Annotated in this window: 206 protein-coding genes, 1 tRNA gene, 2 pseudogenes and 1 riboswitch (2 of these 210 only partly in view); of the genes and pseudogenes, 107 read left to right on the forward strand and 102 right to left on the reverse strand. The window is 43.1% G+C overall.

Annotation, left to right across the window (positions count from 1 at the left end):
* On the reverse strand, window positions 1-481 hold the 5' portion of the coding sequence (locus QWZ01_RS21625; protein ID WP_290327035.1) for an ATP-dependent nuclease. Its footprint begins 1,574 nt before the window's first position; 481 of the gene's 2,055 nt are visible here — the first part of the coding sequence; it begins with the start codon at window positions 479-481; the stop codon falls past the left edge of the window.
* Window positions 482-644: 163 nt separating this feature from the next.
* Between QWZ01_RS21625 and QWZ01_RS21630 the strand changes: the two genes are divergently transcribed.
* Entirely contained in the window at window positions 645-2,177 is a 1,533-nt protein-coding gene (locus QWZ01_RS21630; RefSeq protein ID WP_290327036.1) for a hypothetical protein, read from the forward strand.
* A gap of 146 nt (window positions 2,178-2,323) precedes the next feature.
* On the opposite strand, the gene QWZ01_RS21635 is transcribed toward QWZ01_RS21630, so the two are convergent.
* The 6 genes from QWZ01_RS21635 to QWZ01_RS21660 all read right to left on the reverse strand — a co-directional run bounded on the left by QWZ01_RS21635 (window position 2,324) and on the right by QWZ01_RS21660 (window position 12,015).
* A complete protein-coding gene (locus QWZ01_RS21635; protein WP_290327038.1) occupies window positions 2,324-3,232 on the reverse strand; it encodes a hypothetical protein in 909 nt (302 codons plus the stop codon).
* 95 nt (window positions 3,233-3,327) lie between these two features.
* Entirely contained in the window at window positions 3,328-5,433 is a 2,106-nt protein-coding gene (locus QWZ01_RS21640; protein ID WP_290327039.1) for a hypothetical protein, read from the reverse strand.
* A gap of 53 nt (window positions 5,434-5,486) precedes the next feature.
* Window positions 5,487-6,560 (reverse strand): restriction endonuclease, encoded by a 1,074-nt coding sequence (locus QWZ01_RS21645; RefSeq protein ID WP_290327041.1) that lies wholly within the window; start codon window positions 6,558-6,560, stop codon window positions 5,487-5,489.
* Between the two features lie 415 nt (window positions 6,561-6,975).
* On the reverse strand, window positions 6,976-8,490 hold the full coding sequence (locus QWZ01_RS21650) for a hypothetical protein (RefSeq protein ID WP_290327043.1): 1,515 nt from the start codon (window positions 8,488-8,490) through the stop codon (window positions 6,976-6,978).
* A gap of 189 nt (window positions 8,491-8,679) precedes the next feature.
* A complete protein-coding gene (locus QWZ01_RS21655) occupies window positions 8,680-11,025 on the reverse strand; it encodes a hypothetical protein (protein ID WP_290327045.1) in 2,346 nt (781 codons plus the stop codon).
* Window positions 11,026-11,307: 282 nt separating this feature from the next.
* On the reverse strand, window positions 11,308-12,015 hold the full coding sequence (locus tag QWZ01_RS21660) for a hypothetical protein (RefSeq protein ID WP_290327046.1): 708 nt from the start codon (window positions 12,013-12,015) through the stop codon (window positions 11,308-11,310).
* Between the two features lie 293 nt (window positions 12,016-12,308).
* Between QWZ01_RS21660 and QWZ01_RS21665 the strand changes: the two genes are divergently transcribed.
* From QWZ01_RS21665 to QWZ01_RS21685, 5 genes are read left to right on the forward strand one after another with little or no spacing between them, the layout of a single operon-like run.
* Window positions 12,309-12,575 carry a helix-turn-helix domain-containing protein gene (locus QWZ01_RS21665; protein WP_290327048.1) on the forward strand — a complete coding sequence of 89 codons (267 nt, stop codon included), beginning with the start codon at window positions 12,309-12,311 and terminating at the stop codon, window positions 12,573-12,575.
* Window positions 12,572-12,910, forward strand: a complete 339-nt coding sequence (locus QWZ01_RS21670; protein WP_290327050.1) for a hypothetical protein — start codon at window positions 12,572-12,574, stop codon at window positions 12,908-12,910. Before QWZ01_RS21665 ends, QWZ01_RS21670 begins: the two co-directional genes overlap by 4 nt.
* Before the next feature lie 44 nt (window positions 12,911-12,954).
* Window positions 12,955-13,398 carry a hypothetical protein gene (locus QWZ01_RS21675; protein ID WP_290327051.1) on the forward strand — a complete coding sequence of 148 codons (444 nt, stop codon included), beginning with the start codon at window positions 12,955-12,957 and terminating at the stop codon, window positions 13,396-13,398.
* Window positions 13,385-13,972: a BfmA/BtgA family mobilization protein gene (locus tag QWZ01_RS21680; protein WP_290327053.1), complete on the forward strand. Its 588-nt coding sequence runs from the start codon at window positions 13,385-13,387 to the stop codon at window positions 13,970-13,972. Before QWZ01_RS21675 ends, QWZ01_RS21680 begins: the two co-directional genes overlap by 14 nt.
* 12 nt (window positions 13,973-13,984) lie before the next feature.
* A complete protein-coding gene (locus QWZ01_RS21685) occupies window positions 13,985-14,935 on the forward strand; it encodes a DUF5712 family protein (RefSeq protein WP_290327055.1) in 951 nt (316 codons plus the stop codon).
* A gap of 18 nt (window positions 14,936-14,953) precedes the next feature.
* On the opposite strand, the gene QWZ01_RS21690 is transcribed toward QWZ01_RS21685, so the two are convergent.
* Window positions 14,954-15,217: a helix-turn-helix domain-containing protein gene (locus QWZ01_RS21690; RefSeq protein WP_290327056.1), complete on the reverse strand. Its 264-nt coding sequence runs from the start codon at window positions 15,215-15,217 to the stop codon at window positions 14,954-14,956.
* Between the two features lie 414 nt (window positions 15,218-15,631).
* On the opposite strand from QWZ01_RS21690, the gene QWZ01_RS21695 reads away from it, so the two are divergent.
* The 4 genes from QWZ01_RS21695 to QWZ01_RS21710 all read left to right on the forward strand — a co-directional run bounded on the left by QWZ01_RS21695 (window position 15,632) and on the right by QWZ01_RS21710 (window position 21,811).
* Window positions 15,632-15,946 (forward strand): hypothetical protein, encoded by a 315-nt coding sequence (locus tag QWZ01_RS21695; RefSeq protein ID WP_290327059.1) that lies wholly within the window; start codon window positions 15,632-15,634, stop codon window positions 15,944-15,946.
* Window positions 15,947-16,065: 119 nt separating this feature from the next.
* Window positions 16,066-19,101: a SusC/RagA family TonB-linked outer membrane protein gene (locus QWZ01_RS21700; RefSeq protein WP_290327061.1), complete on the forward strand. Its 3,036-nt coding sequence runs from the start codon at window positions 16,066-16,068 to the stop codon at window positions 19,099-19,101.
* A gap of 10 nt (window positions 19,102-19,111) precedes the next feature.
* Window positions 19,112-20,488 carry a RagB/SusD family nutrient uptake outer membrane protein gene (locus QWZ01_RS21705; protein ID WP_290327063.1) on the forward strand — a complete coding sequence of 459 codons (1,377 nt, stop codon included), beginning with the start codon at window positions 19,112-19,114 and terminating at the stop codon, window positions 20,486-20,488.
* 24 nt (window positions 20,489-20,512) lie between these two features.
* Window positions 20,513-21,811 carry a TlpA family protein disulfide reductase gene (locus QWZ01_RS21710; RefSeq protein ID WP_290327065.1) on the forward strand — a complete coding sequence of 433 codons (1,299 nt, stop codon included), beginning with the start codon at window positions 20,513-20,515 and terminating at the stop codon, window positions 21,809-21,811.
* Between the two features lie 77 nt (window positions 21,812-21,888).
* Here QWZ01_RS21710 and QWZ01_RS21715 read toward each other — a convergent pair whose 3' ends face one another.
* From QWZ01_RS21715 to QWZ01_RS21725, 3 genes are all read right to left on the reverse strand, one after another.
* The gene (locus tag QWZ01_RS21715) at window positions 21,889-22,242 is read right to left on the reverse strand and encodes a hypothetical protein (RefSeq protein ID WP_290327067.1); all 354 of its coding nucleotides are present in this window, start codon (window positions 22,240-22,242) and stop codon (window positions 21,889-21,891) included.
* A gap of 75 nt (window positions 22,243-22,317) precedes the next feature.
* Window positions 22,318-22,629 (reverse strand): hypothetical protein, encoded by a 312-nt coding sequence (locus QWZ01_RS21720; protein WP_290327069.1) that lies wholly within the window; start codon window positions 22,627-22,629, stop codon window positions 22,318-22,320.
* Window positions 22,630-23,027: 398 nt separating this feature from the next.
* Entirely contained in the window at window positions 23,028-23,984 is a 957-nt protein-coding gene (locus tag QWZ01_RS21725; protein WP_290327071.1) for a helix-turn-helix domain-containing protein, read from the reverse strand.
* Between the two features lie 1,360 nt (window positions 23,985-25,344).
* Here QWZ01_RS21725 and QWZ01_RS21730 point away from each other — a divergent pair.
* The 3 genes from QWZ01_RS21730 to QWZ01_RS21740 are packed head-to-tail and all read left to right on the forward strand — an operon-like array spanning window position 25,345 to window position 26,791.
* Window positions 25,345-25,548, forward strand: coding sequence for a helix-turn-helix transcriptional regulator (locus QWZ01_RS21730; protein ID WP_090463249.1), 204 nt, complete (start codon window positions 25,345-25,347; stop codon window positions 25,546-25,548).
* Entirely contained in the window at window positions 25,538-25,864 is a 327-nt protein-coding gene (locus QWZ01_RS21735) for a HipA N-terminal domain-containing protein (RefSeq protein WP_290327077.1), read from the forward strand. Before QWZ01_RS21730 ends, QWZ01_RS21735 begins: the two co-directional genes overlap by 11 nt.
* 3 nt (window positions 25,865-25,867) lie before the next feature.
* Complete coding sequence (locus QWZ01_RS21740; protein ID WP_290327079.1) at window positions 25,868-26,791, forward strand: HipA domain-containing protein; 924 nt, start codon at window positions 25,868-25,870, stop codon at window positions 26,789-26,791.
* Between the two features lie 328 nt (window positions 26,792-27,119).
* Here QWZ01_RS21740 and QWZ01_RS21745 read toward each other — a convergent pair whose 3' ends face one another.
* The 5 genes from QWZ01_RS21745 to QWZ01_RS21765 all read right to left on the reverse strand — a co-directional run bounded on the left by QWZ01_RS21745 (window position 27,120) and on the right by QWZ01_RS21765 (window position 32,730).
* The gene (locus QWZ01_RS21745; protein WP_290327081.1) at window positions 27,120-28,229 is read right to left on the reverse strand and encodes an XdhC family protein; all 1,110 of its coding nucleotides are present in this window, start codon (window positions 28,227-28,229) and stop codon (window positions 27,120-27,122) included.
* Between the two features lie 54 nt (window positions 28,230-28,283).
* Window positions 28,284-28,934, reverse strand: a complete 651-nt coding sequence (locus QWZ01_RS21750) for a hypothetical protein (RefSeq protein ID WP_290327083.1) — start codon at window positions 28,932-28,934, stop codon at window positions 28,284-28,286.
* Window positions 28,931-29,404, reverse strand: coding sequence for a (2Fe-2S)-binding protein (locus tag QWZ01_RS21755; RefSeq protein WP_290327085.1), 474 nt, complete (start codon window positions 29,402-29,404; stop codon window positions 28,931-28,933). The genes QWZ01_RS21750 and QWZ01_RS21755 overlap by 4 nt, the downstream gene beginning before the upstream one ends.
* A gap of 31 nt (window positions 29,405-29,435) precedes the next feature.
* Window positions 29,436-31,697: a xanthine dehydrogenase family protein molybdopterin-binding subunit gene (locus QWZ01_RS21760; protein WP_290327086.1), complete on the reverse strand. Its 2,262-nt coding sequence runs from the start codon at window positions 31,695-31,697 to the stop codon at window positions 29,436-29,438.
* A gap of 79 nt (window positions 31,698-31,776) precedes the next feature.
* Entirely contained in the window at window positions 31,777-32,730 is a 954-nt protein-coding gene (locus tag QWZ01_RS21765; protein ID WP_353959424.1) for a helix-turn-helix domain-containing protein, read from the reverse strand.
* Between the two features lie 143 nt (window positions 32,731-32,873).
* On the opposite strand from QWZ01_RS21765, the gene QWZ01_RS21770 reads away from it, so the two are divergent.
* The 11 genes and pseudogenes from QWZ01_RS21770 to QWZ01_RS21820 all read left to right on the forward strand — a co-directional run bounded on the left by QWZ01_RS21770 (window position 32,874) and on the right by QWZ01_RS21820 (window position 44,679).
* Window positions 32,874-34,487 carry a carboxylesterase/lipase family protein gene (locus QWZ01_RS21770; protein WP_290327087.1) on the forward strand — a complete coding sequence of 538 codons (1,614 nt, stop codon included), beginning with the start codon at window positions 32,874-32,876 and terminating at the stop codon, window positions 34,485-34,487.
* A gap of 91 nt (window positions 34,488-34,578) precedes the next feature.
* Entirely contained in the window at window positions 34,579-35,430 is an 852-nt protein-coding gene (locus tag QWZ01_RS21775) for an aldo/keto reductase (protein WP_290327089.1), read from the forward strand.
* A 12-nt stretch (window positions 35,431-35,442) separates the two neighbouring features.
* Window positions 35,443-36,429 carry an aldo/keto reductase gene (locus tag QWZ01_RS21780; protein ID WP_290327091.1) on the forward strand — a complete coding sequence of 329 codons (987 nt, stop codon included), beginning with the start codon at window positions 35,443-35,445 and terminating at the stop codon, window positions 36,427-36,429.
* A 99-nt stretch (window positions 36,430-36,528) separates the two neighbouring features.
* The gene (locus QWZ01_RS21785; protein ID WP_290327093.1) at window positions 36,529-37,035 is read left to right on the forward strand and encodes a nuclear transport factor 2 family protein; all 507 of its coding nucleotides are present in this window, start codon (window positions 36,529-36,531) and stop codon (window positions 37,033-37,035) included.
* 18 nt (window positions 37,036-37,053) lie between these two features.
* Entirely contained in the window at window positions 37,054-38,181 is a 1,128-nt protein-coding gene (locus QWZ01_RS21790) for an aldo/keto reductase (protein WP_290327094.1), read from the forward strand.
* Between the two features lie 10 nt (window positions 38,182-38,191).
* Window positions 38,192-38,791, forward strand: coding sequence for a flavodoxin family protein (locus QWZ01_RS21795; RefSeq protein WP_290327096.1), 600 nt, complete (start codon window positions 38,192-38,194; stop codon window positions 38,789-38,791).
* A 9-nt stretch (window positions 38,792-38,800) separates the two neighbouring features.
* A complete protein-coding gene (locus tag QWZ01_RS21800) occupies window positions 38,801-39,445 on the forward strand; it encodes an NAD(P)H-binding protein (protein ID WP_290327099.1) in 645 nt (214 codons plus the stop codon).
* A gap of 48 nt (window positions 39,446-39,493) precedes the next feature.
* The gene (locus QWZ01_RS21805; protein WP_290327101.1) at window positions 39,494-40,552 is read left to right on the forward strand and encodes an alpha/beta hydrolase; all 1,059 of its coding nucleotides are present in this window, start codon (window positions 39,494-39,496) and stop codon (window positions 40,550-40,552) included.
* A gap of 129 nt (window positions 40,553-40,681) precedes the next feature.
* A pseudogene (locus QWZ01_RS21810) lies at window positions 40,682-41,917 on the forward strand (PQQ-dependent sugar dehydrogenase).
* 180 nt (window positions 41,918-42,097) lie between these two features.
* Window positions 42,098-43,195 carry a carboxymuconolactone decarboxylase family protein gene (locus QWZ01_RS21815; protein ID WP_290327103.1) on the forward strand — a complete coding sequence of 366 codons (1,098 nt, stop codon included), beginning with the start codon at window positions 42,098-42,100 and terminating at the stop codon, window positions 43,193-43,195.
* A 320-nt stretch (window positions 43,196-43,515) separates the two neighbouring features.
* Window positions 43,516-44,679, forward strand: coding sequence for an ATP-binding protein (locus QWZ01_RS21820; RefSeq protein WP_290327104.1), 1,164 nt, complete (start codon window positions 43,516-43,518; stop codon window positions 44,677-44,679).
* A 454-nt stretch (window positions 44,680-45,133) separates the two neighbouring features.
* Here QWZ01_RS21820 and QWZ01_RS21825 read toward each other — a convergent pair whose 3' ends face one another.
* The 3 genes from QWZ01_RS21825 to QWZ01_RS21835 all read right to left on the reverse strand — a co-directional run bounded on the left by QWZ01_RS21825 (window position 45,134) and on the right by QWZ01_RS21835 (window position 49,123).
* Window positions 45,134-46,009 (reverse strand): alpha/beta fold hydrolase, encoded by an 876-nt coding sequence (locus QWZ01_RS21825; RefSeq protein ID WP_290327106.1) that lies wholly within the window; start codon window positions 46,007-46,009, stop codon window positions 45,134-45,136.
* Between the two features lie 150 nt (window positions 46,010-46,159).
* A complete protein-coding gene (locus QWZ01_RS21830; protein ID WP_290327108.1) occupies window positions 46,160-46,408 on the reverse strand; it encodes a hypothetical protein in 249 nt (82 codons plus the stop codon).
* A gap of 276 nt (window positions 46,409-46,684) precedes the next feature.
* Window positions 46,685-49,123 carry an alpha-L-arabinofuranosidase family protein gene (locus QWZ01_RS21835; RefSeq protein ID WP_290327110.1) on the reverse strand — a complete coding sequence of 813 codons (2,439 nt, stop codon included), beginning with the start codon at window positions 49,121-49,123 and terminating at the stop codon, window positions 46,685-46,687.
* Between the two features lie 282 nt (window positions 49,124-49,405).
* Here QWZ01_RS21835 and QWZ01_RS21840 point away from each other — a divergent pair, with 282 nt between their 5' ends.
* Together QWZ01_RS21840 and QWZ01_RS21845 are read left to right on the forward strand one after the other, a co-directional pair.
* Window positions 49,406-51,466 (forward strand): glycoside hydrolase family 127 protein, encoded by a 2,061-nt coding sequence (locus QWZ01_RS21840; RefSeq protein WP_290327112.1) that lies wholly within the window; start codon window positions 49,406-49,408, stop codon window positions 51,464-51,466.
* 88 nt (window positions 51,467-51,554) lie between these two features.
* Complete coding sequence (locus tag QWZ01_RS21845) at window positions 51,555-52,418, forward strand: AraC family transcriptional regulator (protein ID WP_290327115.1); 864 nt, start codon at window positions 51,555-51,557, stop codon at window positions 52,416-52,418.
* 60 nt (window positions 52,419-52,478) lie between these two features.
* Here QWZ01_RS21845 and QWZ01_RS21850 read toward each other — a convergent pair whose 3' ends face one another.
* Both QWZ01_RS21850 and QWZ01_RS21855 read right to left on the reverse strand, forming a co-directional pair.
* A complete protein-coding gene (locus QWZ01_RS21850) occupies window positions 52,479-54,221 on the reverse strand; it encodes a RagB/SusD family nutrient uptake outer membrane protein (RefSeq protein WP_290327118.1) in 1,743 nt (580 codons plus the stop codon).
* Between the two features lie 19 nt (window positions 54,222-54,240).
* The gene (locus QWZ01_RS21855) at window positions 54,241-57,246 is read right to left on the reverse strand and encodes a SusC/RagA family TonB-linked outer membrane protein (RefSeq protein WP_290327120.1); all 3,006 of its coding nucleotides are present in this window, start codon (window positions 57,244-57,246) and stop codon (window positions 54,241-54,243) included.
* Between the two features lie 441 nt (window positions 57,247-57,687).
* On the opposite strand from QWZ01_RS21855, the gene susR reads away from it, so the two are divergent.
* Window positions 57,688-59,304 carry a SusR family glycan utilization regulator gene (susR, locus tag QWZ01_RS21860; RefSeq protein WP_290327122.1) on the forward strand — a complete coding sequence of 539 codons (1,617 nt, stop codon included), beginning with the start codon at window positions 57,688-57,690 and terminating at the stop codon, window positions 59,302-59,304.
* Window positions 59,305-59,325: 21 nt separating this feature from the next.
* Here susR and QWZ01_RS21865 read toward each other — a convergent pair whose 3' ends face one another.
* From QWZ01_RS21865 to nirB, 6 genes are all read right to left on the reverse strand, one after another.
* Entirely contained in the window at window positions 59,326-60,792 is a 1,467-nt protein-coding gene (locus QWZ01_RS21865; protein ID WP_290327124.1) for a ferredoxin-like domain-containing protein, read from the reverse strand.
* 4 nt (window positions 60,793-60,796) lie between these two features.
* Entirely contained in the window at window positions 60,797-64,327 is a 3,531-nt protein-coding gene (locus tag QWZ01_RS21870) for a nitrate reductase (RefSeq protein WP_290327126.1), read from the reverse strand.
* A 6-nt stretch (window positions 64,328-64,333) separates the two neighbouring features.
* On the reverse strand, window positions 64,334-65,629 hold the full coding sequence (locus QWZ01_RS21875) for an MFS transporter (protein ID WP_290327128.1): 1,296 nt from the start codon (window positions 65,627-65,629) through the stop codon (window positions 64,334-64,336).
* Between the two features lie 24 nt (window positions 65,630-65,653).
* The gene (locus QWZ01_RS21880; RefSeq protein WP_290327130.1) at window positions 65,654-67,195 is read right to left on the reverse strand and encodes an alginate export family protein; all 1,542 of its coding nucleotides are present in this window, start codon (window positions 67,193-67,195) and stop codon (window positions 65,654-65,656) included.
* Between the two features lie 182 nt (window positions 67,196-67,377).
* Window positions 67,378-67,728 (reverse strand): nitrite reductase small subunit NirD, encoded by a 351-nt coding sequence (gene nirD / locus QWZ01_RS21885; RefSeq protein ID WP_290327132.1) that lies wholly within the window; start codon window positions 67,726-67,728, stop codon window positions 67,378-67,380.
* Between the two features lie 33 nt (window positions 67,729-67,761).
* Window positions 67,762-70,251, reverse strand: a complete 2,490-nt coding sequence (gene nirB / locus QWZ01_RS21890; protein ID WP_290327134.1) for a nitrite reductase large subunit NirB — start codon at window positions 70,249-70,251, stop codon at window positions 67,762-67,764.
* A 364-nt stretch (window positions 70,252-70,615) separates the two neighbouring features.
* Here nirB and QWZ01_RS21895 point away from each other — a divergent pair, with 364 nt between their 5' ends.
* The 5 genes from QWZ01_RS21895 (at window position 70,616) to QWZ01_RS21915 (ending at window position 75,947) form a co-directional block, all read left to right on the forward strand.
* Window positions 70,616-70,966 (forward strand): DUF7009 family protein, encoded by a 351-nt coding sequence (locus QWZ01_RS21895; protein WP_290327137.1) that lies wholly within the window; start codon window positions 70,616-70,618, stop codon window positions 70,964-70,966.
* Between the two features lie 146 nt (window positions 70,967-71,112).
* A complete protein-coding gene (locus QWZ01_RS21900) occupies window positions 71,113-72,705 on the forward strand; it encodes an ABC-F family ATP-binding cassette domain-containing protein (protein ID WP_290327139.1) in 1,593 nt (530 codons plus the stop codon).
* Between the two features lie 180 nt (window positions 72,706-72,885).
* Complete coding sequence (locus QWZ01_RS21905) at window positions 72,886-74,106, forward strand: BamA/TamA family outer membrane protein (protein WP_290327141.1); 1,221 nt, start codon at window positions 72,886-72,888, stop codon at window positions 74,104-74,106.
* A 91-nt stretch (window positions 74,107-74,197) separates the two neighbouring features.
* On the forward strand, window positions 74,198-75,418 hold the full coding sequence (locus tag QWZ01_RS21910) for a sensor histidine kinase (protein WP_290327143.1): 1,221 nt from the start codon (window positions 74,198-74,200) through the stop codon (window positions 75,416-75,418).
* Window positions 75,419-75,539: 121 nt separating this feature from the next.
* Window positions 75,540-75,947, forward strand: coding sequence for a VOC family protein (locus tag QWZ01_RS21915; protein ID WP_290327145.1), 408 nt, complete (start codon window positions 75,540-75,542; stop codon window positions 75,945-75,947).
* 14 nt (window positions 75,948-75,961) lie between these two features.
* Here the strand turns inward: QWZ01_RS21915 and QWZ01_RS21920 are convergent, their stop codons facing one another.
* Window positions 75,962-76,864, reverse strand: a complete 903-nt coding sequence (locus QWZ01_RS21920) for a metallophosphoesterase family protein (RefSeq protein ID WP_290327146.1) — start codon at window positions 76,862-76,864, stop codon at window positions 75,962-75,964.
* 139 nt (window positions 76,865-77,003) lie between these two features.
* Here QWZ01_RS21920 and QWZ01_RS21925 point away from each other — a divergent pair, with 139 nt between their 5' ends.
* Window positions 77,004-77,300, forward strand: coding sequence for a Dabb family protein (locus tag QWZ01_RS21925; RefSeq protein WP_290327149.1), 297 nt, complete (start codon window positions 77,004-77,006; stop codon window positions 77,298-77,300).
* 75 nt (window positions 77,301-77,375) lie between these two features.
* On the opposite strand, the gene QWZ01_RS21930 is transcribed toward QWZ01_RS21925, so the two are convergent.
* Window positions 77,376-77,930, reverse strand: a complete 555-nt coding sequence (locus tag QWZ01_RS21930; RefSeq protein ID WP_290327151.1) for a 5' nucleotidase, NT5C type — start codon at window positions 77,928-77,930, stop codon at window positions 77,376-77,378.
* Window positions 77,931-78,031: 101 nt separating this feature from the next.
* On the opposite strand from QWZ01_RS21930, the gene QWZ01_RS21935 reads away from it, so the two are divergent.
* Both QWZ01_RS21935 and cysC read left to right on the forward strand, forming a co-directional pair.
* Window positions 78,032-78,781 (forward strand): DeoR/GlpR family DNA-binding transcription regulator, encoded by a 750-nt coding sequence (locus QWZ01_RS21935; protein WP_290327152.1) that lies wholly within the window; start codon window positions 78,032-78,034, stop codon window positions 78,779-78,781.
* 93 nt (window positions 78,782-78,874) lie between these two features.
* Complete coding sequence (gene cysC, locus QWZ01_RS21940; protein ID WP_290327154.1) at window positions 78,875-79,483, forward strand: adenylyl-sulfate kinase; 609 nt, start codon at window positions 78,875-78,877, stop codon at window positions 79,481-79,483.
* A gap of 131 nt (window positions 79,484-79,614) precedes the next feature.
* On the opposite strand, the gene QWZ01_RS21945 is transcribed toward cysC, so the two are convergent.
* Together QWZ01_RS21945 and QWZ01_RS21950 are read right to left on the reverse strand one after the other, a co-directional pair.
* A complete protein-coding gene (locus tag QWZ01_RS21945) occupies window positions 79,615-79,803 on the reverse strand; it encodes a DUF6358 family protein (RefSeq protein ID WP_290327156.1) in 189 nt (62 codons plus the stop codon).
* A 1-nt stretch (window position 79,804) separates the two neighbouring features.
* Window positions 79,805-80,119, reverse strand: a complete 315-nt coding sequence (locus tag QWZ01_RS21950) for a rhodanese-like domain-containing protein (protein ID WP_290327158.1) — start codon at window positions 80,117-80,119, stop codon at window positions 79,805-79,807.
* Window positions 80,120-80,325: 206 nt separating this feature from the next.
* On the opposite strand from QWZ01_RS21950, the gene QWZ01_RS21955 reads away from it, so the two are divergent.
* Window positions 80,326-81,444: a DUF4407 domain-containing protein gene (locus tag QWZ01_RS21955; protein WP_290327159.1), complete on the forward strand. Its 1,119-nt coding sequence runs from the start codon at window positions 80,326-80,328 to the stop codon at window positions 81,442-81,444.
* Window positions 81,445-81,602: 158 nt separating this feature from the next.
* On the opposite strand, the gene QWZ01_RS21960 is transcribed toward QWZ01_RS21955, so the two are convergent.
* The 8 genes from QWZ01_RS21960 to QWZ01_RS21995 all read right to left on the reverse strand — a co-directional run bounded on the left by QWZ01_RS21960 (window position 81,603) and on the right by QWZ01_RS21995 (window position 91,731).
* Window positions 81,603-82,682 (reverse strand): SGNH/GDSL hydrolase family protein, encoded by a 1,080-nt coding sequence (locus QWZ01_RS21960; RefSeq protein ID WP_290327160.1) that lies wholly within the window; start codon window positions 82,680-82,682, stop codon window positions 81,603-81,605.
* A gap of 148 nt (window positions 82,683-82,830) precedes the next feature.
* A complete protein-coding gene (locus QWZ01_RS21965) occupies window positions 82,831-83,931 on the reverse strand; it encodes a DUF6515 family protein (RefSeq protein ID WP_290327161.1) in 1,101 nt (366 codons plus the stop codon).
* Between the two features lie 141 nt (window positions 83,932-84,072).
* Window positions 84,073-84,651 carry a thiamine diphosphokinase gene (locus QWZ01_RS21970; protein ID WP_290327162.1) on the reverse strand — a complete coding sequence of 193 codons (579 nt, stop codon included), beginning with the start codon at window positions 84,649-84,651 and terminating at the stop codon, window positions 84,073-84,075.
* 61 nt (window positions 84,652-84,712) lie between these two features.
* Window positions 84,713-85,336, reverse strand: a complete 624-nt coding sequence (locus QWZ01_RS21975; RefSeq protein ID WP_290327163.1) for a thiamine phosphate synthase — start codon at window positions 85,334-85,336, stop codon at window positions 84,713-84,715.
* A 132-nt stretch (window positions 85,337-85,468) separates the two neighbouring features.
* Window positions 85,469-87,151 carry an alkaline phosphatase PafA gene (pafA, locus tag QWZ01_RS21980; protein WP_290327164.1) on the reverse strand — a complete coding sequence of 561 codons (1,683 nt, stop codon included), beginning with the start codon at window positions 87,149-87,151 and terminating at the stop codon, window positions 85,469-85,471.
* A gap of 95 nt (window positions 87,152-87,246) precedes the next feature.
* On the reverse strand, window positions 87,247-88,329 hold the full coding sequence (locus QWZ01_RS21985) for an acyl-CoA dehydrogenase family protein (protein ID WP_290327166.1): 1,083 nt from the start codon (window positions 88,327-88,329) through the stop codon (window positions 87,247-87,249).
* Between the two features lie 70 nt (window positions 88,330-88,399).
* Window positions 88,400-89,026, reverse strand: a complete 627-nt coding sequence (gene pnuC / locus QWZ01_RS21990; RefSeq protein ID WP_290327168.1) for a nicotinamide riboside transporter PnuC — start codon at window positions 89,024-89,026, stop codon at window positions 88,400-88,402.
* Between the two features lie 248 nt (window positions 89,027-89,274).
* Entirely contained in the window at window positions 89,275-91,731 is a 2,457-nt protein-coding gene (locus QWZ01_RS21995) for a TonB-dependent receptor (RefSeq protein ID WP_353959425.1), read from the reverse strand.
* 435 nt (window positions 91,732-92,166) lie between these two features.
* Here QWZ01_RS21995 and aspS point away from each other — a divergent pair, with 435 nt between their 5' ends.
* The 6 genes from aspS to QWZ01_RS22025 all read left to right on the forward strand — a co-directional run bounded on the left by aspS (window position 92,167) and on the right by QWZ01_RS22025 (window position 97,329).
* Window positions 92,167-93,912: an aspartate--tRNA ligase gene (aspS, locus tag QWZ01_RS22000; RefSeq protein WP_290327170.1), complete on the forward strand. Its 1,746-nt coding sequence runs from the start codon at window positions 92,167-92,169 to the stop codon at window positions 93,910-93,912.
* A gap of 81 nt (window positions 93,913-93,993) precedes the next feature.
* Complete coding sequence (locus QWZ01_RS22005) at window positions 93,994-94,452, forward strand: FKBP-type peptidyl-prolyl cis-trans isomerase (RefSeq protein WP_290327172.1); 459 nt, start codon at window positions 93,994-93,996, stop codon at window positions 94,450-94,452.
* Window positions 94,453-94,538: 86 nt separating this feature from the next.
* Window positions 94,539-95,012 carry an FKBP-type peptidyl-prolyl cis-trans isomerase gene (locus tag QWZ01_RS22010; protein WP_290327174.1) on the forward strand — a complete coding sequence of 158 codons (474 nt, stop codon included), beginning with the start codon at window positions 94,539-94,541 and terminating at the stop codon, window positions 95,010-95,012.
* A gap of 139 nt (window positions 95,013-95,151) precedes the next feature.
* Entirely contained in the window at window positions 95,152-96,456 is a 1,305-nt protein-coding gene (locus QWZ01_RS22015; RefSeq protein WP_290327175.1) for an amidohydrolase, read from the forward strand.
* Between the two features lie 25 nt (window positions 96,457-96,481).
* Window positions 96,482-96,997, forward strand: a complete 516-nt coding sequence (locus tag QWZ01_RS22020) for a nuclear transport factor 2 family protein (RefSeq protein WP_290327177.1) — start codon at window positions 96,482-96,484, stop codon at window positions 96,995-96,997.
* Window positions 96,952-97,329, forward strand: coding sequence for a low molecular weight protein tyrosine phosphatase family protein (locus tag QWZ01_RS22025; protein WP_290327178.1), 378 nt, complete (start codon window positions 96,952-96,954; stop codon window positions 97,327-97,329). The genes QWZ01_RS22020 and QWZ01_RS22025 overlap by 46 nt, the downstream gene beginning before the upstream one ends.
* Before the next feature lie 41 nt (window positions 97,330-97,370).
* On the opposite strand, the gene QWZ01_RS22030 is transcribed toward QWZ01_RS22025, so the two are convergent.
* The 4 genes from QWZ01_RS22030 to QWZ01_RS22045 all read right to left on the reverse strand — a co-directional run bounded on the left by QWZ01_RS22030 (window position 97,371) and on the right by QWZ01_RS22045 (window position 103,338).
* Window positions 97,371-100,265: a DEAD/DEAH box helicase gene (locus QWZ01_RS22030; protein WP_290327180.1), complete on the reverse strand. Its 2,895-nt coding sequence runs from the start codon at window positions 100,263-100,265 to the stop codon at window positions 97,371-97,373.
* Between the two features lie 324 nt (window positions 100,266-100,589).
* Complete coding sequence (gene dinB / locus QWZ01_RS22035) at window positions 100,590-101,708, reverse strand: DNA polymerase IV (protein ID WP_290327182.1); 1,119 nt, start codon at window positions 101,706-101,708, stop codon at window positions 100,590-100,592.
* Between the two features lie 103 nt (window positions 101,709-101,811).
* Window positions 101,812-102,369 carry a DUF922 domain-containing protein gene (locus QWZ01_RS22040; protein ID WP_290327185.1) on the reverse strand — a complete coding sequence of 186 codons (558 nt, stop codon included), beginning with the start codon at window positions 102,367-102,369 and terminating at the stop codon, window positions 101,812-101,814.
* A gap of 21 nt (window positions 102,370-102,390) precedes the next feature.
* Window positions 102,391-103,338, reverse strand: coding sequence for an SPFH domain-containing protein (locus tag QWZ01_RS22045; protein WP_290327187.1), 948 nt, complete (start codon window positions 103,336-103,338; stop codon window positions 102,391-102,393).
* Window positions 103,339-103,427: 89 nt separating this feature from the next.
* On the opposite strand from QWZ01_RS22045, the gene QWZ01_RS22050 reads away from it, so the two are divergent.
* Entirely contained in the window at window positions 103,428-103,613 is a 186-nt protein-coding gene (locus tag QWZ01_RS22050; RefSeq protein ID WP_290327189.1) for a hypothetical protein, read from the forward strand.
* A 149-nt stretch (window positions 103,614-103,762) separates the two neighbouring features.
* On the opposite strand, the gene QWZ01_RS22055 is transcribed toward QWZ01_RS22050, so the two are convergent.
* The 3 genes from QWZ01_RS22055 to QWZ01_RS22065 are packed head-to-tail and all read right to left on the reverse strand — an operon-like array spanning window position 103,763 to window position 108,005.
* The gene (locus QWZ01_RS22055; protein ID WP_290327191.1) at window positions 103,763-106,108 is read right to left on the reverse strand and encodes a S9 family peptidase; all 2,346 of its coding nucleotides are present in this window, start codon (window positions 106,106-106,108) and stop codon (window positions 103,763-103,765) included.
* Between the two features lie 35 nt (window positions 106,109-106,143).
* Entirely contained in the window at window positions 106,144-107,370 is a 1,227-nt protein-coding gene (locus tag QWZ01_RS22060) for a CapA family protein (protein WP_290327193.1), read from the reverse strand.
* 41 nt (window positions 107,371-107,411) lie between these two features.
* Complete coding sequence (locus QWZ01_RS22065) at window positions 107,412-108,005, reverse strand: C40 family peptidase (protein WP_290327195.1); 594 nt, start codon at window positions 108,003-108,005, stop codon at window positions 107,412-107,414.
* Between the two features lie 496 nt (window positions 108,006-108,501).
* On the opposite strand from QWZ01_RS22065, the gene pdhA reads away from it, so the two are divergent.
* On the forward strand, window positions 108,502-109,497 hold the full coding sequence (gene pdhA, locus QWZ01_RS22070) for a pyruvate dehydrogenase (acetyl-transferring) E1 component subunit alpha (protein WP_290327197.1): 996 nt from the start codon (window positions 108,502-108,504) through the stop codon (window positions 109,495-109,497).
* A gap of 122 nt (window positions 109,498-109,619) precedes the next feature.
* Entirely contained in the window at window positions 109,620-111,269 is a 1,650-nt protein-coding gene (locus tag QWZ01_RS22075) for a 2-oxo acid dehydrogenase subunit E2 (protein ID WP_290327199.1), read from the forward strand.
* A 266-nt stretch (window positions 111,270-111,535) separates the two neighbouring features.
* Here QWZ01_RS22075 and QWZ01_RS22080 read toward each other — a convergent pair whose 3' ends face one another.
* Window positions 111,536-112,066 (reverse strand): DinB family protein, encoded by a 531-nt coding sequence (locus QWZ01_RS22080; protein ID WP_290327201.1) that lies wholly within the window; start codon window positions 112,064-112,066, stop codon window positions 111,536-111,538.
* Window positions 112,067-112,264: 198 nt separating this feature from the next.
* On the opposite strand from QWZ01_RS22080, the gene QWZ01_RS22085 reads away from it, so the two are divergent.
* From QWZ01_RS22085 to trpC, 4 genes are all read left to right on the forward strand, one after another.
* A complete protein-coding gene (locus QWZ01_RS22085; protein WP_290327204.1) occupies window positions 112,265-112,693 on the forward strand; it encodes a cytochrome B in 429 nt (142 codons plus the stop codon).
* Window positions 112,694-112,928: 235 nt separating this feature from the next.
* A complete protein-coding gene (locus tag QWZ01_RS22090) occupies window positions 112,929-114,338 on the forward strand; it encodes an anthranilate synthase component I family protein (RefSeq protein ID WP_290327206.1) in 1,410 nt (469 codons plus the stop codon).
* 71 nt (window positions 114,339-114,409) lie between these two features.
* Window positions 114,410-115,021 carry an anthranilate synthase component II gene (locus QWZ01_RS22095; RefSeq protein ID WP_290327208.1) on the forward strand — a complete coding sequence of 204 codons (612 nt, stop codon included), beginning with the start codon at window positions 114,410-114,412 and terminating at the stop codon, window positions 115,019-115,021.
* Window positions 115,022-115,103: 82 nt separating this feature from the next.
* Window positions 115,104-115,886, forward strand: coding sequence for an indole-3-glycerol phosphate synthase TrpC (trpC, locus tag QWZ01_RS22100; RefSeq protein WP_290327210.1), 783 nt, complete (start codon window positions 115,104-115,106; stop codon window positions 115,884-115,886).
* Window positions 115,887-116,272: 386 nt separating this feature from the next.
* On the opposite strand, the gene QWZ01_RS22105 is transcribed toward trpC, so the two are convergent.
* The gene (locus tag QWZ01_RS22105; RefSeq protein WP_290327212.1) at window positions 116,273-117,385 is read right to left on the reverse strand and encodes an acyltransferase family protein; all 1,113 of its coding nucleotides are present in this window, start codon (window positions 117,383-117,385) and stop codon (window positions 116,273-116,275) included.
* A 634-nt stretch (window positions 117,386-118,019) separates the two neighbouring features.
* Here QWZ01_RS22105 and QWZ01_RS22110 point away from each other — a divergent pair.
* Window positions 118,020-120,422 carry an ABC transporter permease gene (locus QWZ01_RS22110; protein WP_290327214.1) on the forward strand — a complete coding sequence of 801 codons (2,403 nt, stop codon included), beginning with the start codon at window positions 118,020-118,022 and terminating at the stop codon, window positions 120,420-120,422.
* Window positions 120,423-120,574: 152 nt separating this feature from the next.
* Here QWZ01_RS22110 and QWZ01_RS22115 read toward each other — a convergent pair whose 3' ends face one another.
* The gene (locus QWZ01_RS22115) at window positions 120,575-122,110 is read right to left on the reverse strand and encodes an alkaline phosphatase family protein (RefSeq protein ID WP_290327216.1); all 1,536 of its coding nucleotides are present in this window, start codon (window positions 122,108-122,110) and stop codon (window positions 120,575-120,577) included.
* A gap of 250 nt (window positions 122,111-122,360) precedes the next feature.
* Here QWZ01_RS22115 and QWZ01_RS22120 point away from each other — a divergent pair, with 250 nt between their 5' ends.
* Window positions 122,361-122,558, forward strand: a complete 198-nt coding sequence (locus QWZ01_RS22120) for a DUF6597 domain-containing transcriptional factor (RefSeq protein ID WP_290327218.1) — start codon at window positions 122,361-122,363, stop codon at window positions 122,556-122,558.
* A gap of 31 nt (window positions 122,559-122,589) precedes the next feature.
* Entirely contained in the window at window positions 122,590-123,174 is a 585-nt protein-coding gene (locus tag QWZ01_RS22125; RefSeq protein ID WP_353959437.1) for a helix-turn-helix domain-containing protein, read from the forward strand.
* A gap of 46 nt (window positions 123,175-123,220) precedes the next feature.
* On the opposite strand, the gene QWZ01_RS22130 is transcribed toward QWZ01_RS22125, so the two are convergent.
* The 6 genes from QWZ01_RS22130 to QWZ01_RS22155 form a co-directional block, all read right to left on the reverse strand.
* Window positions 123,221-125,005 carry a DUF885 domain-containing protein gene (locus tag QWZ01_RS22130; protein WP_290327221.1) on the reverse strand — a complete coding sequence of 595 codons (1,785 nt, stop codon included), beginning with the start codon at window positions 125,003-125,005 and terminating at the stop codon, window positions 123,221-123,223.
* A 36-nt stretch (window positions 125,006-125,041) separates the two neighbouring features.
* Window positions 125,042-125,296: a Txe/YoeB family addiction module toxin gene (locus QWZ01_RS22135; protein ID WP_290327223.1), complete on the reverse strand. Its 255-nt coding sequence runs from the start codon at window positions 125,294-125,296 to the stop codon at window positions 125,042-125,044.
* The gene (locus tag QWZ01_RS22140; protein WP_290327225.1) at window positions 125,296-125,547 is read right to left on the reverse strand and encodes a type II toxin-antitoxin system Phd/YefM family antitoxin; all 252 of its coding nucleotides are present in this window, start codon (window positions 125,545-125,547) and stop codon (window positions 125,296-125,298) included. Before QWZ01_RS22140 ends, QWZ01_RS22135 begins: the two co-directional genes overlap by 1 nt.
* An 89-nt stretch (window positions 125,548-125,636) precedes the next feature.
* Complete coding sequence (gene uvrA, locus QWZ01_RS22145; protein WP_290327836.1) at window positions 125,637-128,483, reverse strand: excinuclease ABC subunit UvrA; 2,847 nt, start codon at window positions 128,481-128,483, stop codon at window positions 125,637-125,639.
* A 542-nt stretch (window positions 128,484-129,025) separates the two neighbouring features.
* Window positions 129,026-129,589: a dihydrofolate reductase family protein gene (locus QWZ01_RS22150; RefSeq protein WP_290327227.1), complete on the reverse strand. Its 564-nt coding sequence runs from the start codon at window positions 129,587-129,589 to the stop codon at window positions 129,026-129,028.
* A 419-nt stretch (window positions 129,590-130,008) separates the two neighbouring features.
* Window positions 130,009-130,791, reverse strand: a complete 783-nt coding sequence (locus tag QWZ01_RS22155; RefSeq protein WP_290327229.1) for a lytic transglycosylase domain-containing protein — start codon at window positions 130,789-130,791, stop codon at window positions 130,009-130,011.
* 231 nt (window positions 130,792-131,022) lie between these two features.
* Between QWZ01_RS22155 and QWZ01_RS22160 the strand changes: the two genes are divergently transcribed.
* Entirely contained in the window at window positions 131,023-132,555 is a 1,533-nt protein-coding gene (locus QWZ01_RS22160; RefSeq protein ID WP_290327231.1) for a pseudouridine synthase, read from the forward strand.
* Between the two features lie 75 nt (window positions 132,556-132,630).
* Complete coding sequence (locus QWZ01_RS22165; RefSeq protein ID WP_290327233.1) at window positions 132,631-133,773, forward strand: lactonase family protein; 1,143 nt, start codon at window positions 132,631-132,633, stop codon at window positions 133,771-133,773.
* A gap of 157 nt (window positions 133,774-133,930) precedes the next feature.
* On the opposite strand, the gene QWZ01_RS22170 is transcribed toward QWZ01_RS22165, so the two are convergent.
* The 3 genes from QWZ01_RS22170 to QWZ01_RS22180 form a co-directional block, all read right to left on the reverse strand.
* Complete coding sequence (locus QWZ01_RS22170; RefSeq protein WP_290327235.1) at window positions 133,931-134,413, reverse strand: hypothetical protein; 483 nt, start codon at window positions 134,411-134,413, stop codon at window positions 133,931-133,933.
* A 254-nt stretch (window positions 134,414-134,667) separates the two neighbouring features.
* Complete coding sequence (locus QWZ01_RS22175) at window positions 134,668-135,246, reverse strand: non-canonical purine NTP diphosphatase (RefSeq protein ID WP_290327237.1); 579 nt, start codon at window positions 135,244-135,246, stop codon at window positions 134,668-134,670.
* 45 nt (window positions 135,247-135,291) lie between these two features.
* Entirely contained in the window at window positions 135,292-135,873 is a 582-nt protein-coding gene (locus QWZ01_RS22180; RefSeq protein ID WP_290327239.1) for a hypothetical protein, read from the reverse strand.
* 181 nt (window positions 135,874-136,054) lie between these two features.
* Between QWZ01_RS22180 and QWZ01_RS22185 the strand changes: the two genes are divergently transcribed.
* Window positions 136,055-137,536, forward strand: coding sequence for a peptidylprolyl isomerase (locus QWZ01_RS22185; protein WP_290327241.1), 1,482 nt, complete (start codon window positions 136,055-136,057; stop codon window positions 137,534-137,536).
* A 5-nt stretch (window positions 137,537-137,541) separates the two neighbouring features.
* Complete coding sequence (locus QWZ01_RS22190; protein ID WP_290327243.1) at window positions 137,542-138,504, forward strand: AAA family ATPase; 963 nt, start codon at window positions 137,542-137,544, stop codon at window positions 138,502-138,504.
* Between the two features lie 479 nt (window positions 138,505-138,983).
* Here QWZ01_RS22190 and QWZ01_RS22195 read toward each other — a convergent pair whose 3' ends face one another.
* The 7 genes from QWZ01_RS22195 to mutL form a co-directional block, all read right to left on the reverse strand.
* On the reverse strand, window positions 138,984-139,850 hold the full coding sequence (locus QWZ01_RS22195) for a Cif family virulence factor (protein WP_290327245.1): 867 nt from the start codon (window positions 139,848-139,850) through the stop codon (window positions 138,984-138,986).
* A 279-nt stretch (window positions 139,851-140,129) separates the two neighbouring features.
* Complete coding sequence (gene cysS / locus QWZ01_RS22200; RefSeq protein WP_290327247.1) at window positions 140,130-141,593, reverse strand: cysteine--tRNA ligase; 1,464 nt, start codon at window positions 141,591-141,593, stop codon at window positions 140,130-140,132.
* 88 nt (window positions 141,594-141,681) lie between these two features.
* Window positions 141,682-142,524, reverse strand: coding sequence for an NAD-dependent epimerase/dehydratase family protein (locus tag QWZ01_RS22205; protein ID WP_290327249.1), 843 nt, complete (start codon window positions 142,522-142,524; stop codon window positions 141,682-141,684).
* A 13-nt stretch (window positions 142,525-142,537) separates the two neighbouring features.
* Window positions 142,538-143,653, reverse strand: coding sequence for an endonuclease/exonuclease/phosphatase family protein (locus tag QWZ01_RS22210; RefSeq protein ID WP_290327251.1), 1,116 nt, complete (start codon window positions 143,651-143,653; stop codon window positions 142,538-142,540).
* Complete coding sequence (locus QWZ01_RS22215) at window positions 143,643-144,521, reverse strand: rhomboid family protein (protein WP_290327253.1); 879 nt, start codon at window positions 144,519-144,521, stop codon at window positions 143,643-143,645. Before QWZ01_RS22215 ends, QWZ01_RS22210 begins: the two co-directional genes overlap by 11 nt.
* Before the next feature lie 33 nt (window positions 144,522-144,554).
* Complete coding sequence (locus QWZ01_RS22220) at window positions 144,555-145,268, reverse strand: rhomboid family intramembrane serine protease (RefSeq protein ID WP_290327255.1); 714 nt, start codon at window positions 145,266-145,268, stop codon at window positions 144,555-144,557.
* Between the two features lie 20 nt (window positions 145,269-145,288).
* Window positions 145,289-147,154 carry a DNA mismatch repair endonuclease MutL gene (gene mutL, locus QWZ01_RS22225; RefSeq protein ID WP_290327257.1) on the reverse strand — a complete coding sequence of 622 codons (1,866 nt, stop codon included), beginning with the start codon at window positions 147,152-147,154 and terminating at the stop codon, window positions 145,289-145,291.
* A gap of 131 nt (window positions 147,155-147,285) precedes the next feature.
* Between mutL and QWZ01_RS22230 the strand changes: the two genes are divergently transcribed.
* Window positions 147,286-148,917, forward strand: coding sequence for an amidohydrolase (locus tag QWZ01_RS22230; protein WP_290327259.1), 1,632 nt, complete (start codon window positions 147,286-147,288; stop codon window positions 148,915-148,917).
* A complete protein-coding gene (locus tag QWZ01_RS22235) occupies window positions 148,904-150,730 on the forward strand; it encodes a serine hydrolase domain-containing protein (RefSeq protein ID WP_290327261.1) in 1,827 nt (608 codons plus the stop codon). Before QWZ01_RS22230 ends, QWZ01_RS22235 begins: the two co-directional genes overlap by 14 nt.
* A gap of 128 nt (window positions 150,731-150,858) precedes the next feature.
* Here the strand turns inward: QWZ01_RS22235 and QWZ01_RS22240 are convergent, their stop codons facing one another.
* A complete protein-coding gene (locus QWZ01_RS22240) occupies window positions 150,859-152,091 on the reverse strand; it encodes a hypothetical protein (protein ID WP_290327263.1) in 1,233 nt (410 codons plus the stop codon).
* A gap of 195 nt (window positions 152,092-152,286) precedes the next feature.
* On the opposite strand from QWZ01_RS22240, the gene QWZ01_RS22245 reads away from it, so the two are divergent.
* The 3 genes from QWZ01_RS22245 (at window position 152,287) to QWZ01_RS22255 (ending at window position 154,357) form a co-directional block, all read left to right on the forward strand.
* On the forward strand, window positions 152,287-152,802 hold the full coding sequence (locus QWZ01_RS22245) for an OmpH/Skp family outer membrane protein (RefSeq protein ID WP_290327265.1): 516 nt from the start codon (window positions 152,287-152,289) through the stop codon (window positions 152,800-152,802).
* A 276-nt stretch (window positions 152,803-153,078) separates the two neighbouring features.
* Complete coding sequence (locus QWZ01_RS22250) at window positions 153,079-153,888, forward strand: helix-turn-helix domain-containing protein (protein ID WP_290327267.1); 810 nt, start codon at window positions 153,079-153,081, stop codon at window positions 153,886-153,888.
* 85 nt (window positions 153,889-153,973) lie between these two features.
* The gene (locus QWZ01_RS22255; protein WP_290327269.1) at window positions 153,974-154,357 is read left to right on the forward strand and encodes a VOC family protein; all 384 of its coding nucleotides are present in this window, start codon (window positions 153,974-153,976) and stop codon (window positions 154,355-154,357) included.
* A 123-nt stretch (window positions 154,358-154,480) separates the two neighbouring features.
* On the opposite strand, the gene QWZ01_RS22260 is transcribed toward QWZ01_RS22255, so the two are convergent.
* Window positions 154,481-154,903, reverse strand: a complete 423-nt coding sequence (locus QWZ01_RS22260; RefSeq protein ID WP_290327271.1) for a VOC family protein — start codon at window positions 154,901-154,903, stop codon at window positions 154,481-154,483.
* Window positions 154,904-155,025: 122 nt separating this feature from the next.
* Between QWZ01_RS22260 and bshA the strand changes: the two genes are divergently transcribed.
* From bshA to QWZ01_RS22275, 3 genes are all read left to right on the forward strand, one after another.
* Window positions 155,026-156,186, forward strand: a complete 1,161-nt coding sequence (gene bshA, locus QWZ01_RS22265; RefSeq protein WP_290327273.1) for an N-acetyl-alpha-D-glucosaminyl L-malate synthase BshA — start codon at window positions 155,026-155,028, stop codon at window positions 156,184-156,186.
* A gap of 205 nt (window positions 156,187-156,391) precedes the next feature.
* Window positions 156,392-156,586, forward strand: coding sequence for a hypothetical protein (locus QWZ01_RS22270; RefSeq protein WP_290327275.1), 195 nt, complete (start codon window positions 156,392-156,394; stop codon window positions 156,584-156,586).
* An 86-nt stretch (window positions 156,587-156,672) separates the two neighbouring features.
* Window positions 156,673-156,737, forward strand: a riboswitch (Fluoride riboswitch).
* Window positions 156,738-156,985: 248 nt separating this feature from the next.
* Complete coding sequence (locus QWZ01_RS22275; protein WP_290327278.1) at window positions 156,986-158,368, forward strand: voltage-gated chloride channel family protein; 1,383 nt, start codon at window positions 156,986-156,988, stop codon at window positions 158,366-158,368.
* A gap of 25 nt (window positions 158,369-158,393) precedes the next feature.
* Here the strand turns inward: QWZ01_RS22275 and QWZ01_RS22280 are convergent, their stop codons facing one another.
* Window positions 158,394-161,075, reverse strand: a complete 2,682-nt coding sequence (locus tag QWZ01_RS22280; RefSeq protein WP_290327280.1) for an OstA-like protein — start codon at window positions 161,073-161,075, stop codon at window positions 158,394-158,396.
* Between the two features lie 51 nt (window positions 161,076-161,126).
* Between QWZ01_RS22280 and tilS the strand changes: the two genes are divergently transcribed.
* The 3 genes from tilS (at window position 161,127) to QWZ01_RS22295 (ending at window position 164,070) form a co-directional block, all read left to right on the forward strand.
* Window positions 161,127-162,464 (forward strand): tRNA lysidine(34) synthetase TilS, encoded by a 1,338-nt coding sequence (gene tilS, locus QWZ01_RS22285; RefSeq protein WP_290327282.1) that lies wholly within the window; start codon window positions 161,127-161,129, stop codon window positions 162,462-162,464.
* Window positions 162,461-162,943, forward strand: a complete 483-nt coding sequence (locus QWZ01_RS22290) for a hypothetical protein (protein WP_290327284.1) — start codon at window positions 162,461-162,463, stop codon at window positions 162,941-162,943. Before tilS ends, QWZ01_RS22290 begins: the two co-directional genes overlap by 4 nt.
* A gap of 158 nt (window positions 162,944-163,101) precedes the next feature.
* Window positions 163,102-164,070 (forward strand): hypothetical protein, encoded by a 969-nt coding sequence (locus tag QWZ01_RS22295; protein WP_290327286.1) that lies wholly within the window; start codon window positions 163,102-163,104, stop codon window positions 164,068-164,070.
* A 72-nt stretch (window positions 164,071-164,142) separates the two neighbouring features.
* On the opposite strand, the gene QWZ01_RS22300 is transcribed toward QWZ01_RS22295, so the two are convergent.
* Complete coding sequence (locus QWZ01_RS22300) at window positions 164,143-165,105, reverse strand: isopenicillin N synthase family dioxygenase (protein WP_290327288.1); 963 nt, start codon at window positions 165,103-165,105, stop codon at window positions 164,143-164,145.
* A gap of 210 nt (window positions 165,106-165,315) precedes the next feature.
* On the opposite strand from QWZ01_RS22300, the gene QWZ01_RS22305 reads away from it, so the two are divergent.
* Both QWZ01_RS22305 and QWZ01_RS22310 read left to right on the forward strand, forming a co-directional pair.
* Window positions 165,316-166,956 (forward strand): DUF6600 domain-containing protein, encoded by a 1,641-nt coding sequence (locus QWZ01_RS22305; RefSeq protein WP_290327289.1) that lies wholly within the window; start codon window positions 165,316-165,318, stop codon window positions 166,954-166,956.
* A 99-nt stretch (window positions 166,957-167,055) separates the two neighbouring features.
* Window positions 167,056-167,517 (forward strand): thioredoxin family protein, encoded by a 462-nt coding sequence (locus tag QWZ01_RS22310; protein ID WP_290327291.1) that lies wholly within the window; start codon window positions 167,056-167,058, stop codon window positions 167,515-167,517.
* 71 nt (window positions 167,518-167,588) lie between these two features.
* On the opposite strand, the gene QWZ01_RS22315 is transcribed toward QWZ01_RS22310, so the two are convergent.
* The 4 genes from QWZ01_RS22315 to QWZ01_RS22330 all read right to left on the reverse strand — a co-directional run bounded on the left by QWZ01_RS22315 (window position 167,589) and on the right by QWZ01_RS22330 (window position 171,062).
* Complete coding sequence (locus tag QWZ01_RS22315; protein ID WP_290327294.1) at window positions 167,589-168,434, reverse strand: ferritin-like domain-containing protein; 846 nt, start codon at window positions 168,432-168,434, stop codon at window positions 167,589-167,591.
* A gap of 12 nt (window positions 168,435-168,446) precedes the next feature.
* Window positions 168,447-169,139, reverse strand: a complete 693-nt coding sequence (locus QWZ01_RS22320) for a ferritin-like domain-containing protein (RefSeq protein WP_290327295.1) — start codon at window positions 169,137-169,139, stop codon at window positions 168,447-168,449.
* A gap of 353 nt (window positions 169,140-169,492) precedes the next feature.
* The gene (locus QWZ01_RS22325; protein WP_290327296.1) at window positions 169,493-170,347 is read right to left on the reverse strand and encodes a ferritin-like domain-containing protein; all 855 of its coding nucleotides are present in this window, start codon (window positions 170,345-170,347) and stop codon (window positions 169,493-169,495) included.
* Window positions 170,348-170,357: 10 nt separating this feature from the next.
* The gene (locus QWZ01_RS22330; RefSeq protein ID WP_290327297.1) at window positions 170,358-171,062 is read right to left on the reverse strand and encodes a ferritin-like domain-containing protein; all 705 of its coding nucleotides are present in this window, start codon (window positions 171,060-171,062) and stop codon (window positions 170,358-170,360) included.
* Window positions 171,063-171,587: 525 nt separating this feature from the next.
* Between QWZ01_RS22330 and QWZ01_RS22335 the strand changes: the two genes are divergently transcribed.
* From QWZ01_RS22335 to QWZ01_RS22365, 7 genes are all read left to right on the forward strand, one after another.
* A complete protein-coding gene (locus QWZ01_RS22335) occupies window positions 171,588-171,905 on the forward strand; it encodes a hypothetical protein (protein ID WP_290327298.1) in 318 nt (105 codons plus the stop codon).
* Window positions 171,906-172,059: 154 nt separating this feature from the next.
* Window positions 172,060-172,137: transfer RNA gene (locus QWZ01_RS22340), tRNA-Val, on the forward strand.
* Between the two features lie 300 nt (window positions 172,138-172,437).
* On the forward strand, window positions 172,438-173,682 hold the full coding sequence (locus tag QWZ01_RS22345) for a site-specific integrase (protein ID WP_290327300.1): 1,245 nt from the start codon (window positions 172,438-172,440) through the stop codon (window positions 173,680-173,682).
* Window positions 173,683-173,849: 167 nt separating this feature from the next.
* Window positions 173,850-174,143 carry a type II toxin-antitoxin system HigB family toxin gene (locus QWZ01_RS22350; protein WP_290327302.1) on the forward strand — a complete coding sequence of 98 codons (294 nt, stop codon included), beginning with the start codon at window positions 173,850-173,852 and terminating at the stop codon, window positions 174,141-174,143.
* Between the two features lie 18 nt (window positions 174,144-174,161).
* Window positions 174,162-174,548, forward strand: a complete 387-nt coding sequence (locus QWZ01_RS22355; protein WP_290327304.1) for a helix-turn-helix domain-containing protein — start codon at window positions 174,162-174,164, stop codon at window positions 174,546-174,548.
* Window positions 174,549-174,982: 434 nt separating this feature from the next.
* Entirely contained in the window at window positions 174,983-176,041 is a 1,059-nt protein-coding gene (locus tag QWZ01_RS22360) for a type III polyketide synthase (RefSeq protein ID WP_290327305.1), read from the forward strand.
* Between the two features lie 2 nt (window positions 176,042-176,043).
* Window positions 176,044-176,535: an isoprenylcysteine carboxyl methyltransferase family protein gene (locus QWZ01_RS22365; RefSeq protein ID WP_290327308.1), complete on the forward strand. Its 492-nt coding sequence runs from the start codon at window positions 176,044-176,046 to the stop codon at window positions 176,533-176,535.
* A gap of 300 nt (window positions 176,536-176,835) precedes the next feature.
* On the opposite strand, the gene QWZ01_RS22370 is transcribed toward QWZ01_RS22365, so the two are convergent.
* A complete protein-coding gene (locus QWZ01_RS22370) occupies window positions 176,836-177,315 on the reverse strand; it encodes a YybH family protein (protein WP_290327310.1) in 480 nt (159 codons plus the stop codon).
* A 320-nt stretch (window positions 177,316-177,635) separates the two neighbouring features.
* Here QWZ01_RS22370 and QWZ01_RS22375 point away from each other — a divergent pair, with 320 nt between their 5' ends.
* Complete coding sequence (locus QWZ01_RS22375; RefSeq protein WP_290327312.1) at window positions 177,636-177,851, forward strand: hypothetical protein; 216 nt, start codon at window positions 177,636-177,638, stop codon at window positions 177,849-177,851.
* Between the two features lie 1,264 nt (window positions 177,852-179,115).
* Here the strand turns inward: QWZ01_RS22375 and QWZ01_RS22380 are convergent.
* The 3 genes from QWZ01_RS22380 to QWZ01_RS22390 all read right to left on the reverse strand — a co-directional run bounded on the left by QWZ01_RS22380 (window position 179,116) and on the right by QWZ01_RS22390 (window position 180,448).
* Window positions 179,116-179,274: a lmo0937 family membrane protein gene (locus QWZ01_RS22380; protein WP_290327313.1), complete on the reverse strand. Its 159-nt coding sequence runs from the start codon at window positions 179,272-179,274 to the stop codon at window positions 179,116-179,118.
* Window positions 179,275-179,996: 722 nt separating this feature from the next.
* Window positions 179,997-180,251 carry a hypothetical protein gene (locus QWZ01_RS22385; RefSeq protein WP_290327315.1) on the reverse strand — a complete coding sequence of 85 codons (255 nt, stop codon included), beginning with the start codon at window positions 180,249-180,251 and terminating at the stop codon, window positions 179,997-179,999.
* A gap of 17 nt (window positions 180,252-180,268) precedes the next feature.
* On the reverse strand, window positions 180,269-180,448 hold the full coding sequence (locus QWZ01_RS22390; protein WP_290327316.1) for a hypothetical protein: 180 nt from the start codon (window positions 180,446-180,448) through the stop codon (window positions 180,269-180,271).
* Between the two features lie 314 nt (window positions 180,449-180,762).
* On the opposite strand from QWZ01_RS22390, the gene QWZ01_RS22395 reads away from it, so the two are divergent.
* Window positions 180,763-182,076 (forward strand): NAD(P)/FAD-dependent oxidoreductase, encoded by a 1,314-nt coding sequence (locus tag QWZ01_RS22395; RefSeq protein ID WP_290327319.1) that lies wholly within the window; start codon window positions 180,763-180,765, stop codon window positions 182,074-182,076.
* A 288-nt stretch (window positions 182,077-182,364) separates the two neighbouring features.
* Here the strand turns inward: QWZ01_RS22395 and QWZ01_RS22400 are convergent, their stop codons facing one another.
* Genes QWZ01_RS22400 through QWZ01_RS22410 form a run of 3 tightly spaced genes read right to left on the reverse strand, consistent with a single transcriptional unit; the run spans window position 182,365 to window position 185,348 of the window.
* Window positions 182,365-183,960, reverse strand: a complete 1,596-nt coding sequence (locus QWZ01_RS22400) for an alpha-amylase family protein (protein ID WP_290327321.1) — start codon at window positions 183,958-183,960, stop codon at window positions 182,365-182,367.
* A gap of 6 nt (window positions 183,961-183,966) precedes the next feature.
* Window positions 183,967-184,656, reverse strand: a complete 690-nt coding sequence (locus QWZ01_RS22405) for a DUF421 domain-containing protein (protein ID WP_290327323.1) — start codon at window positions 184,654-184,656, stop codon at window positions 183,967-183,969.
* An 8-nt stretch (window positions 184,657-184,664) separates the two neighbouring features.
* Window positions 184,665-185,348, reverse strand: coding sequence for a DUF421 domain-containing protein (locus QWZ01_RS22410; RefSeq protein ID WP_290327325.1), 684 nt, complete (start codon window positions 185,346-185,348; stop codon window positions 184,665-184,667).
* A gap of 210 nt (window positions 185,349-185,558) precedes the next feature.
* On the opposite strand from QWZ01_RS22410, the gene QWZ01_RS22415 reads away from it, so the two are divergent.
* Window positions 185,559-186,239: a GlgX family protein gene (locus tag QWZ01_RS22415; RefSeq protein WP_290327327.1), complete on the forward strand. Its 681-nt coding sequence runs from the start codon at window positions 185,559-185,561 to the stop codon at window positions 186,237-186,239.
* 131 nt (window positions 186,240-186,370) lie between these two features.
* Window positions 186,371-186,667, forward strand: coding sequence for a hypothetical protein (locus QWZ01_RS22420; RefSeq protein WP_290327328.1), 297 nt, complete (start codon window positions 186,371-186,373; stop codon window positions 186,665-186,667).
* Window positions 186,668-186,744: 77 nt separating this feature from the next.
* Here the strand turns inward: QWZ01_RS22420 and QWZ01_RS22425 are convergent, their stop codons facing one another.
* Window positions 186,745-187,209: a low affinity iron permease family protein gene (locus QWZ01_RS22425; protein ID WP_290327330.1), complete on the reverse strand. Its 465-nt coding sequence runs from the start codon at window positions 187,207-187,209 to the stop codon at window positions 186,745-186,747.
* On the reverse strand, window positions 187,206-189,476 hold the full coding sequence (locus tag QWZ01_RS22430; protein WP_290327332.1) for a hypothetical protein: 2,271 nt from the start codon (window positions 189,474-189,476) through the stop codon (window positions 187,206-187,208). The genes QWZ01_RS22425 and QWZ01_RS22430 overlap by 4 nt, the downstream gene beginning before the upstream one ends.
* 324 nt (window positions 189,477-189,800) lie before the next feature.
* Here QWZ01_RS22430 and QWZ01_RS22435 point away from each other — a divergent pair, with 324 nt between their 5' ends.
* The 4 genes from QWZ01_RS22435 to QWZ01_RS22450 all read left to right on the forward strand — a co-directional run bounded on the left by QWZ01_RS22435 (window position 189,801) and on the right by QWZ01_RS22450 (window position 190,916).
* A complete protein-coding gene (locus tag QWZ01_RS22435) occupies window positions 189,801-189,929 on the forward strand; it encodes a hypothetical protein (protein ID WP_353959428.1) in 129 nt (42 codons plus the stop codon).
* Window positions 189,922-190,083 carry a hypothetical protein gene (locus QWZ01_RS22440; RefSeq protein ID WP_290327336.1) on the forward strand — a complete coding sequence of 54 codons (162 nt, stop codon included), beginning with the start codon at window positions 189,922-189,924 and terminating at the stop codon, window positions 190,081-190,083. The genes QWZ01_RS22435 and QWZ01_RS22440 overlap by 8 nt, the downstream gene beginning before the upstream one ends.
* 29 nt (window positions 190,084-190,112) lie before the next feature.
* A complete protein-coding gene (locus QWZ01_RS22445) occupies window positions 190,113-190,283 on the forward strand; it encodes a hypothetical protein (protein WP_290327337.1) in 171 nt (56 codons plus the stop codon).
* Window positions 190,284-190,379: 96 nt separating this feature from the next.
* Window positions 190,380-190,916, forward strand: coding sequence for a DUF4142 domain-containing protein (locus tag QWZ01_RS22450; protein WP_494337323.1), 537 nt, complete (start codon window positions 190,380-190,382; stop codon window positions 190,914-190,916).
* 29 nt (window positions 190,917-190,945) lie between these two features.
* Here QWZ01_RS22450 and QWZ01_RS22455 read toward each other — a convergent pair whose 3' ends face one another.
* From QWZ01_RS22455 to tal, 12 genes are all read right to left on the reverse strand, one after another.
* Window positions 190,946-191,689, reverse strand: coding sequence for a DUF3891 family protein (locus tag QWZ01_RS22455; protein WP_290327338.1), 744 nt, complete (start codon window positions 191,687-191,689; stop codon window positions 190,946-190,948).
* A 19-nt stretch (window positions 191,690-191,708) separates the two neighbouring features.
* Window positions 191,709-192,788 carry a glycoside hydrolase family 130 protein gene (locus QWZ01_RS22460; protein WP_290327340.1) on the reverse strand — a complete coding sequence of 360 codons (1,080 nt, stop codon included), beginning with the start codon at window positions 192,786-192,788 and terminating at the stop codon, window positions 191,709-191,711.
* Window positions 192,769-193,185 (reverse strand): hypothetical protein, encoded by a 417-nt coding sequence (locus QWZ01_RS22465; protein ID WP_290327342.1) that lies wholly within the window; start codon window positions 193,183-193,185, stop codon window positions 192,769-192,771. Before QWZ01_RS22465 ends, QWZ01_RS22460 begins: the two co-directional genes overlap by 20 nt.
* Before the next feature lie 33 nt (window positions 193,186-193,218).
* Window positions 193,219-194,766: an FAD-dependent oxidoreductase gene (locus QWZ01_RS22470; RefSeq protein ID WP_290327343.1), complete on the reverse strand. Its 1,548-nt coding sequence runs from the start codon at window positions 194,764-194,766 to the stop codon at window positions 193,219-193,221.
* 245 nt (window positions 194,767-195,011) lie between these two features.
* Window positions 195,012-195,566 (reverse strand): YciE/YciF ferroxidase family protein, encoded by a 555-nt coding sequence (locus tag QWZ01_RS22475; RefSeq protein WP_290327345.1) that lies wholly within the window; start codon window positions 195,564-195,566, stop codon window positions 195,012-195,014.
* A 338-nt stretch (window positions 195,567-195,904) separates the two neighbouring features.
* Window positions 195,905-197,065 carry a hypothetical protein gene (locus tag QWZ01_RS22480; protein ID WP_290327347.1) on the reverse strand — a complete coding sequence of 387 codons (1,161 nt, stop codon included), beginning with the start codon at window positions 197,063-197,065 and terminating at the stop codon, window positions 195,905-195,907.
* 213 nt (window positions 197,066-197,278) lie between these two features.
* Window positions 197,279-198,370, reverse strand: a complete 1,092-nt coding sequence (locus QWZ01_RS22485) for a DUF748 domain-containing protein (RefSeq protein WP_290327349.1) — start codon at window positions 198,368-198,370, stop codon at window positions 197,279-197,281.
* Window positions 198,371-199,187: 817 nt separating this feature from the next.
* Window positions 199,188-199,670, reverse strand: coding sequence for a hypothetical protein (locus QWZ01_RS22490; RefSeq protein WP_290327351.1), 483 nt, complete (start codon window positions 199,668-199,670; stop codon window positions 199,188-199,190).
* 4 nt (window positions 199,671-199,674) lie between these two features.
* Complete coding sequence (locus QWZ01_RS22495; RefSeq protein ID WP_290327353.1) at window positions 199,675-200,817, reverse strand: zinc-dependent alcohol dehydrogenase; 1,143 nt, start codon at window positions 200,815-200,817, stop codon at window positions 199,675-199,677.
* Between the two features lie 307 nt (window positions 200,818-201,124).
* The gene (locus QWZ01_RS22500) at window positions 201,125-201,379 is read right to left on the reverse strand and encodes a hypothetical protein (RefSeq protein ID WP_290327355.1); all 255 of its coding nucleotides are present in this window, start codon (window positions 201,377-201,379) and stop codon (window positions 201,125-201,127) included.
* 17 nt (window positions 201,380-201,396) lie between these two features.
* Window positions 201,397-202,338 carry a manganese catalase family protein gene (locus tag QWZ01_RS22505; protein ID WP_290327357.1) on the reverse strand — a complete coding sequence of 314 codons (942 nt, stop codon included), beginning with the start codon at window positions 202,336-202,338 and terminating at the stop codon, window positions 201,397-201,399.
* Window positions 202,339-202,432: 94 nt separating this feature from the next.
* The gene (gene tal / locus QWZ01_RS22510) at window positions 202,433-203,533 is read right to left on the reverse strand and encodes a transaldolase (RefSeq protein ID WP_290327359.1); all 1,101 of its coding nucleotides are present in this window, start codon (window positions 203,531-203,533) and stop codon (window positions 202,433-202,435) included.
* Window positions 203,534-204,631: 1,098 nt separating this feature from the next.
* Here tal and QWZ01_RS22515 point away from each other — a divergent pair.
* The 9 genes from QWZ01_RS22515 to QWZ01_RS22555 all read left to right on the forward strand — a co-directional run bounded on the left by QWZ01_RS22515 (window position 204,632) and on the right by QWZ01_RS22555 (window position 213,770).
* Window positions 204,632-205,693: a fatty acid desaturase gene (locus QWZ01_RS22515; RefSeq protein ID WP_290327360.1), complete on the forward strand. Its 1,062-nt coding sequence runs from the start codon at window positions 204,632-204,634 to the stop codon at window positions 205,691-205,693.
* A 65-nt stretch (window positions 205,694-205,758) separates the two neighbouring features.
* Complete coding sequence (locus QWZ01_RS22520; protein ID WP_290327362.1) at window positions 205,759-206,280, forward strand: DUF892 family protein; 522 nt, start codon at window positions 205,759-205,761, stop codon at window positions 206,278-206,280.
* A 22-nt stretch (window positions 206,281-206,302) separates the two neighbouring features.
* The gene (locus QWZ01_RS22525) at window positions 206,303-206,674 is read left to right on the forward strand and encodes a single-stranded DNA-binding protein (RefSeq protein WP_290327365.1); all 372 of its coding nucleotides are present in this window, start codon (window positions 206,303-206,305) and stop codon (window positions 206,672-206,674) included.
* A 4-nt stretch (window positions 206,675-206,678) separates the two neighbouring features.
* Window positions 206,679-207,713 carry a chemotaxis protein CheB gene (locus QWZ01_RS22530; RefSeq protein WP_290327367.1) on the forward strand — a complete coding sequence of 345 codons (1,035 nt, stop codon included), beginning with the start codon at window positions 206,679-206,681 and terminating at the stop codon, window positions 207,711-207,713.
* A gap of 78 nt (window positions 207,714-207,791) precedes the next feature.
* Window positions 207,792-210,749, forward strand: a complete 2,958-nt coding sequence (locus tag QWZ01_RS22535; protein ID WP_290327369.1) for a CheR family methyltransferase — start codon at window positions 207,792-207,794, stop codon at window positions 210,747-210,749.
* Complete coding sequence (locus QWZ01_RS22540) at window positions 210,727-212,295, forward strand: PAS domain-containing sensor histidine kinase (protein ID WP_290327371.1); 1,569 nt, start codon at window positions 210,727-210,729, stop codon at window positions 212,293-212,295. The genes QWZ01_RS22535 and QWZ01_RS22540 overlap by 23 nt, the downstream gene beginning before the upstream one ends.
* A gap of 5 nt (window positions 212,296-212,300) precedes the next feature.
* Window positions 212,301-212,960: a response regulator transcription factor gene (locus QWZ01_RS22545; RefSeq protein WP_290327373.1), complete on the forward strand. Its 660-nt coding sequence runs from the start codon at window positions 212,301-212,303 to the stop codon at window positions 212,958-212,960.
* A gap of 100 nt (window positions 212,961-213,060) precedes the next feature.
* The gene (locus QWZ01_RS22550) at window positions 213,061-213,336 is read left to right on the forward strand and encodes a hypothetical protein (RefSeq protein WP_290327375.1); all 276 of its coding nucleotides are present in this window, start codon (window positions 213,061-213,063) and stop codon (window positions 213,334-213,336) included.
* A 20-nt stretch (window positions 213,337-213,356) separates the two neighbouring features.
* Window positions 213,357-213,770: a response regulator transcription factor gene (locus QWZ01_RS22555; protein ID WP_290327376.1), complete on the forward strand. Its 414-nt coding sequence runs from the start codon at window positions 213,357-213,359 to the stop codon at window positions 213,768-213,770.
* A gap of 225 nt (window positions 213,771-213,995) precedes the next feature.
* Here the strand turns inward: QWZ01_RS22555 and QWZ01_RS22560 are convergent, their stop codons facing one another.
* The gene (locus tag QWZ01_RS22560) at window positions 213,996-214,358 is read right to left on the reverse strand and encodes a response regulator (protein ID WP_290327377.1); all 363 of its coding nucleotides are present in this window, start codon (window positions 214,356-214,358) and stop codon (window positions 213,996-213,998) included.
* A gap of 702 nt (window positions 214,359-215,060) precedes the next feature.
* On the opposite strand from QWZ01_RS22560, the gene QWZ01_RS22565 reads away from it, so the two are divergent.
* Together QWZ01_RS22565 and QWZ01_RS22570 are read left to right on the forward strand one after the other, a co-directional pair.
* A complete protein-coding gene (locus QWZ01_RS22565; RefSeq protein WP_290327379.1) occupies window positions 215,061-215,312 on the forward strand; it encodes a hypothetical protein in 252 nt (83 codons plus the stop codon).
* Window positions 215,313-215,548: 236 nt separating this feature from the next.
* The gene (locus QWZ01_RS22570) at window positions 215,549-216,142 is read left to right on the forward strand and encodes a DUF4142 domain-containing protein (protein ID WP_290327380.1); all 594 of its coding nucleotides are present in this window, start codon (window positions 215,549-215,551) and stop codon (window positions 216,140-216,142) included.
* A gap of 408 nt (window positions 216,143-216,550) precedes the next feature.
* Here the strand turns inward: QWZ01_RS22570 and QWZ01_RS22575 are convergent, their stop codons facing one another.
* From QWZ01_RS22575 to QWZ01_RS22580, 3 genes and pseudogenes are all read right to left on the reverse strand, one after another.
* On the reverse strand, window positions 216,551-216,796 hold the full coding sequence (locus QWZ01_RS22575; protein WP_290327382.1) for a hypothetical protein: 246 nt from the start codon (window positions 216,794-216,796) through the stop codon (window positions 216,551-216,553).
* A 9-nt stretch (window positions 216,797-216,805) separates the two neighbouring features.
* Window positions 216,806-216,871, reverse strand: a pseudogene (locus QWZ01_RS26055) (hypothetical protein); the annotation flags it as partial.
* Entirely contained in the window at window positions 216,843-217,181 is a 339-nt protein-coding gene (locus tag QWZ01_RS22580) for an alcohol dehydrogenase catalytic domain-containing protein (protein WP_353959429.1), read from the reverse strand. The gene QWZ01_RS22580 and the pseudogene QWZ01_RS26055, both read right to left, overlap by 29 nt.
* 110 nt (window positions 217,182-217,291) lie before the next feature.
* On the opposite strand from QWZ01_RS22580, the gene QWZ01_RS22585 reads away from it, so the two are divergent.
* The 3 genes from QWZ01_RS22585 to QWZ01_RS22595 all read left to right on the forward strand — a co-directional run bounded on the left by QWZ01_RS22585 (window position 217,292) and on the right by QWZ01_RS22595 (window position 219,217).
* Window positions 217,292-217,675, forward strand: a complete 384-nt coding sequence (locus QWZ01_RS22585) for a hypothetical protein (protein ID WP_290327383.1) — start codon at window positions 217,292-217,294, stop codon at window positions 217,673-217,675.
* Window positions 217,676-217,714: 39 nt separating this feature from the next.
* Window positions 217,715-218,191 (forward strand): helix-turn-helix domain-containing protein, encoded by a 477-nt coding sequence (locus tag QWZ01_RS22590; protein ID WP_290327385.1) that lies wholly within the window; start codon window positions 217,715-217,717, stop codon window positions 218,189-218,191.
* A gap of 300 nt (window positions 218,192-218,491) precedes the next feature.
* On the forward strand, window positions 218,492-219,217 hold the full coding sequence (locus tag QWZ01_RS22595) for an NAD(P)-dependent alcohol dehydrogenase (RefSeq protein ID WP_353959430.1): 726 nt from the start codon (window positions 218,492-218,494) through the stop codon (window positions 219,215-219,217).
* Between the two features lie 23 nt (window positions 219,218-219,240).
* Here QWZ01_RS22595 and QWZ01_RS22600 read toward each other — a convergent pair whose 3' ends face one another.
* Together QWZ01_RS22600 and QWZ01_RS22605 are read right to left on the reverse strand one after the other, a co-directional pair.
* A complete protein-coding gene (locus QWZ01_RS22600) occupies window positions 219,241-220,338 on the reverse strand; it encodes an SDR family NAD(P)-dependent oxidoreductase (RefSeq protein WP_290327387.1) in 1,098 nt (365 codons plus the stop codon).
* 85 nt (window positions 220,339-220,423) lie between these two features.
* Window positions 220,424-220,954, reverse strand: coding sequence for a Crp/Fnr family transcriptional regulator (locus QWZ01_RS22605; RefSeq protein ID WP_290327390.1), 531 nt, complete (start codon window positions 220,952-220,954; stop codon window positions 220,424-220,426).
* A 111-nt stretch (window positions 220,955-221,065) separates the two neighbouring features.
* On the opposite strand from QWZ01_RS22605, the gene QWZ01_RS22610 reads away from it, so the two are divergent.
* The 6 genes from QWZ01_RS22610 (at window position 221,066) to QWZ01_RS22635 (ending at window position 227,845) form a co-directional block, all read left to right on the forward strand.
* Window positions 221,066-221,557, forward strand: coding sequence for a ferritin-like domain-containing protein (locus tag QWZ01_RS22610; protein ID WP_290327392.1), 492 nt, complete (start codon window positions 221,066-221,068; stop codon window positions 221,555-221,557).
* Between the two features lie 113 nt (window positions 221,558-221,670).
* On the forward strand, window positions 221,671-221,844 hold the full coding sequence (locus tag QWZ01_RS22615) for a hypothetical protein (protein ID WP_290327394.1): 174 nt from the start codon (window positions 221,671-221,673) through the stop codon (window positions 221,842-221,844).
* 29 nt (window positions 221,845-221,873) lie between these two features.
* Window positions 221,874-224,585 carry a DNA ligase D gene (gene ligD / locus QWZ01_RS22620; RefSeq protein ID WP_290327396.1) on the forward strand — a complete coding sequence of 904 codons (2,712 nt, stop codon included), beginning with the start codon at window positions 221,874-221,876 and terminating at the stop codon, window positions 224,583-224,585.
* A gap of 5 nt (window positions 224,586-224,590) precedes the next feature.
* Window positions 224,591-225,037, forward strand: coding sequence for a hypothetical protein (locus QWZ01_RS22625; RefSeq protein WP_290327398.1), 447 nt, complete (start codon window positions 224,591-224,593; stop codon window positions 225,035-225,037).
* A 19-nt stretch (window positions 225,038-225,056) separates the two neighbouring features.
* Window positions 225,057-227,186 (forward strand): PAS domain S-box protein, encoded by a 2,130-nt coding sequence (locus QWZ01_RS22630; RefSeq protein WP_290327400.1) that lies wholly within the window; start codon window positions 225,057-225,059, stop codon window positions 227,184-227,186.
* A 254-nt stretch (window positions 227,187-227,440) separates the two neighbouring features.
* Window positions 227,441-227,845: a response regulator gene (locus tag QWZ01_RS22635; RefSeq protein WP_290327402.1), complete on the forward strand. Its 405-nt coding sequence runs from the start codon at window positions 227,441-227,443 to the stop codon at window positions 227,843-227,845.
* Window positions 227,846-227,853: 8 nt separating this feature from the next.
* On the opposite strand, the gene QWZ01_RS22640 is transcribed toward QWZ01_RS22635, so the two are convergent.
* Window positions 227,854-229,017: an MFS transporter gene (locus tag QWZ01_RS22640; protein ID WP_290327404.1), complete on the reverse strand. Its 1,164-nt coding sequence runs from the start codon at window positions 229,015-229,017 to the stop codon at window positions 227,854-227,856.
* Complete coding sequence (locus QWZ01_RS22645; protein ID WP_290327406.1) at window positions 229,017-229,421, reverse strand: hypothetical protein; 405 nt, start codon at window positions 229,419-229,421, stop codon at window positions 229,017-229,019. The genes QWZ01_RS22640 and QWZ01_RS22645 overlap by 1 nt, the downstream gene beginning before the upstream one ends.
* A 133-nt stretch (window positions 229,422-229,554) precedes the next feature.
* Here QWZ01_RS22645 and QWZ01_RS22650 point away from each other — a divergent pair, with 133 nt between their 5' ends.
* The 3 genes in view from QWZ01_RS22650 to QWZ01_RS22660 are tightly spaced (at most 36 nt apart) and all read left to right on the forward strand, a layout consistent with a single transcriptional unit that may run on beyond the window.
* The gene (locus QWZ01_RS22650) at window positions 229,555-229,920 is read left to right on the forward strand and encodes a hypothetical protein (protein WP_290327408.1); all 366 of its coding nucleotides are present in this window, start codon (window positions 229,555-229,557) and stop codon (window positions 229,918-229,920) included.
* Between the two features lie 36 nt (window positions 229,921-229,956).
* Complete coding sequence (locus tag QWZ01_RS22655) at window positions 229,957-230,085, forward strand: hypothetical protein (RefSeq protein WP_290327410.1); 129 nt, start codon at window positions 229,957-229,959, stop codon at window positions 230,083-230,085.
* A 36-nt stretch (window positions 230,086-230,121) separates the two neighbouring features.
* Window positions 230,122-230,686: the 5' end (the start) of a zinc-dependent alcohol dehydrogenase gene (locus QWZ01_RS22660; RefSeq protein WP_290327412.1), read on the forward strand. The gene runs 566 nt beyond the window's last position; the window shows 565 of its 1,131 coding nt (coding positions 1-565); its start codon is at window positions 230,122-230,124; the stop codon falls past the right edge of the window.

Below are 230,686 nucleotides of genomic sequence, written 5' to 3' on the forward strand. Positions count from 1 at the left end.
TAAGGACTGACCAAAGCTCTCCGGCGTGTACTTTAAAAGTCTCGAAGGCTTCAACTGTTGCGATATGCTTAAGTTGCTCAGCAAGTTCAATTACAGCATTTCTTACTGAAACGATATCCAAAGCATTTAAACCGGCTTTACGATGGAAAAAGGATTTGATAATTTTGTGCAGTGGATATTTTTCATCTAAATTATCAAGTGATATCGCCAGCCATTGTAATGTCCACAATTCTTCAGGTTCGTTATTTTTCCGGTTAAAAAGCTGGGTACTCTCTCTGTAAAGACCATTCAGGTCCCCACCGAATGAAAAAATGACTTTGTGTTCCTGCTTGATAATATGTCGGGCAAATCTACTTTTACGAGAGTTGTTTGCACCAATAATTATATTGATGTTCTTAATATCACCAAGAAACAAGATCTCCTCCTCACCTTCAAAGTATTCGGGTAAAGTTCCTTCGGTTAATAATCTAATATAATTCATACCTTTTACCTTAGCTTTAACGATTGTAAAAATACTTTAAATTGGCCTTTAATATCTTGAGAATAGCAGAGAACTGGTTAACTTTTACATTCAAATTCATACGCTTGAAATCACTCCATTTTTTTATTTATATTTCTTGATAAATACGGACTAACGGAAAGCTATGGTCATTAATCCCAAACCTTATATTCCAATAAAAAATCAGGATTATACCGGTAATACCGTTATAGATTTACGTGATATTGATTTTAAAGGAATTAAAGCTAAACCTGGTACGATCCCTGTAACCTTTGAATTTTGTTTTTTTGAGAACCTGAAAATTCAAAATACGGAAGACATTGATTTCAAGGATGTATCTGTTATGTTTAATAACTGTTATATCCGCAACCTGGAAATTTCAGATATCCTTTCAGAAAACATCTCCATTACAATTCATTCCTCATTGCTAAATGGGAGGATATCTGCTAAGAACCTCAAATCCGTTCATTTAAGTAATTGTCTGCTGAATCATGGAGTAACTTTGACGGATCAAAAATCCATCGAATTAGCCTATACCACAGAAAACATTTTCCCATTTCATTGGAACAAGATGTTTAATAAGATAATAGGTCCATCTCATCGCCGGATAAAACCTACATACCGCCGGATTATCCGGCAAAAGCAATATTACCAGATTGAAAATCCTCAACGCTTAAATGTCCGCTCATCCCGTAAAGTAAGTGACAAAACGGGCCTTTACCTCATGGACTGCAATACGGTAAAAATGTACAGGATCGGCTACAGATTAACTAAAGTCGAAGAAGATTCATTAAAGATCCATCTTTCCATCAATTACGGGGAGGGAACGGCTGATTCAGAGACCAACGTCAATAACGTAATACTGGAGGCACTCGCTTTATCCGGTACTCCTTCAGGTAAAATAAGCTTTGAAAATATTGAGGTCTCTAACTGGTATATGTCCGACTTTAACCCACAGAAAGAAGCGGCTTTTTATAATTTAGTACCAAGGCCATTATTGATTGAAGAAACAAAGATCGGGGTACATAAATGTAATTTTGATAATGTATGGTTCGATAATGTTGAGTTCAATAAATTTGAAAGGCTATCCTTTTTCCGTTCAAAACTATCTAAGGCAAATTTTACATCATGCAGTTTCCCGGATCAGTATCAACGTTTCTCCAAATTTTTAGCTATCCCTAATATTCATTACCCGGAACAAAAACCCATCAATTACCATAAGGATCAGTATGAGATGCTGCTGCAACTTAAAAAAGCATTTGATGCCACCGGTAATTTTTATGAAGGGTTAAAATTGCAGGCAATATCCTATGCTGCTCTCCAAAAAATCGCAGTGATCTCCGGTGAGGACAAATTTATCCTTCGCCTGAACAGATGGTCAAATAATCACAGTTTATCAATAAGGCGACCGATTTATTGGTTTTTGAGCCTTACCGTATTCTTTTACATTCTTTATCTTTTAAGTTTACACAGGCTCTTTAATGACACTGCGTTCGATGCAGACCTGATCGGTTACTATTTCTCTTTCCTGGATATTACCCACAGGAGTGATTTCTTAGAGGAAAAGGATAAATTGACGGGCTGGGCGTTGGGGATAGACTATGTAAATAAAGTTGTGACCGGTTATCTAATTTTTCAGTTTATCTCTGCCTTTAGAAAATACGGAAAGAACGGATAGCAATTTACATTTCTTTAGAGTGGCATTGACCGATCATTTAAAATTAGGTTCATACTTTGTAAGCACTTTTATTGCAATAGGTTATGTGGAGAGCCACTCACGCAACAAAGGGCGGCATTGGTCCCAAAGATGATCGAGAGCAAACACTAATACCTGCCATTAGTAATGCCATCTAAATATAGTTGCTCCGAATCGGCAATAAAACCCTTAACGTCATCCCATGCCTGTGATTTGATAATGTTATCGATAAGCGGATGATTGGTAAAAATCTCATCTAACTCAAATAGATTTAGCAATTTAAAGCACTGGAATCCGTTTCTGCAAATTAGCCTGAAAATATCTTGGATGGCATTTCCAAAAGTGTCTATTAGGCCATTAATTAGATCTATTTCCATCATATAGCTGTCCCCACAAACGATCAGATCATTTTCATAGTGAAAAAGGAATATTGCATTTGATTCTGCTGCCGGATGTGAAACCTGGCATAAATAACTATAAAGGGTGTCGATTTGATCGTTTACATCCACAATGGCATTAAGATACTCTCGCACTTGTTTCGCGTTCATGTATTCCGGCAATGTTTTTTGCTGCGCTTTAGGGATTTTACTGGCATGGGAAAAGTGTAATAGGATTTCCTCCAAAGGTTCGTGGGCAACTATGATTTCTGTTTCGCCTGTCAGAGATTTTTTTATTGCATGAAAATCTTTGGCGATAGTGAGCGGCACCTGCCTCATAGTATAAAATGTGTCTGAACATGATTCAACAAACCCACGTAAATTAACGGCAAATGAGTAATAGATACCAGCCTCCCGCGCCGCCTGCATTCCATCAATCCATCGCGCTGCCCTGAATAGCGAAACAGTTGTAGCAGCGTGTATTCTATAGAGCATCTCTTTCCAGTAAATTTCGGCTGCCACCACAAGATCATCTGATTCTTTAAATATTTCAGTAGGCACTAACGGGAAACGCCAATCATCTTTAATATTGTTAAGTTGTTTGATAGCTGCATGAAGATAGGTAAACTCGTCGCTAAATGATATTTCAGCTTGTTCCATGAATAGTGATAAGATTTATAAGTGGTTAAAGATAATAAATGAGTTGTTCAAATTTGCTTAAATCTGGTAGCTTCCTAGTCCCTGGCCAAATGTGGTCAGGGATTCTTTTCTTCTGAATACCGATGTTTACCTTTTGGAGCGGCCCAATGTAACAACACTGGAGCGTATCCTGTGATGTCAACATGGGGCAAATCATTATCTAGCCATTTTGATCTGCTGGAGGTAAAGTAATTCTCACCGGTATCAGAACACACACTGCCGGTAATGTGTAGCGCAGGAACAATATCTAAACCCGATTTTTCAAAAAAGTCTATTTCTTCGTCTTCAAAATCGATTGACCAACCGAAACCCCGAAGCGGATCTTCATGAAATTCATATTTAGATATAACAGTTGTTCTTTTTGCGTAAAGTACCCCGTCTAATTGTATAATTTCTGATATTAAAGGTCTGTCAGGTTTGTAAGGAAAGTTTTCAAGATAGCTTCGCTGTTTTATCAGCCACAAAGTAAATTCTTCTTCGTTTTCGGGAAATGGCATATGCTCAGTTAACCATTTATTTAATACCTCTACATTGCCATAAGCTGAAACCTGAATTATTCGATCATTAACCACGATCCCAAGAGTAGTGGAAATATTAAAATCCACCTTCTGGTTACTCATATTTGTGAATAACAGTTTCAATGCTTTTACACTTTTGCTGAAGAGTTCCCAGGATTGGGTACCATTGTGCATAATTAATGGAATATTCCAGTAATTATCCATGCTTTTGATGAGTAAAACATCTTCGGGTATGTCAATGTTTTCGCCAAGTTTCATCAATGCTTTCTTAAACTCAAGAAAATAATAATCTATGCAACGATAAGATTTTACCGAATCGTCAATTACATCAAAGGAATTGATAAACCTACCTTGATTTATTCCATCTGGGATTTTAAAGTAGGACACAAGCAAACGTAAGCCATCCGCATTATCTATAGAATAGGGTATTAATTTTTCTTTTATCGATAATGGATTATGACGCGGTGCCTTCAACGCTTCAATTTCTTTTTTTAGACCAAAATACTCATAGATAATGGGGTTGCCCCTAAGAAATAGTGTAACTAAAAGCTTCCACGTACCCAACGGAAGTTGACCATTTATTTTAAATAATTTGGTGTAAGCAGATTGTTTTCCGTAAGACTTGAAATCCTTTTCAAGACGCTCAATCATTTCAAATGTGTCGTAAGTGCGAATGGCACCATCAAAATGTTCGAAGCCTTTTGTTTCCTTATCATAAACCGTATGAACATATCTGCAATTGAAATGATCTTGATTTGTTGGCGCTTCCTCATCCATCAATTCTTCCATTTGGAAAGAGAACTTTTGTTTCTTTTTATCCCACTCCCATAAAAACTCGCTGCGACTAAAGCCGTAATAAGCTCTTTCAAATTCGTCGCAATCATGTCGTGCAAGCCCTTCCTTTATTGCTTCTATCTCATCGCTATACTTGGGGCCCCATTGATATTCAAGTTCCAGATATTCTTTAAATGATGGTGCATATCCCAATTGATGGGAATCAATTCTTAAATACAGGTCCAATCCACCATCATCTTTTAATTTAGTGAGTTCATCCAAAAAAATAGCATTAAGTGTATTATGAATCGATTCCGAGCGTCTGAAATATCGGTGCGCGAATACTGTAAAGTCTGTTTTCTTACATTTAAAAACACCCTGTCCCAAATAATCAAAATGTTCAAATAGAATAGCAAAAGGAACCAATTCATCCCGGTAGTCTTTGCTGAATAAAAAGGGATATAAATCCCTTGCTATATTATCTTTATTTGCCGTGGTACAGCTGATATTGGTAATATTACATCCCTCTATGCTATTTTTCTTTAAGAGAGCCGCAAATGGTTCCAAATACTCTTTGGAAGAAGTAAAGTATTTATTGGATCTGAAAACATTATGGTTTTTTAATACCAAACTTTCTTCTTCCTTATTAGTGGGAATGTTTTGAACTGCCAGCAGCCGGGTCAAATTCGGTTCAAGGTAAAGTGCAAATGGCTTTCCCCAACCTATCGGCTTGTGCTGGTTATGCCCATATAACATTGGAATACCTTCGTTCATCCGATCCTTTAGCATCATTTCCAAAGCGGTTATCATAATTCGGCATCCGTAACGGTCTACAGAGTCTGTACTTAATACAATTAGGTCGGTTTTCATGTTATGTTAAAAAAGAAGAGGTATTATTAAATAATATTATTGATAATGCGACATCAATCGTCCGAAGGAAAAATCGTACGTTTTCGTTTATCTACATTCCAATCAAAGCTTCCCCTTTTAGCATTTCCTTGGTATTTGAAGTAAATTTCTTCGTATGGCATACCGTCTTCCCCGTCGAATAGACAAAACAAATGGGGGCAGGAGGTAAATTCATCACCGTCTTTAATAAAATTAATGATGCTATGATAGGCAATGCGGCCAATTGCCTTTACAGGAATCACTTTGTATTCTTTATTTTTCAATCGATAATCGGCAGAGTTCCATATTGGTTCCCAATATCCGTTTTCATCCATGATAATATCAATCCCTATTCCGGGTGATAGCCAAAACTCTAAACCGTTGTGATAGGTATTATAAAAAAAGGTGCGAAAAGAAGTATTGAAAAGTCCTTTTGGTGTCGTTTCTCCAGTTCCATAAGTGTTGTCATTTATAGCACGTATGTAAACATCTTCGCTTACGAACTTGGAACTGGGATCGCCTATTAATGTTGCTCGATTTTTCGGGTTATTAAGGAATTTATGATCGATAATAGCTTTAGCTAATCGCTCTTTCATTTTAAGCCCCCTGTTCAACTTGGCAATACTCATTTTAGTTTCGGATTCTTTATTTATACCAAAAGCAATGGATAATACTTTTGGGTTGGCATAAAGATGAGTTTCGAGTGTGGTGGCTGTCCATATCTCCAATTCGTGTAGTTTTAGAGTAGAGCAATATTTTTCAATTTCATCGTGACGCTTTTTTGATAAGTCACAAGAGAAAATCAATAAAATTTTATCTGGAAATGCATTATTTTCAAGGATTTTATCAACCATTGCCTGTAGTTCATTTCCGGTTACTTTAACGTATCTTTTACATTGTATAGCCCATAATTTATCGCCCTTAGGTCCATTTGAAATCCCTCTAATATCAATTCCCCCATCAGAGCCTGTTTTGCCAATATGGTCTAATTTTTTCCATTTGAACATATAAGACAAAAGCATGTAGCAAATTTCTTCAAATCTGGAAGAATCCAAATCTGAAAAATGAAGGCGATTAGTAGTTTTGGTAGGTGTTAATTTATTATCCATAGTATTGTTATGAATTTATCTAATCATTGATTTAAAAAGACAGTTTAATATTTGACTTCAAACCGTATCATTCTGAAATTTTATTACTGAAAGCCAACGTGAAACTGCCTAAAAAAGTTCATGAGTATTTCCCTCGTTTATTCTCGCTAATCATAGTAACCACCATTTATATTATTTAATGTGTACTGTTATTTAAGAAATATTCAAGTATTAAATAGGTTATCTTTACCAAACCTGCTATAATTTGCAACGTCTTTTCATTCAGCAGTGCAGGTATTACTTTTTTTTCTTTGTTCATATTTGAATCATCCTCGATTTGACCGGACGACCAAATATCCTTATTGATTTAATGCCGATACAGTTGCAGGCAGTTGCGCAACCCTGTCTTTAATATCTGATATACAATATATTAGCTTCAAAAATTTTCTTTGTCTTTCTTTATGAGTTGCATTAAATGCAGGACTTTTTCATGGATCACCTCGATATTTTTAAGCTCTGGGCTATCCATATGGTTTTTAACACTGTCTGCGCTGATCTCACTAGATTTTCTAGTCTCAAAACCGGAGGCGATAAATTTGTAGACCTCGGCTTTGTGTTTATAGTCGAATAAGCCTTCGTCCATTAGCAATTTAAATAGATAAGACAGTTGGGAAACTGTTAAGGTCGATCTAAGCTTAAGCGAAATTGCCTGATTTTCAGTGTTGGATGGCTGGCCTCGATCATCTTGTTCGTTGATGAAAGCCAGCGCCTGTTCAAGATAGTATCCATAAAAGTAGTTGTAAAAATTTTGCCTTATCAGGGCGGAAAATTTATTTACTTCCGGCTCAAAACTCTCTTTAAATGTCTCCGGCTCGCTGGCCAATATTTTATTCAATTCCGTATTAATGAACGGATGCTCGTCAACGGCTTCCCAAAGTGATGTCTCATATTGCTCGAGCCAATTGTCCAGACCTTGCAGTGGAGTATGGGCGTTTTCCATCAATTCATCACAACTGAATTTGATCCGTTTTAAATAAGCCTTTCGGGCGGGCTCGGAAAGAAAGATCAGGTTTTCCAAGATTTCCTTTTTTAAATATTGAAGATTAGTTTTCCAGCGGTTAAGTGAGGAAATAACAGCGTCTTTGTAGGGGTAGTTATAATCAAAAGATTTGATGAAGATATCGAAATTGTCAAAATTTGCGGTTCCTTGTTCTTTCATAAGAGATTTGCGGGTTTGGTCTATAAATGCTTTAGCAGAAAGCAAGCTTTCCCGCTGGAGGCTGTTAAATATGTAAAACTGCAGTTGCAAAAGTGTTTCCAGGGGAGCCCCTGCAACTTGCGCTGAAAAATGCCGGCCCAGTAAGGGCGCAATGCCGTAGATAAGCGGCAACAATTCTAAGAAGCGCTTTTGCGGCATAATATCCTTGCTGAAGATATCCCAAACATCTTTGGTGTATTGACCGTACTTCTCGTTGTATTCATGGGATTTCCGAGCGTCTTCACTGGTCATGAATCCAATCCCTTTATTTAGAAAGGCCATTTCTGGCGCATCATAGTCAGTGGGGATATCCGGTTCTTTGTTATGATATTCGATCACACCGGCCTCATTGATGTCCAAAATATAAAAATCTAGCAAGGTTCGATAAAAGGCGTTCAATTCCCGCCATTCGAGTTTATGTTTAGCCAGCAGTGATAACGCTGCAGTATGATCGATGTACGACGACAAGTCAATAGCGTTAAACTTTTGTGTCAGCCTTTCAAGATAGACTTTTTTTGTGGCGTTGTCCTGATTTAAAATATTAGCCGCCACCTGCTCTGTGAAATTCTTATTAGCAATCGACAGAACTGACTGAAATTCAGATAATCGCCGATAACGGATATACAAATCCGAATCCGTAAAGCTTATCAAGTGAAAGAACTCTTTTTCTTTGTCAATTGCTTTTTCCATCATAATTATAAAACAATAAAGCTAACATTCGTCTGATATCTGCACTCACCAATCAAACCCTAGCAGTAGTATTATTTATTGAAATCTGATATTCGGATTTCAATATAAATGCATGACAGCCCAGCACTTTGGTGAATAAAAACCAAACAGTAGTACCCGGATTAACTTTTTCTAGCACCGACGAGTTTATACTTATTGAATTTCAAGACTGTCAAAAAAATCTGTTTCCATTGTTCCCGCTAGAACAGAATACGGGTAATAATTATTATTAAGGTCCTGCCCGACAATGATGATCCCCCTAATATTAACTGTTTGTTCCTTAAAAAGTATCTCATTAATGATTTCGTTTCTCTTTTCTTTGGTTATTCCTTTATAGGGATATCCCGCGATTACATACCTTCTCCTTTCTGGTCCGCAAGCCATCATTACCCAGTTATGATCTTTAGGCGCGTTGCCTTTCAATATTTGTGTTTTCAATTTTTCAAAGGCCTGTTCAAACATTTTCTGATCTTCTTCCGGGGCATTCAAAAGAATATAAGATGCCTGTAGCCACATTTGGGCCTTCCTTTTTTCAAATTTATTTAATAATGCTGCCCAAAATGGTGTCATCTTCAATCCAGGTTTAGGCACATCAACTCCGCGGCTCTTACCGATAATATAAGGATCAATCTCTTTTGATTTAATGGTAAGATTAATATGGAAGTCCTTATCATATTCATCATCACCAATATTAAACCCGTTGTCGAGGTAAAATGCGAAAAGGTCCATTTCGTCGCCCTGAAACTGTAAGTGTGCCTCAAATTCTCTTCGTCTGGATAAATAGTGTACCTTTTGCGCCTCCAACGGTAAAAGTTCAAATATGACCTCCAAGTCTGTAATGCTGATTGACGGTGCCAACTCTTCTAATTTGTGGCCAATAATTCCGGCATCAGTGAGCTTCTTCAGATTGCACCCGATTGGGCCGAGATTCGATAATGTTATGCCAAGCGGGACATAATATTTAATTGCGCCTGAATCGACTACGTTTATAACTTTATTTCTGGTACTGAACTTATGTATGCCTAGATTACCCTTCAGATAATTCTGGAATCGAATCGCCTGTTCCGAGGGTTCCACTACTAATTCTTTCAATGTTTTATAAAGCCGTTCAGTTGCGCCACGCCTGGCAGGTGGTGAAATTGCTCCGGATTTTGCTTCAATGATAAATGCAAAGTCATTAATAAGGACAATCAGGTCGTTTTCATATTCTTTTTTTGACTTTGGATCCCGCCAGATGCTGCCCGCTAAAAGTGTTGCGGTTGGAAAAGAATTACGGAACAATTCTTCCAACGTATTTTCAAGATATTTCCCCTTCGCTTTCAAATATAATTCTTTAAGGCCCTTATCTTTTGCAATAAGTCCCTCAAGAAGATCAACTCCTAGGTGAAATAACAGGAAATTTATAGCAGAAAAATAACTTTTCTCTTCCAGTCTGATGAACGGTTTCTGATGAACCGGGTTGTTTAAGAATATGTGATCCTTATCGTAATCTTTTAAATCACCAAATTCATAGCTTAGCTCATCAAAGATCTTTGTTATCTGCTCATCAGAACATTCTACCGCGCTTAAATTTTTCAAATCCTCCAAACAGAATGTGAATATTTCAGGTAGTTTTAAGTCCGCATGGGAGAACAGCATGTAATTTAAATTCTTCAAATTCTTACCACTCTGCTTCCAGATCGATAGTCTTTTTTCTTCATCTGTAAAATCAGCATTCGGAAAACTTGCTTCATACCTATCAAAAACTTCCTTATAGTTTTTGGCTTTAATCAGTGGCCTCAGTTTATTTAAATGTACATTCAGCCGGTCGTTGGTTAGTTCTACTGAATTAAATAATATATCCAGCAGTTGTTTCGGACTGATGCCGATTTTGTCGGTAAATTCATTTTCTACAAGAGCAGCCAAATCATAAGCTACTTTCTGCATCTGCGGTTCATATGCCCAGTTTCTTACCGCAAGCGTATGGCTCATCATTTCCATTCTCAGTGTAACACCGCGCAATTCAACTTCGTTCTTTACGTCTTTTGCTATCTCATAGTAACGGTAAGATTGATTGGTGTTGAGGGATTTCAATAATTCATGAAAATCATCAGCCTTCTCCACGAGTGGCCTGACTGAAATTGTTCGCTCATGGAAAAGAGAAAGGCATTGCAGTACTTCAATGTAAAATGGTGGAAATTCATCTTTGCCTTCAATCGCTTCCCGGTCAATACCCTCCTGATGGGCTAAAAAATACATTACCGAAAAGGACAGGAGGTATAAAGGATCAAAATCTCTAAAATAGTCAAGCAGCCGTACGTAGTCCTTTTCAAAATCCTGCGCTGCATTTTCGCCGATCTTTAACAAGACTGCCAATCGCTGATCAAAGTCCATGTCATCAGGAAACGGGTTCCTGTACTCATACATCCCGTGTTTAACGACTTCGTAAGGCTGCGGCTTTTTTACCACAGCTTTTTTCTGTGGTTTCGCTTTTTTCTTTCTTGCTCTACTGACAGGCATTAGGTTGTTTTTATTAAAGGTATACATTTCAGGCCTATTTCTGAATGGAGTAAGTCTAAAGAGATTTTATGCCGTTGCCTTCGATTCGCGCTTTCATAGCAAGCGGTTCGAGATTTGTTCCCCTGCTACTGGCCAGGCCAAAACGTAACCGAACGGCCCCCGAACCGTAAAAGTATTGCAGGCACATGTTTAAATACTAAATCAATGCTGTAAGTCTTTAGGCTATTTTGTTAGAAGTTCTTAGCTAAGATTGTCTTGATCCATAATTTTTTCGTTTAAAATCTACAAAGCCTTTCTTCGATAATTCGGCCAACTATTCACCTGTGCTATCAATGTAGTAGACTTTAACTTTGGATAATGTAATTCCACATATTCCTTAAAAGACCTAACTGTTTCCATATTATCCCATTCCATAGCTGAGAGGCAAAGCATTGGCCATTTTTTGGTATCCATCATAAAACTATATAATTGCAGATAAGGTGGTGCCTTTTCAAATGCTTGTTCAATAAGCTCATTGTATAAAGCCTTTTTAAGCACTTTTTTAAAATCCATGATCAGGTCATAGGTTACCAATTGCAGGGTACCCCATTTTATTAATTCCGCCATGTGTGGCATTTCCTTGTTATCAAAGAACAGGTACAGGAAAGTGATAAAATCGAATTCAGTCACATCACAAAGATCCTTACTGAGATAAGCGTAGTTTTTTTTAAACGCCTCCAATGAAAATCCGTCCTTCATTTTATCAATGACAAAACGGATCACTTCGTTCTCCTTTTCAATGATCTGTTCCATATCAGGCCCTTTTACACTCCCATCCGGCAACTCCAGTGCATACCTGGATTTAGAGAACAATTCGAAATAATAGCTTTTAAAAAATATGGTCTTTCGCTCAAAAGTTACCTGCACATATAAAGGATATGTAAGCTGTCCGTGAAAGTCAACCTGCTTCAGACGGTCATTCAGGTAGGATTTGTAACTGATTTTATTCACTTTTTTAAAAAATATTTTTTGATGCTATTTGGCTGTTTTTGGTGTTCACTTCTTCTAATTAACCGCTGATTATTTATCAAGCTTAATCAAAAATAAGCAAACAAAATGATGTTGCTTTCTGATTGAACATGCCAAAATTAATCATTTGTTTTGACATATTTTATTTTATCAAAACAATAATTTATATTTGATTTATGCGAAAGCAACTGCAATTCAATCAATTGCGGATTAGAGGTAGCCATTCCTATAAAGTAGCGGGTGGCGAGACATATGATTACTATTAATTTAATACAATGACATCAAATGAATTAGTTACAAAAGAGGATCTGGAAGTATTTGGGAATAAACTCCTGGAAAAAATAGAGCTTATTCTTCAGCCGGGAAAGGGACAGAGCAAGCAATGGTTAAAAAGCAAAGATGTGAGAAAGCTATTAAACATTTCACCGGGTACTTTACAAAACCTGCGTATCAATGGTACGCTTAGTTATACCAAGATTGGCGGTATGATGTATTACAAACTGGAAGATATTCATAAAGTACTGGAAGGGGGTAAACATTGAAACCAATAGTTAAAACAAAAGAAATGGCTGCCTATGCCGAGCGAGTAAGGCAAATGGGTAAGAATCCGCATCTGCTCGCTACCCACGTAAGCATGTATGCAGCTTTGTTTGTCTGCTGGCAACGGAGTGGGTATAGTAACCCGTTTCCGGTTAGCCGACAGTTGCTAATGTCATATAGCCGAATCGCATCCACCGCTACCTATCATAAATGTATAAAGGAACTGGAAACGTTTGGGTACATCTGTTATTACCCATCTTATCACCCTGTAAAAGGCAGCCTGGTTGAGTGGCCAGAAGATAAGCATGATAATAGATCGACTGATCACTTGATCTAAGGATAGCAAGATCAGTTGTTCACATGATCTAAAGATCGTTAGATATGTTGATAATCATATACGAAATGAACCCACACAACGAATACTTCGCTCCCAATAGCGAAACGCTATTTCCAAGAGACTTTAAAAACGAAGACATCTCTAATGCAATAACCTGTATGCGCAAATCAAATAATTTTATGCAGAGTAATTGTTCAAGTCCGTTTTTGAAGTTTAGCAGCAATAACTCTATCAACTTTCCTGTAGCAGCGATTTGGAGTGTGCGACAGTCAAAGCGTCCTTTTCTTCTTGGAAGAAAAGGAGCAAGCGGAAGTTGGGCAGAGCCCTACTTTGCTTGCCATTTGCGCTGCAAATGGGGTTTTGCGTATCCTCCGGGGATACTTTACCGCGTTTTTACCTGCAAAGAAGAAGAAAACAGGATACTTGGCAGTATCCTGTATAGATATATAAAGGCATATAGGTCTGTACAGCCTTATGCCAACAAATGAAATGAAGCGATGGAAGATAGCGATGGAAGATATTAATGTAAGATCAGTACGATACCCCATTGTGGTGGACCAGAAGTTTGAAAAGATCGCCCTTAAACTGGGGCGGACAAAGCGCCAGGTTTTTATTCAGATGGTCGATTATTTTTATAAAAGCAAGAAAGATCCTATGGACCTGAATGATGAACTCTTAAAAAATGCGCTGATGAAGAACCACCAGCAGTACATCGGTTTTATTAAGGCACAGGAAACTATGCTGCTCATTCCCCTCAAAACAGAAATGGATAGGGTTTCCCAATCACAGGGAAAGATCATCGACCGCTTTAATTCCGAAGTGCTGAAGCATAATGTGGATGTGTTAAATAACCTGCAAAACCATGCCAAGGCGTTCGGAGAAGTAGCCCGCGTAATGGATGCGATCTTGAAGGTTATGAAAAGTAAGGAAACGCTGAAAGAACAGTTCTTGTTTATCCTGGATGGTTATATCAGATCCAGGGAGGCTTTTGGCATGATGACATCGGGCAGGGAAAAAGATGAACTGATCGCTATTACGAAAGAGCAGATCAGGTTATTATAACGAATCAACTTTATGTTTATAAATATTACCGACAGTAAAGAAGCGGCTAACAAGGGCAGCAGCAGCGGATTGGTTCATTACCTGGAAAAAGAGAACCGGATATATAATAAGGATGAACCCGAGTATTGGTTCAATGGGCTACATGTCAGAATAGATCCATACGTGGCTATGCGGACAATAGATAACAATATCGCTAAGTTAGGTAAGGACGATGCGAAATTCTTCCTGCTTAATATCAGCCCCAGTCAAAAGGAGATCGCCTTTTTAAAGGAACAATACGGCGAGGATGGTGCCAAAGCCCAGATGAAAGGGTTTGCTGTTAGGGTAATGGATGCCTACGCACAGAATTTTAAACGGGATGGTATTAACAGCCACGAAGATCTGATCTGGTTTGGGAAGCTGGAAAACTACCGTTATTACACCCACAATGATCCAGAGGTTAAACAGGGTATTAAAAAACGGGGAGATTATAAGGAGGGCGAGCAGATGCATGTGCAGGTCATTGTCAGCAGAAAAGATGCAACCAACAAAATCAAGCTTAGCCCGATGAATACATCAAGAGGAAAGAATGAAGATCATTCTAAAAAGATGGGGCAGTTTGATCGGGTGGCTTTTAAACAGTGTGGAGAAACACTGTTTGACGAATTATTCGAGTTTGACAGACAACTTAAAGATACAATGGCTTATGCAAATGTCCAAAAAAACGGCAGCCTGGCAGAGCGGGTGCAGATGGAGACCCAAAATCAGAAAGAAGAAGCCGCATACTTAAGCACCGTCCTTAACGAAGATCGGTCCGACATGGAATTATCAGCCGGCATTCATCCATATTATACCACTATAGACCAATCTTTTGACGACTTTATCAGTCCTATCCATATCGACATCAAGGATGATGTGGATGACGAGGCTATACATGGGAGAAATCGCCATAGGAAAAGGCAGGCAAGGACCAATACACGATAATAGTCAAATAATTTTACCTTAATCTTTTTTTGATTTCTTATCCCACTCATCCTCGGGACGTAGTTTCAAATCCTTACAAAGAAAGTCCATTATTTCTGTATAGGGCACGTCAACAGCCAATGCTATTAAATAGATTTCTTCGGCTGTTGGTCGTGATTTAATATCTACATGAAGTTTGCTGATCCTGTCTTTTGATATTCCCGTACGTCTTGCGAGTTTGGCTTGACTTAAAGGTTTCCGAGACAAGTATAATCCTAATAGAGTTAATGTTTCTTTTTCCAATGAGCCTGTATTCTTAAATGTAGATTACATTAAAAGTACAGATGAAAAAAAACAATAGAAAAATCATTGCCAAATGGCGAATAATTATCTATATTTGTTGATAAATAAACTACATTAAGCGCCTATTCACTAAATAAAGCTTTTAAATGATTTAAAATAATAACAAAATATTGACACTGATTGTGTCTGGGTTTATTCAGGAGTCTCGTCGCAAAAACTACCACTTTTAACGACCACGGGAAGATAGAGTAAAGCCCATTCTTGGAATTGTGCATATATTTGTGCAATCTTTAGGGATGGGCTCTATCGAAAGTTATGGTCTGGTTCTAGTGGTAGTACCTTGCGAATAGCGGAAGATAGGGTCCTCCCTATTGTATTTTAATCTGCAATAGAGACTCATAAAATTGAATGTTTATGAGTAAAAATCAAACCAAAACTACATCCTTTTTTAGAATCGAAATCTTTCCCAGACGAGTAAAGAATGGCTATGTCTCTGATATATTGTTGCCCTTTCAAAGGCGTTTAATAAACCTTCTTAAACTGCAATTTAACCCCTCCCCAGGTATTTTCCATTTTAATAAAAAGCATTTACTTTCACAAGGAAAGAGGGTTGATAATGAATTAATTGGCTTGTCTCCAACATTGCCCTTTGTTACGCCGTTCTTAGGAACGGTAATTTTTTATCCGCTGCAAAACCCAATCAAGAATATTATCTGCTCTCCTGAGTGAGGCTTTTAAAAACGGCAACCTAAGATCAGCTTAATAGTTAATAGTCAATTTCGGGTTGCCGTTTTCCTTTTCATAGTCTTACCTGACTAATCTTTTAATCAACTCAACTAAAGAATTTCATGAAAAAAACTATACTTTTTATAGTGTTGGCCGCGCTTTGCCTTTTTTTCAGGGCGGCAGGACAAATCATAAACAAACCACCAGGTCAAATTATCACCGGAAAAGTCACCGATGAACAGGGCACCCCGCTTCCCGGAGCAACTGTCAAATTAAAAGGAAGAGCTGTTGCTGTAAATACAGCAGCAGACGGAACTTATACTATCGGACCGGTTTCTACAAATGACATTCTCCTAATTAGTTTTGTAGGCTATCAGCAAATAGAAATACGCCTATTCGAACTTCAAAAGCAACAATTCACCGTCCGTTTAAAGAACAATACAGGAGCATTGGATGAAGTACAAATAATTGCCTATGGAACCACAACCAAAAGACTAAGCACAGGTGATGTATCTTCTGTCAAGGCGGCCGATATTGAAAAACAACCTGTATCCAACCCCTTGGCCGCATTGGAAGGACGCGTACCCGGATTATCTGTCACGCAAAGCAGCGGCGTTAGCGGAGCAGGATTTAAGGTTCAGATTCGCGGACAAAGCTCCCTTTTACAGGGTTCAGAACCTTTTTACATTGTTGACGGTGTTCCATTTGTAACCGGTAATTCTGCTTTAAACCAGATTTCATCTGCTGCCGGTTCTTCTTCAAACGGCACTGGTATGAGCCCTTTCCAATTAATTAATCCTGCTGATATAGAAAGTATCGAGGTATTGAAAGATGCCGATGCAACGGCTATCTACGGCAGCAGGGGTGCTAACGGAGTAATCTTAATAACCACCAAAAAAGGTAAACCTGGATCTGTTAAAGTGAACTTCAACACCTATTCCGGTGCGAGCAAAGTGTCACGAACAATGGACATGCTGAATACGCAGCAGTATTTGCAAATGCGGCGGGAAGGGTTTAAAAATAGCGGACTTACACCAACGACAACCAATGCGCCTGACATACTGCTTTGGGATACCACGAGGTATACAGACTTTAAAAAACTATTGATCGGAGGTAATGCTCATACGACTGATGCACAGCTTTCCTTATCAGGAGGGAATGTTAATACACAATTTATTATCGGAGGGGGCTATCATCATGAAACAACCGTTTTCCCAACTGATTTGGGCGATACACACGGCTCTCTTCACTTGAGCCTAAATCATCACTCAACTGATAATAAATTGAACATTGCCTTCACCGCAACTTATGCCACAAATAAAAACAATCTCACAACGACGGACCTGAGCAGCTATATCAACTCAAACCCGATGCTGCAATTGTACACGCCTGACGGGAAGTTAAACTGGGCAGAAGGGGGCAAAGCCTATTCAAGTCTCGGTATCCTGAACCCCAACCCACTCGCTTTTCAGTATCAAACTTATGCAGGAAAGTTTAACAACCTGAATAGCAATTTACTGATCGGATATCATATCATACCTGATCTTCTTCTAAAAGTAAGCATGGGGTATAATGCCATAAACAGCAATGAGGTCGCTACTTTTCCAAGTACATCTATTAATCCCTATTCGTTGCAGCTACCTTACAGTAATTTTGCAACCCGGACATTCCAAAGCTGGATAATTGAGCCGCATGCCCAGTACATAAAAACAGTCGGTATTGGAAAATTGGATGTCCTGATCGGGGGGACATGGCAGGATCAATCCAGCAACGGCCTGACCGTAGCCGCCACAAATTACAATAATGATCTGCTGTTAAATTCCATAACAGCGGCAGGTACTATACAGAGCAATAATAGTTACAGCCAGTACCGGTATGAAGGGGTCTATGGGAGAATCAATTATAATTTACAGGATAAATATATCGTAAATATAAGTGGCAGAAGAGATGGTTCGAGCAGATTTGGTCCACAAAGCAGGTTCAGCAATTTTGCAGCGTTAGGAGCCGCTTGGATTTTTTCAGAAGAAAAATTTATAAAAAGCACACTTAGTAACATCGTCAGTTTCGGGAAACTCAGGGGAAGCTATGGTATTACAGGTAATGATCAGATCGGCGATTATCAATTCCTGGATACCTGGACACCGGTGTCGGACACCTATCAAAGTGTCAGCAGTTTAAATCCGACTTCGCTGTATAATCCGTCTTTTCAGTGGGAGAAAAATAAAAAGGCTGAGCTTGCATTGGATTTAGTTTTTTTAAATAACCGGATATTATTGTCTGCCGCTTATTTCAGATCGCTTTCAAAGAACCAGCTTGTTAACTATACTTTACCGACACAAACCGGTTTTACATCCATATTAGAGAATCTCAATGCCACTGTTGTCAATAAAGGCTGGGAGTTTCAGTTAAGCAGTAAAAACATCAGTTCACACGCCTTTACCTGGAATAGCTCATTTAATTTAACCATACCTAAAAATCAGCTACTTGCATTTCCTGGATTGGAAAGTTCAACCTATGCCGGTACCTATATTATTGGCCAGTCCGTATCGAGCAGGTTGGTTTATCACTATTTAGGTGTTGATCCGCAAACCGGCGTTTATCAGTTCCAGGATGTTAATAATGATGGAAAGTATAACCAGGCTGACAGGAACACACTTGTTAATACCGACCCTAAGTTTTATGGTGGATTTCAGAACAGTGTAAGTTATCAAAATTTTCAGCTGGATATATTTTTCGAGTTTAAAAAACAAACCGGCGTTAATTACCTGTCGAACCTTGCCGGAACCGTTCCGGGATACAAGTATTATAATCAACCTGTAATTGTCTTATCCCGCTGGCAAAATCCCGGAGATATTGCCGACATACAAAAGTTTACCAGTGCAGGCGGCCCTGCTTTAACAGCTTCCAATCTTTACCTGCGAAGTTCAAATGCAGTCTATTCAGATGCATCTTATATACGCCTTAAAAACGTATCGCTGTCTTATAGTATTCCGCAACAACTACTGAAAAAACTGCATGTAGCTAATTGCAGGGTTTATTTACAGGGACAGAATCTTTTAACAATGACCAATTACATTGGTGCCGACCCTGAAAACCAAAGCCTTTTTGTACTTCCTCCATTAAGAACAGTTACCGCAGGTATTCAACTAACCCTTTAAACATTACAACATGAAAATCCTATATAAAAAGCTGCTGCTCATTTTATTGCTGGGCATGAATTTATCAGCCTGTAAAAAGTTTGTCGACATTGCTCCCTCACCACAGTTAATAGCTACAGATGCAATTTTTTCAAATGACAATACCGCCCTTTCTGCGGTAAGCGGTGTTTATGTGCAGATGCGGTCAGGCAGCCCTTCTTTTGCCAATGGTGGTATTGGTATTTACGCGGGGCTTACTGCTGATGAGATCTACAATACCTCATCAAACTCAACCTACGATCCATATTACAATAATAATATCCTGTCAAACGATGGGAATATCAGTGATTTCTGGTCTGCGGCCTATAACACCATATACCGCACTAATGCCATTCTGCAGGGACTGGATAAAAGCAACGGCCTTACTTCTTCAGTTAAGGATCAGTTAAAAGGGGAAATGAAAGTTGTCAGGGCACTGATATACTTTTATTTAGTTAACCTTTATGGTGATGTTCCACTGATTACATCTCCTGATTATGCGCAAAATGCTATTGCCGGAGGAACGCCGGTTTCACAGGTTTATCAGCAAATGATTATTGACCTGACCGATGCACAGGGGCTGCTTACTAATACATATCCAAGCACGGGTAAGCTAAGGCCCAATAAACTAACGGCCACCGCATTACTGGCAAGGATATACTTATTTAAAAAAGATTGGGCTAATGCGGAAGCGCAGTCTTCAGCAGTCATCAATTCCAATGCTTATAGTATTCTACCTGATCTAAATGCTGTTTTCCTGATCAATAGCGGGGAAACCATTTGGGAGATAGCACCGGCAAATAATGCCGCAAACTCTGCTGAAGCAAGCGCTTTTGTTCCCGAATCATCTGATGTGGAACCAACATTTGCAATAAATTCCTATTTACTCAATTTGTTTGATGCCAATGATAAGCGCAAAACCGCTTGGCTGGGTAGCAACATTATAGGCGGTGCGACTTATTATTATCCCAATAAATTTAAAAATAGCAGCACAACTTCTATTACTGAATACAATGTGGTTTTCAGGCTTGCTGAACAATATTTAATCCGCGCAGAAGCAAGAGCACAGCAAAATACCAATTTGCCAGGAGCTGTTAATGATTTGAATATGATTCATACCAGGGCTGGCTTGTCCGCCTATCCCACTTCCATGTCACAGGCAGATTGCGTATTGGCGATACAAAAGGAAAGGCGTTTAGAGCTTTTTACAGAGTGGGGTAACCGCTGGTTTGATTTGAAAAGATGGGGAACCATAGATAGCGTTCTTGGGACTGAAAAACCTGACTGGAAACCTTATGCAGCCTTATTTCCCCTTCCTTTAGATCAGCTAACCTACAATGTTAAACTGACACAAAACACCGGTTATTAATAGCATCTGCCAAAGTTCAACACCATGAGAAAGTCAATTGTCCTGTTACACTTAGTAACCCTGATCGTTTTATTAAATAACACCCGTCTGAAAGCACAAAATAAACCGTTAACAGTAGGTGACGAATTGCCCGATCTTACATTCAAAAACATATTTAACCGCAATACAGAAATCAAATTATCGGACTTGCGCGGTAAGCTGGTCATACTGGATTTTTGGGGTGTGTTCTGCATTCCATGCATTGAGGAATTTCCAAAACTTGATTCTCTGCAGAAAATGTTTGGTAATGAAATTCGGATAATTCCGGTTAATCCTTTGGACAGGGATTCTATCGGGCGGTTTTTCAAAAGCCATTCAAAAGTTTACCTGCCTTCCTTGCCGTTTATAACGGGCGATACCATACTGCAAAAGATTTTTCCTCACCAGGGTAATCCTTACATAGTTTGGATAGGAAAAGATGGAAAGATGCTATTGGATGATGTGCCAATTACACAATCCCATATTGAGGCCGTTCTTTCCAATAAAACGATGAAAGTCCCCGAAGCTGTAAAGAATAATTACGTTGAATCATTGTTTGACAAGCGTTGGAGCAACGACATGTTATATTCCTCCTACATTTATAGGGGCAGAGATTTAGGCGTTAAATTAGGGACATCCGAAATTGGTCAGAGTCTTTCAGAAGGCGGAACCGTTATGTTTTTGTATCAAAGGGCATGGGAAGGATTAACAAACGGGAAGTATGGGTTTTTCAGACCAGGCAGAACGGTTATTCAAACCAAAGATTCCACTAAATACTTTGAGCCTAAAAATCTAAACGATTATGATAAACAGGTATGGTTGAGGGATAATATTTATTGGTACCAATCTTCTATTCCCAATGACAAACCCTACCATGTTTATGAATTAATGAAGGAAGATTTAAACCGCGCTTTTCACTTAAACGCCGGGATTGAAAAAAGACCGGTAAGATGCCTTGTTCTGGTCAGAACAAGTAATACAGATAAAATAAAAACACAGGGGCATAAACCCATTGATTCGTTTTTCAACGCAGACAGGATAGGTAAAGACTATGGCCCAACGCGTTCTTTAATCAATCAGCCATTCAGCAAATTCTCGAAAAGGCTGACAGGGTTGATAGAATACGGGCTCAAAAAACCTTTTGTAGATCAAACGGGTTACAATGGCAATATCGATATTCAATTCAAAGCAGACGTATTAGACGGGATTGTTTTAGCAAATCTGCGTAATGCCTTAAAAGTTTATGACCTTGATCTGGTTGAAAAAGATGTTGATTTAACCGTTCTTTCTCTAAAAGAAAATTGAGGTTTTGCGACTAAAAAAACAACGGAATTGGCAATAGGCCAATTCCGTTGTCAGTAAAATATACCGGAAACTGTATCTTAATTCTTTTCCAGTATCCTGTTATCGGGAGCCGGCGTCCCTACATCGGTGCCTACCGGTAATGAAGCGTTTGTGGACCCAAACAAACAAATTGGCTGATTTGCATTGTCCTTACAACTTTGGGTATTAATAACATTTGCTTTTGTGTCGTTGTAAGAGTAGGCCGCAATTGTTTCATTGGTGCTCGGATTCACATGATACCAATACAGGGCTGCCGCCTTGGTTGTATTAACCGGAACTGTTTTTTTCACGTCCGGTTTAAAGGCAAAAGCTACGCCTATAATTGCCACGAAGGCGAATGAAAGCATAGCTCCCAGCCATACTTTTTTATTTTTTAATGTGATTTTTTTCACAGGAATGAACTTTTTATAATAGCAAAAAAGGGCTCCAAAAACTTTATATTCGTATAGTTATGTGACGTTTTGCCTTTAGGCAGGCCTCACCGGAAACTTTTGCGCCCTGGGTGCTGCTGTTTCCATTTGCCCGAATAGCCCGGCACGGCTATTCGGGTTTTTCGTAAATAATGCATCTTTACGGTCGTGAACACTGGTGTGGGTAATTCTCTTTCGGACGTAAGCATGATTAAAAAGAGGCCGGATGTTGATGGTATAAAACCACAGACATGCTGCCATGTACCTCTGGATAAAATGGATGCAAAGCGCTGCCATAGCGGCCAGCATGACCTTTGAGTTATAATCCTCTGCCATGTCCCTGATTGTTGCTGCATCAAACGTTTTCATCCTCTACATTTTTTCTTGTTAATCAACTTAACACCAGCGGCGCAGCCTTGGCGTCACCTATCCTGGGTTTGTGCACTTTATCGCTGTACCCGCGTTCCATGCATCAGCATCCGGTGCCATCTTAACAGTACCGGCCGGATATCCCACTGATAGTTTTTACTTTAGGGGCTGCTATCATGTTGCTGATGCTCTACCGCCAGGAAATGGCGGCTCGGCTCCCGGTACTTCCATCACACATCTTTGCAACAGTATTGATCGTTGCGTTTAGTAAATCTCGGTATCTGGTTTCCCCAAAAGCATAAAAAAACAGAGATAATGAGGATGGAAAAACACTAAAGGAGGTAAGTTTTTTTATGCCTGTTTTTGAGAAAAAAGAGAGAATGGGCATGCAACAAGCCCTAAAGACTATCAGAAGGCGGGTATCCAAAAAATTTCTTGAACTGTATGCGAAAACTTTGCACATCCTTATATCCCACTAAACTATATACTTCGTTGGTGGATAGCTGGCCCGCTGCAAACAATTGTTTTGCCTTTTGTAAACGGAGGTTGATCAGGAACGCGTGTGGTGTGGTGCCAAATTCTTCTTTGAAATTTTCGATCAGTGTTTTCTCCGTGATATGAAAAGTACGGATCAGTGTTTGGTTGCTGAGTTCGGAGTCTGTATAATTTTTTTCCAGGAAGTCCTTAACGCGGTAGACAGGCTGTTCCAGTTTGATCGAAACCATCTCCTCGTATTGGGCCAGCAATTGTTTAAAGAACCGGAGCAGCTCTGCTTCAATATCCGTTACCTTATGATCATTCAGCTCGTATAACTGGAGCAGTGTCCGGTAGATCGGTCCTGCTATCGGGCATCGGGGCATATGTCCATATAAGGAACTTCCGTTATCGAGGTCAAAAACAAATGCTTTCAGTTTGGGATATTGGCCGATATCTTTTTTCAGCCACTCCATTCTTGGAGCAATGTAAAAGATACGGTGAATCCCGGGCTGCAGGTTACCGAAGTATTCGCCTGGTTTGTTGAAAGTAGCATAGCAGGAACCCTTGTCTGCTTCGGTAATGAGAGTACCATCGGGAGTGGAAAAACGAATGTGCCCCTCCAGCATGAAAAAAAGGAACAGGGCTGGTTCATCCACCTGGTAACTCAGGGATAATTCCTTGTCCAGTTTAAATTCATACAGTTCAATATAAAACAAGTAATGGCTATGATACTGGCGGAGCAATGTCCCTCCTTCCAGCCGGATCAGCTCGGCATCGGTATAGTTTACCGGGTAACGACTGTACCCTGGCGGTTTTTGACGAATGGGGCTCCGGGAAATAACCGGAGAAGAAAAATATAAGATGATAGGGTTCTTCATAGGCTTGCTAAAAATCTGGCTGCCTCCTATCTGTATCAGGAGTCTGCCTTAGATGTGTTTAATCATAGATAATTTTAATATTGCAATAGCTTATTTAATTAAGCTGCTTAATCTCGGCGTTATTTATATTCAAAAGTGTGACATGCGTAAATATTTTTTTTCGGGTTGAATAAATGCATTTTTTTAATGCGAAAACAGTGGTAAAAGGGTGGTGACTTTTGGGGGCGAAAAAGGGAGCAAACACCCAATAATTTGCCTGATTATCACTTCAACGCCAACAATTATTGCATAAATCGGCTCTTTTTGGGTTCATCGCGATGAAAAAAAGTAAAAAATAGTTACTACCCTTTACCCCTGTAAAAAATTTCTTCTCTCTATGACAGCAGTTTCATGAGAACCGAACCATTTATTCTGATATGTGTCGGGAGAATCTTCCGGCGAAGTACACTTTTAATTTTCTCCTATTTATCTGTTTCCTTATTTCAGATGATCGTGCACTTATCTTATCTACCCTTTTCTTTGCAATTTTTAGCTAAAGCGTTAACACCGTATTTTATCAGATTAAAGTTATGCTCCTGAAAATCTTTTATCAATCGATTACATTACAAAATGAGTTGATCTACATTACAAAAAAGGTCATTCTACCTTAATAAATGGATTGATATACATCACAAATAAAGTTGCTTTACCTACCCTTTTTTCGGAATTTTTAGCTAAAACCTGAGTTTTATCGCATCGGGTTAAAGCTATAGTATGGATGTCTTTTTGTCAATAAACAAAGGTTCAGAACGTACTTAACAAATGATAAAATCCACATTACCGATTGTTAATTGATCCGTTAACAATTAACAATTGGGTTGACTTATTGCCTTTCTTATTCGCCGAATATTTTTGCACTTTTTATCATCCCATTATTGGCTACCTGAATATTGTGTGTTCACAGAAACCCTACAGGAAAATCGCTCTCCTGATACCTATAATATTCAGGACACATTAATACAAAAACACTTTCCGTTTACACCATAAATTTCAACGATCCGTTCAGGATATGCTAAACGTTTATCGAATAATTTAAAACTTTAACTTATAGGATTTGTCACGGAAAAGTGTGTAGCGATGCTGATTCATCAGGCCCCGTTATTTGAAAATCTGAATGGTAAAAGAGCGTCCAATACTGGTACTTAGATTACCAGTATTGGATTTTTTTTAACCTAACCACTAATCCCGATAGGGTATAAAACAAGCACAAATTTGCAATATAATCCCGATAGGGTATAATTATGATATTAATAGAAGATATAATCCCGATAGGGTCTAGCTAATAAACTTTATTTATATTTGTACCCGAAAGGGTATAAATATGTTGTCAGAATATTTGAAGAAAAAAAGGAAATCACTAAATCTCACACAGGAAGACCTGGCATCTAAAGCGGGAGTGGGACTTAGGGTCGTTCGTGAGATGGAACAGGGAAAACCAACATTGCGGATGGATAAAGTGAATCAGGTGTTGATGTTATTTGGCGCAGAACTCGGAGTGGTATTAAAAGTAAAAAATGATGAGTAGGAAAGGTTTGGTGTATTTTCAGGACACGCTGGCTGGTGTACTTGCGGAAACTGATGATGGTTACGAATTTACTTACCAGGCTGATTATTTAGGGACTAAGAACGCAAAGCCGGTAAGCTTAACGCTGCCATTGTCAACCCAGAAATATGAAAGTAAAGTATTGTTTGCTTTTTTCGATGGCTTGATCCCGGAAGGTTGGCTACTGGATTTGGCAACAACACACTGGAAGGTCAAAAGCAATGACCGGTTTGAATTATTACTATTAACATGCAGGGATGCAATCGGAGCTGTAACGGTTATTCCCGAAATAGATTAAGCTATGGCAAATTGTTGGTTTTGTTATCAGGATGCAGGTACATCGTCTTTTCATGAAAAATGTTCAAAGCGTTTTTTTGGTACGGCTAAGGTACCTGAGCTGGAATTGAATAATAAACTTTTGAAAACGTTGGGCGAACAGACCATCAACGAAAGGATCGCTGTGACCGGAGTTCAGCCCAAGCTTTCTGTTACCCTGAAAAAGACGAAGGAGCACAACCCTCTGACTATAGTAGGACTTTGGGGAGAATACATACTTAAACCACAACATCCTGGTTTTCCAGAAATGCCGCAATCAGAAGATCTGACTATGCATTTGGCAAGCCTGTTTAAAATGCCAACTTGCGATCATACTTTAATGGAGGCATCAGACGGCAGTTTGGTTTATCTTGCCCGTAGATTTGACCGGGTGAAAGGCCATAAGGTTCACATGGAAGATTTCTGCCAGCTTTCTGAATTTTTAACGGAAAATAAATACAGGGGCTCGTATGAAAAGATCGGTAAGCTTATCCTGAAATACTGTACTCAAACTGGTTTTGATGCGCTGACTTATTTTGAACTGGTGTTATTTTCTTTTTTGACAGGCAACAATGATATGCACCTGAAGAACTTCTCTGTGCTATATACGGACGAGGGGGTAAGTTTAAGTCCTGCCTATGACCTGCTCAATGTAAATCTTGTTAATCCACAGGACGATGAAGAGCTGGCCCTGACAATAAACGGCAAAAAGAAAAGAATTGGATTATCTGATTTTGATGTATTGGCAAGAAGCATGAATATACCTGAAACCGCCGTTAGGAATACGTATAACAAATTTTCCTCCGGTAATAAGGAGGTTGGTAAGATGATTGAAGCATCTTTCCTGAGCCCCGAAAAAAAGACATTATACCTGGAAATTTGGAATAGAAAGCAACGGTTGTTTAATTGACAAGCCACAGTTATACATTGTGGATTTTCCTCCTGGTGAGAAAAAAATAAAATCCTTATTCACCGCAGTCGCGAAGATAGCCCACGCCGGAATCAAACGTCAAGGGTACACAAGCGGGCCGCTGTGTCCGCTTCCAGCGGTTGGCCCGCCCTTGACATTTGATCCGGCTAAGCGCTTTTGTTGCTTAAGCGTTGAATAAGGCTCGGTTGTTCACAAGCGCTCAAACTGCAAGCCCTTCACATTCCGAGCTGGACAGCCTGTACAGAAGATTTAGCTTAGGGAAAGCCTAAAAGACCTGATGCCCAACAGCAAGTAAATCAACCCCACGCTATGCACTATGAATAACTGAATTTTTGTATTTTAATGGTTGCCCGTTCCTGTCAGAAAAAAAGGCTTTAATCTCAGCCACTATAGCTAAAGCAATTTCCTCGGAAGTTTCTGAACCGATGTCCAACCCTATCGGACCGTGGATCGCCTCCAGGTCCCTTTCAGTTATGAAAATCCCTGCATCCGCCAGTTCACTCAGCATCCGTTCCAATTTTTTCTTCGGGCCTAAAACGCCGATATATAATGGATGCAATGGTAAAATATTTTGAAGAAAAGCTAATTCATAGTTGTAGTTGTGCGTCATCAAAACAAATGCAGTCCATTCGTTAAAATCTACGATTTCTAAAACTTTTTCCGGCTTAGCAACGATGATCTTATTTACTAAAGGGAAACGATCTGAATTAGCATAATTTGGCCGACCATCTATAATGGTGGTATTCCAACCTAAAATAGCTGCCATTTTCGTTAATGGTATCGCATCGTTCCCTGCTCCAAGGATGACAAGGGAAATTAACGGTTTAACGCACTCGATAAATGCCGAGTAACCCAAGTAGCCGGTTACGATTGATTGCTGACGGGCTAAAACATACGCTACATCTGCCAATAATTCATTTTTATATGGAGTAGACTCAATACCTTTTGAAAGTATTTTTCTATCTGAAAAAAATAAAGTGGAACCTGGTTGCGGAGCTTTCCGGTTTTCGGTAGAGAACAAAGTGACTAACACTGAATATCCTGTAGAATTGATAGCAGCCTTAAGCAAAGCAATAGGGTTGGCGCGGCCATTCATTATTGGCTCTATCAAAATATGGATAATGCCATTACAGCCCAGGCCAACACCAAGTTTGGCATCATCATCATCCATTGTGTCATAGGTAACCAACATCGGTTGCTGTTGCATAATCACCATCCGGGCTTTTCGCAAAGCATCTCCTTCCAGGCAACCGCCGCTTATAGCACCGGTCAATTGTCCATCTTCGGTGATCAGCATTCTTGCACCGGCCCTGCGGTAAGCTGAACCTTCAACGAGCACCACGGTAGCCAAAGCTGTTTTTTTATTTTCGTTAACAGCTCTTTCGTATGCAGCAACAATATCTATAAGTTCTTTCATGCCTTACACCAAATCGATATAATTCAATTAATTGATTAACCCTTCTGATATATCTTATTTAGCGGGGGCAAATGCGCCTGTATTTAACCATGTCAGCCAAGCCTTTTTGAATGCAGCATGGCTCATTGGCGGCAATGTACGGCCTTCGCCCGGATTCCAGCCTGCAAGCACCAGGCCGTCGTCCGCATGAGCAATCAATTTTTTCAAATCCTTATGGCCATTCTGTTTCGGGTCGATCAATTGTTTAGCCAGTTGCCTCGGAGTCCTCCCCTGGAAAACCATTCGCATGTTGGCAGGAGGCAAATGCCAGTTTGGATTACCCGGAGGCGTATGTAAACCAGCTGTATTTGTAGGCTGGTGACAATTGGCGCATTTCATAGCGTAAACACCTTTACCATCAATACCACGTTGTGGCAACATCGTGTGTAGATGACTGTCATCCCCCTGCAGAGGAACGTTGCCCGATGGATGACAATTCATACAGCGTGCACTCATCAAAACGGTATATACCTGCTGGAAAGCTTTTACAGAAGTAACACTGTCCTTTTTAATCGGCGACAATGAGTTACTTTTGACTACTTTCAGACTATTGTCCTTATTCATCGTAAATGCCATTATGCCTATTCCGCCACATAGCAGGCCTATTACGATCAGTAACCGGAAATTACTGCTGTAATTCCGCCGGTTTGATATCTGTTTGTTCATGAATTACCACCCCCTTTCCTTTGCAATTCTGAAGCTAAATGAATAGCCTCACGGATACGCAGATAAGTGCCGCACCGGCAAATATTACCTGCCATAGCATCATTGATATCCTGGTCTGTTGGATTCTTGTTTTCTTTAAGCAGGACTGCAGCCGACATGATCTGCCCGGCCTGGCAATAACCGCATTGTGAAACGTCCAGTTCTAACCAGGCCTTTTGAAGCGGATGATCGTTCTTTTCAGACAACCCCTCTATGGTGACTACCTTTTTACCTACAGCGCGGCTGAGCTTGGTGACACAGGAACGTACCGCTTCACCATTCAAATGTACTACGCAGGCACCACACTGCGCTACCCCGCAGCCGAACTTGGTTCCAACGAGGCCAACATGATCTCGGAGTACCCAAAGCAAAGGCGTTTCCGGGTCTGCATCAATATGGTATATCTTCTTGTTAATATTTAGTGCGATCATAACGTGATAATTACGGTTAAAAATCTATTAATCAAACTGTAGGGATTACCGGTTGAGGCGAGGTGAAGGGCTGCTGGTAATAGCGTTTTCCTGTTGCTTTGTAAAGCGCGCCGGCCACCGCGCCAAAAACAGGAGGAAATGGCGGCTCACCCAAACCTGTTGGATCGATATCATTTTGAACGAAGTGGACATCTACGCTTTTAGGTGCTTCATGCATACGAATGATCCGGTAGGAATGAAAATTATTTTGCGCAACCACACCATCCTTATGCGTTAATCCTCCATAAAGAGAATTGCCGATCCCGTCTATCACCGCCCCCTGTACCATATTGGTTGCGGCATCCGGATTGATCACAATACCACAGTCGATGGCGCTGGTTACCCTTTCTACGTAAGGCTGTCCGTCCTTGATGGTTATATCTACCACGTGAGCCGCGTAAGAGTTATGGCAAAAATAGGCGGCAACGCCACGGCTGTATTTTTTATGCTCCGCACCGTTCCATCCCGATTTTTCTTTAACCAATTTCAAAACACCCGCATACCGGTCGACATCATACTCATTGTTTTTACCAACAGGGTTCTCTTTTGCTCGCTTCAACAATTCCAATCTCATCTCAATGGGATCTTTACCCATCGCTTCGGCTAATTCATCCAGGAATGATTGTTCTGCGGCAGCATTGAAATTAGACCTTGGAGCCCGGAAAGCGCCTATCGTAATATTGGAAGGAATTTCCCAGCCTTCGGCCAAATAATGATCAATGGCTCCTGCCGGGAAACGGTTCGCAGCGATAGCATGTTCCGGTATCCCACCGCCTTTGACATGAAAAGCGATCAGGTTCTTATTCTCGTCTAAAGCGGCGCGGTAAGTAGCGGTATACATCGGGCGATAGATGCCATAGGTTGTGTCATCTTCACGGCTATAGATCAATTTAACAGGAGCTTTCGCTTGCCTGGAAATCAGGGCTGCTTCGATCAAATAGTGCCCGTATGCCCGGCGACCAAACCCTCCGCCCATCCGCGTCATTTGTATCTCGATCTTATCGGCCGGGAGTTTTAACACTTTTGCCAATGTGGGTTGGGTCCACCCTGGCGCTTGCAGAGGGCCTACCAATAGCGCTTTTTCATCGGTAACATGGGCAAAGAAATTCATCGGCTCCATGCAGTTATGTGCCAGGAAGGGTGCGTTGTAAGTCCGTTCAAGAATTTGAGCCGCATTTTTAAAAGCTGTTTCCGGATCACCATCTTTCCTCAATAACTGGGCAGGTTTGCTGGCGTACTCACGCATTTTCTCCATTTGCTTCTCGGTACTTTCAAGCTCTCCCGGAACAATAACTTCCCGCTTTCCGCCGCCCCGGCCCTGCATGGTATTGGTAACGTCGCCGGCAGGTTCCCATTCAACAACGAGTTTTTTACGGGCCTGCATCACTTCCCAGGTCGTTTTGCCAACCACCGCAAGAATTACGTTAAAAGTCCGTGTATCGAAACCGCCCTGTTCAAAGCCGTCCTCATATAATTTAATGGTGAAAACATCTTTAATGCCCGGCATTTTTAATGTCTGCGACGCATCAAAAGATTTGAGTTTTAAACCAAAAGCGGGCGGATGTACGGGCATGGCGATCAGCATACCCTCGTGTTTATAATCCAGGCCAAAAAGTGGCTTTCCGGATACGATTTTTGTACCCTCCACATTTTTTTGTGAATGCCTTACAATGTTAAAGTCTTTAACGTTTTTTGGATTCACATCCTTAGGCACAGGAATGCCAGATGCCTTGGCCGCAAAGTCGCCATAAACACCTTTTCTATTACTTTTTACGTGATAGATTTCACCAGCTTTTGTTGTTAATTCCTCAACAGGCACCGCCCAATTTTGGGCTGCGGCCTGCATCAGCATTTGTCGTGCAGAGGCTCCTGCCTGCCGTAAAGGCTTCCAGTACATCCGCATGGAATTACTTCCACCTGTAAACTGCGGGCCAAGTTTAGTATTATCATGCGGGCCCATTTCAACGATCACTTTCTTCCAGTCTACATCCAGTTCCTCAGCTACGACCATTGGCAGCGATGTCATTACGTTTTGCCCAAACTCCGGATTAGGGCAAATAATTTTAATGATATTATCTGAAGTGATCTTGATGTAGCCGGTCAGTTCATTCCATTCCGGGGATGCTGCATCAATACCTCGTTCCGCGAGCACGGACTTGGCAAGGCCACTAAAATGAAGCAATAATCCACCACCTGCAATGGCAGAGGCTTTGAGAAAAGCGCGCCTGGTAAAATCAGTGTTTGTTTTTTCCATGATAATTGAAATTAGGTGTTGCTGATTGGTTCAAATAACAGGGGCAGTTATTTATATCATTAAGTTAATCCAATTATAACTAATTCATTGACCGGTATTCATTTGGTGTATGTCCTACCCGCTTTTTAAATACGCGTGCAAAGTGCTGCGGATACTTAAACCCCAGCTCACCGGCGATCTGATTAATGGTTTTGTTACCGTCAAAGATCTTTTCTTTGGCCACATCGATCAGTTTTGACTGGATATATTCCTGAGCGGTTTTACCGGTCTCTTTTTTTACCAGGTCACCAAAATAATTAGACGATAAATTCAATTGCTCTGCGCACCAGGTAACCGAGGGCAAGCCTACAATCTCCGGTTTATCTGATTCAAAATATTCGTTCAGCAGGTTTTCAAAACGTTCCAGCAAACCCTGGTGTACATTGTCTCGGGTCATAAACTGGCGGTCATAAAAACGTACGCTATAATCCAGGAACAGTTCGATATTAGCAACGATTAGCCGCTTACTGTGCTTATCTACCCCACGCTCCAGTTCATAATCTATTTTGGAAAAGCAATCCAGAACCAGGCTTCTCTCCCGTTCAGAAAGGTGAAGTGCTTCATTAGATTGGTAACCAAAAAATGTATACTCCTGGATACGTCTGCCCAGTGATGTGCCATGTATAAGGTCAGCATGAAATGCCAGGGCATGGCCTTTAGGCTGATAAATATCATCATTGTCATTAGAGCCTGCTACCTGCCCCGGCGCAAGGAATACCAAAGTACCTTCCTGGTAGTCATAAGTATCGCGGCCATACACCAGGTCACCGCATTTTACATCTTTTAAGAAAACGATGTAAAAGCCGAAATACATTTTTGACAGACTTCTCGGAGCTGCTTTTGACAGATCGACCACGCTCACCAAAGGGTGTTTCGTCTCGTTGTTATTAAAGATGTTGTAATCGTTAATCGAATCAAAGCGGCGCATCTTTTCCATAGCTATTTCTTTATATCCGAATTTACGGTAATTATTAACGTACTGATGCTCAATCACTCGAAATCAGTAATAATGGTAGAAACATCCGTAATATGTATCATATCAACACGGATAAAAGGTTACAATTTTGTATAGGTTCAGTCTGTAGAGCCGGCGTTTGTCTTCCTACGAAACACTTTTAAATTGTTAAACCAATCACCATGAATAAAATTTTATCAGGGCTTATTTTCCTGTTCGCCCTTTCTGCCCAGGCGCAGAATAATACAAGTCCAACATCCGGGCCTTTGGTACATGTTGCCTCAGGTACGCTAAAAGGTATAACAGAAGGAAACGTTTCCAGTTTTAAAGGCATTCCTTTTGCAGCTGCCCCTGTCGGCCCATTGCGCTGGCGTGCCCCGCAGCCATTTCCAGCCTGGCAAGGCGAACGCGATGCTACTAAATATGGAGCAGACTGCGCCCAAATGGGCTGGCCGCGTAACGGCACGGAGATCTCAAAAACATCTTCTGAAGATTGTCTTTTTCTAAATGTATGGAAACCGGCAAATGCTAAAGTTGGTGCCCATCTTCCGGTAATGGCCTGGATACATGGCGGTGGCTTTGTTGCAGGCAGCGGAAATCAGGACGATTTTAACGGCATATCATTTACCGATAAAGGTGTGTTGCTGGTAACTATCAATTACCGCTTAGGGCGGCTTGGTTTCTTCGCCTTTCCTGCATTAAGTAAAGAGCATCCCGAGGAAGCCAAAGGCAATTATGCTTATATGGATCAGATCGCGGCGCTTAAATGGATCAAACAAAACATTGCGGCATTTGGCGGTGATCCTAAAAATGTTACCATATTCGGCGAGTCTGCCGGAGGGGTATCGGTTCAATCGCTTTTAACTATACCAAGTGCGAGGGGTTTGTTTCAAAAGGCAATTGTGGAATCAGGCGGTGGCCGCGACGGTGTATTAACCGGTCGCCCCATTGATAAGGAAAACGCTGACACTTACTATCCTGTGTCAGCAGAAACCATCGGAATTAACTTTGCTAAAAAGCACGGCATCCAGAGAACGGATGCCGCTGCACTGGAAAAACTCCGCTCATTAAGCGTCTCAGAGATCGTCGATGGCGGGCAGGAAACTGATGGTCAAAGTGGCACGCCCATATATTCGGGCCCTATACTTGACGGAAAATTAGTTACCGAAACGGCCCAGAGTGCTTATAATGGTGGCCGGGCACCCAAAATCCCCTTAATGATAGGCTCTAATAGCGCCGAGGTTCCTGCCGGATTCGTTAACGCCAGATCAAAAGATTCTTTGCTTAATTTATTCGGGAATATGAAAAACGAAGCCAAAGCTGTTTACGATCCCGACGGTGCAACAGAATTTCCAAAAATGCTTTCGTTCGTCAATACAGATAAAGTATGGGCAGAGCCGGCAAGGTTTACCGCCAGGGCCATTACCGCTAAAGGCGCGCCGGCATACATTTACTTGTTCTCCTACGTGTCGCCTTCCATGCAACAGTGGATGCGCTATGGTGCGGGACACGCATCGGAGATCGCTTACGCATTTGATAACCTGGTTAGCAGGAACGGTGCGACTATAGCGCCCAAAGACAGAGAGGTTGCCAAGATCATGAATACCTACTGGACAAATTTTGCTAAAACAGGGAACCCCAATGGTGAAGATCTTCCAAAATGGCCGGTTTATGACCCAATACAGAATGAGTTAATTGAATTTCAATCAGATGGTACGGCTATGGGTAAGCCTGATCCAAAAAAAACGAGGCTGGATGTGATCGAAAAAGCTGTTACATCGGGCAATCTGCATTAATCAGTAATAATGGTAGATATCCCCGTAATCTATATCCTGTTTTTTCAGAAACAGGGTATGACCTTTGTATTGATTTAGTAAAGAAGAAATTATGCAAACTGTAAAATTAAATAACGGCGTTGAAATGCCGATCCTGGGATTCGGCGTATTCCAGGTAACAGATCTGGACGAATGTGAAAGAAGCGTAGTAGATGCAATTGAAAACGGTTATCGCCTAATTGATACTGCACAGTCCTATATGAACGAAGAAGCGGTTGGTAAAGCAATCAAACGCAGCGGTGTTGCAAGGGAGGAATTATTTATTACAACCAAACTTTGGATACAATCAAACGGCTACGAAGGAACAAAAAAGGCTTTTGAAACATCCCTGAAAAAATTACAACTGGATTACCTGGATTTATATTTGATCCATCAGCCGTACGGAGATGTGTATGGCGAGTGGCGGGCATTGGAGGAATTGTATAAAGAGGGCAAAGTCCGCGCTATTGGTGTCAGTAATTTTCAGCCTGACAGATTAATAGACCTGATCATCCATAACGAAATCGTACCGGCTGTCAACCAGGTTGAAACGCACCCCTTTCACCAACAGATCGACACCCAACAATTCATGATCGACAATAACGTGCAAATCGAGAGCTGGGGCCCGTTTGCAGAAGGCAAAAACGATATTTTCAAGAATGAACTCCTGAAGGGTATCGGTGAAAAATACGATAAGTCTATTGCCCAGGTGATCCTTCGCTGGCTTACCCAAAGAGGCGTTGTTGCTATTCCGAAATCGGTTAAAAAAGAACGCATGGCCGAAAATCTGAACAGTTTGGATTTTAGGCTGACATCTGATGAAATGGAACAGATAAAAACGCTTGATACTAACGCCAGCCTGTTCTTTGATCATCGTGATCCTAAAATGGTGAAATGGCTTGGTGAACGTGAATTGAAAGATTAGATATTAAACCAAATGAAAACAAGAAAATTAGGAAGCAGCGGATTAGAAGTTTCAGCCCTTGGATTTGGCTGTATGGGTTTAAGTTTCGGCTACGGTCCCGCTACGGATCATAAAGAAGCTGTCAAATTATTACATGCTGCGGTAGAACGCGGTGTAACCTTTTTTGATACAGCCGAAGCTTATGGGCCATTTGAGAATGAAGAATTGTTAGGCGAAGCCTTAGCACCGCATCGCGACCAATTGGTCATCGCAACTAAATTCGGTTTTAAAGAAGGCAAGCCCGGTTTGGGTACTGACAGCCGGCCTGAGCGTATCCGGGAAGTAACGGAGGCTGCTTTAAAGCGCTTGCGAACGGATCATATTGACCTGCTGTACCAGCATCGTGTTGACCCCAACATCCCAATGGAAGATGTGGCTGGAACCGTGAAGGATTTGATCACTGAAGGTAAAGTAAAGTACTTCGGTCTTTCTGAGGCCGGCGTTGATTCGATCCGCCAGGCACACGCCGTACAGCCAGTTACTGCTTTGCAAAGTGAATATTCATTATGGTGGAGGGAACCGGAAGAAGAAATCCTGCCGTTGCTTGAAGAACTTGGCATTGGCTTCGTACCGTTCAGTCCCTTGGGTAAAGGTTTTTTAACAGGTGCGATCAATGATAGAACATCCTTTGATAAAACAGATTTTCGCAATACAGTACCTCGGTTTTCGGAAGAAAACCGAAAGGCGAACCAAGCCCTGGTTGATAAGCTCACACAGATTGCCAATGATAAAAATGCCACCCCGGCTCAAATCGCTTTAGCTTGGCTGTTGGCTCAAAAGCCATGGATTGTACCGATTCCGGGGACAACTAAGCTTCACCGTTTGGAAGAAAACCTTGGAGGCGCGGATATAACACTCACAGATAGCGACCTGAATGTGATCAAAGCTGCATTGAATGACATCGAGGTTCAAGGTCATCGTTACTCCGCTGATGCGCAAAAACTATTGGGACGCAAATAATAGAAAGAAGGGTGAAGTTACCTGCTCCACCCATATTTTATTTAAATGGAACCGAAACACAATAATTAACACCAATTGACAAACCAAAAAATGAGACACATGAAAAAATTAATCTTTGCTTTAATCTTGCTAACCTCAGGCATACAACTATGCCAGGCACAGGCCAATCTGCCAAGCGTGGCCAAAACCCCGACAAAAGAAGAACAGGAATTACTCGACCTTTCTAAAACTAAGTGGACTTTAATGGCCGATAAAAAGGTTGATGCCCTGAAAGATCTGTTTACCGAAAAATGTGTTTTTGTACATATGGGAGGAAGCTGGGGTAAAGACCAGGAATTGAATACCATTAAAGGTGGTTTCATCTGGTATAAAAAAGCGGAGGTTTATGGAGCATCGGTAAACATTTTTGGTAATACGGCTATACTTTTAAATGATATCGACCTGTTGGCTGTAGTTGGCGGCAATGAAGTAGTTCATGCTTTTATGGTCACAGAGGTTTATCTCAAAGAAGACGGCAAATGGAAAATGGGCTCACTTACATTCTCCACATTGATCAGGCCGGTTAAAATGGCCGGCGCACCTGCTACGCCACCACAACAACATTAACATTTAACTAAACGAATTATGAACCGTCGTAACCTTTTAAAATCAGGCCTGGCCATTGCCGGTGGCGCTTTGCTGGCCTCAAATGCTGTTGCCGGTACCATCATTTCTGAAACGGATGCGCCAATCGTCGGCCCAGGAAAGCGCAAACTTGGTGGTAAACTGGAAGTGTCAAGTATAGGACTCGGCGTACAGAACATGAGCCGGACCTATCAAACCACCATCCCATCGAGGCCTCAGATGATTGACATCATTCGAAAAGCTTATGATAATGGCATAACCTTATTTGATACGGCAGAAGCTTACGGGCCTTTTGAATGCGAAAAGATCCTGGGTGAAGCAGTTTCATCGTTCCGGAACAAGATCGTCATAGAAACCAAGTTTGGCTGGGATATTGACCCGGAGACCGGCCGGATGCGCGGTGGCTTAAACAGCAAACCTGACCATATTAAAACGGCTATTGAGGGAATGCTGAAACGGTTACGGACTGACCATATTGACCTGGTATATCAGCACCGGGTTGATCCTAATGTGCCAATCGAAGATGTAGCGGGCACACTTAAAGATCTTATTCAACAAGGAAAAATTTTGCATTATGGGCTTTCAGAACCAGGTCCCGAAACAGTAAGGCGGGCACACGCCGTCCATCCGGTTACGGCGATTCAAAATGAATACTCGCTGCTATGGCGCGGGCCTGAACAAACAATTATCCCCCTTTGTCAGGAACTGGGTATTGGCTTTGTTTGCTGGAGCCCCCTTGGCGTCGGTTTTTTAACCGGTGCTATTGATGGAAATACGGGTTTTGCACCTGGTGATATCCGTGGCATGGAAACCCGTTTTTCAAGAGAGAATATCGGTAAGAATATGCCGCTTGTGGAATTGCTTAAGAAATGGGCGATGCAAAAAAATGCGACTCCCGGCCAGGTATCACTGGCATGGCTTTCGGCGCAAAAGCCATGGATCGTGCCGATCCCCGGAACAACCCAGATGGCACACATGCTCGAAAACGTGGGTGCCGCGCAAATTCATTTCAGTAATGCGGAGCTAACCCAGTTTAATACGGAATTGGCAGCAATTAAAGTGGAAGGTGAGCGGCTGCCGCCGTTTGTACTCGCGTTATCGGGCGTAGAAGCGGTTGCAAAAAAATAAATTGATGTTTATGAAAAAGGTCATCGTTTACTGTCTTCTTATCTGTTTGTGTACCATGACATCATGTTCTAAGGCGCAGCCAACGACAGCAAAAAAGATCCTGATCGTTTACCTCACACGAACCAAAAATACAGAGGCAGTAGCCCGGATGATCCAAAAAAACGTTGGAGGGAAGTTGGTTGCCCTTGAATTAGTTAATCCTTATCCTGCGGATTACCGTGCCCATGTGGCGCAGATGGTTCGGGAAAACCGGGATAATTTCTTACCACCGCTCAAAACAAAGATCGACAGCATCGGCAAATACGACATCGTATTTGTAGGCTTTCCCACCTGGGACATGAAAATACCGCCGCCAATCAAGACATTTCTGAAGCAATATGATTTGAGCGGTAAAACAGTCGTACCATTTAACACCAACGCCGGTTATGGAGTAGGCAGCGGCTTTGAAACAGTAAAAGAATTATGTCCCAAGAGTAAAGTACTGGAAGGTTATTCTACAAAAGGTGGAATAGAAAGGGATGGGATCTTATTTGTTATGAAAGATGATAAAGAAAGACAGGTAAACGCTGAAGTGCAAGAGTGGCTGAAAAAGATAGGTTTGATTAAATAAATGAGCTGAATGAACATACTAATATTAGGGGCGGCGGGACAGATCGGACAATTGCTTACCGATGAACTACTTGCCCGGACAGAATATAACCTTGTTTTATACGCAAAAAACGCAAACAGAAGATTGAGCGGAAGCAATCCGGAGCGTATAAAGATTGTAGCCGGAGATTTTAAGGATACCAAAACATTGGTTAAGGCGATGGAAAACATCGATATCGTTTACATTAATGATATGGGTGATGATCAGTCAACCCAATCCATAATCGAAGCTATGGATAAACATAAGATAAAACGGGTGATCGCAGCCTCTGTTCTTGGTATCTATGATGAAGTTCCGGGCGCTTTTGGCCGGTGGAATAAGATGATGGTTGGCAGCGGTCAGCGGATGCAAAAGCAGATCAGGTCCGCTCAGAAATTGGAAAAATCTGGCCTGGACTATACTTTACTAAGATTGACATGGCTTTATGATCAGCAGGGAAACAACAACTATGTACTTGTGCCTATGGGAGAACCGTTTAAAGAGACCCAGGTTACACGGGAAGCTGTTACACAGGCAATAACCGATATCATTACGTCGCCTGACGACAAATATATCAGGCAAAGTTTTGGGATAGGTGAACCTGGCACACAATGGGATAAACCTTCCTTTTATTAATATAAAGAATCCGCTAAAATTAATAGCGGATACTGAATTGGAATTAACATGAAAAAAATATCGCTGATCATAGCAACTGCAATCTCAACAGGGACAACCATGGTAAATGCGCAATCAACTCAAAAAGGGTATCAATCCAATCCCTATACCCTGGTATACGAAGGAGCGATTACAAAAAATGAAGCAGGAAAAGTAAACATCCATCCAGTAAGCTATAAACTCAACGGGGTAAATATTTCTGCTAATGTTTACACCCCGGCCGATTATGATCCTTCTAGGAAATACCCTGCAATAACGGTTGCTCACCCAAATGGTGGTATAAAAGAGCAAACCGCCGGGCTATACGCGCAGCGTTTAGCCGAAGCTGGTTATATAACGATTGCTGCCGATGCGGCTTACCAGGGAGCGAGCGGCGGAGAGCCGCGCCATACAGATAAACCTTTCTACCGGACGGATGACATCCATGGCATGGCTGATTTTATAAGCCGATACCCTGGAGTAGATACCAACAGGGTTGGTGCTTTTGGTATCTGCGGCGGTGGTGGCTATACTTTAAAAGCGGCCCAGTCTGATAAACGGTTTAAAGCAGTGGCAACACTGAGTATGTTCAATTCGGGTGAAGTAAGGCGTAATGGATTTCAAAACTCCCAGTTGGCTACCATTCAGGAACGTCTGAAAAAAGCGTCAGAAGCTCGCGAACAGGAAGCGGCAGGCGGCAAAATTATCTACGGAGGCGTCGCAAGTATTACAGATGAAGAAATCGCTAAAACGCCGACCGATCTCTATCGCGAGGGATACGAATATTACTACCGGACGCACGCCCACCCAAATTCAACTTTCCTATATACCATGAGCAGCATGATGGACCTGATGACCTGGGATGCCACCGATAATATTGACCTGATCAACCAACCTCTCTTAATGATGGCTGGAAGTAAGGCTGATACAAAATATATGACTGACGAAGCATTCAGCAAAGCGACAGGAACAAAGAATAAAGAACTTTTTGTAATAGATGGCGCTACACATATTCAAAGTTATTATAAGCAGGAATACGTAGATAAAGCGGTAAGCAAGCTGGTTGGCTTCTTTGAGAAATATCTTTAAAAATATTCAGCACTAATGAGCAGCTTAAATTGTAATAATATAAAAATGGAATAAATAAGTTTAAAACACATCAAAGTTGTAGCGGCTATTGACAAGGTTGCGATCATATCAACTTTAAAAAAGCTACCTATGAAAAAATACATCATCATTTTTGTTGCCGGTTGTTTGTTGCTGGCCTCTGCATGTAAAAAGAAAAATACAACCGAAAACACTACCCAAACACCAGCCACAGGAAGCCAGTCATCAGTAGAGACACTGCCGCCGAATTCCAATTTTAAACCTGCCTTTGAAGGACAGACACGAGTAGCTGCTGTAAAAACTACAACTGCTTTCCGGGCCACTGTACTTACTTCATCGCTGACCGCCCCGTGGGGTTTAGCGGTTTTGCCTGATGGCCGTTTTCTCATTACGGAAAAGGCGGGAACAATGAGGCTGGTTACCAATACCGGGCAGGTGAGCTCACCGCTTGCAAACCTCCCGGCTGTTAATGCTGCCGGGCAGGGCGGTTTATTAGGTTTATGTGTAGATCCTGCGTTTTCTATTAACCGAATGGTTTACTGGTCGTTTTCTGAAAGAGGCTCAAACGGTAACGTCCTCGCTGTGGCCAAAGGACGCCTTGCTACCAATGAAACCGGACTTGAAAATGTAACAGTTATCTATCGGGCTACACCGGCTTATACCGGAGCCAATCAATATGGCAGCAGGGTGATCTTTGACCGTACAGGTAATCTCTTCGTAAGCAGCGGCGACCGATCCGATCCGGGTATTCGCGTCCAGGCGCAGGATGAGAACTCGGCCATTGGTAAGATCATCAGGATTACTACTGACGGGCAACCGGCTTCAGGAAATCCATTTATTGGCGAAGCCAATACACGCCCCGAAGTTTATTCGCTCGGTCACCGAAATGAGCATGGTTTGGTGATCCATCCTGTTACAGGCGATCTGTGGGAAGGGGAGCTTGGCCCAAGGGGCGGAGACGAGATCAATATCATAAAGCCCGGTGCAAATTACGGATGGCCGGTTATTACTTACGGTATTGATTATAGCGGGCAACCGATAGGTAATGCAATCCAGCAGCAAACCGGCATGGAGCAGCCCGTTTATTATTGAGACCCGGTGATCTCGCCGAGCGGCATGACCTTCTATAAAGGGAGCCGCATCCCGGAGTGGGAAAATAACCTTTTTGTATGCGCATTAAGCGGTATGCATATCGACCGTTTAGTAATTGCCAATAACAAAGTAACCGGTGAGGAACGTTTATTGGTTAGTGAAGCACAACGCTTCAGGGATATCACCCAAGGTACAGATAACGCACTTTACGCAGTAACCGACCAGGGAAAATTGTATAGGATTGACCGCGAATAAATTCTTAAAAAGATGGACGATTGGTAAGCGGCACACTGATTTTTCTTAAGTAGCTCCTATTATCGAAAAAACGGGTAATATGTAAATCCGACAAGCAAAGGCATGTTTTAAAAGAATAAAAGTTCTTAAATGATGAAAAATCTTCAAAAATTAGCTATATATCTCTGCCTTTCATTCGCCATGAGTTTATCAGTTTACGGCCAACAAAAGAATACAGGCGAGTTATCGCTATCTGCCCGGCAGATAGCCATCGTACCTATCGCAGCATTTGCCGCTAAGGGAGATCAGGACAATCTAAAAAATGCTTTAGACCAGGGTTTGGAAGCAGGTTTGACGGTAAGCGAAATCAAAGAAATCTTAGTCCAGTTATATGCTTATGCTGGTTTTCCGAGAAGTTTGAATGCTATCACTACTTTTCAAACAGTTATAAATACCAGAAAAAATAAAAACGTAGCATCTATTGAAGGCAGAAAACCAGGAAAGGTCAACTTTAGTAGCAATAAATATCAGTTTGGTAAAGATGTTCAGGCAAAACTAACTGGAAGATCAGCGAATTCTACCCAGGATTTTGTTCCCGTGATTGATACATTTTTAAAGGAACACCTATTTGCTGATATCTTCGGAAGAGATAACCTTGATTTTCAAAGTCGGGAAATAGCCACTATTTCAATTCTGGCCAGCATAGGCAATGCCGAAAATCAGCTTCGCAGTCATCTGGGTGTAGGCAGAAATACAGGCCTTACGGAGTTACAATTGAGGGAAATAGCTAATAAATTGTCGGCAAGCGTTGGTAATGAAGCGGGCAATTCTGCTACAAAAATTATAGATATCATGTTTAGTCGCGTCAATAGTCCCACAGATCTCACTGCCGACCAAACGCTTTCAATTGCCCCCACCTTTCCTAAGGGCGATAAAGTATCAGGAGGTAACTTTAGCGGTGATGTATGGGTCAATAGTTTGGCCACCATAAATATGACCATTGCCAACACTTCAGTTGGCAATGTTACCTTCGCTCCAAAATCGCGTACTAAATGGCACAGACACCCATCAGGTCAAATATTGCTTGTTACAGACGGAATAGGTTATTACCAGGAAAAGGGCCAGGCCGTTCGCTTGATCCGAAAAGGTGATGTCGTAAATTGTCCTCCTAATATTGCTCATTGGCATGGTGCAACACCAGATAGCTCTATGTCGCATATCACGCTCGGATTTGATAACGGCAAGGGCCGGGTAGAATGGTTAGGGAGCGTTACAGATGAAGAATACATGCTAAAGTGAAAAAGAAAATCTGATTTGGTTCCAGAGAATGGGCTCGAATCAGCGAGTTTCTCAACAACAGAAGTCACCCACCGAGCAAAACTCGACTCCCGCCGCTCCTTTATCATCTTTATAAGTTTTTCAAAGTGCATTATATTGCTCTATTTATTACAAATATATTACTATAGTTGCAATAACATTAAATAGTGCAGCATATTGCTCTTTTATAACGTAGATTATCTACAGAGGTTTTTTGTTTTCATGTATATTGCCAATTAAAGCCATGCAAATTGAAAGTTTTTTCTATGTAAATTGTAACTTTGTCTGTAATTTCATAAGAGATGAGCAAATTTATACCAAGGCAGATAGCACCTATTATTAAGGCCCAACAAACAAAATTTCCTGTTTTAGCTGTTACTGGTCCCCGGCAATCAGGTAAGACAACCTTATTAAAAGAGCTTTTTAGTGATTATCGTTATGTAACACTGGAAAATCCAAATACACGTTCATTCGCATTAGAAGATCCTATTGCTTTTTTGAATCAATACGATCAGAAAGTTATTTTGGATGAGGTGCAACGAGCGCCAGCTTTGTTTTCTTATATACAGAGCAGGGTTGATGAATCCAAAATAATGGGACAATATATTCTATCGGGCTCACAAAACTTCCATTTGTTAAATAGCATTACTCAAACCCTGGCCGGCAGGGTAGCCCTATTCAAATTACTCCCTTTGGATTTTACTGAATTAAAGCGTGATGACTTATTAGCAGATTCCTATATCCAAACCTGCGTTAAGGGTTTCTATCCGGCTATTTTCGACAGGGATATTGACCCTGTTATTTTTTATGCAAATTACATTCAAACCTATATAGAAAAAGATGTAACAGAATTAATGAATATCAGGGACTTGAAACTTTTTAGGACATTCTTAGGTTTGTGTGCAGGGCGTGCAGGGCAATTATTAAATTTCAGCGCCTTAGCTAATGAGTGCGATATTTCACATACAACCGCTAAAGCTTGGTTATCTATACTCGAAAGCAGCTACATTATATTTCTTTTGCAGCCTTATCATCAAAACTTTAATAAGCGCCTGGTCAAAAGCCCCAAATTGTATTTTTACGATACCGGCCTGTTAAATCATTTGTTAGGAATAAGAACTGCTGAAGAATTGGAAGAAAACAGATTGAAAGGGCACATATTTGAGAATATGATACTGGCTGAATATCAAAAAAAGAACCATCACTTATATCTGCATCAGGATTATTATTTCTGGCAGGATAGTAATGCGCACGAGGTTGATCTGCTGACGACGAAAGGGCAAGGTTTTTCCATTTTTGAGATCAAGGCAACTCAAACTATTAGTGCCGGATTATTTAAAGAAATGGATCGCTTTGAAGAAATTGCTGCTCCAGCCGAAGTAAATAAGACATTGATCTATGGCGGCGCTGAAAATGAAAAAAGAACAAAATATAATGTGCTCAGCTGGAAAAATGCTTCAGAATAAGGAGCGTTAATTAGGCGTTAAGCTGTTTTATTAACTTGATCTTCCAAATTGGAACAACAAGTTATGCAGTTATAAAAAATAACAACTACCTGTATTTACCTGTAAATTTAATACCAATGGGTTCACGTGGTGCGTTGTTTTAAAGATAGCATAATACAGTCTTTTTGTCACATTACAATTGTTAGGTTTTTCAATATTTTGTATCTTCGTTAAGTAAGATTTGCAAATAAAAATAATCTGCATCAAAAAATGGTTGGTAATTCGGTGCGTAGCCAATTTTAAACCATATAAAATATTGTAAGCCAATTGGTTAAGAATCGCGTTCGATTCCCCTACGGGCTACGAAGCCGCTTTACGAAAGTAGAGCGGCTTTTTGCTTTTACTATCAATCAGAATTCACAGCTATTAACCGATAAAACAAGGGTATTTGTAAAATGCTCAAAAACAGATATTTTTACTTTAGAAAGCCATTCAGGTAACTTAATATCGTGTTCGTTTGCATCATCAGGCTAACATGCCCCTGCCCGGGAACGATAGCCAATTGCGATTTTGGCATTTTACCAAAATCAGCAAAAACGGCACCGCCCAATAATTTATAGGTTTTTATCAACTCAATTTTGTCCAGTCCGTCATTGTCGCCGGCTACGATCAGTACCGGTGCAGAAATTTTTGCAATGTTTGCATCACCAAAGTCAAATGGCTCCTGGGCAGAAGCTATCATCTGCTCTAAAAACTTTGTCCATTTTGTTTTATCGGGCGCTACAGCATCATAGGCCGCTTTCATTGGGGTGTTGGAAAGAAATTCGGGTTTCATGCCTTTAAAAGCATTGTTTACTTCAGGCATCCAGCCGCTGCTTTTATACGTTGAAGAAATGATCACTAATTTTCTTAACCGTTTTGGGCTTTGTATAGCAAACTTATAGGCTATTGCCCCTCCAAAACTATAACCTACTACATCGGCACTGTCAATTTTCAGGTGATCCATTACCCCCACCACGTCACTTGCTAAAGTAGCGTGCGATAATTTTCTGTCAGCGTATGGCGTATGTCCGTGCCCTTGCAATTCAATAGCAATCACTTTCCTGTTTTTTGATAGCTCGGGTATCAACTGTCCCCAGTTTCCTTCAATTGTCATAAAAGCACCGTGCAGTAAAACTACTGGTCTACCCTCGCCATATACTTCGTAATAAACTTTTATGCCATTGACAGGTACGTATCCGCTGTCGGCAGGTTTACTTTGCTGGCCCTTTGACCGAAATGCTGTAAAACAAAGCATCATGATCATGAATATCAATTTAGGGCCGTTTGATCTTATAAATTCTCTTTTCATAAAACAATGTTTAAATTTTATTTATAATATAAAGATCGAACGTATTTCAGGATTTTGGCCTGTGCAAAAACGACAATTTGAGGGGTAAATCACGACAAGATATTGCTGATAAGTTCTGACTGTAAAAGCTTAGATACTTTCAGGTGTTTTTTATGCTAAGCCCCTTTCTTTTAGTAATCTTTCAAGCTCTTTATGTTTAGCCTTATTTTTAACCGATATGGGTATATAAATCAATGGAAGAAAGCTTAACAGACCAAATCCATTTTTAACGGCACTGTAAACGGCAACACCAATCAGAAAGCCAAAGATCACAGCATCGTAAATGTTAGTGGATTTGATTTTTTTTGCCTCCTGCAGTAATTCTTCGTTTGTTAACTCTGATAATTCTTTTTGGTTCATGGGTAATATTTGAGTGTTAAGTATAGGTAGTGTTATTCTGAGATGGCAGCTATCAGAGATCTTTAGAGCTGCAGTTATACTAAATTAAAAATTTACTTCGATAGAAAAAAGGCAGACCATTAATAGCCAGGGCGCTATAACCCATGCTTGATCAGATAGTTAAAAAAAGGATTTACGTGTGGGCTATAAAGAAACGGCTTGCTGATTGTCAGCAAGCCGTTTCTTTGTTACAAATACTTTTCTGCAGACCGAACTGTTAAAAGCCTTACCCAAATTTTACTTCTTAAAACTTAAAATGGTGTAAGAATGGGCTGGAAAATCATATTGAATATTATCACCGGCCTTGGTTATCAGCCTTTTTACAGGCTTTATTTTTTCCGGTTCCAGAGGTGTGTTTTCGGCATCAGGATCGCCCGATAACGTAACTGTTTCTATTTGCGAACTTCGGTTTGCAAAGTTTTTCAAGGTTAAGCCAGCTTGTACATTTGCATTACCAGTATTCACTACGTGGATGGCAATTGTTTTTCCATCGGTTGATCGTGTGGCCGTTACGTCAAGTTGGCTGTCTGCCTGCGCATCTACTCTTAATGGCAGATGGCTTGCCGCCGCCATTTGCTGCGCATAGAAAGGAGGCATTCCCCAAACCTGGTTGGGCGTAAAAAATATTTGTCCCTGATCCCAGTCGTTATCATTTTGCAGATAAGGCTGCAGCGCGTTGGCTGGGCATGATGTCAGAACAAAATCTCCATGTCGTCTTACAGCGTTAAGTGTGGTAGCATGGCCAAGCGCGCGCTGTAAGTTATGCAAGCCTCCGTTTTCTTCAAAAATGGTGCATTTTAAGGTTGTATTAGGATCCCATTTTTTGAACAGATCGTGCATGATCTGTAAATTGGTGTCGACACGTGCTCCGGCGTTAGCTTCGTCGGCATCGGTATGCAGATCCCAATAGGATGCTTTCCCGTTAATGGCATTAAATACCAATTCCATATTTGCAGATTTTGGCCGCCACCAGGCCGCGCATATTAGGTGAATTTCAGGATTTTTAGCATGTATAGCATTATAGAGTATATTAACCCGATCTGCATAATGCTGATAATCTTCTTTTTTATCTCCCCATATCACCTCTTCATTCCCAATTTCTATATATCGAAGCTTATAGGGTTTAGGATGCCCGGATTGCGCACGTTTTTTTCCTTCTGCTGATGCTGCATCACCTGTAAGATATTCTATCATTTGTGAAATATCCTGAGCCGAGTCTTCTACATTGATAGCAAATGCGGGTTCAAATCCGGCAGCTTCACAAAATTTTAAAAACTCCTCTATCCCAAACCCGTTGGAGCCGTACGGATACCAGTGCCCTTTATAGGGCGGGCGCTGGCTGGGCGTGCCTTTCATGTTTTTCCACTTATATTCGGGTGCGTTTACCATGGTGCCCCCATAGCGCAAAAAGTTAAGCCCCTCTTTTTGCATCATTGTACCTATATCTTCTCTGAACGGCAAGCCCTTGAATTTCACGTTGTCGGTATTCATCAGGGTGGCCTGATCAATCCATAATTTGCCTTTGTTACTGATGTAAATCACAAAGCGAGAATTGGCATCTGATTGAGCCGATGTAAGCGAAAATGGATATTTTTTCCATGAGGCATCAATCTGCCCTATTTGGGCGGTGCTGTAAGTTGTTTTTCTATCGGCACTTTCAAGGGCCACTGTTACCGGACCTGAAAAAGATTCGGCTTTAAGGTAAACCGAACCATCAAATTGCTGCCCTTTTTTAATTGCAATACCCCAGTGATTAAGGCCGCCATTGGCTACACCAGCATTGCCTACACCACTAATAAACTGAATAACCTGTGATTGCCTGCCGGTGAAGGCATTGGTAGTATCAAGCGCATAACTGGCTTTGGCATTTTTGCTTACCGCTGTCCACTGAAAGGTTACCTGGGTGGCACTTTCCGGCTTTAGGGCATGATTAACCCTTACACCATTAACTGTGGTTATAAGGTTACTGAACGCTGCATCAGCATTATTAGCATAAATACCTATCTGGCCCGATAGTAAAGGATTTTCTGTATCTGTAAATGTTACGGCTGGTTGCTGCTGGTTGTTTGTGTATAGTTTTATTTGCTCGCCCTTTAAATCAACGCGTAGACGAACACTATCGTTAATATCAAGTTCACCAGCACTCCGGGCAACTTCCTGCCATCCATTTAAATATTTTTTGATAACTATACGGCCACGGCCTTTAGATACCTCAATGGCATATCCTTTAGGAGTTGGGTTTCCGGGGATAACATTATTCGCCCTTACCAATAACCCAGCGTTACGGGCCCTGCTGGCAAATGTTATTGTGGCTTCAATGCTTCCGTCTTTAATTATGGTTTTATTCTGAATAAGTTTAAAACCCGGCCCGGGGCTTGAACGATAGCCGTCTCCGCTAATTCTCCATTCTGCGGGGAGCTGAGTCCAGCCGGTAAGCGCATTGGCAGCGGCGGGCTCTTCAAAGCTTTCACCAAACAGGCGCTGATTGTATAAGCCGCCATATATTTCATGATTCACATCTTCTGTACATGATCCGAACATGGCGGATGGAATGTTGTTCAGCACCTTGGCAGGATCAACAGTTATTTGAGCCTTTTGTGCAATCACACTGATCGGTGCAGCGCAAAGTATAAAGGCTGATAGCCGGATAAATAAGGCGTTGTTTTTTAGGATCATTGTAAATTTAGAAGAGGTAAAAGAGTATTGTTCAAATATGTTATTCCTGCACATCAATTGCTTGAACATAATTGATCTGTTTTTAATCAAATTTGACTAAACACCATATCCCGAAACTATTAGTCACTTTTAAAGGGTTGATCGATTTATAATGGGTTAAATGGCATTCATATCAAATGAGTGTAAGAAAAAGTTAATATTGTACAAAAAGTGATGATACATAAAGTTCAATTTGCAGACTGAATTAAACAAGCAAATTTTAATCTTTATAACCTTCTGCAGATGATCATTACCAAAAGCTATCGCCTTTTACTATTATGCGGGAAGTTAACATTTTTAAGTTACCTGAGCCAGGCACAAACAAGTACCACGGGGATCACACATACAATTCAACCGGTTAGTTTTCAGAATGTACGGATAGATGATCAGTTCTGGAGCCCTAAATTCAAGATATGGAACTCCAAAACGGTTTATGATGTTTTTGATAAACTGGAAGGCAAGTACGAGCCCGACCGGCCGGATATTATAAAAGAAAAGGAAAAACTTGGCCGGACCCGGAATGCCTTTCAAAATTTTGACTGGGTTGCCGAAGGTAAAAAGAACACCCAGCAGCATGATGGCCCGCCATGGTATGATGGCTTGGTTTATGAAACCATCAGGGGAGCTGCTGATTTGCTTGAAGAACATCCCGATAAAAAACTAGAAGCTAAAATAGATGCTTATATAGATCGGATTGCCGCTGCTCAAAACGCCGACCCTGATGGCTATATCAATACATACACTACTTTGATGCGGCCAAACCAGCGCTGGGGAACTAATGGTGGCGATGATAAATGGCAGCACGATATTTATAACTCAGGCATGCTGATGGAAGCGGCAGTGCATTACTACAAAGCCACCGGAAAAACAAAATTGTTGAACGTAGCTGTTAAGTTAAGCAACTACATTTATACCCAAATTGGCCCTGCACCCAAAAGTAATGTGATACCCGGCCATGGTGGCCCGGAAGAAGCCCTGCTCAAGGTTTACCAGTTGTTTAAGCAGCACCCGGAGCTTAAAAACAAGATGACTGTACCGGTAAATGAAAATGACTACCTGGCTATGGTGAAGTTTTGGATTGAAGAACGGGGCAATTATGGCGAAAAGGATGGATCACATGCCAGGAAAAGCGACAGCTCCTACAACCAGGATCATATGCCTGTTTTGCAGCAGAAAACAATTGAAGGCCACGCGGTACGAGCTACACTCTTAGCCACCGGGGTAACGGCCACCGCTATGGAAACCGGGGATGCCCGGTATGCTAATACTGCCAATAACTACTGGAATAACATGATTGGTAAACGTATGTTCATAACAGGTGGTGAAGGGGCAATTGCTGATGGTGAGCGCTTAGGTGCCAATTATTTTCTGCCGGAGTCGGCCTATCTGGAAACATGCGCCTCTATCAGTTCGGGCTTTTTTAGTGAACAAATGAATGAGTTAAAAGCCGACGGGAAGTATATGGATGAATTTGAAAGGGTAATTTACAATAACTTACTTTCGGGAATCTCCTTATCTGGCGATCACTTTTTTTATGAAAACCCGCTTGTTGGTAACGGCAATAAACGCTGGGCCTGGCATGATTGCCCCTGTTGCCCGCCAATGATATTAAAAATGGTAGGAGCCCTTCCCCAGTATATTTACGCGTATGATGGCGATCACTTATATGTTAACCTGTTTATTGGGAGCGAAGCCTCGTTTAAAATCAAAGGATCATCGGTTTTATTAAAACAAACTACCGGCTATCCATGGAAAGGAACCAGCAAAATAGAGGTAACATCCGCTACCAGCAGCAAGTTTGCTATTAATGTTCGTATACCCGGATGGGCAGAGGGTAAAGAGAATCCTTTTGATCTGTATCATTCAAAACTTAGTGGTGGGGTTTCATTGAAGGTGAATGGCCAGCCAGTACATGTTAAACCGGTAAAAGGTTACGCCGCCATTACACGATCATGGAAAAAGGGAGATGTAATAGAGCTCGATCTGCCGATGCAGCCAAGATTGATAACCGCTAATGACTCTGTGCAAACCATCAAAGGGAAACTGGCCCTGGCTTCGGGCCCTATTATCTATAGCTTTGAATCGCTTGATAACCCCGGCTTGAAAGATTATACCCTAAAGCCAAATGCGCCGTTGGCAATAAGTTATAAGCCCAATATGTTAAACGGCATAAATATTATAACCGGGCAGGCTTCAAACGCGGCAGGCCAGAAAATTGAATTTACCGCAATCCCTTTTTATGCCATAGGAAACCGGGAGGCGGGAAATCCATATCAGGTGTGGGTAAATGAAGGCGGCAAATAACTAAACGACTTTCGGGGTAGAGATAACTGTATCTTGTACAGTAAAAAATCTTATATTAGATGCGATCTCTACCTGAAAAGCCGTTGTTATGAGAATTTTTCGTGAAAATATAGTGAGCCCCGATAATCTTGTAGTTGTTAAGGAAGAAAGCTTCAGGTATAATGATTTTCCGCTTCATACTCATCCCGAATATGAAATTATCCTGATCCTGGAAAGTACCGGCAAGCGTATGGTTGGCGATAGTATAACAGAGTTTAACGCTGTTGACCTCTGTATGTTCGGTAAAAACCTGCCACACACATTTTACACAAAAGGGTTGAGTGATAACGAAGCCATTAAACAGGTTGTTATTCAGTTTCATGAGGATTTTTTAGGCCCCGGTTTTTTTGACAGAAAACCTTTCATGAAAATCAAGGAACTGTTTCAATTATCATCACGGGGAATTGTTTTTAACGGGCAAACAAGAATTGATCTCACTAAAAGAATACAGGCCCTTACGTCAAAAGGCTTAACGGAAACAGTTATCGATCTGTTAGATATTTTGCATTTGCTTTCGCTCTCCAGCGAATATACACTGTTATCAAGTACTGCATTTATACAAAACCTTAACCACGATGAATCATCAAGGATGAGTAAGGTGTATGAATACATATTTGAAAATTTTAAAAAAGACATCAGCCTTGACGAGGTAGCTTCTATCGCTTACCTGTCGCCCTCTGCCTTTTGCAGATACTTCAAGAAATTTACGCGTAAAACGCTTTCTGAGTTTATGATCGATTTAAGAATTGGTTATGCATGTAAATTACTTCAGGGTAATCATATGGGCATATCCCGGGTAAGTATCGAATCGGGATTTAATAATGTATCTTACTTTAACCGCAAGTTTAAAGTTCTAAAGGGGATTACCCCCATGGAGTATCAAAGGCAATTCATGAGCAGAAAAGCGCGCTAAAAATAAAACTGCCGCTCCAAATGCTTATGCTGTTTCCGGAGCGGCAGTTTGATCATATTATTAATAACCTGGGTTTTGAACCAGTTGAGGGTTCACCCCCATAATATCTTTACCAATTGGGAATATTTCGGTGTGTTTATCTCCATCAGGTTTTTTATCCCACCAGGTACCGGTGCTGAATACACCCCAGCGTATAAGGTCGGTACGGCGGCGGTTTTCTCCTAAAAACTCGCGACCCCATTCGTCAAGCATTTCCTGGTCGGTTAATTGGCTTCCATCAGCTTTGTATAAGCTTGGTGAATTTGCAGGATAATTGCGTGTGCGCACAGCGTTTAATAATGCCACAGCGCCTGGTTTATCGCCCGAGCGGTATTTGCATTCGGCAAGTGAATAATAGATTTCTGAAAGCCTCACCTCTGCGTAAGCCGAAGTTATCCGGTTAGGGTCGGGAGTAGGATAAAGCGGGTATTTTAAAAAGAATACACCTGAGTTATGATCGGCATGGTTCATGTCTGACTCCTTGTCGGCTATTTTTGTACCGGGTTTGGTATTCAGAAACATACCTACCTGGTCGCGGATGTATAAAGGATAATTCCCCTTATTCCCTTTTACAGTATCAGTCACTGTTTTTCCATTAACATTATGCTGATAAGGCAGGTAACCGAACAGGAACATACCTTCTCTTTTGCTATTGCCCAGATTTTTATAAAGCTTAAGGCGATAATCGTCCGGATATCTTTGAAACTTAACAAATGGTTTTCCTAATTGAAAAGAGTACTCTAAACTATCCACATCCCTGCCCGGTTGCAGCGCGTATTTTGGATTAGCCTGACCAAAATCGGTAAAGCCGCAATACAGAGGAGCAGCATCATAGGTCATCGCAAAAAAGAACATGCCACCATCATATTGCCAATGCGTACGAGATAAGCTACCAGGGAAACCATAGATGGTTTCAGACGCAACTGTGCTATTGGTGTAATCAAAAGGGGCATCCCAGCGGGTATCTAAAGCATATGATCCGTATTTACCATTAATAATGTCCTGGCAAACGGCGGCGCATTCGGTAAACTTATCTACCCCGGTATATACTTTTGAGTTTAAATATAAGCGAACAAGTAAAGCGGCGGCACCGGCCTTTGTCCATCTGCCTATGCCCTGATCGCCCAAACTTTCACGTGTTGGTAAATCGGGTATGGCAGCCTTCAGTTCCGATTCTATAAAATTAAAAGCCTCCTGTGGCGGTACCTGCTTGTTACCCTGCGTTGAGGTTTTTACATCGGTAATGATCTCAATATTTCTGTAAAAGTCAAGCGCCCTTAAATTAAACCAGGCACGCAGGGTTTTTAATTCGGCCTTAAAATCGGCCAATTCAGCAGGAGTAACATTTAGTTTAGCCGGGTCTTTAATACCCTCCATATCCTGCAGCGAGTTTGTGGCCAGTGTAATGCCCTGGTAAAAGGCAGTCCAGGCGCCGCTTGTAAAGCCATCGTTGATAGTCCAGGTGTGGTAATGCATACGTTGATAATAACCACCATCCTGCCAGTCGCCCTGGCGGTTAACAGTGGCCAATTCATCGGAGCAATCTTCGTTTACGGCATAAATGTCATTACCCTGTATGCTCCAGTAGGCATGTTCAAAAGGGCGCAAAAAGTCGCGGATCACATCATCTCTGCGGGTCAGAAATTGATCAACGGCAACCTTATCATACACTTTTTCATCAAGTTTGGTACAACTGCCTGTCACCAACAGTACAATAAGCAGGGCACCAATGCTTGTATATTTTAAATTTTTTATACGTTTCATCTTTACAAAAATTATAAGGTTAAAAAGTTACCTGAAGGCCTAACAGTAATTGAAGGGTTGATGGGTAATAATTCAGGGTACCGTTTCCGTCTGAATTGGTATTTATTCCTGGCCTTAAACCGTTCACCGGTATCAGATCGGGATCGCCGCCGGTGTATTTAGTGAAGGTGTGGATGTTTCTGCCTGTGGCATATATTCTAAAACGATGAATATATTTTGATGCTATTGGGTGAGAGTACCCTAACGAAACATTATCAAGCTTCACAAACGAACCTGATTCCAAAAAGTAATCAGACGCAATAGAAGTGGTAGACGAATTGGTAAGTTTAGAATATTTACTATTGCTGTTATATGCAGAGGTAAGTGTATTAATATCAGCCTGAGTAGCGGGTGTACCTATGTAAAAAGCCGGCATATTAAAAACCTGATATCCAAAATTACCACGAAGGAATATGCCCAGATCCCAGTTCTCATACCGGAAAGTATTACCCAATGAGGCTGTCCATTTAGGCAATCCATTACCTATAAACTGCTTATCATCGTTATTGGCGTTATTGGCAGGTACTATACTGCCATCCTTTTTATAAACCAATAGGGCTCCGGTTTTATCCACTCCAGCAGATTTAAAACCGTAAAACTCCCCTATCCTTTCGCCTTCCTGAAGCCTTTGAATATTACCCGGACTACCAGGCGCCGGCAGGCCTACTAAATCAATGTAGGGAGCACCTTTGTAAATATCATTGGAGAACGAAACAAACTTATTATTATTCAACGCGGCTGTAAAAGAAATGTCGTATTTGAATTTTGGCCCTTTTACCGCACTTGCATTCAGTTGTATCTCAAAACCAGAGTTTTTTAAAGTACCCACGTTTGCATAGGTTTGCGATTGCGGGTTTGGCGGTACCGGTACATTATAGCTGCCCAACAGATCCTTATTGGTGCGGATGTAATAGTTTAAAGATCCGGAAAGCCGGTTGTTAAATAGATCGAAATCGATACCTAAGTTGAAGTTGATGGCTTTTTCCCACCTTAAATTAGGGTTGATATTTTGCGATGGTCCATATACCTGGTATGATGTGCCATCAAATGGGAAATAACCATAGCCTCCATATAAAAGTAATGATTGATAATTCCCAAAATCCTGGTTACCGGTTACACCGTAATCTGCACGTAATTTCAGGTCATTTAACCATGAGATCTTATCTTTCAAAAAGCTTTCTTCGGTAACTCTCCAGGCTGCTGACGCGGCAGGGAAGTTGCCCCATTTATTATTAGGGCCAAATTTTGATGAACCTTCACGTCTTAAACTTCCTGTTAAAATATATTTATTATCATAAGCATAGTTTACTCTTCCAAAAAACGCAATAAGGGTTGATCCGTTACGGGTTGAAGCAACAGCACCCTGCCCATTGCCTTTATCACCACCGTTATATGCTCCGGAACCTAAGTTATTCCACAGAAACGAGTCGAACGGGAAGTCATAATTACTGGCCTTAAATTGCTGGTAATCATAAAGGGCATATGAATATCCACCCAACAATTTTAGGTCATGCTTGCCGAAGCTTGTAAAATAGTTAGCTGTCCACTCCACGTTCTTCACATCATTTTCAATCTGCTCCTGCGATGCGTAATTTGTTTTGTTAACAGGGTTTGAATGGATAATGGTACTTAATGTTGAAGGACTGAAGTTGAGGTTTTTGAAAGAAGAGCTTACCTCTGAAACGGTAACGGCGGTATTCAGATTCTTTAAAATATTCACTTTAAAAGTGCCGTTCATGTCCAGCTCTTTAATTTCCTGTTGTGCCTGATTTAATTTAGCGTTTTCAACCGGGTTGTTGGAAAAGAAGCCAGTATTTATAAAATTATACTGGCCCGAGTTATTATAGATAGGTAGTGTGGGGTTGAGCGTCAGGGCATTGTTAAAGCCGCCGTAATCGGCAGTATTGGTATTAGCGTATCGGGGTGCTATATTCAGGCTTACAGTAAAAATATCATCGGCCGAGGTATGATTAACGTTAACCCTTGCGCCGTATTCTTTTTTGTTGGCCCTAAGGTCTATACCTTCCGCGTTCCGGTAATCGGCAGATGCAAAAAAGTTGGTTTTGCCCGAGCCTCCTGAAAATTGAAGAGTATGTTTTTGACCAAATGAAGGTGAATTACTTACTGATTTTAACCAATTGGTATTGCCGCCATAATCCTGTCCTTGTTTATTATCAACCCGGTTTTTGATGAAATCATCTTTTGAAAGCACCTGCAGCTTATTGGTGATATAATCAAAACTGGTATAGCCATCATAAAATATGCTCGATTGTGATGTCCCCTTTTTAGTAGTAATGATAATAACGCCGTTACTGCCCCGGGTACCATAAATGGCCGATGCAGCACCGCCCTTGAGTACATCAATTGATTCAATATCGTTTTGGTTGATGTTATCAATATTGCCTCCCGGCACATTGTTAATAACATACAAAGGGCCTAAACCAGCATTACGGGATGAAACACCACGAAGCTGAACACTGGGAGTTGAGTTAGGATCGGCAGCCGAAGTGTTTGAAATGGTAAGCCCCGGTACCTTACCCTGTAACGACATTAGGGGACTGTTACTGCCAACCGAAAGCAGTTCTTTTGATGACACATGCGTAATGGCACTCGAAACTTCCTTTTTATCAAGAGTTCCGTAACCTACACTCACTACAACTACTTCTTTAAGTGTTTTCTGTTCAGTTGTCAGCTTTATGTTTAGGACTGCTCCATCTGTTACGGCCACTTCCTGGCGTTTGTAGCCAATAAAGGAAACTACAAGCGTGTTTGCCGATGCTGGAATGGAAAGTTTAAAATTACCATTGCTGTCGGTGTTTGTACCTATGGTTAGCCCCTTGGCTGTAATGGCTACACCGGGCAGTGCCGAACCGGTTTCTGAGTCCGTTACTTTACCTGTTACTGTTTTGTTTTGAGCCATAGCAGGCAGGGCAAAACAGCATAACAAGGCAAAGCAACTTAATAAGCGTAAAATTTTCACTTGCATAATTATTGGGTTAATTGGGTTTATAAACACAGTCATTCTACCATTCATGGCAGCACTGGACATTGGCAATCCCGGCACCATGATGGCCTATTTAAATTGGCGGGTCAAAGTAAAACATGATTGGGGTATGTTGCTCAACATGGATGAGTGTGCAGAATGAAAATCTAAATGAAAATGATCTTATATTGTTGATAGTGAGTTGTATTGCTTTTAAACAGGGTCGAAAAATCTAAACAGATCAGGGCTGATTTTCCAGAAAAAGACAGTCTGTGAAGATTTAAAATAGCAGTAGAGCCTTAATTATTTGTAACCCTTAATAAAAATTGCATTGCTGATTGTTCCAAATGAATGAATTAAATTCGGCAGCAAAAGATGGTTGAAGCATTCGCAAAAGGGATACCTCGAAACTTGTGGATGGCCCCCTGTTCAAAAACCTGATCTATGAAAATTAAATTACTCTTTATAAATATTTTTTTGCTTTCAAGTTTTACCGGTTATTCACAAAACGTAAAATCAGATAGCCTCCTAAAAGTTTTAAAGGCAGAACTGGCGCGGGAAAATTTTTATGATCTGAAAAAAGGAAAACAGATAAATCGGTTACGTAACCGATTACAACATACCGACAGCGCAAATTTTGAGGTGCAGTATGATCTCTGTTCTCAGCTTTCTGACCAATACCATTCCTTTAAGTTTGATTCGGCATTTGCATATGTTAAAAAAATGATCGACCTCTCGGTTAAGTTTCAAAACAAGGAAAAATTGATTCACAGCGAGATCTTGTTAGGAACCGTTTTAATAAATACTGGGTTTTATAAGGAAGCTTTTGAGGTAACAGAAAAAATAGATACCAATTGCTTATCTAATTCGCTTAAAACCGACTACTTGGTTTTGCATGCCAGATTGAATGCCGGAATAGGAGATTATGATAACGATGCCTATTTTTCAAAGCAGTATTATAAACAATCGGCAGATGATTTCAAGAGTGCAGAAACAGTTACGCCATCAAACGAATTTGAAAAAACCATCAACCTCGCTTTTCTCCCCGAATCCGAAAAAAGCAGTAAGCTTACTCCGCAGTTTTTCTATAACACCATTATGCAGCGCCGCCTGCCCGAGCATGGTATTGCTATGGTTGCAACGCGCATCAGTTATGCCTATTCCGGCGAAAACAGGATATTTTTTCTGGCGCTTGCAACCCTTAACGATATTCGCTCCGCAACTAAAGAAACATTGGCTGTATTTCTACTCGGCCAGGAATTGTTTAAACTGAACAGAACTGCCGATGCTTACATTTTTATGCAGGAAGCTGCAAAAAACGCCAAGTTTTATGGTACCAGGAATCGCGCTGTGCAAATAGAGTCGATTTTGCCGGTTGTGGCAAGTAAGCTCATAGACGAAAAGCAACATGAAAGAGATAAGCTGTTGATCGGGATACTGATCTTTATGATCGTTGCTGTTTTGTTGTTTTTCCTGCTGGTCATCTATCGCAAACAAATATTACGGATCAAAGCAAATGAGCAGGAAATAAAGGCCAAAAATAAAGAGCTCGAAAGCGTGAACGGGAAACTTTGGGAAGCTTCAAAAATAAAGGAGGAACTTATAGGCTTGTTCTTTAAAACATGCTCGTCATATATTGAAACGCTTGATAAGGTAAAGCGTAAAACACAGCGAAACATTAAACTTGGGAAATATAACGATGCAAACGCGGTTTTGAACAATGTTCGTATCGAACAGGAAAAAGGGCAATTATTTAACACCCTCGATACCGTGTTTTTAACCATGTTTCCCAATTTTATTGATGCCTTTAACGGTTTGTTGAAGCCGGAAGATCAGGTTTGGCCCAAAAACGGAGAAACCCTCAATGCAACACTGCGGATATTTGCCCTGATGCGATTGGGCATAGACGACCTGGAAGTAATTGCCAAAATATTGGATTATAGCCTGAGCACGGTATACACCTATAAAATGCGCATCAAATCAAAAGCGTTGGTTCCGGCAGATATTTTTGAACAGCAAATTATGGATATTAAGTTTATTGATAGCAGAACAGCCGGCTAAACTTAAATCTTGAAAAGATAGCTATTCCATACTCATTACACCTTGTGCTATTTTGATAAAGTTATCTTTTGATGATTCACAGGTGGGGCAAGTGTAATCAGTTAGGGTTTCAAAATCAACACCAGCAGCAACACCGGCGCCATCACCATAGGTTTTATCATAAATGCTTAAGCAGTTTTGGCATTGATAAACGTAGTGTGTTTCTGCCTGGGTTTGGGAGGCCTGGCTTTCAATTAATGAAGTTGGCGGTGATAGATTCCAATCACTTAATATTTCATAAAAATGATTGCATAGCTCAATTAAATATCCGCCAAGATCATCTTTTGCAACACCCTCTTTGTAAATGATATATTCTTTTGAGTTTGGGTTAAAATCGTGGCTATGCCAAATATCAAATACTTCTGCTTTTTGTTTTTTAATAATGATTGAACCCGGCAAACCCGTTTTAGGCTGCATTTTTATGGCGAAGGAAAGGCGGTAAGTACGCAGATCATAGGCCTCAAATTCCCGTACCAGTTGTTGTTTTAGTTCCAGGCTTTCGGTGTTCAGATTTTCCAGCTGCCAATTTAATTCGTTGGATGCATGCCTTACATTTATCCGGTATTTGTTAAGAATGTCGCCCCATTCTTTACGATCGGTATCAGGTATACCTTTTATTAGTAATGATTTCCATGGAGTGGTATATAGTTGGCCAATACGGTTTTTAAGACATAGTTTACAAACATCTTTCATAAAGCTTATCGGGAACAATTCATTACGGCGGTAAATACCCAGCCAGTATTTATTATTCATGTACCGGTTAAGCCCCTCATAATAAGGGAGCTGAAAATCGGGCAGTTTCAACGGCTCGCTAATTGGCTGGTTAACCAGATCGTAACTTGTGGTGACTAATTCATGAAATTTTTGGTGGTCAATATTTTGCCGGTCATAAAACAAGGCTTTATTAGTCAGGATGATGTTTTCGGCTGTTTGACTCAAAGCAGGAATATCTTCTGAGTAAATGAGTGTAGGCCAGCAATAAATATCAGTGGTTTTCGGAAAACGAACGTATAGGTACCAGTAATTACTTACCTGAGATGTAACAAAATTAAAATTGCCGCTGAAGAATGGAACAAAGGCTTGATTTCTGTCAACCAGGTTGATCTTTAAACGGGGAGTAAAATTGAACAGGTCGAAAATATCTTTGTAAACACCTTCTTTTATCCAGCTTTCTGTATTGAATATTGCATCGGTAACATAGGAGCTAATGATGTTTGGAAATTCATCTGTATTTATCTCATAATCTATCCCACCCCGCAGCATATCCATTTCCATATCTTCCAGGTTGGTGGCATCAATGCAAAAAAACAACTGCTGTCTGTTGCCTATTCGTATAGCATCAGCCCCGGCATTTTCAGCAATCAGTAAAAGCTCATACAGGTCGCCTGCCGATACCACGCCGCCAGGCAGATTCACTTTGATGCAGTAGGTTTCTTTTTTCATCATCATTTGTTTATAAAACAGCTGCTTTCAGCATTTCTTCCAGTAAGCGTTTAACCTCGGGCCTGCATGATCCGCAGCCGGTGCCTGCACCAGTGCTGCTGCATAAATCTTTGAGGGTGTTACAGCCTGATGCTATTTTATTCTGGATGTTCTCGCTGCCCACATTATTGCAGCTGCAAACCAGTTTACCCAATACAGGTTCCGTTTTTTTACCACTGCGTAATAATTGCATTCGTTTTTCGCTGAGTTCGGTTTTATTGGCTATCAGTTCTCTAAACTCCAGGAACTCGCTTTTGTCGCCTATCAGTATGGTGCCCACCAGCCTGTCCTGGTGAATGATGCATTTTTTGTAGTATCGTTTGGCTTTGTCAATAAATACGATCTCTTCATAATTTACATTATCGGGGCATTCAGATAAACCAATGCTACAGAGGTCAAAACCATGAATTTTGATGATGTTCATGAAGAGTGTGCCCTTATAGTAGCTGGCAATATCGCCGTTCATGTATTTGGCAATTACTTCGGCCTGCTGCTCGGCTGCGGCAGTGATGCCGTATAAGGTACCCTCAAACTCGGCAATTTCGCCAATGGCATATATATCAGGGTCGCTGGTTTGCAGGCGTTCGTTCACTATAACACCTCGCTTACACTCCAATCCGCAATCTTTAGCTATTTCCAGATTAGGGGTGGTACCTATAGCCAGGATCATGGCATCACAATCAATTTTATTCCCGCTTTTTAAGCCTACGCCAGTTAGTTTTGAACGACCATAAAACAGCTGTACTTCATCATCATAATAAATATCGCAACCCTGATCGGCCATTTCTTCGGCCAGTAACTGGCTGCCTAAAACATCTAACTGACGGTTCAAGAACCGGGATACACGCTGAACTATGGTTACCCTTTTGCCAATTTCGCGCAGGGAGGCGGCCATTTCCAACCCAAGTAAACCGCCGCCAACAATAACCACATGACCACCCTGCGGTACATGCTTGATAAAGGCATCGGCATCATTACGGCTGCGCATGGTAAATATGCCCGGCAACGTAGGCACATTTTTAGGTACCGATGCGCGGCTGCCTGTAGCCAGCACCAATACATCATAAGGGGTTTTAACACCGCGCGAATCTGTTACTACTTTGTTAGCGCGGTCAATTTTTTCAATACTTACCCCACGGTGCATCCTGATCCTGTATTCAGGTTCTTCCGAGTCCTTCATTTTTACAAGCTGCTCCCATGATTGCTCGCCGCTGATATAATCAGGTAGCATAACCCGGTTGTAGAAAGGATGGTTCTCCTTGCTAAAAATGGTGATCTCATCGTCCCGATTCATTTCCCGGTACGATTTTACGAAGCCGTAAGCCCCCGCGCCGGCCCCCACTACCACAATACGCTGGAAAGGTTTCCTGTACTTTTTAAGATTTACTGAGCAATATTTAAAGTCGGGTTCTTTTGATATAGGGTCAACCTTGTCGCTGGTAATGTTGTTGGCGCGGTTGAGGTCGTTATTTAAAATTTTACCCCAGTGCATCGGTAAAAACACCACGCCGGGTTTTATTTGATCGGTTAGTTTGGCCTGTACCCTAACCTCGCCTCGCCGGGAAGTAATAACAGTAATATCTCCTTCATTAATATTCAGGGTAGCAGCATCGGTCGGGTGGATTTCTAAAAAAGCCTGTTTGTAATGTTGATTGAGCTTATTTACCTTACCCGTTTTACTCATGGTATGCCACTGATCGCGGATGCGGCCGGTAGTTAATATAAACGGAAACTCATCATCAGGTAATTCACTGGTGAGTGTATCCGCAACCGGGCTAATCACCGCTTTTGTTGATGAGGTATAAAAAATCCTATCAGTAAATAAGCGGGGAGTACCCTTTGATAAATTCTTCTTTTTATAAGGCCACTGCACCGTTTTTTGTGTCTTGAGGACCTCGTAACTCAGTCCGCTGATGTCAATATTGGTTTTGGCGGTGAGTTTTACATGCTCGGCATAAATAGCTGCGGCGTTTTCAAAATCAAAGCCTTTGTACCCCATTTTGCGAGCAAAGCGGCAAATGATCTCGGCATCTGGCAGTGCCTCGCCGGGTGCTGAGATAATCTTGTTCAGGTAACTGATGCGGCGTTCAGAGTTGGTCATGGTGCCTTCCTTTTCGGCCCAGGCTGCGGCAGGTAGTATCACATCCGCGTAAGCCAGGGTTTCGGGCTTGTTGCTAACCTCTTGCACAACTACAAACTTTGCTTTCTTTAGGGCTTCTTCTGCAAGGCGCACATTAGGCAGACTGGTAAGCGGATTGGTACACATGATCCAGATGGCCTTCAAGCGCCCATCATTCAATGCTTCAAACATTTCGGTAGCCGTTAAGCCCGGTTTGGGTTGAATAGCCTTGCCTCCCCAGAATTTTTGAACCTCTTCGCGGTGCAGTGGGTTGTTTAAATTTCGATGAGCCGGAAGCAGGTTTGACAAGCCGCCAACCTCCCTGCCACCCATAGCGTTAGGTTGCCCGGTTAACGAAAGCGGGCCCGAACCAGGTTTGCCAATATGCCCTGTTATGAGGTTGAGGTTAATGAGGCTCAGGTTTTTATTCACCCCGATGGCACTTTGGTTGAGCCCCATAGTCCACATGGTGATAAAACCTTTGGCCTCGCCTATGTATTTTGCAGCGAGGCGAATATCAGTTTCAAACAAGCCGCAAATCTTAGCGCTTTCGCTTAATGTTCTTTCAAAAACGATTGAGCTGTATTGTTCAAAACCTTCGGCATGGTTGTTAATAAAGTCGATGTCGATATCTCCATTTTCTATCAGCAGCCTGCCAATGGCATGGTTCAGGGTAACATCGGTTCCCGGATTAATTTGCAGGTGCAGGTCGGCAATTGCGCAGGTATCAGTTACCCGTGGATCGATCACGATGATTTTTGTATCGGGGTTGGCAGCTTTATGCGCCTCAACCCTACGCCACAAAATTGGATGGCACCAGGCTGGGTTACCACCCATAACATAAAAGCAATCGGCCAGTTCAATATCATCATAACAAAGCGGAACGGCATCTTCGCCCAATGCTATTTTATAAGCCGCCACCGCACTGCTCATACACAGGCGTGAATTAGTATCAATATTATTGCTGCCAATAAAACCCTTGATCAGTTTGTTAACAACGTAGTATTCTTCGGTTAAACACTGACCAGAGGCATAAAAGGCAACAGAATCGGGCCCGTATTTGTCAATAAAAGTTTTAAAAACAGCGGCAGTACGGTCAAGGGCATCATCCCAGCTTACCCGTTGCAGGGGCATGCTTTTATTGTAGCGCATTTGAGGGTAAAGCAGGCGGTCGCTTTTATCATTCACTGTATAATGCAGGTTCATGCCCTTGCTGCACAGCATCCCTTTATTTACCGGGTGCTCGGTATCGCCCTGCAGTGAAATGGTACCGTTCTTCTCCTTATTGACCACAACGCCGCAACCCACCCCACAATAACAGCAGGTGGAGGTTACGGCATTGGCGGTTAACCTGTTTTTTGATGACGATACCTTTGTGCTCATAATAAATTATACCATGCTACCGGCCATTACCGAATCGGGTTTTGCGTCAGGAACCGATTGTTTATAAAAGCGGGTTAAAAAAACAATTACTGCTACTACCATAACCGTGTAACCGATATAAGTAAAGGCCTGTACATAAGTAATAGAATCAGACTTAAAGAGGAACCCGAATAACATCCCGCCGAAATTTCCGCCGGCGCCAACTATACCGCTCACCAGACCTACGTTTTTGGTATTTACAAACGGGACTATTCCATAGGTTGCGCCATTGGCCATTTTAAGAAAAAGCGCGAACGATAACATAGAAATAATAGCAGCCAACAAGGTGCCCGACTGTGCGAAAAGGATAAGGCCAAATCCCTCAAAAAGTAGCACCCCGGCCAGTAACAAGCCCTTCCCGCGCATACCGAATTTACCGCCGACTTTATCTGACACGATACCGCCCAAAGCCCGGGCAAATAAATTCATGAACCCGAATATGCCCGCCCAAAAGCCTGCCGAACTTTGCGACAAGTGAAAGGAATCAACAAAGTGCAATGAGGCTACGTTATCAAAGGTGATTTCCATACCAAAGCACATGGCGTAAGAAAGGGTCAGCGCCCATATACGCCAGTCGGCCAAAATGCTCCAGTCGGTTTTTAATGATTTGCCCTGGGTGTAGCCAATCTCATCATAATTGCCATTAGGTGTATCTTTGGTATATTTTGAATATAAAAAGGCTATAACCAGCATCATTACTCCCGGCACAATCATGGCATAGCGCCAGGCTTGGGCGCTTGTATAGCCAAACCCAACTATGGTGGCAAATATCAACGGCATTACCATATTGGTTACGCCACCGCCCAGGTTGCCCCAGCCGCCGGTAACCGCATTAGCGGTGCCTTTAAGGTTTGGTGCAAACATCATAGATGTATGGAACTGGGTAATTACGAATGATGCCCCAATAATACCAATGGCCAGTCTGAATAATAAAAAGGTGGTATAATCATGTGCCAGGCCAACAAAAAACACGGGTAGCGATCCTACTAATAACAACCGGATAGCGGTTTTTCGCGGCCCCCAGGTATCGCAAAGTTTCCCAATAACAAGGCGGGCAATAATAGTTGCCGATACCGATGCTATGATGATATTGCCCACCTGCCCTTTAGTTAAATGCAATTCGGTGCGGATAGTAGGCATCAGCGGTGCCAGGCCAAACCAGCCGAAAAAACACACAAAAAACATGAGCCAGGTAATGTGAAACGTGCGCATTTGTACGCCTTTGAGCGAAAGTATGTTGAGTTTGGTCAGTTGATTCTTCATCGTTCTAAATTTTTAATGGGGTAATTATTTGTTTAGAAATTCGGGTTTGATGTTGATTTGCAGATAAGCCCACACCGGTTTTAAGTTAGCCGTGCCAGGTATAATGTTTTTTGCATATTCCATACTACGAGTGGCCGCCATGTAGGAGAAGCCCAGATCAATACCCGTAAACTTATTCAGCTTGTAGCCGGTTGTAAGGTCAAATTCGGTTCCTAAGTATTTGCCTATGGGTTGGCCATCATTGCCTTTTTGATCCTGAGCCAGCAGGAAATAAAGATTGGCCAGTTCGGTAGTAAAGCGGTTATTGGCCGATACATATTTTACTTTTAAATAGGGATTGCTCAAGCCCCCTGTAGGAGAGCCGCTAACCGCATAAAAATAATCCATATATCCCCAAAACTTATGCGGAGTGCCATAAAGGGGATCAAAACGGTGATTGGTTTTTGAGGTGGAAAAAGCATCATTCCCCGAAAGATAATCCCAGCCCGCAGTAAAGCATAAGGTATTAGGCTTATAACTTACAGAGCTGGTAAACATATACGCGTTTAACGATAAGCCTTCGCGGTCATGACCTCCCTGGTAATAGAAGCCGCCCGTTAAAGCCAGTTGATTTTTATCGCCAAAAACAGGATTGGCTAACAGACCTGTGGTGAAACGGGTATTTACGCCGGTTTGATTAAAGCGTTTGCCATACACGTAACCAACATCGGTACCCGAAGTATTTTTAACCGAATCAAGTACATATTTGCTAAACTGATCGGCCAGGAATAAGCCTGTTATTTTTGTTTTTTTGATTTTTTTGGCCGCGTACAAATATTCCAACGCTTTGTAGTTTTGAGTGGCGGCGTTGCTGCTCGGTGTATTTAAATAGGCTGGGCTCCCGTTTTTTGCACTAATACCCGCACTGTTAATCAGGGGGATCATGTTTGCAGGGGTATTTACCAAGTTGCCTTTACTGTCCTTTATGGTTGCCGGGATATTGGCTGGGGTATAAAAGGTACCATTGTAGTTAATCGCATCAGAGTTTTGATTAAACGCTGCGCCCAGGTCAAGCTGCCAGCCGTTTTGCAGCATTTTTAAAACAATGGCATCATGGCGACGACCCTGCTGCATCCAGTCTAAATTGCCCAGCAGACGTTCATCGTCATAAACTAATTCCTGCCTGCCTATTTTGATAGCGAAGTAATCAACCGGGGATGATTTAAAGGATGTGTCTTTTTTGTTGGATAAAATAATTTCGGCCCAGGCTTCATGTAATCCTAATTTGTTACCATCGGCAGCGGTTATGGTGGAGGCATCCTGACCCCAAAGCCTTACGTCCTGAACGGTGGTGTGAAAGATGAGTTTGCTCGATCTGTAATCAAGCGTTAAACGCGTTCGTTGGGAAATAAAGGCTGCATCTTTATAACCGGTGGTTTGCAGCGTACCGTAACCATCCCTTAATTCGCCACGGGTGCGCAGTTGTCCTGAAAATGAAACCTGAGCGTTTACATTGATACAGGAAAAACATACTACCAGAAATGCAATAGCAGGAATAGTGCATTGATTTAATACATTTTTGTACATTTGAGATAGTTTTTTTATTTGTTAAAGCAAGAAAACTGTTTAACCCTGTCTGGGAATGCGACCTCCCGACAGGGCTTTTTTATGTTTATTATTTAAAAGTTTTTATTCATAGTTACTGGTTATAGTTTTATACTATTAGGTTTTTTTGAAGACTTATTTAAGGCTGATGCTCTCGGAGAAAGCTAAGCTATGCCGATATAAACCTTGCCGTCGGTAACTTTTACCGGGTAGGTTTTAATCTGGTATTCCTCACCGCTGAGGCACTCGCCGCTAATGAGTGAAAATGCCTTTTTGTGAAATGGACAGGCCACTTTAGGGGTACAATCTTCACCGGTGCTGCCGATCATCCCCCGCGAAAGTGCCATCTGCTGTTTGTGCGGACAAAGGTTTTGTGTAGCATACCATTCGCCCCGGCGCGAAAAATTATATAGCGCTATCTGCTCATCGCCATGCTTAACGCAGGCACCTCCGTTTTCGGGTACATCATCTGTGTAGCAGGCCAATACCCATTCAATATCTGCAACTGTTTCCATGTTTATGTTTTTTAGTTGTTAGTATAGTTTTATTTACCATTGGGCTTTTACCTGCTCGCGCATAACTTCAAATTTTACCGAAGGATCTTTTTCCTGGGGCGCGTTGATAAAGTGAGCAAAACGCTTGCGCAGATCAGGGTTTTCCACAACCTCTTTCCATTCACAGTGGTACGTATCCACCAGTTGCTGCATTTCTTCATCCAGCTTTTCGGCAATACCCAGGCTGTCGTTAACAACCACGTTTTTCAGGTAGCTCATACCGCCGTCCATTTTGTTTAGCCATGTGGCGGTACGGGTAAGCGGATCGGCAGTTTTAATGTAAAACATCAGAAACCTGTCAATGTATTTGATGCAGGTAGCGCTGTCAACATCGGTTGCCAGTAGCTGGGCATGCTGTGGTTTAGAGCCACCATTGCCGCACACATATAGGTTCCAGCCTTTTTCGGTAGCTATGATGCCAAAGTCTTTTGACTGAGCCTCAGCGCATTCCCTGATACAACCGCTTACGCCACCCTTGAGTTTATGCGGGGCACGTATGCCCTTATATCTGTCTTCAATTTCAATGGCAAAGGATACACTGTCATGTAAGCCGAAGCGGCACCAGGTGCTACCCACACAGCTTTTTACGGTACGGAGTGCTTTACCATAAGCATGGCCGCTTTCAAAACCAGCATCTATGAGTTCTTCCCAAATTTCGGGCAGGTCATTAATGTGAGCGCCAAACATATCAATACGCTGGCCACCGGTTATCTTGGTATACAGGCCATATTTTTTAGCAACCTGGCCAATCACAATCAATTTATCGGGTGTGATCTCGCCGCCGGGTATACGTGGTACTACCGAATAAGTGCCGCCCTTTTGTATATTGGCCAGGTACCTGTCGTTACTATCCTGAATGGTATCTTGTTTTACAATAACATCATTCCAAAGGCTTGATAATATACTGGCTACCGCGGGTTTGCAAACTTCGCAGCCATCGCCTTTACCAAAGTGATCCAGTACCAGGTCGTAGTTTTTAACCTTGTTTATTTTTACAAGGTCATAAAGCTCCTGGCGCGAGTAGTCAAAATGCTCGCACAGAACATTTTTAACATATTGGCCGTTGGCTTTCATGGTTCCGGCTATGAGATCTTTTACTAACGGAACGCATCCGCCGCAGCCAGTGCCGGCTTTTGTACATTTCTTGATCTCATCAATACTGCATGCTCCTTCATTAACAGCCGAACAGATATCTGATTTTGTTATCGCCTCGCACGAGCAGATCAGGGCTTCGTCAGGCAGATTCATAACACCTGCGCCTTCATTAGCTTCTCCTCCACGTGAGCCTAAGATCAGGTCTTCGGGGTTTGGAGGCAATGCGATTTTATTATTTACAGTTTGCAGCAGCATGTTGTAGGCATCGGCATCGCCAATTAAAATGCCGCCCAATAAATACTTGCCATCGTTACTAATGTTGATGCGTTTATATGTGCCTTTGTGGGTATCTTCAAATATAATGGTGCGGCAATCGGGCTCAGTTATAAATGCATCGCCAAAGCTGGCTACATCAACACCAATAAGTTTAAGTTTGGTGCTCATGTCATAACCATAAAAGCCTTTTTCGCCGCCAGTTAGGTAGGTGGCAACAATATCGGCCATTTCATAGCCGGGTGCAACCAGACCGTATATCATACCTTCGTAAAGGGCACATTCGCCAATGGCAAAAATGTGCTCATCACTTGTTTGCATTTTTTCATTTACAATGATACCTCCACGGGTGCCAACATGCAGACCGGCCAACTTTGCCAGCTCATCGCGCGGGCGAATACCTGCCGATATCACCATCATATCTATTGGCAGGCGTGAATCATCATTAAACTGAAGTGCTTCTATTTTGTGCTGACCAACAAAGGCAGCTGTATTTTTATTAAGGTGGATATTTAAGCCCAGGCTTTTTAATTTTGATAACAGCATGCTGCTACCCGCCGAATCAATTTGCCGTGGCATTAGCCTTGGTGCAAATTCAATCACATGGGTTTCTTCAATACCCAGATCTATCAGTGCTTTGGCGGCTTCCAGGCCCAAGAGGCCACCTCCCATTACGGCACCTACTTTGGCGTTGGCTGCGTAGGCTTTAATAAGGTCAAGATCATCTATTGTTCTGTAAACAAAAACGCCCTCTTTTTCAACCCCCGGAATGTCAGGGACAAACGCAGATGAGCCGGTAGCCAATATCAGGTAATCGTACCTAACGGTTAGTCCCTTTAAAGAGTGTACTGTTTTTTCGGTGCGGTTTATTTCCTGTACAGGGTCATTCAGGTGCAGCTTGATGTTGTTGTCTGTATACCAGGAGGCGGTAGATAATGAAAGTTCAGTTGCTGATTTTCCATTAAAATATTCGCTGAGGTGAACCCTGTCATACGCTATGCGGTTTTCTTCCCCAAAAACAATGATATTGAAATGTGATGATTTGGCTAATAGCTTTTCACAAAACTTATAGCCCACCATTCCATTGCCAACAACTACTATGGTTGGTTGAAACATATCCTGATTTTTTAAATGTTAAAGCAAAAACTGTTTTTATAATGCATTAAAGTGCGACCGTTAAGCATTATGGTAACAATATTAATTATTTAAATCAATAATTTGATGTTTTTGGTTAATTAAAATCTTGATTTTTGATAATTTTTATGATTTTAATAATATTTATATTGTTTTATACTTTAATTTTTGCATATTTTTATGATGTGTGTTGTTTTTGGGCAAAATAAAATTGTTATAATTGAATTAAATGCGGCTTTTGGTTGTTTTTTATTGATTTAAAAACATAAAAAGAAAATTTTTATTAAAAAATTCCTATTAAAAAGCTTATAAATGACTCAATTGTCAAATTAAAACTTAATTAATTATGAAAATAAGGATCAAAGGGAACTCGTTGCGCTATCGTTTGAGCAAAACTGATGTGGAAAGCTTTTTTAATAATGGTTATCTGGAAGAAAAAACTGCTTTTGGACATACTATGTTAACCTATGCTTTACAAGTGTATGATGGAGATCGTTTATCAGCAGGTTTTGAGAATAATAAAATTGTAGTTTTTGTACCCGAAATAATAGCCAGCAACTGGACCAAAACCGAAAGGGTTGGGTTTGACGAAACTGACGGGGCACTTTATTTACTCGTAGAAAAAGACTTCCAATGTTTAGATAATACAGCCGAGGATCAAAGCGATAACTATCCTAACCCCTCATTGGTTTGTTAGGTGTTTTTTGTTTGGGGTAAGTTTTTTTCTTATCATTGCACATAACCAAAAAGTACGCATATATGTGATCATAATTTCTTTCAGGAAAATAACGCAGCACCTTACACAGGCAGGCTGTAATTATTCACTCTTTAAAGAAAGAAATTATGCTTATTCTTCAAGACATTACATATATACATCCCAACAGAGATCTATTGTTTGCTGATATAGATCTGATCATCAATAAACAAGATAAGGTTGCACTCATAGGCAATAATGGCTCAGGAAAATCAACTTTGCTTAAAATTTTTGCAGGCGAACTGCAACCCACCAGCGGATTGGTTAAAACCAGTTCCATACCGTATTATGTGCCACAGATTTTTGGGCAGTACAATCATTACACCATTGCCGAGGCGCTGCGGATAAATCACAAGTTAAACGCGCTAAAAGAAATTCTGAATGGTCATCTAACCGAAGAAAACATGACTTTGCTCGATGATGACTGGGCCATTGAGGAAAGATGCCGGGAAGCACTCGCGTATTGGAAACTGGATGAGTTTGAGCTTTCGCAAAAAATGGAAAGCTTAAGCGGCGGACAAAAAACGAAAGTCTTTTTGGCGGGCATCGGTATCCATCGCCCTGAAATTGTTTTGTTGGATGAGCCAAGCAATCATTTGGATGAGTTTGGCCGAAACATGTTATACCATTACATAACCAACACCACGAATACTTTATTGTTTGTAAGCCATGACCGTACCCTATTAAATCTTTTAGATACCGTTTGCGAACTCAGCAATCATGGTATAAGTACCTATGGCGGCAATTATGAGTTTTATGCCGAACAAAAAATGATAGAAAGTGATGCCCTGGGCCAGGATCTGAAAAGCAAGGAAAAAGCACTTCGCAAGGCTAAGGAAATTGAAAAGGAGTCATTGGAAAGGCAGCAAAAGCTTGATGCCCGGGGCAAGAAAAAGCAGGAAAAGGCCGGGTTGCCTACCATTTCCATGAAAACATTTAAAAATAGTGCTGAAAAAAGTACTTCACGCATGAAAGGTGTTCATGCCGAAAAGGTTGGTGCTATTTCGCAGGAACTAACCCAGCTGCGTAAGGAACTGTCCGGTGTGGATAAGATGAAGATAGACTTTGATAATTCTGCTCTTCATAAAGGGAAAATATTGGTCACGGCAAGAAATGTAAATTTTGCATACGGCGGCCAGCAGCTTTGGAAACAGCCTTTGAGCTTCCAAATAACAAGCGGCGAGCGCCTGGCCGTAAAGGGGTTAAATGGGTCGGGTAAAACCACCTTAATAAAAATGATATTGGGTGAACTTATGCCCCGCTTTGGTACAATTGACCGGGCCGATGTTAAAGCCATATATATTGATCAGGATTATTCATTGATTGATAATAAACTGAGCGTTTACGAGCAGGCGCAGCAATTTAACTCGGGTGCATTGCAGGAGCATGATATCAAGATCCGTTTAAACCGGTTTTTGTTTACCAAAGAATACTGGGATAAGCTATGCTTGGCGCTAAGTGGTGGCGAAAAAATGCGGTTAATGCTGTGCTCATTAATCATAAGCAGCCAGGCGCCCGACATTATTGTGCTGGATGAGCCAACCAACAACCTGGATATTCAAAATATTGAGATATTAACTTCGGCAATTGATCAATACCAAGGAACACTCATCGTAGTATCGCACGATGAATATTTTTTAAAAGAAATTAATGTGAAAAATTCAATGATATTGGGTCAATAATGATGCTTTAAACGGGCTACAAATAGTTTATAAGTTAAAATGGAGTTTGATTGCCAACAAAATACAACGTGGCTGGTTATAACGTATAGTTATCAGCGTGATAACTGCCCGCTTTGCCGGTTTTAATGAAGTGTTCATTATAAATTTCAGGCAGGCTTAACCCTGAAATAAGTTATTAATATGCGCCAATATCTTCTCTTACTTATTTGCCTGTTACCTTTTACTCTGTTTGCTCAAGCGCCTATACCTATACCTAAAAGTGGGCCAGCCGTTAAAGATACCGCCAACAAAACCGATTTAATTGATGTCGCTAAGGGTGTATTCCGTATAGCACCGAATAAAATGCGCAGCCAGGGTCAGAAAAAAATATATTTTTCCATTTTGCCCGTGAGCGGTGCAGCACCAGGTGGAAATGGTAGGGCATTAGTTACCAGTACTACAGCGGGTATATATTTGGGGCCTGCAAGCACTACCAATTTATCAAGTGCCTCATTTGCGCCATACTGGAATTTTCACAGTCGTTTTGGTTTGCCGCTGCGTACCAGTGTATGGTTGCCTGATAATACCTGGAATATACAGGGCGATATTCGATTCCTGGTTTATCCTCAATATACCTGGGGTTTGGGCAGCAGTCATGGCACTGATGAAAAAACGCTTGTAAATTACCGGTATATCAGGTTTTATCAGAGCGCGTTGAAAAAAATCACGCCTTACTTTTTTGCCGGTTTGGGTTATAATCTCGATTATCATTCGGGTATTAAAAGTGATGATCCAAACATTAACCTCACACAATACACAGGGTATAAATATGGTACCAACGGAAGCTCGGTTTCTTCGGGTATTAGTATGAATGTTTTATATGATACCCGGAATAACTCCATTAACCCGCTGCCTGGTGCCTACGCCAGTTTGGTTTACCGGGAAAATCCCGGTTTTTTGGGGAGCGATAACAGCTGGCACTCTGTGTATATCGATCTGAGAAAATACATTCCGCTAAACCCCTCCAAACCTAACCAGCAAAACACCTTTGCGGTATGGACATATTACTGGACTGTTTTGGGCAGCAATGCCCCCTACCTTGATCTGCCAAGTATTGGCTGGGATCCCTATAACCGCTCGGGCAGGGGTATGGATCAAAACCGCTACCGGGGCGGCTCGTTATTTTATCTTGAGGGTGAATACAGACGCGATATTACTCCAAATGGTTTGCTGGGCTTTGTAGTATTTGCCAACGCCAATACCGTAAGCGGTTCCGGAACGCTTTTTACCTCCTGGCATCCGGCGGCGGGTACCGGCTTAAGGATCAAGTTCAATAAAGGCTCAGGCACCAATATTGGTATTGATTATGGCTTTAGTAAAGGGTATAATTCAATTACCCTTGGGCTGGGAGAGGCATTTTAACAGTTCAACGATAGTTTTTGCCCACTCACCGAATAATGGGTGCTATATGCGTCCGCTTGTGATAGTTTTATAATAGCAAACTATCAAAACCATGGCAACATTAACCCAATACCCCCAGCTTAACAAAAAGGAAAAATTCCATTCTCAGGCTTTTGGGCAGCAGGCACCCTTTGGTGGGAGCGATTTGCAAAAGCCATTTCCGGGAGAAGTACTTAATCCGTATGCCTTTCTGGTTAATATTTCTGAGCGTTCACTCACAAGAGAAACTGCCATAACCAATGTTTTGACCACAGCCGGAATAGGCATGTGGAGCTACAGTGTATACACTAAAAAATTCCACCTTGATCCGGTGGCCAGTCGGTTCCTGGAGCTAAAGGGCAGTATAACATTCAGTTTAAGTGCATTGATGCGTAAACTGGTTGAGTGGAAGCAGGAGGATATTTTAAACACCGCTACAACTGCCTGCAAAAACAACCGGGAGTTTGAAGCCCAGCTGCAGATTAGTAACAGGACGGATAACCAGTGTAAATGGGTTAAAATAACAGGGAAGCTTTATTGTAATGACGGCATTGCCATGAAAATGATGGGCACCATTACTGATATTACATCCTTAAAAAAAGAAGAAGATTTAAAAAGGGATCTGATGGCCTTTTTAAGTCATGAACTCAGAACACCCTTGAGTGTTGCCAAAATATATATTCAAAATGCCGGGCGACTGGCAAAAACCGAAAATAATACTGTTATAGAAGGTAAAATGACCCAGGCCGACCAGCAAATGGTATTCATGGCTGGGCTTATTGATAACTTTTTAACCCTATCGCAAGTGCAAAATAATCGTTTAGCTTTAAATAAATCCTATTTTGATTTAACTGAGTTGGTCATGAATGTAATGTCGGATATGGCTTGTCTGTATCCTGAGCGCGTGTTTAAGTTCAATTTGACTGAATCAATTTATGTTTGTGCCGATCAGGATAAGGTTGTTCAGGTATTAACAAACTATATAACCAATGCGGTTAAGTTCTCATCTTCAAAAAGTCATATACAGATAGCCTGTAAAAAATCCGGAACTGATGTCATTGTATCAGTAAAAGATAAGGGGTGCGGTATTGAAGCGGAAGGGCAAAAGCTTTTATTTAATAAATATTGCCGTGTTGAGCAGGAAAACCAGATCCGTACCAAGGGTTATGGTTTGGGTTTGTTTTTATGCCGCGAAATTATTGAAAGCCATGAGGGAAAAGTTTGGGTGAATAGCGAAGTGGATAAGGGCTCAACCTTTTATTTCAGCCTGCCGGTAAACGGAGATCGTATTTAACCGGGGATAATGATTTTGTCGTAATTGTCCTCTCAATTGTCGTATTACGCCCCCATTATTTTGCTTTGCAGTACCGATTTTTGTTTTATCGGTAAACTATAGCTGAAAAAGACGCAATGCAATGGCTAATATTCAATCATACCTAACCTTTAACGGAAATTGCCTGGAAGCGATGACCTTTTACCAGGAGTGCCTTGGCGGAGAGCTTGTTGTTCAAACAGTAGGTGAACTGCCCCTTGCCGAACCAATGCCGCCCTGCATGAAGCAATGTGTTTTGCATTCCACACTAATTAAAAACGACCTGGTGCTTACTGCCTCTGATATGGTGCCCGAGGCTGGTTTAATAAAAGGCAATTCGGTTTCACTGCTCCTGAACTGCAACAGCGAAACCGAAGCTTATGATTATTACAACCGTTTATCGGTTGGCGGAGATGCTACCCATCCTTTAAATACTACTTTTTGGGGAGCCATATTCGGCGACCTAACCGATAAATTCGGCAACCAATGGCTTATTAGTTGCGACGGATAGCCAGGGGCTGTTGATCAATAATTAATGTATTCTTCCGTAAAGCTTCCATCGGCATAAAGGTCAAGCACACCATAGCCAGGAGCAGTTTCCCTTCTGTTGCCCTCCCACCAGGCACCACTAACCGCGCCATTGCATATATAGGTAACGTTGTTATAGATCAGTTTTTCGCGCAGGTGAATATGACCGCTCAGGCAAAGCTTAACATTCGGGTGTTGGTAAAACAGGTTTATTATTTTGGCATTATCGGTATGCATATCACCACCAAGCATTACCCATTTATTTACTGTATTTTCCTCAATAAGGTTGGTGGCCGTTAAAACAGGAATATGAGTTAAAACCAATACCGGCATAGTTGGGGCTGTGGCTTTAAGCTCTTGTTCAAGCCAGCTAAACTGTTCGTCGCCCAGTTTGCCAATGTACCAGGTGTTATCAATATCAAGGTGAACACTATCCAGGATGATAAATTTCCAACCGTTTTGAACAAAACTATAGTATGGTTTAACCAGACCTAACTGATCCATGGCATATTTTTTTCCATAGATGGCCTGTCCCTTGTCGTCCTCGTTCCACCAGATGTCATGATTTCCAAGGCAATAACGTACGGGTATGCTGCACTCAGCTTTCATGATTGATTTGGAAAGCTGCCACTGGTCATTAATAGTACTGATATTTTCTTTATTCATATCAAATACAATGTCGCCGCCGTTTAGTACAAGATCAACCTTTGGGCTTTGCTGCTGCATGTGGTGCAGGCATTTTACAAACCGGGCTGGTGCATCAAACTTGTTTTTAAGGTGTATATCAGTTAAGTGGGCAACACGTAATACCGGTTGCTTTTTTGTAGATGTGCTGGCTAATGTTATGGAGGGGACTAACAGTAATCCACCGATGTTTTTAAGTACCGATCTTCTTTGCATAAAATAGAATGTGGCTGTAAAATTGCGTTATTTATATTCATTTTGGCTTAAATCAAAGTTAAATAATGCACCTCCGGAGAATTTGAAAAATTCAACCTTGATCAAAACGGCTATTTATTACATTTGGAAAAAATACAAAATGATAGCACATCACGTTTTATTCTGGCTAAAAGCCGACACTACCGACGATCAAAAAATAGCTTTCCGTAAAGGCCTGCAAAGTTTAGAGCATATTGAAACTATTAAAACAATTCATATTGGTACACCAGCCGCTATTGAGCGTACTGTTGTTGACACTACCTATACCTTTAGCCTGGTGTTGTTTTTTGAGGATATGGCCGGGCATGATGTATACCAGGTTCACGACGTGCATGAGGCTTTCTTAGATGAGTTTCGCCCATTGTTTGAGAAGGTTGTAATTTATGATGCCGAATAAGCATAGTAATATAAAAACGAGAAAGCCGCTTTAGTTTAAGGCGGCTTTCTTGTTAAGGGTGATATAGGGTGATGTTTATTGTTCGGTCACTAAGCTTTTTTCACTTTTTAAAAGGGCCAAAACCTCTGTCCATGAGTTAACCCGTTGATGATGATCAATATTGGTATTATGTGCGGCATTGAACATGATGGTTGTGCCTTTAAACTTATCCAGATTTTTAGGGTGATCATCTATCATGTAATCGGTATTAATCAGGCTTTTATCTCCGCAGAAAACAATATGGGTCCAGGGAATAAAAGGGAAATGTTCTTTTAGCCATTCATACTTTTCGGGAAGCGATTGCGGAAATTCCATAGCTGCCGATACAATATAAATTTCAAAATCTTTCATCAGCTCAGTTATGGCCTCCACGGCACCGGGCATTACCGGCAGGGTGCGAAAGAACCCCGGGGTAAAAGCGAACTTGCGGCAAGCATCCTTTTCAGGAAAGCCTTCGCCTTCGGGTTTTCCCAATATCTGTTCGTACGGAATTTGTACTCCGTAAACATTATAATACCAGGCTAAAAAGTGTGTATCGGTATCGGCCAAAACACCATCCATATCAACGGCTATCCTTTTTAAAGTTTTCATGATGCAATATTATGCAATTATTTTCTATAATTTGCAATTTTAATGTTAATTAATTGCAAATTTTTGCAATGTTTAATTTCTTCTTATACCTATATTTGTTGATGCTTAAAGCGGAACGACTTCAAAAAATAGTTGAACAGGTTGCCAAAGACAATAAAGTGATTCTTGATGATCTGAGCCAATTGCTTAATGTATCAACCGATACGGTGAGGCGCGATATTAAGGAGCTATCAGATAAAGGATTGTTAAAAGCTGTGCGCGGTGGGGCAATTGTTGGTTCGCCGGTACACCCCCACTTTAAGGAACGTCAGCATATTGATACCCAGCAAAAAAAGGTGATTGCTCAAAAGGCGCTGGAGTTTATTAAGCCTGGACTTGTTTTACTGGTTAATGCCGGAACTACCACTACCGCTGTAATTTCTGCATTACCTAAAGATATATCCTTAACCGTGATTACCAATAGCTTCCCTGTGGTATCAATTTTGGAAGATTATCCTAATGTTAATGTGTTTTTTATAGGCGGTCAACTTAATAAGCCTGCTTTTTCAACTATTGGATATGAAACCATCGAGGCCATCAGAAATTTCAGGGCCGATGTATGCCTGCTGGGAATTTGCAGTATTGATTTAAAGGTTGGGATAACAGGTTTTACTTATGAAGAAAGCCTGGTTGATAGGGCCATGATCGAAACATCAAAGTATGTCATCGCGCTATCCACCTATGATAAAATTGGTGTTTCTGACCCCTATTATGTTTGCGCGGCAAATGCCATTGACGCGTTGATCACCGAAAAAGATCCTTCTCTGGCAGATCTGGATGGCTTTAAGGATGCCGGAATAATGATCAAATAGCCTGATTAAACTATGTTGATTGCTTTTAAGGGTAGGCTCATTGTGCTTCGCTGAAGGATAAAAGGTAAATTTATTACCAGACAGCGCCTGACAATGATCCACAAAAACATAACCCCTGTTGAAAACATAATTTGCCTTAATAACATTGAGCAAAAAAACAGGCACAAGGCAGCCGTGGTTTGGCTCACGGGCTTAAGCGGCTCGGGCAAATCGGCTGTTGCTGCAAATGTATGTTCAAAGTTGTTTCAACACAACTGCCAGGTGTTTGTGCTTGATGGCGATAACCTCAGGCTTGGGTTAAACCGTGATCTTTCCTTTTCCCGTGAACATCGTTGGGAAAATATCAGAAGAGCAGGTGAGGTGGCTCATCTCTTTTATCAATCAGGGTCGATTGTGCTATGCTCTTTTATATCGCCTTTTGAAACCGATAGGAGTGTCGTAAAAGAAATGTTCCCGGAAGAGAGGTTTTTGGAGATCTATGTAAAATGCCGCGTTGAAGAATGTATTAGAAGGGATCCGAAAGGCTTGTATAAAAAAGCCTTGAATAATGATATTCCCGATTTTACAGGTATAACCTCTCCATATGAGTGTCCTCAAAACCCCGCATTGACCATTGATACCGAAACAAATGACATTGATGAATCTGGTGATAAAATAATTGCGCTTTTGAGGCGGAAGGGTATTACAGATAGTTTAGCATAAATGCTGGAGCGAGGTTACCCGCACCTTATATTAAGGTAGGATGTGTAAACCATTTTCAACAGGTATCTATATCCTGCCAATAAGGGTCTGCACACCATCCCTGAAAATATCCTGAACACCCGGGCGGGTAACTACTTTTTTAATTGAGAATTCTTAACTTCTTTAAGCAGCCTTATTTTTAATACAATTACAACGCCTGCAATTAATATAGCAGCACCCAGTAATGTAAAGTTCTTGCTTGAATTAGCCTGGTATGCAACAAAAAGGCATAACACGATGCCTACTGTATACAATACATTTAGCACTAACTTAAAACCCATATTAATATACGTTAAGTGTAGGGTCAATTTCTGATGCCCATGCCAAAATACCACCTTGTAGGTTATAAAGGTTGCTGTAGCCTAATTGCTGTAACTGCATAATGGCAGCTGCACTGCGTTTTCCGCTGCGGCACATTACCACAACCGGTTTATCTTTACTTATTTTATCGGCTTCAATTAAAATGCCGCCGAGCGGTATTAATTGGCCACCCAAATTAGAGGTTTCATACTCAAAATCTTCCCTAACATCAATAAGCTGAAAATCTTCACCTTTATCCAGTTTTTCTTTTAGTTCCTGTACGGTTATCTCGTTCATGTCAAATAAATTATAATCCAAAGGTAGCTTTTTTCTGCATCAAATAATTAAGCCCGATTTTTGTAACAATAGGTGTGTAAGTGCGTTTTATATATAATTTTGCACGCCTATTGCCTTTAAAGCGGCATTAGCTATAAAATAACGATGGTAAGTGAATTGTTTAGCATACAAATTACCCCATCGGAAACTAAAAATATAACACATAAATGAAAAAAGTTACACGCTTTTTCTGGTTCTGTTCAGGAGCGCACATTGATACCCTTAAAAAATACCCGATAGAACACAATAAATATGTAGGCATTGGCGCAACCATATTTTTTACAGCCTTGTTTGCCTCGCTCTCTGGCGGGTATGCCATGTACTTTGTTTTTAACGGCGATGCCTTTGCCGTAGGCTTTGCTATTTTATTCGGGATACTTTGGGGCACAGCCATTTTTAACATGGACCGCTATATTGTATCAAGTATAAATAAGGATGGTACTACTAATCAGCAAATATTGCAGGCTTCGCCGCGTATTTTGCTGGCTATTATGATAGGTGTGGTTATTTCGCGGCCTCTTGAACTCAAGATATTTGATAAAGAGATACGCCAGAAGCTAAAAACGGCTTATCTGAAAGGGCAGCACCGTAAAATTGATACCCTTGAAAAAACCTATCAGCAAAAGTATGCTATGGAGATGGGTAAAAACGGAGATCTGAAAAAGGAAAAGGATTCGTTGGAGAAAGACATCAACCGCTCACGCTTTCAACTTAATCAGGAAGTTTTTGGCGATAAAACCAATCAAACTTCAGGTATAACCGGTTACGGAACGTATGCCAAGCAAAAGCAGCAGGTACTGGAAGAAAAGGAAAGCCGGCTGAAAGAGGTTACTCAAAACCTAGGGCAAATGGATGATTACCTTGCCGCCCGGAAAGATTATGAAGGCTTGAACAGTACACGGCTTTTTTCTGAACATCAGTTGGATAGCCTCACCAATATTGCCGGTTTCAGCGACAGGAACTGGGCGCTGGGACAGCTTACCTACAATGAAAACGGCTCACGCGATCTGGATACTTACCTGGCTATTTCGTTTATTGGGTATCTGTTCATTTTATTTGAGTGTTTGCCGGTTTTTGTAAAGCTGATGTCGCCTAAAGGGCCTTATGATGTGGCCATTGCAAAAACTGCCGAAGCGAATATTTACTTTGCCGAGAAAGATAAAGACCGGGATATAGCTGTTACTGATAATATTTATGATCATAACCTGGATACCGACGTTCAGCGGCGCAAAAAGATCATCACCTCACAATCTAATTATGATTTTGAGCGGCATAGTTACGAGTAGATTCAGAAGACTACCCTTAAACACTTACGAAGTTTTTAAAACTTCGTAAGTGTTTAATAGCTAAAATAAGTTTGTGATGCTGAACGACGTGAAGCATCTATTGTAAGATGTGCAAATTCACGAATAGATTATTCGTTCCCCCGATGACAACAATATTTCTACCAGTCTTTCAATTGTTTAAGATAAGCGGTTAGTTCATCAGCTATAAACTCATGTTCTTTCATGTCAGGGTGGCCTCCGCAGCCCTGGTAATATCTCCGGGAGAAAAAATATTTGAAAACCTTTTTGTCGCCATTGCTATTAGCATCGGCGGTAATGGCGGTTATGTAACGCTGCAGCACTGTTGATAGTTTTTCATCGGCCATTGGGCTGCTCAAGCAAACGATATCCGCCGCGGGATACTTTTGCCGTATTGTTTTAAGGAACTTAGTGTAAACATCGCAATAAAGGGTAGAATCCTGTATGCCATCATTTTGACCAAGGCATACAGTAACCACATCGGGCTGGTAACGTTTAAAATCCCAGCTTAACGAATCATTACGAAGATAAATCTTATCAAACACCCGGGGCATTTCAACATCCATATTACAGCAACTATGCACCAAGCCTATGCCCGAAACCGCCGTAAGCTGCCACTGCGCATTCAGGTTGCGTGATGTACGCGGGCCATAGCTCATATAGGCATTATGCTGATCATACCATTCGCCCTTACCGCAGGGCATGATAGATTGATCCATGCCGGCCCCGCTGGTCATGGAGTCGCCAATGTATTCAATTTTACGGGTTGGCTGCGGCAGCGACGGTAAAAGTTCACGGCAACGGATGCCTACAAAATCTATATAACCAATGTTCGATTCTGTATTCTTACAGATCACTATAGTATGCTCCCCATCGGCAAGGCCTTCGGCAACGGTTATTGCGTTGGTTTTCCCGGTAGTTTGTACCCGGTAAGGGGTATTGTTATCAACAGCTATCTCGAGATAATTGTGATTTTTGCCATACAATACCTCATCGTTGATAATCAATTCACATTTTTTGCCTTTAAAGCGTGCCCTGATATAAACACCCGGCGACCACATTCGGGGTTTCAGCGGGTTTGAAAAGTCGATACGGCCAACATATTGTATATATGTATTATTGGCCTTAAATAATTTAAGATCGTTGGTAAGTATTGCTGCATTGGTATTCAATGATATATGCAGGAGTACGGAAAAAAGTAGACCAGTTATATACTTCATCGGCCGCCAATATAGGGGTAAAATCACCTATTTGCCAACACCGGCTTCAATACTTTTATAACTTTAGGTAAATAAATTCTTGTTTGGCTATAACAAAACAGGCTGCCTCTGTAAAGAAGCAGCCTGTTTTATTTAAATTTTATGAGTCTTATTGTTGGCCCTGGTCACCCGGATCATCAGATGGAGTACCTATAATTTTATAGGCCTTATTGCCATTATTGTCTGATGTTTCCTGGTAGTAGTAACCATCCGGAGATACATATAGCTTTTCGCCATTGATCTTTATTTTACGGCTATCTTCAGGTAACTGGCCTACAATATCACCTATCTGAGGAGCTTGCTGTACATCGCCGTTACCACCGTTGTCGGTATTTAACTCGCCATCTTTACCAGCAATTACGTAGGTTGCTGTACCATCATCTTTAGTTATTGGCTGATAGTAAACACCGTTTGATTCATAATACTGCTCGCCGTTGATCATGATAGATTGCGCGTCTGATGGTAATTTTTTGATCTCGGCGCCTACCGGTGGTTCAACAACGGTATATTGATCATTGTATTGACGGTAATATAAACCATCGCTATAGTAATATTGGTAATCGCCCCAGAAAAATGGGTAATAACCGTAAGGTAAAAATCCTATGCTGAAACCAAGCCTTGGCAGGTAATATGAGTTATAATAGTTACGGTATGGATAGTAGTAATGGCTGCCAAAATAACCGCCACGGCCACCGTAACGACCACCATAACCACCACCTGAATAAACCCTGCGGCCGTAGCCATAGTTTCCGTATGCGGCACGGCCACCACTGTAAGCACGCCTGTCAACACTGGCATAACCACGGGTACCATTATAAGTACGGGCACCTGTTCCGGCAGCTACACGGTTGCCACCCGGAGCAACACCTACAGTTTGCCTTTGGGCAAAACCGGTTGTACGTTGCGGAGCCGCTGTTACATTGCTACGCATACTGCTTCCGTAACTGCGTTGCGGAGTAGCTATTGCTGAACGTTGTGCACCACCACCATTATATGACGGACGTGAAAAAGAACTGCCGGAAGGCCTTGAGAAGCTACCGCCACCACCGCCGCCGGATGATCTTGAACCACCGCCGCCACCACCACCGCCAGTGCTGCCACCACCACCCCCTCCGCCGCCTCTGTGCTGTGCGTTGGCGGTAAAGGCTAAAGACAAACTCAAAAGGCTACCTAATGCGATTGAAAATAAATTCTTATATATCCGTTTCATGATGAAAAATTTTAACTGATCAGCAGGCATTTTTTGCTGATTTACAATATATAGACTGATAAATGTTTAAACGGTTTAATGCTTATTTAATTATTTTTAACAAAAAGCACACCAATTAAATTTTTACTGCCAAAACAAGCTTTATATCCTATCCAGATCTTCAGCAATAAATAAAAATGGCTGCTCAAATTGCAGGCTAAAAAAGCCATCTTGCATGGTTTTAAAATCGGTTGGCCCTGTTTGCTGTAACCCGGTGTAAGTTAATGTTTTGGGGCTAAATAATAACCTTATTGTTTCGCCTGCGGGTTCCCATTTACTGAAACCTGAACTTACCGTATAAATTCTTTGATTTTGGTTGAATATTACCACGTTAATTTTGCCCGCATATTCCTCAAAATCATCCAGAACCAATACATCAGTTACGATGTTTACCGCCGGATAGTTGTGTGCTATTAAATATTTTAAAGCCGCACCCGCAGGTGTGTCATCTCCCTGGGGCAGCAATTTGGTGTCTGATTGTAATAACCCATTGTATTCGTTAGCGATCACCCAGTCAACCTTTATCCCGAAGGTGTCCAGTTGTTCGGCTGTTTGAGGGGTAGTGATCACGGTGGGGCTCCATTCCAGCAATTGACCCAGCAGCTCTTCCGGAAAATTATCAACCCCAAGAACCAATAATGCAGGTTCTTGCTTTTCACGTACAATGTGGTGCGAAGACATTGTTAAAAGTAGGGAGATTTAATGAATAATTGATGAAAAATTAAGTATTAGCTGCTGTACGCTAATACACCTTTCTATAAAAGGCTTTTACGGCTGCTGCCGGATCAGGTGAAAGGTTTATAGCTCCTGATACTGCTATACCATAAACACCGGTTTTTAACAGTAATTCCACATCCTGCAGCTGGATGCCGCCAACGGCTATAACGGGGATATCAAGGGGCAGTTTTTCCAATTTGCGATAACCTTCAAACCCGAGCAGGGTATAATCATTGGGTTTAGTATCGGTATGGGCAAAAGGGCCATAGCCACAATAGTCGACTACGCCGAGGCTTTGTATTATTAACAGATCATCGGGGTTAGTGGCCGATGCGCCGAGGGTTTTATCCTCACCTATGACCTTACGGATGGTCACCAGATCCGCATCGAAATCTTCGATGTGTACACCCTGCGCGTCTACGCGGTCAAGCAGTTCATAATGATTAGTAATGATCAGGGTAGCGCCCCAATCATCACAGATTGCGGCTATCTCGTTTATTTCATCAATCAGCTCATCCTCGGGTTTGCTCATGCAGCGGTACTGTATCCAGTTGGCACCTGCTTCGCAGGCGGTTTGCACCTGTTGCACATGGCTGCGTCCGGTTATATCCTGAGTGAGGTAATGAAATTTAGAGATATATTTTTTCATGGTTATTTAGTCGGAAAGTCAGGAAGTCCGAAAGACATAATCTGAAAGGTACAGAAAGTAAAGCGTTTGTTTTGCTTATACTTCTTTCGAACTTCCAGACTTTACTGACTTCCGGACTTTCCCCCGACTTATTTAATATTTTTCCTGAACCAAAGCTTCGCTGATAGTTTTGCCTATGTTGCCGTTAGGCGTTTGTATATGCAAAAGCGATGCTACGGTTGGTGCAATATCAGTCATATGTGTTTGGCGGGTAAGGCTGCCGTGTTTAATGCCCCAACCCATAAATACCAACGGGATATGCGTATCATAAGGGTTCCAGGTACCATGGGTAGTCCCTGTAGTACCATGGCTCGAGTAAATGCCGGGTTTTAAGATGATCTGAATAACGCCGCTATGCTCAACATTATAGCCATTGATGATACGGCTGCGCAATTCTTCAGGCAGGTTAGCTGTTTGCGCTTTTTGCATATCAACAGCAAAAGCAATTTGAGGTTGTTTTTGCAGATACTGGATACAGTCTGATTTTATCGCACCCTCATTTAGGCCTTCTTTTTTTATGGCTGTATTATCAAAGTTAACCTGGTAATTATCCATGCTGATCACCAGATTTTTTACTTTGTATTTATCTTCCAATAGTTTATTCATATCGGTTCTGGTAGCTGCATCGTTCCAGGTACCGGCAGGTATGTTATGATCTGCCAGGAAAGTAGCGTTATGCGCAGCACCATGATCGGCAGTAATGAAAACTGAATAATTACCTTTACCTACAGTTGCATCAAGGTAGCTGAAAAACGAAGCCAGGTCTTTATCAAGCCTTAAATAAGTATCCTCTGCCTCAACAGAATTTGGTCCATATTGATGACCCACATAATCTGTTGATGAAAGGCTTACCGCTAAAAAGTCGGTAACGGTGTTTTTGCCTAATTGCTCACCCTCAACAGCTGCACGGGCCAAATCAAGCGTCATGGTGTTGCCAAAAGGTGTTGAGCGAATCATGCCCATTTTGCCATTGTATAGCTCGGAAGTTTTAACCGGCAGGGTTGGTGCCGTAGCACCCGCAAATTTACCTTCATATCTGGCGCTGTTATCAGGCGCGCTTTGCAAGTAGGTGCTTACAGGGTATAGCGGGTTCCAATCTTGTTTCAGGAATTTTTCAGGCTCTTTTTGATCATTAAACTTTTTAACCCAGGCAGGCAGATCGGTCATGTAATAAGTGCTGCTGATCCAGCTGCCGGTAGCATCATCAAACCAATAGGCTGCATTGGCGGTGTGGCCGGCCGGTAAAATGCCGCCTCTGTCTTTCAAAGCGATACCAATCACTTTTGAGCGGAAGTTGGTAGCCAGTCTTAACTCATCGGTAACGGTAGTAACCAGCAAATTGCGTGGCGACATTTGGCCAGCCTTTGAGGTGCTGCCAACAGCCCTAACGGTGCTGTCGTCAGTACAATACATTGATTTGCCTGTGGCCTGTATTATAAAATCATTACCGGCAATGCCGTGTATAGCAGGTACCGAGCCGGTATAAACGCAGCTATGCCCCGCGGCGGTTACGGTAGGTATATAATCAATGTTGGTGTTTTCGCAAGTGAAACCTTCATTCAATAAACGTTTGAACCCGCCAGACTGGTAACGGTCATAATACCTGTATAAATAATCCCAGCGCATTTGGTCAACCACTAAGCCAACCACCAGTTTAGGGCGGGGCAGCGCGGCCGAAGCAGGGTTAGTTTGATTTGATAAAGCTTTCTTTTTTTGTGCCGATGCCGAAAAAGTAGCAGCGGATAAGGAAATAAGCAACAGATATTTAAACTTCATAGTTAATGATTTGAAAAGGCCAAATATCAGCAATGAAATTAAATTGCTATATAAAGTTTATGTTAACAATAGCTTATTGTTACAACAAATGCCGCTTAATTAAAAGTAAGCAATGAATGTTGGCTGGCAGTATGCAGATCGCGCCATACCTGGTTTATCTCCGCATCGGGGTTGGCAGCCTGCAAACCACAGTATGGATAGAGTTTATTTACACATTCGCGGGCTGTTTTGGCAAGGTTGCGGCTGGTGTTGCTCACCTCATCAAACGAGATTATGTTGTCTGCCGAACCGCCTTGCCATGAGGCATCAACAGCCTTGTAAAACTCGTTGCGTGCGGCATTGAGTTTATCTGTTAAGTCAGCTAAGCTTCCGATCATGATAGCCTTTTGAGTTTCACTCAATTTATCTCCCTTTGTTTTATCGGCAAATATCGGGACACACAGATCGGTAAAATGTACCGCGAGGCCCGATATATTGGCCGCCAGGGTAGCCTCGGCCAGTTGTAAAAATGGATATTTGTATAAAGGCGCATCTATTACTGCATGATCGGGATCGATTTTAAAGCAGCGCTCGTTTGCTACAAACAGGTTACGCACCTCGTAGGCATCGCTGCCTGTACCCATCATGCCAATGAATTTCCATGCAGATAAAAGGGTTACATCTTTACGGTTGAAAATAAAGGGTAATATTAGCGGATTGCCCTCGTCATCCAAAACGGTTTCGTTTCCATTCTTGATGACGCAGTTAGCCGTTAAGTGCGTAGCATGATGCACGCCGCTGGCATATTTCCAACGGCCGTTGATAATGTAGCCGCCATCAGTAATGGTTGCCGTTCCGGTTGATGCCCCGCTGCCAGCCAGGCACAAATGAGGATCATTGAATATTTCGGTTGCTATTTTCGGCGAAAAAAATCCTCCAAACCAGCCTGCACCACTGCAAAGTGTTACCACCCAGCCCAAACTGCCGTTGGCCCAGGCCAGGCTTTCTTCAAGCCGCACCATATCGGGCAAGGCAAGCTGCAGGCCCGAATAAACGTCAGGCACCAGGAACTTGAACCAGCCTTGTTCATATATCAGTTGCATCTGGTCGGGCTGAAGCATGCCTGCCCGCTCGGCCAGCGGAGCAGCTTCCCGTATTGTTTTAACCCATTCGGGTTTGAGGTGGTTTGAGGGATGCATTTACGTTATAGGTAATACGTTGTAAGTTTTACGTTTATTAATAAAAGTAAGTAAGGTAACGTAACACGTACTACGTATAACGTACAACCTTCACTACTTTTTTTCTCCATTCAAAATAACCAAAAACGGCTACTATAAATAAAAATATGGTAAGCAGGGCGAACATAGGCAGGTGTTTGTAAAACAATATAGGTATGGCAAACAGGTTTGATATGTTTAAAAACACCCAGTTTTCTATTTTACGGCGGGCCAAAAGCCACATCCCCGCCCAGGCTGTTGATGAAATGAGGGCATCCCAAACCGGCACGTTTGACGGCGTAAAATACTTAGCCGGGAGATTTTTAAGCAGCACATAAAAAAATACCCAACCTGCAACGCATATGGTAATGCTGATGATCCATTCGTTTTTGGTTTGCCAGCTAATTTTTACCGGGGGCTCATTTTTCTTTTTTATCCAATATATCCAGCCATAAATACTCATCACCACATAATAGCCGTTTAAGATTGATTCGGCATATAAGCCAACATCCAACAGCAAATAAATAGCTATCGATGTGCCCAAAATCCCGGTAGGGTAAAGCCATATATTGTTTACCCGGGCCAGTAATACCTCGGCAACACCTAAAATAAGAGCCAGCCACTGTACCCAGGTGGTTTCCTTTATTTGTTCAATGAAAAGTGATACAAGATTGTGCATAGTTATTTAAAATCCCCTCTTGAGAGGTGTGTGTCTATATGCTATTTGTCGACTCACCCCGACATCGCTACGCTTGTCGACCCTCTCTCCAGCTTCGCCGCAAAGAGGGTGAAGAATCTTTTCTTTTGTGCTTTATCGATTTTTTTCACCCTCTTTCCGCCGCAGGCGAAGAGAGGGTGGTCCAGCGAAGCATAGACCGGGTGAGTCTTTTGTATAGCATGCAATTTCAAAGTGTAAATCGCTAACGATTAAAAACTCAAATTAAGCGATGCCATAAAGTTTCGTGGTGCCTGCGGGAAAAAGTAGTTGTAGTTTACCACATGGCCACCCTCAATATCCGGATATGTGGCACCATTGGCCTCATATTTTTTACTGAAGATGTTGTTAACCTGTAACCCCAGCCCAATGTTTTTTATTGACCACGCATTAAAGTTATACCTCAGCCTTACATCGCTTACAAAATAGCCTTTCAGGTAACGGTTCACAGCATAAGGGTTATCAATATTTTCTGGTGCTATGCCGAAACCCTCGGGGTTGCGGTTCATGGTATTATCAATGTATTGCTTGCTGATGTACTTACTGATAAAAGCTATCTCGCCGCCTTTAACAGGGCTATAGCTAATTACGCTTGAACCGATGAACGATGGTGAAAAGGCAATATCCGTACTTTTAAAGCTCTCACCCACTAAAGTGCCATCATCATAGTTGGAAAAGAATTGCTGGTAGTTTTTAATTTTATTGGCACTCCAGGTAGCTGTTAAACCCCAGTTTAGCTGACTGGTGATTTTTACTTTGCCATCAAGTTCCACACCGGCACGGTAGCTGTCCTTTACATTGGTACGGATAGGCGAGCCTACCTCATTCAGCGCCCCGGTTAATATCAGCTGGTTTTTGTACAGCATGTAAAAGCCGTTGATACCCCCGGTAAATACCGAACTGCTAATGCGGTAGCCCGCTTCAAAATCTTTCAGGTTTTCAGACTTTGGGCGGTTTTGCGATGGCGAATCTACATAGTCGTCGCGGTTGGGTTCGTGATTACCTACCGCAAAGGATGCGTAAACATTGTTATGCTCGTTAAACTGGTAAGTGATACCGGCCTTAGGGTTAAAAAAGTTAAGCTCTGCGTTTTGCTGTGCATTGTTCAGGTTTTTGTCAATGCCATAAAACGAATAGTAAATGTGGCGGTACTGCACATCGGCATAAAGCAGTACCTTGCTCAGGCGCCACTCGGCACGGGCATATATGTTAAAATCATTCTTTTTAGCATTATCACGATAGTATTCATAGTTTGGCGATAAGCCAATGTTCTCCTGTGTGCTGATCACATCGCCAAAATGGGCACCTGAGTATTGGTTGTAAGCACCACCCAGGTTTAAGTTCAAATTACTTTGAGGCTGATATTTCAGGGCATAGGTAACGCCATAAAAGTCATTATCCAGCCACAGCCTGCGTACCAGGTCGGTAGCGCTGATGGTATTATTACCAACTATAACCGGGGCAATGCCGTAGCTGCTCAGCGAGTCGGCATTTCTATACTCTTCATAATATCCTTTGCCCCTGGTGTAATGCAAGGCGCCGCTAAAAGAAAGTTTATCGGATAGTTTTTGATCATACAATAACTGGTAATGATTCTGGATATAATGATCAACCTGGTTTTTGTAGAAGGAACCGTTGCTCATCAAACCAAGTTCATTATAGGTTCTGTTATCTGCACGGGTATTATCGCCAATAACATAATCAGCAACACCATTCCAGGCCTGGTAAGTAGTTTCATAACCCGAAAATACGTTGGCTCGCAAGGTGCTGTTTTTGCCATACCATGCTCCGCTCACAAAAAACGATTTCAGGTTTGATGAAGCCCGGTCAATATATCCATTAGAGTGAATGCGCGATAAACGCCCATCCAAACTAAAATGCCCTCCCAGTAAGCCTGTACCTGCACTCACCGTGTTTTTAATGGAGCCATAAGAGCCTGCTGATGTGTTGATGTCAGCATAAGCTGTATCCCGGCGGGTAGTGGTTTGTATGTTGATACTGCCGCCAAAGGCTCCTGCTCCGTTTGTTGAGGTACCCACACCGCGCTGAACCTGGATATTATCTACAGATGAAGCAATATCGGGCAGATCGACAAAGTATGAACCCTGGCTTTCCGAATCATTATAAGGGATGCCATTGATAGTAACGTTGATACGGGTAGCATCAGAGCCACGTATGCGGATGCCGGTATAACCAATGCCTGCGCCTGCATCTGAAGTGGTTACTACAGATGGAGTTTGGTTTAGGAGATAAGGCAGATCCTGCCCGAAGTTATTTTTTTCGAGGTCTTTTTTGCTGAGGTTAGTGTAAGCCGTTGGCGAGTTTTTACTGGCGCGGGTTGAGCTTATGGTAACTTCCTCGGCGCTGAGTGTACCGTTGGTGAGGATGATATTAACAACCTGGCTGGCGCGTAAATTTATGTTTCTGGTAATGGCCTGGTAGCCAATATAGCTGGCTTTTAAGGTATAATTGCCCGGTTTCAGATCGGCAAAGACATATTTACCGGTAACATCGGCAATGGCATTTGATGCATTGGGTGTAATAGAAACGGTAGTGCCGGGCAGTGTTTCGCCGGCAGCATTAGTAACTTTTCCGGTGATAGAAAGCTGGGCCGATGCCATGGCAGGTAGCAGCAGCAGGGCGGCGATGGCCGCGAATAAAGATTTCAAAATAGTGAGTAAAATAAATTAGTTAAACCATCTGCCCGTCAGGGCTCACGCGCAGTACACTTAACCTGGTTACCTCTTCCCTACGCCGGCATTACCCGGATCAGGTGCAGGTTTCAAAAGTTTTGGGTTCTGGGTCTTAAGTTTAAAGTTGACGGACAACTTTAGAATTTTGACGTTAGAATTTTGACTTTCAAAACCATGGGTTTGATCTCAGCCTGTCTTTCAGTTTGGTAAAACAAATTGTTTTGAACCCAAAGCAAGGCACCCCTTGAGAATTATGCCACAAAGATAGTTTTTTAGTCCGAAAGTGGAAAAAGTCCGAAAGTCAGTAAGAAAGAAGTCCGATAGCAGATAAACTTCCGGACTTTCGATCTTCTGGTCTTTCGGACTTCCAACTAAAAACTTACTTTTGCAAACTTTTACAAAACTATTGCTATGATTAGAACTCACACTTGCGGCGAATTAAATATCAGCAACTTAGGCCAGTCGGTTACTTTGTGCGGATGGGTGCAAAAATCGCGCGATTTGGGCGGTACCACATTTATTGATGTACGCGACCGTTATGGTTTAACCCAATTGGTATTTAACACCGATACTGATGCTGCTTTGCGCGATACAAGCCGCGAGCTGGGACGTGAATTTGTAATTAAAGTTAGCGGTACCGTGCTTGAACGTACCAACAAAAATTTGAAAATACCAACGGGCGAAATTGAAATTGCCGTTGATGGTATCGAAATATTAAACGCTGCCAAACTGCCTCCGTTTTTGATTGAGGACGAAACCGATGGCGGTGAAGAGTTAAGAGCCAAATACCGTTACCTGGATCTGCGCCGTGCGCCAATACGCAACAACCTGGTTTTGCGCCACAAAATGGCACAGGAGATCCGTAAATATTTAGATGGGCTTGATTTCATCGAGGTAGAAACCCCGGTGCTGATCAAATCGACACCGGAAGGCGCGCGCGACTTTGTGGTGCCAAGCCGCATGAACCCGGGCGAATTTTACGCCCTGCCGCAATCGCCCCAAACCTTTAAGCAATTGCTGATGGTAAGCGGTTTTGATCGTTATTTCCAGATCGTGAAATGTTTTAGGGATGAGGATTTGCGTGCCGACCGCCAGCCGGAGTTTACACAGATAGATTGTGAGCTTTCTTTTATTACCCAGGAAGACATTTTAAATATTTTTGAGGGACTAACCCGTCATCTGTTCACCACGGTGAAAGGGATTGACCTGGGTACCTTCCCGCGTATGCAATATGCCGATGCCATGCGTTTGTATGGGTCTGATAAACCGGATGTGCGTTTCGGGATGGAGTTTGTTGAGCTGAATGATATTGTAAAAGGCAAAGGCTTTGGCATTTTTGATAACGCCGAACTGGTAGTAGGTATCAACGCTAAAGGCTGCGCCAGCTACACCCGTAAACAAATTGATGAACTTACAGAGTGGTTAAAACGACCTCAAATTGGCGTTACCGGTATGATCTATTGCCGTTATAACGAGGATGGTACATTAAAATCATCAGTAGATAAGTTTTACAACGAAGACGAGCTAACTAACTGGGCAGCTGCTTTCAATGCCGAAATTGGCGATTTGATGCTGGTACTTGCCGGCCCTGCCGATAAGGTACGCAAGCAACTGAACGAACTGCGTTTAGAGATGGGCAGCCGCTTAGGCCTGCGCGATAAAAACAAATTCGCGCCGCTTTGGGTTCTTGATTTCCCGCTGCTGGAGTGGGATGAAGAAAGCAGTCGTTACCATGCTATGCACCATCCGTTCACCTCACCAAAGCCTGAGGATATCGATCTGTTAGATACCGATCCGGGAGCTGTACGTGCCAATGCTTATGACCTGGTGATCAATGGTACTGAAGTTGGCGGTGGTTCTATCCGTATTCACGACAGGGCCATGCAATCGTTAATGTTTAAACACCTTGGGTTTTCGCCGGAAGAAGCACAAAAGCAATTTGGCTTTTTGATGGATGCCTTTGAATATGGCGCACCTCCGCATGGTGGCTTAGCTCTTGGGTTTGATCGTTTGGTATCTATATTTGCCGGACTGGATTCTATCCGTGATGTGATCGCCTTCCCTAAAAATAACTCGGGCCGCGACGTGATGATCGATTCGCCATCAACCATTGCCGATGCACAGATGACCGAATTAAAGATCAGAACAACAGTTTAATTTAATCAGTGAATAATAAAGCCCTTTTCAGATATCCGGTTTAAGCAGATATTTGGAAGGGGCTTTTAATTTAATTACCAAATGACAAAATACATATTAATACTGAGTGCCTTTATCATGGTATTTACCTCCTGCTCGGGGCCATCTGTCCAGATGGTTAAACAAGCTAAAATGGATGATTCTATCATCGTGGCATACCTCAAAGCAAATCCGCAAATAAAGGCTGTAAAAGATCCCTCTGGTTTGTATTACCAGATAACTGATCAGGGCACAGGTGCCTATCCTGCCGAAAATTCTGTGGTAATGGTTAACTATACCTGTAGTCTTATTGGTGGTCGGCGTTATGATTCGGGAAGTGATTTTTCGAGCCCGCTATCAGGCCTGATCAAAGCCTGGCAAATAGGTATGCCGCATTTAAAAGCGGGTGGAAGTATGTTGTTGTTTGTGCCCTCAGGGTTGGCCTACGGGCCGAGCGGCGCAGGCCCTATTCCCGGCGATGCTGTACTGGCTTTTGATATAAACCTGATCAGTTTTAAATAAAATACCATTTAAGAATATTAATCTCCAGATTGTAGCGTTTACGATACTGGCACGTATGGTGTTATAAGTACACAGTAAATTAATACATGAAAAAACTTCTTCTATTAGTATTCGCTCCTATTTTAATTTTATCCGCCTGTTCAAAAAATGAAGCGACAAGTGTTGATCCGGTAAAACAGGCAGCCGTTGATGAAGCTGCTATTAAAGCGTACATAGCCGCCGATACCAGCATTCATGCCACACGCGATCCATCAGGCTTGTATTACCAGATAATAAAACCAGGTACAGGCAATAATCCTACTTCAAAATCAGTTATAACAGCTAATTATACCGGTAAACTGCTCAATGGTACTACGTTTGATTCAGGAACCATTACCAAGGCCTCTTTGGCTGGTGGCCTTATACAAGGTTGGAGCATCGGTATTCCCTACTCTAAAGTTGGTGGTCGTATATTATTGATCATACCGTCAGCCTTAGGCTACGGGCCTAGTTCGCCGGGTGCGGCAATTCCGGCAAATTCGGTATTGGTTTTTACTATCGATCTGCTTGGTTTCCAATAACCAGCAAAAACATCATATAACAACAGGCCCGGTTACTCACCGGGCCTGTTGTGTTTTAGGGAATGTATCAAATATCTTATCATCCAGAGGTACAGTTTTTTAAAGTATTGTTCTTATATTAACTGTTTCAAAACCCGGTATGAAAAAAAGATACATCCTGATTTTTTCTTTGTTTTCGCTTACAGCATCGGCTCAAAAAAATGATGCGGTAAAAACACAAATAAGCACCAAAGCGGATGCGCTTCAAAATCAGGTGGTAGCCTGGCGTCGTGATTTTCACGAGCATCCGGAACTGGGAAATCATGAGGTACGTACTGCTGGCATTATTGCCAAACACCTGCAATCATTAGGGATTGAGGTAAAAACAGGGGTTGCTACTACCGGAGTTGTAGGGATTTTAAAAGGCGGTAAACCCGGCCCCGTAGTTGCCTTGCGTGCCGACATGGATGGTTTACCAGTAATTGAACGTACGCCCGTACCCTTTGCATCAAAAGTAAAAACTACTTATAACGGACAGGAAGTTGGCGCCATGCACGCCTGCGGGCACGATTCGCACATGGCTATTTTAATGGGTGTTGCGCAAATACTCTCGTCCATGAAAAGCGAACTGCATGGTACCGTTAAATTTATTTTTCAGCCGGCCGAGGAAGGTGTAGAACACGGGCAAACCGGAGGCGCCGAGGAAATGGTTAAACAAGGTGTACTTGAAAACCCAAAGGTTGATGTAATATTCGGCCTGCATATTAATTCACAAACAGAGGTTGGCAAGATCACCTATCGCCCGGGGGGTACTATGGCCGGTGTTAACGATATGCAGATCATTGTAAAGGGGAAATCGGCACATGGGGCCTACCCATGGTCGAGCGTTGATCCTATTGTTGTTTCGGCGCAGATCATTAATGGTTTGCAAACTATTGTGAGCCGTAATATAAATGTAACAGAAAACCCCGCGGTAGTTACCGTTGGTGCCATCAAAGGGGGCAACAGGTCAAATATTATACCCGAATCGGTTGAGATGCTGGGTACGCTGCGTTCCTTCACGGCTGCCGACGAGAAGATGCTGGTTGAACGGGTTAAGCAAATAGCTACCAAAACCGCCGAGGCACAGGGAGCCACCGCCGAAGTAACCATTCCATACAGCACGCATTACCCTGTTACCTATAATGATCCGGATCTGACGCAAAAAATGCTGTCGAGTTTACAGCGTACTGCCGGTACAAAAAATGTATTGCTGCGCCCGCCTGTAACCGGAGCGGAGGATTTTAGTTTTTACCAGGAAAAGGTGCCTGGTTTATTCTTCTTTTTAGGCGGAATGCCCGTGGGCCAGGATCCGCTGAAAGCGCCATCACACCATACCCCCGATTTTTATATTGACGAAAGTGGATTTGCATTAGGTGTTAAAGCGCTTTGTAACTTAACTTTGGATTATATGAATAGCAAATAGCAAAACCTTATTAACTGGTGTACCCATGAAAAAAAATAGATTAGCTGTATTGTTTGTGGCACTGTTCATAACCTTAATGATAGCACCACGGACATATGCCGCCAACGCAATAGGTATTGATACCGTTAAGGTGTTAAAAGCAATTAAGCCTGAGGTTTTGGATGTGGTAAATACGGTACTGAAGGCATCTTATACATTTAAAATTGAAAAGGTATCTGATATGTACACACCCAATGCTGTTGTAAGCGATGAGCAGCAACCTTTTTCATGGAACGGACAACTTGCCGGGGTACAATGGGTAAATTCGGTAGAAAAGGCTGTTAAGGATTTCAAAATAAGAGATTTCAAAGTGAATGTTAGGCGGATCAAGATATTTCAGCAAACTGAAGAGATAGCCTACCTTGTTGTACCCGTAGAATATACCGGCACCATTAATGGTGAGCCTTTTGAAGAAGAAGGCGCATTTTCCTTTGTACTGCGCATGGTAGGCGAAAAATGGCTCATCAAAAGCCAGGCCTGGGTGCCAAAGAATGGGCTGTAAATTTTAACGGTATTTATTTGGCAACCTTCCTTTTCATCTGCAGCAAAAACCAATGGCGAAGCCCAACTGCAGAGCTTTTATTTAGAAACTATCCTGTACATACCGCATCTTCTGCAGGTACCAGCGATAAGGCCCGTATCCGCGTAAATCAAAAAATAATTGACCGGGCTGACGTTGTATTTGTAATGGAGCGTAAGCATAAACAACTGCTTAGCCAGCGTTTTGACATGGCCGACAAGCAATTGATCGTATTGGATATTGAAGATAATTATCAGTTCAATGATCCGGAATTGATCGGGTTATTGAGGGTGGCTTTGGAAGAATATTTATAACTGCCATGCTGAGCAAGCGATGATCGCATGAGTTAGGGAATTTACCCTAATATCTCCTTAATATCATCAGCCGTAAGCGACTTAATGAAACTTTCTTCGGTAGTAATGAGGGCACGACTCAGGCTGAGTTTGCGTTGCTGCAGGGCCAGTATCTTTTCCTCAACCGTATCTTTAGTGATGAATTTATAGATAAACACATTTTTGGTTTGGCCGATGCGGTGAGTACGGTCAATGGCTTGCTGCTCAACGGCTGGGTTCCACCATGGGTCGAGGATAAACACGTAATCGGCTTCGGTAAGGTTAAGGCCTACACCGCCTGCTTTTATAGAGATGAGAAATACCCGTGTTTTTTCATCTTCCTGAAATTGCTTTACCACATCGCCGCGGTTTTGGGTGCTTCCATCAAGGTATACGTATGGTACACCCTCATTGTCAAAGTAATCGCGGTAAATGCTCAGTTGCTTTACAAACTGCGAAAATATCAGCACCTTATGGCCGCCATCAAGTACGTTGGCCAGGGTGTGTACCACGTTTTCAAATTTGCCGCTGTCGCCCTCATAGTCCTTATCAATCATGATTGGGTGATTGGCGATCTGCCTCAGCTTGATAAGTCCCTGCAATACCTGAATCTGTGTTTTGGCGAAAGTACCATCCTCCAGGCTCTTCAATAGCTCATTACGGTATTCTGATTTTACCTTTTCATATACCGAAGCCTGCTCCTCACTCATCTGGCAGTAGAAGAGGTTTTCGGTTTTTGGCGGCAATTCGGTAGCAACCTGCTCTTTAGTACGGCGCAAAACAAAGGGTTTTATTAATGCCTGTAATTTGCGGGCCTTATCTTCGTCCTTCTTTTTCTCAATGGGCGTTACAAATTCGTTCTGGAAAAACTGTTGCCCGCCCAATAATCCAGGGTTAATGAACGACATCTGCGTCCACAGGTCATTTACTGAGTTTTCTACCGGGGTACCGCTCAATATCAATTTAAAGCGCGATTTTAACTGCTTAACCGACTGAAACGATTTTGACGATGGGTTTTTGATGTTCTGACTTTCGTCCAGTATCACGTAATCAAAAAAGTACTCCTTGAACATGCCAATATCAATACGGCTGATGCCATAGGTGGTAATTACCACATCGTAATTGGCAAATACTTCTGCCGAGCGGTAACGCATGGTGCCGGTATGCACCATCAGCCTCAACTGCGGCGCGAACTTTTTGGCCTCGTTGAGCCAGTTATAGATCAGCGAGGTAGGCATAATAACCAACGATGTGGCTTTGCTGCCTTCGGCCTCGGTATCTTCTTTATGTTTTTGCAGCAGGGCAAGGGTTTGTATGGTTTTACCAAGACCCATGTCATCGGCCAGGCAACCGCCAAAATGGTAGCTTTTTAAAAAGTGAAACCAATTATACCCTGCTTTTTGGTATGGCCTTAAATTACCTGCAAAGTTTTGCGGCATATCCACCTCTTCCAGTTCTTCAAAGTCGGTAAGTTTTTGCAGCTTGCGGGTCATGGTTACGTTGGCCATTTCGCCCTCGGCCAGGTCATTTACCAGGCCAATATGATGGCGGCGCAGTTTAAGGTCGTTGCCACCTTCTGAAAAATGCAGCAGGTTACCGTATTGTGAGAACCATTTTTCGGGTATTACCGCTATTTCGCCCGAAGGCAGGGTAAACTCTTTTTTGTGGTTCAGGATATGATTTTTAAGCTGGATAAAAGGAATACGGTATGGCCCAAACCAAACAATGGCATGAATATCAAACCAATCATTATTTTCCTTTACCTCCAGGTCAATTTTACTGTTACCAAACACATAACGTTTTTGGCCCTCGGGTTGCTCCAGCTCAAAGCCAAGTTCAATCAATTTATCATGATGCTGGTTAAGCCACTCAAAAACAGAAAAGGAATGGTCGGCATCTTCATCGTGGTTATCAACCTCCAGGTTCTGGAACAGGCTCGATACAGTTTTGAGGCCCATTTGCTCCAGCTGTTGCATCTTGTTTTTTTCCCAGGTAATGGAACGTTTAATGCGATGAAATATATAATCGTCGCCGTTTTTTTCCATCCTTACAGATATATGCCTGCCATCTCCATAAGGAAATATATAGCCGGCATACTTAAAATATAGTTGCAGCTGCGATGTGCCGCCTTCAATGTAAATAGGCTTCAGGGCAGCCTGTGCATCGTATTTTTCGGTATTGATGGTAAAACCCTCGGCATAAACATTGTGCTTTTCGATAAGCGGCGCCACAAACTTTTCAAAGTACGATTGCTCAGACGAACGCGGGATGGCGATAAACCGTTTATTGAGGAAGGGCACCAGCTTTTTACCCTCAATTTCCTTATCAAAATAGTATAGGGTATCATCAAGCAGCATCCAGGCAGGGTGATTACAAATGATCTCGGCGTTTTTAAACATGAATTCAATACGATACCCTTTGTACTTGATGGTAGGAAAATACCTTATCTCCTCTTCATTACGCCTGAAATGAAATAGTACCGAGGCGGCCTCTGTGGCTATTTGCAATTTACGCTCGCCTGGATAACCCTCCTTACTCATCTGGTAAACCTGTTTGCTGCAAAGCAGGCTCAGGGCTTCGGCCATGCGCTTTTCCATTTTAGGGCGAATGGTATCAAACAGCTGCTCGTTAAATATCTTGGCAAAAAACTCAAACGGGCGGATAGGTTTTTTATAATACTTTTTGATCACATTGCCCTGCTCCATCTCCTCCAGTATTTTAATGAGTTTAATATCGGTTTCATCCAGAAAATGGATAAACTCTTTGGCTGTATTGGAGAATAAACGCTGATGGGTTAATGAAAACTCGCCGTTTGGATTAAGCTGAACAATGTGTGGTTCTATTACGTACGACAAGTACTCATGCCGGGCAATAGCATATATAATTTGGCAAGGTTTTGTACTGTCGACGCGTAACATTAAACTTTTAGTAAAAAATTTATTGAAGCTACATCAACAAAAAATTCAAACGTAATGAGAATTTGCTGTATTTAAAAGGTTTTTTTGTTAAATAATTGTTAACCCGGCTATGGTTTAAGTTAAATTCTTGATTTACTGGTATTGAGGAGGGGATTTGGAACCTTAAAACATCGACTTGCGCTCGTTTGCAACGAGTGCTTAACGTGTTATAGCGTTTAAAACGCTATGGCGATGCAATCATCTTACCATAATAAACACTCGTTGCAAACGAGCGCAAGTAGATATAAAGTGCGCAAATAGTTCCCCCTTCAGGGGGTTAGGGGCCTAAAACTCAAGGGCCAGCTGATCGCCGGGACCTATCTCCTTTTCTTCTTTTTGTTTGGGAACGATGTCGCCGAAATTTGACAGAGAGATACCCAGCAGTCTGATCCTCGCATCCTCGGGGTTGGTGGCAGCCATAAGTTGTTTGGCCGTTTGGCTGATGGTTTCCAGGTCATTAAAAGCCACCGGGAATGATTGATTCCGGGTGATCTGCTTAAAGTCGCTGTATTTTACCTTGAGAGTTAGTGTGCGGCCTTTCAGGTTATATTTAAGAAGCCGGTCATGTACCGTGAAGGCAATTTTATCCAGCTCGGCCTCCATTTCTTCAAGCGTGGTGAGGTCATAGGCAAAGGTATCTTCAGCGCCTAATGATTTTGTTTCGCGGTGCGGTTGCACTTCCCGGTTATCAATACCCCTCACTATCTGGTAGTAAAACCGGCCAGCCTTGCCAAAGTGCCGCGTTAGCTCATCTTCGGTCAGCTTTTTCAGATCAGCTCCGGTGTGCAGGCCCATCTGTTTCATTTTTTGAGCGGTTACTTTGCCTACGCCAAAGAATTTTTCGACCGGCAGGCGCTCCATAAACTCCTCAATGCTTGATGGGCCTATGAATTTTAAACCATCGGGCTTGTTAATATCCGAGGCTATTTTAGCAACAAATTTATTGATAGAAACCCCTGCCGATGCGGTTAGCTGCAGTTCGTCTTTTATAGCCTGTTTAATTTGCTTGGCAATCTCAATAGCCGAGCCTATGTTCAGCTTATCATTAGTTACATCGAGGTAGGCTTCATCTAAGGAGAGCGGTTCAATAAGATCGGTATAGCGGCTAAAGATCTCTCTTATTTTTTGCGATACTTCCTTATAAGCGGCAAAACGCGGCCGAACAAACAAGGCATCCGGACAAAGCTGGAAGGCCCGTTTTGATGACATGGCCGATCGTACTCCAAATTTACGAGCCTCATAACTGGCGGTTGCCACAACACCTCCGCGCCCCTGCGGCAAGCCGCCAACTATCAGTGCCTTGCCCCGATACTCTGGAAAATCGCGCTGCTCAACCGACGCGTAAAAGGCATCCATATCAATATGGATAATTTTACGGAGTATCTGGATGGACTCATTGGGCATGATTGCAAATATAGCCCCCCGGCTCCCTAAAGGGGGAGTAAGAACTTATTTTTTTATTAATGTATGACGCCGACTTTTTAAAAGTCTCCCCTTCACGGGAGATTTAGAGGGGCTCGTCCTGCGGGGGCATGTACCGTAATTGCTTCTGAAAATATACATCCCAGCTGTGTTGTTGTACGCGGTTGGTCATGTGCTGGGTATCGTCATCATAATCGGTATTGAGTTGTTTGTATTTGGCATCAATCCGGTTAAACATATTCATGGCCTCATACTGGTAATTACGGCTGAAACGGGTTTTGCCTATTTCACGCAGTATTTCCTGCTGCTCCAGGTAGGCAATGTTATAGTGCCCCTGTTCATGGTTTATTACTTCGGCAAGTACCTGGGTTGATGTTATCCGGCTCTTATCAATCCATGATTTTTCGGTATTGAGTACCAGCTTTACAAAGGCATTCAGTATGTAGCCACTATTAACGCGGTTTGCCTGATATTTAAAGTCGATTGTGCAATTGGTATATGCTACTACGCCGCGTGTATTCACACGCGGCGCACCTGCAAAGTCGTTAACTGTTAACTGATGGAATTGCTGGGCCGATGCCCGGTTAATTGTTATTATAAACAGGGCTGTTGCTGCCGCCCACTTTATCCACCGTAAATTCATAAAAACGAGGGTTTAAAACTTTTACTTTTTGGTGTTTTTGACACCTTCAGTCTGTAAAAGGTTTAAACCCATCATTTCTTTTAAGGTATGCTGCATCTGATCAGTTGAGCCATCCAGGAATATCACGTTGCCTTGTGAGTTTTCGGCAAAGTGCTTGATAGATTCTGTCCACATGGTAAACATGATCACCGATGTATCCATATTAGCCTCGGCCATTTCTTTGGCAGCAACGGTCATACCGCGGGCCACTTCCTCACGGAACAGGGCAATACCCTGGCCACGCAGCTGGGCGGCTTCACGCTCGGCCTGTGCCGATATTTTAATGGCATTACCTTCGGCTTCGGCAGCTTTGGTTTTGGTGATGAGAAGGGCCTGGCCTTCGTTTTCGGCGGCAGCCTTCAGGTTGTTTGAGGCCACCACCTGGCTCATTGATTTCATGATCACATCGTCAAACGTAATATCGTTCAATTGCAGATCCTGCAGATGATAGCCCCAGCCTTCCAGTATCTGGTCAAGCTGTTCTTTCACGTGTTCAACAATATCACGACGCAGTATCAGCACTTCGCTCTGGCGTTTGGTGGCAACAAATGCCCTGATGGAGCCTTCAACGGTGCGGATAAGCGCCTGCATCAGGTTACGCTCGTCAACAAATTTAAAAGCCACGTTTTTAATGGTTTCTTCCTGCTGGTCAAGAACCGAATACAGCAGCATGGCCTTAAAATAAACATTAGCCTGATCAAAGGTTACTGCCTGAAATTCCAACTCGACAGAGCGGTTCTGGATAGATATTTTAGAATACACATTCTCGATAAACGGGAGCTTAAAGTTTAGCCCCGGTGTAAGTATGCGGCGGTATTTACCAAATACGGTGATTACTACTATTGTGCCCTGTTTTACAGTCACAAAGGAGGTAGATAAAATAATGATGATGATAAGGACAAATAATCCAAAGGTGATTTCGGCTGACATGGTTAATAATATTTATTTAAATAAATGTAATATTAATTATTGGTGTGTTATTTGTTTTTATAAAAAGCTCATAAAAAACACGCATCACCATGAACCTTAAACGAACCTTTGGAGCCGTACTCACCATATTAGGTATTATCGGCTTAATTTATACCGGCCTTGGAGTCATAAACCACAGCGGCCAAACTACAACCCTTGTTGTTACCGGTATTATATCCTTATTGTTTTTCTTCACAGGTGTAAGTTTGATACGTAACACTAAAGACGAGGCATAAAAAAAGCCGGATCAACTGATCCGGCTTCTTGTTTTATATTACTTCTCGTTTGTCATTTCGAACGATAGTGAGAAATCTTATGTTATATGCTGTATCCTGCGTAAAAGATCTCTCCTCGTACCTCGTCGAGATAACAGAGTTTATTATTACTACATCACACTGTTACGCGGATCGGTTTTAACCTTTAATAAATACTCCTGCGGGGCGTCGGCACCCATCAGATTTTTAACAAAATAATCCCAGCGGCGGCGGGTCATGTACAAAGAATACTGGCCGTAACCATGGGCATTGTTAGGGAATACTATCAGGTCATAATTTTTATTGGCCTTCTCCAGGGCTTCCACAACCAGCATGGTATTATACGGAGGTACGTTGTCGTCCATTAAGCCATGTGCAAGCATCAGTTTACCTTTCAGGTTTTTAGCATAATTTTGATTTGCCTGCGCCTCGTAGTTTGATGTTCCATCCGGTTGTTGGGTAAGTAAGCCAATATAGCGTTCGCCCCAATCATCCTCGTAGTTGCGGTTTTCATGGTTGCCTGATTCCGAAATACCTACTTTAAAAAAGTCGGGAAAACGGAACATGGCGGCAGCAGTTGCAAAACCACCGCCCGAATGTCCCCAGATGCCTGCGCGGTTAATATCAATGTACGGATATTTTTGAGCCAGCTGCTGCATAGCGCCAACCTGATCAGGCAGGGTATTTTCAGACATGTGCCCGTAATTCATATCATGATAGCTTTTTGAACGTAGCGGATTGCTGGTGCCTTCTATCTGTACTACTACAAAACCCAGCTCGGCCAGTGCCTGGCAATCACCATGTGCCGATGCAAATGACCAGCTGCCTACACTACCACCCTGAGGGCCAGGGTAGATGTTGTTGATAATAGGATATTTCTTGTTCGGATCAAGCTTGGTTGGCACATACATTAAACCATAGATATCAGTTTGGCCATCATGCGCTTTAACACTGATAGGTACCGGAGCTTTCCAGCCGGCAGCTACTAACCTGCTGATGTCGGTTTTTTCTAATGTGCTGATCAGTTTCCCGTTCAGGCTGCGTAATACACTTACAGGTGCTACAGCTGCGCTTGAATAGGTATCAATAAAGTAATTGTTATCTGGTGATAAGGTGATCTGGTGATTACCAGCTTCGGGGGTTAACAGTGTAAGCCCTTTGCCATTAAAACCAACTTTATATAAATGGGTGAAATAAGGATTGCCCGGTTCTCGGCCATCAGCCAGGAAATAGATCTGGCGGTTCTTTTCGTCAACATTCAACAGTTCAGTTACTGCCCAGTTACCTTTGGTGATCTGGTTTTTAATTTTTCCGGTAGTTGCATCATACAAATAAAGATGACCCCAGTTATCGCGCTCAGAAAACCAGATGATCTCATTTGATTTAGCCAGGTATTTCCAGTTGATACTTCCCTGGCCCGATTCATATTGGGTAGGTACGGTTTCTTCAAAAACTTCGCGAACGGCACCGGTAGCAGCATCAGCAATACGGAATTTTTCCTGTTTATGATCGCGGGAGGTAGATACGAAGGCCAGTTTAGAGGCATCTGCATTCCAGTCAACATCATCAAAGGTACCGCTGCTGGCAATATCATCGCTCAGGGTGGCCCGGTGCGGATCAGGCGCAACCTGTATGTTGATCACTTTTGGCTCATCAACATTGATGATCACACGGCTTATCATGGCAACTTCTTTATCACCCGGCAGTGCATATTTCCAGGCTTTTAAGGTAGGATGGCCAACATTGGTGGTAACCAGGTACATATCGCCAACATTGCGCTGATCCTGCTTAAAAGTGGCTATCTTTTTTGAATCCGGCGACCAGCGCAGAATAGGCCCGTCTGATGATTTCCATCCGGCATTGTCTGTTGCATAGCTGAAGTCTTTTACACCATCGGTAGTAAGCTGGGTTTGTGTGCCTGTTTTAATATTACGTATCCAAAGGTTATAATCTTTAATGTAAGCCACCAGGCTGCCATCGGGCGATGCTACTTCATCATCTCCGCCTCTGCGGCTTCTGCGTGCTTTGGTTGAGCCAACTATGGCATTATCCGGACTGCATTGGTAGGTTTGCAAATCGCATTTCCATGATTTGCCATCGGCAGCAAAGGAAATAGCTTTACCATCCTCAGAAAAACTGAAGGTAAGGAAAGGTAGCTTGGTGCCCTCATAGGTTTTTCCTGTAGCTGTTGATAAAGCTGCAGCCAGCTTTTTATGATCAAAAGCAGCCGCACGTGATTTTTTCGCCGGATCAACCAAAATAAACTCGCTGCCTTGCGGGGTTAAAACGCGGTACCAGAATTTATCGCCGGGTAACCAGTTTGGTGCTACGGGGCCATGGTCAACCAGTGGCGCGGTGTTGTAGCTCATAAAGCTTTCCGCATGGGCATAATCCTTATCGGTTAAGCCGGGTACCTGCTGGGCATTTGCAGCTAAGGCAAATGCAACCGAGGTTAGGGATAGTAAGTATTTATTCATACGTGTTTAACGTGTGTTTAAAAATGATTTTACAATTAAGGATGCAAATTAACGTTTTTAACCCCGCTAATTGTTGCAGGTGTTGTAACTTTTGTGAGCGAATTTTTAAACCCTGGAATGGCCGATATGGCACCATCGTCGGTAATGCTAAGACCTCCGTCGCGGAAATCGGTGTTGGTAAGCATTTTGATGCGGCGGGCAGCCTGATTCAGCGTATCCCTGACCAAACCTTTGTCATGTGCCTGGCTAAATGATATAATACGGCCGCTTAAAAACTTACCATCTTTGTTTACATATACCTTTAATAACGGAGCCATGCCACAAATACCGCTAACGCTTACACTTTTATAGGTGCAAAAGTTGCCGAGGCTATAGGCAATAAGGCGGTCGTTATAAATTTCCATAGCGCGGTTAACATGCGGGCCGTTACCAAAAACCAGGTCGGCACCGGCATCAATGGCGTTGTGGGCAAAGGCATAAACGTCGCCGCGCTTTTCGCCTATGAATGTCTCTAAAGTAAATGGCACGTGTTCAAAATCAACACCCTCACCGCCGCCGTGGAAAGATACCAGCACAATATCGCAGCGCTGTTTCAACTCGCCGATGATGCGTTGAGCCCCTTTCAGGTCATGTATAGATACGGTATTGGCATTAGGCGCAAATGAACAGAAACCATATTTAATACCGTTGAACTCAAACACAACGGAGGGTTTTGCCAGCAAACCGGCATAATTGATGGCAAGGCTATCAAGGGTGTTTGTAGTGCTTTTACGGCCCAGGGCATCAAAGTCATTAACATGATTATTGGCAAGGCTGAGCAAATTAAAACCGGCATCCTTTAAAACGGAGGCATACCTTACCGGCATCCTGAACAGGTAGGGCTTGCTGCGCTGGTGCATTTTAAAATTCGCAGGAGCGCCGGTATCGGCCAGAGCGCCTTCGAGGTTGCCGAATGCGACGTCGGTGTTTTTCAGATCTGCAGTAACGGCTTTGAAACTGTTACGGGCATCATCAGGAGGCAGTGTGGAACTATCAGGGTATGATGTACCCAGCATAATATCACCAACGGCGGCTATACAAAATGAATCGCGCTGAAGCGGTGTAGACTGCGTTGTTGAATTTTTGGGTTGAAGTACTGTTTTTTTTTGCTTAACAGTTACCGTTTTGTTTGGCACAGGAGCGTTGCAGGCAGACAGAAGAAACAGGCTGCCGGTTACTAATAGTGATAGGTATAGTGCTATGTAAAAAAAAAGTCCCCTCATGCGTATGAGGGGACTAAATTAGTTATTTAATTGAAATTCTTTTAATTGCTGTTATTATCCTCATCGGTTGTTGCAGCAGTACCGCCTGTAAACTCATCTTTAAAAGCAGCTAACAAACGGCCGCCTTTATAAAAATAACGGCTGTAATAATTATCGTCAAGGCTGCTGATGGCTACACCTTTTGATGATGCGTGGGCAAAACGGTTATTACCCAAATAAATACCAACATGTGAAATACGACGGCTGTGAATTTTAAAGAAAACAAGATCGCCTTCTTTCAGGTCGTCTTTACCAACAGGGCTCACCATACTGAAAATATCGCGTGAGCTTCTTTTGATATCAAGGTTAAAAACCTCGCTGTATAATTCTTTGGTGAAAGCAGAGCAATCAATACCTTTTCTGGAGCTACCGCCAAAATGATAAGGGGTACCTATCCAATCATAAACAAAATGAAAAAGTTTCATGTTTGAGGTTGCAGATAACGCAACGCCCATAATTTGTGATAAGTAAGTATTTGCTAAACCTTCCTGTTCGTCGGGAGCCTTATCGGTGGTGGTATTTGGGGCTGATACTGTTTGAGCTTGCGAAGCTAAAACGCTTAAAAGCAGTACAGTAGCAAGGATAATTTTCTTCATTTAATGCGTTAGTTTGTTGTTAGGGCCAACAAATTGTTTATTAAATCAGACACTTGTGTCCATCGTTGGATACAAAACTATTTATATTTTTTAAAATTGCAAATAAATGGCACTTTTTTTTCAATAAATATAAATTATTTATCTATCTTAAAAATGTCGTCAATCAAAGCGCTCGCCCGTTACGTTTCTGTTACTTTTAGGTTATTCGATTTTACAATTTTTTTTCATTTTTATTTAAAAAGTAACGCTTAAACCACTTCAAAATTGGTCGTTTTGGCCGTTTAAACACCTTTTTGTCACTAAAAAACTTCGGCAATATGGGCATATGGCAGTATAAAGTTTGGTAAAACTGATAAAGTGCGGCAAACACTATTCATTTACAGGGCTTTTCCTGAAATAAAAAATAAATCTGCATAACAAATTCACCGCAGTTTCGATAATTTAAAGGATATAATTAGATTTGCGCTTTACTCCAAGAAATTGACTGTTTAAATACATGAGTTCAATCGAAATAACCAAAGACACTTACCTGATGTGGTACGAACAAATGCTGTTGATGCGGAAGTTCGAAGAAAAGACAGGACAGCTATACGGACAACAGAAGATCAGGGGCTTTTGCCACCTGTATATTGGGCAGGAGGCAGTTTTAGCCGGAGCCATGTCTGTAATGAAACAGGAAGACAGCATGATAACCGCTTACAGGGATCACGCTCACGCTTTGGCCAAAGGTGTAACACCTAAGGCTATCATGGCCGAAATGTATGGTAAAGCAACCGGATGCTCAAAAGGCAAAGGAGGCTCCATGCACATGTTTGATAAAAGCAAGCATTTTTACGGTGGTCATGGTATAGTTGGCGGCCAGGTACCACTGGGTGCGGGTATAGCTTTTGCCGAAAAATATAAAGGAACTGAGTTTGTAAACATTACCTACATGGGAGATGGTGCCGTGCGCCAGGGTGCACTTACCGAAACCTTTAATATGGCCGCGCTTTGGAAATTACCAGTAATTTTCATTTGCGAAAACAACGGCTACGCGATGGGTACTTCTGTTGAACGTACTACTATCCAAACTGATATTTATAAGTTAGGCTTACCTTATGGTATCCCTTCATCGGCTGTTGATGGTATGGATCCTGCTGCGGTACACGTAGCCATGGACGAGGCTATTTCACGTGCCCGTGCAGGCGAAGGGCCAACCTTTTTGGAAATGCGTACTTACCGCTACAAAGGTCACTCTATGTCTGACCCACAAAAGTACCGTACTAAAGAGGAGTTGGAAAGCTATAAGGCAAAAGATCCGATAGAGCTGACCAAACAAGCCATCATCGAAAATAAATATGCAGATGAAAAATGGTTTGAGGAAATAGAAGCTAAAATTAAAGCTACTGTTGATGAGGCAGTTCAGTTTGCTGAAGAATCACCATGGCCGGATGCATCTGAGTTGTATACCGACGTTTACGTTCAGGAAGATTATCCATACATTAGAGATTAGTTTCGGGTTTTGAGTAATGGGTTTTGAGTTGATAATATTTTAAAGTTTAACTCAAAACTCACCACTTAAAACTTACCACCACTATATAAATACTAAATTTTCTATAAAACATATAAAAGTATATGGCCGAAGTAGTTAAAATGCCTAAGATGAGCGATACCATGACCGAAGGGGTATTGGCTAAATGGCATAAAAAAGTTGGCGATAAAGTAAAATCTGGCGATGTATTAGCCGAGGTTGAAACTGATAAAGCTACCATGGATTTTGAATCGTACCAGGATGGCACCTTATTATTTATAGGTGTTGAAGAAGGTGCAGCCGTTCCGGTTGATGCAGTGATTGCCGTAATTGGAAAAGAAGGCGAGGATTACAAAACCGCGCTTGCCGATAGTGGTAGCAAGCCAGCCGCAAAAGAAGAAAAAGCCGCAGAACCGGCACCGGTTGCTGATAAAAAACCAGCTGCAACTGCCGCACCTAAAGTTGATCTGTCAAGCATTCCGGCTACAGTAATACGTATGCCGCTTTTAAGCGATACCATGACTGAGGGTACCATTGAAAAATGGAACTTTAAAGTTGGTGATAAAGTAAAAGCCGACGATTCACTTGCCGATGTGGCAACTGACAAAGCTACCATGGAAGTGGTAGGTTACGAAGCTGGTACTTTATTATATATTGGTGTAAAAGAAGGTGAAGCTGCTGCTGTTAATGGTATTATTGCCATTGTAGGTAAAGAAGGTACCGATATTACTCCATTATTACAGGATAACGGTGATGCTCCTGCTGCTGCAACAGCTGCAGAAGAGGCTGCTGCGCCTGAAGCTAAAACAGCAATTGCTGATGCCTCACCAGCTGCATCAACTGCTGATGACAGCCGTGTTAAAGCATCACCGCTTGCACGTAAAATTGCAAAAGATAAAGGCATCAACCTTAATGATGTAAAAGGCAGTGCAGAAAACGGCCGCATCATTAAAAAGGATATAGAAGAGTTTAAAACTCCGGCTCCTTCAACTGCTGCTCCTGCAAGTACAGAAGCTCCAGCTGCTGCTGCCGCTGCAAAAGCTCCGATCACTTTACCTACATATACCGGCGAAGAGAAATTTACCGAAAGAGCAGTTACTCAAATGCGCAAGGCTATCAGCCGCCGTTTAAGCGAAAGCTTATTTACCGCGCCGCATTTCTATGTAACGATGAGCATTGATATGGATCAGGCTATTGCTGCACGTACCCGCATCAATGATGTTGCTCCGGTTAAAATATCATTTAACGATTTTGTATTGAAAGCCTGCGCTGTTGCCTTAAAACAACACCCTGCTATCAATTCATCATTCCTGGGCGATAAGATTCGCACTAACGAGCATATCCACATTGGTGTTGCCGTAGCTGTTGACGAAGGCCTGTTGGTACCGGTAATTAAATTTGCCGATGGTAAATCATTAAGCCACATCTCTGTTGAGGTTAAGGAATTTGCTGGTAAGGCAAAATCTAAAAAATTACAACCGGCAGAAATGGAAGGCTCAACCTTCACCATATCAAACTTAGGTATGTTTGGTGTTGACGAGTTTACCGCTATCATTAACACACCAAATGCTTGTATCCTTGCTGTAAGCGGTATACAACAGGTTCCGGTTGTTAAAAATGGCGCTGTGGTACCAGGAAACATCATGAAAGTTACCTTAAGCTGTGACCACCGTGTGGTTGACGGCGCAACAGGTGCCGCGTTCCTGCAAACCTTAAAATCATTATTAGAAGAGCCTGTAAGATTGCTGATCTAATTTTGGATTGTACATATTTGAAACGGGCGATGAAGTTATTTCATCGCCCGTTTTGTTTGAATCCTCTTATTATTACTAACTACCGCGAGATTAGCGCAGCGTATCTCGTGGTGTATCATGATGTAAGCTTCCAGCTTACGTCAGCTGAAAGCTGAAGCCATGCTCCGCCGCGAGCTTGTAGCTCGCGGCAGTAATAAACTTTATTTTCAGGTAAAACTTGGCACACTTACGAAGTTTTCAAAACTTCGTAAGTGTATAATAGCTTTTTAATTTACCGCTAAACCCGCCTGTATATCCTTCAGCTGCTGAATATGCCTTTGGGTATGGTAAACTTGCTGATAGGCCCATTCCAGGCCGGTTAAATAGCCTATCCCTTTAAACTCTGCTGCTAAGCAGGTATCAGTAAGGTCTTTTGTTTGCGCAAGGTTAATTAGGTTATTAAATCGGCTTCTTAACTCTCCGGTTAAGGCTTCCTTATCATAGTCCTTATCCTCAGGCGTAATAATAGGAGCTGATTTAAATTTCAGGTCGAAATTTAAAAACAGGTCTTTTACATCCTTCACGTATTTATCAGGTGCGCGGTCGGTAGCCTGGGTATCTCCGTTAATAAGGCTAATGCCAGATGAAAGTGACAGTACAATATGTTCGGCCAATTGAGCAGCTGTCCAGCTGCCCTCAAACGGAACACGATTAAGGTCGGTAACAGGGGTTAGCGCGAAGGTACCTATCATATCCTGGGCTGTTGCCCCTATTAAAACCGGCAAGGGTTGTATTAAATTGCTTTTTTGTGTTTCCATGATCTGTGATATGTATTAATGGTGGTATTTGTTAATTCAAATATCGGGTTAAAGAATATGCGGGGTGAGTGGTGAAAAAGACAATTGAGAGGGCAGTTTGCGACAAACGGTCACGGAATACCGTTAACGTACTGTCAAATAACGGGCATGCTTTTACAGCTTTTGCTTTTATTGTATATTCACGCAAAAATTTACGTTATGACGCTTTATAGCTTTCTCCAGCATCTTCACTCCGGTTTCAGGTATTTGGTGCTTGTTTTTATAGTACTGGCTATTTTGGCCGCTCTGGTAGGTTTAACAGGTAACAGTCCGTATACAGACAGAAACCGCAAGCTTAATTTGTTTGCCTTAATATCTGCACATACACAATTGCTCATTGGTATTGTATTATATTTTATAAGCCCGTTTGTGCAGTTTACCAAGGAGGCTATGCAGCAAAAAACGTTGCGTTACTTTACCGCCGAACACTGGATTATCATGATAATAGCTATTGTGCTGATCACCATTGGGCACAGTAAATCAAAAAGAGCCCAGCTGCCTCAAGCTAAGCATAAGGCAATTTTTACCTTTTATTTACTGGGCTTAATCATAATTGCGGCAGGTATTATACTTATTCCACGTAGCTAATAGGATTTAGCTAATAAATAATTTCAGAAAAAATTTGGTAATTCATTTTTCTTTATAAATTTGTGACCGCGATGATTAAAAACACACATACAAACAGCTGGTGGCACCAATTAAATTTGGCAGCCGGTTGCGTTTTTTAGTCTGAGACAACTAATCAATTGTAAACCTAAATAGGAAACCCGGCGACCCCAATTCGCCGGGTTTTTTTGTTTAATACACTTTTTGAAAAACTAACATGAATAAATTTAAAATAACCACCTCTCATAAAAAGCTCCTTGCCGATACTACTACCCCGGTGAGCATTTATTTGCGCCTGAGGGATGTGTTCCCCAATTCGCTGCTGCTGGAAAGCTCCGATTATCATAGCCGTGAAAACAGCTTAAGTTATATTTGCTGTGAGCCCATTGCCGGCCTGGTATTGAACAATGGCATTTTAAAGAAGCAGTACCCCGATGGCAGCCAGGAAACGCATGAGGCCGGCACCTTTGAATTGATCGATCAGATCAACCAGTTCATCGGCAGCTTTGATACCGAAGTTAATCCGGGTAAGATCATCTCGAACGGGTTGTTTGGTTATTTTACCCATGAGGCGGTTGAGCATTTTGAAACCATCAAATTAAAGGATAGTGATAATGTGGCCCGCAAGATCCCGGTGATGCAATACCACATTTACCGTTACATTATAGCGGTTGACCATTTTAAAAATGAACTCTATATATTCAACAATCAGTACGTAGATAGCCCGGCAAATGGAGGTATCGAAAAACTGGAGTACCTTATCAAAAACAAAAACTTCCCCGAGTATAATTTCAAGAGCAAGGATGCTGAACAATCAAACCTTACCAATGAGGAGTTTATTGCCATTGTTGAAAAAATGAAACAGCATATATACCGGGGCGATGTTTTCCAGATCGTACCGTCGCGTGCGTTTTCCAGAACTTTCCAGGGCGATGAGTTTAATGTGTACCGTGCACTGCGTTCCATTAATCCATCACCTTATTTGTTTTATTTTGACTACGGCGATTTCCGCATCTTTGGTTCATCGCCCGAGGCACAGATCACCATCAAAAATAGCGTGGCCAGCATATTCCCGATAGCCGGGACCTTTAAACGCAGCGGCGACGATGAAAAAGATGCCGAAATAGCCCGTAACCTCGAAAATGACCCTAAAGAATCGGCCGAGCACGTAATGCTGGTTGACCTGGCCCGGAACGATCTGAGCCGCCATTGCCAGCAGGTAGAGGTTAAGGCATTCAAGGAAGTACAATACTACTCGCACCTTATACACCTGGTATCGCATGTGAGCGGCAAGTTGCTGCCGGGAGTATCATCTTTCAAAATTGTGGCCGATACCTATCCGGCGGGTACCTTGAGCGGCGCGCCAAAATACCGCGCCATGGAAATTATTGATGAGAACGAAAAAGCCAAACGCAGTTTTTACAGCGGAGCCATCGGTTACCTCGGTTTTAACGGCGATTTTAACCATGCCATCATGATTCGGTCGTTCCTGAGCAAAAATAACACACTGCATTATCAGGCTGGTGCAGGCATAGTTGCAGGCTCTGTAGCCGAAAGCGAACTCAAGGAGGTGGACAATAAGATCGCCGCCCTGAGAAGAGCCGTTGAACTGGCAGAGGAACTGTAGCCCCCTAACCCCTGAAGGGGGAACTATAAATAATATTAGACATATCATTTCTATTAAGAGATTATAATACAATGAACGAGCAACAAACTACCTCAAACACCCCCTTCAGGGGGCCGGGGGGCATATTAATAATTGACAATTACGATTCCTTCACCTATAACCTGGTGCATTTGGTTAACGAGCTTGGCCTGCAATGCGAGGTTTGGAGGAACGATAAATTTGCCATTGGCGATGTGGACGCTTTTGACAAGATCATCCTTTCGCCGGGCCCGGGTATTCCATCAGAAGCAGGCTTGCTGCTGGAGGTGATAGAAAAGTACGCCCCAACCAAAAGTATATTCGGCGTGTGCCTTGGGCAGCAGGCCATAGCCGAGGTGTTCGGTGGCAGTTTGTACAACTTACAGCAACCTATGCACGGTATAGCCACACCCATAAAGGTTACCGATGGGCAGGAGAAGCTTTTTAAGGGCTTGCCTGAGAGTTTTAAGGTAGGCCGCTATCATTCATGGGTTGTAAGCGATAAAGATCTGCCAGAGGTGCTGGAGGTGACTGCCATTGACGAGGAAGATAATTCGATCATGGCCTTAGCCCATCGTGAATATGACGTGCGCGGGGTTCAGTTTCACCCCGAATCGGTACTTACAGAGTATGGTAAAGAACTAATGAAAAACTGGTTAAGTTAATAATGATAACTTTGTGTTAACCGGAATGCTAAATAATATGTAATTGCCAGGAAAGCAATGGCATAGTTTAAGAAATTACTACATGAATATACTTGATAAAATAGTTGCCAATAAGAAAAAAGAAGTAGCATCTGCCAAAAAACGTGTATCATACGTAAAGCTGGAAGAGTCGGAATATTTTCACCGACCAACCTATTCATTCAAAGATTTTCTGCTTGACCCGCAGCGCAGCGGCATCATAGCCGAGTTTAAGCGTAAATCTCCCTCCAAAGGCATTATTAATGATAAGGTAAGGGTTAGCGCCGTTACCAATGGATATGCCAATGCGGGTGCCTCTGCCTTGTCTGTTTTAACCGACCGCAACTTTTTTATGGGCCGCAAGGCCGATCTGGTAAAGGCCCGATCTGTAAATACCATCCCGGTATTGCGCAAGGACTTTATGATTGATGAATACCAGATAATTGAGGCCAAATCATTAGGTGCCGATGTTATTTTACTGATAGCCGCCATACTTACCCCTGCCGAGATTGACAGCATGGCCACTTTGGCTAAAAGTCTTGGCCTGAACATATTGCTGGAGGTGCATAGCCTCGAAGAACTGGAGCGAAGCATTAACCCTAAGGTAGATGCCATTGGCGTAAATAATCGTAACCTGGCCGATTTTACCGTTTCTGTTGATACCTCGTATGAACTGGCTAAACATATCCCAGCCGAGTTTTTAAAAGTATCGGAAAGTGCCATCAGTGATCCTGAAACTATCCGGCATTTGAAGCTTGCCGGTTTTAACGGATTTTTGATCGGTGAAACTTTTATGAAGCAAGCCGATCCCGGGCAGGCTATGAAAGATTTTGTTGAGCAGCTATAACCCCAAACTTTTTAAAGTTTTATTTAAACAAATTTCGGATCGAAAAAAGCCAGAAATTCTTGAAAAAATGGCTAAAAGCTTCGGAATTTGTTGAAATTGATCAGTTTAAGCCTGTTTTATAACGTTTTTTAACGCTTTAAAAAGTTTTAATTTATTGTTAGTCAGGTGTTTTTCTGAAATATTGCCCGTTTTGGGCTTTCTCTACTTTTACTAAACAGCCCGGAATCCTTTAGCAGGAGCCGGGCTGTTTGCTTTTGATACTAATATAATGAAAGTTGAGGAGTATCATAGTGACATAATTGAATAAAAACTATGCTGTCCGAAGTCTCTGACTTCGGACAGCAATTAATTAAATAATGACAATCCTTTTCCTAAATAGCCACAATTTACACCTCCACCGCTTTTTGGCTGGCAAGCTTTTTATTGCGCTTATTGGTTAAATATTTTCTTACGGGGATATCGTAAAACACCATGACTACATAAGCCAGCGCGGTGAGCAGGATTAAGCCGGTTATGATGATAATGGTCAGTTGCCCGGTGCCCGGCTTGTGGCTTAGGTAATAATTGCCGTACATCCATATTACGGCGTAGTGGGTCATGTACAAGGGATACGAGATCTTGCCAGAAAATATGCAAAGCTTTTTTAAGCCGGGCGTTAACACGGCCCCTGCCCCTAAGGCCAGCAGCAGCGGAAAGTAAAACAGCACCACCAGTGGTTCTGATAACCAGTTCCATTTTGCCGACGATGGCATAATAAGGGCCAGGAACAGTAATATGGCCACCCCGATAAATCCCAGCTTGTTTTTAATGATCCAGTTGTAGCGGTAAACCAGTAGCCCTGCTAAAAACGAGTATGATATGCGGGCGCTTCCATCCCAAAAAGTGGGACCGCTCCAGCCTCCCAGCAAATTGCCTGAACGGTATGCTACAAAGCAAAGGGCACCTGCCGCAACTATGGTTAACAACAGCAAAAAGCCGCGACTGACCTTACTCAACACAAATGCATAAACAATATTGGCGATATATTCCCAAAATAACGACCACGCCGGTGCATTGAAGCTGAAGAGATTAAAACTACGGTCGGCCATTGTAGGGAATGGAATAAGCAGCAGGGAGCAAATAAATGTCAGGATGATTTTGCCCGGCCCTATTAACTCAGTATGGCCCCCAAAGGGATCAATCAGAAACGCGATCAGCCCCAGTACTGATCCCAGTATAACCAGCGGATGCAGCCTGATCACCCTTGATTTAAAAAACTCGAGAACGCCCATTTTGCCTATACGGTCATCATAAGCATATCCGATAACAAATCCAGATAGGCAGAAAAAGAAATCGACAGCCAGAAAACCATGCCCTATAAAATTTTCGTCGGACGCATAAACCCATTCCATAAAATGGAACCACACAACAGCCAGGGCAGCAACGCCCCTCAGGCCATCCAAAATATCAAAATGTTGTTTTGTTTGCAGAATTGCGGGAGCGGTTTTGTTTGTATTCATTAGGTGTATGTGTGTATGTACCAGGTTAATTTAATGTGGCATTAGCCATAGTAAGGGTAATAGCCCATGAAAATGCAGTAATAAAAAGCTGTCATGCTGAGCTCCGTCGAACCATGGTGGGCAGGCCCCTGCGCTCTACCCTTCGACGGGGCTCAGGGTGACAGCCCGTTTTTCGTTTATTTACTTCTTTCTGCCTCTTGATGGGCTGTTACTCCGATAAGCAGCGCACAAGTTATTTAAATTAATTATTCAATCAAACTTTTCTCCCTATTCACTTTAAATGACCCGATAAAATCTCCCATAACCTAAAAGAGAAGACTTAGTTTTCAAAACTTCGATTTCTAATATAATTTCAAATGGGTATAGGAGTGAAGGATAAATGTATGCTATAGGTAAGCGGATTTTCAAAGTGGATAAGATTTCTCCTCACTCCGTTCATTCGAAATGACAATTTTTAGGTTTTCGGGTATTCTTTCTCTCCCATAACCGAACATTCGCTGTATCAAAAGCGAACAAATTTAAATCTCAAAATATTTATAAATTATTATATATCAGCTTATTACAAAAATGGCATTTTATTGGACTGCCTTGTGCGATATTGTTTGCCTGTTGTAACCTCATAAACACGTTTGTTATGTTTAAAAGCTATTTTAAAACTGCTATCCGCTCTTTGCTGAAAAATAAAACCTTTAGTGTTATCAATATTGCAGGTTTGGCCATGGGTACCTTGTGCTGCCTGTACATTGTACTTTTTGTGGCCCATCAGTACAGTTATGACAAACATTATCGCAATGCCGGCGACATTTACCGGGTAACTACCACCATCAACAATACCGGCGATAAACATACCATTGCTACTTCATCGCCCCCGATTGTTCCGGCTATGAAAGCCGATTTCCCCGAAGTGGTGCAATATACCCGGGTGATACCTACGCTCGGGGTTAGCCGGCACGTGCTGCGCTACAAGGAAAAATCATTTTATGAAAAAGATGCCTTCCTGGTTGATTCTACCTTTTTTGATGTGTTTACCTATCATTTTACCAGCGGTAGCGAAGCCAGGGTGTTATCGCAGCCACATAGTGTGGTGCTCCTGAAATCGGTAGCTGATAAATTATTTGGTACCGAGGATCCGATCAATAAAGTAATTGAGATCAATGATGCCTGGGGCAAACAAAACCTGAAGGTAACCGGGGTTATTGACGAAAGCCTTGGGCAATCACACCTGCAAGCCAGCATGTTTATAGGGTTAAGCGGTTATGCCGAGGATATCAAGAAAAACAATGTTTGGTCGGGAAATAACTATGCCAACTCCTACGTAAAACTGCAGCCCAACGCCAGCGCCGCCGCGCTCGAAAAAAAGCTGCCGGCTTTTATCCATAAATATGCCGGGGAAGAACTTAAATACCGCGGCATGACTAAAGAAATACACCTGCAGCCTGTGGCCGCCATACACACTTCGCAGGGTTATGAGGCCGAGCCTGCCAAAACGGTAAGCAGTTCGTTTTTATACATATTAATACTGATAGCGGTGCTGATACAGGTTATCGCCTGCATTAATTTCATGAACTTATCAACCGCCCGGGCATCCAAACGGGCTAAAGAGGTTGGGGTACGCAAGGTGATTGGAGCAGGCCGCAATAGCCTCATCATCCAGTTTCTGAGCGAATCATTTTTACTATCACTCATCGGTGTGCTTATTGCCTTGCCCTTGTTATACCTGGCGCTGCCTTATCTTAATCACATCACCGAAGCCGATATTCAATTTTCGTTCTTGTCAGATTACCGCCTCTGGCTCATGCTCCTATCCATTGTATTTGTAACCGGGTTGGTTGCGGGCAGTTACCCGGCCTTTTATCTTTCGGCGTTTAAAGCAGTAAAAGTATTGAAGGGCAACTTTAGCAACCAGGTTTCGGCAGCGGGCATCAGGCGCAGTTTGGTGGTATTTCAGTTTGTACTTTCCATTGTGCTCATAGCCGGGGTCATCATCATTTTTAACCAGCTCAACTATATTAAAAACAAGGACCTCGGGTTTGATAAGAACCAGAAAATGGTTTTTACCTTTTTAACTAACGACTCGCGCAAGCACATTGATGCCTTTATGAACGATTTACGTGAACTGCCTGAAATTAAGGGGATAAGCAAGGCTAACAACTATTTTGGACAGGGTGGTTATCATGATTGGGGGGTTTTCCTTTCGGGGCAAAACATGGCCGAATCTGTGAATCAACGCAATATGGCCGCCGACGAGAATTATTTACCTACCATGGGCATTAAGCTGGCAAGCGGCCGTAATTTCAGGCTGAATGATTCGGGCCGGGTGCTCATTAACGAGGCTTTGGCCAAACGGCTAAATCTTAGCCCAGAAAAGGCAATCGGCACTAAAATATTTGATGGCGACCGTCCGTATGAAATAGCCGGGGTAATGAAGAATTTTAATTTTGAATCGATGCATGAAAACATTGGTCCATTCATGCTCATTTATGACCCCAAGGCTTATGATATTTTTAATGTGATCATCAATGCCAGGAGTGCCGACTATCAAACCCTGGTGAAAAAGATCGGTACCATCTGGCAAAAAGATGTGCCCGCGACCCCGTTTGAATACACCTTTATGGACGATCAGATACAGAAACAATACGAAACGGAGATCACCTTGTCAAACATCATCAATTCATTTACGATCATGGCTATCGTGATCTCCTGCCTGGGATTGTTTGGCCTGGCCGCCTTTAGTGCCGAGCAGCGCAGCAAAGAGATAGGTATCCGTAAAGTGCTGGGCGCAAGCGTTGGTGGCATTGTGCAGCTGTTATCCCGCGATTTTTTAAAGCTGGTGCTCATATCAATCATCATAGCGGTACCCGTATCTTACTTTGCCATGGATAAATGGTTGCAGGCTTTTGCCTACCGCATACCGCTTAGCTGGTGGATGTTTGCCATTGCCGGCATAATTGCCATAGGTATTGCCCTTTTTACTGTGAGTTTTCAGGCCATCAAGGCCGCGGTGGCCAATCCGGTAAAAAGTTTAAGAACGGAGTAAAAAGAAACAATCAAAGAAATGTCGTTTCGAGCGAGAGCGAGAAATCTTATACAAGCAGCAAATTCGCCAGCAAGTTGTACAAGATTTCTCTTTCGCACAGCGCTCACTGCCTGCCCATGCTCAACCGAAATGACATGCTTCTTTAATATATTTTACTTCCCTGCCTTTAAAACGCGGCTGGCTTTGGCATAGTCTATATAAATGTATTTGCCCAGTATGGTACGGTGCAGCTGGAGTTTGTAAGTTCCCCAGGGGGCTGTTGTTTCTGTTTCAATAACATCGGTTTTAGCTTTGGATGGCGCTGTGGCCGGAGCTTTTTCGGTTAACAGTTCATATGCCACCCTGCCATCCATTTGCGGGGGCACTGGAATATTTTGCAGGTGCAGTACCGTTGGTGCTATATCCACATTTGAGGTGGGTAACTCGCTGTTATATGCCTTTTTAAAGCTCGGCCCCGAAGCCATCAAGGCAATATGAACCTCATACGGACTAAAACCGCCATGGCCAGCCACACCGCCCGAAAAGCTTGCGCCCGCATAACCGAAACTGTTTTTACGATCGTCCCAGTCTTCATCAACCAGGATATCTGCCGAACGGGTAGGATGGTTCCAGTGGATGGCCTCGAAAGAAAGGGTTCCGTTAACCCAGCCTTTCATGTCGCCGTTTTTGGCACCTTTGGTAAATACGGGGCCAATAAAATCCTGCTGCTGCAGCGTAGCTACAATTTTTTTAATTACTTCAGGGTCATGGTCTTTTACGTAGATAGCTCCCTCGGCAATCACCACATCTTCAGACAGGCGGTCTTTTTTCAATCCTTTCTCTATCAGTAAAGCCGCCATGTTTTGTTTGCCAACATGGGTTACAAAACCATGATCGGTAGAGATGATGATGTTATAATGATCATAAAGATTTTTGGCTTTCAGCGAGTCAAGTATCCGTCCAAACTCATGATCAACCGATTTGATAGAGGCCATAGCACTGACCGAGCCAATACCATCGGCATGGGCGGCACCATCAGGGTCAGAAAACCAGATAGCGCTTACATCCGGGCCATTGGCCGCAAAGCCAAACCTGATGAGCGCGTCGGCTACCCATACATGCTGCAGCGTATTGGGTTCTTTGTTTGGAGGTACAGGCCCTATAGCGTTGATCACGGTATCTTTAAAAGATTCGGGCAATATCATGCTGGGATTCACAATAGCGCCGCCGCTTACCAGGTGGTTTTGCAGCAAGGCCTGCCCGGTTGAGCCGGAGCTAAACACCATCATGCGTTTACCTGCAGCCTGTAATAATTGGCCAAGTGGGGTGGCCGTAAGCAAATGCCCGTCGGTGGCCTTGCTAATGCGGTTCAGTTCGGCAGCCTCGCCGGTGTTGAGGCCCTTTGTTTTATCAACTTCAGGGAAATAAACCGTATTGCCCATAAGGCCGCTCTTGGCCGGGTAGCTGCCCGTAGAGTAAGCCGAGGAGTTAACCCGCGTTACAGTAGGGTATACGCTATGGTGCTGCTTGCCATAAGCACCCTGCTGGCGGAATGCATACAGATTGGGCATAGCCTCGGGTGTAATATAATCGGGCCTTAAACCATCAAAAAATACGATGAGTGTTTTGGGCCTTGAGCTATCCTGGGCATTTACCCCTGTTATAATGGCTATGCTGAACGCGAGTAGTATGATTGATTTTTTTAACATGATAAAAAAGCTGTTTGTGGCTTGCGGCAAAATAAAAACACCGGCATTACCTTTATGTTAACTTCATTGCATAATGAAGGGGGTAAGCGTAATTTCCTGGTTACAAAACAAATATACTGTTGGTGGTTAAATTGTTCCGTTTTGTACAATTTTAAAAATGCATTTTATTGTTGCTTTGTGTTACCAGTTTTTATTTTTTATAACTTTAAATAAAAAGGTAGGTATTTAAAAAATACGGAAAGGGAAAGGCATGGTATTCAAAAAAATTCCTCCGCAGGTTAAGCTCAGGCCATATATTAAAACATTGTATTATTATGAGTCGGACTCAGATGCCGATTATGATGATATCGTGTTTCCGAGCGGCACCATGGAAGTGATATTTAACCTGGGTCAGGGAAGCTGGAAAACCAAAAAAAGACGGCGCATTTTATACCACCCCACCTATTGAACTCTGGGGGCAGATCACCAAGCCACTGGCCATAAAATCTGTAGGTAGAAATGTGATGCTGGGCATCAGGTTTTATCCGCATTCGGCTGCTTATTTTTTTAATGAAAGCATAGCTGAGTTTAATGACGAGATTGTTAGCGCAGCCGACCTGTTTGGCGCATCATTAAAAAACTTGCATGAAAAATTACTGGATACCCCGGGATTAGATATCCGGATAGCCCTGGTTGAAGAGTATTTATGCAGCAGGCTGCTTATTTCAGAAAAACGACACGATAAGATTAAATTCATTGGCGATATTGTGAATAACCTCAAGAGCGATTATAACCGGGAGATCATCGCGGTTTCCGTTCGTAACAATATATCTACCCGTTACCTCAATATGTTGTTTTCGCAATACACCGGCTTGCCGCCAAAACTTTTTTGTAAGATAAACCGCTTTCAGCATAGCCTTAACCTGGTAAATGCCAATGATCAAAAACTAACCGATGTAGCTTATGACGCGGGCTACTTTGATCAATCGCATTTTATAAGGGAGTTTAAACTGTTCACCGGAATAACACCCAATTCCTTTGCAGCGCAGGCATCCCCAATAAATCAGTTTTTGGCAGGTAATTAATAAAAGAGCAAAGGACTGAAAAATCCTCTGCTCCCTTATTATTCACTTATTGCTTGGCAGCCCAGGCATTCATTTTACCTTCAAATACGGCAAGGGGCATAGCGCCATCTTTTAAAACCTGGTTATGGAACTCGGCCAGGTTAAACTTGCTGCCTAATTGTTTTTCGTATTTGGTACGGAGCTCACGAATTTTCAGCGCCCCTATTTTGTAGCCCAAGGCCTGGCCAGGAATAGCCATGTAACGCTCAATTTCGGCAGTTGCACCTTGCTCACTGATGGCTTCGTTATCCATCATATATTTAATGGCCTGTTCGCGGGTCATACCTTTGGTGTGGATGGCAACATCAACCACCAGGCGAATGGCGCGGTGTATCTCATCGCCAAGGGCTCCCATATATTGGTAAGGATCGGTATACAGGCCCAGCTCCTTACCTAACGATTCGCAGTACAGTGCCCAGCCTTCTACATAAGCATTTTCGCCGCCATCAAACCGGCGGAATTTAGGGAGTGATTCGTTTTCCTGAGTTAATGAGATCTGGTAATGGTGGCCCGGAATAGCCTCATGTAAGAATAAAGATTCCATGCCCGAAGTGATGTTGAACTTAGTGGCATCCAGTATCGGTACATAAAATATACCCGGCCTTGTGCCATCTGCCGATCCGGCGTTGTACTCGGCACTTGCGGATGCTGCACGGAAAGCCTCGGTTTGCCTGATCTCGAAAGGAGTTTTGGGCACGTGGTTAAACATTTTTTCGAGGTTTGGCTCCATGCGCTTGTGTATGTTCTCGAACGCAGCCAAAACTTCTTTAGGCGTTTTGTAAGGGGTAAACTTAGGGTCGGTTTTCATGTATTCAAAAAACGCTTTCAGGTCGCCTTTAAACCCAACGCTGGTTTTGATGCTATCCATAATACCACGAATACGGCTCACTTCTTTCAGGCCGGTCTGGTAAATTTCTTCGGGAGTTTTATCAGTGGTGGTTTGCTGTTTTACCAGGTAAGTATACTTGGCAGCCCCATCAGGCAGTGCCGAAAAGCCCGAAGTGCTGCGCGCGTGCGGCAGGTATTCTGTTTTCAGATAATCAGCCAGTTTTTTATAGGTTGGCGAAATAGTGGAGGTGATAGCTTTTTTATAAGCTTCGGTCAGTTGTTTTTTATCGGCATCAGAAAAATCTTTTGGCAGGTTGGTGATCGGGCCGTAAAACAAGCTTTTGGTTGGGTCGGTAACCACCACAAGGTCCTGCAACTCGGGGATGGCTTTTACTACCAGTGCCTTAGGTAAAACCACTCCGGCTTTGATACCCTTGTTAAAGTTATTGATAGCGGTATCGGCCCAAACCGCAAATGCCGAAACACGTTTCAACCAATCATTATAATCCTTAACGGTTTTAAAGGGCTGCGCTCCCGACCCAGAACCCAGCTGACCCATAGTAAGCGGCAAGGCATAAAACTGGTTAAAGGGCATGTATTCAAAATGCTGAGCAAAGCCATCTAATGAAAGTTGTACCTCATAAGTAAAAATATCGTACGAAAGCTGGTCGGCCTCGTTCAGATCCTCCCGGTTAAAATGTTTTACCTGTGCCAGATAGTTGGTATAAAATGCCTTGTCCTTGGCTATAAACTCTGTCGAACCATCATTGGGTAACTGATCGTTATAGCGATTATCGCCAATATAGGTGGCACTAAGCGGGTTTAATTTGAGCGACTCTTCAAAGTAGTTATCAAATACTTTGGCCAGTTCTTTATTATCAGCTTTTGCGGTGCCGGCGGTTTTGGGCTGCTTACAGGCTGCCAATGCAGCCGCGGCAAAAAGATATAGGAAGGCTTTCTTCATTTTAGTGATGCTTTACAGTAAAGCTACTAAAATGGTTTAATAATGGTAACGGCACTGCAATATGAAAATAGCATCATTTTCAACTTTATATACCAGGCGATGCTCCAAGTTAATTCTGCGCGACCACCAGCCGGCTAAGCTGTGTTTTAATGGCTCGGGTTTGCCGCTGCCTTCATAAGGGGTGCGCTCTGTTTCCTTAATTAAAGCGTTGATCTTTTTCAGGACAGATTTATCTGTAGCTTGCCAATATAAATAGTCGTCCCAGGCTGGGCTCATGAAAATTATCTTCATTAGTCAATGAGATTCTTTTCCTCTCCTAAGCCTTTTTCATATTCTTCAATACCTTTAAAAAGTCGTGAAGCATTTGCCGGATTTTTTAGCAGGTAAAAAGTTTCTTCCATACTTTCATAATCGGCCTTTGAAATTACGACTACATCATCGCCTGTGGTACTGGTAACCAGCAGTGGCTTGTGGTCATTACGTACTTTGTCCAGGAACGATTTTAGCTGTTGCCTGAAAGCTGTATAGGTGGTGATCTCCATTAGTTATTAATTCTACATAAAGATATAAAACCAAAACAACATGTACAATTTATTGTACATGTTGTTTTTAAAGATGGTAATATGACTATTTACTTTATCCCCATTTCCTTTTTCAGGAACTGGCCGGTGAAGCTGTTTTTTACTTTACACAAACCTTCGGGTGTGCCTGAAAACAGGATGTTGCCACCGCCCGAGCCGCCTTCGGGGCCAAGGTCAATTACGTGATCAACTACCTTGATTACATCAAGGTTATGTTCTATGACCAGTACGGTATTACCTTTATCAACCAGTTGATAAAGTACGCCCAATAGTACGTTGATATCTTCAAAATGAAGCCCTGTTGTAGGTTCATCCAATATATAAAAAGTGTTGCCGGTATCTTTTTTAGATAGCTCGGTAGCCAGTTTAACGCGCTGCGCCTCGCCACCTGAAAGCGTGGTTGATGACTGCCCTAAAGTGATATAACCCAAGCCAACATCGTTCAAGGTTTTTACTTTGCGATAGATGGATGGGATATGCTCAAAAAATGGCGTAGCATCCTCAATACTCATATCCAGCACATCGCTGATGGATTTGCCGCGGTAGCGTACCTCCAGTGTTTCGCGGTTGTACCTGCGACCTCCGCATTCTTCGCAAGGTACCTGTACATCAGGTAAAAAGTTCATTTCTATCACCTTCATGCCGGCACCCTGGCAGGTTTCGCAACGGCCGCCTTTTACGTTAAAGGAAAAGCGACCAGGCTTATAACCCCTGATGCGCGACTCGGGCAGGGCCACAAACAGGTTACGGATATCGGAGAAAACACCGGTATACGTAGCCGGGTTTGAGCGCGGGGTACGGCCAATAGGTGTTTGATCTATCTCGATAACTTTATCAATATTCTCCAGGCCCTCAATTTTTTCGTAAGGAAGCGGTTGCTTTTTGGCCCTGAAAAAATGGTGGTTGAGGATAGGGTACAGCGTTTCAGTAATTAAGCTTGATTTGCCGCTGCCTGATACCCCTGTAATGCCGATGAGCTTGCCCAGCGGGAAATCGACCGAAACTTTTTTGAGGTTATGGCCGGTAGCCTTTTTAAGGCTCAGTGTTTTGCCATTGCCTTCCCTCCTTTTTTCGGGGATGGCTATGGAGCGTTCGCCATTAATATAGCTGGTGGTCAGGGTATGCTCGGCCATGAGTTGGGCAGGTGTGCCTTCTGCAACAACCTGGCCGCCATGTACACCCGCAGCCGGGCCCATATCAATTACGTGGTCGGCCTCCAGTATCATATCCTTATCGTGTTCAACTACCAAAACAGTATTGCCGAGGTCGCGCAGGTTTTTGAGCGCGTTTATCAGCCGTTCGTTATCGCGCTGGTGCAGGCCGATGCTGGGCTCGTCCAAAATATACATCACATTCATTAATTGCGAACCTATCTGCGTAGCCAGCCTTATGCGCTGTGCCTCGCCGCCCGAAAGCGTTTTGGCGGTACGGTCAAGTGTTAAATAGCTTAAACCAACATCCAACAAGAACACGATGCGGGCACGGATCTCTTTTAATATCTCTTTTGCAATAACGTTCTGACGTTCGGTAAGCCTGTCTTCCAGGTTGGTGAACCACTCCTGCAGGGTACGGATATCCATACAGGCCAGTTCAAATATATTTTTGTTATCAACCTTAAAATGTAACGATTCTTTTTTGAGCCTTGCGCCGTCACAAACCGGGCAGGTTCTGAGCACGCGATAATTTTCCATATCGTCCATACCCTCATCGCCGCGGCGTTCCTGCTGCTCTTCCAACATGCGGATGATACCATCAAAGGTTATCTGGTAACTTTGTACATTCCACTTGTTGTACTCCACAGCCACGGTTATCATATCCGGCGAGCCGTTCAGAATAATATCCAGCTGTTCGCGGGTTAGTTTTTCTATCGGTGTAGATAGCGAGAACTCATATTTTTTGGCCAGCGATTTCAACACCTGGAAAATCCATGTTTCGCGGTATTCGCCAATAGGTGCCAAACCACCGTTCAGGATGCTGAGCTTAGGGTTAGGGATAACCGATGCCTCATCAACCTCAAAAATATAACCCAGGCCGTTACATTTTTCACAAGCGCCATAAGGCGAGTTGAACGAAAATGTATTTGGCTGAGGTTCATCATAGGAGATGCCCGATACAGGGTCCATCAGGTACTTGCTGTAATAGGCTACGTTATTGTCCTTATCGCCCACGCGGATGATGCCCTTGGCAATTTTCAGGGCGGCCTGTACGGATGTATATAAACGCTTGCTATCTTTTTCAGACACCACGAGGCGGTCAACCACAATGTCAATATCATGGATCTTGTACCTGTCCACCTGCATTTTGGGTTCCACATCGGCCATGGCGCCATCTATCCAAACCTTTAAATACCCTTGTTTGCGGATGGATTCAAAAAGCTCACGGTAGTGGCCTTTACGGGCCTTTACTACCGGCGCCAGTATGTTTACCGGTTGCCCGTCGAACTTTTCGGTAATGGTTTTCAGGATCTGGTCTTCGCTCATGCGCTCCATCTTTTCGCCGGTGGTATAGGAGTATGCGTCGCCGGTACGGGCAAAAAGTAAGCGCATAAAATCATATATCTCGGTGATGGTGCCTACGGTTGAACGTGGGTTTTTGCTGGTTGTTTTTTGCTCAATGGCAATAACCGGGCTCAGGCCAGATACCTTATCCACATCGGGGCGTTCCATACCGCCCATGAACTGACGCGAGTAGGCCGAAAATGTTTCCATATAACGGCGCTGCCCCTCGGCATAAATGGTATCAAAGGCCAATGACGATTTTCCGCTGCCGCTGAGGCCGGTGATCACCACCAGCTTGTTGCGCGGAAAAGAAACGTCGATATTTTTTAAGTTATGTACCCTGGCGCCATAAACTTCAACTTCGCTTTGTTCGCCCAGGTCAACAGTTATTTCGTTCATCATGTATTATCGGTACCAAATTTTATTAACCCGGGTAAGCGGGTGTAGTTTTAAAAGCTTGTATAAATTGTGTGCGAGATAGGAGCCTTTAAAAGCAATGCTAAAAAATTACGCAAAGATACAGAAAATTGATGTGGATTTTATGCTAAGCATGTCAGGATAAGGTTAATATTTAGAGGAGGTTGATTGATGGGTCGTAATGAAGATTACTCCTTAGGAGTAAAAGCGTTGTAGCCAAACAAAGTGATAAAAAGAGCATGCCGTAGGTATGCAATCTGAGTTTAGTACCTACGCCACTTGATTAAAACATTTGATTTGTTACAAAGCTTTAACCCCGATGGGGGTTTATCACTGTCATCTCGAACGAACGGAGTGAGGAGAGATCTTATGTGCTTAGTATTCAATGTATTTAAGGTTTCTTCTCACTCCGTTCGTGCGAGATGACAATAAAGGTAAAATGTTCTACTGTATGCTGTCCGAAGTCAGAGACTTCGGACAGCATACAGTAGTAATAAATGGGATGTGATAAATAGGAAGCCAGCTTATGCCGGCAGGTATTTAAGGAGGATCTTATTTTTATAAGTGATAGAATCATCCAAGTTCAATATTTTTTTCTCTTTAAATATAGAGAGTCCGCTCCCGATGGCAACCGGGTTAAGGAAGATATAATATTCGTCAACAAGGTTAAGGCTGATGAGCGAAGTGGCGAAGCGGGCACCGCCATAAACCATAATATCCTTGCCATCTTCATTTTTAAGTTTCTGTATGGCAGTGGCCAGATCGCCGCTCTCTACTTCTAAGTTCCGACCTTTGATGTCGGCTTGGGTACGACTGAAAGCGATTTTGCGCAGGTTTACCATGCGTTGTGCCAACGGTATTTCGGGGCTGTCGGGCTTGGTATCAACCACACTTTCCCAGTAATTGCAAAACTCCTGGGTCATACCGCTGCCCAGTATAATAATATCGCAGCTGTCGGCCAGTTCAATCACTTTATCACGTGCGGCTTCATCAGGAGCACCGGATGCCCACATCCAGTCTAACTCACCATTAGGGCCTGCAACAAAACCATCAAGGGTCATTTGTACCTGTAACTTTAATTTTCTCATAATGATATTAGTTTAATAGATTGATCGTGTGTTAGCTTGTATAACAAATATCAGTAAACAGATGTTTAGATAAGGGGTATGATTACGACAAAACAGGAGGTGTTTTGCGCAAAAGGGAACCTTGCCGTAAATCCCGGATGGTTTGAAGAATACAAGAAAACTTTCCTATCAACTCACCCCAAGATCGCTGCGCTTGTCACCCCTCTCTCCGCTTCGCGCATAAAGGGGTTTTTCCCGGCCCTCTTTCCAGCGAAGCTGAAGAGAGGGTGGTCCAGCGAAGCGCAGACCGGGTGAGTAAACTACGCCATGCAATTTTAAAATTAACCGCATAAAAAAAAGCCAGCCTTCCGTCCTGGAAAGCTGGCTTGGGGGTGCTCCGTAATGTAACCTTTAATTAAAGATGATGATGAATATCAGTGTTAATTAAAGTTCAGCAATTGAGAAGGTTGGGTAAACGCGTAATAGTTGTTGTACCCGTACTCCTTTGGTTGCTGGATAATTGCTTTCATGGCAATAAGCTTGTAAATGTATGAACCGGTTTCGCGGTTCAGGCTCATGCGGAAATAATTATCTTCATTTTGTTTGTTAATAGCTTTTTCCAGCTTAATGGAGCCGTTGTTGTAAGCGGCTGCCGCCAGTGTCCAGCTATTGAATTCACCGTATAGTTCTTTGATATACTTGCAGGCCGCAATGGTTGATTTACGCAGGTTGTTACGTTCATCAACACCGTGACCCACTTTTAGTCCGTAAGTACGTGCTGTGCCTGGCATAAATTGCCAAAGGCCGCTTGCTCCTTTTGGTGAAGTACCTGATTGCAGGCCCGATTCCACCAGCGGGATGTACTTAAAATCATCTGGTATGCCATAAACCTTTAAAATGGGTTCAATAATAGGGAACCATTTTTCGGCCTTACGATGCAGTACGTTTGATTGCACGCTTTTAAACGAGTGTTTTCTTAACGAAACATTCAGTTTGCGCGTAACCCGGGCATCGTTTAATGGCAAAGCTTCATTTGCAAAATTGTATGCATTTGCAGTGCTTTTTATAAAAATAAATTTAGTAGTACGCTTGCCAACATTTTCGCTTTTTACAAGCTTTTCGGTGAAGGTTGTGCCGAAAATGTTAAGCATTGAAATGAGAACCAGCACCAGCATTACGGAGCACGTAAGTAAGTGTTTTTTGATCATTTCTTTTTTTATCATTAACTATACATTTGGTATAATGTGTTGCAAAGGTATGTTATATTGGGCACATTATCAAATACTTAGCTTTTTGGCTTGAATTTCCAGAGCGTTTTTTGGTTCAAAAACGGGGTTTAAAACTGTTTAAAGATAGTTTTTGAACCGTATAAAATTTTTGATCTTTTTGGTTATATTTTGCCAAAAAAGCGTATCTTTGACCCTCACGCTGCGAAAGCGCAAAACAAAAAAAATATGGTATTCAAGAGACCAACAGGTAGTCGCGACGACAATCCAAAAAGAACAACCGGCCGTAGCTCACGAAGCGAGGACAAACCCAAAAGACCCGCAACAGCTAAAGGCAAAGCCACTCCAAACGGAGAAAAAAAGAAATTCACAAAGCCTGAACCAAAATCATTTCAAAGCAACCGTTTTAGCGACGATAAGTCTAAAAGCAGTTTTAGAGACAGCGCATCATCGGGCGACAGAAAATCAACAGGCAGATCAAAACCTTATTCAGGACGCCCGTCCGGCGAAAGCACTTTCAGAAGCGGCGCACCGGCAGGCGATAAAAAATCATTTACACCACGCAACAAACCATACTCGGGCAGGCCAACAGGCGGCGATGACGAAAGACCAAAAAGAAATTTCGGCTCAAGCTCAGCAGGTGAAAGGAAACCATACACAGGCAGGCCATCATCTGATGAAGGCGAAAGACCAAAAAGAAGCTTTGGCGCTGGTTCAGCTCCAGAAAAGAAAGCATATTCATCTCCACGTACCCGCAACTCAAATTTTGACGACAGACCTAAAAGGAGCTTCGGCGCTGAAGGTGCCGGCGATCGTAAATTTGAAGGTGGTTCAAGAGAACGTACAACTGATAAAAAGTTTAGTGAAAGACCAGCCGGCGGATTTAAAAAACGCGAAGGTACCGGATCTTTCAAAGATAAACCATATAACGCCGACAGACCACAACGCAAACCTACATATGATAAAATAACCCGCGACGAGAATGCCCCCGTTAAAACTTTACGCGGCCGCAAAAAAACGGCAGAGCCTAAAGCTAAAGACGATGGCCTGATTCGCCTGAACCGTTACATTTCAAACGCGGGTATCTGCTCGCGCCGCAAGGCCGACGAGCTGATCATTGCCGGTGTGGTTATGGTGAACGGTGTAGTAGTTGATGAACTGGGTGCCAAAATTGATCCGGCTAAAGACGAGATCAAATACAATGGCGAAACCCTGCGCCGTGAAAAAATGGTTTATGTATTGTTAAATAAGCCTAAAGATTATATCACTACTACCGAAGACCCTCAGGAACGCCGTACCGTAATGCACCTGGTTGAAAAAGCCACCAAAGAGCGTATTTACCCTATCGGTCGTTTAGACAGGAACACTACCGGTTTATTATTGATGACCAATGATGGCGAACTGGCCGATAAGCTATCGCACCCACGCAGCAACATCAGCAAATTATACCAGGTTGAATTAAGCAAAAGCTTAACCCAGGGCGATCTGAACAAGATTGGTTTTGGTATTGAACTGGAAGATGGTTTAATAAAACCCGATTCCGTATCGTACGTAGCCGGTGGTTCAAAAAGAGAAGTAGGTATACAGATACACAGCGGTAAAAACCGTATTGTGCGCCGTATATTTGAAAGCTTGGGTTATGAGGTAGTTAAGCTTGACAGGGTGGTTTATGCCAACCTTACCAAGAAAGACTTACCGCGCGGCAGGTGGCGCCATCTTGATGAAAAAGAGATTATACAACTGAAACATTTAATAAAATAAAAAAAGGCCCTGACAAACAGGGCCTTTTTTGTTGGTTTTATTAACTTGCGCAGTATATAACCAATTTCATCTCACATGAAAAAAATTGTTCTGATCATTGCGCTGTTGTCGCCTTTGTTTACTTATGCGCAAAATAAACCAAGCAAAAAAAAGGGACCTGCCACTTATGACCTTATTATAGGTACTTATACCACGGGTTCAAGTAAAGGTATAGCCGTTTACCGGTTTTATGCCGAAAACGGCAGGCTGGCCTATCTGAGCCAGATTGATGGCGTTACCAATCCATCATATTTAACCTTAAGCAGCAATAACAAATTTATATACGCCGTAAACGAAACACCCAAGGGCGAGGTAAGCTCATTTTCGTTTGAGCCAAAAACGGGTAAGATCGAGCTTATCAATAAACAATCATCCGAAGGAGACGACCCATGTTATATAGCTGTTGATAAGGCGCAGAAAAATGTTTTTGTTGCCAACTACAGCAGCGGCAACGTAGTGGTATTGCCGGTAAATAAAGATGGTTCGCTGTCAAAAGCTATTCAAACGCTGCATGCCGATGGTCATGGCCCTAATAAGGAACGCCAGGAAGCAGCACATGCCCACATGTCAATCCTTAGTCCTGATGAAAAATATTTATTGTATAATGACCTCGGTACTGATAAGGTGAACGTACTGCGTTACCACGCATCTGGTGAAAAGCCACTTGAGCCGGCATCTACCCCGTTTGTAAGCGTTAAACCTGGTGATGGGCCAAGGCACATCGAGTTTTCGGCTGATAAGAAACACGCCTACCTGGTAACCGAAATGGGTTCAAACGTTTATGTATTTGATTACGACAACGGAAAGCTGAAAGAAAAACAAACTATTACCCTGCTGGCAGATAATTTTAAAGGGCAAACTGCAGGCGCGGCCATACACCTTTCGCCGGATGGACGTTTCCTGTATGCCTCAAACCGTTTAGAAACCAACGAAATCATTGTTTATGCCGTGAACCAGGAAACCGGCGAACTTACCTTTGTGCAGCGCATACCATCAATGGGTAAAAACCCACGCGACTTTGCCATTGACCCTACAGGGAAATTCCTGCTGGTAGCCAACCAGAACAGCGATAGCATATATGTATTGCGTATTGATAACGCTACCGGCAAACTAACGCCAACCGGTTCACGCCTTGACATCGGCAACCCGGTATGCCTGAAATTTGCACCAGCGCAGTAGAGTGGAGCGGGGAGTGAAGTGAGTGGAGAGTAGTGGAGAAATTTCTTTAAGAGCAATAAAAAAGGCGGCTATGATTTATAATCACAGCCGCCTTTTAGTGTAAGCGAAGCATACTTGCAATTACACGCATTGCTTCACTTCGCTCCTGCTCAACTCATTAATTAGCCTTGCTGAACGAGTAAATGATATATCCTGTTCCGCCGCCAATGGCAACAGGTGATTTTAGGGTCATGGATGAGCCATCGGCTTTGGCAATATCTAAACGGTAACCTTCGGCAACGTTTTTGGCTTTATCGCCTTCAAATAATTTTTTGAACTGAAACTGGGTGCCTGTTGTACCGCCATTATAAACCGACCAGAATATAGTTTGCGACGCACCGTTTGCTAAAGTATACAAACCATTGCCGCTGTTGGTTAATTTCCAGGTACTGCCTACAAAGGCTTCGGGTGGTGCCTGGTCAAATACATTTTGCACGGCATTTTGAACCAGTCCATCATAACTTACGTTGTTTAAGGTCCAGGTGCCCACAAATTTACCGCGCGATACATTGCTTGAAACCGTATTTTTCTGGCTCGAACAGGCCGACATAACAAACAAGATTGACAGGATTGCGATTGAGGTTTGAAATAGTTTTTTCATGACTGAGGTTATTTTAATGCATAAGAACATAAATCCTGCCAAATTTTTGTGCAGGTGCGAGGAACGGGATGCAAAGTAATCGCGAATTTGTCTGAACCACGATTTTGGGGATTAATGGATTTGCTTTTTAGATAATCGAGGCAATCCCTTAATCCCCAAAATCGTGGTTCAGACAATCTTCGCGGTTGCCACGCTCCGCTCGCAATGACATGTTTATTATTTACAATTAAGTTTGACTGAATTTGGTATAGCTCTTAATCAACCGTGCTCAAAAAAGCGATCAGCTGCTCCATGGCTTTGGCGCGGTGGCTGATGCTGTTTTTTTGTTCCATGCTCATTTCTGCAAAGGTTACGTTGTAGCCTTCAGGTTCAAAAATAGGATCGTAACCAAATCCTTCTGTTCCGCTTAGTTCGGTACGGATAGTGCCTTCCACAGCACCTTCAAAAAAATGCTCTTTGCCGTTCCATAGTAACGATATCACAGTGCGGAAACGTGCTTTGCGATTGGTTTGTCCGCTCAAGTTATGTAGCACCTTTTCAATATTGGCAGCATGGTTTCCATGTTCACCCGCGTACCTGGCCGAATAAACTCCTGGCTCGCCGTTTAGGGCATCTATCTCCAGGCCGCTATCATCGCCAAAGCAGTTGAGTTTGTATTTTTCAAAAATGTAATGGCTTTTTATTGAGGCGTTTTCATGAAAAGTAATACCGGTTTCTTCAATATCATCGGTACAGCCAATATCGCTGAGGGTTAAAAGCTCTATTTTATCGCCAACCTTGGCGGCTACTTCATCAAGTTTATGACGGTTATTGGTGGCGAAAACTAATTGCATTTTTGAGATTTTTGGATTTTAGGACGAAGGACTTTTTTGATTTTTTTAAAGTGTTTTCATTTGTTCCCAGAATGCTTTTTTGTTATCAACGCTGTTCATCATCTCGTCAAAGGCAAAGCTGTACAGGGTGTTAAGTCCATCCAACGCTTTTGGTATGTTCATGGGCAGTGATGCTATACCTTGCGGCATGGCGGTTTTTCCTAACAATAAAAGCCTGGTGGGTTTAAAAAAGCCGGTTATTTCGGCAAAGTTACTGTTGCTGTGGCTGGCCATATTAAGTATGGCAATATCATGCAGCTCCAATTCCTTGCGTTTCAATATATTTTGCAGGGCGGTTAAATGTGCTTCGGCAATAAATTCCAGGTCGGGGTAGTGTACCAGTATCAGGAAGTTTTTTAAGTTTTTGCCCAGATAATTAAAGTTAACCGGCTGCGTTTTTACTTCAGGTACAGCTTGTTCAATAACCGGGGCAGGGGTTGGTGTTTTTACTTCTGGCTCCGGGCTTGGTATGTTTGCGGGCTCGGGACTGCTTTTTTGCAAGTGCTCATACAAGGGTTTTTCGGTACCTAACAGGTATAATTCATCTTGTAACAGGTATTGCAGGGCGGCCGGGTTTTCAACTTTCACTTTAACAAATTTTAACCAAAAGTAGTTAAACCGTTTCAAGCTTTATAACCATATTAGCACAATTATAGGCTGCTGTAGTTAATTGCAATTTTTTGTTCAGCCATAATTGATAAATTTTACCGAAATTCGGAGTTTTTAACGGGCTACTGTTCCGTTTAGTTTAAGAGTATAAGAGCATTACATGAGAAAGTTAGGGATATTCGTTTTAAGTTTTATATTGATCATATCAGTTGCCCAGGCGCAAACCAAGGCCGATTCGGCTGCCAAAACGCCGGCAAAGGCTGATACTACATCCAAATTGGCCAAGGCCGATTCGGTTGTTGCTCCGGCAGGTCCGCGCCACACGCTTGATAAAATAGCTGCAGTTGTTGGTAACGCGCCAATACTGCAATCAGATATTGAAACACAGTATGCCCGTTTCCTGGTTGAAGGTAACCAGCCTAACTCTGATGTAAAGTGTAAAATATTACAGTCTCTGTTAACTCAAAAATTATTGGCACAACAGGCCGCTGTTGATAGTATCGACGTAAAAGACGATGAGGTTGACGCCAACGTTGACCGCAGAATGCGCGAAATGACTCAAAGGGCTGGTGGTCAGGAAAAATTGGAGGGCTTTTTAGGCCGTTCGGTTATTCAGTATAAGGATGAGATTCGCCCGGATATAAAAGAGCAGATGGTTGCACAGAAAATGCAGCAGCACATTACCGAGAAACTGAATGTTACTCCTCAGGATGTTAAAAAATACTTTGAAACACTACCTAAAGACAGCCTGCCATCATTTAACAAAGAGGTTGAGGTTGGTGAAATAGTTTTTCAACCGCAGTTGAATAAGGAAGAAAAAGAGCTTTATCGTGAAAAGGCAGAACAGCTGCGCGAAAGGGTTAAAAAAGGAGAAGACTTTGGAACCCTGGCCAGGCTTTATTCGCAGGATCCGGGCTCGGCAGCTGATGGTGGTGATGCTGGTTTTGGCGACAGAACTACCTGGGTAAAGGAATTTACTGCGAATGCCTTTAAGCTTAAAGCAGGCGAGATGTCGCCGGTTTTTGAATCGCCAGAGTATGGTTTCTTCTTTTTACAGGTTATTGAGCGCCGCGGCGAGCAGGTGCACGTAAGGCACATCCTGATCATGCCGGTAGTTACCCAGGCAAGTCTTGACCGTGCTAAGGTAAAGGCTGATAGTATTTATACGCTGTTGCAGAAAAACAAAAAGATTGATTTTTCAAGCGCGGCTGCTTATTACTCTGATGATAAGGAAACCAAGTACAATGGCGGTATGATGTTGAACGCCGAGAACGTTCAAACCCGTACAACCTTTATCCCTACCGATAAGCTTGACCCTAAAGTTGCCCTTACGGTTGATACCATGAAAATCGGTACCATTTCAAAACCCGATCTGTTTACCGAAGCCAATGGTAAAAAGAGCTATAAAATATTATACCTTAAATCGGCCACCGGCGCGCACAAGGCAAATTTAGAACAGGATTTTCCAAAGCTAAAGGATTATGCCTTTGAAGATAAAACCAATAAGATGATAAATCAGTGGTTTGATAAACGCAGAAAGGAAACCTTTATCAGAATTGACAGGGAATACCAATCATGCGATATACTTAAAAAATGGATCACTACACCAACTGCAACAACAACAGCGCAGGCTAAACCTTAATACATATGCAACACCGCTCTGATGTAGAAGCTGCCGATGCTTTAAAGGCGGCTTATCAGCAAATACGCTCCGAAATAGGTAAAGTTATTATTGGGCAGGATGAAGTGGTGAAGTTTGTATTGGTGTCTATATTCAGCAATGGGCACTGTTTGCTGGTTGGCGTACCGGGCCTGGCGAAAACCTTACTGGTGCAAACCGTGGCACGTGTGCTCGATCTGGATTTTAAACGTATTCAGTTTACTCCCGATCTGATGCCTTCAGACATTATCGGGTCGGAGATACTGGGCGAAGACAGGAATTTTAAATTTATACCCGGCCCGGTTTTTTCAAACATCATCCTGGCCGATGAAATAAACCGTACCCCGCCAAAAACGCAGGCCGCCCTTTTAGAGGCCATGCAGGAAAAAGCGGTTACCGCGGCGGGCGTTACCCACAAACTGGCTCAGCCGTTTTTTGTGCTGGCCACTCAAAACCCCATTGAGCAGGAAGGTACCTATCCCCTGCCCGAGGCCCAGCTTGACCGTTTTATGTTTAACGTAACGCTGAACTATCCTACCTTTCAGGAGGAACTGCAGGTTGTTAAAAATACCACCAGCACAGCGCACACCGATGTGAATAAAATATTGAATGCCCAGCAGATCATTTATTTTCAACAATTGGTACGCAATATCCCGGTTACAGATAATGTAATGGAATACGCCGTGAAACTGGTAGCAAAAACCCGCCCCAACACTCAATTTGCAAGCGCGCAGATCAATCGTTTATTAAGCTGGGGCGCTGGCCCAAGAGCTTCGCAATTCCTGATCCTGGGTGCCAAATGCCATGCAGTGATCAACGGAAAATACTCGCCCGATATTGAGGATATACAAGCCATAGCCAAGCCTATATTAAGCCACCGCATAGTACGCAGCTACCACGCCGAAGCTGAAGGCCTATCAGCCGATGATATTATAGAGCAGTTGTTTTAAGTGTTGTACAACACCAACAATGGCGTGAGATTGTCCGGATCAATACCAACAGCATTAAATTGTCATTGCGAGAAGGAACGACGAAGCAATCGCGAATTTGCCTGAACCAGGATTAAACAGATTTGCGAGATTAAATAATTTTATTTTATTATGTAATCGTGGTTCAGGCAAATTCGCGATTGCCACGCTTCGCTCGCAATGACAACAAATTGAAAATCTATTAAAATACCTTGTCATCCTGAAGAACGAAGGATCTATTAGCAAACCATGCATTTCGAAAGATAGGTGCTTCACTACGTTCAGCATGACAATCTTTTTAATAGGGCTGTCATCCTGAGCCTGTCGAAGGATAGTGCCGAGAGGCCTGCCCACCATGGTTCGACGTGGCTCACCATGACAGCCTTTTGTTTAATTGGTAAAACAAAAAAGGGGAGATGTGTTTCATACATCTCCCCTTTTTAATAGGTTAACAAACCCCGTTATTCGTTTTCCACAGCTGAAAATACTTCCAACAGGATATCCCATTTCTTGGTTTTGTCCAGCTCCCAAATGCGTACATAGTTATAGTTACCTACCACGTTGCCTTTGGTAATGCGGGCATGGCCATAGCTGTAAGCCAGGTCATTACTGCTTGAGCGGCCTGCGCTAACAGTTTCGGCGCTGATGGTGATGGCCTGGTTGTTAATAAATTTCATGATGGTATTAGGGCCGGTCATGGGTTCAAAACCAGGGAAATAATAACGGCCATCAGGGCTCAGGAACTCTTTATAGCTGGCCAGTGCCGAGATGGTTAACGAGTGGTTGAATATTTTATCGGTATTAACAATAATGCTTTTACCGGTGAATGGATCTTTACTTGGGCCGGTTCGCGGAGCAGTTGGCTCTTTAAAATCGGTTGGAGCATCGGCATCAGCTTCGGGGTGCTGTATACCCAGGTCAATAAGTAGTTTCAGTTTGTTTTCTGAATCGGCTCTCCAGATAGATACATAATCGCCATATACTTTTTCGTCGTCAGCCTTACCGTTCTGGTAAATGTACGGGCCGGCGGTAAATGCCAGATCGCCGTTGGCAGATATGCGGGCAAATTTTGGCACCCAGCTTAGCTTGCCAGCCTGTTTGTCAATTTTGCTGTAAAAGTCGGTTATTTTAACGGCATCGGGTTTAAAAACAATACCTTCAGGGTCGGCAACGGCTAAAAAGCCATCTTTAATCCCTTTACGTTCAACTAATTTATTAAAAGCTTCTTCGGCACTAACTACCTTATTTACTTGAGCAGGTGGTGTTGTTTGCGCTAAGGCAAAAACGCTATAGCCAATAAACGTAGCAGCTAATATTATTTTTTTCATGGTTGTATTAGTTTTGGGGCAATTTAGTAATAAATTTTAAGTCAGGATTATAATGTGGGCCACTGCAGGGGGCAAATACTCCCCTGGCATTGCAGCTTAATATATCATTATCTGAAACGGAGATGATTATGTTAAATTGTAAATGAGAGGAGTTTATCATGCAAAAATTGATACTCAACGCAGGTTATTTACCAAGCGCGTTGTTGTAATAACCTGATTATATTAATTATGTTTTGATAAAATATGATTGCTCCGCTCCCTGCAATTGTTACAACCCGTTTATGCTTTGGTCCAGTGTGTGCCGTCTTTACTGTCTTTCAGCTGGAAACCTATCTTGGCAAGGCCATCCCGTATCTTGTCAGACATGGCGTAGTCTTTATTTATCTTGGCTTCGCTGCGCAGATCAACCACAAAGTTCAATATGTTCGGCAGGTCATCATTGGCGGCCTGTTCATCCTTCAACCCCAGCACATCAATCACAAAGGTTTGCATCAGCGTTTTCAACAACTGTAAATTGGCCTCATCTATCTTCATTTTGCCGTCATTTACAGAATTGATGATTCTCGATGCCTCAAACAGTTCGGCAATAAGCACCGGGCTGTTAAAATCATCATTCATGGCAGCATAGCAGCGAGCCATCAATGGCTCTATCTCAATTTCGGTACTGGCCGATGTCTTTAATCCGTCAAGCAGAGCAAAAGCATTCATGAGGCGTTTAAAACCTTTTTCAGATGCTTCCATGGCTTCGTTACCAAAATCAAGCGTGCTGCGGTAATGTGCCTGCAGCATAAAGAACCTAACGGTCATAGGGCTGTAGCCCTTATTCAGTATGGAGTTGTTACCGGTAAAAAGCTCGTGCGGTAAAAAACTGTTACCTAATGATTTTGACATTTTTTGCCCGTTCACGGTAAGCATATTGGTATGTACCCAGTAGTTAGCCGGGTTTTTACCGCAGCATGCTACGTGCTGTGCAATTTCATTGGTATGGTGGGTAGGCACCAGGTCAATACCGCCGCCGTGTATATCAAACTGGTTGCCCAGGTATTTTTGGCTCATGGCCGAGCACTCCAAATGCCAGCCTGGAAAACCAACACCCCATGGTGATGGCCATTTCATCAGGTGTTCGGGTTTGGCCTTTATCCACAAGGCAAAGTCAAGCTTGCCATGTTTCTCTTCCTGGCCGCCCAGGGTACGGGTATTATTTAACAGATCTTCCAGGTTACGGCCGCTGAGTACGCCATAGTTTTTGGTTTTATTGTATTTCTCAACGTCAAAGTAAATGGTGCCATCAACCTCATAGGCATAGCCTTTTTCAAGTATCACTTTTACCAGCTCTATCTGCTCAATGATATGGCCGGTAGCGGTAGGCTCAATGCTTGGCGGCAGGGTATTCAGTATCTGCATTACCTCATGAAAACCAACGGTGTACTTTTGTACAATTTCCATAGGCTCCAGCTGTGCCAGCTTGGCTTTTTTTGATATTTTGTCTTCCCCCTCATCGCCGCCATCACCTTCCAGGTGACCGGCATCGGTTACGTTACGAACGTAGCGTACCTTGTAGCCGATTTGGGTAAGATACCTGAACATCAGGTCGAACGAAATATAAGTGCGGCAATTGCCTAAATGAACATCACTGTAAACGGTTGGGCCGCAAACATACATGCCAACATGCGGCGCGTTAAGCGGTTTAAATTCTTCTTTTTTACGTGTTAAAGTGTTGTAAACAAACAAATTTTGTTTCATGAGCGCAAACTTACGATTTTTTCAATTTCAAGCTAATATGCACCCTTTTAAATCTCCGGAGAGCCATGCAAATGTGACATTTATGATATTATTGTTGCAATAGGTATTCAAATGTGTATTTAGGTTGATAGTTGAGCATCCGGGTTGCTTTATCGCAAACATATACCCTGTCAATACTTTGAGGGAATATCCATTTTTTATGCTGATAAATATCCCTGGCCTGCGGAAAATATTGCAAAATGACATCCACAGGAGAATGTTTTAGCTCATATAGATCACCCTTGCCAAATGGCGAACCGCTGGAGATATTGAATACTTCAAAATCATTAAACCAAACATCCAGGCCTAACCTTAATGCCTCTGCACCATCGCGCTCATCAAGCCCGCGGTACAGGCGGTGGTTTATTTTAAGGTTATCACTCTCCGGTAAAAAGCGACCAACACGGTATACGCTTGCCTGCAAACCCTCTTTGTAGAAAAAATCCTTACAAAGCTGTTCGGTGGTTTGCTTGGTTATATCATAAATATCCCTTGGCTTTTCAATAAGCAATTCATCAACCCATACAGCCTTTTCGGCATCAATAAGGGCGCTGCCATATATGGAGGTGGTGCTGATGTATAAAAACTTATTTACCTTATTTTTAATACAAGCGTTCAGCAAATTCAATGTGCCTGTAATATTGGTATCAATAAATGCCTCACGCGGATAGTTTAGTTCGTAGTGCTTGCCATGCAGGGCTGCGGTGTGTATAATGGCATCAAAACCGGCGGTTATCTTTTCAACACTCGGTTTATCCTTAATATCAATTAATTCATGGGTTGTTGCCAATGGTATTACATCTATACCGTAAACATGGTGGCCATACGCTTTTAAATGATTTACTGTAGCCGAACTCAATTGCCCGGATGCCCCGGTGACCAAAACCTTCATAATTATTCAACTATTAATTGCTCAGCACCACATCGCTGCGCAGGGGATAATGGTCTGATAGTTTTTTTTCGATAATCTTGTAGGTCAGTACATCAAACTGCGGGCTGGCCATGATATAATCTATCTGGTAATTGGGGAAGTTGCCGTTATAGGTGCGCCCGAAGCCCGATCCCTTTTCGCGGAAGGCATTTTTCAAACCATCAGCCATTTGGTTAACTGCAAACGATGTTGGCGTATCATTAAAATCGCCGGCTATAAGGTAGGGGTATGGGCATTGAGCTGCATGCTCTTTTACCTTAAATACCTGTTCGCTCCGTTTAATGAAAGCTGTTTTTAGCTTACCGCCCAGCCTTTTGGTTGACTGCATATCGGCCTTGCCTTTTTTTGAAACGCTATCGAGGTACTTGTAGTCTTCAGGATCAAAATGAATAGATTGCAGGTGAACGCTGTACAGGCGGAATATTTTTGCACCCCTTTTCACATCAACGTATATACACTGGTTGTCTGATTTGAAATCCGAAAAGCGGATGAGGCCCTTGCCTACTATCGGAAACCTGGAGAATATGGCCATGCCGTAGGCTTCGGAACTGTTAAAATTGAAAGGCTCAAAATAATAATGCTGTGTGCCGATGATCCTGGTAATGGAATCGCGCATTTCATATGAGCCTTTATTTTTGGTGTAAAACTCCTGAAAATCTATAAGGTCGGGCTTTTGCTCGGTGATGAGGTTTAAAATTTCGTGCCGGGTTGATTCATCATTCCTTGATCCGTAACGCTTAAAACTGTGTACGTTGTAGGTCATCAGCCTGATAGTGTTATCCGTTCGGGGGCGTGCATTGCCCGAGTCTGAAAACCTGAAGCCTATATTGTTAAACAAAACATTGTATCCCACTAAAATGGTGCAGAGTGAAAGTAAAAACTGCCAGCGTTTACGCAGCAGCCAGTACAGCATCATGAGGCAATTGGTTACCAGCAGCACCGGATAGGCCAGGCCGAAAAAGGCGATGAGCCAAAATTTTTGCGGATTAACATGAGGCGCTAAATAGCTGATAAGCAAAGCCGCACAAAGCAACAGGTTTATCCATAACAGTATTGTACCTATAAAACTTCGTTTGCGTTTAACTTTCATTATTGCTTGCGCGGAATAAGATTTCTTTTTCCTGTTTGCTCAGGCTGTCGTAACCGGATTGTGATATTTTGTCTAATATACGGTCAATTTCTTCCTGGCGGGGATACTCCGCGCTGTTTTTACTGGTGTTTTTTACTACCACCTTTAATTTAGGACTCGATTTGAACAGGTTATTAACACCGCCTATCCAATCATGCCCTCTTTGCAATTGTTTAATATAAATAAAGCCCAGCAGCGCGCCACCCAGATGCGCTATTTCGCCGCCCGCGTTAGCACCTGCTATGCCTAAAAAGTCAATAACCAGTATAACAATAACCAGCCATTTTAATTTAACAGGGCCAAATAATATTAAGGATATGGTATAGTTAGGCAGCAAAGTAGCGGTTGCCACTACAATAGCCATAACACTGGCCGAGGCCCCAACCACAGGTACCAGCAACATAGCCGGATTGTGCGAAAAGGCCGGGAACAAGTTATAACATAATATAAAGAAAAAGGCACCTGCAAGGCCACCCATAATATAAAGGCCAATGGTGCGCTTGTTGCCCAGGTATTCTTCAAATATCTGCCCCATCAAGTACAGCCACAGCATATTGAACAGGATGTGCAAAATGCCCGCGTGCATGAACATATAGGTGAGTGGTGTCCAGAAACGGGTAAGCAGTTTGGGCAAATAGGCTGTGGTAGCCAGGTATTCATCGGCATAGGTGGCAATAATGCTCGGTTGGCCAAAACCCGTAAAAAGGTGTTCAATAACCGCGGGGATGTTGATAGCCAAATACACGATAACGTTGATAGCGATAAGCAGGTTTAACTTATTGCCCGAACGCAGCATTTTGTAATGAATATTTTGCCAGAGGGTACTCATAATTAAGTTCCGTTTAATTGATAACTACCGTTATTAATAAAAATTGTTTGGCCGTTGTAACCGCCAGTATTTTACCATGATATATCCCAAAATTGCCCCACCTAAGTGTGCAAAATGTGCCACAGAATCGCCCGAAAATTGTTTTACACCCAAAAATAACTCCAATACCACATATACCGGTATAATATATTTTGCTTTAATAGGCACCGGTAAAAACAGGATCATGAGTTCCATATTGGGGAACAACATTCCAAAGGCAATTAATAAACCAAATATTGCACCAGAAGCGCCAACAACGGGGGTATTATAAAGTTCATATAAACTTTGAGCCTTTGCCCCGTAAGCTAAATATGAAGAATCGAGCCCCGGATGTTGTATGGTGATACCGCCCGTAATGGCATGAACCTCTAAAGCCTGTACCAGCATTTGCAGTATAATGGCCCCAATACCGCAAATAAAATAAAAGCTCAGGAACTTTTTAGGCCCCATTGAATACTCCACTATCGGCCCGAAAGAAAACAGCGCGAACATGTTGAAAAAGATGTGCGCAAAGCCTCCATGCATAAACATGTAAGTGATCACCTCCCACAAACGAAAGTTGGGTGAATTAAAGTAGTAAACGGGTAAATATTTGATCACATCAGGGATAACGCTGCCCAGCGTGTAAGTACCTATGAAAAATAAAACGTTAATGATCAACAGGTTTTTTACAACCGGTGAAATATTTGCAAATGGTGATGAATTCATAGTTTATAAAAGCTCCGGGGCTATTTTTCAAATCGTTCTAAAAGTTCGGCCATGGTAAAGGTACTGATTACGGGCTTACCGTTCAATGCCTGGTTAGGTGTTTCGCAAGCAAAAAGCTGATCAATGAGTTGGTTCATTTCCTCTAATGACAGCTTGGTGCCGGTTTTAATAGCCGCGTTGCGCGCAAGCGAGCGGGCCAGGTTGTCGCGCTTATCTACCTTTAAAATGGCCATGTTGTTTTTAAAGCCTTCCAGCAAATGCTCCAGCAGTTCATGCTCGCCTACATTATTCAGCTCGGCGGGTATACCTTCAACCACAACGGTGTTTTTACCAAACTCGCGTATATCAAACCCGAGTGCCCTTATATCGGGCAAAAGCTCCCTTAATAACTCAAAATCGCTGCCGTTTAGTGTTACCGATTGCGGAAATAAACTTTGCTGGCTCACGCCCGAATGGTTTTGCAATTGCTGCAAAAAGCGCTCGTACAATACACGCTCATGAGCGGCCTGCTGCCCTATCAGCATAAAGCCCGATTTTATTTGCGACAGGATAAACCGGTTATGGATTTGGAATAACTGCCGCTCGGTTGATTTGCTTACCTCCTGTTCATTTACGGCGATACTTTCTTCCGGGTGCAGTTCATGCTGCAAATTGGTTTCCTTTTTACTGATCTCATACAGGGTATCCCAGTTTTTAGGGATGGGGCTGCTGCTTTTGTAACCGCCGCTATCGCGCAAAAACGGATGCTGCTCGCGCGGGGTACTTGTTTTTTCCGACGCGAAAGGGTTAAAGTCAGGGTTAAAGGATATGGTTGGCGCTATGATCTCTTCAAACGGTTTGGGCGTTATCAGGTGTTCAATGCTGTTTTCCTGGTCAAAATCCAAGCTGGGGGTAATATTGTACCTGCCCAATGAGCGTTTCACCGCCGAACGGATGATGGCATAAATGGCTTTCTCGTCCTGATATTTGATCTCGGTTTTAGTAGGGTGTACGTTGATATCGATCTTTGATGGGTCGATGTCAATAAACAGCACATAAAACGGAAAGCTATCATCGGGCAACAATTCCTCAAACGCGGTAAGCACGGCATGATTCAGGTACGCGTCGCGGATAAAGCGGTTGTTCACAAAAAAGAACTGCTCGCCCCGGGTTTTACGGGCAAACTCGGGTTTACCTACAAAACCGCGCAGGTTAATGATGGTGGTATTTTCCTCAACCGGTACCAGGCGCTGGTTATAGTTATTGCCAAACAGGTGTACTATACGTTGTTTAAGCGTGGCACCCGGCAGGTGGTATACTTCTTGCCCATCGTGGTGCAGGGTAAAAAATATTTGCGGATTGGCTAAGGCTACGCGTTGAAATTCATCAATGATATGACGCATCTCTACCGGGTTGCTTTTTAAAAAGTTACGGCGCGCCGGTGTATTGTAAAACAGGTTTTTAACCGATATGGAAGTTCCGGTATCAGCTGCGCAGGCTTCCTGGCTTACCACTTCAGAGCCTTCAATAAATATGCAGGTACCCAGCTCATCTTCATGGCGGCGGGTTTTCATCTCTACCTGGGCAATGGCCGCTATTGATGCCATAGCCTCGCCCCTGAAACCCATGGTACGTATGGCAAACAGATCTTCGGCCTTGCGTATTTTAGAAGTGGCGTGGCGCTCAAAGCACATGCGCGCATCGGTAAGGCTCATGCCGCAGCCATCATCAATAACCTGTATCAATGATTTGCCCGCATCCTTAACAATGAGCTGGATTTTTCCGGCTCCGGCATCAATGGCGTTCTCAACTAACTCCTTTACGGCAGATGCCGGCCTTTGCACTACCTCGCCCGCGGCAATCTGGTTAGCAATGGCATCCGGTAAAAGCTGTATTATATCTGACATTTAAAAAAATTCCCTTCAATTTCCAATTCGATGCTAAATTAAATATTTGAAGGCATAACTTTATGATTTGATAGTTGTATATACATTTAACATTTAATAATTACATTACCAGGATTATACAAACATACCCTATGAAGAAATTATGGCCAGTGCTGCTACTTTTTGCCATAGCCTGCAAACAAAAAGAGTACAATGCCGACCTTTTGATCAAGAACGCACTTGTTTATACCGTTGACAGTAATTTTACTACCGCCAACGCATTTGTGGTAAAAGGAGGAAAGATACTGGCAGTGGGCAGTGCCGATACACTGGAGCAAAAGTACCTGGCCCGTGAAGTTGTTGACGCTAAAGGCGCGCCCATATATCCTGGTTTTATTGATGCACACACACATTTTTATGAATACGGCCTTGGCCTGCAGGATGTTGACCTGACAGGTACCCACAGTTGGGCCGAGGTTTTAGATTCGGTTGAGGCTTACTCAACACGTAACACCGATGGCTGGATAACCGGCCACGGTTGGGATCAGAACGACTGGGCAAAGAAACAGTTCCCGGATAAGGCCAGGCTCGATTCACTTTTCCCGGTGAGGCCCGTGATATTGAGCCGTGTTGACGGCCATGCCGCCATTGCCAACCAGGCTGCCCTGAACATTGCCGGCGTAAAACCCGGCCAAACCATTATTGGCGGCGAAATAGAAACCATTAACGGCAAACTTACCGGTATACTGGTTGATAACGCTGTTGGTATTGTTACCCGCAAAATTCCTGAACCAACAGCACAGGTTACTGAGGATGCGCTTTTAGCAGCCCAGAAAAACTGTTTCGCGGTTGGCTTAACTACCGTTGATGATTGCGGCCTGCCCTATACCATGGTAAATACCATAGCTCAGCTGCAGCATAAAGGAGCGCTCAAAATGCGTATGTACCTCATGCTTGCCGACCGCGCTGAAAACTATGATTACCTGTTTAAGCATGGTATATATAAAACCCCGACACTCAATGTAAGGGCTATTAAGGCTTATGCCGACGGTGCATTGGGATCAAGAGGGGCTTGTTTATTACAGCCCTATGCCGACCAAAAAAACTGGAGCGGCTTTTTGTTAAGCAATCCGCACCATTTTGAGGAAATAGCAAGTAAGCTTTATGCCGGAGGTTTTCAGCTGGCCACACATGCCATAGGCGATTCGGCCAACCGTACTATGTTAAAGATATATGCCTCGGTATTAAAAGGGAAGAATGACAGGCGCTGGCGTATTGAGCACGCGCAGGTATTGGCACCTGAAGATGTTAAACTGTTTGGCGAAAACAGTGTTATCCCATCGGTTCAGCCTACTCATGCTACCTCGGATATGTACTGGGCCGGAAAAAGACTTGGTACAGATCGTTTAAAATCGGCCTATGTGTACAAACAACTGCTGAAACAAAATGGCTGGTTGCCGCTGGGTACCGATTTTCCGGTTGAAAACATCAACCCGCTATATACCTTTTACGCCGCTGTTGAACGTAAAGACCTGCACGGTTTTCCGGAAGGAGGCTTTCAGCCCGAGAATGCGCTTGACCGTACCGAAGCCCTCAGAGGGATAACGATATGGGCCGCCAAAGCCAATTTTGAAGAGAAGGAAAAAGGTAGTATTGAACCGGGTAAATATGCCGACTTTGTGATGCTGAATAAAGACATCATGCAAGCAAAAGGAGCAGAATTACCTAAAATTAAAGTAACTAATACCTATATAAACGGAATAAAAGTATATGATAAAAAGTAAATGGGGCTTGGTGCCTGCAGTATTATTAGGGTTTGCATTATTTAATACCGCCTGCGCGCAAATTCCGCCTGCTGCCATTCCTACCGGCCAGGCTTATATTAACGAAGAACAACAGGTTGAACACTCAACCGTTTTATTTAACAACAGCAAATACCTGATACCGCTGCAAAATCTTGATCAGTTAAAAATTGCCAGTGTCCACTTCTCTAACCGCTACGCCACCGCTTTTGACAGCCTGCTTAATAAGTACAGCAAGGTTGATGTGTTTGATGGTAATACCTACAGCGGCTCAAAAAATCTGATCGATCTGTCTGGTGATCTGAAATGGTACAACACCATTATCCTGCAGGTAAATGATGCCGATCTGAACAACCCGCAGATCATGGATTTTATCAGCTCAAACCAAAAACTGAAAAATGTGATCGTGGCGGCCTTCGGTGGCGGTGGCATGCTTACCAAGTTAAACAATGTTACCGTACCCATTTTGTGGACGGAGCGGGCCACCCCAGTTTCGGCATTTTACAGTGCCCAAGCTATTTTTGGCGGCTTGCCGGTAACGCAGAAATTAACCAGAAGCTACTCGCTCCAGTTTGCATCGGGTATGGGCTTTATCACCAATAAAACAAGACTGCAATATACCGTGCCGGAAGAGGCGGGTATCAGTGCGGCAAATCTTACCGAGATTGATAACATTGCCCGCGAGGCCATATCACAGCACGCTACACCGGGCTGTGTGGTGCTGGTTGCTAAAGATGGTAAGGTGATATTTAACAAAGCGTATGGTTACCATACCTACGATAATACTATCCCCGATAATATCACTGATATTTTTGACCTCGCCTCCATGACCAAAATAACCGCTACTACCGTAGAGGCTATGAAACTTACCGACGAGGGCAAGCTTAACCTGGAAGGTACCATTGGCGATTACATTCCGCTGGCACGCAAAAGCAATAAGAACGATATTAAGATCCGCGATATACTGATGCACCAGGCCGGGTTGATCCCCGATATTAAAACCTTTGAAAAGGTAAAGCCATCTGACCACAGCACCGATTCATCGGCGGCTTATCCGGTAAGGGTATCTGACCATTATTTTTTAAGGAAGGATTACTTTAAGGATGTGATGTTCCCCGATATGCTGAACTCGCCTATTAAAACACCGGGTCAGTATGTGTACAGCGATATCAGCATGTTATTAATGAAAGAGATAGAGGAAAGCATTACCTCGGTACCTGAAAATGTATACGTGCAGCAACAGTTTTACGGTCCGCTGGGGATGCAAACCGCCGGGTTTTTACCTTTGCACCGTTTCAGTGCCAACCGTATTCCGCCAACAGAAAACGACCAGGAATATCGTCAAAGCCTGCTTGATGGCTACGTGCATGACCCAACCGCGGCCATGCTAGGCGGAGTAGCCGGTCATGCAGGTTTATTTGCCAGTGCCAACGATGTGGCCATTATTTATCAAATGCTTTTGAACCGCGGTACTTATGGCGGTGTACAATATTTTAAACCAGAAGTGGTTGATCTGTTTACCTCCAAACAATCGGCAGTAAGCAGGCGCGGACTGGGGTTCGACCGCTGGGATCCAATCGCCGACAGGCATTATCCATCAAAACTGGCTTCGCCGCAAACCTACGGACATACGGGTTTCACCGGTACCTGCATCTGGGTTGATCCGAAATATAACCTGGTATACGTGTTCCTGAGTAACCGGGTACACCCCGATGCCAGCAACAAACTGGGTAGCCTCAACATCAGGCCAAGGATACAAGATGTGGTTTATGATGCGATAACCAAGGGAATGTAGAAATAATGTATCCGCATTAATTGCGGTGATAGCATGACTATCAATATAAAAAGGAGTGTTTTGCCAAGATTGTGGTAAATACCCCTTTTTATACTGGTAGTTTAACTGATTCTGGCTCACTCGAAATATCAATAATCGCGGTTTACTGATTTTAAATTAACATTAGGGTACCCAGAATTATCGTTGTATTTATATGGAAATTTTTGTTCATTAAAGGTAGCGTCCTGAAATATGGCAAAGTTTTTAAGTTTTTCATTATTAAGATCAATACTTGTTTCTTCAAGATATTTAGAAAAATCAGGGAACTTAATATTGGTATAATTTACTGTTGCCGGCGAATTTAGATATACCCATAAGTTAGGGGCTCCGATGTTTACGAAATAAGCAACATAATAATCAACCGGGCCGGAAAAAGCTGGTTTAAAAGTTGCCAGGGTCGAAGTCTGTGTATTGATTATTCCATCATAAGTGTCGGTCTTATCAGGAATGGTACTGGTATTTTGCGTAAAGGAATAATTTAAATCGCCGATATTATAACGCATATAGCAAACATATTCAGAAAAAGGTTCCTGCGGATATCGATAAATAGCCCGGTTGGTTGCAGAGGTTGTGATTCCAAAGTCATAACAATTGTAATAGTTTTTGTCAGGTCTGCCTCGTATATCAATAATAAGGTTGGTTCCTGTTGAAGTAATAGCTTTTGATAGCAAAGGTTTGTTGATCTGAGACATATCAATATCAAATCTCTGCGCATTTTTGGGGATGTCGAAAAAGTTATATAAATATTGATTATTACTGAGCATCCGCACCAAAAGCTTACCATCGCCAGATAACCCGGGATATCGTTCAAAAACTGTATCCATAGCATTTTTTATGCTCGTTGCATATACATCACCTGCGGTAGTTAATTGATCAAAATATGCGAGCCTCTTTAAATGATACTCTAATACATACGCTCCTGATTTTGATGGCAATATCTCTCCCGGCTTATGGTAGCGACTTCCTTTTTTTACCTGTAAATAGCCTCTGATAATTGATTTTGTTATCGAACTGTCTTTAGTAAGATCGACTTCATAAAAATTAAAACGATCCTTTTTATAAGGTTTTAATGAGGTTATTTTTAAGGTGGTAGCAATACCTGGATACTTTACCTCATTGAGTATATTTCCATCTTCATCGGTAAGCACAAAATAGGCACTTTTATAAAAATAGAAATCATCAGTTCTCAAATCTATTGTGATCAAGGTATCGGCAATAGTTTCGGTAGGCTTGGTTCCCTGATCAGAGTTTAATAAGTGTTCTTTTGAACAGCCGGCCAAAATAACGACTGCGGCAAATAGTAAAAAAATAGGCTTTTTCAATGGTGCAGTTTTTAGTGATAGCTTGTTTAGGTGACCGAATATAATGGTTGTAATTTGAATATCCTACGTTTTGCCAAATGATGTTTGATTTAATGTATCGCTTTACTTAGCTCATTTCAAAAAAACTTAACTAATATTTAAAACAATTTTCCCTCCTTGATGTTACCCTACCTTTATGAATTTTAAATGGTAAAAATGAGAAACGTATTCAAAGTAACTTTAATTGCTGTAGGCTTATTATTTGCAGGGCAGGTTTCAAGAGCACAATCAAAAATTGGTTATGTTGATTTTCAGGGTTTAATTGGTCAGATGCCCGAGGCTAAAGCTATTAAACCACAAATTGACGCCTATCAAAAACAGTTTGTTGATCAGTTAACCGCGATGAATAACGAGCTGCAAACTAAAGGAAAGGCTTATCAGGATCAGGGCAAAACCATGACCGATGCTGTAAGGGCCACCAAACAAACCGAATTACAGGATCTGCAAAAACGTATGCAGGATTACCAGACCGATGCACAGCAGAAAGTTGAAGCAAAATCAAACGAGCTTGTTAAGCCATTGGCCGATAAAGCCACCGCTGCTGTTAAAGAAGTAGCCAAGGCAAAAAATATCGCTTATGTTATTGACTCATCGCGTGGTAACCCACTGCTGGTATCTGGCCCGGCCGATGATTTGACGGCAGATGTAAAAGCGAAATTGGGAATAAAATAAATTGGAAAGGCTTTAAAATACCAAAATATAAATGAACGCCTTAGCAGAATTAAAATCCGCTAAGGCGTTTTTTATGTATAGTTGTCATTGCGAGCGTAGCGCGGCAATCGTATACTTTACAGAGACAACCTACTGATTCGCGATTGCTTCGTCGTACCTCCTCGCAATGACAAGAAAATAGAATACTTGCTATTAAGTATCTGGTCATCAATGTTATTTATCAATCAATAAACCATAACTTTATGTAAGTCAGAAATCGAATATCCCAAATACAAAATGAAGTATTATACCATTCCACCGCCGGAAATATTAAAACCTTTTGTGAGGTTTTTTTGGGTGCTGGAGCATGAGCTGCGGGAAGGTGAACCCCAATACGTTTACCGCTCCATTGCTGATGGCTGTACCGAACTGGTATTTCATTACCGGGCAAGTTTTGATGAGCTTACTGCGAGGGGTGGTCAGGAGCTGAGTAAATCGGGCATTCAGTTTCAAACCAATACTTACCGGCGTTTTGTAACGGGTGAAAGCTTTGGCATTTTTGGTGCTTACCTATATCCTTTTGCTGTTCCACGTTTCTTTAATATACCAAGTAGCCATACCAGCAACCTGGCGCTTGATTATGATACTTTCTTAGGTTCGGCAGGCCGCGAACTGGAAGAGCGGATTATGCTGGCGCCCGATAATCAAAATCGAGCCCGGATACTCAGCGATTTTTTATTGATGCGCCTGCGGAATCATGTGCCGGTTGATGATCGTATTATTACCTCTATCAGGCAGGTGATTCATTCCAGTCAATATAAAACGGTAGCGCAGCTGGCCGATGTTTTTAATTTTTCGGCAAGGCAGTTCGACCGGAAATTTAAAGCGTATGCAGGATTTAGCCCCAAAACATACCTGCGGCTTATGCGCCTGCATGATGCCATTAATCAATACGGAAGCAACAAGCCGCTTACCCAGATAGCGCTGGAATGCGGTTATTACGATCAATCGCATTTTATACATGACGTTAAAACTTTTACAGGTTATCATCCCGGCTTTTATTTTTCGGGTAAGGCCGAAGGAACGGAGTTTCGCAACAGCGACTGATGGGGGGAATCAGAAAATTAAAATGTCCGGTTTTTACAATTTTGGAGGGATCGGGTCGGCTAAATTTGAATAAAAACTAATTATTATGGAACAAGTAAAAAGCATTCCTGTAAATTATCAGCGCATTATGCCCTACCTGATTATCAAGGACGCAGGAAAATTTATTGAGTTTATGCAAAACGTGTTTGGTGCAACAGAGCAATACAAGCATATGCGTGATGAAAGCCATATTATGCATGCCGAAGTAAACATTGAAGGCAGCACCATTATGCTTGCCGACAGTACCGATGAATATCCGCAGCAAAACGCAGGTATGTTCATTTATGTTGACAGCTGCGATGAAACCTATAAAAAGGCCATTGATAATGGCGCGGAAAGTATTACAACACCGGCCGATCAGCCATATGGCCGCAGCGCCGGTGTTAAAGACCCTTTTGGTAATACGTGGTGGCTTACCAATCCACTTTAATGGGAATTTCGGATTTCGGATGTTCGGTTTCGGAATTTGCTAAACTGGTTATGTATAGAAAATCACTTGAATTAGTAAAAATAAATCCGAAATCGAACATCTGAAATCCCACATCTACCTAAATCAAAGTATCTGGTTAAACTCCAGGCGTTCGCCATCGGGGCCTGTAGTGTTGAAATATTTGCACCCGTTTTTCCAGAATTGCAGAAAAACGGGTGCTTCTTCCTGTATAGGTAAACCAGCCTGTTTAATTACCTCAAAAGTTTCATCAATATCGCTCACGTCAAAGGCCACATGGTCAATATGGCCGTGCCTGCGCGTCCTGATCTCAGCTAAAGCAGCTTCAGGTAGTTGATATAGCTCTAATATGATACTTCCCAGTTGCATCATTACGCAAGTGCCACTGCCGTCTTTGTCTGTAAAGGGTTCTTCCATCACATTTTTAAAGCCAAGCCTGCTGTAAAATGTTACTGACGTTTTTATATCGGTAACCGGTATGCCGATATGTTGTATGCTGTTGATTTTTAAATTGATAACGTTTTGCATGGTTTGTAATTGGTGTTGAATAAAGTTTGTAAAATAAGTAACTTAACTAAGTTAAATCATTTTACACAGTGTTAACACATTTACCATAAATTGCTGTTAAACTTGCAGCCAAAATTGTATAAATGAAAATAGGAATTGTTTGCTATCCTACCTTCGGCGGAAGCGGCGTTGTTGCTACAGAACTTGGCAAAGCCCTTGCCGATCGCGGTCACCAGGTTCACTTTGTTACCTATAACCAACCTGCCCGTTTAGATCTCTTTTCCGAAAATTTATTTTATCACGAGGTATCCGTATCCAACTATCCACTTTTTGATTTTCAGCCTTATGAACTGGCCCTGGCCAGCAGGCTGGTTGATGTGGTGCGTCATGAAAAGCTTGATGTATTACACGTACATTACGCCATCCCTCATGCTTCGGCCGCCTTTATGGCCAAGCAAATATTGTTAACCTACGGTATTTATATCCCGGTAGTTACCACCCTACATGGTACCGATATTACCTTGGTTGGTAAAGATCGTACTTTTAAGCCGGTAGTTACTTTTTCTATAAATCAATCTGACGGTGTAACAGCGGTTTCTGAAAACCTGATGCACGATACCTATGAGTTTTTTGATATAGAGAACGATATTAAGGTGATACCGAACTTTATTGATCTTAACCGTTTCAGCCTTAAGGCTAAAGATCACTTTAAAAAAGCCATAGCGCCATCGGGCGAAAAAATATTGGTGCATACCTCTAACTTCCGTAAGGTAAAACGCACCGAGGATGTTGTGAAAATATTTGCTGAGGTTGTTAGAAAGATCCCTTCAAAATTACTGATGGTTGGTGACGGTCCGGAGCGTTCTGCCTGTGAGCAGCTGTGCCGCGATTTGAACGTGACCGATAATGTGCGCTTTTTGGGTAAACAGGATGCCATTGAAGAAATACTTTCAGTTGCTGACTTGTTCCTGATGCCTTCACAATCTGAAAGCTTTGGTTTGGCGGCGTTGGAGGCTATGGCCTGCAAGGTTCCGGTAATCAGTACCAATGCCGGAGGTTTACCAGAGCTTAATGTTGATGGCCTTACCGGTTTCCTGAAAGACGTGGGTGATGTTGCCGGAATGGGCGAAAGTGCTATCTATATACTGGAAGACGAAGCCCGCCTGGCTATGTTTAAAGAAAACGCATTGGCCCGCGCCAAAGAGTTTGATTTGGCAACCATTTTACCTTTGTACGAAAATTATTACCTCGAGGTAATTGACAAGTGCAGGAGTAAATGCCCTGGCAAAATGAAAAATAATTAAATTGCTGTAAAGCAGTAACTTAATTTAAAACTAATATTAAATGCTGTTGTTTAACTTTTACAACAGCATTTTTTTTGTGATTCGTTTTTTTATCGACGCCTACGTAACATAGATGATACATTCGCGGTATTTTTTCTAAAGATTAAATTTTATCGTTTATGTTAATTAACTTGGGCTATTGTTTCACTTTTAAAAATTAAAACTTATGGCAAAGCACACAACCCTAAAGCGTGGTCAATTACTTAAGTACATTGGTAAAAGATGGAAGAATTTAAATATCACAAGTAACCATTTTTTAAAATTTTTAGGTTACGATGGTAGTGGCTTTGCTGACATTTGGGTTGAATACCAGGGTCGGCTATTGTTTATCTCAATTAAAGAGATTGAACTGGCTGCTTAAATATCAACTTTAATTATAGCGCCCGGGTTTGTTTATTACTTACCCCGGCTTGTTATGGCTTTTTAAATCGCGCAAAAAAGCTATATTTGCATTAAGGAAATGGTGTCTTCCTATTTAACCGCCCTAAAAAGCTGATGGCGCCTACAAATAATTGATCCGCGGGGTTTTGCTCTGCGCTAATTTTTTGTAGGTGAAAAAAAATCTCAATCAAACATTTTTAAAATTGTACGGCCATAATCCATGGCTGCAATCACTATTGCTTTTCTGTTTAGCTCCTAAACAAAAAAGAACCGTCCTCTTGTTATTACGAGGTACAGGGCAATCACGAGCATCCGATGCTCACTTCAATCGCCCACTTTTCAATCCCGGCATATTTAACCTAAATTAGTTCCCAATAAAATGAACGACAAAAATTTTACGTCCGAATATTTTTTTATACTCAAGCATTTACTCCGGTGGACATTTATCATCGTACCCATCGCCATAGTTATTGGTAGTATGGTGGCGCTGTTTTTATGGTTGCTAACGCTGGCCATCCATTTCAGGTTTGGTCATCCTTACTTGTTGTATCTTTTACCCCTGGCAGGCGTACTCATCTATTTTATTTATAAACTGGTTGGGCAATCGGCCGAAAAGGGAAATAACCTCATTATTGACGAAATTCATAACCCCGGTGGAGGCGTGCCTAAACGGATGGCTCCCATTGTGCTTGTTACAACGGTTATCACCCATCTCTTTGGCGGTTCGGCCGGGCGCGAGGGTACGGCAGTACAAATAGGCGGCAGCATAGCTCAAATGTTTGGGAAATGGTTTAAACTGAATGAGGCCGACACCCGAATTGTACTTACGGCAGGTATAGCAGCGGGCTTTGGGGCTGTTTTTGGTACGCCATTAACCGGAGCCATTTTTGCCATGGAAGTGCTGACCATTGGGCGCATTCAGTACAATGCCTTGCTACCTTGCTTAATAGCCGGTGTAATTGGCGATGTAACTGTAGCTGCCTGGGGTGTTCACCATACGGCTTATCATATTGATGTTTTCAAGCTTGCACCACATTGGTATTCGGGTTATTTGTCGTTTGATTTTGTATTGCTGGCAAAAGTTATCATCGCTTCAGCTGCTTTTGGGCTGGCGAGCTTCCTGTTTGCCTATATGGTGCATGGTATCAAATCGTTTTTTGTAAAACGGGTATCCATCCCTTGGCTTATCCCGGTACTGGGCGGGTTGATCATCATCGGTTTAACCGCACTTATCGGCAAACCCGACTACCTGAGTCTTGGTGTTGATGCCGAACATGCCGGGGCGGTTACCATACCATCCGCATTTCACGCAGGTGGTGCCGATACATGGAGCTGGCTTTTGAAAACTATTTATACCACGCTTACACTGGCTACCGGCTTCAAAGGGGGCGAGGTTACGCCACTGTTTTACATAGGTGCAACGCTGGGAAATACCCTCTCGATATTGATGGATGCGCCCGTGAGCCTGTTTGCCGCGTTAGGTTTTATAGCTGTTTTTGCCGGGGCTACCAATACACCCCTCGCTTGTACCTTTATGGGGATTGAACTTTTTGGTGGCGAGTATGCCTTGTTTTTTGCAGTAGCCTGCTTTACCGCTTACTTTTTTAGCGGGCACTCCGGTATTTACAGTGCGCAGCGCATTGGAGTACCCAAGGTTGATGATACACAGTTTTCGGACGCTGCAACCTTACAGGAGGCTGGCAGCCGCAGGCAAGGCTATATCCAAAAAAAGATACAGAAATATGGTTTTGGAAAGGAATAAGATGATGTATAATTTCTCTCACTAATTAGCTCCCGGTTTTTTTAGCCGGCGGATTGCCGGATGTGTCAGAAACCATTTTTGGTGGTGATGGGCTCCCCTTTTTATTAGCAGTAGTATCAACAGTGGCTTTTATCACGGCTGGTGTTGCCGTATTATTGGCAGCTCCTTTTGCCGCAGCATGAACAACAGTTAAAGGTTTCCCTACTGCTGGTTTAACAAGGTTGGTCTTTTTTATTTTACTCTGTGGATTGGTAATAGTATCCATCGGAGCCTGGGTAGAGTCTGAATTAAGTTTAGGATGACCTTTCAGACTATCCGGTTCCATGTTGTTCAGACTGTCGGGTTGAACCTTATGCGTAGTATCAGGCTTAACCCTTGGCGGGTGTTTAACCGCGACACGCGGCTTTTTAGTGCGTGACGGAATGATGGATTCTTTTGAAACAGGCCGCTCTTTGGGTTGCCAGATAAAACCTTTGAGTTCCTTATCCTCTTCCGTTACCTTTGCTATGGGTATGTAGCGGTTTTCGGGTTTTGTTAAAAACGTAACTTCTGATGCCTGCCCATTTTTAAATATGGTTCGTATCCGGCTGCTGAGTGATCGTTGCATACCGGCCACCTTTCCGCTGTCGCGCTTAAAGTAAATACTCTCGGCATTAACGGCCACAAACAGCCTCTCGAGTTTATCGCTTTTGAAGAAACCTCGCATCTTCCTGCCCGATAGCTGGTTAAAATGAAGTGAATCGGTCTTCTCAATATTCACAACAAATGCCGATGGGAACAGCTCAATGTTGTCAAGCTTTTTGTTCCGCATTTGAAGGTAAACAGTATCCCCCGATAACTGCGACCCCTGTGTCCAGAAAATAGGTTCAACATAGCACCGGATGGTGGAGTCGGCATTACTGTAAAAGATGGAGTCGGCCTTTCCTTGCAAATCCGATTTAAATATCTTGGCATTATGATGCGCGATTACGATCCTGATGCGGGCGGTATCGCTCACATTAAATTCGCGCGTTGCAAAAACAGGATCTTTTTTCATTGAGATCCTCCTGATGCTATCCTGCCGGGCCTTCCTCGCGGCAGTTGCTATATCCTTTTTTATCTGAACGGAATCAACCTTTGGCTTGCCGAAAAAGTTGGGATGCAGGTAGCTGGTATCCTTAGGGATATGTAATGATACCAGGGGCATTCCCTTTAATTTCGCGTTGAAAACGGCACGCTTTAACCCAGCCTCTGATGTATCCCTGAAATGTAGCGCGCGCTGCGTTTCCTGGTAAATCTTGAGATTTTTATAGGTCATGATCTGGGTTTCCAGCGTATCGGCAGTCATGTATATCGAGTCCCGCTTTAGCTTAGTTTTAGATGTATCTGTTAGGTCTGGTGAGGGTTTATCGAGCTTTTTAGGCTTGATATCACTCATCAGTTTAGCCATGTTCATGAGCTTTTTATCGGCATCGGCAGGCGATTTTAAATTTTTGGTTTGTATGCCAGCTGTTTTCGCTATCGAATCTATCTTCACAGAATCAGCCTTCCCGATCACCCCTCCTTTTGATTGAATCCGAGTGGCTATGTTTGATAGCTCGGTAGCTTTTTGCAAGGCATCGCCCGGCTTTAGGTTTTTGTTTTGTTTAATGAGTTCCCGGGCGGCAGAATCTATCCTGACCGAATCGGGTTTGGAGAGAACACCTTTTGGTTTGAGATCCTGGGCCATTTTAGCCATGCTGGTAATGTTTGGCGCACCGGATATTGCTTTACCCTGCTTGGCCTGCACTGTTGGCGGTATCTTGGCAGCACCCGAATCTGTTTGAGTACTGTCTTTTTGTTCGGTAACCATGATCATGTAGGCGTACTGTGTAACAACAGTGCGCTCATCGGCCCTGAAATAAGTACCCAGATCACCTTTAAGGGTTATCTTTTGTTCGTTATCATTAAAGGTGATGTTTTTAACCGCGCGGCCATACCCTTTTAGCCTGTCGTAAAACAGGCTATCACCCTTTAATGATTTGGTACCCTGTTTATACAGGTTGTGCTTGCCAAAAAAAGCCTGCTCGGTAATGGTGTTATATAAACCGTTTTCGGTGTAAAGGGTGTCTTTATCCTTTTTGCCATAGATGTTGGAGGGGCCGTAAAAATAGGCTATCCGTGTACCTGTATTGTACCGCAGGGTATCGTTTTTAATAATGGCATCGGCAGTGTTCAATACCACATCGTACCGGAAATAGGAATCGCGCGAGTTGGCAAAGTAATAACCGTTTTTACTGGTGAGTACGTTGTCTTTATTTATCAGTTTGCCGCCACTGGTATAGGTGCCTATGCGCGTTGCGGTATTGTAAGTAAGGTAATTAGTGGTGAGTATGGCATCCCGGTCAATCATTTTAACGTTATCGGTAAGGATAGCCGTTTTGGTATTACCGTTATAGTTTAGCTTGTCTGAATAAATATTGAGGGTATCTCCCTGGTTAATATTAACATTGCGAAAAGCGTCAAAAGCATTTTCCTTTGGATAAAAGTAGGCACTGTCTGATCGCAAGATCGAAAAATCCTGTTTAAAAACACCTTTATAAACTTTAATAATAGTACGGCCGTTAACATTGTTTAATGTGCTGCTTTCCGACTGTATTAAATTTACTATCGATTTCTTTTTCTGCTTTTGGGCCATAACCGTGCCCGCAATCATCAATAGTAAAACGCTTAAAACATATTTCCTCACGCCGGCAAAATTAGTTTTTTGTTGGGGTTATTAAATTAATAATTTTGATGAATGCTACCACTTAAACAGTTTGTTGATTTTATTGAACAAAATACGTTGTTTACGCCCCACAGCAAAATTTTAGCTGCGGTAAGCGGTGGCATGGATTCTGTTTTAATGACCCATTTATTAAAAGCCGCCGGCTTTAACTTTGGCATTGCCCATTGTAATTTTCAGCTGCGCGGCCCCGAAGCCCTGCGCGACCAGGAGTTTTGCAACAACCTGGCCAATCAGCTTCGTGTACCTTTCCATACTATCAATTTTGATACCGGGAATTACGCGGCCGAAAATAAAATATCTATCCAAATGGCCGCACGCGAACTGCGTTACCAATGGTTTGATACTGTTTGCCAGCAATCAGATTACCAGGTTATTGCACTTGCGCATCACCAAAACGATACAATTGAAACAATATTGTTAAATCTTACCCGGGGCACGGGTATAGCAGGCTTACACGGCATTTTACCACAAAACGGGACATTGGTGCGCCCCCTGCTGTTTTTAAACCGCGACGAAATAGCCGGAATAGTTGCCGAGAATAAGCTCTCTTATGTAGAAGACAGCTCCAACGCATCAGCAAAATATGCACGTAATAAAATACGCCTCGAAGTAATACCGAAGCTAAAAGAGCTGAATCCCAGCCTTGAAAAAACATTTGAAAATAACCTGAGGCATTTTCGCGATCTGGAAACATTACTGGAGAACCAGCTAACTATATTAAAGAAAACAGTATTAAAAACCGATGCCGGCGGACAGTATTTGTTAATTGATGAGGTGAAGCAATTAAACCCTGCCCGCTTATTGTTGTTTAAGTTACTGCAGGATTATGGTTTTAATGAAACTACGATTGATGATCTGCTATCGGCATTGGATAAACATTCGGGAAGGGTATTTGAATCGGCGGGATACTTACTGATACTTGACCGCGACAGGTTGATATTACAGAAAAAAACGAGTGTTGAACCTGTGCCAGCACTCATCAATGAGCAGGATCATGAACTGCATTATGGTAATTTTAAACTGAATGTTTTGCATGATGATAGTCCGCTGATCATAAAAGATAACCCGCTGGCTGTATCGGTAGATGCTGCCTTATTGGAGTTTCCGTTGCAGATACGCGCATGGCAGGAAGGCGATTATTTTTACCCCCTCGGGATGAAGGGAAGTAAAAAGCTTAGCGATTTTTTTATAAATCAAAAAATAGCGCTTCATCAAAAAAATGAAGTTCCTTTACTTATCAATGGCAATGGCGATGTGATATGGGTTGGCGGTTACCGGCCCGACGAAAGGTATAAAGTAAGTGATAACACTAAAAAAGTTACTATCTTCGAATTGTATAAATTAAAATGAGCGATAAAGCAATTTTTGTAGAAAAACAGTACCTGGGCCGGGAGTTTATACCTATTACCATTCGCCTTGTTTTGGCCATGTTTTGTTTCGCGGCCTATTTTTTTACCGACGAACGTGAACGCAACGGAGATCTGCTGGTTGTTGTTGGTTTTGCTATTATCATCATTTCCATTATTATGGGTTTCCTGCTGCATTTTGGTACCCGTGTTCAAAATAAAAGTATTTTACTTAATGGGCTATGGACGGCTCGCCTCGTAAAAATAGACCTGAACAGCATCGTAAAAGTTGAAAAAGGAATATACAGCCGTTACCTGTTCAACAACCCGGTTTATAATCTGCACACCAAAGGAACTATCCGTTTTTACGCCGCAGGTAATGATGCTATCCACCTTACCGATCGCGATGGCCTGCTCTATATTATTGGCTCCCAACATGCCAATGAGTTTTTAAGGGCTATTCATGAAGAGATGAAAAAGTAAAAAAGGTTACCTCTTAACTGGGTTTTTCTTCAGTTTTCCCAATCATCCTGTCTTTCACTTATCAACATTGTAAAGTTTATGCTATATCAAACATTGTATAATTAAATCTATCTATATGAGTTTGTTGAAATGTATATCTTTAAACCGCAATGTTTAAAATGACCCGAAAAACAATAAACGCCCTTACTTTAATAATACTGGGTATCGTTACCGTACTTTATGCAGGCTGTAATAGCAGTGCAAACTCAGGGAATAGTAAAAAAGAGCTTATATCATTTAAGGCTTTCAATGGTATCAATTACAGCGAAGTGGCAAGGCGGCAAAAAAATGGCCTGTCATTTAATGAGTATGGATATCAACTGGAACCTCAGTGGAAAATGAAGTTTGTTTCTGATGATTCGGTAAGTATTTTTAGCCCTACAAAAAATCAGTTTATTAACTTTCCGCTAACCAGAGGGTATGATTCTGTTTTTAACGCCGCAAGATCATGGCTTAAAATAAAGAAAATCACAAAGGATAGTATCATTATGGAGATACTACAGGCAAAAGGCGATATGATTGATATTGGTGGCTCAAAGGTTTATATGCTTTTTTATGCTGATGACTATGTTAAAAATGTTTTGCATTCAGATACCACTATCCTTAGACACCCGAGCCGTAAGGATACCTTGTTTGTAAAAGCGTTGGCCGAAAAGGCTAATCAAGATATAAAAAAAGCATTCGCTGCCAGGCAAACGGTTCAGTTAAAAAGTAATAGCCCTTTAGTAACTGTAAAACAGTGGCATACCAAGCCGGATATTATGAATAATTTTGATTCATCAGATGATTATCTTGATCCCACCTTTGATATAAATATTTATAAAGCCTATCAGGATTTTTCTTATTCATTTTCGGTATTTGTTGATAATCAGGGGCAAATGTCTTACCGGATACCACTTGTTGATTTTATGGGCGACAATGACGTAAAACAATCTTACATAAAGGTATCGCAAAGTATCATGAATACTTATCTGAAATACTATCTACACACAATTCCGGGAAGTACGCTGGGTTTTGTACACGCCAGTACTATAACGCTTAATGTATATGGACATGTTGCGGTGCCCGCAACAGGAAAAAATAAATAGCAACAAAGTAATCACCTTGTTACTACAAAGAGGCTGTTCTCAGATTTTTGAGACAACCTCTTTGTTTTTTTATTACATTTTTAAACCTATCTCTCTCAGGCGCTCATCCAGGTATTCGCCGGCAGTAATGTCTGGATATATTTTTGGATGCTCTGCATTAATGCAGGTTTCCAGGCTTGACAGATCCATGTCTGATACCGGATGCAAAAAGAACGGTACTGAGTAACGGGAGTTTTTCATCTGGTCGCGCGGCGGGTTCACAACCCTGTGCGTGGTTGATTTTAGTTTGTTGTTGGTTAAGCGCTGCAACATATCGCCAACGTTAACAACCAGATCTTCGCCATGGGCTTTAACCGGGTACCATGAACCTTCGCGGGTAAGCACCTCCAGGCCATCGGCACTGGCTCCTATCAGCAGAGTTATCAGGTTTATATCCTCATGTGCGCCGGCACGTACGGCGTCCGCAGGTACCGAATCGGGATCAGGAATAGGAAAATAGTGTAAAGTGCGCAGTATGGAATTGCCGTTATGCACTTTGTTATCAAAATAATGCTCGTCTAAATTTAAATAAACTGCAATGGCCCTAAGTAAGTGAGTACCGGCGCTTTCCAGTTTTTTATAAATTTCACGGGTGGTGGTGTTAAAAGCAGGCAGCTCTTCAACCACAATATTATCAGGGTACAGCTCTTTCAGCGGCGAGCCATCTGTTACGGTTTGGCCTATTTGCCAAAACTCTTTCAAATCGGGCGTTTTAAAGCCTTTGGCAGTTTCTTTGCCTTTGCCGGTATAACCGCGCTGGCCCGCAAGACCCGGTATTTCGTATTTTAATTTAGTAGCATCAGGCAGGGCAAACAAGGCCTTTACCTGCTCATAAAGTTCATCTATCAATTGCTTGCTTAGGCCATGATTGGTGATGGTTACAAAGCCGGTTTCGTTGAAAGCCTTACCAATATCGTCCGAAAATTGTTTACGGTCGGCAGCACTGCCATTAATATAATTGCTCAGGTCAAGCCGTGGAATATTTACTGTGCTCATAGTAATCTTATGGATAATGGAGTGTAAAATTATTTAATTTTTAGGATAGCATATGCAAGTTATAAATAAAAAACCTTCAAGTATAAACGTATACACCAAACATTGTTGTACATCAAAACATTTGTTGGTTTAAACGTTTTATGAAATAATTGGTCATACTTACATATAAGTTATAATCGATCATTTTAATCCTGATAGAAGATGAATTTTATGAAGAAAATATGCGGCTTAGGTTTAATAGCATTTTTGATAATGCTGGCCGCTCCGAATAAAGCCAGGGCACAGGAAGGCGATTATGTTTCTGACCAGGAATTTTACGACGAACTTGACCCCTATGGTACCTGGGTTAACGACCCTAACTATGGTGACGTTTGGATACCTGATGCCGAAGACGGTTTCAGACCTTATGCCACCAATGGGCACTGGGTGGTAACAGACTATGGTAATACCTGGGTTTCTGATTACCCTTGGGGGTGGGCTACCTTTCATTACGGCCGCTGGCGCTATGATGATTATTATGGCTGGGAATGGATACCAGGACATGAATGGGCACCGGCATGGGTTAGCTGGCGCAGCGGCGGCGGTTATTACGGATGGGCTCCACTATCGCCGGGAATAAGCATCAATTTATCATTTGGTAACAGTTATCACGTGCCCGATTATTATTGGGTATGCGCCCCACAGGCTTATATCAACAGCCCTAATATTTACAACTATTATGTACCGCATACCAGGGTAGTAAATATTATAAATCGTACTACTATTATTAACAACACTTACGTTTACAATAAGCGTACTTATGTAACCGGACCGCGCATTGCCGAGATCAGGCGGGTTACCAGGCAAAATGTACCTGTTTATCGTGTTGGTACCGGTACCAGGGTTAACACGAGGCCAAGTATCAGTAATAACCAGCTGAATATTTATCGCCCCGAAATAAAGAGAAACCCTGATGCAAGGCCTGCCAGGGTAGTAAATGCGGCTGAATACCGGAAAGAAAATCCTAATAACGGAATTGCACACCGTGTGGGCGGACAAGCTACCGTAAACCGTAACAATGCAGCCCGGTTAGCAGAAGTGGCAAAAAGTGAAAATAACAAATTGGTAAGTATCAATAACCATAACCGCTCGGCAAGGCCGGCACAACCAGCTAATCAGCAACCCGCGCAGCCTAATGCCGGAGGCGGCCAGCGGGTTAATCCATCTAACCGGGGGCAAGCTAATCAGCAGCTTGAAATACAGCGCCAACAGCAAAATGCACAGCGCCAGCAACAAGACGCACAACGTCAGCAACAGCAAGAAACACAAAGGCAGCAACAGACCCAGCGTGAACAGCAACAACAGGCTCAACGCCAACAACAGGGAGCACAACGTCAACAGGAAGATGCACAGCGTCAACAACAGCAAGACGGTCAGCGCCAGCAGCAAAATGCCCAACGTCAGCAACAGCAGGAAGCACAGCGCCAGCAGCAAAACGCACAACGTCAGCAACAAAATGCACAGCGTCAGCAACAGCAGGAAGCACAGCGCCAACAGCAAAATGCACAGCGTCAACAGCAACAGGAGGCTCAGCGCCAGCAGCAAAATGCCCAACGTCAGCAACAGCAGGAAGCTCAGCGCCAGCAGCAAAATGCACAACGTCAGCAACAGCAGGAGGCTCAGCGCCAACAACAAAATGCACAACGTCAGCAACAGCAAGAGGCTCAGCGTCAGCAGCAACAGGCACAACGTCAACAGCAGGAGGCTCAGCGGCAGCAACAACAGGCACAACGTCAACAGCAGGAGGCTCAGCGGCAGCAACAACAACAGCAGCAAGAACAACAGGGTGGCGGTCACCGTACCAGGCCTTAATTGTTTCACTGCGTTACAAATAGCATTTACTATAGCATATATGAACATATAGTTTATATGTGCTATTTTTATAAACTCAAACAGGAGTTATATTTTTTTATGAAACAACTATTTGCTGTATTAAAAATTGCTTTTATAATAATGTGCTTTGTTGTATGCGCTTTTGGTAGTAAAGCTCAGGGAGTTAATAAGATAAAAGGCAAACCAGCGTCCGAGATCATTTTTATTGAAAACTCATGGAACGAAGCCTTAAAGCAGGCGGCCGCTCAAAACAAATACATTTTTGTTGATGCCTATGCTACCTGGTGCGGTCCGTGTAAATTGCTTAAGGCTACCACATTTAAAAATAATAAGGTTGCCGAGTTTTATAATAGCAACTTTATCAATGTGGCGCTTGATATGGAAAAAGGAGAAGGTCCGGAACTTGCGGCTCAATGGGGTTTGCAAGCCTATCCCACACTGATAGTTTTTACGCCTAAAGGCAAGCCTGTTTACGGAACGGTTGGCTTTATTAAACCCGATGATCTGATAAAATTTGGCGTGCAAGCCTTGAATAAGTAATCTCAATATAAAAAACACCGCATGGCTAACCATGCGGTGTTCCTGAATGAATTTAATAATGCCCAACCTGATTAGGGTGCAATAAATATTTTTATCAGATTTTGCACCTGATCCATAGTTAAGGGCTCATCAAAGGCAGCTGTTGCAATGCCAATATCTGTAGTGCTACCTGTTAATCCAGGTAGTTTTGTAACATCAAAAGCTCCTTGTATTGTATTTTCTTCGCCCTGGTAATTGCCATCAAACTGGCTGATGCCGGTATCATTACCCAATGCGGTGGTACTGGTTATCCATGGCGAAATTTTAAGTATCTGCCGTATTGCTGATGCATGGCGGGCTTCAACCGCATGAATAGACAATACCGATGTTAATATATCCTGATTACTCAATAAGTTTGATGCCTGGCCTTTGTATGCACGCACACCTGTATCCTCAAATGCAAGGGCGAGTTTTAAAAAGGTATTATAATTGGTGAAAACATCAGCAAAGGGGCCTGTGAACGAGCCGTTTCCTCCCGTAAAATCAAATTTTGGAGATGTTATTGGCGTACCGCCAAGTGTGGTTATGGCAGCCTGTAAAAACAATACATGCCTGTTTTCATCATCGCGAATGGTATTAAAATAGGATGATATATTGGGAGGAATCACTGTGCCGTTGCCGGTTGACAAGTTGTAAAATGACGATTCCAGATGTTCTAATACAAGCGCGAAATTCAAAACATCAATTACCGCGGGTGTTGTTGTATCAGCAGCGTAAGCTCTTTTAAGCATGGTGCCCAATGCAAAAGGTACGGCAGCCAAAGCTACCTTTGAACCAAAGCGGGTTATGTTTTTAATTGCCGCCCGGCGCGGGTTTAGCTTATCGTTAAACTCCGGGTCAATTTTTTCTATTTCTTTAATAACGTTAAACAAATTCATAGGTATGGGGGATTAAACCTGATAATCATAATAAACGGCAGCTACTTTGGTTTTCAGATAAGAATTCACCAAATACAGTACATCGGGAATACCTAAAAATTTGTTCAGTCCGTTACCATCAACCTGATCGCCAGCGTTGAAAGTTCCGGGGACTATCATATTGCTGAGTAATGCCGCATGCCTTGCCTCTACCGAAGTTATTTTAGCTGTTATGGTCAGGTAATCTTTATTTTGTACATAATGACCTGAGCCAACATAGGCCAAAACGCCAATATCTTCAAATGATTTAGCAGCAAAAAGTACATTGCTTCTGGTGGTGAAATCAATGGTGCTAAAATCGAAGACTAAGTCTGGAATAGCGTTTAAACCTAAAGCTGCTTTAAAAAATTCGCGGTGTAATATTTCCTGATCACGGATGGTTGTGAAAAGAGCCCGCTCGTCAGTAGTAATATCGGTGTATGGAGTTTGAATAAGCTGGGTGTAAAAAGCTGCCTCTATCTGTTCTAAAGCGTAAGCATAGTTTAAGATAGAAAGGTCACCTTTACCAATATCTATCTTATTAGGTCTAACCATGATCTGGTTACCTTTATGGCAGGCCGCAGTAGCTAACAGGCCTGCCGATACTGCACCAACACCGGCATGGCGTAAAAACGACCGTCTTGGCATAATCACCCCGGGTATATTTTCTTTAGGATATGTTTTCATATAGTATGAAACTTTTAATATTTTTTGTAGATGGGTGAAAATATGATAAAATAAATGAAAAAATATGTTGTTATTCGAAATTTCTAAATTAAACTAACAAGTGCCTGTGTGTCATTTTGTTCATTTTTAATCTGTGTACGAACAAAATGAACAATATGTAACTTGTAAATTTATTTTTGTGTTAGTTAATTCGTATTTTAATAAAGAAGGGAGCTATTATATAACAGGTTAAATATTGACGGGATTATATAAAAGGAGTCCAAATGTTTTACTATCAAAATAAAAAGCATAAAAAAACCGCTTATTTAATAATAAGCGGCCCTCTTAAATCAAGTATATTTTGGTAAAAACGGTTATTTTACGATAAAGCTTCCTGAAAGTAATTTCAATACCTGATCGCTGCTTAATGCTTCGTCAAAAGCCGCAGTAGCTACTGCTACCGAAGTAGTGCTCCCTGTAGCGCTTTTTAACGTGGTTACATCAACACCGCCCTGGGTTACATTTTGTTCTCCGTCGTAATTACCATCAACCAATGATATTTTAGTATCGTTACCAAGGGTTGCTGTACTGGTGATCCACGGTGTTAAGCCCCGTATCTGGCGGATAGCCGAAGCGTGACGTGCTTCAACTGCATGTATAGATAGTGCTGCAGTTAACACAACCTGATTGTTTAACAGGAAGCCTGCCTGACCTTTGTATGCTCTTACACCAGTATCTTCAAACACTTGTGCAACGGCCAAAAAGGTACTGTAGTTAGTTAATACATCGGCAAATGGGCCATTGTTATTGCCACCACCACCGGTTAAATCAAATTTTGGTGAGGTCACAGGAGTACCCCCCAGCTGTTTAATCACCGCTGTTAAAAATGTAACGTGGTTATTTTCGTCGGTAGTTACCTGATTGAAATATTTAGAGGCGGCATCAGCAGGTATTAAAGCTGTTCCCTTTGCTTTACCGGCATTGTAAAACGCCGATTCAAGATACTCCAATGTAAGCGCGTAATTTAATACATCAATAACAGATGGTGCAGTTGTACTTTGTGCATATGCTTTTTTGAACATGGTGCCTACAGCAAATGGTAAAGCCGCGATTGCTACTTTTGAACCAAAGCTGGTTATGTTTTTGATCACGTCGCGACGCTGGCTCAGCCTGCCGTAAACTTCCGGATCAACATTTTCTATTTCTTCTATGATATTTAATAAATTCATGGCTTTGGGTTTAAGATGCTGTGTATCCGTAATTAACTGCGCTAACTTTAGTTTTTAAGAACATATTGGCTATCTTCAAAACTTCAGGAATGCTTGCTGATTTATTTAAACTTGTTGCAGGATCGCTTACGTCAGATGCAGCGAATGATCCGGGAAGGATGAGGTTGCTGATCAATGCCGCATGGCGCGCCTCAACCGAAACAATTTTACCGGCAATTAACAGGTAATTAGCATCGGCAATCAAATAACCTGCTCCGTCATAAGCTGTTACGCCTGTATCTTCAAACGCCTTTGCTGCTGCTAAAACCTTAGCGCGGTTGCTAAAATCAATAGAAGAAAAATCAGGAGTCAGATCCTGAATAGCCTTGGATCCTAAAGCGGCTTTGAAAAATTCACGGTGTAAAACTTCATGATCACGAATATCGGTGAGCAACGCTGTTTCCGCAGAAGTAATGCCACTGTATGGCGTAGCTGCTACCTGCAGGTAAAAAGCGGCTTCCAGCTGCTCTAAAGCATAGGCATAATTTAAAATGGCGAAGTCGTTTTTCGCACCAAGGTCTACCCCGTTAGCCGGAGGAGTTGGTGCCTGATGGTCTTTGTGGCATGCTGCAGTAGCTAATAAGCCCACAGATGCAACACCAACACCTGCATAACGCAAAAACGACCTCCGGGCCATGTTTGCCTGCAATATGTTTTCTTGTGATTCTGTTTTCATAAATGAAAAGTTTTTAGAGTTATAATTAGTTTGTTTTGTATATGATATACGCCCGATCAAACGCATTGGTTTTACCATAACGAAAATTAACTTACTCTAAATAAGAGTATTTTCTTAAAAATTAAATTTTATAAAATGCGGAAAGTGCTGCGGTTTGCAGAAAATTAATTTTGAGGTAAGAAAATCAGATATGTTAAATACGATGAAACAGCAAGGCTGGTTTTTTTTTAAGACAAAAAAAGGCCGAAACCCTCTCGCAGTGTTTCGGCCCTACATCTACCTATGAAAAACAACCCTTTTAGAAGGGTAATAAGTTTAATTCAAATGGAGTGCCAATTGTTAGGCTAAGGTAAATGTGCTGTTAAATGATGGTTTTATTAGCTGATAATCAATTGTCTGTAGAAAATACTTCCCAGAATTTGGGGGCTATTTGCCCCGTATGTTAATTATAGCTTGTGCAAATACTTATTTTAATATAAATGATAACTCCGGAAACCATACGCCAATTGCATTGTTGTTAACGCTATGGACCATAATATTTATTTATTGGCTACCGATCCCAGTAATCCGTGCAGGGATGTAATTCATTCGAGAGATACCCGATTGAAAGTGAGGGTTTTTTGTTTGGATGAGGAAAGGTTTAGTCCGGATGATAATGAACTGCAATTATATGGCTATGCTAATAATAAGTTATTTGCGTTTGAAACGATTGAAGTTATGCCTGAAGACGCCATTGATTTAGTTGACGCCATTAAGTGGTACGCTAATTATATCCGCTACCCCGCCATGGAAATACTTCCTGAGGACCCAAGACCCGGTCAGCACGTGGCTATGAAGGCCTGAAAAGTGATTTTTTAAAGTCAATAAAAAAAGATCAGGCTAAAAATCAGCACCTTAATAAAAAATGAAAAAAAACTTTTGACGAATAGATTAGAGTTTCTATATTTGCAGACCCAAACGCAAGGGGGTTATGCTCGAAAGAGAATAACAAACAAAAGGGAGTTTAGCTCAGCTGGTTCAGAGCATCTGCCTTACAAGCAGAGGGTCACTGGTTCGAACCCAGTAACTCCCACCAAGAGGCATATCAAGCCGTATCGAAACCCTGTAAATTGTATGATTTACAGGGTTTTATGTTTTCAGCCATCTCAATTTAACGCATACTTTCTTAATGTTTCCGGTACCAAAGTGAGTACCAGATTTTGTTTTCTACATTTGTGGTACTCTAAAACGTTGTAATTAATTATTTATCAGGCATTTAACTCTGAAAAATAAGCATTAAAAACGACCTGTATTGAGCCTGTTTGACATGGTATTTCCATCGGTTTGGAGTACCAAAATATCAAACCATTTTAAATTGTATTAAAACAAATTAAGTATGAAAGCAACAAACAGATTCAGTATTCACTTCAAATTGAGGGCTGAAAGGACAAAGGACGGCTTCGCGCCGGTTTTTTTAGGTTTGGTGGTGGATGGCACCAGGAGCTATATGGCTTTGAAGAACTTCCAGGCAGATACAGAACATTGGGACAAGATTAAAGGCGGAGGCAGAAAGGACACCAAGTCTGGCCGGGCGATCAATGAGTATCTCGACGAAGTTCGGATGGCTATAAAGGCGCATTACCGGGATATGGAGCTTAACGGTGAGCGGATCACAAGTGATACGCTAAAAGATGCCTTTTTGGGAAACGTGCAGGATGATACCCCGATCATGTTCAGCGAACTGGTAGCTTATCATAACGAACAGGCCCTGGCGTTACTGAGTACCGGCACAATGCGGCATTATTACGTCACGCAGCGTTACCTCATAAAATTCTTTAAACTGAAATATAAAAAAGAAGACATAGCGCTTTTTGTGCTCAATTACAAATTCATCTCCGATTTCGAAATTTTCTTACACAACCATAAACCGGCCGATCACCAAAAGCCAATGGATACAAACGGGGTATTAAAGCATCTCGTACGGCTAAAGAAAATGATTAACCTGGCTATAAGCTTGACCTGGATTGAAAAAGACCCCTTCAAAGGGTTTAAGATGAAAAAGAAGAAAGTAGAGAAAGAGTTTTTAAACGAATGGGAGCTGGAATCTATCGAAAGAAAGATATTTCAGATAGAGCGTCTCGGAATGGTCAGGGATATGTTTGTTTTTTGCTGTTATACTGGCCTTGCTTATGTTGACCTGATGAATTTGAGGCCGGACCATATTGTAAAAGGAATTGACGGTCAGCCATGGATTAAAACGTCCCGTCAGAAGACCTCCATCCCGGTCAATACGCCACTGCTTGACAGGGCGCAAGATATTATCGCAAGTTACGCTGGTAATATCAGGGCAATTTCAAACGGCACGATATTTCCCTTGTTGAGCAATCAGAAAATGAATAGCTACCTGAAGGAAATTGCTGACTTCTGCGGCGTTAAAAAGAATCTGACCTTCCATATTGCCCGTCACACTTTTGCGACCACTGTAACACTCTCTAATGGCGTTCCTATTGAAACGGTCAGCAAGATGCTAGGTCATACAAAAATTGCGACCACACAAATCTATGCCCGTGTTTTGGAGCAAAAGGTCAGTGATGACATGGCGGTCTTACGCAGTAAAATAAATCTGAAATGTAATGTTTGAACTGACCTGATGAATCGAGCTCACCTTGTAATAAAAGTTGGATTTTTGCCAACCGTTGTTTATCTTTGATCAATCATTTCTGGAAAGTCCTGATTGAACGACGTAAAAATGTAAAAAAATTTAAAATGCAAGGAGGTCGCTGATAGATAACAACAAATTAAAAAACGATGATCATCATCTATCAAAAGAAATTGCAGGATTTTGCCAAAAAACATGCGGATGCTGCTAATAGTATTTTTACCTGGAGAAAGGTAGTACAAGAGGCCATCTGGGAAAAAGGCATAGACATACTGGCTGATTTTCCAAAGGCAAAACTTATTCCGAGTAAACGCGCCCGATTTAAAATCACCGGTAACAAATTTCGTTTAATCATCGAGGTAGATTACGCAGATAAACTTGTCGAAATTAGATTTATTGGTACCCATTCAGAATACGATGGAATCGACGCCAGTTCTGTGTGAGGGTTAAACTTAACAATTATGATAAAAAAACCACAATGGTTTTTAATTGAAACCGAAGAAGCATATGATAATGCTGTCGCAAGGTACGAAGAGGTTAAACATTCGACCCTTGGGGCGGAACATCAGGAGAAGCTCCTTTTGGCGCATCTTATAGAAAATTTTGAAAATAAGAATTGGGATCTGCCGGAGGTTGATCCTATTCAGATGATTAAAATACGTATGGACGATTTCGGCTATAAGCCGTCCGATCTTGCTGCTGTATATGGAGACAAAGGAACCATAAGCAAAGTGCTTAATTATAAGCAGCCGTTGTCGCTCACGATGATTAGAAAATTTAGTGCGTTTCTTCATCTCCCCGCTTCGGTCTTGGTTAGGGAATATGAACTAACAAACTTATCTAAATGAGTCCGAAGTAGGCTATGAATCTTGCAAGGTGATCGTTTCAATTACAGCAAACTTCAAATACCAATCAAAACTCTTTAGTTAACTTAAGATTAATTATTAGACAAAAAATACATGGTTGAACTTGTATTTTGGTTTTTCAAATTGTGGATAGATAATTGTTTGGAACAATAAATTTCACGGATGTTTAAAACAGTTTGTGTTGAAATGTCACCCAAAAAAAAGACACAATTTGTTTGGAACAACACACAATTAATCCAACCCTGAAAAGACGTTCGTTCGGGTATTGCAGCAAAAGGTTGCTGCCACTGGACCCTTCACTCAGGAACAACGAACATATTTATAATTATACAAGTCAGCTGTAGCGATCGCTATTTAGGGCATACAATATAAATAGAAACAAATAAGGGTTTAATCGCTTATTATACAAACATACAATGCCATTTATTGCAGCAGTTTCCAAAATTGAACTCCCTTTTAAAATTAACCAGGTTGATGTTAAGGAACAAGCCAGATTTTTGTTCGCAGAAAATTTCCCTCAGGTAGATAGATTGATCCATGCTTTTGACAATACAGAGATCGTAACACGTAACTTTTGCAAACCGATTGGGTATTATGCCGGGGCAAATACATTTGAAGAGCGAAACAATGAATACATCCGCATCTCACTTGATTATTCGATTCAAGCAATCGAAGACTGCATCAATAAAGCTTCGATTAGCAAGGAGGATATAACGGATATCATCTTCACATCGACCACAGGGCTGGCCACGCCAAGTATCGACGCCCTTATCGTTAACAAAATGCGGTTAAGCCCAAATATAAATAGAATTCCGGTTTGGGGATTAGGTTGCGGTGGCGGAGTATCAGGTATGGCTAAAGCGAATACGTTAGCTATAGCCAATCCAAATGCGGTAGTTTTGCTCGTTGCTGTCGAACTTTGCTCGCTCACACTAATTAAAAATGATTACAGTAAGAGCAATTTTATAGGTTCCAGTTTATTTTCAGATGGCATAGCGGCTTGCATCATTAAGGGGGATAAACATGGTTTAGATCATACAGTAAGCATTCAGGCATCGAGCAGTAAGCTCTATTACGATTCATTAGAAGTAATGGGCTGGGATTTTCAAGACACCGGCTTTAAGGTATTGTTCTCTAAGGATATCCCCAAATTCATTAATGAGAATATCAGGGGCGATATTGAAGCATTTTTAGAGAAACAAAACCTGCAACTAAAAGATATTAAGAATTTTATTTTTCACCCTGGCGGCAAGAAAGTACTCGACGCATATAAAGATGCGTTACAGGTTGAGGGCGACTTCCTACAGAAGACCCGCGAAACAATGAATGATCACGGCAATATGTCGAGTGTGACCGTGTTGTATGTGCTCGAAAAATTTATAACTGAAAGCTATGAAGATGGCTATGGTTTAATGCTGGCGATGGGTCCGGGATTCAGCAGCGAAATGGTTTTATTGAAAATGAAAAATAATTAAGCATGTATTTTATCTTATTTATTTGCTTTGTTGTTCTTCAACGGTTATTGGAATTGGTTGTTGCTAAAAGGAATGAGAAATGGGCAAGAAGCCAGGGTGCAACAGAATATGGCCAAGGACATTACCCCTATATTGTCTTGTTACATACTCTTTTTATAATTGCTTTGATCATTGAGTATCTTTTTAAAAGCGGTAGTTTTAGTTTGAGTTTTATGATCGCCTTCCTGTTATTAATTATGATTAAGGGTTGGGTAATTTCTTCGTTAGGCAGGTATTGGAATACAAAAATCCTAAGGATACCAAATTCAGTTTTGGTTAAAAAAGGGTTCTATAAACTATTTAAGCATCCCAACTATTTTATAGTAATCTGCGAAATCATTGTGATACCAATGGTCTTTAACCTTTACGTAACAGCAATTATTTTCACCTTATTAAATGCCTTAATGCTGAATGTTCGAATCCGCGCAGAAGAAAAAGCCTGGGCGATTGATTAGCCACTTGTAAATGATGTTTTAGTGTTTACCGCATTAATTATTTTACGCCCTGGTAAGTTGTTATTAACTCGAGATCAGCACACGAATTGATTTTTTAGCAATAATTTGATTTAGACACCAATGTGACGTAAATGGGCCTACAAACATCTTGCGATCAATAATAGATCGAAATTTATGGAGTTAAAAAGACACAAATTGTTTCGAACACGCAGAATTGTGTCAAGATGTTTAAAACAATTGGTGTCGATAGCGGTAAAAAAGGCACATTTTTATTTGGAACGACAAGTGCTAATTAGTAAATTACTTAATGCCCTTTTCAAGTTTGGCATTCTGGCCTGCCTGGATAAGCCATAATCCTCCTTTTTTTAATAATACAATCATCCTTCTGAATTCGAAAGTTTCCCCGGGATATCGCGCATCGTCGGTTAAACCCGTGCGAACGTGTGCGACAGCAATGTCTGGTGTAAGATATTGTATGTCTTCGATTGCGCGGGTAAAATAGTGACTGGGTTTAAAATAAGTATTGTGCGTGGTTCGGTAATGGTCTTCAATATCCTGTCTCCCTTTGTAGTAAGCTCCAAACCAGTTTACCCAGGTAGCATCGCTGCTGTAGTTGGCCGCTAAACCAATAGGATCATGCCGGTTCCAGGCCTCCTCATAACGTTTGATAAGTTGTCGAATAGCTCCGTTCTCTTTTAAAGTATCGATCTGCTGGGCTGCTGCTGACATTGAATAGCTAAAAACCAGGAGTAATGAAATGAAATATCTGATGCTTTTCATGCGATCTATTATTTTTGCGTAAGAATATTCAGATTGTGACTTTTACTTTATCCTCATCCGATTCGGAGTAAAGAAAAATCTTCGGGCTTTAAAATACTACTAAATCAATTAGAAATCTATCAAAACAAAACTAATGTTTTAAATTAATAATCAAGTGTTTATGAAATGGCGGTTATGGTAAATGGTAAGGTCTGCTGACCGGAAATGCAGCCGCTTTTGATCAAACTGTTTTTAAAATCCCTGAAATAATTTCAAACATCGTTTCTACAGTAATTGTTACTTGTTAAATGATTACAATAGAACTAAAATATCCATTAAACTTGGAGCTGAAGGAATTTGATTTGCCGTTACCTAATGTATTTGTGGAACGTGTAGATTACATTGCTTTTCTCTTTACTGATGAGAAAGAGTATTTTGGATATCGCGAAACCCTGTGTGATCTTATCGACAATTTATTTTATGAAGCCATCAAAACCGAATTCATACGTAATAAACTTATATGCTTAACCACCCTCGTTTCCCTTTTTAAGGAGTAACCTCAGCATGCCGGTCACTCAAAGTAAGTTTTAAATTAGGCTATTCGCTTGCCGAGTGAATCTACTTTGTATTTGTCTGCCGTAAAAAAGGGTATGGATTTTTCCGGTAAGTTTATGATTTACAAGAAACAAGATCGATATTTAAACAATGAATTGGTATACTGTAAATGACGGATCATCACATCGCTTGACCAAAAGACAACTGGCCCATTTTGAATTAAACGATCTTATTACTCGTTTTTTTTGCAGGCAGGGAAGGCTACTCCAATGCGGAAGATCTTTGGCTGGATATGCGGGCAAACGGGCATCATATCAGTATCAGTTCTTTCTATACCAGGCTAAAGGAGCTGGTTGAGAGACAGGTCATAGAAAAAAAGCCGAATGGCTATAATAAATATGTGTACAGAATAATCAACGCTTCCTAAGAAAATGGCCCCTTTAGGTAGCCAATGGTTTTTAAGCATTATGCCTTGATGTATTCAAAGTGATTATCGTCAGCACTTCGCTCTCTTTTAAGTTTATCTTGTTTGACAAGCGTTAATAAGACCCCGATAATTCTGACGCTTTAATACCAGTATCAAATTCCCGGTTGCAGTGATCAACTATTTCAGCTATTGAACGAGGCAAATTAAAGAAATCAGTAAAAAGTAACTGGCTTAACATTCTGGTGGCCACAGGCCTTTTAGGTCCCGTTGTTAGATTACTTTTATCATCTATAAGCTGATGTCCCCTTCTTTGTTAAAAAGCCCGGAGCTATCAGCCGAATCTATCAGTACCTGCAGTAACCCGTCGATAACTCTAACTTGTACAGCTTCGGACTGGAAAGCGTTGACAATGACTAAGAGTTCAGCGAGTTGGTGTTTAATTTTTTCTATCCGCTTATCCATTATTAACGTAAAAATATACTATTCTATCAATTGAATCCACCTCAATGTGCCATAGATAAACACCGTTTGTTCTGTTAATAATGCAGGAATTGTATCATTACTGTTACCAGCCTTTATTTATTTAACGTGGCACAATAATGGTTATTCAAACCGCATAATAAACCATCATAAGTTTCAACAAGGGGTTGTTTAAATATATAGAATGGCTGGCCTCCAAAACACAATTTGGGGGCTTTTTTGCGTTCGTGTCTTACGTAACATATATCAATCGAAAAAGATCTTTTCCAATAGATCTATCAGTGCAACAAAAAAGTAAAAAGGCTTATCGTAGCAGATGCACTACTCTTTAACGGCTTGTTGTATTTAATTGTGGCCGGTTAAACAGTAGAAGTACCTTTTTGCAGGAAACCTATGATCACGGAAATAATGGCGATTACCAGCAGTACGTGAATCAACCCGCCGGCCGAATAAGCAAACGTTCCAATCGCCCACCCGATGACCAGGATAACGGCTACGATATACAATATTGATCTCATGGCTTTGATGATTAGTGAATAGATACGTTGGCTGCACAATTACAGTACCAAAGGTTGGGTATAATGTTATCTTACAGAACGTTTATTTCCGTTATCTGTAAACTCAATACTTGAATTTTTGAGTGTTAGCTAAAAATCACAGCACCAAAACCACAATGCTAAAATTACCGTACTTGGAAAAGTTCAAATCGAGCGGTTGCGGTTTGACGACATTTAATATATAAACCCCCATGCCAATAGACATGGCCCCTGATGTTGTTATCAGAGGATTCCTTTAGGTAATTATCTTTAAGAATAAGTCTTTCCCAAGTCACCCCATTTACCCCAAGCTCTTTTGGTTGCCTATCAGCTTCGCCTGATTTGAAAGTTGTTTACGGAGCCAAGCATGTCCTAAATAATATCAGCACACGAATTGATTTATTGGTAATAAATTGTTTTATTAACAATTGAGAAGGGCACTAAAAAGACATAATTTGTTTTAGACACCAATGTGACTTAAATAGGCTTAAAAACATGTTTCTGATCAATTATCGATCGAAATTTATTGAGTAAAAAGACACAAATTGTTTCGAACAACTCATGTTTCAAACAAAATGTATGGAGCCTGTATTGTTTATATCAAATTGTGTCACCTTGTTTAAACAAATACTGTCTCTGCTGTTTCAAACAGCTACTGTTTTGCTAAAAAACTTTTTTGCTCTCCTACTTTGGGATTACGGAAATTATTGTTTTTTGGCCGTGGGTTGAGCCATTTTTCCTGAATCCTTAGCAACCTTAGTCCCTCCTGATGCGCTATTATCTAAAGTTCCCGCATCCCCCGTAGCAGTAGTGGTTTTGGACGTATCAATATTCGAAGGCACACTATCGTGCACGTTTTTAGCTGTATCACGAACCGTCCTGTCCGAATGATCTCCATTGCAGCCGATCATTATACTAAGTGGTGCAAGTAGAAATATCGTAGTCAATAACTTTCTCATAATTATTAGTTTTTTAGTTAGCGAGTTTCTGCTTCAGGTCCCTTGTGGCTAATTGAACTACTATTGGAACGAGCTCCAGGTTTGCCATTATCGTTATCTGGAGTGACGGTTTTAACGTAAGGTGCGACCGCGTTTTTGGACGTTTTCACGGTTTTCTCATTATCCGCCTTTATTGTAGTTGCTTTTTCAGTTGTCATGTCTTTTCAATAATAGATATGAAATAAAATAACATTATAGTATAAAATGTTTCATCTAATTTATAGTTAATCAATTTATAGTCACGATGGTGATTATCCTTATGGTTCACTTGGGACTAAGATGTTTGATTAATTTGGCGATAGAGCTATAGTACCATTAAACATTCTTAACAAAAAGATCTGAAAGCAAATTAAAATTCAGTACGTTCCAATACTTCAATAAATTCTGTCTTTCTTAATATTTGCCCTAGGCTGTTGATATGGAAAGAGGCACGTTTGTTGTACCCCATACACCAAACAACAAAACCTGCGCTATGAATTTAACAAACAGCTCAAAATTCCCACTGGTAGTTATTACAGGCGGAGGCTTTGGCGGCCTTGAGGTAGCCAAAAAATTAAAGGATAAGCCCGTTGATGTTTTAATGCTTGACAAGCATAATTACCATACCTTTCAGCCACTTTTATACCAGGTTGCCATGGGTAGCCTTGAATCAGAGTCGATAGCGTTCTCATTGCGTAAAAATTTCGCCAGTCAGAAAAACTTCCGTTTCCGGATTGCCGAGGTTACAAAAATAAATGCTGAAAGCAACACTTTAGATACTACCATAGGCCCTGTTGCCTACGATTATCTGGTAATTGCTACAGGCTCCACCACCAACTTTTTTGGTAATAAGGACATTGAAAAATTTTCGATGCCCATGAAATCCATTCCCGAGGCGCTTAACCTGCGTTATTCCATTTTACAGAACATAGAGGAGGCCTTGCTTAAACCAAGTAAAGAAGAACGCGATCCCTACCTCACTTTTGTACTGGTAGGTGCAGGGCCAACCGGTGTTGAACTTTCAGGCTCACTGGCCGAATTACGTAACCATATCCTTACCAAAGATTATCCTGAATTAAAAAAGGAGGACATGAAAGTATACCTGGTTGATTTTTTACCAAAGGTATTGGGTCCATTTTCTGACGAAGCCTCGCATGCTGCCAAAGATTTTTTAATCAACATGGGTGTTGAAGTACTTTTAGGCATGAAGGTAGAAAGTTACGACGGTGAGGAAATGAAGTTTGAAGGAGGTAAAACCATACGTACCAAAAATGTGATCTGGAGCGCCGGGGTGATGGGAGTTGTGCCTGAAGGTATTGATGAAGATAGGATTGAGAAGGGCAACAGAATTAAAACCGACAACATTTGCCGTGTAGTGGGCACCACCAACGTATTTGCTATTGGGGATGTAGCGGCCATGATCACTAAAGAAACACCTAAAGGCCACCCTGGTGTTGCGCAGGTTGCAATACAAATGGGCCAGCATGTAGGTAAAACCATTGCCCAGCTTATCAACGGTGAACCAACCGATCCTTTTAAATACAACGATAAAGGTTCATTGGCTACTATTGGCCGCAACAAGGCCGTTGCCGATTTGGGAAAAATTAAGTTCCAGGGATTTTTTGCCTGGCTGGTATGGATGTTTGTGCACCTGATATCGCTTTTAGGTGGCCGTAATAAGATGATCGTGTTTATTAACTGGGTATCCAGCTACATTACCTATAATGGCGGTACAAGGCTCATCATCCGCAAGTTTGAACGCGAAGGCCTTACTGAGGACGCGCATTTGCCCAATACGGTGGATTAGCTTTTGGTTCGGTATTTTGAGGAATATATTGAAAAGTCTACCTTTGTCCGTTTGTGAATATTCACCAGCCCTACATCGCCTTGTTGTAATTGGCCCACTGATGTGGGCTTTTTGTGTATTGTTGCAATTATTAAAAAAATCCAATATAAAAGCAACGACGAAGATAACAATAGATCTACTTTTTTCGATCCGGCTATCTGCTATTATCTAATTCGAAAGTTGACACTTGTTTGAGTTATGAGGCTGCAGGAATTATGCTAATCTCCCTTAGATTTAAGGAATACACAGCTACATTTTCTGCCATTTAAAACCGTACGGTGGTAATTTAACAATACCAGCTGGCGATTTAAACTCCTGAGGTTTATCACTAAAATTATAACAAACAAATGCACGCTTACCTTTATCAGAATAAAGTAAAGCCAATACCTCGTCTTTCGAATCAACAATGCGCCATTCACCGTTGTCGAATTCTTTAAATTTCTGACGTTGCAGAATTATTTGTTTGACGAATGCCAACAACGATTGTTCATTATCACTTTCCTTTTTAACATTTACTGTCTTGTAGTCGTATGGTGAGGAAGTGATCAAGGGCCGGAATGGGCTTCCGCTGGTAAAGCCTGCATAATCGGTAGAATCCCATTGCATGGGTGTGCGTACCGACAAACGTTCTTTAAGTGACAAATTATCTCCCATGCCGATTTCCTCGCCCTGGCGGATAACTGGCGTTCCGGGTAAACCGTAAAGCAAGGCATAGGCGAGCCGCAACCGCCGGGGATTGTTGCCGAGCATCGGCGCCAGCCGGCGGCGGATACCCCGTTTATACAACTGCATATTGGTGTCCGGTCCCATTTTAGACGTAACCTGGTTAAACTGATGATGGCTCAGCCGGCCAAGATCAATCTCATCGTGGTTACGCAGGAACCAGGCCCACTGCGCAATACCGGGTTTGGTTTTGGTTTCCAGTAGAGCTTTTTTGAATAAGCCGGCATCGCCTGTGGCCAGGCCGTAGAAAAGATATTGGTTAGCGTAAAAGTTAAACATCATCTGCAGCCCGTCATGATGTCCAGTAAAATATTTTTCATTTTCATTGGGTTCAACATTGGCTTCACCCAACAATACCGCCCCTGGTTTGTGATGAATCACAAAACCGGTCAGCCGGTGTAACAATTCAAAATCAAAATCCGGTTTTTCGGCGTTCTTACGCGGGTCATCAATTACAAACGGCACAGCATCAAGGCGAAAACCGTCAAGGCCTTTATCCAGCCAGTAGCCCAGAATATGTTCCGCTTCTGCGGCCACTTTGGGGTTTTGATAATTTAGATCAGGTTCGAAGCGGTAAAAACGATGGAAATAATAAGCTTTTGCCTCCGGATCAAAATGCCAGGAATCTTTTTCTACGCCCGGAAATCCCATGCCTTTATCCCAGTCAGCCGGTTTGCTTTTTGACCATAAGTACCAGTCGGGCCTGCTTCGAAACCAAGGGTGCCGGATCGAGCTATGGTTCAGCGCCAGATCCATGATTACATTAAGCCCTTTGGCTTTAGCTGCCTTTAAAAACTGCTGGAAATCAGCGTCATTTCCTAATTTGGGATCGATTTTGCAATAATCAGTAACATCATATCCGTCATCTTCCAGCGGTGAAGGCTGAAACGGCGCAAGCCAGATGGTATTAATACCGAGCCCACGCAAGTAATCCAGTCTGCTGGTAAGGCCTTGAAAATCCCCTTCTCCATCTCCATTACTATCCTGGAAAGTCTTAACATCAAGGTTGTAAATGATCCAGTGCTTATAAGGCGCATCGATATTCAATTCTGCCGCCGGTTTTGGCTTACAAGCAGTAAACATGAACAGCGCAATTAATACAAAGGTTGTGTGTCTTTTCATATTGAATTATTTTACTGCCACAGTCCATTCGTTGGCAGCGCAATGCGGGCATTTATCATTGGTCTGAATCGTACGGGGCTGCAAAAGACCGCAGGATTTGCAGGCAAGCTGATTTGATGAAGGCTTGAGGCGGCCGCAGAACTCCTGATCCCACTCCGGCAGGATCAATAGCCCTTCATTTGGTTCTTCATTAATGATGAGGGTGAAGGAACCGCCAGCTTCCATGTAAAAACGTTTCACACTGCCCAGTTGCTTGATTCCGGCGCCGCGAAGCTCGGCCATCAGTCTTTCTTTTGAGATGCGCACCTTTTTTAGTATTTCCAGGTCAATCACAGCATCGTTTACCAAAACATCCAATTTTCCAACAGCATAACGTTCAAACCTCTCGTTTCTAAAGGCGATCGTGGAAATCCCCCGTTCAATATAAATGACGACAATGGCAATAACGACTGCAGGTAATATTCCCCGGTCTGGCGAAGTAAGCGGCGTTCCGACCGCAGCAGCCAATGAAACCATCGCGACCAGCTCGTTCCGGCTCAGCAGCCCACTCATTCGTTTACCCATTAGCCGCATGGACAACATCAGTAGCAGGTAAATTACTGCAGAACGGATGATTAATTCGACGTAAAAGCTTCCCGGTACTTCGCCCAGTAAAATCCGTGACCAATCTGAAAAATAAATGTCCTCTTTCTTCATATTACAAATTAATTGACAGCTCTTAGCCACTTGTCATGACCGCAGGCCATGCAGATTTCCTGATCATTTAAAGTCCGCACGATTCCGCAGCTCTGACAGGCCAGCACTTCCGCAGCATCGGTTTGCATAGCCTGTATCGCCGGATCATCCGGAGGGAGTACCGAAAGTCCGGGTTTCGGGGCCTCCCGTTTGTAAACGGAATACATTCCGCTTGCTTCCAGGTACATGCGGTCTACAAGTCCGAGATTGTAAATCTGCTGGCTCCGAAGCTGTGCAAAAACCTGCTGCCGCGTTACCCGGTAGTCTGCCATCTCGTTGAGCAGCAGCACCCCGTCTTTAACCAGTATCCCTGCTTTTCCCTGTGTAAAATCCTCTATCCGGCTGCTTTTTACGCCGAGGTAACTGATGCCACGCTGGAAACCGAATGCGCAACACAGCAGCAGAAACGATTCCATGATGCCGTGATCCGGGAGCTGCATGGACGCGGATACGATAGCACCCAGGGTCAGCATGACAGAAAGCTCCATAATTGTTAGCTGCCCGCTCATACGTTTTCCAAGCCAGCGAAGCGTGTAAAGCAAAAAAAGGTAAACTATCAGGGTGCGAATAAAAACTTCCAATAAAAAGACTGGTGGCGCTTCTCCGATTAGGATGCGCATGATATCACTGAGATGGATATCTTCCTTTTTCATAAATGGGTAGCGTCTTGTTTCGCCCTTTTGGAAATATTACGAAAAACAAAATTCATAACCATACTTTTTTTATGATTGAACAGGAGCATTTAACTTATGTTTTAATTACTAATTAAAACATTTTCATAAAAAAAATTTATTGAGCAAACATTTTGTCGGAATGATTTTTATACATGCGGCCTGCCGCTAATGATCGGCTCCTTGAAACAAATGACCAAAAGAAATCAAATTTTACCTGGGGAACCCTTTCCTTTAGGTGCTACTTTAACGGACGAGGGCGTTAATTTCGCGATATATTCAGAAAACGCGACGGGTGTCGACCTTTGTTTTTACGACATCGATGACCCTACAAAGGAGACGCATCGCATTGCGCTGAAAGAAGTCACGGATTATATCTGGCATGGATTTGTCAAAGGCATTCGAGCGGGCCAGCTATACGGATACCGGGTAAGCGGGCCTTATGAACCAGAAAATGGTCATCGATTTAATCCCAATAAATTGCTGCTCGACCCTAATGCGAAGGCTGTATCTGGAATCATTGACTGGAATGACGCACTTTACGGGTATGAGGTAGGGCATCCGGATGGCGACCTTAGCTTCAGTAAAACCGACAGCGCCCCCTATATTCCTAAGGCCGTAGTCATTGACCCTTCATTCGACTGGCAAGATGATAAAAGTCCTAAATTGAAATATTACAACACGATAATCTATGAGGCGCATGTCAAAGGTCTTACCAAACAACATGCGGATATCCCGGAAGAGCTGCGCGGAACATATGCAGGTATCGCCCATCCGGTAACGATTAGTTACCTCAAGGAATTAGGGATCACGGCAATCGAACTAATGCCGGTTCATCATTTTGTAACAGACCGATCACTCAGGGGTTATTAGATTTCACAAAGAAACTAATTGCGTTACGTGACAATCATTCCGTATTTTCACGAAAAAACTGGTTTCACGGAAAGCCAACGAAGGAAAATAAACTTCTGGACATCGCCTGGTTCCTGCCGGATGGGCAGGAAATGCAGGAAGAAAACTGGAATCAGGAATACGCTAAGTCCGTGGGGCTTTTTCTCAACGGCAAAGGACTTAACGCGACAGATTCAGATGGTAATCCTGTGGTCGACGACAATTTCTTTATCATGTTCAATGCCCATGATCAAGACGTTGATTTCCGGCTGCCTGAAAAGGCATATGGTAAGCAATGGATAAAGGTGATAGACACCGAAAAACCAGATAAAAAGCAGGAAAAATTTGAAGCATCGGACATGTGCAGTGTACCTGCAAGGTCATTGTATGTTTTTCAGGCGAAAAATTGATTATCAAAAATAGTGAGTTCGACTTTTTCTTATACTTTAACTAAAAGAGAAGTGAAAATCATTTTTGCTCTTTCGTGTTAAACTTCTTTTTTAACTCCTGTACGATCCTTCGATTTTCTCTTTTGGTTTTCTGCGGCGGCATCTATTGAATGCGTGCGGGTCAGGTCATTTTCTTTTTCTGCCAGATCGGACAGGCGGATGTAAAATTTATACAACTGATCCAATTCACCCTCGGTGAGATCTTCGATATTGACCATACGGTTACTGGTACCTTCGTGGGAAGCCAGCAATTCATTTAGTTTCAGGTGGACAGCTTTAGAATCTTTGTTCTGTGATTTTTGAATTAGGAAAACCATTAAAAAGGTGATGATCGTGGTACCTGTATTGATTACCAACTGCCATGTTTCTGAATAATGAAACACCGGCCCGGTCACTCCCCAAAGGATCACTGTTGCTGTAGCTATCATAAATGCGGCTGAACTACCTGTAGCCGCTGTAGCCCAGTTGCTGAAACGTTCGAATAAATTCTTCCTTTTCTTCATTTTGTTTTCCAATTGATATAAACCTCACTGTCCCCGGGAATGGAAAATTCCAGGTGTCCTTCTTGAGTTGTCCTGCCTGTCAGCCCTTCCCTGCTGCCGTTGAGCATTACTAGAAATTTGGGCATCTGACCTTTATCGGTTTTAACCAGCATCAGCCGGCACTGGAGCCGGCCATCGCCCGCTAACTTAAATTTTGCCGGACAGTGCTTTTTAGCAGAAAAGCCATAAGTTGGGTAATCGGTATAAATCATAAAGGGCTCACCTTCTACCTGCATGTAATGACGCGGCAAGATCCCAAAGGCATTGCCGGCGCCATAAACCTCCTGCCCTACTTCTCCTGACTGCTCCCATCCGTCATGTATATCCTCCAGCGCGATCCAAAGGTTGGGATCTACTTCCCCTGTCTTGACTTCCCCGGATAACATTTCTTTAGGTAGCATGGTCGGGTAATAAAACACGGCACGGTCTACTAAGTAGCGTATATATTCAGCCATTAGTAAACGCAGGGAAGGCAGGATGTCCTGACCTTCTGCATGCCGCAGGTAATCATGGAAGGCGCAGAAAACTTCCTGTTCTTCGTAAACCGCAGTATAAGGGGCATCATTCAGCGGGAATAGCGCAAAAAAGGATGGGAAACTCCTGCCGTATCCATAATTGCAATCCCATAGCTTCACGTTTTTGAATACATTGGCCAGGCATAAATAGCTCAGCTCTTTATATATGTCCTTCCCAGTTATCTTATATAAACGTAGTAATGCGCCTGCCGAAAATGAGGTATTATTAGCCTGATAAAACAAATCAAAGCCCAAGCCGTTCAATGTTAAGGCCGCTTTTTCCGACTCAGCCAGATAGCGTTTGTTTCCGGTCAGCTCCCATGCCTGCAGCATCACGTGCGCATATAAGCCCGGCACATCCTTTTCGCCCCCTTTACCGGGCTGCGTTTCAGCCTTGACCACTTCCAGTGTATCCATTTTATAAAATACAGGCCAGCGGTAATCAAAATGACGGGCCACTTTTATCGCGAATTCCAGCGAGTCCAGGAACAATTTTTCAGCAACTTTATCCCCCTTAAGTGCCAAACGTGACAGATTGAGCAGCGGGTGATGCAGGTACCAGGAATCCATGACGAGCGGTTTTTTGTGCTCCTCTTCACCCTCCATTTGATCAGCCATTTTCGGGTGCCAGCGCATGATCGTTTGATAGCGGTCATCATAAAATGCCGGTAAACCTTCTTTGACCTTTTTCATGACCTCCAACTGTGAATCGTTCCATTCTACATAATCCAGCAAAGGCAACAGTACGGCCAGCTGCACCATGATTTCGGGGGGTGTCGCATAATCACACACATAGGCATTCAGGTAATGATTACCGTCAACCTGGGTCCAGCAGCCGGGACTTTCCGTCAGGTCGGTTAAACCTTCTTGCAGCGTTTCCGGCCAGTTTTTATAAGTGGTCGCAGGTCGAGGCAGTTCCAGATAAACTGCCGCCAGTAAATCCAAATATTGCCGAATCATACCCGGCTCATCCCCCGGGACCTGATCATCAAAAGCGATGCATGCGTCACTCAGCGTATAGGTTTTTCCAGCTTCAAGAGGTTTGCCCTTTTCCGTGGGCGGCAGGGCAAATCCGATCTCTGGCCACCGGCCGCCTACCGTGTTGCCGGCTGAAGTTTCGGTCGCCTGGTTGTATTCAGCAAGCGTGGTCAAGTTCTGCAGATAAAGCACCGAACCCGCTTTGGGCCGGCTCAAACTGAAATAAAGCTGCCCCGAACGCGTACCGACCTGGCTGACCTTGACCTCACCTTCAGCCAGCCTGTCGCTGCTCGCTGCCCCCAAAGGGATGATATCCCGCGGCCAGTATGGAAATAAAACCTGAGCTGCCGTTTTCAGCGTTGTGGTGAGCCGCAGTACAGGAATGTCGCTCGGAGGCAACCCGACCACTATCTTGTATTCGCCGACCAGCGAGTGTATCCCTAAAGTTACGTTTTGATCTTTTTCTAGGATTTTCCGGACGACCAATTGATCGCCCGGGGAATAAGCAAGCCGGAAAGCAATTCGGCTTCCTTTCGGCCAGCTTGCTACCAGCCAGCAGGAGTCTTCCACTATATAAACTTTAAAGGAATAGTCCGCCTTCACCTTTTCATAGACAGCGGTCAGGTCAGGACTGTTTAATTTTGCATTAGCGGTTAGTAACCAGGCGGAGGTTGCATTCATCGTAAAAAAATAATTGGTTATAAATTGATTTAATACTTTTTGAACGCGTGCCAAAAGCTCCTTAAAAAGTAGTACAATAACCTTTTTAGGTAAAATATTGTTTTTGAATTTCTTTTTAAATTATTTAATTAATTAAAAACATAATACCGCCCAGGTAGTTTTAGAAGTACCATTTACCTAAAACAGATAATCTTATGCTTCACTATGTAAAAGACCTGCAATTCAACGCCAGGGTATTTCGTCTTGACCCGCATTTCGCCAACTGTTGTTAGCGCAGTTCGGCGGAAAAAAATCCAAGCTGGTAGCAGCCACGCAGACTTCACCCAAGTCTTCCGGGCGAAAGTATCGCCCCGGGATAAATACCACTTGCTGATGGATATGAGTACCGAAGAGTTCAGTCACCTGGAGATTCTGGGTGCTATCATTGAGAATTCCGAGGCAAAAGGCGCAGGTAAATGGAGTACTTATAACACCAACGGACAACAAATGACCATGAAAAATGGATGAGCGATTATTTTTAAAGGGCCAGCGGGTGATCACCCCGGAAGGCAAAGGTGAGGTTGTCGATGCTGTCGGTGACAACATTGTGGTGAAGCTGGATGATGGCGCGACACAAACCTTTCCATCCGCTGACCTGCAGGATAACAGCAGCGCCGGCTGATTAATTACATCAATCTTAAATCTGAATCAATGAAAAAAATCATTATTCCGCTTGCCCTCGTGTTGATGGCAACTTTCCTGAGCAGTTGTTCTGCGATCGAGGGCATTTTCAAAGCAGGTGCTGTTACCGGCATTATCGCGGTGATCGTGGTGATCGCCCTGATTATCTGGGTCATTTCCATGTTCCGCGGAAAAAGTTAAAACCTATTGAACTAATATTCAATTATATCTACCATCAACCAAATACCTATAAAAAAGATAAACGCACTACTTTTAACCCTTGCTGCTGCAGGTCTGCTGCAAGCCTGTTCAGGGAATAAAACATCATCAGGCTCAGATAGCTCGGCTGCCTCAAACGACAGCTCCCAATCTACTGCCGTTCCGGCTGACTCATCCGCTCAGGCGCTGGCAGATACTGCCTTTGCTGCAAAGGAAGCGGTCGGCGGAATGGCAGAAGTAGCTCTGGGTAAAATGGCTGCCGCTAAAGGGGCAGATAGCAAAGTAAAGGATTTCGGTAAAATGATGGTGATGGATCACGGCAAGGCAAACGCGGAGCTCATGACCATCGCCAAAGGTAAGCATATCGCTTTGCCTGCCGGTCTGGATGCAGAGCACCAAGCGAAAAGTGATAGCCTCAGCAAACTGAGCGGAAAGGGATTTGATAAGGCTTACGTGGATGCCATGATCGATGGACACAAGAAAACCCTGTCATTGATGCAAGCTGAAGCATCAAACGGCAAAGACGCGGAATTGAAGGCATTCGCCGGAAAAACTGCACCTGTGGTACAACACCACCTGGAAGAGATCCAGAAAATCCACGACGGTTTAAAATAAAAGCTTAAAGTACAGGTTAAAAATGCCGCTTATTTCTTAGGCGGCTTTCCTGTTTTCAGTATCCAGCGTTTCTCAGTAACCCTGGCCTGCCGGAATGCCGAACGGAATTGTTCGGTACTTTTAAACTCCAGCTGCGGAATTAGACGGACTTCAAAAGAGAGTTCAAACTGATCCTGCTCAAATGGCCAGGGTTCTACGGTCAGTATATCCGGTCCTGTCTGGATCAGCTGGTATTTCTTATCTTCCGGCCCGTTGCTGATCTCCACGGAACGTGCTTCCGGCTGGTTGTCGTGCTGGCAAAGTAACAGTGACAGGGCGTCGCACCATTCCAGCAGGCGATAGTCCCGCTTGGCTTCACTGACCGATAGGTTTAATTCTTTACGCCACTGCTTTTGAAATGCATGTTGTTCTTTAATGAATTTAGCTGCATCCGGGTTATCAGCACATTCCTTTCCGTATACAAACCCGAGATGCATCGAACAAAGCAGCGCGATATAACGGCTTTTCGATAAAGCAAAGTCCATCGTTTGACTGCAGTGGCGTTGTTCAAAAGCTTTCATTTTAAAATCCACCGGCCCTCCCTGAGCCGTAAGCAGATTGCCCCGTTCCAGTTCAACCTGCGCATCGTCATGCTCGGCAATGGCCAGCAAAGTTTCAATCCAGCGTTCGGTACGGATGCTGTGCTTCCATTGCGCTGCGATCTGCGCCGCCAGCAGGCCGTGTGCCCTCTGCGTAATAACTTCCCAGCCTAAAGCTGTATAATTGACGATCATCTGTAATTTCGGTTATCCGTTATAGAAGTTTAGTTAAGATTTCGCTGATCGAAAAATATGCGCCGCACACAAACTCATCCGCAGCACCATAATACACGGTTAACCGGTCGCCATCCACTACATGACCGTTAGTAAAAACCACGTAACCGAAGAAGCCGCTCAATTCATATGCTTCTGCCGGCACCATGATCGGTTGGGTTGTCCGTGAAATTACTTTGGATGGATCATCAATGTCCATCAGAAAAGCCCCAAGACAATACTGATGTTCTGCGTTTGCCCCATGGTAGATCTCCAGCCAGCCCCGTTCTGTCCGGATCGGCGCGGCACCTGCACCAACACGAGCGCTGTCCCATAAGCCCGGCCGGGTCTTGATCAGGCATTGGTGGTTGCCCCAGTGCAGCCCATCGGGAGATTCAGCCAGCCATATATAGTTGCCGCCGATCTCTTTACTGCTGGGCCGGTGCAGGCAATAATACTTACCACCAACTTTTTCCTCAAAGATCGCGCAATCCTTGTTATGCGGCGGCAAGATCATCCCATAGGATTCAAAATGCTGCCAATCCCGTGTTGTTTTCATACCGACCCCGACCCCGCTGTCGGATACCGCGGTGTAGGTCAAATAATAAGTATCATCAATTTGGGAAACCCTGCAGTCTTCTACTCCAAAACGTTCGAGATACCCGTTTCCAAATAACGCAGGATAATTTTCCTGTTCTTCAAAGTATACCCCGTCTTCGCTTGCGAGCAAGCGCAGGTGGGAAATGGTTGTCAGGTAATCCAGGCCTTTATAATTAATCACCCGTGCATCGGTAGCGATCAGGTCCGGATCGTTTAACGGCACCTCAATGATCTCGGCATTTCCCGTGGCATTCAGCGCAGGAAAAAAAAGTACGCCTTCCTTCTGCGTAACCCCCTCGGCTACCCTGACCAGGAGACAGGTTTTTCCTTCATAACGAAAAGCTCCCGGATTCAGCAGGCTGATGATATGCAGGCCTGCAGCGCTGGGCTGCAGGTCCCTGGGTAGCAATAATGGATTCTCCGGAAAACGTTGTGCCAGATCCTGGAAACTTTCTTTAGGTTTATTGATAATCGGTGGCATAATTTGTTTTTTTTAAGATTTGATAGCCGATCCCGGCAAAGACCGCAAACACGAGGTGTGCAGGCACAAGCTGCAGGTAATATTTATTAAAACTGAGTGCCGGCGGTAGCGGATGCATTTTAAAGGTCGTCTTCCAGACGGCCACCGCCAGCAAACCGCTGAGGCCACCCAGCCACAGGTTCGTCTTCAGGTCGGGTTTAAATTTACCGCTCCGCCACAGCTCGGCGTACACCAGCTCAAATAACAGGCCTACCCCGTAATGACCCAGCCAGCCTAAAGCCTGGCTCTGCTGTTTGTCCAGTTTTGGAACAAGGCGGCCGGCCAGTTGCCCGAGGCGCTCCGGCTCGCTGAAGTTTTCACCGTCGGCCTGCGAAACAAGGTAGCTGAACAGGGTCATAAAGGTCGTGCCGGTAAGGCCGCTGGTCAATATTTAGTCTTCATGGCTATTGATTCTGGGCAGGTTTTTCGTTGCAGGTCCGGTCAGTACATTTCCGTCGATGTCATAACGTGCACCGTGGCAGGGGCAATCCCAGCTTTTTTCCTCAACATTCCAGTTCACGATACACGCGGCATGGGTACAAACCGGGCTTAGCGCATGGATAGTACCCTTTTCATCCCGGTAAGCCGCAATCTTTTCGCCGTCTACCTCTACCACTCTGCCGGTTCCCGGCTGCAATCTTTTTAGAGAATCGGTTTCATGAATATGAAAACGGTCTTTCACAAACCGGTAGGCCACATCTGCATTCTCCTTAATAAATTCGCTGAAGCCGTCTATCGGTTTTATGCGCGAGGGGCTGAACAGGTCCTGATATTTATTCGGCCGCTTCCTAACCAGGTCGCTGAGTAGCTTGCCCGCGATACTGCCCAGCATCATGCCGTTTCCGTTATAGCCGGTCGCGCAGTAAATACCATCTGATGCCCGGGGCATCCTCCCGATATACGGCAGACCGTCAACCGGCACATAATATTGGGATGACCAGCGGTATTTTACCGATGATACGTTATAATATTTACGGATATATTTTTCTAGGTCTGCAAAAGCTTTTCCCGGATCGTCATGACCTGTTTTATGATCATTTCCGCCGGCAATCAATAGCTTTTCGCCGTCAATGACATGCGTCCGGAAATAGTGATAAGGTTCCTGCATATCATATACCAGTGCGTCCGGATAGGTATCCGTTTTTAACTTCACCCCCAGCACATAACTCCGGTAGGGTGCGCACTCGAAATTGAACAGGTTAATATGGGGCGGCATGTGCGTGGCATAGATCACAGCCCTGGCACGGATAGCATGTGTGGCCGCTATGGCGGAATGTATGTCATCGGTTGTTTCAACACCAGTGATCAGCCTATTCTCTAAAATCACCCCTCCGGCATCCAGGTAAGCTTTTTGCAAACCCTGTAAATATTTTAACGGGTGGAACTGTGCCTGTTGATCAAAAACCAGGGCTTTTTCATACGTCACAGGCGTCGGCACTTCTTCCGAATAGTTCACAGGCACACCTACTTTTACCGCTCCCTTATAAATCTCATCCAGTTGTTTCACCTCATCTTTGGTTTCTGCATACAAAAAGCCCGGCTTGTTCTCGTAGTCGCAATCGATCTGGTGGGTGTCCACATGGGATTTGATCAACGTGTACCCATCCTTAATAGCGTCCGCAAAAAGTTTTGCCCCCTCCGCTCCAAAGGCACTTTCCGCTTCCCGATAGGTCGTGTCCGCAAAGGTGTTGATATGTGCGCTCGTTCCCCCGGTGGTTCCAAAGCCCATCGAATGCGCTTCGGCCAAGATTACCTTTTTACCTGCTTGTTGGAGCAGTAATGCAGCTGTCATTCCGGTGATCCCACCGCCTACGACCAAAGTATCATAAATGGTGTCCGCGTTAAAAAAAACTGTCGAAGCTATGGTAGCTGTCCCTTCCTGCCAGGGAGCTTGCATCGTCCCGTCGCGGCTTAATATTGAATCGGTTTTCTTACTCATAAATTTACTACAAAGGGGAGACGCAGCACTTTCCAATAGCGCTACTACAAAAAATGGTTATATATCCCACAATATTAGCTGGAATCAGCAAATTGATATCACCTGGAAGCAATAGTTCATTGATTCTTAACGCTGTAGCACCTAATTTACCAACCGGTGGTGGTCTGTGCTGTATGGATATGTTTGTTTACCGGCGCAAAATACAACCCAGGACATCTTCCGATGACCCGGATTGAATTTAACTATTATTCTGACTCAGCTGCCGCGGCTTCATTCACATAGTTTTCTGCAACCTGAGTGAGTAATGAATCGGCATTTTTTTCTTCGGCTAAAGTTTGATCGAATAAGCTTTGTGCTTCGCTATAACCGAGCGTTCCTGCTAACGTACGTAACGTTCCATACGATGCAATTTCATAATGCTCTACTTTCTGAGCTGCAGAAATTATAGCTACATCTCTTACCTCAGTCCCTCTTTCAGTATCCGTTAAGAGCTCTGTAGCTTCATTTAGTAAGCCTTCCATAGCCAGGCATTTTTTTGCTACGGCCTTTTCCCCGATAGCAGCGAATACTCTTTCCAGACGGGTTACGTGATTTTTGGTTTCTTCAAAGTGATTGGTTATAGTTGTTTTTAAGTCTTCTGAAGTCGCCCCTTTGATAAGTTTCGGTAATGCTGATGCCAGATGCTTTTCTGCCCAATAAATGTCTTTAACTTCATCAATAAATAATTCTTTCAGCGCACTTTCTGCTTCAGGAGTACGGTTTGCGGCTGATGCAGCCTTTTTGTTGGTTTTTGTAGCCATGATGGTAAATGTTTGTAGGTAAATTGGTAAACAATAACGTTCCCTACTTATGAAGGCAAGAAACGTTCCAAAAGGCTGGAACAGATGATAAATTCGTTTTGCGGAAGACGTCTGTCTGTATGCTGAGTTTGTAACAAATGAGCACCTACTTACCTTTTAAGAAAAACTATCGGAGTTTTAACAAGGAATGTGCATCATCGTACTCTTTGTTAACGTTCGCCAGTTTGTATTCGTACGGCACGGTATTGACCCAAGGGCGGAATGGGTGCATCTCCAACAATATCAGGTAAATATTTACTGGCTAAAAAGACCCGAGTTGTTTGTAACAGCGCATATGATCATGTGTGCATGGAAGAGCCTATTTCATGTGTGAAGGTTTTGAAAACAAGCCTTCCACTATTCCAGCGTTTCAATTTATTTGCCTTTTTTATGCCCGCTCTGTCCTTAATTTGCTTATTCGAGCCGTAATAATCCCGCATGAAAGTTTTCATTGCATCATGGATAGCAATTGTACTTTCCTTTGCCATCAGCTCTGGATTAGTTTTTGTCAAATCAGCCAAAGCCAAAGTCATGCTCAATGCGTAATAAGGGCAATCCCAGTCATGATTATAAGGGTCGTCACCCTTAACGTTAACCTTTTGTAATGGATGTGAAATATCTTCGATAATTTCCGCTACGCCATCTCCGAACACATGGGTGTACTCCGCGATAAAATGGTTCCACCAGCGCGGGTGTTGCGGTAGTTCTTTTAGCAGCGTATCGCAGATCAAAACGCGTTGGGGAAAATCCGGTTTTTTTGGATCCATGATAACCAACGATGTTCCGAAATGACCCTCTTTAATAGAATGTCTGCTGCAAATCACAAAAAATTGCAGGGATGTCTCATTTGTATGAGCAATAGACGCGGTCAGATGTTTGATGTCCTGGAGCCTATCTACCAAAAAGCCACGCTGAAACATCACCTGTAGATTTCCTTCAGATTTTGCTAAACTCTGTTTGCTATTTTCATCAAACACATGAGCGTTTGCAGGGCGGCTCGTGAAATGGTTACCACTATTATAGCGCACTTCAGATTCAAGGGGATAAGTTTCGATATCCGCGTTATCGCCGGCTTCGGTTTGTTTAAGCGGGTGGATCGACCGGAAGGGAATATGCATTTTTTCGCAACTCATTCGTCGCGCAAGATTGTATAAGCGCTGTTCTGAGGGCGAAAAAACAGGGTCCCCGGTAACCTGATCAAAATAAACTTTTGTTATAGTCCGTCCTAAATGATCGGCGACGAAGCGATTCAGTAATAGCTTTCGGAGAGGTGTTTCCGTGCAAAGGAAATAATCCCGCAGCGCATTGTTAGCCAAATATTCGTCCAGCGACTGATCAAATTGCAAAAGGGCTTTATCCGGGTTGTTTTTAACCCAAGTCCTCAATAATCTGTACATTTTCTTTTCAAAACGAACGTTTTTCGCCTCTGCTATTTCTTTATTACAATAACGCTGTCTCATATAGCTGAAAACATGCTTTAAGTTTAATTCTTAAATATAATGATTCCGGCCTGCTTTTTTCCTTCGTCATTTTAAAAATCACAGTGTTATACGGTTAAGTTTCAAACAGTTGTTTAAGCTGTTTGATGGGTTCAAAAAGGTGAGTTTACCTACTCTATAACTTTTAAAACTAAATAAAAAACGTTGCTTATAATTTAACATCTCTTCAAAAGGCTAAGAAACTTTTTGTCCTTTTGCTTCATTGGTAATACTTTCTTTAAATGCATGGACAAACGCATTTTTAAGAAAACCTACAAAGGTCGCCCAGCTACTTGTCTTCGGATTTTTAATATTCCCTTCAATGGGTATTACGGTTGCAATCTTTTTAGTGTTAGGATTTTCTACGGCTTTAGCAAACAACCCGACTACCGCCTTTTTCACCACTCGCAATATTCCCCCCTTTTTCTTGATATCTTTTTTGACGTTCAGTACTTTCAAATTTTTTACAAAAGGTTTCACAAATCCATCAACCTGGCCATCGGTCAATTTCAATTTACTAAAAACATCCAGGTCGCCTCGTTCTATATCAAATTTAATGTTGGCCTCAAGGAAACCATTCAAAGCGAGCAGGTTGACGCTAGTCAGCTGCATCCCCATATCAAAGTCAGGAATCTCTTTTAACAAGTTGAGCCTCATGTGGGCTTTTAAATGTCCTTTTCCAATTGATATTCCACTCAGGGTAACCTCAGACGGCAGCGGATCATTGGTCTTTTGCACATTAGCCAGATTCAATGCCGTCAGTTGTAGGTGGTCGATATGGAGGTTTACACTTGGTTTTTTCTCCAAATCTACATACGCAAACCGGCCGTTGTTAATTTTCAGCTTATTAATGGTCATTGGAATCAAAGCTTTTACAGTCTTTGTCCAGCTCTCTTTAGATGGTTCTTTTGAGATATCTTCAGTACCCAAAATATGTATATTTGGCGTTTCCGCAATCACCTCGCCTACCAGTCTTCCCTTAAACAATGCATTCCATTCCAAAGAAAGATCCATGTGCTTGATTTGCAAAAAGGGGTACTTGGCGGGATCTGTATTTTTTTTAAGCAACAAACCCTTAATGACGTATGCTCCTCGTAATAAATGAATATCGATATCCTCCACATGTCCCGTGTAGCCGGGCAATTCGTTCAATTTTTTATTTACATAGCCCTTAACTATAGCCGGCAATGCCAGGCGAATAACCAATAATATTATTAGCAGCGCGCTAAGTACAATATAGCCCCAGCTAATCTTTTTAAGAAACATTTTTAATCGATTGGTTTTCATAACGTTTCTTATATGTAGTAGTACTGATAGTAGTACTGAAAGAACAGGCCATTTGCCTTTCTGAACTTAAATTAATTGCTTTAGTGTATGGAAGGTTTTAATAAAAAAGAGTATTAGCTATTTACAACTAATACCCTGATTTACCATCATAGAATGATAAATCACATTTGAGCACTATCACAAACCCAATTCTTCTTACAGTCCAAGCATTTTGAATTAGTTAGCGCTTTCAATATTATGTTACAGCATTTTATTTTAAAGTCATAACAACAACATTTCAGTACATTTTTCCCTTCAACATTTCAATTGAAGGGGACAAATGGTGTAACGCACAAACCTGCTGCTTTAGTTCGTTCTGATTGACCAGGTGATTATTTTTCATAGGTCGGAAGATGAAATAAACCTCCTTACACTCGCTGCTTAGAGGTTTATAATTATACAACTATTACACATAATTTAAACTACCCCGGCAAAACTACTAACCGGAGATAAGTACTGATTGATCATCATCGCACTCGCTGCTCAAATAATCAAAATAAATTTCTAATTGCCTTCATGATAAAGATAAGGCTTCGGAAATTTACAGATTGGGTATTATTACTCCGATTTCAGGTAGAAAATACTTGATCGGCTGGACAGCATACGAAGCCGATTAAAAAAAGAAAGCCGTTAATTGCTTAACGACTTTCCCAATCATCACTCTACCAGTTATTTTAAGCATTTCTGAATTTTAGTGATTTCCTCCAGGTGTATCTGTACTATCCGTTCCGTTTGCGCGGCAGACTAATAACTGGCTTTTTTCATAGTTGTGGCAGGATTATTTTTTTCTCTTAAACAAACTTACGAGCACAAGGCTTGCCAGGGTAACCGCAACTGCTTTTCTAATTAATCCTGCTCTGTTATGCTTCCATTCCACAGCAAGACCGCGCTCTTTAATGATATTCGGTATTTGTCCTTTCTTAAAATCTTCAATCAGACCCTCCAACATATTGATGCGGTCGGCAAGGATCAGGGGTATCCAGTGCCGGTAGCGATCTTCGCTGTGCTGGAAAGCATAGCGCCTGATCATACCACTAAATCCTGAAGGTGGTACTGATGTGCCGAATACCCGGGTGATTGCAGGCCTTTCATTGGACCTTAGTATCTCGACCAATTCAGGCTGTTGGTCAGAGCGTTCATAATGGATACGATTATGGTCATCGCCCGTGTACTTTTTCATCGGGTACGTTGGTTCATTTTCCGGATCAGCATCCATGCCCCAACCGGGGATCAGTTTGTAGTCTTCGTTGCTTGGTTCCATAATGTTAATGTTTGGCGGATGGGATCAGTACAGTTTTAATACAGTTGTCCAGTTTGGAGGAAAATAAGCGGTATGCCTCCGAGACCTCTTCTAATGGAATACGGTGCGTGATCAATCCTTTAGGATCGAGCCTGCCCGACATCACATGATCGATTAGTTTAGGCAGGAGGCGTTTTACGGAAGTTTGATTAGCGCGGATGGTGATGCCCTTGTTAACGATGTTACCAAACGGCACTAAATTAAAGGGCGGGCCATAAACACCGACGACAGACACGATACCGCCTTTTTTGACCGAATTAATCGCCCATTGCAGCGCGGTAGCTGCACCTGCCTGCAATAAGGTAACACGGCCGCTGAATGTTTGCAGGGTATTACCCTCCGCTTCACATCCCACGCAGTCAATACACACATCCGCCCCGTACCAATCCGTAGTCTTTTTGAGAAAAACCACGGGATCCTCCATCTCTTTAAAATTGTAGGCTTCGCATTTGGCATAGTTTTTCGCAAACTCGAGCCGGTAGTCAATATGATCAATAATGATTACGCGCGAGGGGCCGAAGAACCAGGCGCAGCGAGCTGCCATAATCCCTATGGGGCCGGCGCCGAAGATCACAACCGTGTCTCCTTCTTTAATGCCTCCCATTTCCGCAGCCTGGTACCCGGTCGGTACCACGTCCGTTAAAAGGACAGCATCGTCCGGATCCATTTCCGCAGGGATGACCGTCGGTCCAACGTCTGCATAGGGCACGCGGACATATTCAGCCTGGCCACCGTCAAACCCTCCAGCCGTGTGTGAGTAGCCAAATATCCCTCCAACCGCGGTTGCCATCGGATTGGATTCATGGCAGTTTCCAAAAAGACCCTGCTTGCAAAAGTTACATTTGCCACAAGCGATATTAAATGGCACCAGCACCTGGTCGCCTATCTTCAGCTTTTGAACCAGCGGGCCTATTTCCTCCACGATGCCTGTAAATTCGTGCCCAAAGGTCGATCCAACGCGCGTATCCGGCACCATGCCGTGATACAGGTGGAGGTCAGAGCCGCAAATGCAGGTCCGGGTAACCCGAATGATAGCGTCTTCCGGATGCAATATTTCCGGCACCGGTTTTTGTACGGCCCGGACGCGGTACGGCCCGCGGTAGTTCATAGCTAACATAGGTTTTCGTTTAGTGTGTTATTTTACTCAGAACAGGGAGATAGGCTAAGTATGCTGCTTGTCAAACATCGCCCTCCCTATGAAATATGCAGGCATGGGCACAATCACTTAAGAAGCAGTATAGTCTTTTTCATGACTATCTTGATTTACCCAGCGCTACTATCATCAGTGACGTCATCAGATGCAAAAGTTTTTACTTCACCTGAATCCAGTTTGACCTCTATGTTATCCCCTGTCGTTTCCAATACTTCTCCGTTTCCATCGGGTGTGATTACCCGGCGTCCTTTCATATCCATATTTAGTGTGTTGATGGTTTTGACATATGGCCTGAAGGATCAACGTTACCCTTGCTGGTAGAATCGCTGGCCGGTCTGTTGGCGGAATCCTTCCTATCGTTGTTAATTGTCGAAGTGTCCCTGATCGGCGGTCCTCCGCCTTTAAATACACTACCGGTGTCTTTAGTATTGCCAATGGTTTTATGGGTAGAACTGGATTCGCAGGCTGAGAACGTTAGCATAGTCAACGCAGCAAGCACGATCCCGCAGTTTGCCATTTTCATAAATTTGTGATTTAATTAATTACTGATTCGTATGTACTCCATTGCGCCACGCCTTCGGGGTCCGTGCGCTTTACCTCCGCACTTTTGAGTGCGCTCATATCTTTATTCAGCTCTTCGGTTGCCGTTATGGCATCGCTAAAATCCTTCGTTAAAATGGTTTGACCCTCGGTTTGCTGAACTTGTTCTAACGGATTTTCGATATAAATGAATTCCTGACCCATGCCTTTCATCTCGCCTTCGTTCCAGGGGCCGCGAACCGTTCCGTCAGATAAATTATAAACGTTCTGCACGTATCGTGGATCCGCAGCTAAGACGCCCGGCGGGAAGTTTGGCTGTATGCTGTTCAATGCAGCTTCGAACATTTTATAATGAGTCACTTCCCTGGTCATCAGGAAGGATAAAGTTTCCTTTACATAAGGATCATCGGTGAATTTCATCAGGTGTTCGTAAACTAATTTGGCGCGTGATTCAGAAGCCAGATTGCTCCGCAGATCTACTGTCAAGTCGCCATTGGAGTGAATATAAGTAGCACACCAGGGAACGCCCTGGCTATTTCTCAGTGTTGGCCCGCCACCTGTAATGAGCGGAAACTGGGGATTTGCCAATAGCGCCGAATGGATTACGCTTTCTTTTTCAGCTTTGCCATTCATCGAAACCATAATCTCGCTTTGTTCTGCGGCATCTTTCAATTCACCGTTAACTCCTTTAAGCAACATTTGAATAGTCGCACCTACGATCTCCAGATGACTGAATTCTTCAGTTGCGATATCCATCAGCATATCATATTTGTCGGGGTGTGGCTGTTTAGCGCCAAATGCCTGGGTGAAATACTGCATGGCAGCAGCCAATTCACCGTTTTCCCCACCGAACTGTTCCAGCAACAAGTTGGCCAAACGCGGATCAGGGCGGGAAACCCTTGCATTAAATTGTAGATCTTTTACGTGATGAAACATAATTATAAATTTTTAGTGGTTAATGATTGAATTAGATGGGGAAAGGCTGAGTAAACTGAATTGCTTTGGAGTCGCAACCAAAATCTACTTGCGTTTAGGGCATGATTTTATCCGTTATTGATAAAAGCAATTTCTGATATGGGGCTTTGAATTTCTCGATCCCTTCTTGCTCTAACTGTAGAGCAATCTCCTCCATTTCGATACCTTCCTGCGCAAGTCGCTCCAGATTACGGATCGCTTTTTCCGGATTATTTTCCAGTCCTGCCTGCAACTGACCATGATCCCGGAAAGCTTCCAGAGTACTCAGAGGCACGGTATTGACCGTCCCTGGCCCGATAAGTTCTTCGATATAGCGGGTATCCCGGTAAGCAGGGTTTTTATTGCCGGTACTCGCCCACAGCAATCGTTGAGGCTTGGCTCCCGAATCTGCGAGCACTTGCCAGCGCGAGCTGCTAAATATCCGTTGGTAGAGTGCAAAGGCAGCTTTTGCTGAAGAAATAGCTACCTGTCCTTTTAATTCCGGAAGGTTCTTTTCTTCGAGTATCGGATCTACCAGCAGATCGATCCTGCTAAGGAAAAAGCTCGCGACTGAGGCCACCCGGGTAATTTCTTGTCCTGCCGCAAGCCGTTGCTCCAATCCTTCTATATACGCAAATGCAACTGCTTCGTATTGTTTAAGTCCGAAAATCAAGGTAACGTTGATATTGATCCCCTCGCTGATGGCCGTAGTAATTGATTTAAGGCAAGGCCGGGTACCGGGAATCTTGATCATCACGTTTTTACGATCGACCTCCAACCAGAGAGCCCTGGCCTGTTCGGTTGTCTTCCGCTCATCCAGTGCATATAGTGGCGATACCTCCAGGCTGACGTAGCCGTCCGCTCCATTTACCTGCTCGTTATACAGTGGTTCAAAAAGGTCAGCTGCATTTTGGATATCACGGACTGCCAGTTTGTAAAATATTTCTTCCGGATCTGAGGTCACTGTAATATTGCTCAGGATATCGGTATCGTAGTCGGAGCTGGAACTGATCGCCTGCTCAAAGATCGCGGGGTTGGAGGTGACACCACGTACGCCATCTTCGTCGATAAGTTTTTGCAGATTTCCGGAACGCATGATGTCCCGGTCAATAAAATCCAGCCAGATGCTTTGTTTAAAATCCTCATGTATCTGTTTTACCTTGTTGATTGTAGTCATGTTATTTAAATAAATTCAGCCGGATCAGCCGGCACTGTTATTATCTTGCAAACCGCCGCAAGCACATTTTCTTGTGTCTTGGGTATGCTTAACGGAAACATGGCCTCCTAAAAGTTCACTATTCCTCCTTCGGCCTATGGCAAACAAATGTTCATCCACTTTTTTGTGTGATTAGTAGTAAAGCGGCCAGTTAGAGGGCTTCTGTAAACTACGCGTAAATTTGTTACGCGCCTGCTATCAAAATATCTTGATAGTGATTGAATAATCAGCGTATAGCAGCTGATCCTAAAATCTGTGCAGCAACATTGAAGTTCCATCCGCCCGTCGATTACCTGAAAAGATGGTGACATATGATGGACGGCGCAAACCTGTTGTTTTAGTCTATCCTGGAAGGTTATTAAATTTTCCATAGCGGGTAATGTTAGATGTGAATTAAGACCTCCTCCCACTCGCTGTTCGGAGGTCTTTTGAATTAAACGATATGCTTTGACCCAAGAAAGTCCAGCTAAAAAACAAGCCCGGAACATGCAATTCCGGGATTGTATGAATTGACGAACAGGCTACCATTGCACTCGCTGCGCTGATACCTAAATAAACTGTAGTGTAAAAAGCCTGTAGTAAAAGTAAAGAGTTGATAAAGTACAGGCAGGGTATTATTACTCTTTAAATGGTGAACAATTACTTTGTTTTTGGCGGAATATAGCGCAACCCCAATGCGCTTTTGCTGTGCCATTTTTTATAGTTTTATAATTTCCGAATTAATAGGGAAACACCGAAATACAGCATGTATAGGTCGATATCGGATGCCCGTTCTGCCGATAGATGACGTTCAACGAACTTCGGTTAATCATCCAGCCGGAAAGCGATGCAAACGCTAAATATTAATCAGCTCACCTAATGCTCTTGGATAAAGGCTGCCGCAAGCCTGCTCAATAGGCCAACAAGCGTTTGGGTAAAGTTGCACTATTTGTAGGGTAATACCTGCAGGATGCGAATAGTTTGCTTCGATCACAAGTCGAGTATTTGACCACTACTGGGAGGTGTTTTTCCGCACGAAGTGTAAAATCCTAAACACGAACTTTAAGCCGGCAGGTAAATATGCCGCTGGCCATCATTTATAAAAAAGAAATGCCATTTTTAGATTATGTTTTGCAAAAGCCATCATATGGCTGGAAAGATGATGCGGGAGTGCTCATCAAGCCCACTACGATTAAGATTCTAAAGGAATTCTTCTCCCGGCTAAATGTGATAAAATCACGAAAAAATTGGCTTTCCGTATTCAGCTGGTTAAAAGTTTTTTGCCTTTCCGGATTTTTTGTATTGTTTATTATTTTTTACTTAAGCTGGTGGACAGCGCTTGCGGCATTTGTCTACGGAATGATCATTATGGGTACCCACGGCACCATTTGGCATCATCGTTACTGTACACATGGAGCCTATAAATTCCGGAATAGTTTTTGGCGCTTTGTTACACAAAACCTAACCATCAATGTAATCCCGGAGGAAATATATGCTATATCCCATCATGTCCATCATTCCAAATCAGACCAGCCAGGCGACCCCTATAATGCACAAGCCGGCTTTCTCTACTGTTTTTTGGCTGATGTCAATCACCAGCCTATCGCTAAGGATTTAACTCAAGTCGATTATGAAAGAGTGAAATCATTGATGGCCCATACCGGCATAAAAGCCAATACCTATTCTCAGTATTTACGCTGGGGATCCTATGTCAACCCTTACCGCGCGCTATTGTCCTGGATACTAAACTGGAGTTTTTGGTATGGCACATTTTATTTGCTCGGCGGACATGCACTCGCAGTCAGTTTATTCGGAGCCGCGGGATTCTGGGCTGTCGGTGTCAGGACTTTTAATTACGATGGTCACGCCAAAGGCCAGGATAAACAAAAAGAAGGCACTGATTATAACAAAAATGATAAATCAATAAATCAGCTCTGGCCTGGAATAGTTGCAGGGGAATGGCACAACAATCACCATTTATATCCCAAAAGCGCACGAAGTGGTTTCAAACCTTACCAGGTAGACCTTGCCTGGTATTTTATTAAAATGATGCACTGGTTCGGCGCGATTACTCAATATAAAGACAACAAGAAACAATTCTACGAGCGGTATTACTTGCCCCATAAAAATGCTGAAAACTAACTGGAACGAACAGCAGTGAACAAACCAGGGAGCTACCCCAAAAAACAATCTGAATCTACGAATAAATGAAAAATCATGCACAAATACGGAGCACCTCTTTTCCAGTTTTGAAAGGAGAACAACTCGATGTTTTTTTTATATATCACCTCAACCGGATCTTCTGCGCAAAATCGCACTTGCACGAACGATTACCGGAACTGGCGCTTCAGGCAGATTTTCAAAACTTGAAATATGCTATTATAGAAACCTGGGAAGATATTGGCAAACAAATCGCAAGGATCGAAAATATGTTTATTTTGCTAAAATCCACACCTTCTCTTAATGACTGCGACGACCTGATCAATTTTTTGGAATCCGGGTTTTCTGCCATCCATTTTAAAAAGGAGAACACAGCTTTAGCGGATTTTTCAATCTTATATTACATGTCCATTATTGAGAGCGTAGAACTGGGTTCTTTCAAGCTGCTGGAAATGGCAGCCATTAAATTACCTGATGATTCGATCAAGCAATTATTGAAGGAATGTTTTGACGAATCAAAAGCTGACCGCAGGCTTTTCCTGGAAATTGCGGCACAATATCTCCATTAACTATAAGACTCTAAATAATATTATGTCAGGAATAAATAAAGTCATGTTGGTGGGTCATATAGGAAAAAACCCTAACCTTCGTTATTTAGAAGATCATGTCGCGGTCACCAGTTTTGAATTGGTTACTGCGGAAACTGTGGTAAAAAACGGGATTAAATCAGAGCATTTCGAATGGCACCATGTCGTCATGTGGCGTACAATGGCAGAACAAGCCGCATTGAAGCTAAAAAAAGGCAGATTGGTTTGCGTGGAGGGAAGGCTTCAGACCCGGTCATTTGAAGATAAAGCCGGTGTTAAAAAACACATCACCGAAATAGTAGCGCAGCATTTCCGCGTATTAGGTAAGGATAGGGATACCCAAAAGGGGCAAAATAGGCCTGACAACCTGGCGTAAGGGCATGGCAAATAAGGACAAACCCACAGGTTTTAACTCCAAGTCCGGCAAGATCGTTGTCGTTGGGACATCTGCCGGAGGAATGAGTGCAGCAATTAAACTTTTACAACAATTACCGGCAGCATTTCCAGCCCCGGTGCTTATGGTTCAGCATATTTCGGGCGATGCAACCGGTAACGCACTGCTGGACGCGTTAAATAAAAATTGCAGCCTCAAGTGCATACATGCCGTAAACGGCGGCCAGCTTGAAAAGGGAGTGGTTTATTTGGCACCCTCCGATCACCACCTGATGGTGGCTAAAAGCGGGCGAGTGCTGGTCACCAAGGGTGCACAGGAAAACCGCTCCCGCCCAGCTATCGATCCCTTATTCCGTTCAGCGGCAGTGGCTTTCGGCAACCGGGTAACGGGCATCATCCTGACAGGTTACCTGGACGACGGAACCGCGGGACTAATAGCCATCGATAGATGTGGTGGTGATTGTATTATCCAGAACCCCCACGACGCCGAATATCCGGACATGCCGCAAAATGCGTTAAACCAGGTTAAAAAGTGCTATTGTCTGCCCATAGCTGAGATGGGAGGCCTACTGACTGCCTTAATGAGCGCCCCCCGTAAAAGGCAGATCAAAATACCTAAAGATATTGTGCTTGAGGTCAGCATAGCAGAACGTGTCCTGAGTGATATTTCCGCGGTGAATGCGCTGGGCACACAAGTTCCGTTTAACTGTCCGGGTTGCGGCGGAGTTTTGTGGGAAATTAAAAAAGGGCCTTTTTTACGTTACCGCTGCCATACGGGACATGCTTATACCGCGTCTTCGTTACTTGCAGAACAAACCAATAAAATAGAAGAAACAATGTGGGTTGCACTGCGCATGTTCGAGGAAAGGCGAAACCTGCTAACTACGCTTGGCAAAAAGAGCACAGGAGCTGCGGCGCGTTCTGCACATGAGCGGGCGACTATGTCGCAGAGACATATTGACCGGATCAGAGCGATTTTATTATCCGACGATAAAGCGACTCAGGGCGATTCACCGGCGTAAACTGTTTTGATTGTTCCTGCAGATTGCAAGCGAATATAGCTACCTTTAACCTGAAAAAAGTAAACCAGTCCATCGATAATGGCCACATCAAAAGCAGCGATCCGGCCCGAAATAGCCGTTAATAGAAACCAGGATGACAGTGAAAAGAAAGCTAAAGCCTTTTCTTTTCCAATCATTGCCATTGGTGGCTCCGCGGGCTCTTTTAGCGCTTATGAAAAGTTTTTCTCCCAGATGCCACCTGACAGCGGCATGGCCATCGTGATCATTATGCATCTGGACCCGCTTCATAAAAGCCAGCTGGTCGAAGTAATGCAGCGATACACCGCTATACCTTTAATCGAAGCTGCCGATGGAATGGACGTTGAGCCCGATCACGTTTATATTATCCCTGCCAATAAGGATATGGGTATCCACAAACGGAAACTCCTGTTACTTGCAGCATCAAAGCCACATGGCATCCGGCAGCCCATCGATTATTTTTTTGAAAGCCTGGCTAATGATCAGTGGAGCCAGGCGATAGCCATCGTATTATCCGGAATGGGCGCGGACGGGGAAACCGGTATGCGGATGATCAAAGAGAATCTCGGGCTAACTGTAGTACAAGACCCTGATACAGCAGACTATGACAGCATGCCCCTGGCTGCTATCGGGACAAACCTGATCGATTACGTTCTTCCGCCTGAGGCCATGCCCTTAAAGATCATTCAATATTTGAAGCACCCGGCTATTGCAGAAGAAGGAAATGACGAAACGAAAAGTACGGCCAGGAATATCAATGCGCTTCAAAAGATACTGATGCTGTTACGCGCGCATACCGGCCATGATTTTTCTCTATATAAAAAGAGTACCATCAGCCGCAGAATTGACCGGCGGGTCGCCTATTACCAGTTCAGTGATTACGCGCGGTATGCGGCCTATTTAAGTGATAACCCGGAGGAAATTACCACACTGTTCAATGAACTGCTGATCGGGGTAACCAAATTTTTCAGGGACGCTGCCGCTTTTGAGTCGCTCAAAAATAGCATTAATGATATAATCCGAAGGAAACGCGCAGCCGAGCCGATCCGGATCTGGATTGCCGGTTGTTCAACAGGGGAAGAGGCCTATTCGGTCGCCATGCTCGTGATGGAATCGGTCAATGAACAGAAACAAAAACTCATTCCCAAGATTCAGATCTACGCGACCGATCTGGATACCCCGGCACTGGAGCATGCCCGCTCAGGGCTCTATCATGAGAATATCGCGGCTGACATAAGCCCCCAACGTTTGAAACAATTTTTTTTTCGCGAAGAAGATCGGTACCGCGTGAAAAAAGAGTTGCGGGACATGATCGTATTCGCGCAGCAGAATCTAATCAAAGATCCCCCATTTATTAAGCTTGACCTGGTATGCTGCCGGAATATGCTCATTTATTTTACGCCTGAACTGCAAAAAAAGATCATCCCACTGTTTTATTATGCCCTTAATCCTGACGGGATCATGTTTATGGGGCCGGCAGAGACAATTGGTGGCTTTACCGATCTATTCAGATCAGCCGATGCAAAATGGAAAATATTCCGCAGGCTCGAAGGCAAGGTCACGGTGGGTAATATCCTTGATTTCCCGTTCCATTCCGTTAAACAACCTTCCGCACACTTAATACAAGATGAAATAATTATGCCCAAACAAAAACGTCCGGTTACCGAACTTTTTAATAAGGTACTGATCGAAAAGTTTCTTCCTCCATCCGTTTTAGTAAACGAGCGGGGCGACATACTCTATAATAACGGAAATACCGGTAAGTACCTGGAACTACCCCGCGGGGAAACCGTCGTTAATAATATCCTAAAATTGGCCCGGGAAGAGCTTAAATATGCAATCTCCACTACCATGCACCAGGCTCTCCAGGGCGATGAGATCATTATCGCCGAGAACGTCTCGTTCAAAGATGATAAAATAATCAGGGTCGTTAACATCAAATCTACGTTAGTGCAGGAAACCGGCATGCCGCCTCTTATTTTAGTCGTATTTGAAGATCAAGGTTCGATCATAAAACATAAAAAAGGCGCGATACAACCGGACATCGCCGATAGTGATGCCCTAAAGGAAATGAAAAAGGAGTTGGTCTACACCAAACAGCGTCTAATCACCACGGTGGAAGAGATGGAAAGTTCGATTGAAAAGTTGAGGATGAGTAACGAGGAGCTCCAAAGTACAAATGAAGAATTACAAAGTACCAATGAAGAATCGCTGACTACTAAAGAAGAAATGCAGTCGCTCAACGAGGAATTGATGACCGTGAACAGCCAGTATCAGTCTAAAGCAGAGGAGTTAACCAGGCTCAATAATGATATGAAAAATCTGCTGGACGCGACTGAAGTCTGCACGCTTTTTTTGGATAATGAGCTGAACATTGTGCGTTACACGCCCAAGGTGCGGCATCTTTTTAACCTGATCACAAGCGACATCGGCAGGCCAATCAGTCATGTGGTTTCTAATTTTGACCAGCCGGTTGATGTCAAGGAAATCAGGGAAGTGATCGATACCCTGACGATTAAGACTTCAGATATCCGGACAACCGCTAACGAATGGTACCGGATGCGGATCATGCCTTACCGAACCTTAGACAATTATATCGCCGGTGTAGTAATCACCCTCACACCCATTACGGACTATAAGCAAATGCAATCCACCCTTGCGGTGCTTAAAGACTATTCGGCCTCTATACTGGATGAAATCCCGCAAGCCACGTTGCAACTGGATAAAACGCTGTTCATTAACGGGGCGAACACTGCGGCCCTAACGCTATTTGGCCTGTCGGAAAAAGAAGTTGTTGGATTTAAGGCAAATGAATTCCTCAAACAAAAATGGAAGACAGGAGTACCTGCGGAAATCTTAAAACAATCTTTAGTCGAACGCAGGGAAGTCTCAGCAATTATTACAATTAAGGGAAAACCAGCCAAAACATTACAATTGCAAGCTATCCCATTCTTTGAGCAAACGGATACTACTCCATTACTTATTCTGAAGATATATGAAAGTCAGGTTGCAACTTAAAGATTTAAAAGCCAGTAATAAAACAATTTCCCCCAGGGAGCCGGGGTTGCAAAAATTACTGGAAGAACTCCATCTGCACCAGGCAGAGCTGGAGATGCAAAATGACGAACTCCGTATCGCAAACGAAAAACTGGAGCTGCAACAGCTCAAATTTTCCGGAATTTATGACCTGGCTCCTATAGGCTATTTTATTCTCGATAGCAAAGGATTGATTAACGAAGTCAATAATGCCGGCATTGCGCTACTGGAAACCGGCAGAGGAAACATTATCGGCAGCATGCTGCAAGCGTTCGTTGCAGAGGATAACCGGGATGGTTATCACCTATTCTACCGGCAGCTATTAAACAGCGGAATAAAGCAAAGCTGCCAGATCAGAATGAGATCCACAAAAGGTACTGATATTTATGTCCAGATGGAAGGCATCGCCATTAGGCCTATGCGCACCATGCCGCTGCAATGCGATATCGCCGTGATTGACATCACGGAACGTGTACAAGCCGAAAAAGTCCTGGCCAAAACAAAAGAGCGATTGGAATTGGCGCTGGAAGCGTCATCCTCTGGCACCTGGGAGCTTGAACTGGATACCATGAAATTTTACCTTGACGAATTTAATTACCAGACATGTGCGATCCCGGGCGGGGAATTCGATGGTCGTTACCAGACCTTTATTGGATTGATCCATCCGGATGACCGGGCCGGTGTTGACCAGCAATTCAGGGTTGCGCTCAATAATCAGAAACCTATAGATATCGTTTGCAGGTTCCATAACCAAAGCGGTGCTATTTGCTTTGCCAGTATCCGGGGCCACGTAATCCTGGAAACCGGCCAGCCCAGCAGGTTCGTAGGTATAATGATGGACATTACCGCAAAAAGGTTATTAGAGGAAGAGTCGGCATTAGTCAGGCACGAACAGCAGCGCAATATCGCGCTGGCAACCATTCATGCCGAAGAAAACGAACGGGCACGGATCAGCGAGGCACTGCATGATAGTGTTAGTCAGCTATTGTACGGCATCAGGATCAAGCTGGGTACGGTCTTAGATGCCGATGATCCGGCAACTGTTTTGCGGGAAATTTACAAGCTGCTGGACATGGCCGTCCAGGAAACGCGCAACATCTCCTTCGAACTTGCCCCGGCTATTTTGAGCGACTTCGGTTTAAAGGCAACCATAGAAGAGATGGCTAAGCGGCTTTCCACTCCAGGGATGCTAATCAAAACCAAGCTGAACAGGCTGACCGGAAGACTAAGTTTGCAGCTCGAAGCAAATATTTTTCGCATCTTACAAGAATTGCTGAACAATGCCCTGAAACATTCAAAGGCAAGTCTAATTGTTTTGGAAGTCAAAAGAAATAGCTCATCTATAGATATAATGGTCTCGGATAATGGCAAAGGATTTGATTCAGTAAAACCAGAGGATGTAGCATCTGGTTCGGGACTGACTAGTATCAGGAACCGGCTCAGTTTATACGGTGGCTGCCTTGAAATCAATTCTGAACCCGGCACAGGTACTAAAGTAAAGATTCAGTTGGAGATTACACCAAATTAACTCATATGAAACAGTCCATCGTTCATATCATTTTAGCAGATGACCACCTGATTGTAAGGGGCGGCATCAAAGCCATGCTGGAAAAGGAAAAATCCTTTCAGGTAACAGGTGAGGCTGGCAACGGCGCTGAGGTACTTGACCTACTGGAGCAAGGCACGGAGGCTGATATTATCCTGGTTGATATGAACATGCCGGTTATGGGCGGAATTGAACTGACTGAGCGATTAAAGCGAGATTATCCAGACATCAGGGTTATTATTTTAAGCGCGTTGGATACCGAAAAATACGTGATCAAAGCATTTAAATCAGGGGCATGGGGCTATTTGCTCAAAAATATCAGTAAACCGGAACTGATATTTTCCATTTGCTATACCTTCGAATATGGTCAGTACGTATGCGCTGAATTATCCGGTCGGTTTTTGAAAAGACTAATGGCCATCCCTGAGACAGCTATCAATTATGATGCCCAGGACATGGAATTTTCTGACCTGGATGTTGAGATCCTTACCTTGCTTTCAGAAGGATTTACCAACCAGGAAGTCGCGGATAAACTTTTTACCAGCAAACGCACCATTGAAAATCACCGTCAGCAGCTGATCGACCGAACCGGATCGCGAAACACCATTGCATTGATCCGCTTTGCCATCCTTAACGGGGTGATCTAAACCTTACCACTAAATGGAGTAATAACCACCAGAACACAAGGGTATTATTACCCTAAAGGCTAAAATAATGCCGGGTATCTTTGATCGAGAACCTAAGGCAATGCAAAAAATCTTAACAATCGAACTGCTGGATATCCTGATTAATCAGGGTTACCGGTATTGTCTTTCGCGAACCACTAACATAGTGGGCGAGGATGCTGACATTTGTATCACCCTGATGCCGGTTAAGCGCCGGCCCTTATTAAAAACACTTCCGCAAAAATTTGATACGTATTTTCGTATCGATGCAGAACCCCTTCAAATGGCCAAGGGCGTTGATGAGACCATCATTTTAGTAGACCTGAGTGAAATTTATGCAAACGGTGCGATCAATTGATGATAAAAAAAATCCTCATATTGGACGATGACACTGCCGTACTGGATGTACTGAAGGAGCTTTTGGATTATGAGGGTTTTGAACCTTTTATAGTAGAAGAAACAGATGACCTCATGGGGTTGGTGAGATTGTGTCAACCCTCGCTGATTTTGCTGGATTATGGTCTTCATGGTAAAAATGGGGGTGAATGGTGCGCCCAGTTGAAAAGCAGCCTGGAATTTTCTGCTATCCCTATTATTATCTATACGGCATATTGCAACAAGGGTATTCAAAAAGGTACCTATGGATGTGACGACTTTATCGCCAAGCCATTTGACATCGATGATATGATTTCCCGGATCAACTTATTGATTAAGCCCCTGCCGGAACACGATCATCCGGTATCCAAATATCAATCAGAAGTGGAATTTATCCAAAAAATCAGACAGTTATGATAACTATCCGAATAAAGGAGCCTGGATCTGGCATGATCCAAAAGTTACAGGTGGAACCTGTGCGTAATCTAACGTTTCCTGGATGGGTAGTCCTGATCCCCGGCAAAAAAAATGTGTTGATTTTCTGGAAAGATAATAAGTGGCATGTTATCCCAGAAAGTATCAGTTATTCCTACGCCGAAAAAATAGGAAACAAGCTCAGAGCCCAATCATTGAAAATTCAACCTAATTCAAAAAATTTTTTACCATGATCAGCAACTTATCTAAGTCGAATGGTTTCCGGATGAACCCATTGGCTAGGCAAGCTCTGGCTAAATCCTCAAGATCTCTTTCGGCGGAAATCAGGATCACAGGAATGGTGTCCAATGCAGATTCACTTTTAATATCTTTACAAATTTCAGCTCCATTCTTAAAATAACCAACAATTCTTACATCGAGTAAGATAAGGTCGGGTCGAAGATGTCTAATTTCTTCAGCTGTCCTCCCCGTTTCTAAAAGAACTGTCTCATAACCTTCCTCAAAAAAAATAATACCTATTATAGACAATATATCCATGTCATCATCAATCACCAAAATCCGTTTCACCATTTCTATTTTTATCTATTAATTCCAAGCCATCGTGCAAAAACACTCCATATTTTTGTCGCTTTTCCCTTTGAAGCCCATTCTAATAACACGCAGGTGCCTACTCTTAAAGCTAATATAATGTTTTTACCCTATTATGTTCTGAGGCTGAATACATCTCCATCGCTCTCGAATCGCTCGTACTGCTCAGGAGCATGAGTTATTTTAAAACTTCTTGCCGGTCAATGCGCTAAATGAATAAGCAACTGTCTTCCTTTTCAGAAGATGGTTCAGTGTTGGTCAATAATGTCGCTGCCGGACCCAACAATCCGGAAATGATGATTGTGTTTCTCGCTTTTCTATCTGTCGCGAAGTCCGCCATCCAGGGAGCCGCGATCAAAATGCAATTAACACCTATATCAATGGCCAGGTGATCCTTAAACGGCAATATTTAAATTAACACCCATCTTGCTTTTGTAACAGCACTATAACCTAAGACAATGGCCCCCACCGAACGGGATAAAGCTTTGGCAACTTTATTTTTTTTTAAAATCAACAATTTCAGGGAGTAAGGGCAAAGTCAAAACGAAAGCATAATCTATGAAGCCGTGCGCATTTTTACTTAATGGTTTCCACATGGTTTTTATTTAGGCGATAAATATTTTCTTATAATGATAACAATCTGATTCTGTTTTTGTTAGTAGTAAAACATTATTTAACATCATTATGGAAAATCAAACAAAATCGAAAAGCGAAGGAAAAGTTGCAACCGCAATTGAAGAACAAACAGCTAAGTTGCCCTCAGACCTGTTTTTATGGGCGGCATTAGGGTCAATGGCCGCGTCACTCACGTTAAAAATCCTGGCCAAAAGACACACTGCATTGTTTGTGGGACAATGGGCAGCACCATTTTTATTATTGGGCGTTTATAACAAGCTCGTTAAATTGGAAGGTCACGATCAGGAGGATAAAGACTAATCTCAAGTTACAGTCATTCAAAAATCCAGCAAGATACAAAAGTTCGAAACGGCTATTGCCGGAAGTTAATTATAGGCCGGCGCTATCGATTACAAGATTATAGAAACAGGATCCAACCTTGCTAATACCGTTAAGATTAAAATTCAATTTCTGTTCGTCAAAATAAGGTACTTGTAAATATAACGATTGTAATATGAGGGATTATGACTTGATAACCACTTAGAAAATATTGACATATGAAAACTTACAGACTTGTAATACTGCTTACCTTTGTTGTAATGCTTGCGGCTTGTCATGGGCCAAATAAAGACAGTAAGGAGAAAGCGGATAGCGTTAATAATCAATACGATTCCCTCAATAATAAAAACGCAGGCACGGGGGATCGGGCAATCAGTGGGCCTGATGCGAAGTTCGCCGTCGACGCAGCCAATGGAGGTTTGGAAGAAGTCGAATTGGGAAAACTCGCGCAAGCAAAAGCATTACACGCGCAGGTAAAAAATTTTGGTGCGATGATGGTTAAGGATCATTCGATGGCTAACATGGAATTGAAGGAGCTGGCCAAAAACAAAAGAATTACGCTGCCGGATTCTATTGGTATGGAAGAGCAAGCACTCAAGAAGCAGTTATCCGCCAAATCGGGTGCCGAATTCGACAAGGCTTACGTAGCGGCGATGGTAGAAGACCACAAGAAAGATATAGCAACTTTTGAGGAGGCCCGAAAAAAAGTAAAATACCCCGAAATGACGGCCTTAATCGATAAATCGTTGCCAATGCTCAAAAAACATTTACTGGTTATTGAAGGCATTAGTCAACACATAAATAAACAATAAAATGATTAATATTGATTTTCCATAATCAATAGATCTTCTCAATCTAAAATTTGAGTAAAGTGCATGTGAAATAATACAATGGTCTTGCCGCTTGACAATTTTCGGGCAACAACTTTTTTACTTACTTGTATATTTCCCCGCCATAATGTTTGAATTAGCCTAGACGGGTAGTGCTGCAGTTGATTGAAATATACAGAGTTAGGTATAATATAAGGAGTAATAGCTATGTTTACTTAAACTGTTTGGTTTACATATTGAAACGTGTTTAGCGACCCTATTTGCATTTAGCATCTCAAGTTACAATATATTTTTTCTTCCCAGTTTAAATATTTAGGTTAGCCAAATCTCGCTCAATAGATCGCAACAACATTCTTCTGACCTTTACAAAAGCGTTTCTTTTGATCGCAATCAACATGCCTTTGGATTTAATAACCGGCATTTTTTTTCGATGAATTGAACGGTTCCAGCAGACTGTAGACATCCAGCCAGGTTTACAATGGTAAGTTGTTTGATAACGCCATCATATCTTGCCAATAAGCGCTCAAGTGTTGCAACGTCTGCTTGACAAAACTCTTTTAAACCGCCGATTTTTTTTTCCAGCCCCTTCATCATCTCATCGATATCGACCTGCTTATAAAGATAGGTACTGTTCACTTTATGATAGGGCAACTTCCCGCTCTCCCGCAGGCTGACGATGGTATTACTGGAAACGCCCAGCAAAGCCCGCACATCCTTGTTCGCGATGGCTGCATTTGCCGCAGGAATTGACCAGTGTTCCTATGCCGGCCAGGTCGCCAATTTTAAAATTTTTCACCTGTGCGCCTACCTGACTGATACGGCCAACGATCTCCTGACCAGGCACCATCGGGAAGATTCCGGGGAACCATTCGTTATTGATCTGCGCCAGGTCGGAGTGGCAGACCCCGCAGTATTGAATTTCAATTTGCACATCGTGCGGGCCGACGTCCCTTCGTTCGAAGTTCCAGGGGGCCAGTGTTTCGTTCGCGCTTTGCGCGGCATATCCTTTTGCTGTTATCATAGCACAAAATTAGCGTGGTGGGACGTTTGCAGAATTGCCGCTATCAAAGGAAAAACTGTAAAAATCAAAGAATGATTTCCTGACAGCCGATTAACAGTTAACTTTGAAATATGAATGAATTGCACCAGGATTTGAAAAATGACGCGCGCGTCTGGATGCCGGGCGATATCAGCAAGGATGTCCAGCACTTCAATGTTTTCTACATACACCATAACCGCGACGATAAATTTGACTGTAAGCCTTTCAACCGAAAATCGCTCTATAAGATCAGTTTGCTTAAAGGAAGAACGAGATTGGAGTACGCGGATAAAACCATCGAGTTTGACCGGGCGCTGTTATTTACCAATCCCAATATCCCTTATGCCTGGGAACACCTCGAATCGGAACAGTCGTCTTATTTCTGCGTGTTCACCGAGGAGTTTTTCGATCAGTTCATCGCCATCAAAAGATTACCCGGTATTCAGGCCCGGGGGCATGCCGCTCTTTCAGCTTGATGAAGACCAGTATCGCCTGTTGAGGATATTTTTAAACAGATGCTGGAGGAGATCACCCTGGAATTCAGCTATAAATACGATTCGCTGCGGTCGATGGTATTGCAGCTGATCTTTTCGGCGCTCAAACTCGAACCTGCTGCGTTTCAGCCCTACAAAGATTCCAACGGCCCGCAGCGGATCGTATCCATTTTCAGCGAATTGCTGGAAAGGCAGTTTCCTATCCAAACAACGATGCAGCGTATGGAACTGCGGAACCCTGCAGATTTCGCGGGCCGGTTGTCGGTTCATATCAATCATCTGAACGCCGCCTTAAAAGCTGTAACTGGTAAGACCACTTCTCAGCTGATCGCCACGCGCATTATGCAGGAAGCCCGGAGTCTGCTCCAGCATACCGACTGGAACATCTCCGAGATCGCCTGGAGCCTGGGATTTGACGACCTGCCACATTTCATCAATTTCTTTAAGCGGAACCAGCAGCTCACCCCGAAAGTTTACCGGAAAACAGCCGCTGTTTAAATCCGTCCGGTCAGGCGGCTGCCTAGTTCCGGGAGGCGGATCACGCTGCACTTTCATGAACTGTAGCAACTGATCGACAAAAGGTTTTTACATCCCTGTGATCGTTTCAAAAACCGGGTGGTAGAAATTTGTGGATACCCAACCCATAGCCTATGACCGCAGATGAACTGCTGACCAAAAAAGACCTGGATAATTTCAAGAAAGAATACTGGATATGCTTTCGCCTTTACTGGGTGGCAAGCTGCCTTCCCAGCAAAAATGGCTCAAAAAGAAGGCCTGGAGCAATACTGCAAGGAAGGTGTGATACCGACCTATAATGCCCTGGATAAATTCGGCGATGGCCGGCCGACCTATGGCGGTTACTCGAATACAATCGTTGCTAACGAAGACTTTACGGTACACATCCCCGAAAAACTGAACCTGGCCGCGGCTGCCCCTTTGTTATGTGCAGGTATCACCACTTATTCGCCGCTGAAACACTGGAAGATCGGTAAAGGACATAAAGTAGCTGTATTAGGCTTAGGCGGGCTGGGTCACATGGCCGTTAAATTCGCGGTAGCGCTGGGTGCTGACGTGACCGTTTTAAGCACCTCGCCAAAAAAGGAGACTGATGCCAATAGACTGGGCGCGCAGCACTTCGTAGTGACCAGTGATGCTGCACAAGTAGAGAAAGTTAAAGACAGCTTTGATTGTATTGTGGATACCGTTGCTGCCGAACACGACCTTAACTTTTATTTATCGCTGCTGGGCTTGAACGGTACACTCATCTGCGTGGGCATCCCGGTGGAAGGTATCCACCTCAACGGCCCGCTGGAGGCATTTACATTAATTGGCGGCCGTAAAAGTATCGTCGGTTCGCAATGCGGCAGTATCGCCGAGATCCAGGAAATGCTGGATTTCTGCGCCGAACATGATATCGTCGCCGATATTGAATTGATCGACATCAAAGATATCCACGCCGCCTATGACCGTATGCTGAAGGGTGACGTAAAGTACCGTTTTGTGATCGATATGGCTACGTTGTAGCGTTTAAGATCAGCGACAGCATGTTAAGAGGAGAACAAACCGATGGTTTCCCCGCCGGGAAATCGCAGGTAACAAAAGGAAAACCCGCCAACATCATCCGTTCTTTCCTGCAAAATGATGGCGCCTTTTTCGAATGCCAACGTAATTGCGGTTGGTAGGTCATCAACCGGATAGCTGACCACCGGTGCTTCACTCTTCAGGTACGTCGGCGGCTGTGCAGCCGCGGTCAAGAGTTGCAGGACAATACCCGGTGCCGGTTGCAAAACCGTTAATCCTGGTGCTGTACAAAGTCTGCACACCGGAAAAAGCCCGCGGAGCAGGCTGAACGCAGGTTCCGCGGGATCTTCGCTATACAATGAGATCATCAAATTGATCTTTTCCATTAGATCTGCGCCATACCGCCGTCCACGAACAGATCGATACCGGTGATAAAAGAAGAATCTGAGGAAGCCAGGAACAAAGCCGGGTAAGCGATCTCTTCCGAGGTACCGAAGCGGCCCATCGGCACTTTGTGAAGCTAAACCATCCTGGGCTTCCTGCGGCACGCCGTCGAAGGTCGCGGTAGCAATCGGACCGGGGCTTAATACATTGATACGGATCTTGCGTGATTTCAATTCCAGTGTCCAGGTACGCGCCAGCGAGCGTACGGCGGCTTTACTCGCATTGTAAACGCCCATGCCTTCCATGGCTTTTACGCCGGCAATGGAGCCGGTCATGATGATCGAAGCGCCTTCTACTAATAAGGGCAAAGCTTTTTGTACGGTAAAGATGGTGCCCTTAACATTCACGTCAAATGTTTTGTCGATCACCGCTTCAGTGACTTCGCCGATGGGCACGCCGAAATCTCCTACACCCGCGCTGGCATACAGCACATCGATGCGGCCTTTCTCATTTTTTACAATTTCATATAGGTTATCGAGGTCCTCCGGGTTGGCCGAATCGGCGCGGACACCTCTGACATTGGAACCGATCTCCGCAACGGCGGCATCCAGTAATTCCTGGCGGCGGCCGGTAATGAATACATAGGCGCCTTCGGCTACAAATAATTTGGCGGTAGCTAAAGCCATCCCGCTGGTTGCGCCGGTAATAACGGCGACTTTATTGGCTAATTTCTGTGACATGATATTTTGCTTTTGTTATGAAGCAAAATTGGCTAAATCAAGTCCCTGGAACGATGACCTTTGTTAAGAAAACAATTGACAAATGTCAATGCCTTTTGCCCCGCAGCCGGCTCAGGGTTTCCGGCGCGATCCCTAAATAGGAGGCGATCATGGACTGCGGCACCCGTAAAGCGAATTCCGGGTAACGGTTCACAAAATTATGGTATTTCTCTTCGGCCGTGCTGCTGATCGCCTCGTGAATACGGTTCTGCGAAGTGATAAAACTCTTATTGAGGATGCCATTGATCATTTTGCTAAAGCCCGGCAACTGGTCCATCAGTTGCTCCATTTCAGCCGCGCTCCAAAGCAATACGGTGGAATCTTCGATCGCATCAATATTACACTTACTGGGCTGCCCGGTCAGCAAACTCTCCCAGTCGCTGATCCACCATTCCTGCATCGCAAAACGAATGATGTGTTCATTGCCCTTCTCATCCACCGAATAGGTCCGCAGCAGACCGCTCAAAATAAAACAATGGTCACGGCTGACATCGCCCTCCTGAAGTAAATATTGCTTCTTCCGTAGTTTCTTTACCCGGGAAACCTTTGCTATCGCCGCGAACTCTTCTTCACTCACCTGCGCATGCCGTAAAACATAAGCTTTAAATATGTCGAACACCCTGATCTTTTTGAGCAGAGATAAGATACTGGCGGGCTTATTGTATGCTATTATCCAAACATCAAAATTATGGACAACAACATACAAGCTTCCTCCCTGAAAAACAAGGACGAAGTGATCAGCGACCTGAAGGAATTACTGGAACTGGTGAATGATGGCAAAGAAGGCTATCATACCGCTTCCGAAGCGACCGAATCACCTGAACTGAAAGCCTTATTCAGCAAACTATCCGGCGAGCGCATTGTGTACGCAGCTGAACTGAAAGAACACATTACCGTTCATGGCGGCGAAGCCGACAATGAAAGCGGTGGTATTTTAGGCGGATTGCACCGTACCTGGTTAAGCATCAAAGAAAAATGGAGTGGGAACGATAACAGCTCACTGATCGAAACGATTATCACCGGGGAAAAAGCCGTTATCACTAAATATAATGAACTGATAGCGGATTTTGCCGACCATGCTGACCATATGGAACTGCTAAAAACCCAACGCGAAGGCATACAAGATGCGTTAAACACAATCGAATCTGAAAAAGCCATCTACGGCAAGACAGGTGAGTAAGCCGCCTTTATTTAACCACACATACCGCCTTGTTTTCAGGGCGTTGAATTTTAAAACCGGGGCAATCCCGAATTGTTTAAAAACTAATTAATCAAACAAAACTATAATTTAACATGGCAAAGAAAGGCGCAAAAGTGGAAAGGACTTTCGTATCGGAACAGCCACATGAATTAAAGTATGAAGCAAAAAAGGAAGGCACGACACCTAAAAAGGTAGAGGCCGCCAAAAAGGAGACCGGCAGCAATAAAAGGGCGGCCGTCGAAAAGAAACTCGAAAGTAAAAAATAACCAAAGCCCCGCAAGGGGCTTCGTTGTCTATGGAAAAGCTCAAGGAATACAACAAGAAGCGGGACTTTAAAAAGACCGCCGAGCCCAAAGCGGGAGCAAGTAAGGATAAAAACCATTTGATCTTTGTCGTGCAAAAACATGACGCCTCCCGCCTGCATTATGATTTCCGGCTGGAAATGGACGGCGTATTGAAAAGCTGGGCCGTGCCGAAAGGCCCCAGCCTGGACCCCAAAGTGAAGCACCTGGCCATGATGGTTGAAGACCATCCGTTCGATTACCTCAACTTTGAAGGCATCATCCCTAAAGGGGAATACGGTGGCGGCACGGTGATCGTCTGGGACGAAGGCACCTATGAACCGATCGAGCCTATCAAAGGCAAGAAAGCCCAGGAGAAACACCTCCTCAAACAATTAGCCTCCGGCCAACTCAAGATCAAATTGCACGGCGAAAAACTCAACGGCGAATTCGCCATGGTCAAAACCCACGGCATGGGCGAGAACGGCTGGCTCATGATCAAACATAAGGACGAGTTCGCGACCAGCAATGATATCACCAAGCAAGACAAATCGGTGCTTTCCGGCAAGACAATCGAAACCATGGAAAAGACCAGCGAAAAGGTCTGGCAGCATGGGCATGAAGAAGACGTGGTGCCTGATGAAGAACTGGCAGAAGAAATCGAAACAACTGAACCGGAAACAACTAAGGCTGATGTCGCTAAACTCTTAAAAGGAGCGCCAAAGTCAAAAATCCTCACCAGCATCAAAACCATGAAGGCTACGCTGGTGGACGAACCTTTTGATGAACCCGGCTGGCTGTTCGAGGTGAAATGGGACGGTTACCGTGCTATTGCCAACCTCCAAAAGGATGAGGTATCGCTCATCTCCCGCAATAACCTGCCTTTTGAGAAATATTATCCCATTAATGAGGCCCTGAAAAAATGGGGCATGAACGCTGTATTAGATGGTGAGCTATTGGTGCTGAATGATAAAGGCATCTCCGATTTCGGCGCCATGCAGAACTGGCGGAGCGAGGCAGATGGTAACCTGGTCTTTTATATTTTTGATATCCTTTGGTACGAAGGCAAGAACCTGATGGGCCTGCCGCTCAGCGAACGCCAGGCGATCTTACAATCCATTTTACCAACTGACAACGACCATACCCGCCAGAGCAAAGTATTTGATGCGAATGGCATTGACTTCTTTGCGGCGGCAGAACGCATGGGGCTGGAAGGTATTATCGCAAAAAAAGCCGACAGTGTGTACACCTCCGACCTGCGCAGCAAAGAATGGCTGAAGGTCAAAGTACAGAGGCGGCAGGAAGTGGTGATCTCCGGCTTCACCAAAAATGAAGGCACCGGCAAATCCTTTAGCGCACTGGTACTGGGTGTCTATGATACGAAAGGCGACCTGCAATTTGTCGGCAAGGTCGGCACGGGCTTTTCCGATAAACTGCAAAAAGAGATGATGACGCAATTTGAGCCGCTCATCACCAAGAACAGCCCTTTTGACTATGAGGTCGATGTCGATAAACCGACCCGTTTCCGGCCTAAACGTATGGGTGCTAAACCCACCTGGCTCAAACCCGAACTGGTTTGCGAGGTTGGCTTTGCCGAAGTGACCAGTGACGGCGTGTTTCGGCAGGCCTCGTTCAAAGGCATGCGTACCGATAAAAAAGACAAGGACGTAATTTTGGAAACACCGGTCGATACCGAAGAGACCGTAGCAGAGGCCGATGCGGTACCAGACCCAAAATCTACTAAGTCCAAAAAAGCAGATCTAAAACTGGAGCCAGTCAAAAACACCGAACGTAAAACCTTGCTGAACCCAACGGAAGACACCCAAACTAAAAAAGTCTGCGGTCATGAACTCAAATTCAACCATGTCACCAAACTTTATTGGCCGGAAGATAAAGTAACGAAGGGCGATATGCTCAATTACTATTACAAGGTCGGCGAGTATATGATGCCCTACCTGAAGGATAGGCCCATGTCACTCAACCGTTTTCCCGGCGGCATCCATGGCCAGAGTTTCTATCAAAAGAACGTTACCGATAAAGCGCCGGACTGGGCCAAAACATTTGATCATGTGACGGATGAAGGCAAGGTCACCAAATACCTAGTCGGTACTGACGAAGCCAGTTTATTATGGATGAACTCTTTGGGCTGCATCGAGATCAACCCCTGGTTCAGCCGTGCCGAAACGCCGGACAACCCGGATTACTGCGTTATTGACCTGGACCCTGATAAACATACCTATGACCAGGTGGTGGAAGCTGCCCGGATCGTCAAAGATATTTTAGATGCCATTGATGTGCCGAGCTACCCGAAAACCTCGGGTTCCACCGGCATGCACATCTATGTTCCGCTGGCCGGTAAATATACTTATCAGCAAAGCCAGCTCTTTGCCAATATCATCGTCAAGCACGTACACGAACAGATACCGGACTACACCAGTCTGGAGCGCAGCATCGCCGCGCGTAAAGGCAAAATGTACCTGGACTATTTACAGAACCGTCCCGGCGCCACCATTGCGGGGCCCTATTCTCTGCGGCCTAAACCCGGTGCGACCGTTTCCATGCCCCTGAGTTGGGATGAAGTTAAGCCAGGCCTGACCATCCAGCATTTCAATATCCATAATGCGCTTGATCGCCTCAAAGAAACCGGCGATCTGTTCCATGGGGTATTAGGCGAAGGTATCGATCTTGAAAAAACACTTAAAAAAGCACAAAGCGTCTTTAAATAAGCATTATGAAACTCATCAAAAATATCATCGGCGGTTTAGCCGGCGCCGTAGCGCTAAATATCCTGCATCAAACCGTTAAACAATTTGACCATGATGCGCCGCGTGTTGACCTCGTTGGCGAAGAAGCGCTAACCAAAGGAATGGAGTCGATGGGCCTCGAAGCCCCAACCGGCAACGCCCTCTTCACCGCCACCCTGATCGGCGATATCGTCAGCAATGCGCTTTACTTTAGCACCATTGGCTTTGGAAAAAAGAAATACTTATTACTGCGCGGAACCACCATTGGTTTAGCCGCCGGAATCGGCGCTTTAACGCTGACCAAACCTATCGGACTAAGCGATGCGCCGGTGACCCGCACAAATAAAACAAAAATCATGACCGTTGGTTGGTACACCCTGGGTGGAATCGTAACGGCCCTTACCATCAAAGCGATGCAATCTAAAACCGTCTAATTTTAAAACCTGGTAAGCTATGGCCCAAAGTCCTTCCCCGGAAATGCTGAAAGCGCTGGAAACAGCACCGAACCAGTATTTGATCCTGTCACCGGAACTGCGCATCATCACCGCCAGTGACGCTTACCTGGCAGCAACGGAAACCAGACGGGAGGTTATTACGGGTAAACATATATTTGAAGCTTTTCCGGACAACCCGGACCTGCCGGACGGCGACGATGGCGTACAGAATATCAACGCCTCGCTGCAAAATGTATTAAGAACAAAGCAACCGGACCATATGCGGGTACAACGTTATGATGTACCTGATATCAATAACCCCGGTAAATTTATCCCACGCTACTGGGACCCAAGTCATACGCCGGTACTGGATGAGAACGGAGAAATCTCCTATATTATCCAACTGGCCAATAATGTCACCGATAAGATACTGACCGAACGCGCATTGCTCAACAGCCAGTTAGAACAAACAGATACCATGGAGCAGATGAAAGCGCTTAACGAAGAATTACTGCTGACCAACGTACAGTTGCGCGAAACCCAGCAAAACCTGTATACTTTAAACGCGCAGCTCGAAGAGCGGGTGGCCAAGCGTACCAAGGAACTGGCTGACAGCTACAATGAGCAGCAGACACTTAACGAAGAACTGGCGGCCACCAATGAAGAGCATGCCACGGTCAACCAGGAACTGACCGATATACAGCAAAGGCTGGTCGATACCAACGTGGAACTGGAAACCAGTTCGTCGCGGTTGCGGATGGCCATCGAATCCACGCAACTGGGTACCTGGGACTATAATCCGGTTAGCGGCGAACTTTACTGGTCCAAAGAATGCCGGGATATCTATGGCATCCCGCAGGAACTCAAGGCCAGTTTTGAACTATATGCTCAATTGCTTCATCCTGATGACAGCCAGTGGGTACAGGAGCAAATTGCCGCCTGCATCCAGCCCGACCTGAAAGGCCGTTATGACCTGAGTTACCGCATCAACCGCTACGATAGCGGGGAAACCCGCTGGGTCAAAGTGAAGGGGACCGTTTATTTTGAAGAAGAACAGGCCACCAGGTTCATTGGTACCGTGCTGGATATTACCGAGATGAAACTGGCCCAAGAAGAAAGCGCCAAGCTGGCGGCGATCATCGCCTCGTCGGACGATGCCATTGTCAGCAAAACCCTGGACAGCATGATCACCAGCTGGAACCAATCGGCGGAGCGGATGTTCGGCTTTACCGCCGAAGAAATGATCGGAGAAAGTATCTACAAATTAATTCCGCCGGACCGTACCGACGAAGAACCGCTAATCCTGTCCAGATTAAAATCCGGTCAACGCGTGGAACATTTTGAGACTAAGCGACTGACCAAAGACGGCCGGCAGATCGATGTTTCCGTATCTGTATCGCCCATCAAAGATAAAGACGGCCGGATCATCGGCTTATCCAAGATCGCCCGTGACATCACCGAACGCAAGCAGGACGAAACCCGCAAAAGCGATTTTATAGGCATGGTGAGTCATGAACTCAAAACACCCCTGACTTCGCTCAATGCACTCCTGCAGGTAGCGGAACTGAAGCTAAAAACTAGTGAGGACAGTTTTTTACCCGGCGCGATGCAAAAAGCCAACGTCCAGGTGAAGAAAATGACCAATATGATTAATGGCTTCCTCAACGTCTCCCGCCTGGAGTCGGCCAAGATTCTGATCGAAAAAGAACCATTTCAATTGGAAGAACTGATCACGGAAGTTGTCGATGAAACCAACCTTACCGTGGGCAGCCGTCAAATCGATTTTGACCCTTGCCCCCCTGTCGCCATCAAAGCCGACCGTGACAAGATCAGTTCGGTGATCTCTAACCTGATCGGCAATGCCGTGAAATATTCGCCGAACGGCGCGGCCATCGCGGTCAAATGCGAACTGATCGGTCAAAACGTGGTCTTTAGTGTAAAAGACCAGGGTATGGGTATTGCTGAAGCGGATGTCAAAAAGATTTTTGACCGCTATTACCGTGTCCAATCCAACCACAGCAAACATATCTCCGGATTTGGTATCGGCTTGTACCTGAGTGCGGAGATCATTAACCGGCACGATGGGAAGATCTGGGTGGAAAGCGAAATGGAAAAAGGCTCTACCTTTTATTTTAGTTTGCCTTTATAGATCAAATGCGAATAAAAATAAAGGCGCCCCGAAAAATCGGAACGGCGGAAAGCGGCTAATAAAAGGATCACATGCGTAAGAAACAGCGCGGCTGCGGCAAATGTTAAGACGCAAGCATCAGCTGTACTTTAGGTAAATATCGGAAATTTCCAAATCGTTGGCAACGCAGCATTAATCGCGTACCTTTAACCACCCAAAGACAGCACCCAGCTCTTAGCACAGTTTCTTTCTTTTTTTGGCCAAAACAAAAAAAGATGGAAATAATTCTACAGGAAACCGACCAGGACATTCTGGATATTTTAAAGTACGCGCTGGAAGCGGAAGGCTACCAGGTTTATGCGTTAACGGATAGTACGGCAGATTTCATTGCGCTGATCGAAGAACACCGGCCCCATGTGGTGATGCTGGATTTCAGACTGGATGGCAAGATCTGTTTAACCATTTTGGAGACCATCAAAACCAAGTACCCACACTTGCCGGTGATCGCCATGAGCTGTAACCATAATATCAACGACGAATATAGCATTCATGGCTTCGATGATTATATTCCCAAGCCTTTTGACCTCGAACACCTGTACCGGACCTTACGTAAATATATTCCCAAGCAACTCGCCAAAGAATTGATAACAGAGGTTATTAAAAAACCGGCTTCTGCTTAACCGTACGGCTAAGTGTTTTCTTTTAGCCGCCAGCCATAATATAAAGCCCAGCTAATGAGTGCCGCCGCTACGAAAAAGATGAAAGGTAAAGCAAGCAGTGCCGCCGCACTGGCCAGCAAAGGGCCTATGGTTTGCCCGATAGCCGCGTAAGATTGATTGATACCCATGATCTGTCCGCGCTCCTTTTCATCCATCCGGTCGGCGATCACCGCATTTAACATGGGGTTCCGCAAACCGTTGAATAAGCCATAGATGCCAATACCCAGCGCGAAGCCAAACAAACCAGCCACCATACCGCACCAAACCATCGCCGCCGCACAGATCAATGTGCTCACTAATAATACCCCGGCTTTGGCGGGCAACAGTTTACTGATCCAGGGAACGAGCAACTGCATCAATATCCCGCTAACGCCGAATCCCGCATAAAACAGACCTGTTTGGACTGCTGATAGCTTGAATTGATCCGCGCAAACGGTTTGAAAGCCGATCAGCATGGCGAATTGCGCTGTAGTCAGCAGGAAGCCCATAAATACCGAGGCGCCAATAGCCGGTTTTTTCAAAACGCTGACCAAAGCACCAAAATTGAAAAGCTTATTTTGCTTGTTCTCCTGCCGGGTTTTGTCCGAACTGGTTTCCTTTAAAAAGATCAGGGCCAGCACCATGCCCACCAAAGCCATTGCGGCTGCAAAAAAGAAAGGCACCCGGTCGCCCAATTTGCTGAGCAATCCGCCGATGGCAGGCCCGATCACGTAGCCAAACCCGAAGGCCGAACCCAATAACCCGAAATTCTTGGCGCGGTCTTTAGCCGATGACATATCCGACACCATGGCCTGCGCCACGGAGATATTGCCACCCGTGATCCCATCCAGGATACGCGCGGCGAATAAAAGCAGGAGACTGTTAGCCAGCCCGAACAAGATAAAGGAAAGACAGCTGCCCAGCAGGCTAAACGCCAGTATCCATTTACGTCCGATCCGGTCCGACCAGGAACCTAGCACCGGGGTAGCGAAAAACTGGGCGATGGAAAAAGAGGCCGTCAGCAGGCCTATCGTTTCCTTATTGACCCCGAACTTTTTGCCGTAAGAAAGGATCAGCGGAATGATGATCCCGAAGCTCATGGAGTTGATCACCGCGATAAACAGCAGTACCCATAATACTTTATTAATTTTCATTAGGGCTGCGTTGGACTAACCGGCTTGATCGCCATCACGCTGTCAACGACGAACACACTCACGCCGCGCCAGGGCAGCGTATGCAGGTATTCTTTGTAATGCAGTTCCAGGTAAGCACCCGCATTTTTATTTAGGATATCCGCCACATGCGCATCGGTTACCGAAAACATAAATTCATTCGATTGGATGCTGCCCTGTACCGGCCTGCGGATACCGCTCTGGATGAGCCGCCCTTCATAGGTTTTGAACATATAGCCTTTATGGACAAAATAATTCATCGTCCCGGCTTTCGTGCCGTCACCAAATACGAATTCATACCGGTAATAAAATATACCGGCCAATATAGCGATGACCACCAAACCGGCGATCAGAACGATCTTTTTCCATTTACTGCTTTGTTCCATAATTTAGGAACAAAGCCAAGTCCATAATGTGAGGCTTATCCCGGTTTATATTTTATTTTAAATTAATTTATATTTAATTTATTTAATTCAAGATACGGGGCACCGTAATTGCAACCTTGACCGAAAGGCCATTATGCATTTCAAAGGGATACCCCAAAAACAACACGTCTACGCCGACTATAGCTATGTACCCCTGGTACTGGCCGCACCCGTATTAGCGGGATTCCGCGATAACAAGCCTGCCGCGTACCTCTGCCAAGGCTTTGCTTTATCTGCCTTAAGCTACAGTCTGTGTACAAAAGCGGAATGGGGCATCTGGAAACTGATCCCTTATCGTATTCATGCGTCGCTCGACCTGGCATCGGGGGTATTAGCCCTGGCCGTCAGCCAGGTGCCCGCCATCAAAAAAGACAAACCAGCGATGCTTACTTTTTGGGCCATGGGCCTCACGGGCCTTATCGTCGGAAGCCTTTCACTCATCGCCGCCAAACCACACTAAAAATTTAAGATCATGAGCCATTTAAAAGGACAACGCGTGACTACACCCGACGGAAAGGGAGAAGTACTGGAAGCGACCGGCGACCAGGTCGAAGTTAAACTGGATAACGGCGAAACTAAAAAGTACCCGTCCGATGACATTGCCGATGACAGCAGTGCGGGCTGATGATAAAACTACTCCTAAAAATAAAATATGTTAGCAATGAACTACCGCGGTCCTTACCGCATTCGGACCGTGGATAAACCCATGCCGGAGATCCTGCATCCCGAGGATGCCATCATTCGCGTGACCCGCAGCTGCATTTGCGGCTCGGACCTGCATTTATACCATGGGATGGTGCCCGACACGCGTGTCGGCTCCACTTTCGGCCATGAATTTACCGGCATTGTCGAAGAAGTCGGCCCGCTGGTGCAAAAACTGAAGGTCGGCGACCAGGTTTTGGTACCTTTCAATGTCGCCTGTGGCAAATGTAATTTTTGCAAGCAGGGACTTTTCGGGAACTGCCATGAATCCAACCCGATGGCCACGGCTGTCGGCGGCATTTTCGGTTACTCGCATACGGCCGGCGGCTATGATGGCGGCCAGGCCGAATATGTGCGCGTACCCTATGCCGATGTGGGCCCTACGGTCATTCCGGCTGAAATGGACCCTGATGATGCTGTGCTCTTAACAGACGTAGTACCCACCGGTTACCAGGCCGCAGAGATGGGGGGCATCAAAGAAGGCGATACCGTCATAGTGTTTGGCGCAGGTCCGATCGGTATCA

Origin of the sequence: Mucilaginibacter aquaedulcis, from assembly GCF_030409325.1 — a bacterium.
GTDB classification, from domain to species: domain Bacteria; phylum Bacteroidota; class Bacteroidia; order Sphingobacteriales; family Sphingobacteriaceae; genus Mucilaginibacter; species Mucilaginibacter aquaedulcis.

Coding starts and splice junctions, on each gene's coding strand:
- mutL (WP_290327257.1), bottom strand. CDS start 147,154: ATGTCAGATATAATACAGCTTTTACCGGATGCCATTGCTAACCAGATT.
- QWZ01_RS22625 (WP_290327398.1), top strand. CDS start 224,591: ATGAAACTCATCAAAAATATCATCGGCGGTTTAGCCGGCGCCGTAGCG.
- QWZ01_RS22565 (WP_290327379.1), top strand. CDS start 215,061: ATGGAAAATCAAACAAAATCGAAAAGCGAAGGAAAAGTTGCAACCGCA.
- QWZ01_RS21750 (WP_290327083.1), bottom strand. CDS start 28,934: ATGAACAAACAGATATCAAACCGGCGGAATTACAGCAGTAATTTCCGG.
- QWZ01_RS21880 (WP_290327130.1), bottom strand. CDS start 67,195: ATGTACAAAAATGTATTAAATCAATGCACTATTCCTGCTATTGCATTT.
- QWZ01_RS21840 (WP_290327112.1), top strand. CDS start 49,406: ATGATCATTACCAAAAGCTATCGCCTTTTACTATTATGCGGGAAGTTA.
- QWZ01_RS22295 (WP_290327286.1), top strand. CDS start 163,102: ATGACCCGAAAAACAATAAACGCCCTTACTTTAATAATACTGGGTATC.
- QWZ01_RS22635 (WP_290327402.1), top strand. CDS start 227,441: ATGGAAATAATTCTACAGGAAACCGACCAGGACATTCTGGATATTTTA.
- QWZ01_RS22440 (WP_290327336.1), top strand. CDS start 189,922: ATGGATGAGCGATTATTTTTAAAGGGCCAGCGGGTGATCACCCCGGAA.
- QWZ01_RS22415 (WP_290327327.1), top strand. CDS start 185,559: ATGACCAAAAGAAATCAAATTTTACCTGGGGAACCCTTTCCTTTAGGT.
- QWZ01_RS21855 (WP_290327120.1), bottom strand. CDS start 57,246: ATGCAAGTGAAAATTTTACGCTTATTAAGTTGCTTTGCCTTGTTATGC.
- QWZ01_RS22420 (WP_290327328.1), top strand. CDS start 186,371: ATGCAGGAAGAAAACTGGAATCAGGAATACGCTAAGTCCGTGGGGCTT.
- QWZ01_RS21705 (WP_290327063.1), top strand. CDS start 19,112: ATGAAAATCCTATATAAAAAGCTGCTGCTCATTTTATTGCTGGGCATG.
- QWZ01_RS22405 (WP_290327323.1), bottom strand. CDS start 184,656: ATGAAGAAAGAGGACATTTATTTTTCAGATTGGTCACGGATTTTACTG.
- QWZ01_RS21695 (WP_290327059.1), top strand. CDS start 15,632: ATGAGTAAAAATCAAACCAAAACTACATCCTTTTTTAGAATCGAAATC.
- QWZ01_RS22080 (WP_290327201.1), bottom strand. CDS start 112,066: ATGGAAACACAAAAAAGCAATTTAATACAACCCTTGCCGGTTTTAATA.
- QWZ01_RS22395 (WP_290327319.1), top strand. CDS start 180,763: ATGAATTTAACAAACAGCTCAAAATTCCCACTGGTAGTTATTACAGGC.
- QWZ01_RS21910 (WP_290327143.1), top strand. CDS start 74,198: ATGGCAACATTAACCCAATACCCCCAGCTTAACAAAAAGGAAAAATTC.
- QWZ01_RS22150 (WP_290327227.1), bottom strand. CDS start 129,589: ATGAGAAAATTAAAGTTACAGGTACAAATGACCCTTGATGGTTTTGTT.
- QWZ01_RS22055 (WP_290327191.1), bottom strand. CDS start 106,108: ATGAATAAATACTTACTATCCCTAACCTCGGTTGCATTTGCCTTAGCT.
- QWZ01_RS21825 (WP_290327106.1), bottom strand. CDS start 46,009: ATGAAAAGAGAATTTATAAGATCAAACGGCCCTAAATTGATATTCATG.
- QWZ01_RS22380 (WP_290327313.1), bottom strand. CDS start 179,274: ATGAGATCAATATTGTATATCGTAGCCGTTATCCTGGTCATCGGGTGG.
- QWZ01_RS22330 (WP_290327297.1), bottom strand. CDS start 171,062: ATGAAAACAGAATCACAAGAAAACATATTGCAGGCAAACATGGCCCGG.
- QWZ01_RS22345 (WP_290327300.1), top strand. CDS start 172,438: ATGAAAGCAACAAACAGATTCAGTATTCACTTCAAATTGAGGGCTGAA.
- QWZ01_RS21760 (WP_290327086.1), bottom strand. CDS start 31,697: ATGGAAAAAACAAACACTGATTTTACCAGGCGCGCTTTTCTCAAAGCC.
- QWZ01_RS21755 (WP_290327085.1), bottom strand. CDS start 29,404: ATGATCGCACTAAATATTAACAAGAAGATATACCATATTGATGCAGAC.
- QWZ01_RS21630 (WP_290327036.1), top strand. CDS start 645: ATGGTCATTAATCCCAAACCTTATATTCCAATAAAAAATCAGGATTAT.
- QWZ01_RS21945 (WP_290327156.1), bottom strand. CDS start 79,803: ATGGGTTTTAAGTTAGTGCTAAATGTATTGTATACAGTAGGCATCGTG.
- QWZ01_RS21865 (WP_290327124.1), bottom strand. CDS start 60,792: ATGATGATGAAAAAAGAAACCTACTGCATCAAAGTGAATCTGCCTGGC.
- QWZ01_RS22455 (WP_290327338.1), bottom strand. CDS start 191,689: ATGATCGTCAATTATACAGCTTTAGGCTGGGAAGTTATTACGCAGAGG.
- QWZ01_RS21785 (WP_290327093.1), top strand. CDS start 36,529: ATGAAAAAATTAATCTTTGCTTTAATCTTGCTAACCTCAGGCATACAA.
- QWZ01_RS21950 (WP_290327158.1), bottom strand. CDS start 80,119: ATGAACGAGATAACCGTACAGGAACTAAAAGAAAAACTGGATAAAGGT.
- QWZ01_RS22475 (WP_290327345.1), bottom strand. CDS start 195,566: ATGGCTACAAAAACCAACAAAAAGGCTGCATCAGCCGCAAACCGTACT.
- QWZ01_RS21710 (WP_290327065.1), top strand. CDS start 20,513: ATGAGAAAGTCAATTGTCCTGTTACACTTAGTAACCCTGATCGTTTTA.
- QWZ01_RS22015 (WP_290327175.1), top strand. CDS start 95,152: ATGAAAAAAAGATACATCCTGATTTTTTCTTTGTTTTCGCTTACAGCA.
- QWZ01_RS21845 (WP_290327115.1), top strand. CDS start 51,555: ATGAGAATTTTTCGTGAAAATATAGTGAGCCCCGATAATCTTGTAGTT.
- cysC (WP_290327154.1), top strand. CDS start 78,875: ATGATCCACAAAAACATAACCCCTGTTGAAAACATAATTTGCCTTAAT.
- QWZ01_RS21960 (WP_290327160.1), bottom strand. CDS start 82,682: ATGAAGTATATAACTGGTCTACTTTTTTCCGTACTCCTGCATATATCA.
- QWZ01_RS22120 (WP_290327218.1), top strand. CDS start 122,361: ATGGTATTCAAAAAAATTCCTCCGCAGGTTAAGCTCAGGCCATATATT.
- QWZ01_RS22105 (WP_290327212.1), bottom strand. CDS start 117,385: ATGAATACAAACAAAACCGCTCCCGCAATTCTGCAAACAAAACAACAT.
- QWZ01_RS22515 (WP_290327360.1), top strand. CDS start 204,632: ATGCCGCTGGCCATCATTTATAAAAAAGAAATGCCATTTTTAGATTAT.
- QWZ01_RS22355 (WP_290327304.1), top strand. CDS start 174,162: ATGATAAAAAAACCACAATGGTTTTTAATTGAAACCGAAGAAGCATAT.
- QWZ01_RS22010 (WP_290327174.1), top strand. CDS start 94,539: ATGAAAAAACTTCTTCTATTAGTATTCGCTCCTATTTTAATTTTATCC.
- QWZ01_RS22115 (WP_290327216.1), bottom strand. CDS start 122,110: ATGTTAAAAAAATCAATCATACTACTCGCGTTCAGCATAGCCATTATA.
- QWZ01_RS22435 (WP_353959428.1), top strand. CDS start 189,801: ATGAGTACCGAAGAGTTCAGTCACCTGGAGATTCTGGGTGCTATCATT.
- QWZ01_RS22290 (WP_290327284.1), top strand. CDS start 162,461: ATGAGCGATAAAGCAATTTTTGTAGAAAAACAGTACCTGGGCCGGGAG.
- QWZ01_RS22425 (WP_290327330.1), bottom strand. CDS start 187,209: ATGAAGAAAAGGAAGAATTTATTCGAACGTTTCAGCAACTGGGCTACA.
- QWZ01_RS22075 (WP_290327199.1), top strand. CDS start 109,620: ATGGCCGAAGTAGTTAAAATGCCTAAGATGAGCGATACCATGACCGAA.
- QWZ01_RS22235 (WP_290327261.1), top strand. CDS start 148,904: ATGATAAAAAGTAAATGGGGCTTGGTGCCTGCAGTATTATTAGGGTTT.
- QWZ01_RS22335 (WP_290327298.1), top strand. CDS start 171,588: ATGGACCATAATATTTATTTATTGGCTACCGATCCCAGTAATCCGTGC.
- QWZ01_RS22275 (WP_290327278.1), top strand. CDS start 156,986: ATGAACGACAAAAATTTTACGTCCGAATATTTTTTTATACTCAAGCAT.
- QWZ01_RS22615 (WP_290327394.1), top strand. CDS start 221,671: ATGGCAAAGAAAGGCGCAAAAGTGGAAAGGACTTTCGTATCGGAACAG.
- QWZ01_RS21820 (WP_290327104.1), top strand. CDS start 43,516: ATGAGCAAATTTATACCAAGGCAGATAGCACCTATTATTAAGGCCCAA.
- QWZ01_RS22560 (WP_290327377.1), bottom strand. CDS start 214,358: ATGGTGAAACGGATTTTGGTGATTGATGATGACATGGATATATTGTCT.
- QWZ01_RS21830 (WP_290327108.1), bottom strand. CDS start 46,408: ATGAACCAAAAAGAATTATCAGAGTTAACAAACGAAGAATTACTGCAG.
- cysS (WP_290327247.1), bottom strand. CDS start 141,593: ATGAAACAAAATTTGTTTGTTTACAACACTTTAACACGTAAAAAAGAA.
- ligD (WP_290327396.1), top strand. CDS start 221,874: ATGGAAAAGCTCAAGGAATACAACAAGAAGCGGGACTTTAAAAAGACC.
- QWZ01_RS22160 (WP_290327231.1), top strand. CDS start 131,023: ATGGTATTCAAGAGACCAACAGGTAGTCGCGACGACAATCCAAAAAGA.
- tal (WP_290327359.1), bottom strand. CDS start 203,533: ATGACTACAATCAACAAGGTAAAACAGATACATGAGGATTTTAAACAA.
- QWZ01_RS21770 (WP_290327087.1), top strand. CDS start 32,874: ATGAATAAAATTTTATCAGGGCTTATTTTCCTGTTCGCCCTTTCTGCC.
- QWZ01_RS21935 (WP_290327152.1), top strand. CDS start 78,032: ATGCTTAAAGCGGAACGACTTCAAAAAATAGTTGAACAGGTTGCCAAA.
- QWZ01_RS22495 (WP_290327353.1), bottom strand. CDS start 200,817: ATGAACTACCGCGGGCCGTACCGCGTCCGGGCCGTACAAAAACCGGTG.
- QWZ01_RS22600 (WP_290327387.1), bottom strand. CDS start 220,338: ATGTCACAGAAATTAGCCAATAAAGTCGCCGTTATTACCGGCGCAACC.
- QWZ01_RS22530 (WP_290327367.1), top strand. CDS start 206,679: ATGGCAAATAAGGACAAACCCACAGGTTTTAACTCCAAGTCCGGCAAG.
- QWZ01_RS22110 (WP_290327214.1), top strand. CDS start 118,020: ATGTTTAAAAGCTATTTTAAAACTGCTATCCGCTCTTTGCTGAAAAAT.
- QWZ01_RS22470 (WP_290327343.1), bottom strand. CDS start 194,766: ATGAGTAAGAAAACCGATTCAATATTAAGCCGCGACGGGACGATGCAA.
- QWZ01_RS22050 (WP_290327189.1), top strand. CDS start 103,428: ATGAACCTTAAACGAACCTTTGGAGCCGTACTCACCATATTAGGTATT.
- pdhA (WP_290327197.1), top strand. CDS start 108,502: ATGAGTTCAATCGAAATAACCAAAGACACTTACCTGATGTGGTACGAA.
- QWZ01_RS22155 (WP_290327229.1), bottom strand. CDS start 130,791: ATGATAAAAAAAGAAATGATCAAAAAACACTTACTTACGTGCTCCGTA.
- QWZ01_RS22410 (WP_290327325.1), bottom strand. CDS start 185,348: ATGAAAAAGGAAGATATCCATCTCAGTGATATCATGCGCATCCTAATC.
- QWZ01_RS22305 (WP_290327289.1), top strand. CDS start 165,316: ATGAAGAAAATATGCGGCTTAGGTTTAATAGCATTTTTGATAATGCTG.
- QWZ01_RS21655 (WP_290327045.1), bottom strand. CDS start 11,025: ATGCCTGTCAGTAGAGCAAGAAAGAAAAAAGCGAAACCACAGAAAAAA.
- QWZ01_RS21790 (WP_290327094.1), top strand. CDS start 37,054: ATGAACCGTCGTAACCTTTTAAAATCAGGCCTGGCCATTGCCGGTGGC.
- QWZ01_RS21805 (WP_290327101.1), top strand. CDS start 39,494: ATGAAAAAAATATCGCTGATCATAGCAACTGCAATCTCAACAGGGACA.
- QWZ01_RS22365 (WP_290327308.1), top strand. CDS start 176,044: ATGTATTTTATCTTATTTATTTGCTTTGTTGTTCTTCAACGGTTATTG.
- QWZ01_RS21985 (WP_290327166.1), bottom strand. CDS start 88,329: ATGCATCCCTCAAACCACCTCAAACCCGAATGGGTTAAAACAATACGG.
- pnuC (WP_290327168.1), bottom strand. CDS start 89,026: ATGCACAATCTTGTATCACTTTTCATTGAACAAATAAAGGAAACCACC.
- QWZ01_RS22480 (WP_290327347.1), bottom strand. CDS start 197,065: ATGAGACAGCGTTATTGTAATAAAGAAATAGCAGAGGCGAAAAACGTT.
- QWZ01_RS22185 (WP_290327241.1), top strand. CDS start 136,055: ATGAGAAAGTTAGGGATATTCGTTTTAAGTTTTATATTGATCATATCA.
- QWZ01_RS22535 (WP_290327369.1), top strand. CDS start 207,792: ATGGCCACATCAAAAGCAGCGATCCGGCCCGAAATAGCCGTTAATAGA.
- trpC (WP_290327210.1), top strand. CDS start 115,104: ATGAATATACTTGATAAAATAGTTGCCAATAAGAAAAAAGAAGTAGCA.
- QWZ01_RS22005 (WP_290327172.1), top strand. CDS start 93,994: ATGACAAAATACATATTAATACTGAGTGCCTTTATCATGGTATTTACC.
- QWZ01_RS21850 (WP_290327118.1), bottom strand. CDS start 54,221: ATGAAACGTATAAAAAATTTAAAATATACAAGCATTGGTGCCCTGCTT.
- QWZ01_RS22485 (WP_290327349.1), bottom strand. CDS start 198,370: ATGAAAACCAATCGATTAAAAATGTTTCTTAAAAAGATTAGCTGGGGC.
- QWZ01_RS22580 (WP_353959429.1), bottom strand. CDS start 217,181: ATGATAACAGCAAAAGGATATGCCGCGCAAAGCGCGAACGAAACACTG.
- QWZ01_RS22020 (WP_290327177.1), top strand. CDS start 96,482: ATGAAAAAAAATAGATTAGCTGTATTGTTTGTGGCACTGTTCATAACC.
- susR (WP_290327122.1), top strand. CDS start 57,688: ATGAAAATTAAATTACTCTTTATAAATATTTTTTTGCTTTCAAGTTTT.
- QWZ01_RS22220 (WP_290327255.1), bottom strand. CDS start 145,268: ATGAATTCATCACCATTTGCAAATATTTCACCGGTTGTAAAAAACCTG.
- QWZ01_RS21815 (WP_290327103.1), top strand. CDS start 42,098: ATGAGTTTATCAGTTTACGGCCAACAAAAGAATACAGGCGAGTTATCG.
- QWZ01_RS22650 (WP_290327408.1), top strand. CDS start 229,555: ATGCATTTCAAAGGGATACCCCAAAAACAACACGTCTACGCCGACTAT.
- pafA (WP_290327164.1), bottom strand. CDS start 87,151: ATGAAGTTTAAATATCTGTTGCTTATTTCCTTATCCGCTGCTACTTTT.
- uvrA (WP_290327836.1), bottom strand. CDS start 128,483: ATGAACGAAATAACTGTTGACCTGGGCGAACAAAGCGAAGTTGAAGTT.
- QWZ01_RS22445 (WP_290327337.1), top strand. CDS start 190,113: ATGAAAAAAATCATTATTCCGCTTGCCCTCGTGTTGATGGCAACTTTC.
- QWZ01_RS22585 (WP_290327383.1), top strand. CDS start 217,292: ATGAATGAATTGCACCAGGATTTGAAAAATGACGCGCGCGTCTGGATG.
- QWZ01_RS22190 (WP_290327243.1), top strand. CDS start 137,542: ATGCAACACCGCTCTGATGTAGAAGCTGCCGATGCTTTAAAGGCGGCT.
- QWZ01_RS22645 (WP_290327406.1), bottom strand. CDS start 229,421: ATGGAACAAAGCAGTAAATGGAAAAAGATCGTTCTGATCGCCGGTTTG.
- QWZ01_RS22390 (WP_290327316.1), bottom strand. CDS start 180,448: ATGACAACTGAAAAAGCAACTACAATAAAGGCGGATAATGAGAAAACC.
- QWZ01_RS21930 (WP_290327151.1), bottom strand. CDS start 77,930: ATGAAAACTTTAAAAAGGATAGCCGTTGATATGGATGGTGTTTTGGCC.
- bshA (WP_290327273.1), top strand. CDS start 155,026: ATGAAAATAGGAATTGTTTGCTATCCTACCTTCGGCGGAAGCGGCGTT.
- QWZ01_RS21735 (WP_290327077.1), top strand. CDS start 25,538: ATGATGAGTAGGAAAGGTTTGGTGTATTTTCAGGACACGCTGGCTGGT.
- QWZ01_RS21720 (WP_290327069.1), bottom strand. CDS start 22,629: ATGAAAACGTTTGATGCAGCAACAATCAGGGACATGGCAGAGGATTAT.
- QWZ01_RS21700 (WP_290327061.1), top strand. CDS start 16,066: ATGAAAAAAACTATACTTTTTATAGTGTTGGCCGCGCTTTGCCTTTTT.
- QWZ01_RS22065 (WP_290327195.1), bottom strand. CDS start 108,005: ATGAAGAAAATTATCCTTGCTACTGTACTGCTTTTAAGCGTTTTAGCT.
- QWZ01_RS21640 (WP_290327039.1), bottom strand. CDS start 5,433: ATGAAAACCGACCTAATTGTATTAAGTACAGACTCTGTAGACCGTTAC.
- QWZ01_RS21665 (WP_290327048.1), top strand. CDS start 12,309: ATGACATCAAATGAATTAGTTACAAAAGAGGATCTGGAAGTATTTGGG.
- QWZ01_RS21895 (WP_290327137.1), top strand. CDS start 70,616: ATGAAAATAAGGATCAAAGGGAACTCGTTGCGCTATCGTTTGAGCAAA.
- QWZ01_RS21965 (WP_290327161.1), bottom strand. CDS start 83,931: ATGAAACGGATATATAAGAATTTATTTTCAATCGCATTAGGTAGCCTT.
- QWZ01_RS22520 (WP_290327362.1), top strand. CDS start 205,759: ATGAAAAATCATGCACAAATACGGAGCACCTCTTTTCCAGTTTTGAAA.
- tilS (WP_290327282.1), top strand. CDS start 161,127: ATGCTACCACTTAAACAGTTTGTTGATTTTATTGAACAAAATACGTTG.
- QWZ01_RS22505 (WP_290327357.1), bottom strand. CDS start 202,338: ATGTTTCATCACGTAAAAGATCTACAATTTAATGCAAGGGTTTCCCGC.
- QWZ01_RS22130 (WP_290327221.1), bottom strand. CDS start 125,005: ATGAAGAAAGCCTTCCTATATCTTTTTGCCGCGGCTGCATTGGCAGCC.
- QWZ01_RS22360 (WP_290327305.1), top strand. CDS start 174,983: ATGCCATTTATTGCAGCAGTTTCCAAAATTGAACTCCCTTTTAAAATT.
- QWZ01_RS22300 (WP_290327288.1), bottom strand. CDS start 165,105: ATGAGCACAGTAAATATTCCACGGCTTGACCTGAGCAATTATATTAAT.
- QWZ01_RS22095 (WP_290327208.1), top strand. CDS start 114,410: ATGAACGAGCAACAAACTACCTCAAACACCCCCTTCAGGGGGCCGGGG.
- QWZ01_RS22310 (WP_290327291.1), top strand. CDS start 167,056: ATGAAACAACTATTTGCTGTATTAAAAATTGCTTTTATAATAATGTGC.
- QWZ01_RS21970 (WP_290327162.1), bottom strand. CDS start 84,651: ATGTCTTCGCACCACATTGTACGTGAAAAGCAAGAACCTGCATTATTG.
- QWZ01_RS22630 (WP_290327400.1), top strand. CDS start 225,057: ATGGCCCAAAGTCCTTCCCCGGAAATGCTGAAAGCGCTGGAAACAGCA.
- QWZ01_RS22490 (WP_290327351.1), bottom strand. CDS start 199,670: ATGGAACCAAGCAACGAAGACTACAAACTGATCCCCGGTTGGGGCATG.
- QWZ01_RS21905 (WP_290327141.1), top strand. CDS start 72,886: ATGCGCCAATATCTTCTCTTACTTATTTGCCTGTTACCTTTTACTCTG.
- QWZ01_RS22090 (WP_290327206.1), top strand. CDS start 112,929: ATGAATAAATTTAAAATAACCACCTCTCATAAAAAGCTCCTTGCCGAT.
- QWZ01_RS22540 (WP_290327371.1), top strand. CDS start 210,727: ATGAAAGTCAGGTTGCAACTTAAAGATTTAAAAGCCAGTAATAAAACA.
- QWZ01_RS22500 (WP_290327355.1), bottom strand. CDS start 201,379: ATGGCAAACTGCGGGATCGTGCTTGCTGCGTTGACTATGCTAACGTTC.
- QWZ01_RS22210 (WP_290327251.1), bottom strand. CDS start 143,653: ATGAAAGTTAAACGCAAACGAAGTTTTATAGGTACAATACTGTTATGG.
- QWZ01_RS22030 (WP_290327180.1), bottom strand. CDS start 100,265: ATGTTACGCGTCGACAGTACAAAACCTTGCCAAATTATATATGCTATT.
- QWZ01_RS22550 (WP_290327375.1), top strand. CDS start 213,061: ATGCAAAAAATCTTAACAATCGAACTGCTGGATATCCTGATTAATCAG.
- QWZ01_RS21925 (WP_290327149.1), top strand. CDS start 77,004: ATGATAGCACATCACGTTTTATTCTGGCTAAAAGCCGACACTACCGAC.
- QWZ01_RS22170 (WP_290327235.1), bottom strand. CDS start 134,413: ATGAAAAAACTATTTCAAACCTCAATCGCAATCCTGTCAATCTTGTTT.
- QWZ01_RS22135 (WP_290327223.1), bottom strand. CDS start 125,296: ATGAAGATAATTTTCATGAGCCCAGCCTGGGACGACTATTTATATTGG.
- QWZ01_RS21915 (WP_290327145.1), top strand. CDS start 75,540: ATGGCTAATATTCAATCATACCTAACCTTTAACGGAAATTGCCTGGAA.
- QWZ01_RS21685 (WP_290327055.1), top strand. CDS start 13,985: ATGTTTATAAATATTACCGACAGTAAAGAAGCGGCTAACAAGGGCAGC.
- nirD (WP_290327132.1), bottom strand. CDS start 67,728: ATGGAAACAGTTGCAGATATTGAATGGGTATTGGCCTGCTACACAGAT.
- QWZ01_RS21800 (WP_290327099.1), top strand. CDS start 38,801: ATGAACATACTAATATTAGGGGCGGCGGGACAGATCGGACAATTGCTT.
- QWZ01_RS21725 (WP_290327071.1), bottom strand. CDS start 23,984: ATGAAGAACCCTATCATCTTATATTTTTCTTCTCCGGTTATTTCCCGG.
- QWZ01_RS22245 (WP_290327265.1), top strand. CDS start 152,287: ATGAGAAACGTATTCAAAGTAACTTTAATTGCTGTAGGCTTATTATTT.
- dinB (WP_290327182.1), bottom strand. CDS start 101,708: ATGCCCAATGAGTCCATCCAGATACTCCGTAAAATTATCCATATTGAT.
- QWZ01_RS21740 (WP_290327079.1), top strand. CDS start 25,868: ATGGCAAATTGTTGGTTTTGTTATCAGGATGCAGGTACATCGTCTTTT.
- QWZ01_RS21680 (WP_290327053.1), top strand. CDS start 13,385: ATGCCAACAAATGAAATGAAGCGATGGAAGATAGCGATGGAAGATATT.
- QWZ01_RS22460 (WP_290327340.1), bottom strand. CDS start 192,788: ATGCCACCGATTATCAATAAACCTAAAGAAAGTTTCCAGGATCTGGCA.
- QWZ01_RS21730 (WP_090463249.1), top strand. CDS start 25,345: ATGTTGTCAGAATATTTGAAGAAAAAAAGGAAATCACTAAATCTCACA.
- QWZ01_RS22230 (WP_290327259.1), top strand. CDS start 147,286: ATGAAGAAATTATGGCCAGTGCTGCTACTTTTTGCCATAGCCTGCAAA.
- QWZ01_RS21645 (WP_290327041.1), bottom strand. CDS start 6,560: ATGGATAATAAATTAACACCTACCAAAACTACTAATCGCCTTCATTTT.
- QWZ01_RS22215 (WP_290327253.1), bottom strand. CDS start 144,521: ATGAGTACCCTCTGGCAAAATATTCATTACAAAATGCTGCGTTCGGGC.
- QWZ01_RS21835 (WP_290327110.1), bottom strand. CDS start 49,123: ATGATCCTAAAAAACAACGCCTTATTTATCCGGCTATCAGCCTTTATA.
- QWZ01_RS22315 (WP_290327294.1), bottom strand. CDS start 168,434: ATGAATTTGTTTAACGTTATTAAAGAAATAGAAAAAATTGACCCGGAG.
- QWZ01_RS22175 (WP_290327237.1), bottom strand. CDS start 135,246: ATGCAATTAGTTTTCGCCACCAATAACCGTCATAAACTTGATGAAGTA.
- QWZ01_RS21775 (WP_290327089.1), top strand. CDS start 34,579: ATGCAAACTGTAAAATTAAATAACGGCGTTGAAATGCCGATCCTGGGA.
- QWZ01_RS22165 (WP_290327233.1), top strand. CDS start 132,631: ATGAAAAAAATTGTTCTGATCATTGCGCTGTTGTCGCCTTTGTTTACT.
- QWZ01_RS22525 (WP_290327365.1), top strand. CDS start 206,303: ATGTCAGGAATAAATAAAGTCATGTTGGTGGGTCATATAGGAAAAAAC.
- QWZ01_RS22640 (WP_290327404.1), bottom strand. CDS start 229,017: ATGAAAATTAATAAAGTATTATGGGTACTGCTGTTTATCGCGGTGATC.
- QWZ01_RS22400 (WP_290327321.1), bottom strand. CDS start 183,960: ATGAAAAGACACACAACCTTTGTATTAATTGCGCTGTTCATGTTTACT.
- QWZ01_RS22270 (WP_290327275.1), top strand. CDS start 156,392: ATGGCAAAGCACACAACCCTAAAGCGTGGTCAATTACTTAAGTACATT.
- QWZ01_RS21675 (WP_290327051.1), top strand. CDS start 12,955: ATGTTGATAATCATATACGAAATGAACCCACACAACGAATACTTCGCT.
- QWZ01_RS22370 (WP_290327310.1), bottom strand. CDS start 177,315: ATGAAAAGCATCAGATATTTCATTTCATTACTCCTGGTTTTTAGCTAT.
- QWZ01_RS21745 (WP_290327081.1), bottom strand. CDS start 28,229: ATGAAAGAACTTATAGATATTGTTGCTGCATACGAAAGAGCTGTTAAC.
- QWZ01_RS22045 (WP_290327187.1), bottom strand. CDS start 103,338: ATGTCAGCCGAAATCACCTTTGGATTATTTGTCCTTATCATCATCATT.
- aspS (WP_290327170.1), top strand. CDS start 92,167: ATGATTAGAACTCACACTTGCGGCGAATTAAATATCAGCAACTTAGGC.
- QWZ01_RS22040 (WP_290327185.1), bottom strand. CDS start 102,369: ATGAATTTACGGTGGATAAAGTGGGCGGCAGCAACAGCCCTGTTTATA.
- QWZ01_RS21650 (WP_290327043.1), bottom strand. CDS start 8,490: ATGATGGAAAAAGCAATTGACAAAGAAAAAGAGTTCTTTCACTTGATA.
- QWZ01_RS21975 (WP_290327163.1), bottom strand. CDS start 85,336: ATGAAAAAATATATCTCTAAATTTCATTACCTCACTCAGGATATAACC.
- QWZ01_RS21780 (WP_290327091.1), top strand. CDS start 35,443: ATGAAAACAAGAAAATTAGGAAGCAGCGGATTAGAAGTTTCAGCCCTT.
- QWZ01_RS22545 (WP_290327373.1), top strand. CDS start 212,301: ATGAAACAGTCCATCGTTCATATCATTTTAGCAGATGACCACCTGATT.
- QWZ01_RS22140 (WP_290327225.1), bottom strand. CDS start 125,547: ATGGAGATCACCACCTATACAGCTTTCAGGCAACAGCTAAAATCGTTC.
- QWZ01_RS21920 (WP_290327146.1), bottom strand. CDS start 76,864: ATGCAAAGAAGATCGGTACTTAAAAACATCGGTGGATTACTGTTAGTC.
- QWZ01_RS22085 (WP_290327204.1), top strand. CDS start 112,265: ATGACGCTTTATAGCTTTCTCCAGCATCTTCACTCCGGTTTCAGGTAT.
- QWZ01_RS22025 (WP_290327178.1), top strand. CDS start 96,952: ATGGCTCATCAAAAGCCAGGCCTGGGTGCCAAAGAATGGGCTGTAAAT.
- QWZ01_RS22385 (WP_290327315.1), bottom strand. CDS start 180,251: ATGAGAAAGTTATTGACTACGATATTTCTACTTGCACCACTTAGTATA.
- QWZ01_RS21635 (WP_290327038.1), bottom strand. CDS start 3,232: ATGGAACAAGCTGAAATATCATTTAGCGACGAGTTTACCTATCTTCAT.
- QWZ01_RS22465 (WP_290327342.1), bottom strand. CDS start 193,185: ATGACCCTGTTCAGCTACCTTGTTTCGCAGGCCGACGGTGAAAACTTC.
- QWZ01_RS21870 (WP_290327126.1), bottom strand. CDS start 64,327: ATGAGCACAAAGGTATCGTCATCAAAAAACAGGTTAACCGCCAATGCC.
- QWZ01_RS22570 (WP_290327380.1), top strand. CDS start 215,549: ATGAAAACTTACAGACTTGTAATACTGCTTACCTTTGTTGTAATGCTT.
- QWZ01_RS22590 (WP_290327385.1), top strand. CDS start 217,715: ATGCTGGAGGAGATCACCCTGGAATTCAGCTATAAATACGATTCGCTG.
- QWZ01_RS22350 (WP_290327302.1), top strand. CDS start 173,850: ATGATCATCATCTATCAAAAGAAATTGCAGGATTTTGCCAAAAAACAT.
- QWZ01_RS21875 (WP_290327128.1), bottom strand. CDS start 65,629: ATGAAGAATCAACTGACCAAACTCAACATACTTTCGCTCAAAGGCGTA.
- QWZ01_RS22255 (WP_290327269.1), top strand. CDS start 153,974: ATGGAACAAGTAAAAAGCATTCCTGTAAATTATCAGCGCATTATGCCC.
- QWZ01_RS22260 (WP_290327271.1), bottom strand. CDS start 154,903: ATGCAAAACGTTATCAATTTAAAAATCAACAGCATACAACATATCGGC.
- QWZ01_RS22250 (WP_290327267.1), top strand. CDS start 153,079: ATGAAGTATTATACCATTCCACCGCCGGAAATATTAAAACCTTTTGTG.
- QWZ01_RS21900 (WP_290327139.1), top strand. CDS start 71,113: ATGCTTATTCTTCAAGACATTACATATATACATCCCAACAGAGATCTA.
- QWZ01_RS22205 (WP_290327249.1), bottom strand. CDS start 142,524: ATGAAGGTTTTGGTCACCGGGGCATCCGGGCAATTGAGTTCGGCTACA.
- QWZ01_RS22195 (WP_290327245.1), bottom strand. CDS start 139,850: ATGAAAAAAATAATATTAGCTGCTACGTTTATTGGCTATAGCGTTTTT.
- QWZ01_RS22610 (WP_290327392.1), top strand. CDS start 221,066: ATGGACAACAACATACAAGCTTCCTCCCTGAAAAACAAGGACGAAGTG.
- QWZ01_RS21795 (WP_290327096.1), top strand. CDS start 38,192: ATGAAAAAGGTCATCGTTTACTGTCTTCTTATCTGTTTGTGTACCATG.
- QWZ01_RS21955 (WP_290327159.1), top strand. CDS start 80,326: ATGAAAAAAGTTACACGCTTTTTCTGGTTCTGTTCAGGAGCGCACATT.
- QWZ01_RS22325 (WP_290327296.1), bottom strand. CDS start 170,347: ATGAATTTATTAAATATCATAGAAGAAATAGAAAATGTTGATCCGGAA.
- nirB (WP_290327134.1), bottom strand. CDS start 70,251: ATGTTTCAACCAACCATAGTAGTTGTTGGCAATGGAATGGTGGGCTAT.
- QWZ01_RS22320 (WP_290327295.1), bottom strand. CDS start 169,139: ATGAAAACATATCCTAAAGAAAATATACCCGGGGTGATTATGCCAAGA.
- QWZ01_RS22060 (WP_290327193.1), bottom strand. CDS start 107,370: ATGAGGGGACTTTTTTTTTACATAGCACTATACCTATCACTATTAGTA.